This is a genomic window from Demequina oxidasica (assembly GCF_000975115.1).
Lineage (GTDB): Bacteria > Actinomycetota > Actinomycetes > Actinomycetales > Demequinaceae > Demequina > Demequina oxidasica.
Window position 1 is genome coordinate 1 of record NZ_BBRE01000004.1, and the last position, 230686, is coordinate 230686.

Here is a 230686-nt window from a genome sequence, read left to right on the forward strand (position 1 = left end):
CAATGTCCCTTATACGGCAACACCACTAAGGTGTTCCGGAGTACTTTTGAAACCTCAAGATCGGAGCATGATGGCCAACGAGGAAAAGGATCGCCCAGCGGACGACCGCGAGAAGCGGGCGTCACGTCCACCTACTGGCAATTCAAGGCCCGCGGAAACGAGCAGGTCAAAGGGATACACGCGTCCGAGCCGGGATGACAGCATCCGGCCACCACGCTCCTCGGACTCGCGTCCCCCACGCACCGATCGAGGCAACTCTTCCTCGTCGCGTCCACTGAACAGTTCTTCCCGCCCGCCGTCTGACGGTGCTGGCGGTAACCGGGGCGCGTCCGGTTCCACCGGTGGTGATTCTCGTGGTTACCAGGGTCGTCCTGACCGTGCAGGGTCCGCCCGGCCTGACCGTGGTGATTCTCGTGGTTACCAGGGCCGCCCCGACCGTGCCGGTAGCGACCGGCCTCCTCAGCGCACTGGGTATTTGGGCAAGGGCGCGCCTAAGCACAAGGGCGCCGACCGTCGCGACGACGATGACCGCGCTCCTCGCAACGAGGGTCTAGTGCGCAAGGCGCCTATCGCCCCTGACATCCCCGATGAGATCACTTTTGACCTGCTCGACAAGACCGCTCGCGCGAGCCTGCGGACGCTGAGCAAGGATAACGCCGAGGATGTCGGTCGCCACCTGGTCATGGCCGGCAGGCTCATCGACATTGACCCCGAGCGGGCCTACCAGCACGCGCAGGTCGCGGTGGCGCGTGGTGGTCGCGTAGACATCTGCCGCGAGGCAGCGGCTCTGACGGCGTATGCCACCGGCCGATATGCCGACGCGTTGCGCGAGTTCCGTACCGTGCGTCGGCTGAACGGTTCAAGCGAGCACCTGCCACTGATGGCGGACTGTGAGCGTGGGCTTGGCAGGCCCGAGCGCGCTATTGCGCTCGCTCAGGAACCGGAGGCGAAGAAGCTCTCCGCAGAGGCTTCGGTTGAGTTGCAGATCGTGATCGCCGGTGCGCGGATGGATATGGGTAACGCCGAGGCCGCGCTCATGACTCTGGCGCGTATCTCCACCAAAGACTCGCAAGCGCGCGTGCGCATTTCGGAGGCCAAGGTGGCGGTGCTGCGGGCACTGGACCGCAACACCGAAGCCGACGAACTCGAGGCGACCCTTCCTGCAGAAGGGGCTGACGAGCCGACCTGGGCTGACGAGGTGTACCTCTACGACACAGAGGAACTCCCGGAGCCCGTCGAGTATGTGGCACCGGTTGAGAGCGCCGGCGAGGACGATGCCAGCGTCACTCCAGCATCGGGAGATGCCAATGGAGCCGACACCATGACCGTAGTTGCAGACGACGAGTCGGCAGGCACTCATAAGGACACGAACGTCCCTGAGGAGCCAAAGAATGTCTGACGCCACATTGCATGGCACCACCAAGCCACTCCAAGAGTTCTTTGATGTAGCACTCGTCGATCTGGATGGAGTCGCCTACAAGGGACCTGACGCGATCCCGTCCGCGCCACCGGCGTTGGCCGAGGCCCGCGGAGCTGGCCTGCAGCTGATCTTTGTGACGAACAACGCGAGCCGCGAGCCCGAGGAGGTCTCGGGTCAGCTGACCAACCTTGGCATTCCGACGGAGGTTGAGGAAGTCATGACCGCCGCCCAGGCTGGCGCGATCATGCTGACCGAGCATGTCGCTAAGGGCTCGCGCGTGCTGGTGATTGGCGGTAAAGGCCTGCGTACTGCCGTCTCCGCTGCCGGCTTCGAGGTGGTCGACAGTGCGGACGATGCTCCCGCTGCAGTGATCCAGGGATACGCACCTGAGATTGGCTGGAGGGATTTCGCGGAGGCGACCTACGCCATCCACGGGGGCGCACGTTTCTTCGCGACCAACTTGGATATGACGCTTCCGACCAACCGTGGCATGGCTCCCGGCAATGGCGCCCTGGTCAGCGTTGTCGCCACTGCAACCGGAGTGACCCCCCTCGCTGCTGGCAAACCGGAGCCAGCGATGTTCCACATGGCGGCCGCGCGGACCGGCGCTCAGCGTCCGCTTGCCATCGGCGATCGACTCGACACGGATCTAAAAGGTGCGCGTGCGGCAAACATCCCCGGACTCATGGTTCTGACCGGCGTGAACGATGCTCGAGATGCGCTTTTGGCGCCCGCGGATCAGCGGCCCAGCTTCATTGGGGCAGATCTCACTTGCTTGGCTGAGGCACATCCGGAGCCCAGTGTTTCCGGCGAGTGGGTCCATGTGGGCGAGGCCCGAGCCCGCGTGACCGAGGGCCACCTCCTCGTAGACGGCGGCACCGGCATCGATCGTGTGCGCGCCGCATGCGTCGCGGCATGGGCAGCGGCCGATGCCGGTCACAAGGTCGTGGTTGAGACCTTGCCCCACCTGGGAGTAACCTTCTGAACATGGCTGACATCAATGATTCCCGCACCACGCTGGGACAGGTCGAGTACCCCGCCGAAGTCCGTGAGGCACTCAAGGCAGTAACTGAGTTGCCTGAGGACCTCGACGAGCAGGCGGAGTTTTACGACAAGGTACAAGACGCCCTTGCCTCGCGGCTCCGCGAGGACTCCTAAGCACTCGATGCGCCTCGACCTCGCGGTCGTGGCTCGCGGCTTGGCTCGTTCGCGAACCCACGCCCAGACCCTCATTGCGGCCGGATCAATTTTGGTCGACGGTGCTGTCGCTTCCAAGCCCGCGCTGACTATCCGCGACGGCGTGGTGATCGAGCTTGCAGGCCCTAGCGACCACTACGTCTCCCGCGCCGCGCACAAGTTGATTGGTGCTTTGGACGAGTGCGCGCCGCTCGGCTTTGACGTTGCTGGCCGGGTGGCCCTCGATGCTGGCGCGTCCACGGGCGGCTTCACGCAGGTGTTGCTAGAGCGCTCGGTCGCCCATGTGACGGCAATCGACGTGGGCCATGACCAACTTGCTGCCCCGATTCGCGCTGATGACCGCGTGACCGTGGTCGAGGGCGTTAACGTCCGCGAACTCGAACCAGGAAGCCTGCGCGACGACACCAACGTGGTGGTCGCTGATCTGTCATTCATTTCACTCACCATGGTGATCCCCGCGCTGGTGAGAGCGGTGGAGCCCGTCTCGGACTTTGTCCTGATGGTGAAGCCTCAGTTCGAGGTGGGGCGCCAGAAGCTGGGTAAGAACGGCGTCGTCACCGACCAAGTCGATCGCGCCGATGCCGTGGCTGGGGTGGTTGCGGCCATGCGCTCCGCAGGGCTCACCATCCACCACGTGTCCCGCAGCGCGCTCCCGGGTCCACACGGCAATGTGGAATTCTTCGTGTGGGGCTCCTCGGCATGGCAGGCTGGGGATGTCGGACATGCCAGCGACAATGAACTGGCCGACGTGACCGGCGCCCGCGAGCGTCCGGTTCTTGATGACAGTGCCGCCGCGGCGGCCATTGACCGCGAAGTAGCGAAGGGGTAGTGATGACACGCCGCATCCTCATTGTGGTCAATCCGCACCGAACCGAGACGGTCGAGGCGGGTCAGATCGCCGCGCGCGCACTCGAGGCTGAAGGAGTCGAGCCGTGCTTCGACTTCAACCCTGACGTAAGTGCACCTATCGAGGCCGCCATCGTGCTCGGCGGCGACGGCACTATGCTGCACGCCGCACACGTCACGCACGGCACCAAGATCCCGTTGCTTGGGGTCAACCTTGGCCGCGTGGGATTTCTCGCGGAACTCGAGCGAGACGATGTCGCGCATGCGGCTACCCGACTCGCCTCAGGCGACTATCACGTTGAGGAGCGCCGCACCCTTCAGGTGACCGTTATCGACCCTGACGGCGCTCGTCATGAGGGCTGGGCTCTCAACGAGGCCACCCTGGAACGCACCGACCTGCATTCGACTCTGGAGGTTGCGGTGGAGGTCGACGGCCGGCCGCTATCAACCTTTGGATGCGACGGAGTGATTGTCTCGACCGCTACCGGGTCCACTGCGCATGCCTTCTCTGCCGGGGGTCCGGTAATGTGGCCAAACGTGGATGCGCTGCTGTTCGTGCCGCTGTCCGCCCACGCGCTCTTCGCGAGGCCGTTGGTGGTCGGCCCGGACTCCTACTTCGCTGTCGAGGTCATGGAGGGCACTGCCTCTCCAGGCAACGTGATTCTGGACGGTTCGCGAGGCATCGATGTGCCCCGCGGGGGCCGGCTCGAGGTACGCCGAGGCGATGAGACAGTGCTGCTGGCACGCACCAATGACGCCCCATTCACCGAGCGTCTTGTCAAGAAGTTCTCACTACCCACCAACGGGTGGCGCGGCGAGCGCCCGTCACGCGCGAACACGCCCCCTGACGAGGACGGCTAGCGGTGCTTCACGAACTGTCTATCGATAACCTCGGAGTCATCCAGTCGGCGCGGGTCACCTTTGGTGCCGGCCTGACTGTACTCACGGGGGAGACCGGCGCCGGCAAGACCATGGTGTTGACCGGGTTGGGGCTAATTCTGGGCGGCAAGCCAACCCCCTCCGCTGTGCGCACTGGAGCGGATGAGGCCGTGGCTCAGGCAGTGCTCGATGTCCCCGATGACTCGCGGGCCCGCGCCGCGCTGGCCGATGCCGGGGCTGAGCTTGAGGACGACGGCACAGTGATCGTGGCACGCACCGTGAGTGCCACGACGCGTTCACGGGCAATTGTCGCGGGTCGCACCGCCCCCCAAACCCTTCTCGCTGACATCGCATCGGATCTCGTCACCGTTCACGGGCAGAGTGACCAGGTGCGCCTGCGGTCCGCGGCACGCCAACGCGCGACGCTCGACGAGTACGCAGGGCCGGAGCAGGTACGCCTGCTGGAGGACTATCGCGTGGCCTGGGCCGCGTGGGGCGACGCCAAAACGGAACTAGAGCGCATGGAATCAGGCGCCACCCAAGCGCGCGCGGATGTAGCGAGGCTCCGCGAAGACCTCATTGCAATTGACGCAGTAGGCCCACAGCCAGGCGAGGACGAGGCCCTCACCGCGGAGGCGATGGTGCTCGAGAACGCAGAGTCGGTTCGCACCGGGGTGGCGAAGGCGGGCCAGGCCATCGACAACGATTCCGACCAGATGTCTCTGGTGGCCGCGATAGAGGCCGCCCGCCGGGCTCTTGGGGACGCGGCGCGTCACGATCCCGTGCTTGCCGAACACGAGAAGCGGCTGGCTGAGATGAGTTACGCCGCAGCAGACATTTCGAGCGACTTGGTGCACTACCTGGACGCGCTCGACGCTGATCCTGGCCGCCTAGAGGCTCTCAACGGGCGCCGCAGCACGCTCGCCTCGCTGGGCCGCCGCATCGGCCGCGATGTGACGGGAATCTTGGAGTACGCGGCAGACGCTCGAGAGCGAGTCGCGGAGGACGATGCGTGGGACGAGACGCTGATCCAGCGGCGCGAGGAGGTCGAGCGCACCAAAGCCACTGTCGTTGAGCTCGCAGGCAAGCTCTCGCAAGCAAGGACGCGCGCATCGACGGCGTTGGCAGAGGCCGTCAATAGTGAACTTGGGCAGCTCGCCATGCCCGACGCGCGTTTTGAAATTGACGTCGAGCCAGTCGAGCCCGGGCCTTCGGGCGCCGATGCCATCGTCATGACCCTCGCTGCGCACCCAGGTACTGCACCACGGCCAGTGGCTGAGGCGGCATCGGGCGGTGAACTGTCGAGAATCATGCTGGCGATCGAAGTGGCGTTAGCGGATCGTGCTGCGGCGCCCGGGCACACGTTCGTTTTTGACGAGGTGGACGCGGGAGTCGGCGGACGAGCGGCCGTCGCAGTCGGTAACCGACTCGCAGCGCTCGCCCGCACGCACCAGGTGATCGTTGTCACGCACCTCGCCCAAGTGGCGGCCTTCGCGAACACCCACGTCGTGGTGCAGAAGTCGACCGATGGATCCATCACCACCACCGCGGTCGTCGAGGTCACGGAGGGGGACAGGGTGGCCGAGATCGCGCGCCTGCTGTCTGGTCAGGAAGACTCGGCTACGGCACGCGCCCACGCGCTTGAGCTGCTGGAGGCATCCGCCGTGGCACGATGATGCCATGAGTAAATTCTCGCGCCGAAACGAGTCCGCGGGCAGTGATTCCCCGCTAAACGGAACGGCCCGCGTGGATCATTCGATTACTGCTCTGACGCGGCGATTGCGTCGTGGCGACATCGCGGTGATCGACGTCCTCGACCTCGACGAGCGCACTGCGTCCCAACTGGCGGCCTGTCGCCCTTCCGCCGTGATCAACGCGCAGGAGTCTATTTCCGGTCGCTACCCGAACGGCGGACCTACGGTGCTGGCCGCTGCTTCGATTCCGCTGATCGACAAGGCTGGCGCCGACGTCATGAACATCCGCGACGGTTCGCGCATTCGCATTGATGGCGACGCGGTGTTCCGTGGTGACACGCAGCTGGCCACCGGGGCCATCCTCACCGACGAAGCCCTTGAAATCGCGCTTACTGACGCGGCCCAAAACATGCACGTGCAGCTCTCGGCGTTCACCGCGAATGCGATGGACTACGTAGAGCGTGACTCTGCACTGCTCTTGGACGGCCGGGGCTTGCCAGCTGTCGACGTGGACCTTGAAGGACGTCACGTGATGATCGTGACCGGCGGGATGCTCTACGCCAAGCAGCTCAAGGACATCCGCACCTACTTGCGCGAACGTAAGCCCGTCATCATCGCCATTGGTGACTCTGCAGACACCGCCATGGAGCACGCGTACGCGGCCAAGATCATCGTCGGCAACGTCGAGTCGGTTTCCGAGCGGGCCATGCGTGCCGCGGCCACGGTGGTCGTTCACGATCCGGCTGGGGCCGATGCGGGGATGACGCGCGCCGATGCCCTCGGAGTCTCGCGCACCACGTCCGACGCGGGCATCGCTAGCAGCGACCTTGCGGTGTTGCTGGCCCACGCCCAGGGCGCCGAGGTCATTGTGACCGTCGGCATGGAGACCCGACTTATCGACTATCTGCAGGGTTCTAGCGACCTCAACGCGGGCACGTTCCTGACCCGGCTGCAAGCCGGCGGGGGACTGGTGGACGCACGCACGCTCGCGCAGGTCTACCGGCACCGTTACTCGCGCTGGACCGTGTTTGGTCTGGTGGTGGCCGGATTTGCTGCCCTCGCTCTGGCGCTGGCCGCCACTCCGGGTGGTCGATCATGGGTCTCCTCTGCATGGGACACCGTGTCCACCTGGTTGGGTCTGTCGTGAAGCACGACCGCCGCGGATGGGTAGTCCCCGTCGTGGTGGCAATGTTCGCGATGGCCATCGGATTAGTGCTTGGATCCGGTCCGCTGCGCACCGCGCTCATCGGCTCGCTGGGCGCTCAGGTGGACTCGCTGGAGGAAGAGGTTGCGGCCGCCGAGCTTGAGGCTGACCGTGCGAACGTCACCAATGACTATGGCGACGATTGGGTCGCCGGTACGGCGCCCCAACTTCTAGGCAGCACCCTGGCCGGAGGCAACGTCGCTTTCATCTCCGTCGACGACGCGGACGCCGATGCTGTGAGTGCCGCGCAGGGCTACGTGAGGGAGGCGGGAGGCTCAGTGGTGGCATCAGTCACCATCGAATCACTGTGGACGGACCCCAATCAGTCTGCTTTCCGTGCCGCACTCGCACCTCAACTCGCCCCGTCCATCTCCGGGCTCGACGGCACCGAGAGCGTGGACGAGTTGTTCGCGCAGGCGCTCGCGCAGTCCTTGCTCCCCCCTGTGTCCGGCGGTGACGAGGGGGAACTAGAGGTGCCGCCGGACGCCGCCGCGCAGGACCACGCTCAGGTGCTGTGGACGCTGCTCACCGACGCGGACCTGGTGTCAGGCACGCGCGACGGATTAGCGAACGCGGTGGTCATGGTGGCGGGGGAGACGCCGGCTGGCGAGGATGAGACGAGCCTGCAGGCCACGGCGAACATCACGCTCGCCAGCGTGGTGACCCAGTTCGACGTGGCCGTGGTTGCCGCCAATGGGCCCGATGTCGATGGAGACTTGGTGTCGGACGTGCTTGCGGATACCGATGGTCTGGCGCAACGAATCTCAACCGTGTCGTGGATACAGACCTCGTTCAGCCAAGTAACCGTAGCGCTCGCGTTGCGAGAGCAATTCGACGGCTGGGTGGGGCATTACGGCCCAGGCGAGGACTCCGCGGCCGCGCCGCCGCCCATCGGCGAATAGGACGGTTCTCGGGGCGACGGAGGGGATGTTGGATCCGACACGCCCAGCGCGACACGCCCGGTGTGGACCTGGGGGGCGAGGACAACCCGGACCAGTTCTGAGAAGTTTTGTGCGGCGAGCGACGTTTTTGGCGCGGCTTGGGTCTCGCGCAGGGCTGTGCGGTGATAGCGTTGAAGCCCGTGGAGAGAACTAGATTTTCGTCCGGATCGGACCATGTCACCCGTCACATCTTTGTTACGGGAGGCGTTGTTTCCTCCCTCGGAAAGGGTCTGACGGCGTCAAGCCTCGGACGACTTCTCCGGTCCCGTGGGTTGCGGGTGACGATGCAGAAGCTCGACCCGTACCTCAACGTGGACCCGGGCACGATGAACCCGTTCCAGCACGGCGAGGTCTTTGTGACCGACGACGGTGCCGAGATGGATCTGGACATTGGCCATTACGAGCGCTTCCTCGACGTCAACTTGGCGGCATCCTCGAACGTAACTACCGGTCAGGTGTACTCGCAGGTGATCGCCAAGGAGCGTCGCGGCGAGTACCTAGGCGACACCGTTCAGGTCATCCCGCACATCACGGATGAGATCAAGCGTCGCATGCGCGCACAAGCCAGCCCTGAGGTCGACGTCATCATCACCGAAGTCGGCGGTACCGTAGGCGACATCGAGTCGCAGCCGTTCCTTGAGGCTGCGCGTCAGGTGCGCCACGAGGTGGGCCGCGACCACGTGTTCTTCCTGCACATCTCACTGGTGCCGTACATCGGCCCCTCTGGTGAACTGAAGACCAAGCCCACGCAGCACTCCGTGGCAGCTCTTCGCAGCATCGGCATCCAGCCCGACGCGATCGTTTGTCGCTCGGACCGTGACATCCCGCAGTCGGTCAAGAACAAGATAGCGCTGATGTGTGACGTCGAAGACCAGGCCGTCGTGACCTGCAAGGACGCGCCCAGCATCTACGACATTCCTAAGGTGTTGCACTCCGAGGGCCTCGACGCCTACGTGGTGCGCCGCCTTGACCTGCCTTTCCACGACGTCCAATGGGGCGCGTGGGACGACCTGTTGCGCCGCGTGCACTTCCCCAAGCACGAGGTGTCCGTGGCGCTGGTCGGCAAGTACATCGACCTTCCTGACGCGTACCTGTCGGTGAGCGAGGCACTTCGTGCCGGCGGTTTCCAGCACGATGCCCGCGTGAACATCCGCTGGGTGGCGTCCGATCGCTGTGCGACCCCTGAGGGTGCACGGGAGGCGCTTGGCGACGTTGATGCGGTACTGGTTCCCGGCGGATTTGGCGTTCGTGGCATCGAAGGAAAGCTCGGAGCACTCAAGTTCGCACGCGAGAACAAGATTCCCACACTCGGAATCTGTCTCGGCATGCAGTGCATGGTGATTGAATACGCGCGTCACGTCGTTGGCCTCGAGGGAGCCTCGAGCTCCGAATTCGACGACAACCCCGCGCATCCCGTGGTCGCGACCATGGAGGAGCAGCTGGAGATCGTCGACGGCAAGGGAGACCTGGGCGGCACCATGCGTCTGGGGGAGTACCAGGCCGTGTTGACGCCCGGATCGGTAGTCGCCGAGACATACGGCAAGACCACCGTGGGCGAGCGTCACCGTCACCGCTACGAGGTCAACAACGCGTACCGCGAGCAGCTCGAAGACGCGGGCCTAGTGGTGTCGGGTCAATCGCCTGACAGCTCGCTGGTCGAGTTCGTCGAACTTCCGCGCGACACACACCCGTACTACGTGTCGACGCAAGCTCACCCCGAGTTCCTGTCTCGCCCCACCAAGGCACACCCGCTGTTCGCGGGTCTCATCGGCGCCGCCATCACTCAGCAGGCCGAGGCCAAGGCTGCGGACGATGCCGTGGTCGCCGACCAGAACGCCTAAGGGTTCGCTAGATGGAGTCCGATGGCTTCCGCTTGGCCGACAGGCGCTCCCCGCGCCCGGTCATCGCCACATCGACGGTCTTTGAGGGTCGCGTCTGGAACGTCGACTCGGATGACATCGACCTAGGGGAGGCTGGTCGCGTCACACGGGACTACGTGGCTCACCCGGGCGCCGTGGCGATCTTCGCGCTCAACGAGCGCGGTGAGGTCTACCTGGTCCACCAGTACCGTCACCCCGTCCGGAGCGAACTGTGGGAGCCCCCGGCGGGTCTGCTTGACGTCGAGGGAGAGGCGCTACAGGCCGCCGCCGCGCGCGAGCTCTACGAGGAGGCGGATCTCCGCGCTGCGACGTGGCATACCCTCATCGATTTCTACACGTCCCCGGGGGGTAGCTCCGAGGCGATTCGCGTGTTCCTCGCGCGTGATATCTCCGAGGTGCCCCTCGCTGAGCGTCACGTCCGCGAGGACGAGGAGGCCGACATGGGCGGCCGGTGGGTGCCGCTCGACGAGGTGCTGAAGGCCATCACGCTGGGCGACGTAGCCTGCCCGCCGCTGCTCGTGGGCGCTTTCGCGCTCGATGCCGCGCGTCGTGATGGATGGGCCACCTTGCGCCCGGCTGACGCGCCTTGGATTCGCGAGTAACGCAAGCAAGGCGCGCCCTGGCGCAGATCTTTGAGTTTTGAGCCCGTCGTGATCGGGTGTTCGAGTATGGCTAGGAGTCGCGCGCACGAAGTCCCATGAGTTTGCCTTTGCCGATCACATGGCCCTCTGCGGCGTCCACCAGCTGGTCGTACGTGAAGCTGGTTTCCAGAGCGAGTTCCTCGTCCAAGGCCCAGACTTCAAAGACGTATTCGTGGTCTCCTCCACCCAATGGGCAGGGGCCCATGTACTCACTGTGAGAGAGCCCGTTTCGCCCCGTGACGCTGCCCTCCGGCGAGGGCTCGCCCGCCGCTATTCCTGTTGAGTCTGCGGGAATGTTGGCAAGGATCCAATGCACGAAGTCGTTGTGCGAGGAATCCCTCATTGTCAGGGCGTAGCTGGCGGCGCCGCCCGGCACCTGGTCCCAACTGAACTCGGGATTGCGGTTCTCTCCGGTGCAGGCGCCACCGAAGGCGTGAGCAGTCACGGCGTCCGGAATCATTGCGCCGTCAGAAAAGTCGATGCTGGAAAGGTTCAGATCTTCGACTTCTGGTTCGGGGTCGCCGGCTACCGTGCCGCGTACTGTTGCGCTGGCGAGGATCGTGTCCCCGGCGACATCCTCGAGTTGCCCAGTGCCCAAGCCCTCCTGGTCGAACTTGCTGCTCAACGCGTAGACGGTCGTCGCGATGGTGTGAGTCTCGCCCACCTCGGGGCACGGCGAGATGCGGCTACGTCCTCCCATCGAGGCGACGGCTGTGACTGCACCAAGTGACTCGGCCTCGCCGTGCTTGACTTCGCGAATCTCACCATCGATGTCATACGCACCCCAGTAATAAAACGGGCGAGTCTCGTTCTCCATCACGATGGCGAATGACTCCGTCCCTGCAGGCGGTTCCGTCCACTCGAGTGCGATTGACTCTCCCGGGCCATCACACCAGTACAAGGCCGCACCGATGATCGTGGGGTTCAGGGTTCCGTCGGGGGACAGGTCGGAACTGGTGACGGAGAACGTGCTCACCGGAGCGCCGCTCGCCTCGGTTTGGCCCGATGGCTGCTCGTCGGGTGCGCATGATGAAAGAGCGGTGGCGGCGAACACAGAGATTGATAGGGCCTTGAGCCGAAGTGTGGGCATTGGGCTTCTCCTTTGAAGTGAGACGTTGAGGGGGCACACGGGGATGCCTGCCGGCGACTCACCCCATGCTGTAACTAAGTTACGGAAACAAAGTTACACCACACCCGTTACGGTGGGTGTCTATGAGCGACACATCCGTTGGCCGAGAGTCGATTCTGGACGCGGCTCGCGCCGTAGTGATCGACCAAGGGGCTTCGGGGTTGACCGTGCGCGCCGTGACTCAACGGGCCGGTTGCTCAACCACCGGTATCTATACGTATTTTGGTGGCAAGCAAGGTCTTCTCGATGCCCTTTACGCGGAGGCCTTCGCTGAGTTTCACCTGGCACTGTATATCAACGCAGTGCCAGGCAACGAAGTGGCTAGGGCGCATCACGCCATGCGCGCCTACCGGGATTGGGCACTTGCCAATGCCTCGCGCTACCTGTTGATCTTTGCCTTCCGCGCGAGCGGCTACACGCCGTCGCCGGAGCTGGTCGAGTCGACGCAGCCGACGTTCGAGGCGCTCGTCGACCTGTTCAGCGAACTCGTGCGCGTGGGTGCCCTGGAGGGGGATGCACGCGCCATTGCCACCCATCTGTGGGCGACCCAGCATGGATATGTGATGCTCGAATTGACTGGTCCAGGAACGCTCACCGACGACCCTGTCGCTGCGTATCAGGAGGGTGTCAGCGCGGCACTGCGGGGCTACAACGCCGCTCCAGGAGTAGTTCCAGCCGCATCAAGGTAGGCCCCGGTGCCGTCAGGTGCCCAACCCCACTCCAGCTCAAGATGCTCGCTCGCGGCCTGGGCGCTGTCCGCCCCATGCGGTCGCAGTGGCGGAATCGCCAAGCTCGTCACCGTCGGCGCTCGAGCTGGCGCGGAACTGCATTCGGCAAACACACACCTACGGCGCTAGCAGCCACTACCACTGAGATACTCAGCCGCACCCCGCGGGAACGTCCGCACCCTACTTCGGGTCTGGGCAAAGCGTTTGTGCGGTGCCGCGCGGCTTAGACGGCAGTTTAGGGTACGGACGTAGCCGAAGACGGGGTGCCTTTCAAAAGATAATTGGCGGCCGACTGGGCGGCGACCAGCAGGCCGATCCCCAGCATGTGCACGCCTACGAGCAACTCGGGGAGGCCGGTGAAGTACTGGGTGACCCCCACGAAGCCCTGCGCGAGCGTCATCGTGACCAGGACGAGCCATGCCTTGCGGACCTCGTCTCTCTCGCCGATGCTGCGGTCGTCACGCACCCGCGCGACCATCCAGACGATGGCGGCAAGGTAGAGCACCACCGCATAGCCGTGGATTTGGGCAATGATGGCGGGATCCAGCGCGAGACGCTCGGTGGCGTTCGCATCTCCCGAGTGAGGGCCGGCACCGGTGGTGAGGACTCCAAGAACGACGACAATCATGAGCAGAACACGCGAGGCGCTTAGGATGCCGGAAATGGGTCGACCATTGCGCCGCGGTGCATCTCGCACCTTCAGGCCGATCTGCACAGAGATCCACACCAGACCCGCGGAGATGAACATGTGCAGGCCCACGAGCAGGGGGTTCAGGTGTAGAAGGACCACGATGCCACCCAAGACGGCCTGCGCGATGATACCGAGACCCGGCACCAGCCCTAGCCACTTGAATTGGGGGCGTGCGCGCCAGATCGCGATGGCGAGCAGCAGCGCGATGATCGCCAGAACGAAGGTTAGTAGCCGATTGCCGAACTCGATGAAGCCGTGGATGCCCGCCGCTGCGTGGTATTCGGGAGTGAATGAACCCGGCTCACAGTGAGGCCAGTCAGAGCAGCCGAGTCCGGATTCGGTAAGTCGCACCAGTCCACCCGTCACGATGATGCCGATCTGTGCCGCGATGTTGGCCATCGCGAGTCCATGGACGTAATTGCCGAGGAATCCGGTGGTGGCGCGAGAGCCGCGAGTGATGGGTTTAGCAATGGTGGAGAGATTCACCCGTTCATCCTAGGCTGTCGAGACCTAGTGAAGGTCTGACCGCGAAGTAGTCGGTGGCCGCGGTTGGTTCCTTAAGAGAGACCGCCCGTGAGCGCGAGAACGACGACCACCACTGCGCCAACGACAAGGCCACAACCCGTCATGATGGCGACCCACTTGCCGAACGTGGCTACCTTGGGCTGACGCTCGGTCCACCCCAGTGCGACGGCCGGTTCGCGAACGGCGGAGTGAAGAACTCGGGTGTCTTGACGCTGAGTACTCACCCTGCCAATCGTGCCATCGTCTTTGAGTCCCACTGCCTCAACCATCCGCATTGCGTGTTGGCGGCCCCGGAAGCGGGACGTCGTACGGCTCAGGGTCGCGAGGCTACTGCGGCTCACTATTCCTACATCGGTCATGGTGAAGGTGCGTGCGGCGGAGTCGCATCGCACCTCGACACGAAAAGTGGAGTCAATCTGCAGGAGAACTCCCTTGAAGGTGAGTTGCTCGCGGTAGACCACATCGAAGCCGGCTTCCAACGCGGTGACCTCCAGTTCAGCAGGGGCAGCCTTCGCTACGGCGTTGCGGAACTGGTTGATCGCACTATCTTGCTGACTCGCCACGGAGTCGTAAGAGTCGTAGGAGTCGGTCATGCGTACACCATAGGTGAAGTTCCGGCCCGCAGGTGGTCGCGCGGGGACATGTGGGTAAGGGGCGCCTTGCTTGCGTGGAACAGATTAAGCAACGACAATGTTATCTATTGCGCAGCCCTCTTTGTGGGCGCGTATCCCAGTGCCGAACGGCGACCGGAGGAGGCTTCATGAGCACTGACACCACGCGTGACCGTGTACTCGGCCTGATAGCGTCAGCCGGCCCCATCACCGCGGCAACGCTCGCGAACGAGCTCGGCGTCACGCCCGCTGGCGTGCGCCGTCACCTGACCTCGTTGACCGAGGCCGGATTTATCACCGAGCACGACCAGCCGGGCCCAGTGAATCGGGGGCGCGGGCGACCCTCGCGTTCCTACGTTGCGACGAACGAGGGTCAGCAGGCCCTCGCATCGGCGTATACCGGCGTCGCGGTTGACGCTCTCGCCTTCATGCGAGAGCACGGTGGGCTCGACGAGTTCGTGGAGAAGAAGTCGCTTGAGCTCGAGGAGACGCTCGCGGCATCGGTTCCTGCTGACGGCACCCTGGGGGAGCGCGTAGATGCACTCTCGCGGGCGCTGGGTGATCAGGGCTATGCCACGTCGGTGCGCCCCGGCCCCGGTGGCTACACCGTCCAGTTGTGCCAGGGTCACTGCCCTGTGCAATCCATCGCTGAGGCCGCACCAGAGTGGTGCGAGGCCGAAGCCCGCGCGTTTTCACGAATATTAGACGTCCACGTGCAACGCCTGTCCACCCTGGCAGGTGGCGCGCACGTGTGCACCACAACCATCCCGCTCGCAGTCGCGGGCACGAAGGAAGGATCACAATGAGCGCTCCTACGGAGAATGCCCCCGGAACCGGGGAACTTACTCAGGATGAGGCCATCGCCTCGCTGGGTAACTACGCGTTCGGCTGGCACGATGAGGACGGCGCGGGCACGAATGCTCGACGCGGTCTGAACGAGGAAGTGGTTCGCAACATCTCGGCTCTTAAGGATGAGCCTGAGTGGATGCTGGAACTGCGCCTCAAGGGCCTGCGACTGTTCGGCAAGAAGCCGATGCCGACCTGGGGTGCAGACCTCACCGGAATTGACTTCGACAACATCAAGTACTTTGTGCGCTCCACGGAGCGTCAGGCCACGTCGTGGGAGGACCTGCCCGACGACATCAAGAACACGTACGACCGCCTGGGCATCCCCGAGGCAGAGAAGCAGCAGCTGGTTGCCGGCGTTGCGGCTCAGTACGAGTCCGAGGTGGTCTACCACCAGATTCGTGAGGACCTCGAGGAGCAGGGCGTCCTCTTCCTCGACACCGACACCGCGTTGCGCGACCACCCCGAGATCTTCGAGCAGTACTTCGGCACGGTCATTCCGGTAGGCGACAACAAGTTCGCCGCGCTGAACACGGCCGTGTGGTCCGGTGGCTCGTTCGTTTACGTCCCCCCGGGCGTCCACGTCGACATCCCGCTGCAGGCTTACTTCCGTATCAACACGGAGAACATGGGCCAGTTCGAGCGCACCCTGATCATTGCTGACGAGGGCTCCTCGGTGCACTACGTCGAGGGTTGCACCGCGCCGGTGTACTCCTCCGACTCACTGCACTCCGCCGTGGTCGAGATCATCGTGAAGAAGAACGCGCGTGTTCGCTACACGACCATCCAGAACTGGTCCAACAACGTCTACAACCTCGTCACCAAGCGTGCCGTGGCTGAAGAGGGCGCGACCATGGAGTGGGTCGATGGCAACATCGGCTCCAAGGTCACCATGAAGTACCCGGCCATCTACCTGATGGGCGAGCACGCCCACGGTGAGACGCTGTCCGTCGCCTTCTCCGGCGAGGGCCAGCACCAGGATGCTGGTTCCAAGATGGTGCACGCAGCCCCTAACACCACGTCCAACGTGGTGTCTAAGTCGGTGGCACGTGGCGGTGGACGCTCGTCCTACCGCGGACTGGTCCAGGTGCTCGAGGGTGCCAAGGGTTCCAAGTCCAACGTGCTGTGCGATGCACTGCTCGTGGACCAGATTTCCCGCTCAGACACGTACCCCTACGTCGACGTCCGCGAGGACGACGTCTCGATGGGTCACGAGGCCACGGTCTCGCGCGTCAGCGAGGAGCAGCTGTTCTACCTCATGTCTCGCGGCATGAATGAGTTCGAGGCAATGGCCATGATCGTGCGCGGGTTCGTCGAGCCCATCGCGCGCGAGTTGCCCATGGAGTACGCCCTCGAGCTTAACCGCCTCATTGAACTTCAGATGGAAGGATCCGTCGGTTGACCACCACTGACTTGACCACAGACCACTCACGCGCGACCGCAGACGAGGCTCACTCGCACGGACTCGCGTCCACCCCGCCCAATGCGTCGCGAGCCGACCGACCCAAGTCGTTCGAGCTTGACGTGTTCCCCGTGCCCAGTGGGCGCGAGGAGCAGTGGCGGTTCTCCGCTGTGCGTGACCTCGCGCCGCTGTTCGTCGACCAGCCCGTGGACGGTTCGCTGGCCTGGAGCATTGACGCGCTTCCTGCCGGCGTCAGGTTGACCGAAGTTTCGGTCGCCGACGCTCGCGAGCGTTCGGTTTCCGAACCGGGTGACCGTGCCTCAGCCATCGCAGCTGCGCACTCGGGAGGCGCCCGCGCGCTGACCGTGGCGCCCGGTAGCGTTATCGACAAGCCCATCACCATCACGATGCACGGCGACGGTTCCGAGGCCCGCGGTCACCTGCTGGTCGAGGTGGGTGCCAACGCCGAGGTGTCGGTCGTCATCGAGCGCACCGGCAGCGCCACCTACTCGGAGTTCATCTCCGTGGACGTGGGCCAGAATGCCGGCCTCAACCTGGTGTTGCTGCAGACTTGGGAAGACGACGCCGTGCACTCGGGCGAGGTTCACGCCAAGCTCTCGCGCGACGCCCGCCTGCGCGGCTCAGTCGTGACCCTGGGCGGCAAGGTTGTTCGCCTGAACACCACCGCATCGCTCGCAGGCGAGGGCTCCTCTGTAGATCTGTTCGGCCTGTACTTCGCCGACTCGGGTCAGCACCAGGAGCACCAGCTGTTTGTGGACCACATGGTTCCCAACTGCCGCTCGCGGGTGACGTACAAGGGTGCCCTTGCCGGCGCATCGGCCCGCACCGTGTGGATCGGCGACGTGCTGATTCGCAAGGAGGCCGAGGGTACTGACACGTACGAGCTCAACCGCAACCTGGTCCTCACCGACGGTGCGCGCGCGGACTCGGTGCCTAACCTCGAGATCGAGACCGGACTGATCGACGGCGCGGGACACGCGTCAGCGACGGGCCGATTTGATGAGGAGCAGATGTTCTACCTGCGCTCACGCGGTATCTCGGAGTCAGAGGCACGCAAGCTCGTGGTGCGCGGATTCTTTGCCGACCTGATTCAGGAGATCGGTGTCCCCGAGGTCGAGAAGGGCCTCATGAACGCGATCGAGCTCGAGCTCGACATGGTGGAGGCCGACGATGAGTAGCCAGATCGTTTTGAGTCTGGACGACCTTGCCCCTGGCAAGGCGACCACGGTCCACGTGACCAACGAGGCGGGCACCTCCGTGCCCGTCGCGCTGGTGCGCGAGTCTGCTGGTGACGTCTACGCCATCGGCGACACCTGCACACACGGCGAGGTCTCGCTGGGTGAGGGTGACGTTGAGGGTGACGAGGTCGAGTGCTGGGCCCACGGTGGCCGTTTCAGCATCAAGACCGGCGAAGCAACTGAACTTCCGGCCATGGAGCCGGTTCCCGTCTATTCCGTGTCAATCGTTGACGGCAACATCGTCGTCGACGTAGACGCCCCCGTACCTGCCCTGAAGGAGAACTAAATGTCAACACTCGTCATCACCGACCTGCACGTCAGCGTCGAGACCCCAGAAGGCACCAAGGAAATTCTCCGCGGTGTAGACCTCACCATCGACTCCGGTCACGTGCACGCCATCATGGGCCCCAATGGCTCCGGCAAGTCCACGCTGGCCTACTCGATCGCTGGCCACCCCAAGTACACGATCACCTCGGGCACCGTGACGCTCGACGGCGAGGACGTGCTTGAGATGAGCGTCGACGAGCGCGCCAAGGCAGGAATCTTCTTGGCCATGCAGTACCCCGTCGAGGTTCCCGGCGTGTCCGTGTCGAACTTCCTGCGCACCGCCAAGACCGCGATCGACGGCGAGGCTCCCAAGCTGCGCACCTGGGTCAAGGACGTCAAGAGCTCCATGGCTGACCTGCGCATGGACCCCGCGTTCGCTGAGCGCAACGTCAATGAGGGCTTCTCCGGTGGAGAAAAGAAGCGCCACGAGATCCTTCAGATGGAGCTTCTTGAGCCCAAGATTGCCATCCTTGACGAGACCGACTCCGGACTCGACGTCGACGCGTTGCGCATCGTCTCGGAGGGCGTCAACCGCGTCAAGGACAAGACCAACGTAGGTGTTCTGCTGATCACGCACTACACCCGCATCCTTAACTACATCACGCCGGACTTCGTCCACGTGTTTGTGGATGGTCGTGTTGCCGAGCAGGGCGGCCCCGAGCTCGCCGAGCGCCTCGAGGCCGAGGGCTACGACCGTTACCTGACTAAGGCGTAACACAAGCCGATGCCGTTGCTCCCGGACCTGCGCCCCGACTTCCCGCTCCTCGCACGCACAGTGCGGAACGGGAAGCCGTTGGTGTACCTGGATTCGGGAGCGACGGCGCAGAAGCCCCACGCGGTGCTCAACGCCGAGGCGGACTTCTACCAGTTCCACAATGGCGCGGTTCAGCGCGGTGCTCACCTGCTGGCGGAGGAGGCGACGGACATGTACGAGTCCGCCCGCGCCCAGGTCGCAGAGTTTGTAGGTGCCGAGCCTGACGAGATCGTCTGGACGGAGAACGCCACGCACGCCATCAACCTGGTGGCGAACGGGATGGCCAACGCGTCCGTGGGCATCGGCGGCACTGAGTCCGCCCGCTTCCGGGTGGGTCCTGGGGACGAGATTGTGGTGACCCAGACAGAGCACCACGCGAACCTCATCCCGTGGCAAATGCTGGCGGCCAAGACCGGCGCCACGCTGCGCTGGATCGACGTGGACGACGACGGCCGCATGATTCTCGACAATCTGGAGTCAGTGGTGACAGAGCGCTGCAAGGTGCTCGCCTTCACGCATGCCAGCAACGTCACGGGGATCGTTTCTCGCGTGGACGTGCTAGTCGCGCGCGCCAAGGCTGTGGGCGCGCTGACCGTGCTCGACGCCTGCCAGTCCGTTCCTCATCTGCCCGTCGACGCCAAAGCACTCGACGTGGATTTCCTGGTGATGAGCGCACACAAGATGCTCGGTCCCACAGGCATCGGCGCGCTCTACGGCCGCAAGGAGCTGCTCGACACGCTCCCGCCGTCGCAGTTCGGAGGCTCCACCGTCAAGGTGGTCACGATGGACACCACCACGTGGCTGGACTCACCGCATCGGTTCGAGGCGGGCACGCAGCCCATCGCCCAGGCCATCGGTATGGGCGCGGCCGTGAAGTACCTGAGCGACCTGGGAATGGAGGCGGTCGAGGCTCACGAACAAGAGTTGGCGACGAGGCTTCGCCAGGGCGTGGCCGACCTCCCGGGCGTCCGCTTGCTGGGTCCCGTCACGGCCGATGCTGAGGCCGGGGACATGCTTGCCATTGCGGCTTTCGTGGTGGACGGCGTCCACACGCACGACGTAGGTCAGGTGCTGGACGACCGCGGCATTGCCGTGCGAGTGGGGCATCACTGCAACCAGCCGTTGCACCGCCACTTTGGAATTGCCGGCTCGACCCGAGCATCGGCGCACGTATACACGCAACCCGAGGACATTGACGCGTTGATCGCGGCCCTCGCGGACGTACGAACATTCTTTGGAGTAGCAGCATGAGCGCACTAGAACAGATGTATCAGCAGGTGATCATGGATCACGCGCGCGAGGCGCACGGGCGTGGGCTCGTGGACCTTGGCCTGCCGCACACGGGGGAGTCTCACCAGGTCAATACCACCTGCGGCGACGAGGTACGCCTGCGCGTAGTCCTCGACGACGACACCATCAAGTCGATTAGCTGGGAGGGTTCCGGCTGCTCGATCTCGCAGGCCTCGATCTCCATGCTGACGGAGTTGATCGAAGGCGAGGACCTGGAGATGGCGGATGAGACTATTGACGCCTTCAAGGCGCTGATGCATGCCAAGGGACAGGGACTCGACGAGCAGCGCGAGGACATGCTCGGCGACGCCACCGCCTTTGTGGGCGTGGGCAAGTACCCTGCCCGGATTAAGTGTGCGCTCCTGGGCTGGATGGCCCTTAAGGACGCAATCATTCAGGCTCAGAAGGGAGCCCCAGCATGACCGAAACTACGCAAGCACCGTCTAACGCGGCCGATGTCGAGGAGGCTATGTACGACGTGATCGACCCCGAGTTGGGCATCAACGTCGTAGACCTCGGACTCATCTACGGCGTCTCGATCGACGAGAACCGCCACGCGGTCATCGACATGACGCTCACGTCGGCGGCCTGCCCGCTGACCGACGTTCTCGAGGATCAGACCGGCCAGGCGCTCGAGGGAATTGTCGACGGCTTCCGGATCAATTGGGTATGGATGCCGCCGTGGGGCCCGGACAAGATCACCGACGACGGCCGCGAGCAGTTGCGCGCGCTCGGCTTCAACGTCTGACAGGCCTTCCTGCACCCACCATCGTCCCCACCACCACGGCGGTGAGCAACACCATGGGGACCCCTGTGCGGTGGGCGGAACTGCCGTCAGCGGCAGTGGTCGTTAGCTGAAGACGTTAAAGGTGTCACAACGAGCGGGATCTCCCGTGGAGTATCCCAGTTCGAACTGGTCCTGGCGCTGCTGGCTGGTGCCGTGCGTGAAGCTGTCCGGATCCACTGACCCCTGGGCAGCCTCCTGGATAGAGTCATCTCCGACGGCTGCGGCCGCCGACATGGCGTCGGCGACGTCGGTGGGTGTGAGGGGCTGCAAGAAGGGAGTGCCCGACTCGTCCGCGACGGTGGACGCGTGCCCGGCCCACACGCCGGCGAAGCAGTCCGCCATGAGTTCGACCTTGACGCTGTCGGAGTCAGTGCCGGTGTCCACGCGCTGCGCGACGTCGAACACACCCAACTGGTTCTCTATGTGATGACCGTACTCGTGCGCAAGCACGTATAGCTCAGCGAGCGGACCGTCCGACGAGCCGTAATCATCGGCCAGTACCTGGTAAAACACGACATCGAGATAGATGGTCTGGTCGGACGGGCAGTAGAACGGCCCTGTGGACGAGGTGGCCTGACCGCAGGCAGTCGATGTCGCCCCGTCAAAAGCAACGATGCCCGGGTAGTCGAGTTCGACACCATAGTCGGCTAGCGCGGCGCCCCAGTACGCATCCAGCGAGTTGACTCCTCCAGCAACCCGGCAGTCGGAGCTTTGGTTCGCATCTGCGCCGGTTTCGCATTCATCCTGATATTGCTGCTGAATGGCTGGGTCCTGCCCAGCGCCACCCGCGAGCTCTCCCGTCGTCAAGGCGGCAGGGTCCCCGCCCAGTAGCAGGAACGCAACCAGCACGACGAGTCCGAGCCCACCGCCGCCGATGGCAATTCCACTTCCGCGTCTTACCGAGCGGCCGCGGCGCTGCACGCGCGAGGAATCAATGCGCGAACCTTCGTTGAACGTCATTGGCGCTCCTTTGCGACAACTATGAGGCGGAGGTGTTTCCCTCAGGCGCGGTGGTTGGTCCGGCGACATCATTGGCAGGTTTAGTTGTGGAATAGGTGACCAGGGGAGTCTCGCTGGTCTCTGCATCGGCCGTCGCCTGCGCCGCCGCGTGTTCCTTGGCCGCGGCCTTTTCGCTGCGGCGATCCCTGCGGGGCTTCTTCTCGGTGCGTTCCGGCTTGGCCTCCTCCGCGATGCCGCGGGCGTGAAGTGCCTGACCTAACTGCAGCGCAAAGCCCACGGTCCGGGTAGCGCCGGGGATCAGGACGGCCCGGGGGTCACGTTCGAGGCCTCGTGCGCGGGCGGCGGTGCGGGCGTCAATAAAGATGCGGGCGGCTTCGGGGATAGCACGCAACGTGAGTGCAAACATCAGGCCGATGGTCTCTGGCGGCAGGATACGCCCGAACGGGCGGACCATGCGGGATACCAGGTCAAGCATCGACTCCATGGGCGTCGAGCAACTGATGGCGAGTGCGAGGGCAGCGATGGCGGTCAGGTCAGCTGCGACGTCAATCGCACGCTCAACCTCGCCGCGCCACAACTGGAAACTGACGGTCAACACGGCGACCACCATGATGATGCCCATGGCGCGCAGGGTGGCCTTGGCGGGGGGAGCGGTGCTGACGAGGAGCAGCAGGCAGGCGCACATGATGCCGACGCTCGTGACGGGGTCGTCCACCATCATCGTGACGATAACGGTCAGTAGGAGCATCAGGGACTTCAGCCCGGCAGACGCCTTGTGAAGCGGCGTCGTGCCGGGGCGATAGATCCCCAGGAGTGAAATCACGCGTCCGCCGTACGAGTGGGGCGGCCGAACATGAGGTCGCGATAGAACTTGACTGCTTCCGCGGGGTCGCCATCGAACGCCACGGCTCCCGAGTCGATCACGATCGTACGGTGGGCACGCGATGCGGCGTCGAGGTCGTGTGTGACCTCGATGACTTGCAGTGGCAGGGTGCGTAGGAGGGCACCCACGTGGGCGCGCCAGCGCAGGTCGAGCAGGGTAGTGGGCTCATCCGCGACGATCACTTCGGGGGTGACAGCCAACACGCCGGCAAGTGCCAGCAGTTGACGCTGCCCGCCCGACAGGGCGTTGACCGATACGTCACCCTTGCCACCCAGTCCGATCTCCTCGAGGGCGGTCAGCGCCGCCTCGGTGCGCTCGGACTTGTCGTCGATGATCCGGCGCAGCGAGAGTGTGACGTCTTCGACGGCGGTTGGCATGATGAGCTGCGAGGTGGGGTCGGTGAAGAGGTAGCCCACCTTGCGACGAACCTTCGCGCCCTGCTTCACGGTGTCGAGCCCGTCGACCTCGACCGTGCCCGTGATGGGCAGGACAAGGCCATTGATGAGGCGTGCAAGCGTGGACTTGCCCGAACCGTTCGCCCCGATGATGCTGATGCGCTCTTCGGTCAGGGTGAGCGTGGTGGGTTCCAGAATCGACACACCGGAATCGGGCGCGGTAACGGCCGCGGCCTTGAATTCGATCATGCCTTAAGGCTAGACGGTCGTGGCGCTTTCGCGGTTCGCATCTAAGTCTTCGTCCGTGAGGGTCGCGACCGGGACTTCATCGATGCGCTTGCTTGCCTTCGCCTTGGTGCCAAGCACCCAGGGGTAGGCGCGGTGGATGGCAGCCGCAACAGCGGCCGCGATGACGACCTTGACCAGGTCGCCGGGAAGGAAGGGCACGGTACCTACGGTGAGGCCCGTGACGCAGCCGGAGGCGAAGTCGCCTACGCCCTCGCAGCCGGCAGGCAGGGTCAACATGTTGATGCCTAGCTTGTTGGACAGCACCGGAATGCCGAATGCGTAGATCACCGGCAGCGACACCAGGCCTGCGCCCAGGAGGGACATGAAGTTCAGCGCGTTGCGGCGACGTAGTGCGCGCACAATGAGGCCCACGGGGATCGTGGCGATGAGCATGCCAACCAGGTAACCCCAACTAGGGCGGGCGAAAATCTCGAAGCCCGCGACGCCGTTCGCGAAGATGGGGGCACCCACCAGGCCCACCGCGATGTAGAGGCCCACGGCAGCGAGTCCACGCCAGGGGCCGAGCACCATGGCAGCGAGGACGGTTGCGAAGGTCTGCAGTGAGATCGGCACGCCCGAGATGAGCGTGATTTCCGGCACGGCGGTCGAGACCGCGATGAGTCCGGCGAACACTGCAATGAGGGCAACGTTAGTGCCCGTAAAATACTTGTGTAGCGACATGGCGCCTCCTTGGTTGGCTTCTGGCGGAAACACTACCTGTCCTACAAAGAAAAGGGCCCCGTAGCCCCGATTCCTGGCAAAATGCTGTGGATTGCCTACAAAGATCGGTGCGGGCCGGCAAGGAGATTTCCGTGATTGTGGCTAATGGCCTCGAAATGCGCATTGGCGCGCGGGTGCTTCTGCACCCCGCCAGCTTCCAGATTGCCCCCGGCGACAGGGTCGGACTCGTGGGTCGAAACGGCGCCGGCAAGACCACTCTCACCAAGATTCTGGCCGGCGAGGGCCAGCCCACGGGCGGCACCGTGACCCACAAGGGCACCTTTGGCTACCTCCCGCAGGACCCCCGCACCGGAGACCTCGAGCAGCACGCGATGGATCGCATCCTCGAGGCCCGCGACCTCGCGACAGTGATGAGGAAGCTGCGTGCCGCCGAGGAGGGCATGGCAAGCGAGGACCCCGCCGTCCACGAGAAGGCCATGAACAAGTACCCCCGCATTGAGGAGGAGTTCCGCGCCGCGGGTGGTTACGCCGCCGAGTCTGAAGCCGCTCGCATTGCTGCGAACCTCGGCCTTGACGAGCGTGTGCTGAGCCAGCCCATCGGCACCCTGTCCGGTGGCCAGCGCCGTCGTGTGGAGCTCTCGCGCATCCTGTTCTCCGATGCCCAGACGCTGCTGCTTGACGAGCCCACCAACCACCTCGACGCCGACTCGATCGTGTGGCTACGTGGCTTCCTGTCCAACTTCAGCGGCGGGCTCGTGGTCATCTCTCACGATGTCGAGCTGCTGCGCAAGACCGTCAACAAGGTGTTCCACTTGGACGCGAACCGCGGCGAGATGGATCAGTACAGCCTGAACTGGGACCTCTACCTCAAGCAGCGCGAGACCGACGAGCGTAGCCGCCGCCGCGAGCGCGACAACGCTGAGAAGAAGGCCACCGTGCTCATGGCGCAGGCGGACAAGATGCGCGCCAAGGCGAGCAAGGCTACGGCCGCGCAGAACATGGCCAAGCGCGCCCAGAAGCTACTCGACGGGCTTGACGACGTGCGCGTGCAGGACAAGGTCGCCGCGCTACGCTTCCCCGCTCCGTCACCGTGTGGCAAGACGCCACTGCGCGCCTGGGAGCTGTCCAAGTCCTACGGCTCACTGGAAATCTTCACCGACGTGGAGCTCGCCATTGACCGCGGCTCGCGCGTGGTGATTTTGGGGCTCAACGGTGCGGGTAAGACCACGTTGCTGCGCTTGTTGTCTGGGGTCGAGAAGCCCGACACCGGAATCATCGAAGCCGGCCACGGGCTCAAACTCGGCTACTTCGCACAAGAGCACGACACCCTGGACATGAGCCAGACGGTGCTGGAGAACATGAAGCACGCCTCCCCGGACCTCAGCGACGCTGACGTGCGCAAGGTGCTCGGATCGTTCCTGTTCTCAGGCGACGACGCGCACAAGCCCACCAAGGTGCTGTCCGGTGGCGAGAAGACTCGTCTCGCGCTCGCAACCCTGGTGGTCAGCAAGGCAAACGTGCTGCTTCTTGACGAGCCCACTAACAACCTCGACCCCGCCTCGCGCGCCGAAATCCTGGGAGCGCTCGCGAACTATGAGGGCGCAGTCGTGATGGTCACGCACGATGAGGGCGCCGTAGATGCGCTCGAGCCCGAGCGGGTGTTGCTGCTGCCCGACGCGGTCGAGGACCTCTGGAACGCCACCTACCGCGACCTGATCGCGCTGGCCTAGAGCGCGTCTTCGATTTCCTCGTCGCTGAGCCTGCGCTTGCGACGTCCACGGCCGGCCGATGCCGGGGCGGGGGAGGAGGCCGCGCCACCGTCTTGCGCAGGGGTTGGGCTCGCGCCGTTGGCGGCGTCAGCCTCAGCATCGGCGTCGGTGGGTTCCTCGTCGGGGCCCGCGAACTCACGGCGGATCATGATGATCGCGCCGACGGGCGCCATGGCCGCGAGCACCCACCACTGCCACGCGTAGGACAGGTGTGGCCCGGTGCTGAGCGATGGCAGGGGAGTTTGATCACCCACGACGACCTCGGCACAGCCGGAGTCGATGCACACCTCGCGCAGCATCCCGTACCCGGGCACAGGGTCGTAGGTGGGGGAAGGCACCTGCTCCGGAGTCACCCGCGTGGCGCCGTCGCCGCGCTTGCCGTCGTCGTCCTCCCACGACCTCGTGATGACCGTGATAGTCGTCTCCTCGGTCGGGTAGGGAACGTCGGCGGTGTCTACGCCCGCGGCAGGCAGCGGAATCCAGCCAAGGTTGATGAGCATGGACCGCCCGTCGGTGGTGTCAAACCACGCGAGGTACTGCCACGTCGGGATGCTGTCGACCGGGCGGTTGCGCAGCACCGTGGTCGAGTCTTCCTCGAAGTGCCCCACCAGTACGGCCTCGCGCCACTGCGTGTGCGGCGGCAGGTCCGTCGAACCGGGAGGGATGAGCTCGTTCAGCGGCTTCGGTTCCTCTTCGAGGCCGAGGTTGTACTGATGCAACGCCTCGTTGCGCACTTCGTAGCGGTGATACTGCCAGCGACCAAGGAAGATGGCAGCCACGCTCACGAGCAGTGACACGAGAATGATTCCGGTGATGCGCACCCACGGCGCATACTCGCGAGAATCTGATGACGTCACCTGACGATGGTAATCGCGTCGGGAGCCTGCTCCGTCCGGGTCCCGCCACACCACACCGTCCGTTGCGGTGGAGCGTTGTGTAGACCGGCGGTGCTGTTTCCGCCCGTGGGTGGCTTCCGCTACGGTTGCGGCTATGACTCGACACGTAGTGGTGACCGGCGCGGCCCGCGGAATTGGCAGGGCGATCGCGGAAGCATTTGTGGAGGCGGGAGACACCGTCAGCACGATCTACCGCGGCGGAGACCTTCCCGAGGGCGTCACGGGCGCCATCGCGGACATGACGGACACGGATGCCGTGAACGCCGCGTTCGACGAACTCGAGGCCAAGCACGGCCGCGTGCGGGTGCTCGTCGCCAACGCCGGAATCACCAAGGACGGCCTGCTCATGCGCATGAGCGACGAGGACTTCGAGTCCGTCATCGACGTCAACCTCACCGGCACGTTCCGCTGCGTGCGCCGCGCGTCGCAGTCGATGATCCGGGAGAAGTACGGCCGCATCGTCCTTGTGGGTTCCGTCGTGGCACTGCTGGGCAACCCCGGCCAGGTCAACTACTCCGCGTCCAAGTCCGCGCTCGTGGGCATGGCTCGCTCCATCACGCGTGAGCTCGGCGCTCGCGGCATCACCGCAAACGTGATCGCACCAGGCTTCATCACCACCGCGATGACCGCTGAGCTGGGCGACGACGTCGTCAAGCAGTATGAGGCCAACATCCCCGCCAAGCGTTTTGGCTCGACGGACGAGGTCGCCTCGGCGGCGAGGTTCCTGGCGTCGGACGATGCTGGATACATCTCTGGCGCGGTCATCCCCGTTGATGGCGGGCTGGGCATGGGTCACTAGGACCCTTGCCCCACTTCACTTTCACGACAGCGCGCTAGGCTCGAGACCTAAGCGCCACCACACGGAGGAAACACTGATGGGCATGCTTGACGGTAAGAACATTCTGGTCACCGGGGTGCTGACGGAGGGCTCGATCGCCTTCTCGGTCGCGCGTCTGTGCCAGGAGCAGGGTGCGACGGTAGTGCTGACCGGCATGGGCCGCTCGCTCAAGATCACCCAGGCCATGGGCCGCCGGCTTCCGCAGGAGGCCCTCGTAGTCGAACTGGACGTTACTAACCCCGAGCACCTCGAGCAGCTTGCGGACAACGTGCGCGAGCACGTCCCGCACCTCGACGGGGTGGTTCACTCGATCGGCTTCGCGCCGCAGTCCGTGATGGGCGGAAACTTCATGGCCGCCGAGTGGGACGACGTGGCTACCGCGATGCAGATCTCCGCGTACTCGCTCAAGTCGCTCGCTGTCGCCACTGCACCGCTGATGTCGGAAGGTGGATCCATTGTGGGGCTGACCTTTGACGGCCGCTTCGCGTGGCCCGTGTACGACTGGATGGGAGTCGCGAAGGCGGCCTTCGAGGCTACCTCGCGCTACGTCGCCCGTGACCTAGGCCCCAAGGGCATCCGTTGCAACCTCGTCTCCGCCGGCCCCATCAAGACTACGGCCGCGAAGCACATCCCCGGCTTTGACCAGATGGAGAGCAAGTGGGGCGAGCGCGCGCCGCTCGGCTGGGACTCCGAAGACCCCGAGCCCACCGCACGCACCGTGACCGCGTTGCTGACGGATTGGTTCCCCAAGACCACCGGCGAGATGATTCACGTCGACGGTGGCGTACACGCGATGGGACAGTAATTACCATGCCTACTTTGCTACTGATTCGTCACGCCAAGGCCGAGCCGCCTTCGGACAACCTGCAGGACCACGAACGCTCGCTGACGTTGCCCGGTCGCTCCTCAGCGACCAAGTTGGGCGAGGTGCTGCTTGAGGCCGGACTCGTCCCCGACGTCGTCCTGGTGTCCTCGGCAGTACGCACCCAGCAGACCTGGAAGCTCATGAGCTCCTCGCTGGAGACTGCGGATGTGCGCGTCGAGGAGGAGCTGTACGAGACTCACGTGGGTGGCGTGCAGGAGTTGCTCGCAGCGCTTGAGGGCGAGCCCAACATCGTCGCCATCGTTGGTCACGAGCCCACGATGTCCGCTACGGCCGCTCATTTTGCGGGACCGGACTCCGACACGCCTTCGCTCCAGCGCATCGCGCAGGGCCTGCCCACGGGCAACGCGGCCACGCTGGTTTTCGAAGGCACGTGGGCGTCGTTGGACACGAGTGCCGCAAACCTCAACGGCATCTACGCCACCCGCGCGCTGTACTAGGCGCTACTCCTTAGCCCGAACCGACGGGATCCCGCATGCCTACCGAGCATCAGAGTCTTGACGGCTATCTCTCCGACTTCATCGCGCGTCAGCACGTGTTCTTTGTGGCGACCGCTGCCGCAGACGGACACGTCAACGTGTCCCCCAAGGGCGGCACCGACATGTTGCGAGTGGTCGACGGTAGGACCGTGGCCTACCTGGACCTCACCGGCTCAGGAATCGAGACGATCGCGCACGTACGGCTAGTGAACCGCATCACGCTGATGTGGTGCGCCTTTGAGGGCAAGCCCAACATCGTGCGCGTGCACGGGAGCGCTCGGGTGATTCCCAAGGGTCACGCGGAGTGGGAACACGCCTACGCGCAATTCCCCGACAACCCCGGTGCCCGCGCGGTGATCGTGGTGACGGCCGATCGCATCAGCGATTCGTGCGGCATGGCTGTCCCCTTCATGACCTTTGAATCAGATCGCGATGCGCTCGACCGTTGGGCGAGCTCGCGAGATGATGACGCCATGAATGAGTACTGGGGTCGCAAGAACTCACGCAGCATCGACGGCTTTGAGGGCCTGGTCCTGCAGGACGACTAGCGCTCGATGACCTCGAGCGCGGCATCGAGCCGCGGGGAGTTCAGCGCCACATCGGCCTGCTGCTGAACGATGGGCTTGGCATTGAACGCGATGCCCAAGCCGGCGACCTTCATCATCGCCAGGTCGTTGGCGCCGTCGCCAATGGCGACGGTCGAGCTCAAGTCGACCCCGGCATCGGCGGCAAATTCCTTAAGCGCCTCGGCCTTGGCCTCGCGGTCAATGACCGGTCCGTGCGTGCGGCCGGTCAGCAGCCCATCCTCGTCAACCTCGAGCCCGTTGGCGCGCGTCAGCGTAATGCCGATGCGTGCGCCCAAGGGCTCCACGATCTCGCGGAATCCACCGGAGACCAGGGCGACGAGCCAGCCCTCTCCCTGCAGGGTGGCGACGAGGTTCTCTGCGCCGGGGGTGAACTCCACCTCGGCGAGCACGTCGGCACACACCGTTGCCGGCAGGCCTTTGAGCGTCGCGACGCGGGCGGCGAGGGACTGACCGAAGTCGAGCTCACCGCGCATGGCGGCCTCGGTCACTCGCGCCACCTCCTCGCGCGTTCCCGCGCGTTCTGCGATGAGTTCAATTACTTCGGCGGTGATCAGCGTGGAGTCAACATCCAACACGCAGAGTCGGGTCATGCCTTGACCACAGTGCCCTTGCTGACGACGGTGAGCCCGGACTCGGTGACGGTGAAGCCGCGGGCGATGTCGGTCTCGCGGTCAATTCCGATGCGAGCACCCTCCTCGATGATCACGTTCTTGTCGATGATCGCGCGGTGCACCTGGGCGTGACGATTGACGATGACGTGGTCGAGCAGGATCGAGTCGGACACACTCGACCAGGAGTGCAGGCGCACGCCGGGCGAGAGTACCGAGCCGGTGACGGTGGCGCCGGACACGATGACGCCGGGGGAGATGACGGAGTCCGCGGCGTGGCCAAGGCGTCCCTCCTCGGAGTGGATGAACTTGGCAGGGGGCTCGGTGATGAGCCCCTGATGCAGCGGCCACTTGGAGTTGTAGACGTTGAAGATGGGCATCACGGCGATGAGATCCATGTGCGCGTCGTAGTACGAGTCCATGGTTCCGACATCGCGCCAGTAGTCGCGGTCGCGGTCGGTGGAGCCTGCGACGTCGTTGTTCTGGAAGTCGTAGAACGCACACGTGCCCTTGTTGACGAAGTAGGGCACGATGTCGCCGCCCATGTCGTGCTTGGAGTCGTCGTTGTCGGTGTCCGAGGTCAGGGCCTCGAGTAGTGCATCCGCGTTGGCCACGTAGTTACCCATGGAGGCAAGCACCTCGCCGGGGCTGTCGGGCAGGCCCTCGGGGTTCTGGGGCTTCTCGAGGAAGGCGTTGATCATGCCCGGCTTGTCCTTGTCGACGTCGATGACGCCAAACTCGCTGGCAAGCGCGATGGGTTGGCGGATGCCGGCCACGGAAAATTCTGCGCCGGAGGCGATGTGCTCGTCGACCATCTGCGAGAAGTCCATGCGGTAGACGTGGTCGGCCCCCACGATGACCACGATGTCGGGACGCTCGTCCTCGATGATGTTGACGCACTGGTAGATGGCGTCGGCGCTACCTAGGTACCAGTGCTTGCCGCGACGCTGCTGCGCGGGCACGGGAGCCACGTAGTTGCCGAGTAGCGGCGACATGCGCCAGGTGCGGGCAATGTGGCGGTCCAGCGAGTGCGACTTGTACTGAGTGAGCACCACAACGTGCAAATACCCGGAGTTGACCAGGTTGCTCAGTGCGAAGTCCACGAGGCGGTAAGTGCCGCCGAAGGGGACTGCAGGCTTAGCGCGGGCAGCGGTCAGGGGCATCAGGCGCTTGCCCTCGCCTCCGGCCAGGACGATGGCAAGTACCTTGGGATCTGACATATTGCCAGCCTACTGTGGTCTTGCCGCGTGTGAAAGGGGCGCGCGCAACTTAGACGCACTAGCGTGGGAGTCATGCGCACTGACATCCTCACTCGTGAATACCCGCCCCACATCTACGGAGGCGCTGGAGTCCACGTCACCGAGCTTGCCGCTGTACTGCGAGAGCACATCGACGTGGAGGTGCGAGCCTTTGACGGAGAGCGTGACGAGCCACACGTGACGGGTTACTCGGCACTGGGCGGGGGCGTGGGTGATGCGTCGCTCGACGTCCTTGCGCACAACTTGCCCATGGCCAACGACTGCGCGGGCGCCGACCTGGTTCACTCGCACACCTGGTATGCGAACATGGCGGGTCACCTTGCGGCCCGCCTGCATGGCATCCCGCACGTTCTGAGCGCTCACTCCCTCGAGCCGCTGCGCCCATGGAAGGCCGAGCAGCTCGGTGGCGGCTACGCGGTGTCCTCCTGGATCGAGAAGACGGCCTACGAGGCCGCCGATGGCGTGATCGCGGTCAGTGGCGGCATGCGCAACGACATCTTGCGCTGCTACCCGACTATCGACCCGGACAAGGTGCGCGTGGTGCACAACGGCATCGACGTCGACGCCTGGGCGGCACCCGGTACAGACGAAGAGAAGGCCGCGGCCGATGCCGTGGTCAAGCACTGGGGGATCGACAAGGATCGCCCGGCACTGGTTTTTGTGGGGCGCATCACTCGTCAGAAGGGCTTGCCGTACTTCCTGCGGGCCGTCGAGCAGCTTCCCCCGGAGATTCAGGTGGTGCTGTGTGCTGGCGCTCCCGACACCAAGGAGATCGCCGCCGAGGTTTCTGGTGCGGTCGCCAAGCTCCAAGAGACCCGCGACGGCGTGATCTGGATCGAGAAGCACCTACCGCGCGCAGAGCTCGTCGCCGTGCTCGACGCGTGCACGGCCTTCGTCTGCCCGTCGGTCTACGAGCCCCTCGGCATCGTCAACCTTGAGGCGATGGCCGTAGGACTGCCCGTCGTCGCATCGGCTACCGGGGGAATCCCCGAGGTGGTGGTGCACGGCGAGACCGGAATCTTGGTGCCAATCGACCAGGTGACTGACGGCACCGGAACGCCGCTGCGTCCGGACGAGTTCGTGAGCGACCTTGCGGCCGCGCTGACCGATTCCGTGTCCGACGTTGAGCGTGCCAAGCGGTGGGGGCGGGCGGGACGCGAGCGCGCGACCAATGACTTCTCCTGGGAGACCATCGGCGAGCGAACTCTGGGCGTGTACCGAGAGATCCTCGGATAGGCTCGGATCATGACTGAGGTACTGCGCATCGAGGGTGTTTCGCTACGGCGTGACGACAACGAAATCCTGCACGACGTCTCGTGGACGGTGAACGCCGACGAGCGCTGGGTAATCCTCGGACCTAACGGTGCAGGCAAGACCACGCTGATGTCGCTTGCTGCCGCACAGATGTTCCCCACCTCGGGTTCCGTGACGGTCCTGGGTGAGCACCTTGGAGATACCGACACCACTGAGTTGCGCGTGCGCATTGGCCTGTCCAGTGCGGCGCTGGCCGACCGGATTCCCTCCCACGAGACCGTCCGCAACGTCGTCATCACGGCCGCTTATGGCGTGACCGGTCGCTGGCGTGAGGAGTATGAAGGCATTGACGAGGAGCGCGCGGATGCGCTGCTGGGCGCCTTCGGCATGAGTGGCTTCGCCGGGCGCCAGTACGGCACCCTGAGTGAGGGCGAGCGCAAGCGCGCCCAGATCGCGCGGGCTCTCATGGTCGACCCAGAGTTGTTGCTGCTCGACGAGCCTTCCGCGGGCCTTGACCTAGGCGGGCGCGAGGAGTTGCTCGTTGCCCTCACCGAACTGGCCGGTGACCACCGTTCGCCGGCAATGATCATGGTGACGCACCACGTCGAGGAGATTCCTGTGGGCTTCACGCACGTGTCGCTCATCCGTGACGGCAAGATTGCCGCGGCCGGACCAATTGCGGAGACGCTGACGTCGGAGAACCTGTCCTCGCTCTATGACATGTCCGTGGATCTGCGCGAGGACGGCGGGCGCTATTCCGCGCGACGCGCCTCCTAACCCCAGGCGTTGCTGGTTGTAAAGCCAGCCGCAGCATCGTGCGGTGGGATGACCTGTCGCAGACCGCTGAGTCATACCGTGGGACGATAGCCCAGGTAGGCGCCGCTTGGTAGCCTTCCTACAAGGAGGTATGCCATGCAATGGTTATGGTGGTTTGTTGGGGCAATGGCCCTGGGAATTGTCGAAGTTTTTACGCTTGATCTGACGTTCGCGATGCTCGCGGGCGGCGCTCTCGCGGCAGGCGGAGTCGCCCTATTCGGCGTCGAATGGTGGGTCTCTGCAATCGTCTTCGCCGTGGTGTCAGCGCTGCTGTTCGTCTTGCTGCGTCCGTACCTCATCACCGTGTTGCGCATCAAGAGCCCCCTGGTCGAGATGAACTCGAACGCGCTGGTTGGCCGTGAGGCCCGCACCATTGATGAGGTCACCGAGACGTCAGGGCGAGTCAAGCTCAATGGCGAGGTATGGAGCGCCCGCACGCCGGACGACGCACCCGTCATTCCCGAAGGTTCCGAGGTCACAGTGGTGGCCATCAGTGGCGCGACGGCAATCGTCGCACCAGAGAAGGAGTAAGACATGGATAACACTGGCCAGATTGTTGGGCTCGTTGCCGTGATTGTGCTGGCGATCTTCGTAATCGTCACCATTGCCAAGGCAATCGTCGTAGTTCGCCAGACACAGTCGTACATCGTGGAGCGACTGGGTCGCTACTCGCGCACCATGGATGCTGGATTGCACTTCCTCGTGCCGTTCGTTGACAAGGTTCGCCACAAGGTTGACCGCCGCGAGCTCGTGTACTCGTTCCCGCCTCAGTCCGTGATTACCTCGGACAACCTCGTGGTCGACATCGACTCCGTCATCTACTTCCAGGTGACCGATGCTCGTGCCGCTGTGTACGAGATTGCGAACTACATCACTGGTGTGGAGCAGCTCACCACCACGACGCTGCGTAACATCGTCGGAACCATGGACCTCGAGCAGACGCTCACCAGCCGTGACCAGATCAACGGTCAGCTGCGCGGCATCCTGGATGAGGCCACCGGCAAGTGGGGTATTCGTGTCAACCGCGTCGAGCTGAAGGCCATCGAGCCGCCCATGTCCATCAAGGACTCCATGGAGAAGCAGATGCGTGCCGAGCGTGACCGTCGTGCTGCGATCCTTACGGCCGAGGGTGTCAAGCAGTCCGCGATTCTGACCGCCGAGGGTGAGAAGCAGTCCGCGATCCTCACCGCAGAAGGTGACGCACAGTCCAAGATTCTGCGTGCCGAGGGTGAAGCCCGCGCCATTCTCCAGGTGTTCGACGCCATCCACCAGGGTGACGCCGACTCCAAGCTGCTCGCGTACCAGTACCTGCAGATGCTTCCGGAGATCGCCAAGACCGAGTCCAACAAGATCTGGTTTGTGCCCACCGAATTCACGGGTGCGCTTAAGGCAGTGTCTGCCGGATTCGGCTACGAGGACGGCGCCGAGCCCCTCAAGGCCTCGCCGGATCGTAAGCCCAGCAACATCACGTCCGCTCTGGCGGACCCGCGTGAGGCGCTCGCCGCAGCACGCCGTGAGGTTGAGGACGCCACGGCCGACGCGACCGATGCTGGAACTAAGTCGGGTCGCCGTATGGACCCGAATGCAGAAAAGGGCCAGAACTAGCGGCCGATGCTGTAGTCAGTTTCAGAAGCCCCGGCGGGTTTTGCCCGCCGGGGCTTCTGCGCGTCCGGGGCTGACCGTGCTCGACACCGAGCGGCGCCGCTCACCTGGGACAATGGGCGCATGCCTGTCATCCCCATTGAAGTAGCCGACGACCCGCGCCTGAGCGACTATCGCGGGCTCACCGACGTGGCGCTGCGCCGCTCACTCGAAGCTGAGCGCGGGCTGTACATGGCCGAGGGGGCCAAGGTGATTGCGCGTGCCGTGCGTGCCGGGCACTCTCCGCGCTCGCTGCTGATGACGCCCAAGTGGGTGGACGGCATCGTCGAGGCGCTGGGAGCGGCCGCGACCGACGTGACGCTGTATGTGGCGCCGGACGACGTGCTCGAGGAGGTGACCGGGTACCAGGTGCACCGTGGCGCCCTGGCGGCGATGCATCGGCCGGTGTTGCCTTCTGTTGCCAATTTGGTGCGAGACGCCAGGCGAGTGGTGGTGCTCGAGGGAATCGTGGACCACACCAACGTGGGGGCGATCTTCCGCTCGGTCGCGGGGATTGGCGCAGATGCAGTCATCGTGTCTCCCACCTGCGCAGATCCGCTGTACCGCCGCAGCGTGAAGGTGTCGATGGGGACCGTGTTTCAGGTCCCGTGGACGCGGGCCGAGAGCTGGCCCGGTGTGCTCGACGAACTGCGCGAAGCAGGCTTCGTGGTGGCCGGCATGGCGCTCGAGGAGGGTGCGGTGGCGCTCGACGAGTTTGCTGCTCGGGCCGACGAGCGCGTGGCGCTGGTGATGGGTACCGAGGGTGACGGCATGACCCGCGCGGCGCTGGCCCACGTCGACGTGCCCGTGGTGATCCCCATGGCCGGGGGAGTGGATTCGCTGAACGTGGCCGCGGCATCGGCCGTCGCGCTGTGGGAACTGCGCGTCCGCTAACACTCAAGACGTGGCCGTGGCGGTGCGCCACGTCGACTTTCCGAAAGGCTCAACATGAATCTGAAGCGGGCGGCGCGCGGTGCGGCTGCGCTGGACGCGGGGGCAATCCTGGTCTTCGCGGTGGTCGGGCGCGCGACCCACGACGAGGGCATCCTTGGTGGCAACGGGCTCGGGCTGCTTGGCACGTTGTGGCCGTTCCTTGTGGGAGCCGCCGCTGGCTGGGTGCTGGCTAAGGCGTGGCGCAAGCCGTGCGCGTGGTGGCCCACCGGCGTGATCGTCTGGGCGTCCGCGCTCGTTGGCGGCATGCTGTTGCGAGCGGTCAGCGGTCAGGGGGTGGCGGTCTCGTTCATGATCGTCGCAGCGTTGTTCCTCGCCACGACCATCATCGGCTGGCGCGTGGTGGCCGGTGTAGTTTCGGAGCGGCGCGGGCTCAAGGGCTAATTTGTCGGCGCCGGAATCGGCGTCATGCGCCGGTGCTGTCGTCGCGCAGCGAGTCGGTCATGCTTTGAAGGATGCGGAAGGCGGTCGACTGCTCTTCGTCGGTGAGGCCAGCGAGCATTTGGACCTCAACCTGCCGGACTGCCGCGGTTGCCTCGGCGAGGGCCTCGCGGCCCGCCGGGGTGAGTTGAGTGGGGAGGGCCCTCCCCGCAGGCGGCTCGGCGGGCCTCGATACCTGGCCTTCACGCTCGAGGGTCTGGAGCAGCACGTTCATTGACTGTCGGGTCACGAAGCTGCCTCGTGCGAGTTCCGAATTCGACAAGCCCGGTCGCTGAGAGAGCAATTCGAGGCAGGAGTAATGCGTCACTGTCATCCCGAGGGGTCGCAGTGCCTCGACCATGGCCGCGCGGAGTGAGCTCGATGCTTGTTTCAGCAGGTAGCCCAGTGAAGTCTCAAGGTTGACGCCGGCACTATCTTGACTCATGTCAATATTCTGACATACAGTGCCTCTTGTCAGTTAACTGACACCAATCTAAGGAGTAGCAACGTGCCCGCCATCGGACCCGATTTCATCTCACTTCAATCACGCGACCTTGACGTTGCGCAGGCATTCTACGAGCAGTACCTCGGGCTGGTGCGGTCCAAAGTGGGGCCTCCCCATGCGGTGGTGTTTGAAACTAAGCCGATCGCCTTCGCGCTCCGAGACGTTGTTCCGGGAACCGATCTGGCGGCGGCTAGTCAGCCGGGGGTAGGCGTAGCGATCTGGCTTCACGCGACGAACGTACAGGCCATCCACGATGCGATCGCCGCGGACGGTCACACGATCATCGCAGCACCCATTGATGGCCCCTTCGGCCGGACCTTCACCTTTGCTGACCCGGATGGTTATCACGTGACTCTTCACGACCGGGACTGAAGTGCGCTAGCAACTTCGACAATGGGGTCCTACTGTGCACATTGCCTCCGACTAACCAGCGCCGTTGACAGTCACCACGTGACTCTCGTTGTCATAGGTGAACGTCACGGTCGAGTCCGCACTCAGCGACAGCGGGATGTTCGCGCCGTCAGGCACACCGTCCACTCCATAGTTCAGGTCCCACGCGCGGTCGATCGCGATCTTGTACTCGTAGTCGCCCGCGGGCAGGTCCACGGTAATGGACCACGTCGCGGACTCCGGATCCAGAGTGAGTTGCGCCTGGTCGCACGCCGGCGCCCAGTCCTCGCCGCAACCCATGGCCGAGTTCAGCGAACCGGGGAGGGCCACCTCGTCAGGTTGCGCGAGCGCTCCCGCCCGGGTGGACAACGCCAACGACTGCGTGGCGACGCCGCTCTGCGTCGCGGTCGCTCGGTACAGCACGTCCGCTCCCGCGTCGAGCTCGGACGCGTCGTCAATCACTGTGTAGACCGGCGCTGACGTGTCCGTGCCGATCGGCTCCCAGTCGCCGCCGTCGACCTGGCGCTCGAACGTGACCGAGGTGCCGGGGCGGTCGGGAATGACGGTCGCGCTAATCACCGGGGCTGCGCCCAGCGTCGAGCCGATCTCGGGGGAGGTGATGTCAACGTCGGGAGCTGCGACCTGCGCGGTGATCGCGTCGGACATTGAGGTATTCTCCGCGTTGTCCGCGACAACGGCCACGTAATCGACCTCGGTGCCCGGCGCGAGCGACGAGACATCCTGGTAGACCACGTAGGGCGAGTTGTCATCCGTGCCGATGTACTCCCAGCCGTCCCCCGAGTCGGCCCAGAAGGACACCTCCACATAGGTATCGGAGTCGACGTCGGCTGCCACGCGCAGGCGGCCGGGGGCATCGGGTGCGGGAGCGGCGTCGGAGATGGTGACGCCCGGCGCGGCGTCCGATGCTGGGATTGGCTTTGCCGCCTGATAAACCACGGCGGACATCGCCGGGACCACAAAGCCAACCTGACCGTTCGCGTCGGACGTCACCACGGCATCGGCGCCGTAAATGCCCGCAAAGTCGGTGGACGGTGACCAGGTCGGCACCTCGGCCGAGCGTTCCTGGTCGGAGTTGTTGACCGCGACCAGGTACTCGACGCCTTGCTCACGGTCCAGGCGCGAGAACGCGTAGATGCCGGCGCCGGGGTCGGCGTAGCGATTCTGTTGGACGCCGTTGCGCAGCGCCGGGTGCTCCTTGGTCAGCGCCGCGAGGTCAGCGATGGTGGCGTAAAGCGGGTGGGCGGTGTCGTAGGTGTCCTCGGCCTGGGTCGCGTCGGTGCCGATCAGGTCCTGGGACACGTACTCGTCGATCTGGGTGGCGAACATCGGCTGACGCGACTGGATGTCGCCGCCCTCGCCGGTGAAGCCCTGCTCGTCGCCGTAGTAGATGACCGGGTTGCCGCGCGTCAGGTACATCAGCTGGTGGGCGAGGGTGTCGCGGGCGAGGGCCTCGTCGTCCGCGATGCCCGGGTTGTCCGCCTCGATGAAGCTGCCGATGCGGCCCATGTCGTGATTGCCCAGGAAGGTGGGCAGCTGATACGCGTTCGAGTCCGCGTCCGTGTACCAGTCGTCGTCCGCGTAGAAGTCGGCCAGCGCCTGCGCGCCGCCCCCGGTCGAGGCGAACGTGCGCGCCGCGTCCTGGAACGGGAAGTCGAGCACGGCCTGCATGTTGTCCGCGGTGGTGAAGGTCGACGTGTACGGCCGCGAGGTGTCGAACACCTCGCCGAACATGAAGAAGTCCTCCTTGCCCTGGTCGTGCGCGAACTGCAGCACCTCGGGCCCGAACCGCTGCCAGAAGCCGTCGTCCACGTGGCGCATGGTGTCGATGCGGAAGCCGTCGATGCCGAAGTCCTCGATCCACGTGCTGTAGATGTCGATCATGCCGTCCACCACCACGGGGTTCTCCGTCAATAGGTCGTCGAGTCCGAAGAAGTCGCCATACTGGCTGTCCTCCCCGGTAAAGGTGGTGTTTCCGCGGTTGTGATAGAGCGTGACGTCGTTCAGCCACGAGGGGGTCTTGGCGTCTTCCTCGCCCGGCTCGAGCACGGGAATGTACGGGAACGAGGTCTGGGCGTCGAGGGCGGGAAAGTCCTCCGCCGCATCGGCGCCGCCAAAGGCGTAGGCGCGGTCGTCGAACGGGTTGCCATCGGCGTCGGTGTAGGGCTGCTCGTCCTTGGATACGTACGCCTCGCGGGGGTTGGTCTCGTAGCCGATGACGTCCGCGGTGTGGTTGGTGATGATGTCGAAGAAGACCTTCATGCCGCGCTCGTGGGCGGCGTCGACCAGGGTCGCGAGGTCCTCGTTGGTGCCCAGGTGCGGATCGATGTTCGTGAAGTCCGTGATCCAGTAGCCGTGATAGCCGGCGGAGCCATCCTCGACCTGCACGGCCTTGTTGGTGAAGCTGGGGGTGAGCCAGAGCGCCGTGGTGCCCAGGCCCTCGATGTAGTCGAGGTTGTCCGTCAGCCCCTTGAGGTCGCCGCCCTGGTAGAAGCCCGCCTGCGTGGGGTCGAAGCCCGAGACCATGGGGTCCTCTCCCAGGCCGCCGTCGTCGTTGGCGGTGTCGCCGTTGGCGAAGCGGTCCGCCATCACGAAGTAGAAGTTCTGGTCGGTGGCGGCCTCGCGCAGCGGGGGGACCGCGTGCGGCTCGTTGGGGCTGTCCTGTGCGGTGGCGATGCCGACCACGACGAGTGCGGCCACGGCGATAATCGCGGTGATCGCTAGGGGCTTCTTGTAACGGGCGGCGGTGCTCACGTCGATCCTCCTTCATTGCAGGTCTCGCCCGTAGCGTATGCGCTTGCATTGGCGTGCGCAACAGAAATCGACTACTGCCTTCCCTCAGAGCTCATGCGGACGATGCTTGGGGCGAGTTGCTTTGGTGGCGCACTAGCAAACGCTTACATCGCCGGGCGGGTCCCCACGAGGGAAGGCTGGGCGGAGGGGCGGGGGTAGTGAGGGGCGCTGCGCGCCGCGTCAAACATCGGATGGTCGATACCCTCGAGGAAGCGAACCGTGTCGGATTACTGGGGTCGCAGAGAATCTAGGTCGTCGGCCGCGGGATGACGTGGCAGGTGTCGGTGTCGGTGCAGTCGACGGGATCAAGTTGATCGCTTCGACTGATGAGGCCCTCCAGCTCCTCTCCCATGATCGCGAGTTCGTTTTGTCGCCTGCGGACGTCGCGGAGCTTGGCCGAGAGCAGGTCCCGCACGTGGGTGCAGGGCGTCACGCCGTCGCCACGCAGGTCAAGGATGGAGGCGATCTCGACGAGGGTGAAGCCGACGCCCTGACCCGCTCGGATGAATTGGAGTCGGGTGATAACTGAGGGGTCGTAGGTGCGGTAGCCGCTCGGATCGCGTCGAGGCTCCGGGAGCAGGCCCCTGCGTTCGTAGTAGCGGATCGTCTGGGGCTCAACGCTCACGGCGGCGGCAACTTCTCCAATGCGCATGATCTCGACACTACGCGCTTGACCTTATACCCGGGTTCAAGGTTTAGCGTGACTCGTATGGACGTCACCCTGCTCTACTTTGAAGGATGCCCCAACTGGAAGGTTGCGGACGAGAGGTTGCGCCTCGTCGCGGCCGATCGTCCCGGCATCGTCGTCAAACACCAGATGGTCGACACCCCCGAGGAAGCGAGCCGTGTCGGATTCTTCGGTTCGCCGAGCATTCAGGTCAACGGTGTCGACGCGTTCGCGGAGCCAGGTGCACGGGTCGGCATGACGTGCCGCCTGTATTCGACCCCAGATGGATACCGGGGCGCTCCGACGTTTGACCAACTCCGCGCGGCACTCGCCGATGCGTGACCTTGGCGTGACCGCGGCGCCGGCTTCAACTAAAGGAGAGTCAAATATGAACGGCAAATACGATCTGATCGTCATCGGCGCGGGCATGGCAGGCATCGCCGCCGCGAACAAGTGCGCAAGCCAGGGATGGAAGGTCGCAATCGCGGACCCTCTCCCGTATGGCGGGACATGCGCGCTGCGGGGGTGCGACCCTAAGAAGATCCTGCGGCGTGGCGCCGAGATCGTCGACGCCGCTCGTCTCATGCGGGGTAAGGGCATCGAGGACGACGGTCTGTCGATCAACTGGTCCGACCTCATGACGCACAAGCATGGTTTTACCGATCCTCTCCCGCAGCGCATGGAAGATGGCCTGATGGGCAACGGCGTCGAAACTCTCCACGGGCACGCACGCTTCACCGGCGCCCGCCAGATCGAAATCGACGGAACCAGTTATGAAGCCGAGCGCTTCCTCGTCGCGACTGGGGCGCGGCCGAGGACGCTGGAATTTCCCGGCCACGAGCACCTCATCGACAGCACCGAGTTCCTGAATCTTGACGCCCTCCCCGAGCGGGTCCTGTTCATCGGTGGCGGCTTCATCTCGTTCGAGTTCGCTCACATCGTCGCCCGCACGGGGAGTTCCGCGGTGATCGTCGACCGCGGCTCACGCCCGTTGAAGAGCTTCGACCCGGACCTTGTGGAACTCCTCGTCGATCGCGGTCGGGAGGTCGGCGTCGACCTGCGACGCGAGACGCACGTCGTGGCCGTCGAGCGGGCGGATCGGGGCTTCCGAGTCACCGTCGAACGCGACGGGGCCTCCGAAACAATCGAGGCTGACCTCGTGGTGCACGGCGCGGGACGCGTGGCTGACCTCGCAGGGCTAGATCTAGATTCCGCCGGGGTCCAGTGGGGCGAACGAGGGGTAAGTGTGGGCGGTCACCTGCAAAGCACCACCAACCCGGCCGTTTGGGCCGCGGGAGATTCGGCGGACACCGCCGGGATGCCGCTGACTCCAGTCGCCGTGTCCGAGGCAAAGGTCGCCGCGTCCAACATGATCAAGGGCACCACTTCCACCCCGGACTACGTCGGCATTCCCTCTGCGGTCTTCACCATCCCGGAACTCACCCGCGTTGGCATGCTCGAAGCCGAAGCTCGCGAGCAGGGGATCGATTTGGAGGTTCGCTACTCCGACACGAGCGGCTGGTATTCGAACTATCGGATCGGCGAAGGCACCGCTGCCGCCAAAATTCTGGTCGACAGGTCGAGCGACCGCGTGGTGGGAGCGCACCTGATTGGACCCGAGTATGGCGAACTGATCAATACCTTCGGGATGGCCATCAAGCTCGGCCTGACCACCCGTCAACTCAAATCCGCGACGGCGGCTTACCCCACCGTCGGATCCGACCTCGGCTCCATGCTCTAGATCCGAGACGTCCGCGCCGGCGCGAAAACGCGTCCCCTATTCGGACAACCTCAGGTTCGGGCCTCGTTTTGGGGCGAGCAGCGGACGATGCGGCCCACGGGCTGGACCGTTGCGGAGCCTTCGCCTTTGCGTGACTTATACCTTGCCGACGGCGCGCCCATTTCGCGGCGACGGGGGCTGCCCTTTCTCGTTTGACAGTGCGCCGATGTCGGCGTTCAATGCGATAATCGAACAAGTGTTCGAATGGTGTCGTCGTTGAGATGGCGCCGTCGCAGGTGAAGCGAGGTGAGGCGTGATGAGTGGGGACAGCACCGAGACGCGCCTTGCCCGAGCGCGAGCCGCACTGGGGGCCGTCCACCAGAAGGTGGGCGTGGAACGGGTGCCCGACGAGGCGCCCGCGTTGCCGCTGGCCGAGGCGCTCGGGGCGCTCCTTCCCCAGGGGTTGCGGCGCGGCCAGGTGGTGAGCGTCGAGGGTGCGACTTCGCTGATGCTCGCGCTGGGCGCGGCCGCATCGGCTGCCGGGTCGTGGACCGCGATCGTGGGCCTGCCCAGGGTGGGCGTGGTGGCGGCCGCGCGGCGGGGGATCGAGCTGTCGCGCCTCGCGCTCATGCCGCACCCGGGGGTTCAGGCCGCGCAGGTGGTGGGCGCGTGCGTGGACGGCATGGACGTGGTGATGCTCGGGCCCCGACTGGCGCTGTCGCACGCGGACCGGCGCCGGCTCGCCTCGCGGGCACGGGAGCGCGGCAGCGTGCTGATTGTTGCGGGGCAGTGGGATGGAGCGAACGTTTCCCTGAAAGTCGAGAGCAGCCGATGGCGCGGGCTCGGCTCAGGCGACGGGCGGTTGCGTGAGCGTGAGATGACGGTGGTGGTGTCGGGTCGTTCGCAGGGGTCGCGGCGGCGCGTGAACGTCACCCTCGACGTCGACCCCGGTGTGGCGTGGGCCCGTCCCGGTGCACGCACCGTCATTGATGAGGAGGTCGCGTGAGTACCCGGGCGGATGTTCCGCGCGGAGTAGGTCAGGCCACCGTCTCCACGGTGCGTCGTGCTGTCCTGTGGGTCCCGGACTGGCCCGTAGCCGCGGCGATGACCGCGGCGGGGCTGGGCTCCGAGGTGCCGGCCGCGGTCCTGCACGGGCGTGGCATGGTCGCGGTCTCGGCCGCGGCGCGTGCGGCAGGGGTGAAGCGGGGGATGCGCAAGCGGCTCGCGCAACGCGCCTGCCCCGAGCTGGAGATCCTGCCGTACGACGAGGGCCGGGACTCGCGCGAATTCGAGGCGGTCGCCGCGGCCGCCGAACGCGTGGTGGCGGGGGTGGAGGTCTCCCGGCCCGGCCTACTGATGATTCCTGCCGATGGTGCCGCGCGCTTTCACGGCTCGGAGGAGGCGCTGGCCGAGGCGCTCGTGAGTTCCATTGCTGACTACGCCGGGTACGAGTGCTCGGTGGGCGCCGCGGACGGGTTGCTCGCCGCGATCGTCGCTGCCCGGAACTCGGCGCTGGTGCCGGTTGGTGGATCCGCCGACTACCTCGCCTCGCTGCCGATCGACACCTTGGTGCTGGCGGCCATGGAGCGGCAACACCGGGAAGCAGTAGAGGACCTGGCCGGCGTGCTGAGCAGGCTGGGTCTGTATTCGCTGCACGACTTCACGGCGCTGCCCAGCGCGGACGTGCTGGCGCGGTTCGGCCCGGCGGGGATGTGGGCCTACCGGATTGGCCGCGGCGAGGACGTGCGGCCACCGGTGCTGCGCCGCAGCGAGGACGACATCGCGGTGGAATACGTGTTCGAGGAGCCGGCCCAGCGGGTCGAGCAGCTCGCCCTGGTTGCCGCGCACGTGGCTGGTCAGCTGGATGCGGCGCTGCTGGAGGCCGGGGTGCGGTGCGGGCGGGTGTGCATTGCGGCCCGCACCGAGCGTGGCGACTCGCTGGAGCGGGTGTGGCGCACCGATGTGGGCAGCCGGTCCGGCGCGTTCGCCAAGCACATGGCGGACCGCGTGCGCTGGCAACTCGAGGGCTGGCTGTCCGGTACCTCGCAGGGACCCGAGCCCGCGCCCCTGGTCTCCCTGACGGTCACGGCCCAGGACGTCATCACCTTAGGTAGTGAGCAGGCTTACTTGTGGGGTGGAGTCTCCGGCGCCGATGCTCGTGCTCACCGCACGCTCGAGAGGATCCAGGGTCTGATCGGGGCAGACGGCGTGCTGTCCGTGCGCGAGCAGGGTGGACGCGACCCGCGGGACCGGGTCCTCGCGCTGCCGTGGGGACAGGAGTCCACGCCCAGCCGGCGCATCGAACACCCGTGGCCGGGCCGCATCCCCGACCCCGCGCCTGCGACGGTGCTGGTGAGCTCGCAGCCGCTGGCGCTGCTGGACGCCGGCGGTCAGCCGGTCACGGTCAACCGCCGCCTGGGCATGAGCGCGCCACCCACGTGGGTACGCCTGCCCGTCGACCCTCGTGACGAGAGGATGGCCGCCGCTCGCAGACACCCGTCATCGGGACACGTGGGCGACGTGGGCGAACCCTCGTGGGGGCTGCCCCAGCCCATCGAGTCGTGGGCCGGGCCTTGGCCTGTCGTGGAGCGCTGGTGGGCGCCGGATTCGACGCGCGGCGCTTACGTGCAGATCGCGGTGCGAGAAGGGCCGGCGGTGCTCGCTTCCTTCTCCGGCGGTGCCTGGGCGCTGGAGGCGGTCTATGACTAATTCGGCGGGGGCCTTTACTGGAAACGCGGTGCGCCCATGACTGACATCACCGATTACGCGGAGCTGCATGCACACAGCGCGTTCAGCTTCCTCGACGGTGCGAGCCAGCCCGAGGAGATGGTCGCGGAGGCAGGCAGGCTGGGACTTAGCGCACTGGCCATCACGGACCACGACGGCCTCTACGGCGCCGTGCGCTTCGCGAATGCCGCCCGAGCCATCGGCATGCCCACCGTGTTCGGGGCCGAACTGCACCTGCCAGTGGCCGACGTGCGCGGGGGAGCGCCGGTCCTTGAGGCGCCTACCGGCAAGCCGGATCCCCGCTCGAGTCACCTGGTGGTGCTCGCACGCGGGCCGGCGGGCTACGCGCGGCTCAGCCACGCCATCGGCATGGCGCACTTGGCCACCGCCGAGAAGGGCCTGGCCAGGTACACCCTCGAGTCGCTCGCGGAGACCGGCGACGGCGAGTTCCTGGTCCTGACCGGCTGCCGCAAGGGCAACGTGCGGCGCGCGCTGTCTGGGATGGGGGTGCCCGGCGCCCAGGGCGCACTGGGCGGGGGAGTCTCCGCGCAGGGATTCGCCGCCGCACGTCGCGAGGTGGACACGCTGGCGGGACTCTTTGGGCGTGACAACGTGGCCGTGGAGATCACGGACAACGGCGACCCGCTGGACTCCGAGCGCAACGATGCCCTGAGCGACCTGGCCTTTGACGCCAACCTGCCGCTGGTCGCGACCACCAACGCGCACTACGCGAACCCGCGTGGCGCAGAGTTGGCGACGGCGCTGTCGGCGGTCCGGGCGCGGTCCTCGCTCGACGACATGGACGGCTGGCTGCCTTCGTCCTCCGGACTGCACCTGCGTAGCGGTGCGGAGATGCTGTACCGGCACAGGCGCTCACCCCAGGCGGTGACAACGGCTGCGAAGCTGGCCGCCGAGTGCGCGTTCGACCTCAAACTGGTGGCTCCCAAGCTGCCGCCGTACCCGGTGCCGGACGGCCACACGGAGGCCTCGTGGCTGCGCGAGTTGGTGCTGCGAGGCGCGCACGCGCGCTACGGGCCGCGCGGCGACGAGAGGGTGCCGGGGGCCTGGAAGCAGCTTGAGCACGAGCTCAACGTGATCGAGGCGCTAGACTTCCCCGGCTACTTCCTCATAGTCCACGACATCGTCAGCTTCTGCCGCGAGTCGGACATCCTGTGCCAGGGGCGTGGGTCGGCCGCCAACAGTGCGGTCTGCTTCGCGCTAGGGGTCACCGCGGTGGACGCTGTGACCCACGGGCTGCTGTTCGAGCGGTTCCTCGCGCCCGAGCGTGATGGGCCGCCGGACATCGACGTGGACATCGAGTCGGACCGCCGCGAGGAGGTCATCCAGTACGTGTTCCGGCGCTTTGGGCGCATCAACGCCGCGATGGTCGCCAACGTGATCCAGTACCGGCCGCGTTCCGCGGTACGCGATGCCGCCAAGGCGCTCGGCTACGACGTTGGCCAGCAGGACGCGTGGTCCAAGAGCATCGACCGATGGGGCGACCTGCGCGTCTCGCCCGAGAAGCAGGAGCAGCAGGCCGTAGTCACCCGCGACTCGGTCTGGCCCGAGCCGGCCGCCGAGCCGCGCGCGCGTTCGCGTCCCGAGGCGGCTGAGGCTCGAAGCGCGGCCTGGCCGGATCTGAACATGGACGACCAGTCGCCCAACAAGAACCCACCGCAGGACCTCGACCACATTCCCGACCCAGTGCTGGATCTTGCGCAGCAGTTCATGCGCTTGCCCCGGCACCTGGGCATCCACCCGGGAGGCATGGTGCTGTGCGACCGGCCGGTGATCGACGTCTGCCCCGTGGAGTGGGCGCGCATGCCCGGGCGCACCGTGTTGCAGTGGGACAAGGACGACTGCGCCGACGCGGGTCTGGTGAAGTTCGACCTGCTGGGCCTGGGCATGCTGTCCGCACTGAGGTACGCCTTTGAATTCATCCGCGAGCACACCGGGCAGGAGCTGGGTCTGCACTCGTTGCCGCAGGAGGACCCCGAGGTGTACGACCTGCTATGCGCCGCGGACACGGTAGGGGTGTTCCAGGTGGAGTCGCGCGCGCAGATGGCGACCCTGCCGCGCCTGCGTCCGCGCCGCTTCTACGACATCGTGATCGAAGTCGCGTTGATTCGCCCCGGTCCCATCCAGGGTGGCTCGGTGCACCCTTACATCAACCGTGCGCGCGGCCGCGAGGAGGTCACCTACCTGCATCCGCTGCTCAAGCCCGCGCTCGAGAAGACCCTGGGCATCCCGCTATTCCAGGAGCAGCTGATGCAGATGGCCATGGATGCGGCCGGGTTCGACGGCTCGCTCGCGGACCAGCTGCGCCGCGCCATGGGCTCCAAGCGCAGCCCCGAGCGCATGGAGGCGCTGCGGGCCAAGTTCATGGTGGGCGCGAATGGACGCGGGATCTCGGCGGACGTCGCGGTGCAGATCTTCGACAAGCTCAAGGCGTTCAGCGACTTTGGGTTCCCCGAGTCGCACTCGTACTCCTTCGCGTACCTGGTCTACGCCTCCAGCTGGCTCAAGGTGCACCAACCGGCTGCGTTCTACGCAGGGCTGCTCGCGGCGCAGCCGATGGGGTTTTATTCGCCGCAGTCGCTCGCGGCAGATGCCCGCCGCCACGGGCAGACGGTGTTGCGACCCTGCGTAAGCCGTTCCCACGTGCTGGCGAGGGTGGAGCGGCTGGCGACCCCAGCATCGGCGCCGAGCGAACGCCGCGAGGACCTCGCGGCACTCGCCCATGTGGAGCCCACCCTGGCCGTGCGCATGGGGCTGACCTCGGTGCGGGGTCTTGGCACCGAGGCCGCACAAGCGATCGTCGACGCACGGGTACAGGGGCCGTTCGAGTCGCTCACGGACATGGCGCGGCGGGTACGAGTGCCTCCCAAGGGCGTGAAGGGCGACGCGGGCATCGCCCCCGGCATGGGCCTGTCGACAGCACGAGGTTTATCAACAGCGCAGTGGGAGGCGCTGGCGACCGGGGGTGCGCTGGAGACGCTCGGAGTGAGCCGCAGGGAGGGGCTGTGGGCGGCCGGAGCGCTGGCCCGCGAGGGGCCGGACACCCTGCCGGACGTGACAACAGGAGTGGCGGCACCGATGCTGCCCGGAATGAGTGAGGTGGAGGAAGCAGTGGCTGACGTATGGGCATCGGGTGTGTCGACGGAGAGTTATCCGACCGTCTTTGTGAGAGAGGGGCTGGAGCGCAACGGGGTGCTGACCGTGGATGAGGTCCTGCACCACGACGCGGAGCGCCGCATCTCGGTGGCCGGGGTGGTGACGCACCGACAGCGACCGGGAACCGCGAAGGGGGTGACGTTCATCTCGCTCGAGGATGAGACGGGATTCCTCAACGTGATCTGCTCTGTGGGGGTATGGAAGAGATTCCAGGCCGTCGCGAGACGTTCGCCCGCGCTCGTGATCCGCGGCCGCATCGAGCGGGCAGACGGTGCCACCAACCTGGTCGCGGAGCACCTGGCGCCGCTGAGCCTCAAGGTGCCGGCCAAGAGTCGTGACTTTAGGTGATTCCGTACCCCGAGTGGTTTCTTGGACGCCCTTTTGCCGTGCTACGATTACCGTCGCATTGAGGCACTGGAAACAGAATCTCGATCCACCTGTCCGGGTGGCGGAATTGGCAGACGCGCTAGCTTGAGGTGCTAGTGCCCGCAAGGGCGTGGGGGTTCAAGTCCCCCCTCGGACACCAGCAGGGCCGGAGCGAAAGCTCCGGCCCTTTTTGTTTGCCCCAATCCCGGTTGAATGTCTCGTTCCGGTAACGGTCCGGGAATAGCCAGGGGGGATACGAGGTTGACCAGTACGACAGAGCAGTATCCGAACGAAATAAAGGGGGCTCACAATGCTCTACGCACTACTTTGGATCTTGGCCGTGGTTCTGGTTGTTCTCGGAATCATGCGACTCATTAAGAAGGACATCCTGTGGGGCATCGTCCTCATCGTTGTCGGACTGCTAGTAGGACCTGGTGGCGTCAGTATTTTCTGACCTCAGCACCAGTACTTCTCGCAAAGGACCCGAGCCATATTGGCTCGGGTCCTTTGCCTTTCCACGGCGGCGATAACCTGGTTCCATGACTGCCTCGCGCGACGTCGTTCGCATCTGCCAAGACCTGATCCGCATCGACACCTCGAATTACGGTGACGAGGACGGGCCAGGAGAGCGAGAGGCCGCTGACTACGTCGCCGCATTCCTGAGGGACCTGGGACTCGACCCCGTCATCCGTGAGGCCGAGCCCGGCCGTGCCTCGCTGACGTGCCTCTGGGAGGGCGCGGACCGCGCGCGCCCGGCGCTGGTGGTTCACGGCCACCTAGACGTGGTGCCCGCGTTCGCCGACGATTGGTCGGTCGATCCGTTCGGTGCCGAGATTAAGGACGGCATGGTCTGGGGTCGCGGAGCCGTGGACATGAAGAACATGGACGCGATGATTCTTGCCTCCGTCGCGAACATGATCGACGCCGGCATTAAGCCCGCACGCGACATCGTGATCGCGTTCTTCGCAGACGAGGAACACGGGGGAGCCCGTGGCGCAAAGTGGATGGTGGAGAACCACCCGGACGACTTCCGCGGTGCCAGCGAGGCCATCAGCGAGGTGGGGGGCTTCTCCACGTACGTGAACGGCCGTCGTGCCTACCTGGTCCAGACCGCAGAGAAGGGCATTCAGTGGCTGCGCCTCGTCGCGGACGGCCAGCAGGGACACGGCAGCCTGATCCACTCCGACAACGCGGTGACGCACCTCGCGGGAGCCCTGGCACGCATTGGGCAACACGAGTGGCCGCTCGAGATGTCTCCCACCGTGGAGCAACTCCTACGTGGGATCGCCGACCTCACGGACGTTGAGTTTGAGCCTACCGAGGAGTGCGTCGCCAAGCTGATCGACGGCCTTGGCGCGAACGCGCGCATGATCGCCGCGACCGTCCGCAACACCTCGAACCCCACCATGATGGACGCCGGCTATAAGACCAACGTGATTCCTGACACCGCCACGGGCTTTGTCGACTCGCGCTACCTACCAGGCCACCAGGAGAGCGTCCTGCGCACCATCGAGGAACTCGCCGGCACACACGTCAAGGTGGAGAACTACATCACCGAGCGCTCACTCGAGGTGCCGTTCGATGTACCGCTCGTCGACAAGATGATCGCGGCTCTCGGTGTCGAGGACCCGGACGCGCCCGTGTTGCCGTACGCCCTCATGGGCGGCACCGACAACAAGCACCTCGCGGCCATCGGCATCGCCGGCTACGGGTTCGCGCCATTGCAGTTACCCGAGGACCTCGACTTCCCGTCGCTCTTCCATGGCATCGACGAGCGCATCCCGGTGGAGAGTCTGCACTTTGGCGAGCGCGTGCTGACCACGTTCCTTAAGGACTGCTAGCGCGACCTACAGCTACCTCCGTATCCAGCCAGCCACGGCATCGGCCGTGAGGGCGTGGGTACTAGTAGGCGTCGGTGCGCTGAAGCCTGATCACCCTGCGACGTAGCCACACGCGGCGGGCGCCGCCGGTGTAGAGCACTGATCGGGCGAGCTCCCACTGGCCGTATTCGGCCTGTTCGGTAAGGATGCCGCGTGCCTCGGAGTAGGAGACATCCCGAGCGATGTCGACCACTCGCCACTCAAAATGGCGGTTGGGCGAATCGCGCGTGCGGCGCGGCGACACCACGTGGGCGTCCGTGCGAGTTGAAGGTTCTTTCATCATCCCTCCCATTTAATCGGTTCCGCGGGTACCGTCATAACCATGAGCACACAAGCGCGCGAGGCTCTGCGACTTCTGGTCGCAGCGATGGAGACACACCTGGACGCAGTCGCGACTCGTCGCAGTCCGGTCGATGCCGCGGCCGACGATGCGTACGATGCCGTGGCCGAGGCCTTCGAGGTATATGAGGAGGCGCTCGACGTCGAGTTCGCGGAGTCGCTGCCGCTGGTGCTTGAGGATGACGACCAGTACGACGACGATGAGGACGACGACGAAGGCGATGAGGACGACGATGCTGACGCCACCGGCGACGATGGCGAAGAGATCGATCCCCACGCCGAGGAAGACGAAGACGACCTGGACGATGACCTCGACGAGTTCGACCTGAGGTAGAGCGCGGCACGGGGGAGGGTGTGCACTTCAACCACCTTCCCCTCCTGCTGGCCCTTGCGGCTCGCGCCTAGCGTCGTTCTGGGTATCCCAACTGTGGAGCCGTGACTTCGTCTAGCACGTCGACAATCGCAGCGGGGACGCGGTTGCGCGTCGCGTTGAGCGATAGCTCCAGTTGCTCCGCAGTGCGAGCGCCCACGACTGCGGAGGCGATGTGTGGCTGCGCGAGCACCCACCCGAGCGCGAGCTCCTGGGCGGTCGCGCCGAGTCCCTCAGCGGCAGTGGTGAGCGCGTCGACAACCGCCGTGGAGTGGTCGTTCAGGTACGGGTCAACGAATCCTGCGAGGTGCTCGGATGCGGCGCGGGAGTCGGCAGGGATTGACGAGCGGTACTTGCCGGTCAGGACTCCGCGGCCCAAGGGAGACCAGGCCATGACGCCCATGCCGACCTCCACTGCTGCTGGCACCACTTCGCGCTCGATTCCGCGTTGGAGAAGCGAGTACTCGACCTGCGTTGCGGCGATCGACGGACGACCCGTCGCCAGAGTACCGATGCGGGCAGTGGCCCAGCCCGGGAAGTTGGAGACCCCGACGTAGCGCGCTCGGCCGGAATTTACCGCGATCTCGAGGGCGTGAAGCGTTTCCTCGAGGGGCGTGCGGGAGTCATACGCGTGCACGAGCCAGAGGTCGACGTGATCGGTGCCCATGCGTACGAGCGAATCGTCCAGGGTGTCCAGCATCGTGTCGCGAGACGCGTCCACGAAACCGCCCGATGCGGTGCGACGGATGCCGGCTTTGGTGCAGATCTGGAGATCTCGGCGCGCCACGGTGCCGCCCAACATCGCGCCGATGAGGGCTTCGGAGCCGCCCTCCGCGTAAGAGGCGGCGGTATCGACAAGCGTGCCTCCAGCATCGAGGAACGCGTCCAACTGGCCGCCCGCCTCGTCTGCGTTCGTGTCGCGGCTCCAGGTCATGGTGCCGAGCGCGAGCTCCGACACCTCAAGGCCGCTGGTTCCGACTCGATTGCGCTGCATGTGTGCGAACTTACCGCGCGCGTGGCGACGGTCGTAGGCGGCGCGCGGGTATTACTGTTGCGATTATGAATTGGTGGGAATCGATCGTCCTCGGAATCGTCCAGGGCCTGACGGAGTTCTTGCCGATCTCCTCCAGCGCCCACATCCGGGCCATCGGTCCGCTGTTGCCCAGTGGCGGCGACCCAGGTGCGGCCTTTACCGCCATCATTCAGATTGGTACTGAGGCCGCGGTGCTGCTGTTTTTCCGCAAGGACATCGTGCGGATCATCAGCGCGTGGATTAACGCGTTGCGCGGCAGGGACGGCTCTGACCGGCGCGCGCGCCTGGGTGCACACAACCCGGATGCGCGCTTGGGGTGGTGGGTCATCATCGGCTCGTTCCCCATCGTGGTACTTGGCCTGCTGTTCCAGACTCAAATCGAGACCACTCTGCGCAACCTCTATCTCACTGCGATCACGCTCGCACTGTTTGGCCTGGTACTCGGCTGGGCAGACAAGGTTGGAGCCAAGAAACGAGAATTGTCCGAGCTCACGGGCAAAGACGCGGTCCTGCTTGGGCTGGCGCAGGCGGCAGCCCTCATACCCGGAGTCTCGCGCTCGGGCGGCACCATCTCGATGGGTCTGTTCCTGGGGCTCACCCGCGAGGCGGCCGCACGGTATTCATTCCTGTTGGCAATCCCCGCGGTCCTCGGTTCGGGGCTCTATCAGGCGGCCAGTAACTACCAGGAGATCACCGCGACCGGCGGAGTGGGCTGGGCTAACACCATCTTGGCTGCCGTCGTCGCATTCGTTGTGGGATACATCGTGATCGTGTGGTTCCTTAAGTTGATCACGAACCACTCGTTTATGCCGTTCGTGGTCTACCGGTTGGGCTTTGCCGCGGTCATCGTGGCGCTGCTCGCCACGGGCACGATCGCCGCGACCTAGCCGGTTCGGAACTACTTGTTGGGTCCGCCATCGCGTCGGCGGAGGAACTGCTCGAACTCGGCGGCGATGGCGTCTCCAGAGGCCTCGGGAAGGCTAGTCTCGTCCATCAATTCCTCGAGTTGCTTGACGTGCTCAGCCACCTCCTCGTCCTCCTCGGCGAGTTCGTCCGCGCCGCGCTGCCAGGCCTCGGCCTCGTACGGCAAGTCCGCGAGGTCGATCGGCTCGCCAATGAAACGCTCCAACTGACCCAGCAACGCCATGGTGCCCTTGGGGCTGGGCGGGTGACCCACGTAGTGGGGAATGCCGACCCACATCGACAGCACTCGGATCCCGCGCAGGCTCGCCTCGTGTCCCAGCACGCCAAGAATGCCAGTGGGGCCGTCGTAGTCAGACCGCTCCAGGTCAAAGCGCTGGCGCGCCTCGGCGTCCTCGCTGGTAACGAACGTGGGAAGCGGGCGTGTGTGTGGAGCGTCGACCAGCAGCGCGCCGCACGTGATTAACGTCGTTACGCCTAGATCCGCCGCGTGGTCCAGGATCTCACCCGCAAAGCCGCGCCACCGCATGGATGGCTCGATGCCGCGCACGAGTGCGAGTTTGCGGTCCGAGTCCCAAGGGCCCGACGTAGTAGAGACGATGGTGCCGGGCCACGACACCACTCGGTCTCCTGACGGCAGCCGCGAGATGGTCGGTCGATTCACCTGGAAGTCGTGATATTTCTCGGAGTCGAGGGTCGCGTACTCGCCTGCGTTCCACCCCTGTACGAGGTGGTCAAGCGCGGCAGAGGCCGCCGACCCAGCATCATTCCAGCCCTCGAAGGCGGCGATCATGATCGACTCGTTGCGACCAAGCGTCAATGGGTCATTCTCGCTACTCATGCGCCCAGCCTAGACTTAAGCGCCTATGAACTCTTCACCCGTGCGCCCTGCCGCCGTCCTCTGGGATCTCGATGGCACCCTTATTGACTCCGAGCCCTACTGGATCGCTGCAGAAAAAGAACTCGCGTCGCGATTCGGAGTTGAGTGGACTGACCAGGATGGATTGCAGCTGGTCGGCAACCCGCTGACGGTCTCCGCGCGGGTTCTACAGGAACACGGCGTCGACATGAGCGTCAAGGACATCATCGAGTACCTGTTGCGCCGCGTCACCGATGACGTGCGCGCGCACACCCCTTGGCAGCAGGACGCTCGTGAGTTGCTCGACCTGGTGGTGAGCGCAGGCATTCCGTGCGCTCTGGTCACCATGTCTTATTCGTCGTTGGCTAAGGCGGCGATCACGCGGATTCCCGATGCTTTTGCGGCCGTGGTGACCGGCGACGAGGTCACGCACGGAAAACCTCACCCCGAGTCGTTCCTCCTGGCGGCGGAGCGCCTCGGTGTCCCGATCTCCGACTGCGTGGCTATCGAGGACTCGCCGTCGGGTGTCGCGGCGGCCCACGCCTCGGGAGCGCACACGATCGCTGTGAGGCGTCTTACGCCCTTGACAGACGCGCGCCCCGGCCTCAGCCGCGTGCGAAGCCTTCACGGCATCGGCCTAGACGAATTGGCCGAGATTGCGGGTGGCCGCATGATCGACCAACTCGGTTCGGACAACTAGCGTCAGCCTGTTGCGTCGACCTTGACGCCGAGCGAGCGTTCCACCGCCGCGGCATCCAGCGGGGGAGGCGTGCCGCCGAATTCGGGGCACAGCGACTGGAAGTTGCACCAACCGCACAGTTTGGACTTCTTGGGCCTGAACTGACCCGCGCGTGCGGCAGCCGAGATGTCGTTCCACAGTTCACGAATCTCAAACTCAACCTTCTCCAGGTCACCGGCGTCCGGGCGCAGCTCAATGGTGCCGCCGTCACGCAGGAATAGCAGTTGCAGCAGCGCGGGGCGGCGTCCCCGGAGCCGCTCCACGAGCAGCGCGTAGAACCGCATTTGGAAGTGCTCCTTGGTCGAGTACTGCGGCAGCGGCTTCTTGCCTGTCTTGTAGTCGATGAGCCGGATGGCGCCATCAGGCGCGACATCCACTCGGTCGATGAAGCCGCGCAACAGCGGGCCGTCCTCGAGCTGAAACTCGACGAACTCCTCGCGTGCCGCTGGCTCGAGTCGTTGCGGGTTCTCGAGCCTGAAATATGTAGCGAGCCGTTCGTTGCCGGTCGCGAACCAGGTCCTGAGCGCGGCATCGTCAGCGTGCAGCTCTGCCAGGTCGGCCTGCTTGGCGAGCATCTCCTGCCACTTGGGCTCCACCATCGCCGATGCCGCCTCCAGGGTGCGTTCACCCGCGGGAAGGTCGTAGAGGTCCTCGAGCACGGCGTGCACCAGCGTTCCTAGCGTGGCCGCCGGCGAGGGCGGTTCAGGCACCTTGTCGACCAGGCGCAGGCGGAACATCAGCGGGCACTGACGAAAGTCGCCGGCGCGCGAGGGCGACAGTGCCGGCTTGCGCGGGCCTCTGCCACGCGCGGACTTGGCGGGGGCGGTCACGGCCACGATCGCATCGGCTTCATGGTGCTCGGTGCCGGTCGGTTTTGTGGTGTCACTCATGCCACCACAGTAGGACGGCGAGGTGACATCCGGGCTGAGGCCGCCCGGAGAACTCGGGCCAGGGTCGCCGAAGATCGAGCGGGAGACTGAATAGGCCCCGCGACCATCTACGGTGGACACATGGCAGATCAGAATCAGGGCACCCGCGGTATCTCCTTTGGTCGGGTGCTCGGCGCGCGTGTCGTGGTCCAGCCCTCGACCCTCGTGATGCTCGTGATCCTCGCGTTCCTGCTGAGTTCGTCCGACGACGGCATCACCCGGCGCGGCTTCACGATTGGCCTGATTCTGGCCGCCGCGCTCATCGTCTCCGTGTTCCTCCACGAGGTCGCCCACGCAATCGCCGCCCGCGCGTTCAATCGCGATGTTCACGAGATTGTCCTCACGCTGTGGGGTGGCCACACCTCGTTCGACTCGCGCAATCTCACCCCCCTCGTCAATGGCGTGGTCTCACTCGCGGGTCCCTTCGCCAATCTCTTGATCGCCGGCGTGGTCGCTCTCGAGTTGCAGGTCACCACGCCGGGCGGACTCCTGGGCGCTGCGCTGTGGTGGGTGGTGTGGGCCAACCTGCTGCTCGCCGCTTTCAACGCGCTTCCCGGAATTCCGATGGACGGCGGCCGCGTTTTGGAGGCAATCGTCTGGGGCGCCACCAAAAACCGTAACCGCGGCACCATGGTCGCCGCCTGGGCCGGCCGCGTCGTCGCGATCGGCGTCCTCGTGTTCGCGATTGGCGTGCCCTTCCTGCGCGGCTACACGCCCAGCATCTTCAGCATGCTGTGGGGTGTCCTGATCTTTGGCTTGCTCTGGCCTGCGGCATCGAACGCCCTTAAGGCGGCCAAGACCATGTCCCGGGTGGACAGCATCGGCGCCCGGTCGCTCATGGTGACGGCCGTCCCCATCCCGTTCGCCGCCACCGTCCACGAAGCCGCGGAGCTCGCCGCCCGCGCCGGAGCCCTCGAAGTGGTCGTTCTCGCGGCGGACCGCGCGCCGGCGGGGCACTTCCCGGTGTCACTCATCGATGCCGTGCCGGAGTCCGAGCGCGCACACACGCACTTGCAGTCCGTCACCATGCCCATGCCGCGCGGGGCGGAGATGAGCCCGGACCTCCAGGGTCGCGAGTTCGTCAACTTCTTGCAGCAGTGGTGGGGCAAGACCGAGGTGTGGGCCGTCGTCGAACACGGCCACGTCATCGGCGTCGTGCGAGCCCAGGACGTGCAGGGAGCCCTGCAGTAACGCGCCCTAGACTGGGCGCATGACTTCACCGACCTCAGCGCCCACCGGCGCCGACCAGCGCCGCGGACCCCTCCGCGTAGGCGACCGCGTCCAATTGACCGATGCCAAGGGACGCCACCACACCATCACCCTCATCGCGGGTAAGACTTTTCATACGCACCGCGGCCAGTTCACGCACGACGATCTGATCGGTCAGCCCGAAGGCACCGTGATCCGCAACACCGCCGGGGTGGACTACCTGGTGCTGCGCCCGCTGCTCAGCGACCTGGTGCTATCCATGCCGCGCGGAGCCGCCGTGATCTACCCCAAGGACGCCGGCCAGATCATTCAGATGGCTGACATCTACCCGGGGGCGCGCGTAGTCGAGGCCGGCGTGGGCTCCGGCGCGCTCACCATGTCGCTCCTGCGTGCAGTGGGCGACGGCGGAGAGCTGATCTCGATCGAGCGTCGCGAGGACTTCGCGGACATCGCCCGGGCCAACGTCGAATCCCACTTTGGTGGTCCGCACCCCGCGTGGCGCTTGGAGATCGGCGACTTCGCTGACCAGGTGGCATTGGTCGCCGAGCCCGGCACCGTGGACCGCGTCATCCTCGACATGCTCGCACCGTGGGAAAACATCGAGGCCGCGGCTGATGCGCTGGCTCCCGGCGGCGTGTTCCTCGCCTACGTCGCGACGGCCACTCAGATGTCTCGCCTCGCGGAGGACCTGCGCGACCACGGCGGCTTCACCGAGCCGCACGCGTGGGAGAACCTGCTGCGCACCTGGCACCTCGAGGGCTTGTCCGTACGCCCCGATCACCGCATGATTGGCCACACCGGCTTCCTGATGACCGCCCGCCGCATGGCTCCCGGCGTGGACGCCCCGCTGCGTCACCGCCGCCCCGCCAAGGGCGCCTACCCGACCGCGGATGCCGAATGGACGCCCGAGGATCTGGGCGAGCGCCCTGTGAGTGAGAAGAAGATCCGCAAGGTGCGCCGCGGCGCGCTCGACGCGACGCCCACGACAGACGCGACGACCGATGCTGAGACGACTATGGCAGGAGAGGACAGCTGATGGTGGCAGAGGGCCAGGACAAGCTCGCGACCGCCGAGCGTCAGAACCGTGAACTGCAGCGCCTGCTGACCTTGGCGCGCGACCAGCTGGGCGAGATGAAGGTCAAGCTCGCCGAGGCATCGGCGCCGCCGCAGACGTTCGCCACCTTCGTGAAGTGGGCGGGTGAGCACGCGGACATCGTCTCGAGTGGCCGCCGCATGCGCGTCACCGTGCTGCCGTCACTGGGCAAGAACCTGGAGCCAGGGGACGAGGTGCTGCTCAACGCCATGATGGTGGTGGTCGGTACCGCGGAGCCCGAGCGCGCCGGCCAGGCGGCGATTGTCCGCGAGGTGATCGATGCGGACCGCGTGTTGGTGGTCTCGCGTGGCGAGGACGAGCGCATTGTCATCATGATCGGCGGCGACGCCCGCTCGCGCGTGTCCGAGGGTGACACCGTCATCATCGACCCGCGCACCGGCTTTGCCTCGGAGAAGGTGGACCGCAGCGGTGTCGAGGCGCTCATGCTCGAAGAGGTGCCTGACGTGGACTACCGCGCGATCGGTGGCCTGGGCGCGCAGATCGAGCGCATCCGCGACGCGATCGAATTGCCTATCCGTCATCCCGAGCTGTACATCGAACATGACTTGCGCCCGCCGCGTGGGCTGCTGCTGTACGGCCCTCCGGGCTGCGGCAAGACGTTGATCGCCAAGGCCGTCGCACACTCGTTGGGTGAGGCCGTGGGCGCGGACCGTTCCTACTTCCTTTCCGTCAAGGGCCCGGAGCTCCTCAACAAGTACGTGGGCGAGACCGAGCGGTACATTCGCACCATCTTTGAGCGCGCCCGTTCCAAGGCGTCCTCCGGCGCTCCCGTGGTGGTGTTCTTTGACGAGATGGATGCACTGTTCCGTTCGCGTGGCTCCGGCGTGAGCTCCGACATGGAAACCACCATCGTCCCTCAGCTCCTCACCGAGCTGGACGGAGTCGAGGGGCTCAGCAACGTGATTGTGATCGGAGCCTCCAACCGTGAGGACATGATCGATCCGGCCATCCTGCGCCCCGGCCGCCTAGACGTAAAGATAGAGGTCTCGCGACCCGGCCCTGCGTCCGCGGCCGACATCTTCAGCAAGTACCTGACCGCATCGGTGCCGATGGCCCCCAGCGAACTCGCCCAGCACGGCGACGATGCTGTGGCGACGGCGCGCGCGCTCAACGCCGTGGCGGTCGACACGCTGTTCGCCCACCCGGACACCCCCGAGTACGTCTCGGGTGCGCTGATCCGCAACGTCGTGGACCGCGCAAAGACGGGGGCCATCAAGTCGCTGATCTCCGGCGGCGAGCGCGGCATCACCGCGGCTCACTTACGCCAGGCGTGCGACCAGGAACTGGTCGAGGCGCGTGCCGTAGCAGCTGGCTCGCTGGCGGGGGAGTAGCCCGTGGAGGTGGAGGACGCAGCAGGTGGACTCGGTGCCGCACGCGTGATGGGGATCGAGACCGAATACGGCATCACCAACCCGGACCGCTCCGGCGCCAACCCCATTCTGATGTCCTCACGACTGGTGCAGGCCTGCCGTGCGTGGGCAGGGCAGTCCACCACCCGGTGGGACTACGGCGGCGAGGATCCACTGCAGGATCAGCGCGGTATGCGGAGATCGCGGGCGTCCGCGACCTCGGACATGCTGACCGACGCCACGGAGTATGACGAGGCGGTGCAGGCCGTCACGCTGCGCAGGCGCCGCGGCTCGTGGGAGGACCCCGCGCACCTCAACGCGGTTCTCGCCAACGGCGCGCGCTTCTACGTGGATCATGCGCATCCCGAGTACTCGGGCCCCGAGGTGAGCAACGCGCGCGACGCCGTGTTGTGGGACCGCGCCGGCGACGCGATCGCGCTCGCGGCCACGGTCGAGTACGAGCGTGAGGAGGATGAGCGGGTCGCGCTGTACAAGAACAACGTGGACGGCAAAGGAGCGAGCTACGGCACGCACGAGAATTTCCTGATCCGCCGCGACACTGACTTTGACGACGTCATCAACCACCTCACCCCGCACCTGGTCACCCGCCAGATATTCGCTGGCGCCGGCCGCGTCGGGATCGGACAGCGTGGCGAAGTTGCCGGCTTCCAGATGTCCCAGCGCGCCGACTACATGGAAGCGGAGGTGGGCCTCGAGACCACGTTGCGCCGGCCCATCATCAACACCCGTGACGAGCCGCACGCGGAGCGCAGCAAGTGGCGCCGCCTGCACGTGATCATCGGCGACGCCAACTGCATGGATGTGCCCATCCTGCTCAAGACCGGCACTACGGCGCTGGTGTTAGCCGCCATCGAGGCGGCAGACACGCGCCTGGGTGCCTGCGAACTGCGCGAGCCGGTGGGCGACGTCCAGCGAGTGTCGCGAGACCTGACGCTGCGTGCCCCACTGGAGCTAGCATCGGGCGAAACGGCCACGGCGCTGCAGATTCAGCGCGCCCTGTTGGAAATCTGCCGCACCTACGTCGCGAGCGCCACTGACGCGTATGTGATTACTCGGTGGGAAAGCGTGCTCGACCTGCTGGACCGCGACATCTTTTCCGCCGCTCGCGAGGTGGAGTGGGTCGCCAAACTGCAACTGCTGGGCCGCATGCGCTCAAAGTACGCTCCCGTCGACGAACTGGGAGGGGTGCAGGAAGTGCCATGGGACGATGCGCGCCTCGCGGCAGCGGACGTGCAGTGGAGCCAGCTCGGCACGGGACTCGCTGCACGCCTCGAGCGTGCCGGATCCTTCGAGCGGGTGGTGTCCGACGAGGACGTCGCCGCGGCAATGCGCACTGCGCCCCGCGACACCCGGGCACGCCTGCGTGGAGACATGGTGGCCGCCCGACCGGACCTTCTCGACGCGGCCGGATGGTCCTCCGTGGTCCTCGACCGCGAGACCGAGCACGGCGACCTCGAGGTGGTCCACCTGGACGACCCGCTCGCCACCACGCACGCCCTTCTCGACTCCCTGATCGGGGGATAGACTCGGAACATGCCTCAGACTCACTCATCCAGCCAGTCCCACGAGGACGACGTTCCCGACGCACCCGCAGCGCCTACCCAGGTCGCCAGCACCGATGCGCTCGACGACCTGCTCGACGAGATCGATGGCTCGCTGCAGGTTAATGCGGAGCAGTTCGTACGTTCCTTTGTGCAAAAGGGCGGCGAGTAGGCCCGCCGGGCTCCGCCTCGGCCATGATCTCCACGGATATCCCCGCGCCCCTAGACGTCGACCCCGCCCGCCGCATCTTTGGGCTCGAGACCGAATTCGGTCTGCACCTCGACTCCGCAACGTCTCGCTCCGTCACGCCCGAGGAGGTTGCTGGTCACCTCTTCCACTCCGTGGTGCAGTGGGGCCGCTCCTCTAACGTGTTCCTGCCCAATGCCTCACGGCTGTACATCGACGTGGGCGCGCACCCCGAGTACGCGACCGCCGAATGCGACTCGTTGACTGACCTGATCGCGGCCGACAAGGCCGGCGAACGGATCGTGCACAACCTGATTGCAGGGGGCGAGGAGCGGTTGCGAGCGGCGGGCATCGACGGCACCATTCACCTGTACAAGAACAACGTGGACTCGGCCGGCAATAGCTACGGCTGCCACGAGAACTACTTGGTGCGTCGCCGCTCGGACTTCAGGGCCTTCGCCTCGAATCTGCTGCCGTTCCTCATCTCTCGTCAGATCGTGACGGGAGCCGGTTGCATCACCCGCACGCCCCAAGGCGCCCACTTCTCATTCTCCCCGCGCGCGGATCACATGTGGGAGGGGATGAGTTCGGCGACCACGCGCTCGCGGCCCATGATCAACACCCGGGACGAACCACACGCCAACGCCGAGTTGTACCGACGCATGCACATCATCGTGGGTGACTCTACGATGGCGGAGCCCACCGCGCTGTTAAAGGTAGGCGCCACCGACTTGGTCCTGCGCATCATGGAGGCCCGTGCGGAATTCCCGCAGCTGGCATTGGCGCATGAGATGCAGGCGATTCGCGACATCGCACACGACCTCACCGGTCAGGCGACTGTTGAGCTGACCGACGGGCGCATGCTCACCGCGGTTCAGTTGCAACAAACCTACCTCGACGCGGTGCGCGCTCACGTGGGCGGGATCATCGCCCCCACCGCGGAGGTGGAGTCCATCCTGGACCTGTGGCAACGGGGGATCGACGCGGTGCGAACGCAGGATTTCACGCTGGTAGAGACCGAACTGGACTGGGCCATCAAGTACCGGGTGGTGAAGCGCTACCAGCGCAAGCTCGAGTGCGAACTCGACGATCCACGCCTCGCGCGCCTCGAGATGGCGTTCCACGACATCTCTCCGCAGCGCGGCCTGTTTTACCGGTTGCAGAGCCAGGGTCTGGTGCGGCGCATCATCACAGACGAGCAAATCGACCTTGCGGTCACGAACGCCCCCGCGACAACTCGTGCCCGCCTGCGAGGGCTCTTCGTTTCCGCGGCGCTCGCCGCCGGACGTGACTTCACCGTGGACTGGGTACACCTCAAGATCACTGGTAGCGACGGCCGCACTGTGCTCCTCAAGGATCCGTTCAGGAACGAGGACGAGCGCGTAGACGTTCTGTTGGGGATGCTTGGTGCGCCCGCAGCGCCAGTAGAATAAACGCTTACCCCCCGGAAAGGACGCGCATGCGCCGCCTCGTTGCCTTGACCCTTGCCGCCGCACTGGCGCTGGCAGGGTGCTCGTCGGCTTCCTCTGAGGATCCGTCGGCCACGGCATCGGCTACGGGACAGATCGAAGCGATCGCCATTGGCTCGTCGGACTCACTCGCGCCCACACTGGACTTTGTCCCTGGACTCACGTACCCCAAGCCCGAATACCGGGTCGAGTGGGAGGGCGATGGGGAACCATTGCAAGAGGGGCAGCCGTTGCTGCTGGACATCTACGGCGAGTCGCTCCAGGACCACACACAGCTCATCAATACGTATGACGGACTACCGCGATCATTCCTGCTCGCGCCCGAGGTGGTGGGAGACGACCTGTATGACGTCCTCAAGACCGTCAACGTGGGTGCGCGCATTCTTCAAGTCTCGCCCGCGGGTGCTGACGATGAGGGGAAGCCGCCCGTGGCGATCGTGGTGGATGTTCTGCCTATCCGGGCCCAGGGCACCACGAGCGCCGTCGACCCCAACATGCCCGAGGTCACGCTGAGCGCTACCGGTGAGCCGACCATCTCCATTCCCGACACCGACCCGCCGGGCGACGTGACGTCGGCGGTGTTGATTCAGGGCACTGGGCCGCAGATCACCTCCGGTTCCTTCGTTACCGTCAACTACGTTGGCGTGCACTGGGACAAGGGTAGTAACGCCGAGGAATCCTGGGAGGCGGGGGACATCTTCGAGTCCTCGTGGCCATCGGAAAACGCCCCGTTCGAGACCCAAATCGGGGTGGGCCAGGTCATCGCGGGCTGGGATCAGTCGCTGATTGACGTCGAGGCCGGATCCCAGGTGGAGATCGTGGTGCCGCCCGAGGCAGGCTATCCGGACATGGGTACCCTTGTCTTTGTTGTTGACGTGCTCGATGTGTGGAATCCGGGGATCTAATGGCTGTATCAATTCGCATCATTCCCTGCCTCGACGTCGATGCCGGTCGCGTGGTCAAGGGCGTGAACTTCGAGAACCTTCGCGACGCGGGCGACCCCGTCGAGCTCGCTGCGACCTATGGTGCGACCGGGGCCGACGAACTCACGTTTCTTGACGTCACCGCATCGTCTGGCTCTCGCGAAACCACGTACGACGTGGTGCGCCGTACCGCTGAGCAGGTCTTTGTCCCGCTGACGGTAGGCGGCGGAGTGCGCAGCCCCGACGATGTTGACACGTTGCTTCGTGCCGGCGCGGACAAGGTGGGCGTCAACACTGCCGCCATCGCGCGCCCGGAACTCATCAGCGAGATTGCACAGCGCTTCGGTAGCCAGGTACTAGTCCTGTCTGTCGACGCGCGCCGAGTTCAAGGCGACACCCGTACCGAGTCTGGGTACGAGGTCACCACCCATGGAGGGCGAGTAGGCACCGGAATCGATTCCGTCGAATGGGCGGAGCGTGTCGCGAAGCTGGGCGCGGGAGAGATTCTGCTGAACTCGATGGATGCCGATGGCACTCACGACGGCTTCGACCTGCAGATGATCAGGGACGTGCGGGATGTGGTGTCCGTGCCACTGATCGCGTCCGGCGGCGCCGGGCGTCCTGAGGACTTTGTCGACGCCGTTCGCGCGGGAGCCGACGCCGTGCTCGCCGCGAGCGTGTTTCACTTTGGCCAGTTCACGATCGCCGACGTCAAGGAACACATGCGCGGCGCCGGAATTGAGGTGCGGTGACCCGCGCCGCCGGGGACGCCGCCAAGGATTACGACCTTCACGGCTCGTTTACCCGTCGCGCGCTCGGACTGCTCAAGCACGCCATCAAGACCGAGCCCTGGCGCTTTGGCATCGCCGTGGCAGCTGCCGCGGCCTTCAGCCTCCTCACCGTACTTTTTGGCACCCTGCTGGGTCAGATCACGGACGAGGTGGTGATTCCGGGAATCGCCGGTGACCCCATCGAGGGTTCGTGGGGTGAGTTCTCGCAGGACCCCAAGGTGGCCATCATGCTCGCCGGTGGCGCGTTCCTCGCGATCGGCATTGTCAACGCGGTCCTGGTGGGCGTTCGTCGCGCAGTTCAGGGGGGAGCGGTTGCTGGGGTGGGCGCGCGTCACCGTAGGGTGATCGCCGATGCTTTGGCGGCCTTGCCACTTGGCTGGCACCGGGCGAACCCCTCGGGTCGCTTGCTGTCCGCGATGTCGTCGGACTCCGAGACGGCGACGGATACGCTGCACCCCTTCGCTTTTACCCTTGGCTCGTTCGTGATGATGTTTGCCGCCGGGTACTCGATGTGGATCATGGATCCGTGGCTTGCGCTCACCGGGCTGGCCGTGGTCCCGGTGATCTTCCTGATCAATGTCGCGTATGAGCGGATTATTACGCCGCGGTGGGATAAGGGTCAGAGCCTGCGCTCAGAGGTATCGACCATTGCGCACGAGAGCTTCGAGGGCGGAACCGTGGTCAAGGCGTTGGGCGCCGAGGACATCGAGGCGAGGCGCTTCGCGGCCGCGGCGAATGCATTGCGCGACGCCGACACCCGCGTGGGCAAGACCTCCGCGTGGTTCGAGCCGATGATGGACGTCGTGGTGCCGTTGGGTTCTGTCGCGCTCATGATCGTGGGCGCCTACCGTGCCGAGGCCGGCGCCGTCAGCGTGGGCAACGTTGTCTCCGCGATTTACCTGGTGACGCTGCTCGCCGTCCCGATTCGTGGTCTGGGCTGGCTGCTGGGCCAGATGCCCCAGGCACTCGTCGCTTTCCGCCGCGTAGGCGAGATCGCGAAGGCGGCCACCGAGGTTGACGAGCCGGGTACAGTGACCGTCGCAACCGTGGGCGCGGGACGCATGGTCTTCGATGGCACGGACATCGGCGCCGACGATGGCGATGGCAACCTCGCGGTGATCCTGCGAGACGTGTCGCTCACCCTCGAGCCGGGCACTATCACCGCATTGGTCGGTGCGACCGGCTCCGGAAAGAGCACCGTTGCCCTCGCCGCCACGCGCCTCGCGCGACCCACTGAGGGAGAGATCCGCCTAGACGACACGGACCTGTCGACTATTGCTGCGCTGGGCGACCATGTCGCGCTGGTACCGCAGTCGGCGTTCGTGTTCTCAGGCTCGGTCCGCGAGAACGTGACGCTGGGAGAGGCCTTCTCTGACAGTCAGGTATGGGAGGCGCTGCGCCAGGCGAACGTGATTGATGTGGTCGAGAAGCTGGCGCGCGAGGGCGTGGAGCCTCTCGACGCCGTGCTTGCCGAGCGCGGCATGAACCTTTCTGGCGGGCAGCGACAACGACTCGCCCTCGCCCGCGCCTTGGTGCGTAAGCCCCGTGTCCTGGTGCTCGACGACGCGACATCGGCCGTAGACCCGCGCGTTGAACAGCAGATTCTGCGCGGGCTAGGCGCGGACGGTCGCGGTCCCACGGTGCTGATCATCGCTTACCGTCTCGCATCCATCCTGCTCGCCGACCACGTGGTGCACGTCGAGGCAGGCAGGGTCGTAGATTCAGGCTCACATGCTGAGTTGATTGAGCGCGACGGCGGGTATCGATCACTAGTGCTCGCGTACGAGGAAGACTCGCAGCGTCAGGCCGCTCAGGACCGGGGGTACGTCGGATGACCCATTCGCCGCAGGCAGAGGTGCCCAAGACCCCTAAGACGTCCACGCAGCGCAAGCCCAAGATCGCCAAGGCGCCCAGCCTGGCCACCACCTTCAAGAAGGGGCTGTCCGTCAGCCCCGAGTTCCGCGTGGGACTCGGCGTGACACTAGCGCTTGCCACGATCGCCGCGATGGGCCGCGCCGCCGTGCCCTTCTTGATGCAACGCATCACGGACGAGGGGCTACTTGCCGAGGACGGGGTGGACACCACGTTGGTGGTTCGCTACGCCCTTGCCGGTGCAGTGGTGCTGATCATCGGTTCCATCCTCGCCTGGCGAGTGCGGACCCGCATGGTGACAGCCGCCGAGGCGGGTCTGGCGACCTTGCGGGTGCGCGCCTTCAAGAAGGTCCACGAACTCTCCGTACTGACTCAGAACGAGGAACAGCGCGGCCGCTACGTGTCGCGAGTGACCGGCGACGTCGAGACTATGCGTGACCTGATGCAGTGGACCGGCGCGGCGATGATCATCGCCGCGCTCGAGTCCGTCGTGGTCTTCTGCGTGATGGTTGCTTACTCATGGCAGTTGTCACTGGTGGTTCTGCTCGCCTTCACCCCGATGGCGCTGTCGCTGCTGTGGATCCAGCCACGCGTTCGACAGGCCTTCCAGTGGGTACGCGAGCAGATGGGGGACTTACTTGGCCGCACCTCGGAGCAGATCGTTGGCGTGTCCACCATTCGCTCCTACGGCGCCCAGCAGCGCATGCGCGATCAACTGCATGGTGAGATCGACTCGATTCTGCGCTCCGAGCGACGTGCCTCGCGGGTTGCCGCCTTCACCTTCTCCTCAACCGTGCTCGGCCAGTCGCTCGCGACCGGGCTCGCGCTCATCGTGGGAACCGGGCTTGGCTTGCGCGGCGACCTCAGCGTCGGCACCGTGGTGGCGTACGCGTTCCTCGTCTATATGTTCTCCGGCCCACTTATGTGGATCATTGAGATGCTCGCTGAAATGCAGCGCGCGATGGTGGGCTGGCGCCGCGTGCTCGAACTGGTCGACGCCGAAGTGACGGTGGCCGACCCCGGCGCCGAGGGCACCAACATCCCGCACGGTCACGGCGAGTTGGACATCGCTGGGGTGCGGCTGACGTACCCAGGGGGTCCGGAGGTCCTCAAGGGCGTCGACCTGAATGTCCCGGCAGGTAAGCGCATCGCGCTGGTCGGCCAGACTGGCTCGGGCAAAACGTCCCTGGCCCGGCTCATGTCACGGTTCTTCGACCCCACCGAGGGCGTGATCCGTGTGGGCGGCGTGGACGTGCGCGACGTTCCAATGGACTCGCTGCGACGCTCGGTAGCCGTTGTGCCTCAGGAAGGCTTCCTGTTTGACGGCACGATTCGCTCCAACCTCGCCTATGCACGGCCCGATGCCACGGCTGAGGACCTAGAGCTGCGCGCCTTGGCGGCATTCGAGTCCCTGGGTTTGGAGGCCTGGCTTGCGACACTTCCCCTGGGCATCGACACGCCAGTGGGGCCTCGCGGCGAATTGATGTCAGCGGGGGAGAGACAATTCATCTCCATTGCCCGCGCGTACCTGCGCGACCCGGACCTGCTCATTCTCGACGAGGCCACCTCCGCGGTCGACCCGGCCACCGAGGTGCGCATCTCGCGTGCCCTCGAGGGTCTGATGCGCGGACGCACCGCGGTTGTCATCGCGCACCGGCTGTCGACGGCCGAGCGCGCCGACATTGTGGGCGTCATGGAGCACGGCGAACTCGTCGAGGTGGGCCCACACCGGGACCTCGTTAACGCCGGCGGCATCTACGCGGAGCTCTACGCCGCGTGGGTCTCACAGACGCGTGACTGATTGAGTCCGGGACGTGGAAAGATAAGCGCATGCCCTTGGATCCCAGCATCGCATCACGCCTCAAGCGCGACCCCGCCGGACTCGTCTGCGCCGTAGTGCAGCAGCACGACACCGGCGAGGTCCTCATGGTTGCCTGGATGAACGACGAGGCGCTCGCGGAAACGCTCACCACCGGCCGCGCTGTGTACTGGAGTCGCTCACGTCAGGAACTGTGGCGCAAGGGCGACACGTCCGGCAACTCGCAGTGGGTCAAGTCCGCCGAGCTCGACTGTGACGGCGATGCGATCTTGCTCAAGGTCGACCAGCACGGACCCGCGTGTCACACGGGCACTCGCACCTGCTTCGAGGCCGGCGGCGATCTTGGTGCCGTTGTGGGAGCCAAGTCATGACCGACGCACCCGGACCAGTGTCACTCGACTGGGGTCAGACCTGGCCCACGCTTGCTGAGTTCGTTGAGCTCGGGGCAACGCACCGTGTCGTTCCAGTGGCGCGCCGCATCCTCGCCGATGGCTTAACGCCGGTTGCGGTGTACCGCGCACTCGCTCAGGCACGCCCCGGTACCTTCATTCTTGAGTCCGCCGAGCCAGACGGCTCGCGCGGGCGGTTCTCCTTTGTGGGCGTGCGCTCGCGTGCGACTCTCACCATCGACGGAGACGAGGCGCGTTGGACCGGAGATATCCCCGTAGGCCTCGCAGATGGCACTCCTCTGCAGAGCATTCAGCTCGCACTCGACGAACTTAGGTCCGAGGCGATTCCAGGGCTGCCCCCGCTCACGGGCGGGCTCGTGGGGGTGATGGGCTGGGACATCGTCCGGCAGTGGGAGCCCACGCTGCCGCACAATGCGGTCAGCGACCTGGACGTTCCCGACGCGCTGCTGTGCCTCGCGACCGACATTGCGGCGATTGATCACTACGACGGCTCCGTGTGGCTGATCGCCAATGCGGTGAACGCCGACGCGCAGCAGACCGGAATTGACGGTGCCTACGAGGCCGCGATTGGACGCCTGGACGCGATGCAGCGTGACTTGCAAGGCGCGCAGGCGGGGGAGTTGTCGGTCGTGACAACAGAGGATGTTGCACCGGGCATTCATCGCCGTTCTGAGTCGTGGGATTACGAGAAGGCCGTCGAGGCGGCCAAGGATGCCATCCGTGAGGGCGAGGTGTTCCAGGTGGTGCCGTCGCAGCGCTTCGACGTGGAGTGCACTGCGTCGCCGCTCGACGTCTACCGGGTGTTGCGCACCATTAACCCAAGTCCCTACATGTATTACTTCGAGCTCGAGGATGCCCAGGGGCGACAGTTCGCAGTAGTTGGCGCGAGTCCCGAATCTCTCGTCACCGTCCACAACCGTGCAGTCACGACGTTCCCGATCGCCGGCTCCCGCCCACGAGGCACCACACCGGAACAGGACAAGGCGCTTCAGGAGGAATTGCTCGCTGACCCCAAGGAAATCGCTGAGCACGTCATGCTCGTCGACCTTGCGCGCAATGACCTGGTCAAGGTGTGCGAGCCCACCTCGGTGGAGGTCGTCGACTTCATGCAGGTCAACAAGTACAGCCACATCATGCATATCTGCTCGACGGTGGTGGGCAAGCTCGAGCCGCAGTATGGCCCGCTGGATGCGCTGACGGCAACGTTCCCGGCCGGCACCCTGTCCGGAGCGCCCAAACCACGTGCGATCGCACTCATCGACCAGTTCGAGCCAGCGCGGCGCGGATTCTACGGCGGGGCAGCCGGCTACTTCGACTTCGCCGGAAACATGGACCTCGCCATCGCGATCCGCACGGCGCTGATCAAGGACGGCGTCGCGCACGTGCAGGCCGGGGCCGGGGTCGTCGCAGACTCCGTGCCGGAGACCGAAGAGCAGGAGACGCAGCACAAGGCGGCAGCGATGGTGCGCGCCGTCAGCCTTGCCTCCCGACTCAGGCCCGCCGGCCGCCGCTAGACTGTCCCGCAGACAACCTAAGCCAAGGAGTACACATGTCGAGCATTCACCTCGAACCGCAGGACCTACCGGACGTCGCTCCCCATAACCATGGCCGTACCCAGGCCGCTTGGGTGACAAATGGGTCGATCGCCTTTGGCGCGCTATTGATGTGCATCGGCTTCGCGATTTCCAATGCGCCGCTGCTGTGGATTGGCGGCGCTATTGCCGTCATCGGCTCCATTGCAGGTGGGGTTTTGCGCGCGCTCGGCCACGGCCAGTCGCTAGGGTAGTTCCCGTACGCGGCATTCGCGTACATCAGCCCTATCAGAGGAGATAGCGATGACCGCAGTACCCCCACCCCCTCCGCCAAACTCCGGAGTGCCCATGGGCACTCCCGGCGTTAATCCGGGCGAGGAGAAGAACTCACTCGGAATCTGGGCCCTGGTGCTCGGCATCGTGTCACTTGTGTGTTGCGGCCTGCTGGCAGGCATCCCCGCGATCATCCTTGGTAAGAAGTCCAAGGAAGCTCAGGAACAGGGTCTAGCGACCAATGGCAACCTGGGACAGATCGGCTTCATCCTGGGCATCATCGGTGCGGTTCTGGGAACTATCTGGATCACTATCGCTATCTTCGTCAACGTCGCCGCGTTTAACGCCTAGTAGACAACGGTGGCAGCCGTGGATTCACCGCAATTGGCCGCCGCGAGCAGGGTGCTGAAGCACCGGCTCGCGGGGCCGGTTGCGGTGTTTTCCGTGCTGGCGGCAGGCGCGGTGTACACCGCGTTGGCGAACCCCTATAGACAGGGGTTCTTTCCTGACTGCCCAATTCTCGCGGTTTCAGGGCACTGGTGTCCCGGGTGCGGTGGCCTGCGAGCTACACATGAGTTGCTTCGTGGTGATTTTGGTGCCGCGATGAGTATGAATCCGGTGGTCGTCCTGGTGATTATCCCGCTGATCATTGTGGGGATGGCGTGGTGGATGCTGGCGGCGGCGGGCGTTCGCGTGCCGCGGTTCACAATTTCCACGGCGGCTGGGTGGGCTCTACCAGCGTTCCTTGGAGTCTTCTGGGTGCTTCGCAACATCCCGGCGCTCGAGCCCTGGCTCGCGCCTTAGTCCCCGAACCTCTGCACAGAATTCGGCACGCTTCGGCGTGTGTGCCGTGTGGTGTTCGCTACAGTATTGGCACGCGCCCACCGTGTGCCCGTCTCGCACCACTCACGCGACCGAGCACGGCGGGAAACGCCCTACTGAGGAGATGACTTGTCCGCAATTCCGCCACCGCCCAATGGCTCGTATCCGCCGCCCGGCGGTTTTCCCCCAGGCAACGGGGGATACGGAGGATTCGGCGCCATGCAGCCCAACTACGGGACGCCGCCCAATAACTATCTGGTCTGGGCGATCCTCACCACGATCCTGTGCTGCCTGCCTTTCGGAATCGTGTCAATCATTAAGGCTGCTGAGGTCAATTCCAAGTGGGCCGGTGGTGACATCACAGGCGCGTATGCGTCCTCGGCCGCCGCTAAGAAGTGGGCCATCGTGTCAGCAGGCGTCTCTGCAGGCGTCATCGCTATCTACTTCCTCTTTGGGGTCACCATGGGCGTCAACTCTTCGTTCTGATCAGCCTTATGACTCCTACCGTGCATGCGCGCCTTACCCGCGCCGCCCCCTACTGGGGCCCTATAGCTGTGGGTGTCGCGGCGCTATGTGCGGCGACGGTAGTCGCGGCAGTTGATCCCCACGAGGCCGGCCATTACCCCACGTGTCCGTCACTGTTCGTCACCGGGTTTTGGTGTCCCGGGTGTGGGTCACTCCGGGCGCTCCACAATCTTGCTCACGGCGACGTGATGGGCGCGCTCGGAATGAATGTTCTGGTGGTGATCGCCGTTCCGTTCCTGATCTGGCGCTGGGGAAGTTGGCTGGGGGAAACGCTGGGGCGGCCCAGTCAACGGCGCCTCGCGCCCCCGTGGGCCATTTGGTTACTCCTCGCCGGCATCGTGGCATTCACGGTGGGCCGCAACATTCCGGTACTAGGTCCATTGCTCGCGCCCTAAGCAAGGGCCCGGGGAAGCTGCCGTTGGCGGTCATTTGCGCACGCTGGCGCCGGTACGATGGATGCCAGGGGAAGGGTGGATTCATGAACGTTCTTGACAGCATTGTCGCTGGCGTCAAGGAGGACTTAGCGGTTCGCCAAGAGCAGACGTCGATGGAGGCGCTGAAGGCTCGCGCCGCGCGGCTTCCGGGTGCGCTCGACGCACGCCAGATGCTCGCGCAGGAGGCCGTCGCGGTGATTGCGGAGGTGAAGCGGTCGAGCCCATCAAAGGGCGACCTTGCCGACATCACGGATCCCGCGGCACTCGCTACCGAGTACGAGGCGGGTGGCGCCTCAGTGATCTCGGTGCTGACCGAGCAACGTCGTTTTGGCGGCTCGCTTGCGGACCTGGACGATGTGCGTCGCAAGGTCGACATTCCCATTCTTCGCAAGGACTTTGTGGTCACGCCCTACCAGGTGTGGGAGGCACGGGCACATGGTGCCGACGTGGTACTTCTCATCGTGGCTGCGCTCGAGCAGATGGCCCTCGAGAGCCTCATCGAGCGTGTTCACTCGCTCGGCATGTGCGCGCTGGTGGAAGTGCACGATGAGCTCGAGGTCAAGCGCGCCACGGATGCCGGCGCACGTGTGGTCGGTGTCAACGCCCGCAACCTACGCACTCTCGAGGTGGATCGCGACACGTTCGCGCGCGTCGCACCCACTATTCCCGACGGTATCTTGCGCATCGCTGAGTCCGGGATCCGTGACTCTCACGACGTGGTCGAGTACGCGCGCATGGGAGCCGATGCAGTGCTCGTGGGCGAGGCGCTTGTTAAGGACAACAATCCCCGACAGGCGGTCGCGGAGATGGTTGCTGCGGGCTCCCACCCAGCTCTACGAGCGGTGCGCCCGTGACCGAAGGACCGTCGGCAGCGTCGTCGCTGCAGTCGGCGCCGGGACCGTTTTTTGGCGAGTTCGGTGGCCGATTTGTGCCCGAGGCGCTGGTTGCCGCTCTCGACGAACTCACTGACGTCTACGACAAGGCCCGCGTGGACCCGTCTTTCGAGGCGGAGCTCATCCGACTCGCACGTGACTACACGGGCCGACCAAGCATTGTCACGGAAGTGCCACGCTTCGCGAAGCACGCGGGTGGCGCGCGCGTGGTCCTTAAGCGTGAGGACCTTAACCACACGGGCTCACACAAGATTAATAACGTTCTGGGCCAGGCGCTGCTGACTAAGCGCATCGGTAAGACGCGTGTGATTGCGGAGACGGGGGCGGGACAGCACGGTGTCGCCACCGCCACCGCTGCCGCGCTCATGGATCTTGAGTGCGTGATCTACATGGGCGAGGAAGACACCGAGCGTCAGGCGCTTAACGTCGCCCGCATGCGGCTGCTCGGTGCTGAAGTGATTCCGGTCACGACGGGGACGCGTACCCTGCGTGACGCGATCAATGAGGCCTTCCGTGACTGGGTTGCCAACGTCGAGACCACCAATTACGTGTTTGGCACCGCCGCGGGCCCGCACCCGTTCCCCGCCATGGTGCGCGACTTCCAGAGAGTGATTTCCGTTGAGGCACGCGAGCAAATGCTTGCCCTTGGCGGCCTGCCGGATGCGGTGCTCGCGTGCGTGGGAGGCGGCTCGAACGCGATCGGCTCGTTTGACGCGTTCCTCGATGACGCTGGTGTACGCCTGATTGGCTGCGAGGCCGCCGGCGATGGAGTGGACACGGACCGTCACGCAGCGACGCTCACAGGTGGCCGACCTGGCGTGCTGCACGGCTCACGTTCCTATATTTTGCAGGATAAGGAGGGGCAGACGATGCCCTCTCACTCCATCTCGGCGGGACTGGACTACCCGGGTGTGGGACCCGAACACGCCTGGCTCGCGGACATTGGTCGAGCCGAGTATTGGCCCGTGACCGATGCGGAGGCGATGGAGGCCTTCCGCCTGCTGAGCCGTACAGAGGGCATCTTGCCCGCCATCGAGTCCTCGCACGCGCTGGCCGGCGCGATCAAGCTTGGCAAGGAGCTCGGACCCGAGGCCACGATTCTGGTGACGCTGTCCGGCCGCGGAGACAAGGACGTCGAACAGGCGGCTCAATGGTTCGACATGCTCCCGAGTGGTGACGGTTCGGACGCAGCAACTTCAGGAGAGCGCGGGTGAGCGCGCTGACCGACCGCCTGGATGCGTGCCGTGCTGAAGGCCGTGCCGCGCTCGTGGGCTACTTGCCCGTGGGCTACCCCGACGTCGACACGTCTATACGTGCCATGGTCGCCATGGTTGAGGCGGGTGCGGACATCGTTGAGATTGGCCCGCCTTACTCGGACCCAGTGCTCGACGGATCCGTGATTCAGCTCGCCGTGGCACGGGCCCTCGAGGCCGGCGTGCGCATGGCGGACACGTTCAAGGCTGTGCGTGCGGTCGCCGACGCCGGTGCGGTTCCCGTGGTCATGTCCTACTTCAACCCGATGCTCCAGCACGGGCTCGACCAGTTCGCCGCAGATGTAGTTCAGTCTGGTGGAGCCGGGGTCATCACGCCGGATCTCACGCCCGACGCTGGCGAGGACTGGGTCGCTGCCGCGCGAGCTCACGACCTTGACACCATCTTCCTCGTCGCTCCGTCGACGACCCGCGAGCGCATGCATCTCACCGCCCAGGCGTCACGAGGCTTCGTCTACGCGACGCCGCTCATGGGTGTGACCGGTGAACGCGCGGCCGTGGGTGGCGCTGGCGAGCGAGTCGTGAACGAGGCACGCGAGGCGGGCGCGGTAAATGTGTGTGTGGGGGTGGGGGTGTCCACAGGTGAGCACGCGGCGCAAATTGCAAAGTACGCCGATGGTGTGATTGTGGGGACCGCGCTGGTGCGGTGCCTCACCGACAACGAAGACAAAGAAGCCGGTCTGAACGCGCTCCGCCTCAAAGTGGCGGAGCTGGCTGCCGGCGTGAGGGGCAACGCCTGATGCACGCGAGCATTCCTAGTCCGCCTCCGGAGTGGAGTTCTCTCTCGCTCGGACCGCTGACAGTTCATCTGTACGCGATCATGATTCTGATCGGGATCTTCGTCGCGCTTTGGCTCACCACGCGCCGCTGGGTGGAGCGTGGGGGAGACCCCGACGCTGTGGGCTCGATTGCCATCTGGGCGATCCCGTTCGGAATCATCGGCGGCCGCATTTACCACGTGATTTCTTCACCTGCCGCGTACTTTGGCGAGGGTGGAAACCCGTGGAAGGCGTTCGAGATTTGGAACGGCGGCCTGGGCATCTGGGGCGCCGTGGCACTCGGAACGCTGGGTGCGTACATTGGCGCCCGTCGCGCCAACGCGTCGTTTACGGCCTTCCTAGACGCCGCCGCACCCGCTGTACTGATCGCTCAGGCCATCGGCCGCCTTGGCAACTACTTCAATCAGGAACTCTTTGGCGCACCTACCTCGCTGCCGTGGGGACTTGAGATTGACCCCGCATTCCGTCCCGACGGCTACGAGCAGTTCGCGACCTTCCACCCCACGTTCTTGTATGAACTGCTCTGGAACCTGGCTGGCGCTGCGCTGATTATTTACCTCGATAAGAAGTGGGACCTGCGCGGCGGACGCGTGTTCTGGCTGTACGTGGTGGTCTACACCACCGGTCGCCTGTGGATCGAGAACGTGCGCATTGACGAGGCCGTTCACATCGCTGGGCTGCGCGTCAACGTGTGGGTCTCGATCATCGTGTTGCTTGGCGCCCTGATGACATTCGTGATGCTCGGACGTTCTCAATCCAGGCTTACCGAACGCGTGCCGCGTTCTCAATTGGCAGCCCCACGAGGGAACACGCCCGGGGACGATTCCGAGATTTCAACGGCCGATGCTGGGGTTGAGTCCGGAGCGACGGCGAAAACTGACGCGGAGGATGACTTGGCCGACGGTGCTTCGGCTGAGAAGACGCCGGACGTCGCCCCAGGTGACAGCCAGGTTAAGGACGTTGCGGACCCGTTGACGACGGACGCTACGTCTGAGGTTGATGGTGCTGAGGCCGCTCAAGCGGGCACCAACGACGCCGACGGCAAAGAAGAGAAGGCCTGACGGATTCCATTCCTTGCCCAACACACGGTAGTCTGTTTACCCGTGTGTAAGCCGGGTCGACGGCGCCCCGAAATCAATGAATTCGCGGCTGCGGTCGCGAACAATTAAGGACGGTGCAATGGCCGGGTATCTTGGCGCCAAACAGCCCACCAACGGGTTGTATGACCCCGCGTTCGAGCACGATGCGTGTGGTGTTGCCTTTGTGGCGACGCTGCGTGGCAAGCCCGGCAGGGACATCGTCGAGGCTGGCCTGACTGCACTGAAGAACCTGGAGCACCGCGGTGCCGTGGGTGCTGAGGTAGAGACTGGCGACGGTGCCGGCATCCTCACCCAGGTTCCGGACGCCTTTCTACGCGACGTCGTTGACTTCGACCTTCCCGAACAGGGCGCCTACGCGGTAGGTATCGCGTTCCTCACCCCAGGCGTCGAGGACCAGGAAATTGCCGCGTTCGAGGCGGCCGCTGGCCAGGAGAACGCGCAGGTGCTGGGCTGGCGAGAAGTGCCCGTCAACCCCGACTCTCTTGGCCCGTCGGCGCGCGAGTCGATGCCCACCTTCCGTCAGGTATTTGTGGCCGCGCAGGGACTCGCTGGTGTTGAACTCGATCGCCGCGTGTATCGCGTACGTAAGCGTGCAGAGAAGAACAGTGGCCCATTCTTTGCGTCGCTGTCCTCGCGCACGCTGACCTATAAGGGAATGCTGACTACGTATCAGCTGGAGAAGGTGTTCCCTGACGTCACCGACGAGCGCTTCGCCTCTGAGTTGGCGCTGGTCCACTCGCGGTTCTCGACCAATACCTTCCCGTCGTGGCCACTCGCGCAGCCGCTACGCAACATCGCCCACAATGGCGAAATCAACACCGTTCAGGGAAACCGCAATTGGATGAGCGCCCGCGAGGGAATGCTCAAATCGGACGTGCTCGGCGAGATGTCCGACCTCATGCCGGTCTGTACGCCGTCGGCCTCCGACACCGCCTCGTTCGACGAGGTGCTCGAGCTCCTGCACCTCGGCGGCCGCTCGCTGCCCCACGCGGTGCTGATGATGATGCCCGAGGCATGGCAGAACAACACCGAGATGGACCCCGCTCGGCGCGCGTTCTACGAGTACCACTCGACTCTCATGGAGGCGTGGGACGGTCCCGCCGCATTGCATTTCACCGACGGTACGCTGATCGGCGCGACGCTTGACCGCAACGGTCTGCGTCCCGGACGGTTCTGGGTGACCGACGATGGCATGGTCATCGCTGGCTCCGAGGCCGGCCTGCTTGACATAGACCCCGCCAAGGTGGTCCGCAAGGGCCGCCTCCAGCCGGGCCGAATGCTACTGGTTGACACGGCCGCTGGCCGCATCGTCGAGGACGAGGAGATTAAGTCTCAGCTCGCCGCCGAACACGAGTACGAGAAGTGGGTCGAGGAGAACGCCGTCCGCCTGGCGAACGTTCCCGAGCGCGAGCACATCTCGCACTCGCGCGCATCGGTCAAGCGCCGCCAGCGCGCCTTCGGCTACACCGAGGAGGAAGTCAAGATCCTCCTGACTCCGATGGCCCAGAACGCGATGGAGCCCATCGGCGCCATGGGTACGGACACCCCCATTGCCGTTCTGTCGACCCGCCCGCGCCTGCTTTTCGACTACTTCACGCAGATGTTTGCGCAGGTCACGAACCCGCCACTGGACTCGATCCGTGAGCACATCGTCACGGCCATTGGCGGCGCGATCGGTCCCGAGCCGAACCTGCTCGAGGCCACGCCGGCTCACGCCCGCAAGGTCATCCTTGACTTCCCGGTGCTCGACAACGACGAGCTGTCCAAGATCGAGCACATCGACATGGATCCCACGCTGCGTGGAGTCTTCTCGTCGCGCAAGATTCGCGGGCTCTATCGCGTCGCCGAGGGAGGCAACCGACTCGAGGCACGCCTGTCAGAGATCTTTGCCGAGGTCGACCAGGCCGTCGCGGACGGGGTGTCTTTCATCATCCTGTCCGACCGCGACTCCAACCAGGACCTCGCGCCTATTCCCTCGTTGTTGCTCGTATCCGCCGTTCATCACCACCTGGTGCGCCACCACTCGCGTACGCAGGTTTCCTTGCTGGCAGAGGCAGGTGACGTACGCGAGGTTCACCACGTCGCGTTGCTCGTCGGCTACGGTTGCGCCGCCGTCAACCCGTACCTGGCGATGGAGACCGTCGAGGACCTCGCGTCACGCGGGTACTTCGAGGACACCACTCCGCAGCAGGCTACGGCCAACCTGATCAAGGCGCTCGGTAAGGGCGTTCTTAAGATCATGTCCAAGATGGGCATTTCCACCATTGCGTCGTACCGCGGCGCACAGGTGTTCGAGGCAGTTGGTTTGTCGCGCGAGTTCGTGGCGCGTCACTTTGCCGGCACCCCCAGCCAGATTGATGGCGTCGGCATCGACGTGATTGCCGCAGAGGTAGCCGCCCGTCACGCGGACGCCTACCCAGCATCGGGCGAACTGCCTGTCCACGCACGGCTGAACACCGGCGGTGAGTACCAGTGGCGCCGTGACGGCGAGGAGCACCTTTTCGACCCGCAGACGGTCTTTAAGTTGCAGCACGCCACGGCTACACGCAAGTACGACGTCTTCCGGGAGTACACGGATCGCGTTGATAACCAGGCCAAGCGCGCCATGACGCTGCGAGGGCTTTTCGAGTACAAGGCCGACCGGCAGTCGATTCCGATCGAAGAGGTCGAGCCCGTCAGCGAGATCGTCAAGCGCTTTAGCACCGGCGCGATGTCCTACGGGTCAATCTCCGAAGAGGCGCACTCGACGTTGGCTATCGCCATGAACCGCATCGGCGGCAAGTCGAACACGGGGGAGGGCGGCGAGTCCGTCGAGCGCCTGTACGACCCTGAGCGTCGCAGCGCCATCAAGCAGATCGCGTCGGGCCGGTTCGGCGTGACCAGCGAGTACCTGGTGAACGCAGAGGACATTCAGATCAAGCTCGCACAGGGCGCCAAGCCCGGCGAGGGCGGCCAGCTGCCGGCCAACAAGGTCTATCCATGGGTTGCACAGACGCGCCACTCGACGCCCGGCGTGGGGCTCATCTCGCCGCCGCCGCACCACGACATCTACTCGATCGAGGATCTGAAGCAGCTGATCCACGACGCGAAGAACGCCAACCCCCAGGCGCGTATTCACACCAAGCTCGTCTCCGAGGTTGGCGTGGGGACTATCGCCGCGGGAGTTGCCAAGTGCAAGTCCGACGTTGTCCTCATCTCCGGACAGGATGGCGGCACGGGCGCTAGCCCGCTCAACTCTCTTAAGCACGCGGGTGCGCCCTGGGAGATCGGCCTGGCGGACACTCAGCAGACTCTCGTCATGAACGACTTGCGTGACCGCATTGTGGTTCAGGTAGACGGCCAGATGAAGACCGGCCGCGACGTCATGATTGCCGCACTGTTGGGCGCAGAAGAGTTCGGGTTTGCGACCGCACCGCTCATTGTCACGGGCTGCATCATGATGCGTGCGTGCCACCTGGACACATGCCCAGTGGGCGTAGCGACGCAGAATCCTGAATTGCGCGACCGCTACACCGGTCAGGCAGATCACGTAGTGAACTTCATGGAGTTCATCGCCGAGCAGGTGCGCGAGAACCTCGCGCTATTGGGATTCCGCACTATCGCCGAGGCCGTCGGCCACGTCGAGGTGCTCGAGACCAGTGCCGCGATCGACCATTGGAAGGCGCAGGGACTCGATCTCACGCGCATTCTCGCGGCACCCCCGGCTGGTAGCGCGTTAATCAACTCGACCACGCAGGATCACGGTCTGGACCGCGCTCTCGATAATGAGCTCATTGCGGAGGCACAGCCTGCACTTGAGCGTGGCGAGGCCGTGACAATCACCAAGAACATCCGCAACGTCAACCGCACGGTCGGGACGATGCTGGGCTATGAGGTCACCCGCCGCTACCGTGGCGCGGGGCTTGAGAACGACACCATTCAGGTGAACTTCACCGGCTCGGCTGGCCAATCCTTTGGCGCGTTTATTCCTCACGGCATCACGCTGCGACTCAACGGGGACGCGAACGACTACGTCGGCAAGGGGCTTAGCGGTGGGCGCATCGTGGTGCGTCCCGCTCGCGAGGCGATGCTCGATGACAGTCGCGACGTGATCGCAGGCAATGTCATCGGCTATGGATCGACCAGCGGCGAACTGTTCTTGCGAGGGCAGGTGGGCGAACGCTTCCTGGTGCGCAACTCCGGAGCCGTGGCGGTTGTGGAGGGCGTGGGGGACCACGCGCTCGAGTACATGACCGGTGGCACTGCCGTGATCTTGGGGCGCACGGGCCGCAACCTGGGCGCCGGTATGTCCGGTGGAACCGCGTACGTCCTCGACCTCCGCGAACAACGCGTGAACGCCGACGCTCTGGCCGCGAGCGAGCTCACGCTGAGCCCGCTCGACGCCGAGGATGTGACACTCGTGCGTGCGCTCGTTGAGCGCCACGCTGCAGAGACTGAGTCTCCGCTCGCGCGCGATTTGCTTGCTCATTGGGAGGACAACGTGCCACGTTTCACGCGCGTGCTTCCCGCCCAATTCGCGCGGGTACGTGACGCGCTTGCCGAGCTCGAGGAATCCGGTGGCGATCTGCACGCACCGGGAGCCTGGGCCGAGTTCTTGGAGGTGACCAGTGGGTGATCCACGCGGATTCATGAAGTTCCGGGAGCGCGAGCTCCCGCCGAGTCGCCCTGTCGAGGTGCGCCTTCTTGACTGGAAGGACGTCAAGGACGAGTTGGGCAAGGACGAGACTGTGCTGCGCCGCCAGGCGACGCGGTGCATGGATTGCGGCGTGCCGTTCTGCCACCAGGGCTGCCCGCTGGGCAACCTCATTCCCGAGTGGAATGACCTGGTGCGCCAGGGACAGTGGTTGGACGCAAGCGATCGACTGCACGCGACCAATAACTTCCCTGAGTTCACCGGCCGGATTTGCCCCGCACCGTGCGAGACTTCGTGCGTGCTCGGCATCAACCAGCCAGCTGTCACTATCAAGAACATCGAAGTGTCAATCGTCGATAAGGCGTTTGAACTCGGCTACCTCGGCCCACACGTGCCACAGCGTCAGACTGGCAAGACCATTGCCGTCGTCGGCTCTGGATCTGCAGGCCTGGCGGCCGCACAACAGCTCACCCGCGCCGGCCACACCGTGGCCGTATATGAGAAGGACGACCGCATCGGCGGTTTGCTCCAGTACGGCGTCCCCGACTTCAAGCTGGAGAAGCGACACATCACGCGCCGCCTCGACCAAATGCGCGCCGAGGGTACCCGCTTCCGCGTCAACGTCGAGATCGGCAAGGACATCACCTGGGATGCGCTCCGAGCGCGCTACGACGCCGTGCTCGTTGCCACGGGTGCGCCAGTGCCGCGCGAACTCCCGCTACCGGGACGCGAGCTTCAGGGCATCCACTTCGCCATGCCTTACCTCATTGAGGGCAACAAGGCTGCCGCGGGTGACGAGGTCCTCGATCAGATCACAGCCAAGGACAAGCACGTTATCGTCATTGGTGGCGGAGACACCGGCTCAGACTGCATTGGAACGGCGCTTCGCCAGGGCGCGGCCTCCGTGACGACTCTCGCGATCGGCGTACAGCCCCCGCTAGAGCGCGCAGCGCACGAGCCGTGGCCCGTCGATCCTCGAGTTTTCGAGGTGTCGTCAAGCCACGAGGAAGGCGGCGAGCGCAAGTACCTCGCTTCCACGGTTGAATTCGTCGGCAACGAAGAAGGGCACGTCGTGGCCCTGAAGGTTGCCGAGACCCTGTACAACGCGGATGGGTCGCGTACGCCCAAGGCCGGAACCGAGCACGAGATCCCCGCGGATCTGGTGCTGATTGCCATGGGCTTCACTGGTCCGGAGACCGATGCCCTCGCCAGCCAGGCGGACGTGTCGATCACAGACCGTCGGCAGATTCAGCGCAATGACGCATATGCGACGAGCGCGCCTGGCGTGTTTGTGGCAGGAGACGCCGGCCGTGGCGCCTCGCTCATTGTGTGGGCAATTGCCGAAGGCCGCGCCGCGGCGGCCGCTATTGATGAATACTTGACTGGAAGCACCGAGCTTCCGGCACCTGTGACGGCGCGCACGGTCGCGCTCCGCGCTTAACACCTAGGTTGGAGAACATGCGAAACGCAAAGATTGTCTGCACGATTGGTCCCGCTACAGAGTCCATTGAGCAGATGCGAGCACTGGTCGCGGCGGGTATGGACGTCGCGCGCCTTAACCGCAGCCACGGAGACTTTTCCGTTCACGAGGCGGTGTATCGCAACGTTCGCCAGGCAGCAGAAGAGGCCGGACGCAATGTCGCGGTACTCGTCGACCTTCAGGGCCCCAAGATTCGCCTCGAGCGCTTTTCCAACGGCCCTCACTTCCTCGAGGTTGACGATGTCTTCACCATCACCACGCGTGACGTGGAGGGCACCAAGGACATCTGCGGCACCACCTTCAAGGGCCTGCCCGCGGACTGCAACATCGGCGACTCGCTGCTGATCGATGACGGCAAGGTTCGCCTTGAGGTCACCTCCGTCACCGACACCGACGTGATCACCAAGGTTGTCGTTCCCGGCAACGTGTCGAACAACAAGGGCATCAACCTTCCCGGCGTCGCTGTGTCGGTGCCCGCGCTGTCCGAGAAGGATGAGGAGGACCTACGTTGGGCCCTCAAGCTCGGCGCTGACTACATCGCTCTTTCATTCGTGCGTTCGGCTAAGGATTACGAGGACTGCGCGCGCATCATGGCCGAGGAGGGTAAGACCCTTCCTGTTGTTGCGAAGGTGGAGAAGCCGCAGGCCATCGACAATCTCGCCGAGATCGTCGACGCGTTCGACGGCATCATGGTCGCCCGTGGTGACTTGGGCGTCGAGATGCCGCTCGAAGAGGTGCCGCTGATCCAGAAGCGCGCCATCGAACTGGCGCGTGCCCAGGCCAAGCCCGTCATCGTCGCCACGCAGGTGCTCGAGTCCATGATCTCCTCGCCGGTTCCGACCCGCGCCGAGACCTCGGACTGCGCCAACGCGGTGCTCGACGGCGCAGACGCAGTCATGCTGTCTGGCGAAACCTCGGTGGGTGAGTACCCCATCATCACGGTCGAGACGATGGCACGCATCATCCAGAACACGGAGGAGAAGGGTTCGAACCGTATCGCGCCATTCCTCACGACGCCCAAGACTCGTGGCGGCTCAATTACTCACGCCGCCGCCGAGATTGCTGACACGCTCGATGTGAAGTACATCGTCACGTTCACGCAATCGGGTGACTCCGCGTTGCGCATGTCGCGCCTGCGTCCCTCGGTTCCGATGCTCGCGTTCACGCCCGATGCTCACACCCAGAAGATGCTTGCGCTGAGCTGGGGCATCGACGCAGAGCTGGTGGCGAAGGTGGAAGACACCGACGCGATGGTGAGCCTCGTGGACACGTTCCTCAAGGAGTCCGGTAAGGCAGTCGACGGCGACTATGTGGTTGTTGTTTCGGGTACCCCCGTGGGAATCCCCGGTACGACCAACTCGATCTTCGTTCACAAGGTAGGCCAGGTCCGCGCGTAGCGGTCACTGATCAACCGCAGAGCCCGCCCCGTCCTCGGACGGCGGCGGGCTTTGTCAATGCTGTCGCGACGTGAATCGACTATTCGGGGAGGCTCGACGGACTAGGAGGATCGCTCGATCCTGACATTGGTGAATTCGGCGTCGACGGCCTCCGCACAACGCCCGCCATGTAGTCCAGAGCGCGGCGGTACGCGTCACCCTGAGCCCAGGGAGGCCGGATCGCGGCCATTGTTGACGTCAGTCGGACGCGCGCATCGCCGACCAGTCACGGTCTCCCAGGTCGGGCACGGCGCGGTCGTAAGGCTCAGCGAAAAGAGGCGAGGAGATGAGGAAATCTGCGGTGGCCATGTTCGAGGCCATCGGAATGTTCCACACGGCGCCTATGCGCAGGAGCGCCTTAACGTCAGGGTCGTGGGGCTGTGCCTCCAGCGGATCCCAGAAGAAGAACAGGGTGTCGATTCCACCCTCGGCGATCTTGGCGCCGATCTGCTGGTCACCGCCCACTGGCCCAGAGAGAAAACGTGTCACCTTGAGGCCCAACTCGTACTCCAGCATCGTGCCCGTCGTTCCGGTGGCATAGATGTGATGCTTGGACAGGGTGCCGACGTTGAAGCCCGCCCACTCAAGCAGATCGACCTTCTTGTTGTCGTGGGCGACAAGCGCAATGTGGCGCTTGGAGTCGTTGGTGCGCTTCGCATTTGATTTGGCCATGGCTCAAGTATCGCGGGTGTGACGCCACGTGGCTAGAGTTATGCGTTCGGCCAAATGACATGAAAAAGGCCCGCTCACCGGTGACGAGTGCCTCCGGTGAACGGGCCTTCTACGCGTGAAACTCACGCTATGTGCCCCGAGTGGGATTCGAACCCACACTGGTACGGGTTTGAGCCGTATGCCTCTGCCAGTTGGGCTATCGGGGCGCGCACACTAGGCTAGCGCTTGTGACCGAAACTTCTGACAACAACACTCAAGAATCCGCCGCTACGACTGGCGCCAAGAAGCGCCGCGCCATTGTGGCCGAAGACGAAGCCCTGATTCGCATGGACATCGTCGAGACCCTCCGTGAAGGAGGATACGACGTCGTAGGCGAGGCGGCCAATGGCGAAGAGGCCGTTGCTCTCGCGAAGGAACTCAAGCCTGACGTCATCGTGATGGACATCAAGATGCCAGTCATGGATGGCATCACAGCCGCGGAGCACATCGCGCAAGATCGCCTCGCGCCGGTGGTGTTGCTGACCGCTTTCTCGCAGACCGAACTCGTCGAGCGTGCGCGCGACGCTGGCGCAATGGCCTACGTTGTGAAGCCCTTTACCCCTGCTGACCTGCTGCCGGCAGTAGAGATCGCAGCGTCTCGCTTTGTGGAGATCCGTGCGCTCGAGAACGAGATCGCGGACATCAACGAGCGCATGCAGACACGCAAGCTCGTCGAGCGAGCTAAGGGCCTTCTCATGGAGACCATGAAGCTCAACGAGCCCGAGTCCTTCCGATGGATCCAGAAGACGTCCATGGACCGCCGACTGACCATGAAAGAAGTGGCAGAAGCGGTGATAGATCAGATGGGCAAAAAGTAAATCCACCAGGTATTCCGTGCAAGAGGTCACGAAATTGTGATGAACGGGACCTCAATTCGAAATATTTAAGCGGTAACGTCGAGGTATTGCACACGAGGACCGTCCTCGTGGTAATCGAACGATGGGGTTCGCCCTATCGAGTTGGAGGGAACAACATGGCACGATGGAAAACCATCGCCCGCGGAGCGTCCGTAGTGGCCGTTGGCGCGCTGGCCTTGGCTGCTTGCTCGTCAAGCAGCGACCCGGAGCCTTCGGGCTCGGCAACGGGTTCAATGGACTCGAGTGACTCGCCTGCAGCATCCGGCGACGGCCTGCTTATCGGCTCACTGCTTCCGATCACCGGAAGCCTTGCGTACCTCGGCCCGCCCGAGATCGCCGGTGTTGACCTCGCTATCCAGGAGATCAACGAAGCTGGCGGTGTCATGGGCCAGGACGTTCGCGTTGAGCACACCGACTCGTCCGACGCCGACAACCCCACGATCGCAAGCACCTCGGTTGACAAGCTACTCGGCGACGGCGCAGCTGCCATCGTCGGTGCAGCCTCGTCCACCGTCTCGCTCAACGTCGTTGACACGATCGCCAAGGCATCCACTGTGATGATCTCGCCGGCTAACACCTCGACTGCACTGTCGGGCTACTCACCGTTCTACTTCCGCGTGGCACCGCCGGACACCGTTCAGGGCAACGTTCTCGGTAACCTGATCGTCTCTGACGGTCACACGAAGATCGGTGTTCTGGTCTTCAACGAGGACTACGGCACATCGCTGCGCGACGTCATCAAGGAGACTGTTGAGCCTCAGGGCGCAGAGCTCGTTTACGGTAACCCCGGTGACGAGTTCGACCCCAAGGCATCGAACTTCTCCTCAGACGTTCAGGCGGTGCTGGCTGCAGACCCTGACTCGATCGTGATCATCGCGTTCGACCAGACCAAGCAGATCATTCCTGAGCTCGTTGGTGCTGGCTGGACCGACATGAGCGCCGTATACATGACGGACGGTAACACCGCGGACTACTCGGCTGACTTCGACCCGGGTGTGCTCGAGGGCGCACAGGGCACGATTCCTGGTGCATTCCCCGATGACTCCTTCAAGGAGCGCCTCAACTCGGTCGCACCTTCGCCGCTTGACTCGTTCGCATACGGCCCCGAGTCGTATGACGCAACGATTCTTGTTGCTCTCGCAGCTGAGAAGGGTCAGGGCACTGACGGTACGACGGTTCAGGAGAACCTCGCAGCCGTGACCGGTGCAACTGGTGGAGACGAGTGCTCGACCTACGCTGACTGCCTCGCACTTCTGCAGGACGGTCAGGAGATCAACTACAAGACGGTGGCAGGTTCGGGTCCGCTGAACGACCAGAACGACCCGTCGAGTGCCTTCATCGGTATCTACAAGTACCTCAATGACAACACCATTGAGTGGCAGAGTGCACAGGAGGGTGAGGCGTAAAGCCTCACCTCTAGTACACGCTCCATAGAGAAGCCCCCGGCCGTAAGGTCGGGGGCTTCTTTGCGTTCTACGTAGCCCCACCAGCCACCCAGCGCCGTATTGGTCCGATTTCACACGCTGAGAGCCGCTCTCGCGCCCTGGTGGGCCGATTTGTATCACCAACCCGCCCTCCAGCACCAAAAGCGCCGCAGGCGCCGCTAGGGCGAGGTGCCGCACGGCATCTGAGATGCCAGCCCGCAGGAGGCAGCCCGCAGGCGTCTCACTGCCCAATCCACCTAAAGGCGGCTGGTGCAGGTCACCCCGGCCGCGCCAGCAAAGGTAGGACCGGATGCACGGCGGGCACAGGGGACACCGGCCGCGCCGGAAGCACCAAAAAGAAAGCCGCGGTGCCCCCTGGGGGACATCGCGGTTTTCCTGAATCAGATACTGACTACTACTCGGACTTCTCCGTGGTGGCGTCGGGAGCGACCACGGCCCCAGCGTCGTCCTCATCGTCCTTGTCCGCGCCAAGAGTACCGAGGTACAACTCGATGACCTTAGGGTCTGCAAGCAGCTCCTGGCCGGTCGCCGTGTAGGCGCTCGTGCCCTGGTCTAGGACGTAGCCACGGTCACAGATCTGGAGGCAGCGACGTGCATTCTGCTCCACCATGATCACGGTGACGCCCGTGCGGTTGATGTCACGCGTACGCACGAACGTCTCGTCCTGGCGGTCGGGGGAGAGACCAGCACTCGGCTCATCGAGCAACAACACGCTGGGGTCCATCATCAGGGCGCGTGCCATGGCTACCATCTGGCGCTCACCACCTGACAGCGAACCCGCCTGCTGATTGCGACGCTTTCCCAATACGGGGAAGAGGTCGTACATCTTCGCGCGCTGGGCCTTGTACGTCTTGGGAGCCTGGTAGGCACCCATTTCGAGGTTTTCCTCGATCGACAGGGTAGGGAACACGTTCTCGGTCTGGGGGACGAACCCGATACCGCGTTGAACGAGCTTGTCCGCCTTGAGGTTGGTGATGTCCTCGCCGCGAAGCTGGACCTTGCCCTCGCGAACGGGGACCAAGCCGAATAGCGCCTTGAGGAAAGTCGACTTTCCGGCGCCGTTGGGGCCGATCACGCCAATGAGTTCGCCTTCCTTGACGTCCATCGAGCAACCGTTGAGGATGTCGACGCCCGGTAGGTACCCGGCAATGAGGTGATCGGCGGAAATGATGGTCTGCGGGTCAGTCACTATCGCTCCTCGAACAGGTTGGTGTCGTGGTGGCTACCCAGGTAAGCGTCCTGCACCGCCTGGTTGGCCATCACCTCGTGCGGGTCACCCTCGGCAATGATCTTGCCCTCGGCCATCACCACGACCCAGTCGGAGATGCGTCGCACCATGTGCATATCGTGCTCGACGAACAGCACGGTGACGCCGTCTTCCTTGAGTCCAACAATGTGGTCCAACAAGCTCTCGGTTAGCGCGGGGTTCACGCCGGCCATCGGCTCGTCAAGCATGATCATCGACGGCTTGGACATGAGCGCCCGCGCCATTTCGAGCAGCTTGCGCTGACCACCGGAGAGCGAACCTGCGTAGTCGTCCTGCTTGTCGAGCAACTTGAAGCGCTCTAGCAGAACCTCCGCCTGTTCGGTGATCTCCTTCTCACGCTTACGCCACAGGGGAGCGACCATCGCGTTCAGCACGTTCTCACCGGACTGGTGCTGTGCGCCGAGCCGCATGTTCTCTATGACCGACATGCGGTTGAGTGCCTTGGTCAGCTGGAAGGTGCGAACCATTCCGGCACGCGCGACATTGGCCGAGGACATACCGCCCAGGTCAATGGTGCGCACGTCGGAGTCAGGCTTTCCCGGCTCGACAGCGTTGAACTGCGCGGATCCGGAGTTGGCCACGTCGAAGCTCGTCAACAAGTTGAAGAACGTTGACTTACCGGCACCGTTGGGGCCAATGAGGGCCGTGATCGCGTGACGCTGAGCCTCAAAGTGCTTGACGTCAACAGCGGTCAGACCACCGAACTGACGCGTAATGCCATCAGCGATGATGATGGGGTCGGGCTTCGCCGCACCCGGCTTAGCCTCGACGCCTTCAAAGAGGTTTGGTTTGGTGTCAGACATTGAGTGATATCTCCCTCTTGTCTCCGAGAATTCCTTGTGGTCTAAAGACAATCAGCAGAATCAGGCCGATGCCGACGAATGCCAATGCGAGCGGCTCAATCTGCTGCGGTGCCAGATTCGGGAGCACTAGCGGCGCGAGCTGCTTGATGAACACGAACATGGCCCAGAACAGCACCGAACCGAGAATTGGTCCGAGCACCGTTGCCGCACCACCGAGGAGCAGCATGGTCCAGATCCAGAACGTGGTGACACGACCCATGGAGTCAGGCTGTACGGCGTTGCCGTGCGCCCAGATCACACCACCGGCGGCACCGAGGACACCACCGATGATCAGTGCCTGCATCTTGAACGAGTACACGCTCTTGCCAAGCGAACGCACAGCGTCCTCGTCCTCGCGGACACCCTTGAGCACGCGGCCCCAGGGGCTCTTGTTCAAACGCCAGAACAGGGCAGCCGCCACAGCGACTGCCACCCAGCCCACCAGCATGAGCCACCAAATGGTGGTGTGGAAGCTGAAGGGCCCAATCTCGACAATGCGCGCGGGCTGGAATGGAGAGAGGTTCTCGAACGGTCCCTTGAACTGGTTACCGCGAAGTCCGGTGTTACCGCCGGTCCACTCCTTGAGCCACTGCGATCGGCCGATGAGTCGAACCATTTCCGCGGCCGCGATGGTCACGATTGCCAGATAGTCGCCGCGAAGTCGCAGCGTTGGCCAACCGAGGAACAGCGCGAACAGGATCGCACCCACGAAGGAGATAAGGATGCCGAGCCACATCGAGCCACCCTGAGAAATGGTGATCGCGTAGCCGTACATGCCGATGAGCATGAAGCCCGCCTGACCCATGTTGAGCAGGCCGGTGAGTCCATAGTGGAAGTTGAGCCCGATCGCGGCGAGCGCGAATGCTGCCGTGGTGGGCGAGACGATGATCTGCAGAATGTCGTTGATGTCCATGTCAGCCCACCCTTTCCTTTCGGCCGAGCAATCCTTGTGGTCGCACCAGCAGCGTCAGGATGAGCATGCCCATCACGATCGCGTACTTGAGGTCCGGCGTGGGGAGGAACACGGTCGAGACCTCGGCGACAATGCCGACGACGAGCGATCCCACGAGCGCGCCGAACGGGTGACCGAGACCACCGAGTGTCACAGCGGCGAACATGAGCAGCAGGATGCGAGCACCAGCACTGAAGTCCGACGTGTTCTCGTATAGCGCGAGTAGTACGCCACCGAGTGCGGCGAGCGAGCCGGACATGATCCACACGATGCGGATCACGCGGTTCACGGAAATACCGGTCGCCGATGCGAGGGCCGGGTTATCAGACACGGCGCGGGTTGCGCGTCCCAGGCGGGTGCGCTGCAGGAAGAAGCCCACAGCGCCGAGTGCGACGATACAGACGGCCATGGAGATCATGGTCTGCGGGCCAATCGACACCGGGCCGAACTCGTACCGCACTTCAATCGAGGTGGAGAGGCGAACGCGCTGTGCGCCCATCCAGATCTGCAGCAGGTTGACCGCGGCCAGGGCGAGCCCGATCGACACAATCATTTGCTGCATCGGCGCGATGCGCCGCTTTCTCAATTGTGACCATAGGACCGTGTCCTGGAGCCAACCTGACGCTCCACCCGCGAGGACCGCGAAGACCGCGGCGAGCAGGATGGGGGCGCCGGCGGTAACTGCGGCGAACGCGGCGGCGGCACCAAAGGTGACCTGCTCACCGTGTGCGAAGTTACTCAGCCCGGTGGTGGCGTAAATCAGGGAGAGTCCAACGGAAGCGAGGGCCAGCAAGAGGCCGAACGTAATTCCGTTCAAAAGGTTCTGTAGGAGGAGGTTTGTCTCAGTCCCTCCGGCTGTGTCTGCTACCTCAGTAGCTAGTTGTGATGCCTGCGCTGGCACTGCCGAGATCACGGTGATTGCTGCCACCGTCAATGTCGATAGCAGGGCTATACGCAGCGGAAAATGGCGGGCTTTTGGCCCCGCATGGTCGGCGTTCCGCACCTAGTCCTCCTCGTCTGGGTTGCTTCCAACATAGACCACAGTTGTTACGGCAATGTTTTCACCACGCACGTGAGGCGGGCCGTTGCAAGATTGTGATTGTCCTGGTCTGTCACGTTTATCGCGTATGTCGCGGTGGTTCGTCCACGATGCAGGGCAGTCGCTGTTCCGGTCACAATTCCGTTACGAACTGACCGGTGATGGGTGATATTGAGGTCGACGCCCACCGCCACCTTGCCCTCACCTGCATGCGCCATCGCGGCCAACGAACCTAGGGTCTCGGCCAGTACCGCCGAGGCTCCACCGTGCAGCAGCCCGTACGGCTGGACGTTGCCCGCGACGGGCATCGTCCCTACTGCCGCCTCAGGAGTGACTGACAGAATCTCGATCCCCATGCGAGTGATCAGATTGTCTTTGGGCATGTTCTGGAGTGCCGCGAGCATCGATTCATTCATGGGGATAGGTTGTCACCTGTGAGTGAATCTAACAATGGCACCCTGCTCCTGATCGACGGCTTCTCGATGGCGTTCCGCGCTTTCTTTGGGCTTCCCGTCGAGAATTTCGCAACGTCGACGGGGGTGCCCACCAACGCGGTGTACGGGTTCACCACGATGCTCGCGACGCTCATCAAGGACAACAAACCCACCCACATTGCCGTGGCATTCGATCTGCCAGGCGGAACCTTCCGCACCGAGCGCCTCCCGTCGTACAAGGGCACGCGGGACGAGACGCCCCCCGAGTTTTCACCTCAGGTGCCGCTGCTGCGCGAGATGCTCGCCGCGCTGCGCATCGAGGTGGTGGACAAGGAAAATTTCGAGGCGGATGATGTGCTGGCGACGTACGCCAAGCAAGGCGCCGATGCCGGGATGAGGGTGTTGGTGGTCTCTGGGGACCGGGACACGATTCAGTTGGTGAACGAGAACGTCACCCTGCTCTATCCCCGCAAGGGGGTGTCCGACCTGGTGCGGTACACCCCGCCTGCGGTGCAGGAGAAATATGGCCTACTCCCGCACCAGTACCCGGAGCTTGCCGCACTGGTGGGGGAGACCAGTGACAATCTGCCAGGGGTGCCGGGCGTGGGACCCAAGACGGCCGCGAAGTGGATCAACACGTACGGCTCGCTGCCGGAAATCTTGGACCGTGCCGAGGATGTTCCGGGCAAGGCGGGGGAGTCGCTCCGCGCTCACCTCGACAACGTGAAACTCAACCGCGAGCTTAACCACCTGGTGACCGATTTGGACCTGCCACTAGGAGTTTCCGACCTCGAATACGGCGGAGCCGACGCCACTGCCATCCACGAGGTGTGCGATGCGCTCCAATTTAAGACGCTCCGCGACAAGTTGTTGCCGCTGGTCACGAACGGCGACCCGGGCGCCCCCGCCGAGACGGCATCGTCCGAGGTAGTGGAAGTGGTGAGTGAGAAGGCAGTCGAGGCAGTCGCGGCATCGGCCGCGCGGGCCTATATATATGTGGACGGGAAGATCGGTGCCGATGCCGATGCTTGGGCCATTGGCGTCTGCCATGCCCCCGGCGCGGCGTGGGCGATTGATCTCACAGCGCTCAGCGCCGCCGAGGACAAGTTGCTACGGGCGTGGCTCGAGAACGAGGACGTCCCCAAGGTGCTGCACGGCGCCAAGGACGCGTGGCACGCGCTCACTGCTCGCGGCTTTGATCTGCGCGGTGTGGTCGGCGACACCCAGATCGCGGCATTCCTCGTCAACGCCGACCAGCGCGGATTCTCGCTGGAGGATGTGGCTCAGCGCTACCTGAGCCAGAGCATCGACGCCGGGGCTGCGGGTGGCGAGTTGGATCTTGGACTCGAGAACTCTGCGGCCCACTCCGCCGCCGAGCGCGCCTCCGTCGTGGGCGCCCTGGCGCTCGACCTCGAGGCACAGGTTGAGGAGCGCGGCATGGGCGACCTGTATCGCGAGATGGAGGTGCCGCTCATCGCGGTGCTAGCCACCATGGAGAACGCTGGAATCGCGATCGACGGCGAGCACCTCCAGTCACTTAGCGACCAGGCACGGGGCCGGGCCGGACAGGCGGCCGATGCTGCGTACGAGGCCATCGGTGGACGCGAAGTAAATCTGGGGTCTCCCAAGCAGCTCCAGGAGGTGCTGTTCGACCAGCTGGAGATGCCCAAGACCAAGAAGATCAAGACCGGCTACACGACCGATGCCGCGTCGCTTGCGGAGCTCAACGAGAAGAACCCGCACCCGTTCCTCGAGGCGCTACTCGCGCACCGGGACTCGACCAAACTTGCGCAGATCATCGACGGGCTCGCCGCGTCGGTGCGTTCCGACGGTCGGATTCACACCACCTTTAGTCAGACGGTCGCGTCCACGGGTCGGCTGAGTTCCAAGGACCCAAACCTGCAAAACATCCCGATTCGCACGCCGGAAGGCCATCGCATCCGGGAGGCCTTTGTGGTGGGAGAGGGCTGCGAGACGCTGGTGACCGCCGACTACAGCCAGATCGAGATGCGCATCATGGCGCACCTGTCCGGCGATGGCGCGCTGATCGAGGCCTTCAAGGGCGGCGAGGACCTGCACAGGTTTGTGGGGTCGCGCGTGTACGGCGTGAAGCCCGAGGACGTGACGCCGGAGATGCGCGGCCACGTCAAGGCGATGTCCTACGGGCTCGCCTACGGATTGTCGGCGTTCGGGCTGTCGCGTCAGTTGAAGCTGCCGGTGAACGAAGCGCAGGCGCTCATGGACGACTACTTCTCTCGCTTTGGCGCGGTGCGCGACTACCTGAAGTCCGTCGTGGAGCAGGCTCGCAAGGACGGCTACACGGAGACCATCTTTGGGCGCAAACGCTATCTGCCCGACCTCACGTCGAGTAACCGCCAGCGCCGCGACATCGCCGAACGAGTGGCCCTTAACGCACCTATTCAGGGCAGCGCCGCAGACCTGATCAAGCGCGCCATGCTGGGAGTCGAGTCGCGGCTGCGGTCCGAGGGCCTGGAATCTCGCATGCTGCTGCAAGTTCATGATGAGCTCGTGATTGAGGCTGCGATGGGGGAGGCGGACGCCGTGGAGACAATCCTGCGAGATGAGATGCACGGCGCTGCGGATCTGACGGTGCCTCTCGACGTGAACGTCGGCGTCGGAGAGAACTGGCGCACCGCGGGGCACTAGGGCAGAGGTGCGACCGCTGTCCCTCCGAGTGCAACTAGGCTAGGTACATGCGTATTGGACTCCTCACCGGCGGCGGTGATTGCCCAGGGCTGAATGCAGCCATCCGAGCGGTAGTGAAGCGGGGGACCGCCGAGCACGGCGTGTCGATCATGGGCTTCCACAACGGGTGGCAGGGCGTCATCGATGGCGACGCACAGCCGATGAGCCGCGAGGACGTGAGCGGCATCCTGGTGGCCGGCGGAACAATGCTTGGCACCGCGCGCTGTCACCCTCACAAAGTCGAGGGTGGCATCGAGGCGGTCATCGAAACGGCGCAAAGCGAGAACCTCGACGCACTGATCTGCATCGGTGGCGACGGCACCCTGCGGGCGGCGTCCAAGGTTCACAATGCGGGTGTGCCGGTGATCGGCATCCCCAAGACCATCGACAACGACGTGGTAGGCACTGACTCCTCCATCGGTTTCGACACCGCGGTATCCATCGCCACCGAGGCTATTGATCGACTGCACTCAACTGCGGAGTCTCACAACCGCGTCATGGTCGTTGAACTCATGGGACGGCACGCGGGCTGGATCGCAGTGGCGGCAGGTGTCGCGGGAGGTGCCGACATCATCTTGGCGCCCGAGCGCCCTTTCGACATTGACGACATCGTCAAGAAGATCCGTCACCGCCACCGTCACCGCAACTTCTCCATCGTTGCGGTAGCCGAGGGCGCTGTGCCTGCTGAGGGATCGTCATGGAAGCCCACCGAGACCCTCGATGCCAAGGGAAATCCCATCGCTGGACAGATTGGCTCGCAGATCACGCAGGCAATTGAGCAGGCGACCGGATTTGCGACGCGACTTACCGTGCTCGGTTACACACAGCGCGGGGGAGTGCCTACTCCCACCGACCGACTCCTTGCGACACGCTTTGGGGTCGCGGCGATCGACGCCGCGGTCGAGGGCAACACGGGAGTGTTCACCGCTCTGCGTGGCGAGCACGTTCAAATGCGCCCGTTCAAAGTGATGGCGGGCAAGACTAAGTTCGTCTCCGACGACCTACTCGACACCGCCATCGGGTTGTAGCGACAAGGCTTGTCGGCGGCTCCGCCGAGCCAGCATCGTCCGCTTGCAAGGTTCTCTTCAAGGCCGCACGTAACGCGGAGGTCACGATTATGCTCGCGCATTGTGTCGTTTGGGCTGGTCGCGATACCATAGTCGATGGCCCAGTGCGTCCTGCCCTGAGTCATGTCCATTCCATCCGTTTAATCAACCTATATCGGAGTTAACTACTACATGTCCGTCTCCACCCCCGAAGAAACCGTTATTACCGTCAACGACATCGGCTCGAGTGAAGATTTCCTCGCCGCGATTGACGCAACGATCAAGAACTTCGATGACGGTGACCTCGTTGAGGGCATCATCGTCAAGGTCGATCGTGACGAGGTCCTCCTCGACATCGGCTACAAGACCGAGGGCGTTATTCCGTCCCGCGAGCTGTCGATCCGTCACGACGCCAACCCCGATGAGGTCGTGAACCTCGGCGACACCATCGAGGCACTCGTCCTCACCAAGGAGGACAAGGAAGGCCGTCTTATCCTGTCCAAGAAGCGCGCGCAGTACGAGCGAGCTTGGGGCAGCATCGAGAAGGTCAAGGAAGAGGACGGCATCGTGACCGGTTCCGTGATCGAGGTCGTCAAGGGCGGCCTCATCGTGGACATCGGCCTCCGTGGCTTCCTCCCCGCCTCGCTCGTCGAGATGCGCCGTGTGCGCGACCTCGCGCCCTACATCGGTCAGCAGATCGAGGCCAAGATCATCGAGCTCGACAAGAACCGCAACAACGTGGTCCTGTCACGCCGTGCCTTCCTCGAGCAGACGCAGTCCGAGGTGCGCTCGACGTTCCTCACCGCACTGGCTCCCGGTCAGCAGCGCAAGGGTGTCGTCTCCTCCATCGTCAACTTCGGTGCCTTCGTGGACCTGGGCGGCGTGGACGGCCTCGTGCACGTCTCCGAGCTTTCCTGGAAGCACATCGACCACCCGAACGAGGTCGTGTCCGTGGGCCAGGAAGTCGACGTCGAGGTTCTCGACATCGACATGGACCGCGAGCGCGTGTCGCTGTCGCTCAAGGCAACGCAGGAAGACCCGTGGGCCGTGTACGCACGTACCCACGCGATCGGCCAGATCGTTCCCGGCAAGGTCACCAAGCTGGTTCCCTTCGGCGCATTCGTGCGCGTGTTCGAGGGCATCGAGGGCCTGGTGCACATCTCCGAGCTGGCCACGCGCCACGTGGAGCTGCCCGAGCAGGTTGTGTCGGCTGACGAGGACGTCTTCGTCAAGATCATCGACATTGACCTCGAGCGTCGCCGCATCTCGCTGTCCATCAAGCAGGCCAACGAGGGTGTCGACCCGAACGGTGAGGACTTCGATCCCGCACTGTACGGAATGACCGCCGAGTACGACGCCGCGGGCAACTACAAGTACCCCGAGGGCTTCGACGCCGAGACGCAGGAATGGCAGGAAGGCTTCGACGAGCAGCGCGAAGCCTGGGAAGCCGACTACGCCAAGGCTCACGAGCGCTGGGAACTGCACAAGGCATTCGTTGCCAAGCAAGACGCCGCCGCTATCGAGGCAGAGACGGCGGCTCCTGTTGCCGCCGCAGCCAAGAAGCGTGGCCCCAAGAACGACGGACCCACGTCCTACTCGTCGCAGGACGAGGAGTCCTCGTCGGACGCCGGCACGCTGGCATCGGACGAGCGCCTCGCAGCACTGCGCGAGAAGCTCACGGGCAACTAGTCCACAGCTTTAACTAAGAACGGCCCCCACCTGTCGGTGGGGGCCGTTCTTGCGTTCAGGTGGGGAATCTGCCACACCATGTTGCCCTCCAACTGCGTGAGGTGCCAGACTTCCCGCATGCTTCGCATTGGACTCACAGGCGGTATCGCTTCAGGAAAGTCGGTTGTCGCCGAACGCCTGGGCGAACTAGGCGCGCACGTCGTCGACCATGACGTGCTGTCGCGGCGTGTGGTGGAGCCAGGCTCGGCTGCTCTCGTGGAGATTGTCCACGCCTTCGGAGACCGAGTAGTGGTAGATGGGCAACTCGACCGTGAGGCGCTCGGCACGCTGGTGTTCACGGACGGCCGTGCCCGTGAACGTCTCAACTGCATAGTTCACCCTTATATCGAGGCGATGGCCGCGGCAATGGACAAGCAGGCTCGGGCGGCGGGCGAGGCGGTCGTGGTGCACGACATTCCGTTATTGGTGGAGACCAATCAGGGTGGCGCTTTTGGTCTGGTCGTGACGGTTGCGGCCCCCGTCGAGGTGCGCCTCAAGCGTTTGATGGAGACCCGCAGCATGCGCCATGACCACGCCCAGGCGCGCATTGACTCGCAGGCGACTGACGAGGAGCGCGCAGCAGTGGCCGACCATGTTTTTGACGGCAGCGGAACCCGGGAGCGGCTGCGTGCCCAAGTTGACGAGTTCTGGACCATTCACGTTCCGCATTAGGGGAGCGTGTGTCCTGTCGTGTCACACCCGGGGCGTAGCGTTGAGACATGACTGACTCTGATCTGCGCCGCTCTGAGGCACCCTTTGAAGTGATCTCGGAATACAAGCCCTCCGGAGACCAGCCCAAGGCCATCGAGGATCTCGCCAGCCGCATTCAGGCGGGGGAGCAGGACGTGGTGCTGTTGGGCGCCACCGGTACCGGTAAGTCGGCGACGACGGCCTGGCTGGTGGAGCGGCTGCAGCGCCCCACACTGGTGATGGCGCACAACAAGACCCTCGCCGCGCAACTTGCAACCGAGTTCAGAGAACTGTTGCCAAATAATGCGGTCGAGTACTTCGTGAGCTATTACGACTATTACCAGCCTGAGGCGTACGTGCCACAGACGGACACGTTCATCGAGAAGGACTCCTCGATTAACGAGGAGGTGGAGCGCCTGCGGTATTCAGCGACCAACTCGCTGCTGACCCGCCGTGACGTGATCGTGGTCTCGTCCGTGTCCTGCATCTACGGCCTCGGCACCCCCGAGGAGTACATCGATGGCATGGTGACGCTGGCCGTGGGCGACGTCTTTGACCGAGACAAGTTGCTGCGCAAGTTCGTAGCCAACCAGTACGCGCGCAATGACCTGGCGTTTACGCGCGGCACCTTCCGTGTACGCGGTGACACCATTGAGATCATCCCGGTGTACGAAGAGCTCGCTATCCGCATCGAGATGTTTGGGGATGAGATCGAGGCGCTGTACACCCTCCATCCCCTCACAGGGGAGAAGGTTGCCCAACGCGAGCAGGTCCATATCTTCCCCGCGTCGCACTATGTGGCGAGCCAGGACCGCATGAACCGCGCCATCTCCACCATTGAGCAGGAACTCGGTGAGCGGTTGCAGGAGATGGAGAGTCAGAACAAGCTACTTGAGGCACAGCGACTCAAGATGCGCACCACCTTTGACCTCGAGATGATGCGTTCCGTTGGCACCTGCTCCGGCATCGAGAACTACTCCAGCCACATGGAGCAGCGCGCCCCCGGAACGCCACCTCACACACTGCTTGACTACTTCCCGGACGACTTCCTACTGGTCCTCGACGAGTCGCACGTCACGGTGCCGCAGATCGGCGCGATGTTCGAGGGCGATGCGTCTCGCAAGCGGACGCTCGTAGAACACGGATTCAGGTTGCCTTCCGCGATGGACAACCGCCCACTCAAATGGGCTGAGTTTCAGGAACGCGTGGGGCAGACCGTCTACCTGTCCGCGACGCCCGGCAAGTACGAGCTCGAACGAGCCGATGGGGTGGTGGAGCAGATAATTCGCCCCACTGGCCTCGTGGACCCGCAGATTGTGGTCAAGCCCACGGAGGGGCAGATCGACGACCTGCTCGAACAGATCCGTCTGCGTGTGGAGCGCGATGAGCGTGTACTCGTGACCACGTTGACTAAGAAGATGGCGGAGGACCTCACCGAATTCCTAAGTGACCGGGATATCCGGGTGGAGTATCTGCATTCGGACGTCGATACGTTGAGGCGCGTGGAACTATTGCGTGAACTACGCATGGGGCGCTTCGACGTGCTCGTGGGTATCAACCTCCTGCGAGAGGGACTGGATCTGCCCGAGGTGTCCCTGGTCAGCATCCTGGACGCAGACAAGGAGGGCTTCTTGCGCTCGGGCACGTCGCTAATCCAGACCATTGGCCGTGCGGCCCGCAACGTCTCCGGCGAGGTGCACATGTACGCGGACCGGATCACCGACTCCATGGCGAAGGCCATTGACGAGACCACTCGCCGTCGCGAGCGTCAGGTCCAATACAACCTCGACAACGGTATCGATCCCACACCCTTGCGCAAACGCATCGGTGACATCACGGAGATGCTCGCACGCGAGGACGCGGATACTGCAAAGACGCTCGACCTGGCCGCTCAGTCTAAGAAGGGCGGCAAGAAGGCCTCCACCCGAGAGGTTTCCAACGCGCAACGCCCCGCGGCTGAACTCACCGGGCTCATCGAGGAACTGTCAGAGCAGATGCACGAGTCCGCGGCGAACCTACAATTCGAGATCGCGGCGCGTTTGCGCGATGAGATCGGGGAGCTCAAGAAAGAGTTGCGTCATATGCTCGACGCTGGCTGACTCTTAGTTCGCGTTCGGCAGGCGAAGGTTCGACACCCCTGGCCCGACGCCGTGCTAAGCGGCCGTAGTATTGCCGGGTGAACGAGACAATTGTGTGGACCGCGACCATCGGGCTTATCGTCGCCCTCTTCGCCTTCGACTTCATCGTCGTAATTCGCCGGCCGCACGTGCCCACGTTCCGTGAGTCAGTGTTTTGGTCACTGTTCTACATCGGGATCGCGCTGATCTTTGGCGCGAGTATGCACTTTTGGTGGGACGACTTCCATGCGGGCGAGTACTTCGCAGGCTATGTGACGGAGAAGTCGCTGTCCGTCGACAACCTGTTCGTGTTCCTCGTGATCATGACGCGATTCGCCGTTCCGCCCAAGTATCGACCCAAGGTGTTGCTGATCGGCATCGCGATTGCGCTTGTGCTGCGAGGACTTTTCATCTGGGCGGGCGCCGCTGCCATCGAGCACTTCTCCTGGACCTTCTACATCTTTGGCGCATTCCTGGTCTATACCGCGATTGGGCTGGTGCGCGAGGACAGCGAGGATGCCGCGCATCCGGAGTACAAGGAGAGCGCGCTGATCCGCGGCGTGCGCAAGATCATGCCGGTCACCGACGGCTACCGCGGTGGCCACATGACGGTCCGCGAGGCAGGAAAGCGGATGATCACGCCGCTGCTGATTGTGGTGCTCGCACTGGGCACCACCGACGTGCTCTTTGCGCTTGACTCGATTCCCGCGATCTTTGGGCTGACCAAGGACCCGTACATCGTCTTCACGGCGAACGCCTTCGCGCTGCTGGGCCTGCGCCAGCTCTTCTTCCTGGTGGACGGGCTGCTGCAGCGCCTGGTCTACCTGCACTACGGCCTCGCGGCAATCCTCGCGTTTATTGGCGTCAAGCTGGTGCTCGAGGCGCTCCACAGCAACTCGATCTCATGGCTCAACGGCGGACAGCCCTTTGACTGGGCACCGGTGATCTCCACTTCGACGTCGCTGATCGTCATTCTGGCGACGCTGACCATAGCGACCGTTGCCAGCCTCATCGCCACCAGAAACAAGAAGGCACTCGTCGCCGACCTTGAGGCGGACGAGCGCGGGGCGGAGCTGCAGGACCTGGGGCAGCAGCACTCGCCTCAGGTGACCGACGCTACGTTCGGGGACGGCGATACGCCGAAAGGCTCACAGAAGTAGCCGGTCAGCTAGCGGGGGACAGCGCCCCAGGTGCCGATCCACTCACGCACTCGGTGTGAGTCAACGATGCCGTTCTTCACGAACGGATCCTCGGCAAGCAGGGACTCAACCTCGGCGGCCGATGCGGCGGCGATAAGGAGCAGGGCACCGGCGGGGCCGTCCTCGCCAAAACGACCATAGGCCAGCATCTGTTCTGTCGCGACCAGCGACTCCAGGTACGCGCGGTGCTCGGGGCGGATTGCGTCGCGGTTGGCAACGTCGTCGGTGTAGGTGTACTCGACCATGTAGTTCGTCATGGCCTCATTCTGGTGCGTGGCACCATCGCGAAACAAATCGCGCCAGTAATGTCCGCATCGGCGCGTTCGAACACATGTTCGACGCAAATCCCACGTAGCATAGTCGTGTGAATGACCGAATCCTGGTGCGCGGAGCGCGCGAACACAATCTCAAGGGCGTAGACCTCGACCTCCCTCGCGACTCGCTGATCGTTTTCAGCGGGCTCAGCGGGTCAGGCAAGTCGTCGCTCGCGTTCGACACCATCTTCGCGGAGGGGCAGCGTCGGTACGTCGAGTCGCTGTCGGCGTACGCCCGCCAGTTCCTTGGCCAGATGGACAAGCCGGACGTGGACTTCATCGAGGGACTGTCGCCCGCGGTGTCCATCGACCAAAAGTCGACCAACCGCAATCCGCGCTCCACCGTCGGTACCATCACCGAGATCTATGACTACCTGCGCCTGCTTTACGCCCGCGTGGGTACTCAGCACTGCCCCAAGTGCGGGGAGCGCATTCAGGCGCAGACTCCTCAGCAGATTGTGGACTCCGTGCTCGCGATGCCAGAGGGCACTCGATACCAGGTGCTCGCACCCGTCATTCGAGGCCGCAAGGGCGAGTATTCGGAGCTATTCGACGACCTCCAGCAGCAGGGCTTCGCTCGTGCCCGCGTGGACGGCGAGACTATCCAGCTCACCGAGCCCCCCGAGCTCGAGAAGAAGCTCAAGCACGACATCGAGGTGGTAGTCGATCGCTTGGTGGCCCGTGATGGCGTACGTCAGCGCCTGACCGACTCGGTCGAAACCGCGCTGCGCATTGCGGATGGCCTGGTCATCATCGACCCCGTGGACAGCGACATTGAGCCCCGTAGATATAGCGAGAAGCGTGCGTGCCCCAACGACCACATACTCATGCTCGAGGAGATGGAGCCACGCACTTTCTCATTTAACGCTCCGTATGGCGCGTGCCCCGAGTGCTCCGGCATTGGCATCAAGCTCGAGGTGGATCGCGACCTGGTGGTCCCGGACCCGGGACTTAGCCTGAACCAGGGCGCCGTGGCGCCGTGGTCGAGTATGGCGACGGAGTATTTCTCGCGCATGCTCAACGCGCTCGCTCAAGATCTCGAGTTCGATATGGATGCGCCGTGGGAGAGCCTGTCCAAGGAGGTCCAGGAGTCCATCCTGGTGGGCAAGGACTACGAGGTGCACGTCAAATTCCGCAACCGCTATGGGCGCGAGCGGCAGTACACCACGGGGTTTGAGGGTGCGGTCACGTGGATCGAGCGACTGCATTCACAGACCGAGTCCGAGTTCTCGCGCGAGAAGTACGAGAACTACATGCGCGAGGTGCCCTGCCCCACGTGCGCGGGCTCACGTCTCAAGCCCGAGGTGCTCGCCGTCACCATTGGCGGACTGTCGATCTCGGACGTTTGCAACCTGTCCATCGCCGACGCGCGTGACTTCCTGCTCAAGGCCGACCTCGACGAGCGTGGCCGCCAGATCGCTGTCCAAGTGCTCAAGGAGATCGATGCCAGGTTGGGCTTCCTGCTCGACGTGGGCCTGGACTACCTGACCATGGCTCGCGCGGCCGGCACGCTGTCCGGCGGAGAGGCGCAACGCATCAGGCTCGCAACGCAGATCGGCTCTGGCTTGGTGGGTGTGCTCTATGTGCTTGACGAGCCGAGCATCGGCCTGCACCAGCGTGACAATCGGCGCCTCATTGAGACGCTGACGCGGCTGCGCGACCTCGGCAACACGCTGATCGTGGTCGAGCACGACGAGGACACCATCCGCGTCGCCGATTGGATCGTCGACATCGGTCCGGGTGCCGGTGAGCATGGGGGAGAAGTGGTCCATGCGGGCACCTACGAGGACCTACTCACCAACGAGAAGTCCATCACCGGGGCGTACGTCTCTGGCCGCATGAAGATCGAGGCGCCCGGCGAGCGTCGCGAGGTGGATCCAGACCGGCACGTCACTGTCATTGGCGCCCGTGAGAACAACCTGCGGGATATCGAGGTGTCGTTCCCGCTGGGCGTCTTCACCGCTGTCACAGGTGTTTCCGGATCCGGAAAGTCCACGCTCGTCAACGCGATCCTCTACACGTCGCTTGCCAACACGCTGAATGGTGCCCGTCAGGTCGCGGGGCGACACACGCGCATTCTCGGCACGGATCAGCTCGACAAAATCGTGCACGTGGACCAGGGCCCTATCGGCCGCACGCCACGCTCGAACCCCGCGACCTATACCGGGGTGTGGGACAAGGTACGCAAACTGTTCGCAGACACTCAAGAGGCCAAGGTCCGCGGCTACGGACCAGGGCGGTTCTCCTTCAACGTCAAGGGTGGTCGTTGCGAGGCGTGCTCTGGTGACGGAACCCTCAAGATCGAGATGAACTTCCTGCCGGACGTCTACGTTCCCTGCGAGGTCTGCAAGGGCGCGCGATACAACCGTGAGACGCTCGAGGTGCACTTCAAGGGCAAGAATGTCGCCGACGTGCTAGATATGCCCATCGAGGAGGCGGCTCACTTCTTTGAGGCGATTCCCACCATCTCGCGCCACCTGACCACGCTGGTCGAGGTAGGGCTGGGGTACGTGCGGCTGGGCCAGCCGGCTCCCACGCTATCCGGCGGAGAGGCGCAACGCGTCAAGTTGGCGTCCGAGCTGCAGCGACGGTCCACGGGTCGCACCGTGTACGTGCTGGACGAACCCACTACAGGGTTGCACTTCGAGGACGTACGCAAGCTACTCGGGGTCCTGCAGGGGTTGGTCGACAAGGGCAACACGGTCATCGTGATTGAGCACAATCTGGATGTCATCAAATCTGCAGACTGGGTGATTGACATGGGGCCCGAGGGTGGATCCGGCGGAGGCCTTGTGGTTGCCGAGGGTACTCCCGAGCAGGTCGCCGCGGTGGCCGCAAGCCATACCGGCGGGTTTCTTGCTGAGTCGCTCGGTGTTGCAGTCACGGCCTAGTCTGAACGCGTGACGAATCCGGCCGACTACCGCCCCGCACCGGGCAGTATCCCCACCGATCCCGGTGTGTATCGCTTTCGCGATCCGCACGGCCGGGTGGTGTACGTCGGCAAGGCTAAGAACCTGCGCGCGCGGCTGAGCAACTACTTCCAAGACCTGTTTGCGCTGCACCCGCGCACGAGGCTCATGGTGACGACCGCGGCGTCGGTCGAGTGGACAGTGGTGCGCTCCGAGGTCGAGGCGTTGATCCTCGAGCACACCTGGATCAAGCAATACGACCCCCGCTTCAACGTGGTGTTCAAGGACGACAAGTCGTATCCGTACCTCGCAGTCACACTCAACGAGAAGTACCCTCGCATCCAGGTGATGCGCGGCGATCGCAAGCCTGGGGTTCGCTACTTTGGCCCCTACGCCAAGGCTTGGGCGATCCGCGAGACCGTCGACACCTTGTTGACGGCGCTGCCGGTGCGCACCTGCGCGAACGGTGTGTTCAAGAAGGCCGAACGTCAGGGCCGTCCGTGTCTACTTGGGTACATCGATAAATGTTCCGCTCCGTGCGTGGGGCGCATCAGTGTGGAGGATCACCGTGCGCTGGCGGAGCGTGTCTGTGCGGTGCTGGGGGGCGACGCGAAGACGATGATGCGGGACCTCACCGCGGCCATGGAGACCGCTTCGCAGAAGCAGGATTACGAAGGTGCGGCGCGGGCGCGCGACCGACTGCGTGCGCTCAACGCGGTCCTGGAACGCAACGCAGTGGTGCTTCCCGCCGGCACCAACACAGATATTTTTAGTCTGGTAGACGATGACATGGAGGCTGCCGCGCACGTTTTCCATGTGCGAGACGGCCGTATTGCTGGGGAGCGTGGCTGGGTCGTGGACAAGCCCGAGCCGCTCGAAATCCCTGGCATGATCGCACAATTAATTCAGGAAGCGTACGGGTCGGCGGTGGCGGAGGACATCCCCACCGAGATTCTGGTGCCCGCCATCCCGGACATGGCCGACAGTGTGAGTGACTGGCTCTCCGGGGTGCGTGGAGCGCGCGTGGCCGTGCGCGTGGCGTCGCGTGGCAAGAAGGCCGAACTGGCGACCACCGGCCACCAGAATGCTCAACAGGTACTAGACCAGCATCGGCTGAAGCGAGCGTCCGACCTCACCACCCGCTCTGCGGCTCTGCAGGAGCTTCAAAGCGCGATTGGCATGGCCGACGCGCCGCTACGGATCGAGTGTTACGACATCTCCCACACGTCTGGCACTAATCAGGTGGGCTCGATGGTGGTTTTTGAGGACGCCCTGCCCCGTAAGGCGCAGTACCGTCAGTTCTCCATCGCCGATGCTACGGACGACACGGCGGCGATGAAGGAGGTGTTGCGGCGCAGGTTTAGCCGGTATCTGGAGGAGTCGCAGTTGCCGCCGGAGGAGCGTGAGACGGCACGATTCGCGTACCCGCCACAGCTCGTGGTGGTGGACGGCGGCCTCCCGCAGGTGAACTCGGCGGCGGAGGTGCTGCAGGAACTCGGGATCGTAGACGTCATGCTGGTGGGACTCGCGAAGCGCCTCGAGGAGGTATGGATTCACGGCGACCCGTTCCCCGTGATCCTGCCGCGTGGGTCTGAGGCGCTGTACCTGTTGCAGCGGGTGCGCGACGAGGCACACCGGTTCGCAATTAAGAACCACCGTCGCAAGCGCGGTAAGGCGATGCAGGCTTCTGCAGTGGACGCGATTCCGGGCGTGGGTCCCACACGCTCGAAGGCGCTGATCCGGCACTTTGGTTCGCTCGCGAAGCTGAAAGAAGCGTCTCCGGAGCAGATCGCACTAGTGCCGGGAATCGGATCCGGGACCGCGGCGCAGGTCTATACCGCTTTGCGCTCCTAGGGTGGCATGCTTGTCGTATGACCCACGAGCCCGTTCCTGAGACCTATCCGTCGGGTATCCGTAAGCCCGACGTGGAAGCACCGCACTCTAAGCCAGAGGTCATGATCCTCACCGGTATGTCCGGTGCTGGGCGTACCCGTGCGGCCGCGGTGCTCGCGGATTTGGGCTGGTATGTAGTCGACAATCTGCCGCCACAGATGCTCGCGAATCTAGTCACGATGGTGGGCCGCGACTCCGGTCGTAAGTTAGCCGCGGTGGTCGACGTGCGTGGAGGCGAGTTCTTTCAGGATCTCGAGGCAGTGATGGACGATCTTCAGGCGCGCGACGTGCCTGTCACGTTGATTTTCCTCGACGCCTCAGACCACACGCTGGTCTCGCGCTACGAGGAGGCGCGTCGCCGCCACCCCCTGCAGCAGGACGGCACCATTTTGGAGGGAATCGCGCGGGAGCGGACCCAACTCGCGAATGTGCGTGAGCGTGCCGACAACCTCATCGATACGTCTACTCTCAATGTTCATCAATTGCGAGACCGGGTGACCGCGGAGGTGGCGGCGGAGACGCCACGCATCCACGTCAACGTGTTGTCGTTCGGTTTCAAGAACGGCATTCCGGCGGATGCCGACTTTATCGCGGACGTGCGCTTCCTGCTTAACCCGCACTGGAATCCCGAGTTGCGCCCGCTGACCGGACTAGAACCGGCTGTGCGTGACCATGTGCTTTCCGACGATGGCGCCCAGGCATTCCTTGACGCGTACGCGCACGTGATCGACATCGCGCTCAATCGCTACCGCGCTAACGACAAGAGCGACGTCACCATTGGTGTGGGTTGCACCGGAGGTAAGCATCGCTCCGTAGCGATGGCGGAGGCGCTTGGAGACGCGCTGCGTGAGCTTGGCTACTCCGTGCGCACCACCCACCGGGACCGTCCCACGGACCGGGACCGCTCCACGATATGAATCCCGACCCCAGCATCGTCGCCCTTGGCGGGGGACATGGCCTCTACGCCACGTTAACCGCGCTGCGTGACCTAAGTCCATCCCTGACTGCAATCGTGACCGTCGCCGACGACGGCGGCTCATCGGGCCGTCTGCGCACCGAACTCGGGGTGCTGCCCCCGGGCGACCTACGGATGGCGTTGAGCGCGCTATGCGAAGACACCGAGTGGGGACGCACGTGGCGCGATGTGTTGCAGTCTCGCTTTGAGTCCGACGGGCCGCTGAACGGTCATGCGTTAGGAAACCTCCTGATCGCCTCTCTGTGGGAGCACACGGGTTCTGCGGTGGATGGCCTGGACTGGGTTGCACGGCTGTTGCGTGCCCGCGGCAGGGTGCTCCCTCAGGCGGATGTGCCGCTTGAGATTGTCGCCATGGTCGAGCAGGCCGATGGTGTGGTGGAGGTACGCGGCCAAGCCGAGGTGGCATCGGCGCCAGGACGCATTCGGGGGTTTCGGGTGGAACCCGAACGGCCCTCCGTGCCCCGTGCAACGGTCGCGGCGATCGCTGAGGCGGACATGGTGGTGCTTGGTCCGGGTAGTTGGTACACCTCGGTGCTCACGCACTTCCTTGTTCCGGATGTATCGGAGGCGCTACACGGCGCGGCCCGCCGTACCGTGGTGACGCTCAACCTGGCGCACGAGGACATCGAAACCGCGGGAACCGACAGGGTGGATGACATCCGCGCCATGCGGGAATTGGTGCCTGACTTCCGCCCCGCGATGGTGGTTGCGGACATCGGACACAGCGATGACTCCACACTGCATGACGAGCTGACTGACTGGGGCGTCGAGCTTGTGACCGCAGATGTCGCGCTCGACGGTGCCAATGCGCGCCACAACCCGGAACTTTTGCGCGCTGTTTATCAGGGCTTGCTCTCGCGATTGGCCGGAAGCGTTCCCGAGCAACAGCATTGAGTGGCAAGATAAGCGCATGGCTCTGACGGCACAGGTGAAGGACGAACTCGCACGCGTACCCACGGAGAAGGTGTCGGCGCGCAAAGCCGAGATCGCCTCCACCCTAAGGTTTGCTGGTGGGCTGCACATCGTGTCCGGTCGCATCGTCATTGAAGCCGAACTAGACACCGCTATTGGCGCACGTCGCCTACGCACTTTCATCCACGAGGTCTATGGCCTCGGTAGCGAGATCATCGTGGTCCAGGGTGGTGCCCTCAAGAAGGGCAACCGTTACGTGGTGCGCGTGGTCAAGGAGGGTGAGTCGCTCGCCCGTCAGACCGGACTTCTTGACCACCGCGGCCGACCCGTTCGAGGCTTGCCACCGCACGTCGTCGCCGGATCCATTGAGGACACGATTGCCGCGTGGCGTGGCGCGTTCCTCGCCCACGGCTCCCTCACGGAGCCTGGACGATCTTCCGCGCTTGAGGTCACATCCCCAGGGCCCGAGGCCGCATTGGCGCTTGTCGGCGCTGCACGTCGACTGGGAATTTCCGCGAAGTCTCGTGAGGTTCGTGGCGTGGACCGCGTGGTCATCCGAGACGGGGACGCGATCTCCGCCCTGCTGGCTCGCCTTGGCGCTCACGACTCGGTGCTCGACTGGGAGCAGAAGCGCACTCGTCGTGAAGTACGCGGCACGGCAAACCGCTTGGCTAACTTTGACGACGCGAACCTGCGTCGCTCGGCGCAGGCGGCAGTCGCCGCCGGAGCGCGTGTAGAACGCGCGTTCGAGATCCTGGGCGACGAGGTTCCGGACCACCTGCGTGAGGCTGGTCAGTTGCGCCTCGCCAACAAGGAAGCGTCGCTCGAGGAACTCGGCAAGATGGCCGACCCGCAGCTCACCAAGGATGCCGTCGCGGGCCGGATTCGCCGCCTGCTCGCCACGGCAGACAAGAAGGCTGAGGATCTTGGGATCCCCGACACCGAGGCCGGCATCGCGGAGCAGTTGCTCGAACTCGACAGGTAACTGCACACTCGGGACTAAAGTCGCGTGCATCGCGCGTCTCGGTAGTAGTAAGGTAGAAGGCAGTGGCCAGGCTTTGTTCCGGCCCCAGCGCACGTAGTGGTGCGCAAGCATCTACCACCAACCGCGCCGGGCATCGGCGCGAGCCGAGGAGAAAAAAAGTGACCATTAAGGTCGGCATTAACGGCTTTGGCCGTATTGGACGTAACTACTTCCGCGCGATTCTCGCGTCAGGCGCGGACATCGAGGTCGTTGGCATCAATGACCTCACCGACAACGCGACTCTCGCGCACCTCCTCAAGTACGACTCCATCCTGGGTCGCATCGGCGTCGAGGTGACGCACACCGAGGACTCCATCACGGTTGACGGCAAGACGTTCCACGCTTCGGCGGAGCGCAACCCCGCAGACCTCAAGTGGGCCGACCTTGGCGCAGACGTCGTCATCGAGTCGACCGGCTTCTTCACGGACGGCACCAAGGCAAAGGCTCACATCGACGCCGGCGCTAAGAAGGTCATCATCTCCGCTCCCGCGAAGAACAACGATGCCACGTTCGTCATGGGCGTGAACCACGAGGACTACGACCCCGCGAACCACCACATCATCTCGAACGCGTCGTGCACCACGAACTGCCTCGCGCCGCTGGCCAAGGCACTCAACGACGGCATCGGAATTGAGCGTGGCCTCATGACCACGATCCACGCTTACACCGCGGACCAGAACCTGCAGGACGCACCTCACAGCGACCTGCGTCGCTCGCGTGCAGCAGCGCTCAACATCGTCCCCACCTCCACCGGTGCGGCCAAGGCTGTTGCGCTCGTCCTTCCGGAGCTCGCCGGCAAGCTCGACGGCTACGCACTTCGCGTGCCCGTCGCCACCGGTTCGGCAACGGACCTCACCTTCACCGCTTCGCGCGAGACCTCCGTTGAGGAAATCAACGCGATCGTCAAGAAGGCTTCCGAAGGCGCTATGAAGGGCTTCCTGGTTTACACCGAAGACCCCATCGTGTCCAAGGACATTGAGACTGACCCCGCATCGTCGATTTTCGACGCTGGTCTCACCAAGGTTATTGGCGATCAGGTCAAGGTTGTCTCGTGGTACGACAACGAGTGGGGCTACTCGAACCGCCTCGTGGACCTCACGGTCTACGTCGGCGAGCGCATCTAACTCCCGTGACTGCAGTAACGTCCGTACACGCCTCGCGTGTGCGGACGTTGCTACGTCAGGGCGAATCCCGCGCCTAGCAACACCTCGCTCGCGCAGCGTTCCCCACGCGCCGGGCTCCTGATTTTCTCGAACTGAAGGAAGACAGATGAAGACGATCGAATCGCTCGGTGACCTCACCGGCAAGCGCGTACTCGTGCGCTCAGACCTCAACGTGCCGCTCGACGGCACCACCATCACCGACGACGGCCGTGTGCGCGCCTCCGTCCCCACTATCAAGCGCCTGCTCGACGCCGGTGCCGCAGTTATCGTCATGGCGCACCTGGGCCGTCCCGGTGGCACTCCCGACGCAAAGTTCTCGCTCGCACCCGCCGCCGCACGCCTGTCTGAGCTCCTCGAGCAGCCCGTGACGCTCGCCGATGACCTGGTGGGACAGTCCGCAGCCGCAACCGTGTCCGCGGCGAAGTCTGGCGACGTCGTCATGCTTGAGAACGTGCGTTTCGATGCTCGCGAGACCTCCAAGGTCGACGCGGAGCGCGAGGAGCTCGCAGCCGAGCTCGCCAAGTTCGCCGACGCCTTCGTGTCCGACGGCTTTGGTGTGGTCCACCGCAAGCAGGCCTCCGTGTACGACCTCGCGAAGGTCCTACCCGCTGCTGCCGGCACGCTGGTGCAGAACGAAGTTGAGTCGCTCAGCCGCGCCGTCAATGAGCCCGCACGCCCGTACGTCGTTGTACTCGGTGGTTCCAAGGTCTCCGACAAGCTCGGCGTGATCGCCAACCTGCTGGGCAAGGCTGATCGTCTGCTTATTGGCGGAGGAATGGTCTTCACGTTCCTCGCGGCCAAGGGCTATGGCGTGGGTAACTCACTGCTCGAGGAGGACCAGATCGAGACCGTCAAGGGCTACCTTGCCAAGGCAGAGGCCAACGGCGTCGAGATCGTTCTCCCCACGGACATCGAGGCAGCCGCAGCATTCGCCGCAGATGCGGACCACAAGGTGGTTGCCGCCGATGCAATTCCGGACGGCAGCATTGGCCTCGACATCGGGCCCGACTCGTCCACGCTGTTCGCATCAAAGATTGCCGACGCGAAGACCATCGTCTGGAACGGCCCCATGGGTGTGTTCGAATTCGAGGCATTCGCGGGTGGCACCAAGGCCGTGGCTCAGGCCATGATCGACGCCGACGGCTTCTCAGTCGTAGGTGGAGGCGACTCGGCAGCAGCCGTGCGTCGACTCGGCTTCGACGAGGCCGGATTCGGTCACATTTCCACTGGCGGCGGCGCGTCGCTCGAACTGCTCGAAGGCAAGGTCCTCCCGGGCCTGGCCGTACTGGAGGCATAGAACCATGGCACGTACCCCGCTCATTGCAGGCAACTGGAAGCTCAACCTCGATCACCTCGAGGCGACGCACACCGTGCAGAAACTCGCGTGGTTGCTGCGCGACGCCAAGCACGACTTCAACGAGGTCGAGGTGGCCGTGCTGCCGTCGTTCACCTCGCTGCGTTCGGTACAGACGCTCGTCGACGCAGATAAGCTCGACATCAAGTACGGTGCGCAGGACATTTCGGCAAACGTGTCCGGTGCCTTCACCGGTGAGGTTGCGGGCTCGCAGCTCGCCAAGCTGGGTTGCGACTACGTCGCCGTCGGCCATTCGGAGCGTCGCGAGCACCACCGCGAGTCCAACGAGCTCCTTGCGGCCAAGGTCGGCGCCGCGTTCGATAACGGCATCGTGCCGATTCTCTGCGTGGGCGAGGGCCTGGATGTGCGCAAGGAAGGCAAGCAGGTCGAGTTCACGCTCGCGCAGATCGACGGCGCGTTGGAAGGCCTCGACGCCGAGCGCGCCAAGCAGATCGTCATCGCGTACGAGCCCGTCTGGGCCATCGGGACAGGCGAGGTCGCTACCCCCGAAGACGCGCAGGAAGTCTGCGGCGCGATTCGCGGTCGCCTGACCGAGTTGTACAGCGCGGAGTTGGCTGACGGCGTGCGCGTGCTCTACGGCGGTTCGGTGAAGTCCTCGAACATCGCTTCCATCATGGACAAGCCCGATGTGGACGGTGCCCTCGTGGGCGGCGCTAGCCTCGATCCTGATGAGTTTGCGAAGATTGCCCGCTTCCGTGCACACCAGGTTGGCCTGTAACGAGTTCACTACGCGACCTAGGTCGCGTATCCTGGTACACGATCATTACTATCAAGGAGAATTGTGGACATCCTGAATGACATCCTGTGGGTGTTGCTCGCTGTCACCAGCCTGCTGCTCATCGGCCTCGTGCTCGTACACCGTGGTCGTGGCGGCGGTATCACCGACATGTTCGGAGGCGGACTCGCGTCAGGCGTGCAGTCCTCGGCTGTAGGTGAGCGTAACCTCACGCGTATTACGTGGGGCGTCGCCATTACTTGGTTCGTCGTGATCGTGCTTCTGGGTCTCATCACTCGTTTCCAGGTTTAAAGGGGGCTTACCATGGCAGGTGGTAGCGCAATTCGAGGGTCTCGCGTAGGTGCGGGACCCATGGGCGAGGACGAACGCGGCGAGTCCGCGCCTCGCCAAACCGTGACGTATTACTGCGCGCGGGGTCACGTGAACTCACCTAGCTTTGCTATTGGTGAGGATCAGGAGATTCCCGTCGAGTGGGACTGCCCCAAGTGTGGGCTGCCCGCTGGACTCGATGCGGCCAACCCGCCCGAGCCCATTCGCAACGAGCCGTACAAGACGCACCTCGCTTACGTGAAGGAGCGCCGCACCGAGTCTGAGGGTGAGGCGCTACTCGATGAGGCGCTGGACGCGCTCAAAGTACGTCGCGGGCAGGTCGCCGTCGGTGAGTAACCACACCGGTACTTAGTTTTCGTTTTGTCAGCACGTTGCCGCCCCCGGGCCGCTTGTTCGTCACGTGAGTGGCGCAAGCAGGCCTGGCAGGGCGGCTTCGTCGTTCCTCGCGTACCGGAATCAATAGGCAACCGGTCTGGTTGTCCCAACGAAGGGAGTACAACATGAACATCGAGATTGAGTATTGCGTACCTTGCGGCTACCTGGATAAGGCATCCGATGCGCAAAAGACCATTCTGAATACGTTCGGCGAGCAGATTGACGCAGTGACGCTCAAGCCCGGTAACAAGGGCGTGTACACGTTCCGCGCCGACGGCGACGTGATCTACACCAAGCCCGACGAGTTCCGCATCGAAGAGATCGTGGACATCATCAAGGCGCGACTTTAGCGCTGAAACGTAAGAAGCCGCCGACAACCGTGAGGTCGTCGGCGGCTTCTGTGCGTCTGGGGCGCTCTTAAGCCTTGGCTGCGGCTGCAGCGTCGACCAGCCACAGTGTGCCCTCGGTGCCATGAACCACGGCGCCCGGGTAAGATTCATTGCCCGCGAGGCAGTCACGAACTGCCTCGGCCTTGCCCTCGCCGGCGGCGACAACCCACACCTGGCGTGCACGCGTGATGGCGCTCAGGCCTAGACTCACGCGCGTGGGCGGGGGCTTGGGGGAGTCGTGCACCGCGATGACGCTGGCGGTGGCCTGTGTGAAGCCTTCGTGCTGAGGAAAGAGCGAGGCGACGTGGCCGTCGGGTCCGAGGCCGAGCATGAGCACGTCCCACTGTGGATTGCCGTGGTCGGCAATCTCGCCGTGATAGGCGGCTGCCGCAGCTTCCGCGGATGGGTAGGCGTCTGAATCGCCCATGCGGTGAATGTTCTCCTCCGGAAGTGGGACGTGGCGTAGGAGCGCATCCTGTGCCTGGCCCTCGTTGCGGTCGGGATCGCCAGCGGCGACAAAGCGTTCATCGCCCCACCACACATGCACTGAGGTCCAATCGATGCTTTCACGCAGCGGCGACTTCGCAACGGCAGCCAGTGTCGCGATACCCACCGTGCCGCCGGTCAGCACCACGTGCACGCGATCCTCCACGGTCAGCGAGTCGGCGATCGCGGTCAGCAATCGCGCTGCGGCGGTCTCAGCGACCGCCTCTGCGTCAGGCAGCACGACAACCCGCCGCTTCATCGGTTTTCCTTGTATGACGCGAGCACCTCGCCGTAGACGCGGTCAGCGTCCAGGCGGCGCAATTCCTCGGCGAGGCAATCGCCAAGGTTGCGGGCCGGAAGCGCGATGACGTGCTCCGGCTGTCCAGGCTGGGTGAGGGTCGCGTTGTGGCCATCCGGACGGAAAATGCCGATCTCTCCGGAGGGGGTCTCGAGCACAATGTGCTGGATGCCCGCGACCTTGTCGTCATAGGTGAGTTCGATCTCGCAGTCGAGGTTGCGCTGTAGCCAGGCGCCTAGCAGCAGGATGGAGGCGCTGTTGGTGTCGCCGTGGATACGTGCCTTGGAAACCGCGCGGTCGGTGACCTGCTCGAGGGCGGCCGCTAGTAGCGCGCGCCACCGAGTGACGCGCGTCCAGGCGAGGTCGGTGTCGCCGTCACGGTAGTTCGCGGAGAGCTTGCACAGCGTGTCTCCGGGATTCTCCTCGCCCTTGGTGTCCGTGATGCGGCGCTGGGCCATCTTGCCAATCCCCGTTTCCGAGGCGTTCGCAGGCACTCCCGCGGGCCACCACGCGACGATCGGCGCATCGGGGAGTAGTAGGGGAGTCACCAGGGTGTCGGCGTGGTTGACCTGCTCACCCGAGGGTCGCAGCACAATGACCTCGGAAGCACCGGCGTCGCCGCCCACGCGAATCTCAGCGTCGAGACGATCCTCGTCGCCGTCCTGTGGGGCCATCACGATGATGCGGCAGGGGTGTTCGCGCGATGCGACGTTCGCGGTATCGATGGCGTAGTCTGCGTCCGCTCCGGTGGCGTCGATCACCAGGGTCATGACTCGCCCGAGCGCGAAGGCGCCACCCTCCTTGCGCGAGTCGATGATCTGACGGTTAATTTCGCCCGTCGTCGTGTGCGGCAGTGGGATGATCATGGGCGCCTCCAGACGCGACCGTCGCGCGCAAGCATTGCGTCGGCGCTAGTGGGACCCCAGGTGCCGGAGCGGTACTGTTCCGGTTGGCCCTGGGTGGCCCAGAATGACGTGATGGGGTCGAGGATCTGCCACGACAGGGCAACCTCCTCATGACGGGGAAACAGGGGTGGGTCACCCAGCAACACATCCAGGATGAGACGCTCGTAGGCCTCGGGCGAGCTCTCGGTAAACGCGTTGCCGTAGGCGAAGTCCATCGTGACGTCGCGTACTTCCATCGCGGCCCCGGGGACCTTGGAACCAAAGCGCAGCGTGACACCTTCGTCGGGCTGCACGCGAATCACGAGGGCATTATTGCCGACGTCGGATCCTTCGACCTGCTGGAAGTAGGGACTCGGTGCCTTCTTGAAGACCAGTGCGATCTCCGTGACCCGGCGTCCAAGACGCTTGCCGGCCCGCAGGTAGAACGGGGTTCCCGCCCAGCGACGGTTGGGGATGTCTACCCGGATGGCCGCGTAAGTCTCGGTGCCCGAGTCCTCAGCGATGCCGTCCTCATCGAGGAATCCGCCCACCTGCTCGCCGCCGCGCCACCCAGCAGAATACTGACCACGAGCGGTGTTCTCGCCCAAGTCCTCCGGCAGCTTGGCGGCGCGGAGCACCTTCTCCTTCTCGGTACGAAGGTCTGCGGCCTCGAAGGTCGCCGGCTCTTCCATGGCGGTGAGCGCCATGAGTTGCAATAGGTGGTTCTGGATGACGTCGCGCGCGGCACCGATGCCGTCGTAGTACCCGGCGCGGCCACCGATGCCGATGTCCTCAGCCATGGTGATCTGCACGTGGTCGATGTACTGCGCGTTCCAGATGGGTTCGAACAGCTGGTTGGCAAAACGCAAAGCCAGCAGATTCTGCACCGTCTCCTTGCCGAGGTAGTGGTCGATGCGGAAGACGGAATCGGGAGGGAAGACCTCGGAGACCACGTCATTGAGATCGTTGGCGGACTCGAGGTCATGACCGAACGGCTTCTCGATGACTACGCGGCGCCACGTGTCCTCCTTGGGCGCGGACAGTCCCGAGTCACGGAGCTGGCGCACTACCTGCGGGAAGGCGGACGGCGGGATCGACAGGTAGAACGCGTGGTTGCCGCCGGTGCCGCGCTCACGGTCGAGCTCCTCGACAGTCTCCCGAAGCGTGTTGAACGCCTCGGGATCGTCAAACGTACCCTGCACAAAGCGAATGCCATCGGAGAGCTGCTTCCAGGTCTCCTCGCGGAACGGGGTTCGGGCGTACTGCTTCACCGAGTCGTGGACTACCTGCTGGAAGTCCTCACGGTCCCACTCCCTGCGGGCAAAACCGGTCAGGGCAAAGGCCGGTGGCAGGAGGCCACGGTTGGCCAGGTCGTACACCGCGGGCATGAGCTTCTTGCGTGCCAGGTCGCCGGTGACACCGAACATCACCAGGCCACACGAGCCAGCAATGCGCGGAAGTCGGCGATCCCGGGGATCGCGGAGGGGGTTATTCACTTAGTTCTTCCCTTCGAGCAACGCGGCCACACGAGCCACGTGCGATGCATCGGTGAGATTAAGGCGCAGGACGGGACGGTCGTGCTCGGCGAGCACCTTCGCGTCTCCTGCGGCCTGGGCTGAGATGAGTTGCGCGAATGAAAACGGGCGCGCGGGAATGTCGAGGTCGCCGGCGAACGTGCCGGTGATCTGCAGGAAGACACCCACGGGGGAGCCGCCCTTGTGAAGCTGTCCGGTCGAGTGAAGGAACCGAGGCCCCCAGCCAAAGGTGGTGGGCCTGCCGGTGCGTTCCGCGATCGCGTGACGCACCGAGGGGAGCGCGGGGTGGCCTTCACGGTTCAGGTAGGCCATTACCGCGAGGTAGCCATGCGGGTCGAGCTGCTGGTAGAGCGCGGTGATCGCGTCCTCGACGGTAGTGATCCCGTCCACGAGGCCCACCGTGCCACGAACCTCGATGCCGTCATCGACAAAGTCGGGGGCTTCGGGCTCGGGGAGCGCATCGAGCAGCGTGCGGGAGGCGGCCTTGGCCGACTCCACGTTGGGCTGGCTGAATGGGTCGATCCCCAGCACACGACCGGCAATCGCCGTCGCGTACTCCCACAGCAGGAACTGGCCGCCTAGCGTGCCCCCGGTCACCACCTGGTGGCCCGATGCATCGGCATCGGCGGCAAGAGCGACGAGTCGCACGTCGATCACGTCGGTCGCGAGGGCCTCGGGTGCGCCGGTCTCGGCGACTACGGGCAGAATTCCCAGCCCGTCCTTGCCGGTTGACTCCGCGATGAGCTGTTCAGCCCAGTCTGCGAAACCCACCAGGGTGGAACCCTCGTCGGTGAAGACCAACTTGTCGCGGTCCGAACCGGCAATGGCCGCACCCAGCACGACCGCGGGATTGGCGGCGGCGTCCTCGGCGAACGATGCCGCGACGGCGTCCGCTTCATCCAACAGTTCCGCAACTGGAACCCCGGCAAGCGCTGATGGCACCAGGCCGAAGGCACTAAGCACTGAGAATCGCCCACCCACGTTGGGGTCGGCCAAGAAGATGGCCCGGTATCCGGCAGCGACAGCATGCTGGTGAAGCGGAGAATCCGGATCGGTCACGACCACGATGTGCTGGCGTGGGTCGAGCCCCGCAGCCTCGAACGCCTCTTCGAAGATCCGGCGCTGTGAGTCGGTTTCCACGGTACCGCCGGACTTAGACGACACCACCAGAATCGTCTCGTCGAGGTCGCCGCCAAGCGCTGCGCGTACCTGGTCCGGGTCGGTCGAGTCCAGCGTGATCAGCGGGACGCCGTACGTCGCGCAGATCACCTCGGGCCCGAGCGATGATCCGCCCATGCCCGCGAGCACCACGTGAGTCTTACCCTCGTCACGCGTATTGCCCACCAGGGCCTCGAGCCGGGGTAGAAACTCGCGTGAGGAGACGTGAAGGTCAGTCCACCCCAACCGCATAGTGGCCTCAGCCTCGGCATCCGGTCCCCACAGCGTGGAGTCTTTGGCCGCGATCCTCGAGGCAACGCGGTCCGCTACTAATTCCTCACTCAGGCGCGACGCGGCCTGCGCAGCGTCACCGGAAACGGTGACTGCCACGTGGGCCGCGTCGTCCACACCTACCCAGGTGCTGAGGAATTCGCTCACTTGGCCGCGGCGATGCTCTCGCGGGCGTGAGCCGCCACGTTGTCGGAGGTGAAACCGTACTCCTTGAAGAGGAAGTCGGCGTCGGCGGAGGCGCCATAGTGCTCGAGCGACACGATGCGTCCGGCATCGCCCACCAGCTCGCGCCAGCCCTGTGCGATGCCGGCCTCAACCGATACGCGGGCCTTCACGCCGGAAGGGATAACTGATTCGCGGTACTCGTCCGACTGCTGGTTGAACCACTCGAGGCAGGGGAGCGAAACAACGCGCGCCTTGATGCCTTCCGCGGCGAGCAGATCTCGTGCGCCCACGGCGTACTGAACCTCGGAGCCGGTACCGATCAGGATCACGTCCGGCTCGCCGTCCGTGTCGAGAAGCGTGTAGCCACCCTTGAGGACGCCCTCTGCCGAGGTGAACTCGCCGTCACGGTCGAACGTGGGGACGCCTTGACGAGTGAGCACGATTCCGGCGGGGCCGTCGGTGCGCTCGAGGATTCCACGCCAAGCGTAGGAGGTCTCATTTGCATCCGCGGGACGGACAACCGCGAGACCCGGGATCGCCCGCAGTGCGGCCAGGTGCTCGATCGGCTGGTGCGTGGGGCCGTCCTCGCCGAGGCCGATGCTGTCGTGTGTCCACACAAAGATGCTGGGGGCCTTCATGAGGGCGCCCAGGCGGACTGCGCCGCGCATGTAGTCCGAGAACTGCATGAACGTACCACCGTAGGCCCGTGTCGGGCCGTGCTGGACGATTCCGTTGAGGATGGCGCCCATGGAGTGCTCGCGGATTCCGAAGTGGAGCGTGCGGCCGTAGGGGTTGCCTGCGAACGCCTCCGTGGAGCGCTCGACGGGCAGGAATGAGGGCTCGCCCTTCATGGTGGTGTTGTTTGAGCCCGCGAGGTCGGCAGAGCCGCCCCACAACTCAGGCAGCACGGGTGCGAGGGCGTTGAGGACGGAGCCAGAGGCGGCGCGAGTCGCGAGGCCCTTGCCAGCCTCGAACACCGGGAGAGCGTCCGTCCAGTTCTCGGGGAATTCGCCGGCGCTGGTACGTGCCAAAAGTGCCGCACGCTCCGGGTTCTCGGCCTGCCAGCGCGCGAATGCGCCGTTCCACTCAGAGTGGGCAGCCTGGCCGCGGTCCTTGACCTCGCGCATGTGGGCCAGGATCTCCGGCTCGACCTCGAAGTGCTTCTGAGGGTCAAAGCCGAGCGCCTTCTTGAGGCCTTCCAACTCCTCCGCGCCCAGCTTGGAGCCGTGGATTCCACCAGTGCCCTGCTTGGTGGGCGAAGGCCAACCGATGATGGTGCTGAGGCGAATGAAGGACGGCTTGCCAGTCTCAGCCTTAGCCGCGGCGATGGCATCGGCTAGGGCGTCGATGTCTTCCTTGTACTCGCCAGTTGCCTTCCAGTTCACGTGGTGCGTGTCCCAGCCGTAGGCGGCGTACCGTGCAGCAACGTCCTCAGTGAACGCGATGTCGGTGTCGTCCTCGATGGAGATGTTGTTGTCATCCCAGATGACGATGAGGTTGCCCAACTCCTGCGTGCCAGCGAGCGAGGAGGCCTCGGAGGTGATGCCCTCCTGCATGTCTCCATCCGACGCGACCACAAAGATGTGGTGGTCAAAGGGGGACTCGCCAGCGGGTGCCTCGGGGTCAAAGAGTCCGCGCTCACGGCGGGCGGCCATAGCCATGCCCACTGCGGTCGCGAGGCCCTGGCCAAGCGGCCCGGTAGTGGTCTCGACGCCGTCCGTGTGGCCCACCTCGGGGTGGCCGGGGGTGCGGGAGCCCGCAACGCGGAGCGACTTGATGTCGTCCATGTTGAGGTCGTAACCGGAAGCGAAGAGCTGTAGGTAAAGAGTGATCGACGAGTGACCGCAGGACAGCACAAAGCGGTCGCGACCGATCCACTTTGAGTCGGACGGGTCGTGCGTCATGGCGTTCTGAAAGAGTAGGTACGCGGCGGGTGCAAGGGAAATTGCGGTTCCGGGGTGGCCACTGCCAACCTTTTCCACTGCATCGGCTGCGAGAACGCGCAGCGTGTCCACCGCGCGGTGATCCTGGTCTGTCCAGTTGATGGTCACAGATATCTCCAAGGTGTTTTGACGGGGCTTTTTCCTTGTCTACCTTAGCGGGAGCGCGGGGGCACTGGGAACGGGTATCCGGCGTTAAGATTGGTGCATGCCCACCGCTTCAACTGACATTGCTGGCGCACCCGCGCCCGCCGCACCCCGCTGGCGTCAGTTGACCCGTCGCATGAGCCCATACGTCGCGCTGACCAAGCCCCGCATCATTGAGTTGTTGCTGGTCACGACGCTTCCCACAATGGTCCTCGCCGCCGATGGCTGGCCCGGCACCTGGTTGATGGTTGCTACCCTCATTGGCGGTTCGCTGTCCGCCGGAAGCGCCAACACGTTCAATATGTATATCGACCGTGACATTGACGCAATCATGAAGCGTACTCAACAGCGACCGCTGGTGACCGGCGCCGTGACGCCGCGCGCAGCGTTGACCTTTGGCTGGGTGCTCGCCGTCGTATCGACCGCGTGGTTCTGGTTTGTGGTGGATTCGCCGCTGGCCGCGGGGCTTTCCGTCGCAGCGATCTTTGGCTACGCGGTGATCTACACGATGGTCCTCAAGCGGCGCACTGCACAGAACATCGTGTGGGGCGGTGCCGCCGGTTGCATGCCTGTGCTCATCGGCTGGGCGGCCGTCACCCAGTCGCTTTCTTGGACGCCTTTTGTGCTGTTCATGATCATCTTCTTGTGGACGCCGCCGCACTACTGGCCGCTGTCCATGAAGTTTAAGAAGGAGTACGCGGCGGCCGAGGTCCCGATGCTGCCCGTGGTCGCGTCCAGCAAGCACGTGGCCGTCGAGATGGTCGCGTACGCAGTAGCGATGGTGTTGGCGACCGTGGTGCTCGTTCCTCTGGCCTCGATGACTTGGGTCTACGCGATCATCGCTGTAGCCGCCGGCGCGTGGTTCACCGCGGGATGCGTTCGCCTCTACCGCCGTTCGGCGGCCGGCAAGGAGAAGCTGCACGAGATGCGGCTGTTCCGGGACTCGATCATGTACCTGACGGTGGTGTTCGCCGCGATCCTGGTGGACCCCTTCCTCCCCGATGCATGGACGGTCTGGCCGAGCTGATGAGCCACCGCCCGTAGATGGTCCAGGCGCCGCGAGGACTTGCCGACCAGCGCGACGCCTACCTGGCGCACGTCACGGTCGAGCGTGGGCTGAGCACCAACACTGTCGCCGCCTATCGCCGCGACCTCACTCGCTATGTTGCGTTCCTCGAAGATCGCGACGTCGCGTCGCTCGTGGACGTCAACCGGTGCGACGTGGCGGGCTTTGCGGAGGTGATCGGCACCGGCGATGACGGCCGCCCTGCCCTCTCCCCAGCATCGTCCTCCCGCACCATCGTCGCCGTGCGCGGCCTGCATCGTTTTGCGCTGATGGAGCAGTGGGTGTTGGCCGACGTGTCGGTGGAGGTCAAGCCGCGCGCCATCCCCAAGCGTCTTCCCAAGGCGATCTCGACTGATCAAGTGGCGGCGATCTTGGAGGTCGCCGCGACCGGCGATGGTGCCGGGCCACTGCGCGACGCGGCGCTGCTCGAGCTCGTGTACGCCACGGGCGCGCGCATATCCGAGGCGGTAGGGCTCGACGTCGACGACCTGGTGCTCGAACCAGGGCAGGAGTCAGTGCTGCTGCGTGGCAAGGGGCGCAAGGAGCGGGTGGTGCCGATCGGTAGTTTCGCCGCCCGCCGCCTGGAGGCGTACCTGGTGCGTGGGCGCGCGTCCTTCGCGTCAAAGGGCAAGGGCACCCCAGCCGTCTTCCTCAATTCGCGTGGCTCGCGGCTGTCCCGCCAGAGCGCGTGGGCGATCCTCAAGGACGCGGCGGAGCGGGCGGGCGTGGACAACGTGTCGCCGCACACGCTGAGGCACTCATTTGCGACGCATCTGTTGACCGGGGGTGCAGACATTCGAGTGGTGCAGGAGCTGCTAGGACACGCGTCCGTCACGACCACGCAGATCTACACGATGGTGACGCGAGACACGTTGCGGGAGGTCTACGCCGCCGCCCACCCGCGCGCCAGGTAGGAGGTCGCGGTAGTTACCCGCGCGCCAGGCAAACCAGCCCCATGCAAAACGGTAATGTGACCTACGTGACTGATTTCCCCGAACCTGCGCCGTTGTCGAGCCACGGCCCCGCACGCATTGTGGCCCTGTGTAACCAGAAGGGCGGCGTCGGCAAGACGACCACTTCCGTCAACCTTGCCGCCGCCCTCGCCGAGTACGGCCGCAAGGTTCTGCTGGTCGACTTCGACCCTCAGGGTGCGGCCTCGGCTGGCCTCGGGATTAACTCACACGAGCTCGACACCACGGTGTACGACCTACTGATGCGCAACGATGTGCCGACCGCCGACGTCATCATGAAGACGGACTTCGAGAACCTCGACGTACTGCCCGCGAACATAGACCTGAGCGCCGCCGAGGTGCAGTTGGTCAGTGAGGTCGCACGCGAGAGTGCCCTCGCCCGCGCGCTGCGCAGCGTGGAGGACGACTACGACGTGATCCTTATCGACTGCCAGCCGTCGCTCGGCCTACTCACCGTCAACGCGCTGGTCGCGGCGCACGGCGTGCTGATCCCACTCGCGAGCGAGTACTTCGCGATGCGTGGCGTCGCGCTGCTCGTCGACACGGTGACCAAGGTGCAGGACCGGCTGAACCCACGGCTGACCATGGACGCGATAGTGCCCACCATGTACGACGCCCGCACGCTGCACTCGCAGGAGGTGGTGGAGCGCGTCCGCGAGGCCTTCGGCGACAAGGTCACCGAGACCATGATTCACCGCACCGTGAAGTTCCCCGATGCTTCGGTTGCCTCCGAGCCCATCACCACCTTTGCGCCCACGCACGCAGGTGCCAAGGCTTACCGTCAGCTCGCGTGCGAGCTCGTGGTGCGCGGGGTCGCTGCGTAACGTGACCGCCGAGGCCACCGCCGCCACGCCCTCGCCTCAGGGCTTCGAGGTTCACCTCGACAACTTTGACGGTCCGTTCGACCTGCTGCTATCGCTGATCTCCAAGCATCAGATGGAGATCACCGAGGTCGCGCTCGCCACCGTCACCGATGACTTCCTGGTGACCGTGCGCACGCACGAAGGCGAATGGGACCTGTCCCAGGCATCGGAATTCCTGGTGGTCGCCGCGACGTTGTTGGACCTTAAGGCCGCACGGTTGTTGCCTCAGGGCGAGGTTGACGACCGCGAGGACCTCGAACTGCTCGAGGCACGAGACCTGCTGTTCGCACGCTTGCTTCAGTACCGCGCCTTCAAGAAGGTCGCCAGCTCGCTCGGCGAGGCCTTCGAGAAGCCCCGACGGGTGCCGCGCGACGTGCCGCTCGAGCCGCATTTCGCGATGCTGCTGCCGGAACTGGTGTGGCGGGTCACTCCTGACGACCTTGCTCGTCTCGCGGCTCACGCTTTACAACCTAAGGCGGCCGATGCCGGGGTCAGTCTTGCGCACCTTCACAACCCCGCGGTGAGCGTCCGCGAGCAGGCGGCCGTCATTACGGGCAGGCTGCAGCGCGACAAGGTGATGTCCTTCCGTGCGTTGGTTCAGGATGCCGACCACGTGAACGTGGTGGTCGCTCGCTTCCTCGCGCTACTGGAGTTGTTTCGCGAATCCGTGGTGGCGTTTGACCAGATGCGCTCGCTAGGCGAGCTGACCGTGCGGTGGACCGGGTCCGACGCGCCAGTTGATGTTTCAGATGAGTTTGACGGTGATGATCTAGAGCCGGGTGAAAGCTTGATAACAGGCGACGATCTGGTGGCCGGTGCACCTGCGCACCAGGGGAGTGAGAATGACTAACGTGACGATTGACGTGAACTTGCGCGGGGCGCTCGAGGCCATCCTGATGGTGGTCGACGAGCCCGTCGCTCCCGCGGATCTCGCTGCGGCCATAGGCGAGCCGGAAGACCAGGTACTTGCCACGTTGCACACGCTGCGCGACGAGTATGCGGATGCGTCCGCACCTCGCGGATTCGAGCTACGCGACGTGGATGGCCGGTGGCGCATGTACAGCTCCAGGCTTTACGCAGATGTGGTGGGCGCGTTCGTCGTGGACGGCCAGAGCGCGCGTCTGTCGCAGGCGGCGCTCGAAACTTTGGCCGTGGTGGCGTATCGTCAACCGGTGACTCGAGGTCAGGTGTCTCAGATTCGCGGAGTGAACGTTGACTCCGTGATGAAGACCCTGAGTGCTCGAGGATTGATCACCGAGGTGGGTGAGATTGGCGGTGCCGTTCAGTACGGCACATCGACCGAGTTTCTGGAGCGCATGGGCGTTGCCTCTCTCGATGAGTTGCCGCCGCTTGCGCCGTACCTGCCCGAGTTGTCCGACGTTGATGGAGAGGCACGCTAGTGGAGCTTGAGATTCACCGCCCGGAGGGCATTCGCCTGCAGAAGGTGCTCGCGTCAGCGGGCGTCGGCTCACGCCGCAAGTGCGAGGACTTCATCGAGGCAGGCCGCGTCAAGGTCAACGGCGACGTCGTGGACCAACTGGGCGTGCGAATTGACCCCGATGAGGTGGTCATCGAGGTTGACGGCAAGCGCATCTCCGTGGACGATTCCAACATCACCGTGGTCCTCAACAAGCCCTCTGGCGTCGTATCGACCATGAGTGACCCGCAAGGCCGGCCCGCGCTCGACCGTTACGTCAGCAACTACACCGAGCGACTCTTCCACGTGGGTCGACTGGACTCCGAGACCACCGGGGTGATTCTGCTCACCAACAACGGCGACCTCGCCAACCGTCTCGCGCACCCCACGCATGGAGTTTCTAAGGTCTACGTCGCCAAGGTGGAGGGCGTCGTACCCAAGTCGATCTGCACTACGCTCCGTGCGGGCGTGGACCTGGATGACGGCCCCGTGCGCGTCACTGACTGCGTGGTGCTCGACACCGGGAAGCAGAACTCGCTGGTGCAGGTCGAGTTGCACGAGGGGCGCAACCGCATTGTGCGGCGTATGTTTGCCACCGCCGGTTTCCCGGTTCTCGAACTGGTGCGCACGCAGTTTGGTCCCATCCGTTTAGGCACGCTCGCGCCGGGCGAGGTTCGCCAACTGGGCCGCGAGGACGTGGGCGCACTCATGAACGTGGCGGGGCTCTAACCCATCCCACCCGTGCGAACTGCCTGCACGTGCCAGATACGATAGGCGCATGACAATCCGGGCTATTCGCGGCGCCACCACGCTGACCGCCGATGAACGTGACCACCTGCACGAACGCACCCAGGAATTGGTGCTGGCGATGCTCGAGTCAAACGATCTCGACACTGACGCCTTGATCTCGGTGTTTTTCACCTGCACGCCAGACATTGTGAGTGACTTTCCGGCCGCCGCCGCGCGCGCGATAGACCTGGGTGCAGTGCCACTGATGTGCGCGCAGGAGATGGCAGTACCAGGCGCGTTGCCCCTGGTCGTCCGGGTCATGATGCACGCGCACCTGGAGACGCCGCGCGATGACGTCCAGCACATTTACCTCCACGACGCCGTGGCGCTTCGCCGCGATCTCGCACAGTAAGACCCCATGTCGAATCCTGAACCCCTCACCACACCCACCACCCACATCATCGGTGCGGGTCTCATTGGGGCGAGCATTGGCATCGGCCTCGTAGCAGAGGGCTGGTCAGTGACCATTGACGACAATGATGCGGACGCGGCGCGACTTGCCCAGAGCATCGGCGCTGGTAGTCGTCCCTCAACTGATCTGAATCCCCAACTCGTCGTGGTCGCCGTGCCGCCCTCCGCAGCATCGGCCGTGGTGAGTTTTGCGCTGAAAACATGGCCCGATGCCACAGTCACCGACGTGGCGAGCGTCAAGGCGCCCATCGCGAAGGCCGCGCACGACTCCGGCCACGGCGATCGGTACGTGGGTTCGCACCCGATGGCGGGGCGCGAAGTATCTGGGGGCTTGGGCGCTCAGGGCGACCTCTTCAAGGCGCGGCCTTGGGTGATCTGCCCTAACGGCAGCGCCGAAGAGGCTCTCGCGCGTGTCAAGCTCCTGCCCGCCGCGCTGCAGTGCGACGTGGTGGTGATGGACGCGGAGGCGCACGATGCGGCAGTGGCCCGGGTCTCGCACGCGCCTCAGGTGGCGGCCTCGGCAGTCGCAGCCGCGCTGGGCACGCTGAGTCCCGCGGATGTGGCACTCGCCGGGCAGGGCCTACGCGACGTGACGCGCATTGCGGCGTCGGAGTCCGGCATGTGGGCGGACATCGCGCGCATGAATCACCATGCGTTGGTGGCGACGCTGGATCACATCATCGGCGACCTAGAGGACGTCAAGGAGGCCGACGACATCGGCGAGGCCCTCACGGACCTCATTGAGCGCGGCCGCATCGAGGTGGCGCGGATTCCCGGCAAGCACGGCGGCGCTCAACGCGACTACACCGCAGTCACCGTCATCGTGCCTGACACTCCAGGACAATTACTGCGCCTTTTGGGTGACGTCGAGTCCGTGGGCGTGAATGTCGAGGATATCGCAATTGAACACTCGCCGCGCCAGCCCGTGGGGCTGACCACGCTTTACGTGGTGAGCGCGCGTGCCAAGGAACTGACTGAGATTTTGAGCGACAAGAACTGGGAGATAGCAGCGTCATGAGTGGAATTGTCATCGCGATCGACGGGCCCGCGGGCACCGGCAAATCGACCGTGTCGCGCGAGGTTGCGCGTCGTCTTGGTCTTGCATATTTCGACACCGGCGCCACCTACCGCGTCGCCACCGTGTGGTGCATGCGTGAAGGTGTCGACTTCGACAACCACGCGGATGTCACGGCAATGATCGAGACTATGAATGTCGAGTTGATTCTTGACCCCAACAACCCGCGCTTCACGCTCGAGGGCGAGGACGTGTCCGCCATGATTCGCACGGACGAGGTGGCGCTGTCGGTATCGCGGGTGGCTACTAACCTTGACGCGCGGGCCGCGCTTGGTCGCTTTCAGCGGGAGGTGATCGCAGGGGAGCGGGACGGCGGATTCTCCGGGGGCCAGGGCATCGTCGCCGAGGGCCGCGACATCACCACGGTGATCGCCCCTGACGCTGAGCTGCGTGTCCTCATGACCGCCGACGACGAGGTGCGTGTGGCACGCCGGGCCGGCGAGGGCGCCGATGTGGCGACTGTTCGCGAAGCAGTGTTGGGGCGTGACAAGAAGGATGCCACCGTGGTGAACTTCCAGACTGCCGCCGATGGCGTGGTCACCTTGGACACGACGGATTTGACGATCGACGAGGCGGTGAACGCCGTTATTGCGCTAGCCCACGAGGTTCAGTCGTGAGCGGCGCGGACGCACCGAGCGAGTGGGGTCCCCGCTGGTCACGGTGGGTAGGGCGCGGACTCGCACGTGGGTTGTGGGCAACCACTGTGCGCGGCAAGCAGAACGTGCCATCCGAGGGTGCCGCGATTGTGGTCGCCAACCACCTTGGGTTTATTGATGGGCCAGTCATTCACGGCGTGATCCCCCGCGGCTCGCACTTTCTGATCTCCGACCACATGTTCACGGGTCCGATTGGGCCGTTGTTGAAGGGGGCCAGCCAGATCAAGGTCGAGGGCGCTGGGCGCACGGCGTTGGCACAGGGGCTTGCCGTTTTGCGGCGCGGCGGTGTGGTCGGGGTTTTCCCTGAGGGCACGCGCGGGGCGGGGTCCGCGGACTCAGTTCACGGGGGCGCGGCGTGGCTCGCACTGCAGTCCGGAGCTCCGATTGTTCCCACCGCTTTGATCGGCACGCGGCACACCGGAGAGAGCGTGAATGTGTGGCCGCGCCCTAGAAGGCGTATCCTCGTGGAGTTTGGCGAGCCCGTTGTGTTGGAGGCGCCCTCGGAGTTGAAGGGGCGCGCGAAGCAGTCTTGGGCCGAGAGCGAGGTGGCCGCGGCATTGCGCCGGCAGGTCACGGCAGCGCTTGCCACCACAGATCTTAAACTTCCCACCGATACCCCGGAGCGGAGCCGCCCCAAGGGTGGCGGCAGTTCCGAACCAAAGGAGAACGCATGAGCGACGACCAGCAGGGCGCCAACCCTGACGCAGGCGATGCGTTTGACGAGGAGTACTTTTCCGGGCTGAGTGCAGTACCCGTCGGTGGCAGGGGAGACGACGCAGTTCCGGCACCTCGTGACTCTGATCCTGAGGAGTCGATGGACGAGATCCGCGAGCACGCGCTGCGAGCCGGACTTGAGGCCTACGACCTCTCCGAGGAAGACTTCGCGACTCTCGACGCCGATGCTGAGGCCTCCACCGAGGCGCAGCTTCCCACCATCGCCATTATCGGCCGCCCGAACGTCGGCAAGTCCACTCTGGTGAACCGCATCATCGGTAAGCGCCTCGCGGTTGTCGAGGACATGCCGGGCGTGACCCGCGACCGCGTGTCCTACCCGGCCGAGTGGGCCGGTACCGACTTCATGCTGATGGATACCGGCGGCTGGGAGGCGAAGGTTGAGGGGCTGGACCTGACCGTCGCGCAGCACGCCGAGGTCGCTATTGACATGGCCGACTCGATCATCTTTGTGGTGGACGCGACCGTAGGCGCGACCGCGACCGACGAGCACGTCGTCAAGTTGCTACGTGCAGCTAAGAAGCCTGTGGTGCTGTGCGCCAACAAGGTGGATGGCCCGCAGGGCGAGCTCGAGGCAGCGGCCCTGTGGAACCTGGGACTCGGCGAGCCGTGGCCTGTTTCCGCGCTGCATGGCCGTGGCACCGGTGACCTGCTTGACGCAGCCGTCGCGTCGCTACCGCTGGAGATGCCTCAAGTCGACATCGACCCCGATGCTCCCCGTCGCGTCGCATTGGTCGGTCGCCCCAACGTGGGCAAGAGTTCACTGCTGAACAAGCTTGCCGGCGAGGACCGTGTGGTGGTCAATGAGTTGGCCGGTACCACGCGTGATCCCGTGGACGAGATTGTCGAGTTTGGCGAGCGCAAGTGGACGCTGGTGGACACTGCCGGTATCCGTCGCCGCGTTCACATGGCCAAGGGTGCTGACTTCTATGCCTCGCTACGTACCGGAGCCGCGATTTCTCGCGCCGAGGTGGCGCTGGTGCTGCTCGATGCCTCCGGGCCGCTGAGCGACCAGGACTTGCGCGTGATCACTCAGGTGGTTGATGCGGGCCGTGCACTGGTGCTCGTGTTTAACAAGTGGGACTTGGTGGGCGAGGACGAGCGATTCCTTTTGGAGCGCTCGATCGAGCAGGACCTGGTTCAGTTGTCCTGGGCGCCGCGAGTCAACCTTTCTGCGTTGACCGGCTGGCACACCAACCGGTTGGTGCCGTCGCTTGACCTCGCGCTGTCGAGCTGGGATCAGCGAATCTCGACTGGCAAGTTGAACTCGTTCCTCGGTGAACTTGTCGCCGAGCACCCTCACCCGGTGCGTTCGGGCAAGCAGCCCAAGATTCTATTCGCCACTCAGGCCTCGACCCGCCCGCCTCGTTTTGTGATCTTCACGAGCGGATTCCTGGACCCGCAGTACCGTCGTTTCATCGAGCGTCGCCTTCGCGAGAACTTTGGCTTCGAGGGCACTCCCATTCAGGTGTCGGTGCGCGTCCGCGAGAAGCGCAAGCGCACCAGGTAGAGGCGGCTTGATCCGGTTGATGTGAAGCGTTGATCGGGTAGTGGGCTGTACTTTTCGTGAGTTCGTGAGTTCGTGAGTTCGTGAGTTCGTGAGTTCGTGAGTTCGTGAGTTCGTGAGTTCGTGAGTTCGTGAGCACGTGAGCACGTGAGCACGTGAGCACGTGAGCACGCCTTACCCGTACTGCGTTGCGTCACGTGGCCTCCATCAGCAGTTCCTCGCCCAACTCTGGTGCGTCGAAGTGCTTGCGGCCGCCGATTCGTGGTTGTCGCGCGGGATCTACATGCTTGGGAGGGGTAAACCAGACCTCACCGTTTTTGACAGAGATCTCCCAATCGTCGCGATGTATTCGATGGTGGCAGGCGACGCAAAGCAGTAGTCCGTTGTTCAAATCCGTGGTCCCACCGTTGCGCCACCATGTGATGTGGTGGGCTTCAGTGAAGCTAGGGGGCGCTCCACACCAGGCACAGCCGCCATCGCGCTCGCCCAACGCGATTCGTTGAGCCTTGTTGAAGGGACGCCTGGCGCGTCCAACGTCGAGAACTTCTCCCTCGCCTCCGAGTACGAGAGGAATGATCTCGGCGTCTGCCGCCATCCGACGTACGGTCGCCACGCTCACTGGCTGGCTAAGTCCGTCGATCTGGGCTGAGCCAGCACCGGACTGAAGATCGCTTAGAGTTAGCCGAACCACGACCGTCGTCTTCGCCAAAGTGGTGGAGGTCTGAGTGCAGCCAAGTGCATGGCGGCAAATCTCGGCCAGTGCATCGGCTCGCATCTGGGCAGGTTCTCGTTGATCCGAGCGTTTCGGGTCCTGACCACGAGTGCGGTGGAGTGTCGACGCAACCAGAGAATCGACCGCAGCCTTGATAGGCGCAGCCGTCTCTGGGTCGAGCCGTCCACGAATGTTGATTGCACCAGCGCGGTCCTCGGTCATAGTTAGGTAGCGATCCTGCTTGAGAAGTTCCTCTGTCTTGACGACGGAGCGAGTGTCTAGTTGCGCTTCTAACTGGCGTGCAAACTTCGAGAGATTTTCAAGGGTCATGGTGGGGGCGCAATTGACCAGCCGACGTTCGGCCTCAACCCAAAGGCTAGGGTCGGCAACAGGCTCCGTGCGATCCAGCATCGCGATAATGATGTTCGACGCATCGGTATGAATTTCGCCTGCGAACAGCGCGCTGCGTAGGAATCGGAAGCGTGGAGGCTGGCTCTGCTCCGGTACGTCGCCGTCCGCGAGGTTCTCTAGGGCGTCGCTGGCAGTGGCCAGGTCGGGAGAGCCTGGACGGTTCATTGACGCTGCTGCCTTGCCGACCTCAACAAGACGGCGGGCTTCCGTACGGCTCCCGCCCGTTGCTCTCGCAACTAGCGATTCGGGGTTTGCAAAGCCTGACTTCTTCGCTAAGCCCCCGGCTCCGGCTTCCGGTGCGGACCTGCGGCCAATTTCCCCAGACAATTGTGCAAGAACGGCATCGACATCACGCCGAACTTTGCTGAAAGCGCTCAAAGCATTGAGAAGTTGAGCGGACTCGAACTCCTCAAGCGAGGATGCGGAACTTTCTAATGACCCCAACAAGTCGCAGGCTTCAGCGGTGTCACGCTGGAGAACACTGGTGGTTGAAGTCATGACTCAATTCAATCAAAAGGGTCTGACATCAGGGGTGATGCTTGGTGGATCTGTGGAAACGTTGCTCCTCTGGAGCCCTGTGGGCAACGGTTGCGAGGTGGCAAACTTGAGCGGCGCCGCGGTCCGCGCTGCGGAGAGTCCGCTGAGGCTTGGACGCCTCCGATGTTCCCGAAAGAACGCGGGTACCGGCGCAGCAACTTCGCCGATTGGTGCCGCTGGCTACCGGCAGTTGCCGTTGAGGTCGCAGGCCACCAGCTGAGAATGGGGGTTGCGAATTTCGATGGTTATCGGTGGCGACTCGCTGGTGATCGCGGTGCCGAATGGAACCCATTCGCCGTCACCGATGCGGTACTGACCGTTCCAACTTGTCCCCAAGTTCACCGTGACGTGGCCCTCCTGGTGGGCGTACGTGTGAGTCAAAGTGGGGTTGGGGTAGGGCGAGCCGGGGTCGTCTGTGACGGTGCTCTCGCCGTCACCCCACGTCCACGTAAAGTTCGCGGGCGTGGCACGGATTTGAACATCCTCACCGAGGAGGTTAGCCCGGTGGACGACCGGAGTGTCGTCGGCCAATGCGATAGTGGGGACGTTCGCGTATACCCAGGCAGCGTCAGGTTGCAGTCTCGCCGCACTCGGGGTGGGAGTCAGCGTGGCCCACTCATGCTCGATCGCCGCGAGTAACTCGTCCGTGTTGTCGGCGCAGACATACCAGGACAGCATTTCCCAACGGGACCAGTTGCCATCCGCTTGCTGGGTGCGGGCGAAGAGTGGTTGCTGTGCGAGCGCGCCGTCTGGACAAGTTTCCTCGACGTCTCCTTGAGTCTCACACCCAGGTGCCCAGTCGTAGTTGTAAGCCCGGAGTTCGCAGCCAGTTGCGCGGGCGTACTCGACTACGGCTTCATCCTTTGAGCGTTTTTGTTGCGCTATCGGTTGGGAGTCGGACCGCTGACGCGCCCTACTTTCACCCTCGACTACATAGCGATCTTCGGTCTCAGTCGTACGACCACCGAAGGACGGGCCTTCTTGATCCGCTTTACTAGGCGCGCTCACGCACAGTAAAGAAAGCCACGCGACTGCCGCGATCGCAGCGATCCGAGTGCGCAACCAACTATCCATCGACCGCAACACCACTAACGCGCCATACGTCGCCTAGTCGGTCGAGCTTCATAGTGAATACCGCGGTCCCAGCGGGTTCAGAAACCACAATTTCGCCTTCCACAGACTCGAGCCTCGCTTCATTGAGATCGGCGGTCAACGTCACATAGACCGAACCGTCATCGCTCAAATTCGCCTCGACTGTGTTGTCACGCGGAACAATTTCACCACCGGTGGCATTGAGGTTGTCCCTATGAACCTGCATCGCGTTCTGAAGTGCTGAGGAGCAATATTGGCAGCTCGGTGCAGAGAGCGCCGTCCAAACTGAATTGTCGCCTGTGTGAAACATTCGCGCGTACTCCGTGAGAAAGTATGGCGCTGTATAAACCGCTCCTTGGAGATCGGGGATTTCAGCACCAGCGGGCAGGATCTCGAGAAGTTCCTCGTCGGTCAGCCCCGCCGCACTTTCAGTCGCGGAGGTAGACGGGCTAGGCGATTCAGAGACTGAGGCGCTCTCGCTAGGCGAGACGGCTTCAGTAGGAGTCGGCGTGTAGGTGGCTATTGGGTCGGACGCGCCACATCCCACGAGTCCCACGGCGATCCCTGCAATCGCACCGCCGGTTGCCAGCATCTTTGCCGCATTCTTCGCATCCATGACCACGACCATAGCGAAGTCCACCAACTCATGCAGTCTGGAAGGTGAGGGTGTGGATAAAATTGTTCGCACTCACCACCCCCGCGCCGCGCTTAGGCTAAACCCATGGATTTGTTCGAGTCGGCCCACCGCACGGGAAGCGGCGTACCCACCCCCGGCGACAACGCGCCGCTCGCCGTCCGGATGCGCCCGCGCGAGCTCCAGGAGGTCGTGGGCCAGGCTCACCTACTTAACGAGAACAGCCCACTGGTCCGCCTCATCGGCGACGATGCTCCCGCGACCTCCGTGATTTTGTGGGGTCCGCCCGGCACCGGTAAGACCACCCTTGCCTACTTGGTCGCAGGCAAGCGCCGCTTTGTGGAACTCTCCGCTGTGACGGCAGGCGTCAAGGATGTGCGCGCGGTGATCGAGGACAGCAAGCGACGCATCGCCACCGGCGAGCGCGAGACTGTGATGTTCATCGACGAGATCCACCGCTTCACCCGGAGCCAACAGGACTCTCTTCTGCCCGCGGTGGAGAATCGCTGGATCACGCTCGTCGGCGCGACCACCGAGAATCCGAGCTTCTCTGTGGTGGGCCCCCTGCTTAGCCGGAGCCTCCTTCTTGTGCTCCAACCCCTCGCCGGCTCGGACATCGACGACCTCATTACACGCGCACTCGAGGACGAGCGTGGTCTCGAAGGCAAGATCACCATCGACGACGAGGCCCGGGCGCACATCGTCCGCGTTGCCGGCGCCGATGCCCGCAAAGCACTCACGCTTCTCGAGGCCGTCGCGGACGCGGCCGCGCGCGCTGACAAGGTCATCACCGCTGAGATCACCGAACGCACCATGGACACCGCGCTCGTCGCCTACGACAAGTCCGGCGATCAGCATTACGACGTCATCAGCGCATTCATCAAGTCTGTCCGCGGCTCCGACGTCGATGCCGCGCTTCATTACCTGGCACGCATGGTCGTGGCGGGGGAAGACCCCCGCTTCATCGCCCGCCGGCTGGTAGTCCTGGCCGCGGAGGACATTGGGATGGCGGACCCGCAAGGCCTGGTCATCGCGCAGGCAGCTGCCGACGCAGTCAGCTTCATCGGCATGCCCGAAGGCCGGATTCCCCTTGCAGAGGCGACCACTTACCTGGCCCTCGCACCCAAGTCCAACCGGTCGTACCACGCCATCGACGCAGCGATCGCGGACGTGAGGGCCGGTAGGGCCGGGGTAGTGCCAGACCACCTGCGCGATGCGCACTATGCGGGTGCAGAACGAGTGGGGCACGGCAAGGGGTACAAGTACTCCCATGACGCCGACCACGGCGTGGCCAACCAGACCTACCTTCCCGAGTCGTTGGCGGGGGAGCGCTACTACAAGCCCACGGATCACGGATACGAGCGCGCCGTCGCCGAGCGACTCACCATCATCCGCAACATGCTCGGCAGGGAAAAGTAGACGCTTCGCTCCCCGCGCGCAGCCTATTGGTCCGATTTGGCCCGGCTAGACTCGGGTCTGCTTGCTGATGGTCCGATTTGATCCGGCGGCGTCGGAGAGGGCATCCCGGAGCCTCGCTCGCACGGTTCCGACAAGGTGCAATAGCGCGTGAGGGCTTTAAGAGTTGCGCCAAATCGGACCAATACGTGGGTGGTGCGAGTGTGGGGGCGCGCAGGTGCGAGTTCCGGAGTTCAGGCCCATGTCGACGCGCCCATCAGTCTGAAGCCGCACGGGCCCAGAGTTTGCTACCATTGACGAAGCCCTCGCGGGCGGTTGGCTGCTGTCCCCGCGAAAACTCACATATATGTATGGCAAACGAACACGCCTGCGTCAAAGCGACACAGACAGCGCGTTCATCACTCTTAAGGATAAATTTTGACTTCAGTACAGCGCGCGCGCCGACAGGTACGCCTGTCACGCGCTCTGGGCATTGCCCTGACCCCCAAGGCCGTCAAGCACTTCGAGAAGCGCCCTTACCCTCCGGGTGAGCACGGCCGCACCGCTCGTCGTAAGGAAAGCGACTACGCGGTTCGTCTTCGCGAGAAGCAGCGTTTGCGCGCCCAGTACGGCCTTCGTGAGAAGCAGATGACCCGTGTCTTCGAGGAAGCTCGTAAGGAAAACGGTCTGACTGGTGAGGCATTCGTCGAGCTGCTCGAAATGCGTCTTGACGCACTCGTCCTGCGCTCGGGATTTGCCCGCACCATCCTGCAGGCGCGTCAGTCGGTTCTGCACCGCCACATTATGGTTGATGGCCAGATCGTCGACCGCCCGTCCTTCCGAGTGAAGCCCGGCCAGACCATTCAGGTCAAGCCCAAGGCCGTCACCATGGAGCCCTACATGGCTGCCGCCGCTGGCGCGCACCGCGATGTACTCCCCGAGGTCCCGGACTACCTGGACGTCTCGCTCGAGAAGCTCTCCTCCAAGCTGTCGCGTCGCCCCAAGCGCGCCGAGGTCCCCGTGACCTGCGAAGTGCAGCTGGTCGTTGAGTTCTACGCTCGCTAAAAAGCTCGCGTAACTCGCACCAAGAGAACTACATATAGCGACAGAACAACTAGGCTGTTCACCAGCCCAGGAGCGACTGTCTTAACGCGATACGCACTGTCCCTGGGCAGTGCGTATCGTCGTTTAACCCCCGAGGAGAACCACCAAAATGCGCACTGCCGATATCCGCCAGCGTTGGGTCGATTACTACGCGAGCAAGGATCACCACATCGCGCCTAGCACGTCGCTGGTCTCCCCGGACCCCAGCCTGCTGTTTACCGTCGCCGGCATGGTCCCCTTCATTCCGTACATCATCGGCACGGAAGAGTCGCAGTACCCGCGAATCGCGTCGGTCCAGAAGTGCATTCGTACTAAGGACATCGAGGAAGTCGGCAAGACCACCCGTCACGGCACGTTCTTCCAGATGATGGGCAATTTCTCCTTCGGTGACTACTTCAAGGAAGGCGCGATTGACTACGCGTGGGACCTGCTGACCGGGTCCGAGGCCGACGGCAAGTTTGGCCTCGACCCCGAGCGCCTGTGGGTCACCACCTGGGACGGCGACCACGAGGCACACTCGGCGTTGCGCAACATCGGCGTTCCCTCGGAGCACATCGTGAAGCTCACGCGCTTTGAGAACTTCTGGGACACCGGCCAGCCTGGACCTGCAGGCCCCTGTGCAGAGTGGCACTACGACCGCGGTCCCGAGTTTGGCCCCGAGGCCGAGGGAGGCACGGTCGACCCCGGCGGCGACCGCTACCTCGAGCTGTGGAACCTGGTGTTCGACCAGTACCTGCGTGGAGCGACGCCTACCAGCGGCCACCCCAAGGACTACGAGCTCATTCACGAACTCGACAAGAAGTGCATCGACACCGGTGCAGGTCTTGAGCGCATCGCGTACCTCACGCAGGGCGTAAACAACATGTACGAGATTGACGAGGTCTTCCCGGTCATCCAGAAGGCCGAGGAAATGACGGGCATCGCGTACGGATCGAGTGAGGAGAACGACATCCGCATGCGGATTGTCGCCGACCACGTTCGCTCGTCACTCATGCTGATTGACGACGGCATCAAGCCTGGTAACGAGGGCCGCGGCTACGTTCTGCGCCGGCTGCTCCGCCGCACAGTACGCGCCATGCGCCTCATGGGAGTGGACGGCCATGCGCTGCCAGACCTCCTTCCCGCGTCCTACGGCGCCATGAAGTTGTCCTACCCACACCTCGACGCTGAATTCCCGCGCATCGAGGCCGTCGCCTACAACGAAGAGGACGCCTTCCGTCGCACGCTTGTGTCCGGCACCACGATCTTCGACACCGCCGTAGCAGACACCAAAAAGGCGGGCGGCACGGTCCTCTCCGGCAAGGATGCCTTCGCGCTGCACGACACCTACGGCTTTCCCATCGACATCACGCTTGAAATGGCGTCCGAGCAGGGCGTTCAGGTCGACGAGGCGAAGTTCCGCGAGCTCATGCAGGAGCAGAAGGAGCGCGCCCGCGCGGACTCCAAGGCCAAGAAGGGCGGCCACGCTGACACCGCCGTCTATCACGGCATCAAGGATGAGCGCGGAACCGAGTTCAAGGGTTACGACGAGCTCGTTACCGCCACTCAGATCCAGGCAATCCTCAAGGACGGCAAGACCGTCCCAGTCGCCGTCGCGGGCGACACGGTGGAGGTCGTCCTGCCCCAGACTCCGTTCTACGCCGAGTCTGGAGGCCAGGAAGCCGATGCTGGGGTCATCCAGTCCCAGGGCGGCACCTTGGACGTTCTGGACGTCCAGCGCCCCATCAAGGGTTTAGTGGTCCACACCGTCAACGTGACCGAGGGTGAGATCGCCGTCGGTGACGAGGTTTCCGCTCAGGTGGACCAGAACTGGCGCACCGGCGCCCGTCAAGCCCACTCCGGAACGCACCTGGTCCACGCGGCTCTTCGCGAGGTGCTCGGACCGCAGGCGCTGCAGTCCGGCTCGTATAACAAGCCCGGCTACCTGCGCCTGGACTTCAGCTGGCCCTCGGCACTAAGCCCCGAGACGCGCAGCGAGATCGAGGAAGTCACCAACCGTGCCATCCGCTCGGACCTGGGCGTCAGTGCGCAGTACATGACGCTGCCCGAGGCAAAGAAGTGGGGTGCTGTCGCGCTGTTCGGCGAGACGTATGACCAGGAAGTCCGCGTGGTGGAGATTGGCGGTGAATGGTCCCGCGAGCTCTGTGGTGGAACGCACGTGGACCACTCCAGCCAAGTGGGCCTCGTGGCCGTCACGTCGGAGTCCTCCGTGGGCTCCGGCTCGCGCCGTGTCGAGGCCTTCGTGGGCCTCGAGGCCTTCCAGAAGCTCGCCGCCGAGCGCGCGCTGGTCAGTGAACTTACCACCACGCTCAAGGTGCAGCCCAACGAACTGAAGTCCCGCGTGGAGAAGCTACTGGAGCGCGTCGCCGACGCTGAGAAGCAGCTCACCGGGTATCGCCAGCAGGCTATGCAGCAGGTAGCCGCGACTCTGGTGGATTCCGCGCAGGATGCCGGGGGAGTGCGCGTCATCGCGCACCAGTCCGTCAACGCGGCCGATGCTGACGACCTTCGCACCATCGTCACCGACGTGCGTGCTCGCTTGGGTGAAGGTGAGCCTGCTGTCGTGGCAGTGGCCGCAGAGATTGACGGGCGACCGCAGATTGTGGTTGCCACCAACCAGGCGGCGCGTGATGCCGGACTGAAGGCCGGAAACCTCGTCAAGACAGCATCGGCCGTTTTGGGCGGTGGAGGCGGTGGCAAGCCTGACCTCGCGCAAGGTGGCGGGCAGGATGCCAGCAAGATTGGCGACGCCCTGACTGCGGTCACTGAGGCGGTGCGCACTCGCTAGCGCGAGGGTGTGTATGAAGGATTCAACAGCTGCTGGTGCGCCCGCGGAGGAGAACTTCCCCCGCGGCGCCCGCTGGGCAATAGACGTGGGCACCGTGCGGGTGGGAGTGGCAGCCAGCGACCCCGAGGGCCGCATGGCCTTCCCGGTCGGCACCGTGCAACGCACGCCCACCGCTGCTGCAGAAGTAGCGGCCCTCATCGCGGAACGTGAGACTGTTCAGGTGTTCGTTGGCTTGCCCCGCAAGCTCTCCGGCGAGGAGGGATCGAGTGCGGCGGATGCCAGGGTCTTCGCCGCCGAACTCGCGGAACTAACGTCGGCACCGGTTCGTTTGATAGACGAGCGATTCTCCACGGCGACCGCATCGGCAGCGATGCGAAGTGCCGGCAGGAACTCCAAGAAGCAGCGCCAGGTGATTGATCAGGCGGCGGCAGTGGTGATCCTGGAGAGCGCATTAGACACCGAAAAAAACGGAAAACTGGGTAAGGTAACCAGTGAAGTTCCGCCCGAGGGGAAATAAGTGACTGACCTGTTTGAAGCCGAATCCACGACTACTACGTCGTTGGACATGCGCCGCCTGCAACGCAAGCAGCGCCGTGCCACGCGTCGCAAGTGGACCCTGATTGCCTCGGCATTCGGCTTGGTAATCTTCGCCGTGGGTGTGAACATCGCGTGGAACTTCGCGCAGACCCTCAGCCCCGCTGAGAGTACCGAGATCGCCGACTACGACGGCGCCGGTCAGGGTGTAGTCCAGGTGGTCATCAACCCGGGCGACACGGGAACGGAGATGGCTCAGGCGTTATATGACGCTGGAGTTGTGGCTTCCCCGGAGGCCTTTGTGCAAGAGTGGAATACCGACTCGGCGTCGTCCGGAATCATTCCCGGCTATTACTTCATGCACAAAGAGATGAAGGCGTCCTTCGCGCTTCAGAGCCTGCTCGACCCAGACAACCGCGACCTACGCACGCTCACGGTGCCAGAGGGACTGCGCGTCGAGGCGTACTACGAGAAAATCGCCGCGTTAACTGAGTACTCCAAGGCAGACGTCGAGGAGGCGGCTAAGAACACCACAGCAATTGGCCTTCCTGACGAAGCCAATGGCAATCTCGAAGGTTGGTTGTTCGCCTCGACCTATGAGTTCAACCCAGGCGTTACTCCCACCGATGTGCTCGCCGAGATGGTCAAGCAGACCGTCAAGCAGCTTGACGCGCAGGGTGTCGCTCCTGAGGATCGCGAGAGGATCCTGACCGTCGCTTCATTGGTGGAGCGCGAAGCTAAGCTCGATGAGGACCGTCCCAAGATTGCTGAAGTGGTCTACAACCGCCTCGACAAGGACATGAAGCTCGAGTTCGACTCCACAGTGAAGTACGTGTCTCCGACTAAGGGCGTGTTCACCTCCGACGAAGAACGCGACTCCGACTCCCCGTACAACACGTACAAGTTCACCGGTCTCCCTCCTGGTCCTATTGCCGGTCCCGGTGCAGCGTCTATCGCTGCAGCGGTCAACCCTGAGCCCTCGGACAACTTGTTCTTCGTGACGGTCAACCTGAACAGCGGTGAGACCGCCTACGCAAAGACCTTTGACGAGCACCAGAAGAACGTCAAGGTCCTGCAGGCGTGGGTCAAGGAGAATGCCGACGAGTCGGCAAGTCCCTCTCCCGAAGCCGACGCGAACTAGTCGCCTAGCGAGCAGCAACCAGTGACGACTCGCCGCGCCGCGGTACTGGGGCACCCGATTGCCCATTCGCTGTCACCGGTGCTTCACAACGCGGCGTATGAGGCGCTGGGCCTTGACTGGTCTTACGACGCTCACGACGTCACAGAGCCGCAGTTCGACGGCTTTGTTGGCTCCCTCGGCGATGAGTGGGCGGGACTGTCCCTGACCATGCCTCTCAAGGTCGAGGCCGTGCGCCACATGGACTTCGTCGAACCCATGGCCAAACTCGTGGGTGCCGTCAACACCGTGCTCATTCAGACCACAGGAGCAGGCCGCCACCTGGTGGGCGCCAATACTGACGTCTATGGCATCGTTGCCGCGCTGCGCGAGGGCGGCCTCACGCAGGCCACTGGCGGCGTGATCATTGGCGGGGGAGCGACCGCGACGTCGGCGATGGCGGCGCTCGGTCAGTTAGGCGTCACCGCACCCGTGGTGGCCGTGCGCGATCGCGCACGCGCGGGAGGACTGCTACGCGCAGCCACCAAGATGGGCGTCGCGCCACGATTCGTGAGCCTCGATACCGCCCACGAGTTCGCGGCCGATGCTGAGGTGGTGGTGTCCACGATCCCGGCCGATGCTGGGGAGACTTTGGCGGGGCAGCTCGCTGCCGTGGCATCGTCCGCCGTATTGCTTGATGTGATCTACAGCCCGCTCGTGACGCCACTCGGTAGGCGATGGGCTGAGCTCGGGGGAGTACGTGTGGGGGGAGAGCGGATGCTCGCCCACCAGGCCGGCGAGCAGGTGCGGCTCATGACTGGTAAAGAAGCCCCGATTGCCCAAATGTTACGGAAACTTAACGCCGTGTTGAATTAGTAACACCAGCGTTCCTATGAGGTGTTTTGGGTGGTAGTTTCCTATTCGTACCCCCCAAACGGGGGGCACGCTTGACGTGGCCTTGATTTGCGCGCAACCTAATGGAGCAGTACTAGGTTGCCGAAGTAATCTTGGGGCCGCGAGCAGTGCCTTGAAAACCTTTGACAATGACTTTTTGATTTAGCTACGACAGTGACGTTTGTAGGCGCGGACATGTCCGTGTGTGTGAGCGACACAGCGCTGAGGGAGTGCTAGTGAAGCAGCTTGGATCGATTCTGCTAGAGGACGGGCTCGTCACGCAGGATCAGCTGATGGACGCGATTGATGAGCAACAAAAGCGCGGACAGTCACTCGGTCGTACCCTCGTCGAGATCGGCCTCATCTCCGAGTCCCAATTGGTGCGCGCCCTTGCCGCCCAAGTCGACATGGAGTATGTCGAACTTGCCGACTTCCCCGTGGACCGTGTTGCCGTCGCCATGGTTCCTGACAGTGTGTGCCGACGCCACACCGCGCTTCCCATCCAGATTGACGGCCCGCTGCTGAAGGTAGCGATGTCCAACCCCGGCAACGTAGTCGCGGTCGACGATATGCGCCAGATCACCAAGATGGAGATCCTGCCCGTGGTGGCCGCCTACGACGATGTCCTGACGGCCATTGACCGGTATTGCCGTTCGGACTCCGAGCTGAAGGACCTCCAGGGCGAGATCGATGATGTTGAGGACGTTGACCTCAGCAACATGGGCGCCGTGATCGAGGATGACGCCCCCATTGTCCGGTTCGTAAACCTACTGATCACCCAGGCGGTCCAGGACCGCGCCTCGGATATTCACATCGAGCCGCAGGAGAAGGAGATGCGCGTCCGCTACCGCATCGACGGCGTGCTCCATGAGATGCAGACCGCTCCCAAGTCCGTCCAGAACGGCGTGATTTCCCGCATCAAGATCATGAGCGACATCGACATTGCCGAGCGTCGCAAGCCCCAGGATGGCCGCCTCTCGGTCAACCACCAAGGCCGCAAGATCGACCTCCGTGTCGCGACCCTTCCCACCGTGTGGGGGGAGAAGGTCGTCATGCGTATTTTGGACAACTCGACGGCCACCATGGATCTCGAGGATTTGGGACTTCGCGAGCACAACAGGGTGCTCTACGAAGAGGCGTACTCCAAGCCTTACGGAATGATTCTGGTCACTGGCCCCACGGGTTCGGGAAAGTCGACCACGCTCTACGCGACGCTCAACCAGGTGGCACGACCGGAGATCAATGTGATCACGGTCGAGGACCCGGTCGAGTACCGAATTCCGGGCATCAACCAGGTGCAGGTGAATCCCAAAGCGGGTCTCACCTTCGCGTCCGCGTTGCGCTCCATCCTCCGTGCCGACCCAGACGTGGTGCTCCTCGGTGAGATTCGTGACGGCGAGACTGCCCAGATCGCGATCGAGGCCGCCCTTACCGGTCACCTGGTGCTCTCCACGCTTCACACCAACGATGCGCCTTCGGCCATTACGCGTCTGATTGAGATGGACATTGAGCCGTTCCTCGTGGGTTCCGCGGTGGACTGCGTGGTCGCCCAGCGCCTAGCGCGGCGTTTGTGCACCAACTGTCGCGAGGAATACACGCCCACGATTCCCGAGCTTAAGCGTTTCTCATGGACCGAGGACATGGAGATGCCTCAGTTGTTCAAGCCAACGGGATGCTCGCGGTGCTCGAACACGGGCTACCGCGGTCGGCTCGCTCTGCACGAGATTATGCCGGTGAACGAGGAGATCGAGCGCCTCGCGGTAGCTCGTGCGTCATCTGCGGAGGTCGCTCGTGCCGCATTTGCAGCGGGAATGCAGACGCTGCTCGAAGACGGCTGGGAAAAGGCGCAAGAGGGCCTGACGTCTGTGGAAGAACTTTTGCGAGTGGTCAAATGAGGAATTTGTCTCAAGTTGTGCACGCGCACTCCGATACATCTGGGGAGTGGCGATGAGCCAGAGTTTTCAACCGTACCCTGGAGTCACTCACGATGGAGTGACCGAGAGTGGAGCTACAGTGAATGACACGAATATGCCTGGTCAGGGCTCATTTATGCCCGCACCCATGGCGGCGCCAGTAGCTCCTGCGACTCCCCGGGTAGCGACGTCGAGTGCTCTCGAGGAGATGGCCGCTCAGCGCATGGCTGGTAGCGCTCCGCAACGCACATCGTTCGGCGTTCAGGCGCCTGGGGCACCGGCTCAGTCGCCAGCGCCCACACCGCAAACGCACCAGGCTCCTCCGCGTCAGTCGGTTTCCGGTCAGGACCCGATGCGCCAGCCCGTAGCGGCTCGGCCGCCCTCGCAGCCGCCGGTTTCTGGACAGCTACCTACGCAGCCTCCCGCGTCTGGGCAGGTGCCTACCCAGACTCCAGGCCGGCAGCCTCAGTCGGGCGCGACACCCGTCGTACCCCAGAGTTCTTCCGTGGAACCCGGCCGTCGTATTGACGATGCCCGTGCAGGTGACCTCGATCTCCAGGCAGCGCTGCGTGGAATGCTCGCAGTCGGTGCGTCGGACCTTCACCTGACGTCGGGCGCGCAGCCCATGGTGCGCCTGGATGGTGAACTCCAGCCCCTCAAGGAGTTCGGAATTCAGCAGCCGGACAGCATGCAACGCTCCATCTACAACATTCTTTCCCAGAAGCAGCGCGAGACCTTCGAGGAGAACCTCGAGCTGGACTTCAGCTACGCACTCCTGGGCGAGGCGCGGTTCCGCGTCAACCTGTACCAGCAGCGAGACTCGATTGGTGCGGCGTTCCGCGTCATCCCGTATGAGATCAAGCCGCTCGAGTCTCTGGGAATTCCTCCGAGCGTCAGCAACTTTGCCGGCTTGGCTCGAGGTCTGGTACTTGTCACGGGTCCCACGGGTTCCGGTAAGTCGACCACGCTCGCCTCGCTTGTAGACCTGGTGAATCGCCAGCGTGCGGGACACATTATGACCGTGGAAGACCCTATTGAGTTTCTGCACCGTCACAAGAAGTCCTTGGTCAACCAGCGCGAAGTGGGAGAGGATACCCACTCCTTTGGCGCGGCTCTGAAGCATGTGCTGCGTCAGGACCCCGACGTGATCCTCATCGGTGAGCTGCGAGACCTGGAGACCATCCAGGTGGCCCTGACGGCCGCCGAGACCGGTCACCTGGTGTTTGCCACGCTGCACACTCAGGACAGCGCCCAGACAATCGACCGCATCATCGACGTGTTCCCCTCGGGGCAGCAGGGACAGGTGCGCACACAGCTCGCCACCGCCATCCAGGGAGTGGTGTGTCAGGCGCTATGCCGCCGCTCGGACGGCCCGGGACGAGCTGTGGCCACCGAGGTCATGGTCGCCACTCCCGCCATCCGAAACCTGATTCGCGAGGGTAAGACACACCAGATCTACTCGAGCTTGCAGGCGGGCTCCAGACTCGGCATGCACACCATGGACCAGCACCTCTCCGAACTCGTTCGTCAGGGACGCATCTCCTATCAGTCGGGTCTTGACACGTGCCACAACCATGAGGACTTCAACCGCCTTTGCGGGCGGGGCCAGAACTCGAACGCGATGGAGGGGGCGAACTGATGGCAACTGCCACAAAGAAGTTTGACTACTCTGTCCGCGACGCTCAGGGAAAGATGCAGAAGGGGTCCATCGAGGCGCCTTCGGAGGCGGCAGTTGCGGGGCGCCTGCGCGAGATGGGCCTCGCGCCCGTCGCGATTAATGAGGTCAAGACCGGTGGGCTGAAGACCGAGATCAATATCCCGGGAATCTCCAACCGCATCAAGCTCAAGGACATTGCGATCCTGTCGCGCCAATTGGCCACCATGATCGCCTCCGGCCTGTCGCTGCTGCGCTCCCTATCAATCCTCGCCGACCAGACCGAGAACCCTGCTCTGGCGCGAATCATCGCCGAGGTGCGCAACGACGTCGAGTCCGGCGTATCGCTTTCCGCCGCCTTCGGTAAGCACCCCGAGACGTTCCCCCCGCTCATGATCAACATGGTGCGCGCCGGTGAGGTCGGTGGATTCCTGGACAGCGTCCTCGAGTCCGTCGCCAAGAACTTTGAGGACGAGGTCAAGCTTCGCGGCAAGATCAAGTCGGCCATGACGTACCCCGTGGTGGTCTTCATCATCGCCATTGTCGCCGTGATTGGCATGCTGCTGTTCATCGTCCCCGTGTTCGTGGAGATGTTCGACAACCTGGGCGGCGAGCTTCCGGCTCCCACCAAGATTCTTGTGGGATTATCGACGTTCCTCAAGGTGGGGTTTGTGCCCATCGTGATCGCCATCTTTGTTGGCATGTTCCTGTGGAAGAAGAACCGTCAGAAGCTCGAGTTCCGCGAGAAGGTGGAACCGCTGTTCTTGAAACTTCCGGTTTTCGGCACGCTCATCCAGAAGATCGCCGTATCGCGGTTCACGCGCAACCTGGGCGCCATGCTGCGGGCAGGTGTGCCGATTCTTCAGTCCCTCGACATCGTGGGTGAGGCCAGCGGCAACATCGTGATCGAGCACGCCGCCAAGGACGTCCGCGAATCCGTGCGTCAAGGAAACTCACTCGCGAAGCCACTCTCTGAGCACCCCGTCTTTCCGCCCATGGTGGTGCAGATGATGGCGGTGGGTGAGGACACTGGCGCACTCGACGACATGCTCGACAAGATCGCCGACTTCTACGACCAAGAGGTAGAGGCGACCACTGACGCCCTGACCTCGCTGATCGAGCCACTCATGATCGCGGTGCTCGGCGGCGTGATTGGCGGCATGATCATCGCGCTCTACATGCCAATCTTCGGCGTATTCGAGCTGATCAATTGATTCTTTTGACCTCATAACTACACACAGACTTTGGCGGCGCGAGCGTAAGCGACCACCACCAAGGGAGCTGTCACCCATGTGGCAGTTCTTTGATTTACTAACCCATTGAAAATGAAAGAGAGCACGCCATGATTGCGCGTATTCAGAAGAGCATTAACGAGAAGGACAAGGGCTTCACCCTCATCGAACTGCTGGTCGTCATGATCATTATCGGTATCCTCGCGGCTATCGCTATCCCGATCTTCCTTTCGCAGCGGAAGAAGGCCGAGGACACCGCGGCACGTGCAGACGTCTCGACCCTCGGCAAGGAGATTGCAACGTACTTTGTTGACTCGCCCACGGGCCCCGTTGTTGCGCAGGCCTCGGTTGGCGCTGACTACACCATTGGTGGCGTGACCGTCAGCAAGGCATCGGACAACGTACTGCTGCTCACGGGCGACCAGTCCGCTAACGACTCAACCAACTGGTGTGTTGATGTTTCTAACTCCAAGGGCGACGTGTCTGCGACCGGCGTGAAGTACTCCGCACAGGGTGGCCTCGAAGACGGTACCTGCTAATAGTTACCTAGTGCATTGTGCGGGTGAGGTGCCATTGAGCACCTCACCCGCACAATGCAGTTCCACTCAAAACTACGTACTTGTCCAAAAGGGAGAGCGCGATGCAGGATCGAGTCCGGCGCAGTCTGCTGAGCGAGCGTGACGAAGGTTTCACGCTCGTTGAGTTGATCGTCGCTATGCTCGTAATGGCCATCGTCCTTATGGCCATCATTTTTATCCAGGGCCGCGCGCTCACGACCAACGCGGACTCGGGATCCCGACAGCAGGCGACCACGTACGCCAACGAGGCGATGGAGCAAATGCGTTCCATCCCTTGGAACGTCCTCAAGCGGGGCATGGCCAGCAATTACCTCGCGGCTGGCTCAGCTGTGATAGGACAGAGCGATCCGCTGGTGGCGGGCAACACCCTGACCGCAGAGGGCGTGTCGGTCCCTCTGGTGGTCGCCGCCGCGGGCTCCAACGATCAGGAGCTTTCGCAACCCTGGGCGCCACTCTTTGACGGTACGGGTTCCAACATCGCGATCAAGTTTGACCCCTCGGGTCGCGGCGATGAGTACGTCGTCAAGTCCTACGTCACCGTTGATCAGGCGGGTAACGATGCCGCTCGCGGTCTGGCCGTCGTCGTGGAATGGACTCAGCGCACCAATGGCGAGGTCTCCTCGACGGTACTTTTCTCTACTGCCTATGCGCCCTCGGGCGGTTGCGGTGACCTCAACAACGCGCCGTTCCTCGCGTCATGCCAGGCGCTCTTCTATTCGGCCTCCACGTCCTCCAACGTGGTGATGTCCGCGACGTCCTCGGTGGCAGACGATCCAGACAACCCCGGCACCGTGCCCAACCGCGGGAACCAGCTTCCCCTGCTGCCCGGAAGTTCCTTCTACTCCTTCGAGATGTCAACCAGTGGAGTCGCCGCGCGCGCCTCCAGCCAGCAGGTGAGCATAGTCGACTCGTACGTGCGGTACGGCGGCACGCTCCGCGATGACAACATCGTGGCTAACCGCCCGCAGGAAAAGGGCTGGACCAACGGGTACGGCTCCTTTACGCTGCGTGCCTCGGATGACTTGGTAACCGTAGGCGCCGCGCCGCCCAATCCGACTGACGTCACAGCGTCTGCCTCGAACTCGACGGAAACAATCTCCGCGGGTGCAGGGGTGGGCATGTCCATGGACGCACGCTCGGACGACAGGCGCCAGGGCAATCTTGACGCCTCGGTGCTGCAGGCCTGCAACACAGGCGTAGGGGCCGCGACCGTGCCAGCCTCGAATCCCTGCGCATCCGCCGTCCTTGGCGCCTCAAACGTGAATTCGGGCTACATGTCGCTCAACTTCGGTTCCGAATCGCTGCGGCTCGGCAGGGTTAAGCATGAGTCGGGGACGAGCACGGAGACAGCGTGGTCCGGTCGCTTCGCGCCTGGCGTGGCGGGGAACTCCGTGACGGGCTGTCAGGTGCTCTCAGACGCCGGTTGCGTGTCCGCCGGAGCGGATAGATCCATTGGCGATATCAACGTCGGGGCGGTCATTACCGGGTCCACCTCGTGGGATGACGGCGACGCACCTCAGGGTCTCGTGACCGTGAGTGGGTATCACGACAACGTGAGTGCCCAACGAGGATCCCAGCAGACTTCTGCAGCGCCTACCATCACCCGCAACGCCACCGTCAGTTACTGGAACGGGAGTGGCTACTCGACGATTAGCGCCTCCGTGAATCAGAGCGTCACTAGGGCGTTGGGTGCAGCGACGTGGACGACGCCGCTTGCATCGGTCACTGCGAGCGGAAGTGTGGTGGTGTCGCCCAGTTCCACCACCACCGAGGGAACGGACCCAGCGTGCAAGTTGACCGCCTGCGCAATCGACGCCCGTAATGGCTCCATCACCGTCAACGTTAAATATTACGTGGTGCCCGTTGACGCGTCGATTGCTCCGTTTGACCTCTCCGTGAGCACCATGATTAACGGATCGCAGGCAGCGGCCTCGTACAAGGAACCCGAGGACAATGCCTAGCCGCGGCGCCATAGGGCGCAAGACGTCCTTGCGAGAGGATAAGGGCTTCACCCTCGTCGAGTTGCTCATCTCGATGACAATCTTTTCGATTCTGATGGCGCTTATTTTTGGGCTCTTCATCACAATGTTGAACCAAAGCAACGATAATTTCGCTCGTACTCGGTCCGTGGAACAGGCACGACTCGGAATTTCGCAGATCGACCGCCAGGTGCGCTCTGGAAATGTGATCCTCGATCCATCTCTCGATGGCATCACCGAGGCGGGTGTGCCATCAAATTACTCCCTGCGGGTGTACACGCAGGAAAATGGCGAAGATAAGTGCGCTCAGTGGCGCGTCATTTTTGACGCCCCGGCAGATAAGTTCGGCAGACTGGAGTTCCGGGAATGGGACGCGGGCGACCCGTCGTCGACCACCAACTGGTCGAGCGTCGCCAACAACGTCGAGGCGCCGGCAGGGTCGTTTGTGTCCGGTGACGTGACCACCTACCCGCCTTTCTGGGTTGACACGACCACCGCGACGGGCACCATCGACACTAAGGCGCAGAACATTCGTATCACGCTGCGCATGGGGGACCCTAAGTCGGACCCAGACGCCAAGCCTGCATCGGTGACGTCGGTGGTGACGGGACGCAACACGGTGTTCGGCTATTCACCAGACTATTGCGCATCAATTCCATCGGTATGAGGAGTTCAAAGATGATTCGAACCAGGATTCGCCAGTCCAATGACGACAGTGGTGTTGCACTCGTCGCTGCCATGGGTGTAGCGCTCGTTGGGATTCTGGTGGCCTCCTTAGTGATCGCGCAAACTATTACAGCCTCGAACGACTCCGGCCGTGACCGACTGCGCACCACGGAGATTCACACCGCGGAGGCTGCTATCGACGCCACGATGGCCAAGCTGGAGACGGAGTCCCCGTGCACCATCGCGCCACAGGACTTCGGCAGCGGTACGCAAGCAACCGATGTGACCGTTGACATCACCTATTACAACGACCTGTCCGCGACCCCGATCAGCTGCGCGGGGGGGACCCTCGCCGGTCTACCCACCAGGGCTACCGTGCGCGCGACATCGGTGGGCGAGGAGGACAGCCCCGGGTTAGATCCGGTTCGCGTTCTCGAAGCCAACTTGAGCCTGGTGCCGCGGACTGATCTCTCGCAGGACGCCGCGATCTTCTCCGCAGCTGACATCGGGGTAGGTGCAGGATTCACCTTGTCCCCTAAGATCCTCGACGAAGGCGCAGACGTGTGGCTAGATGACGGTGACTGGGACTGCAGCGGTGGCGCCAAGCTCGACGGCTCGCTCATTGTGCCGCAAGGTTCCATTCGGTTCCCCAATTCGCAGTGCCACGTTGGCGGAAACGCCTGGGCGCAGAACGGCTTCAAGAACGACTCCACTGCGTCGAGCACGTACTCCGTGGACGGAAATTTGACGGTGCGTAGCGGTGACCTCACCACGAGTAACCCGCTCTATGTGGGTGGCGACATCCTTGTTGGCGGTTCAAAGGTGGGTTACCACCCCGCCAACGCGGAGGGCAGCGCGCGATACAACGTGGGGGCTGCCTCGATCCCGAACATCGCCCCCGTGGGTCTGCCCGTCATCAACTACACGCCGTCGGACTGGGCGGGCTTCCAGAAGCTCGACAAGGCGGACCTGGCGAATCAGATCAACACTCAGTACCCCATGAAGCCGTGGGAGCGTTCCGAGATTGACAAGTGCAACTACGCGGGCTGGATTGGTTCGATCAAGGGGCCGATCAATCTCCCTGCCACCGATACGGTGTTTGACATGCGCTCGTGCCCATCGGGTTTCAAGACTGAAAGTGGATTCGCCTTCAACCTCTACGCGGACACGGCGATTTTCACCAATAGCTTCACCACCTCGAACCCGCTGACTTTCAGTTCAGGAGACGGCCAACCACACAAGCTGTGGGTCATCGTTCCGCACAGCACGGGTACCGGTTTCATCAAGAACAGCACGCCTATGACGGTGAACTCGCCCATTGAGTCGTTCTGGTACGCACCCGGTCGCGTAGACATTAACAACAGCAGCGCCTTTATCGGCCAGGTTTACGGTGGCGATCTCACGATCCACACTCCGGCGACTTTTGAGTACATGAACGTCGGCGTGCCTGGAGTGGACCTCGTGTCCGCTGCGGAGTCCTCCTCAGGGTTCATCGTGGAGTTACTGTACAAGCGAGAGGTGTCGTAGTTGGGCGCGTGGCCACTGGTCGCTGTCGCTGCTGCGCTTGGACTCCTATGTGGTTCCTTCACCAACGTGCTGATAGCGCGGATACCCTCGGGGATGGACTGGGTCAAGGACTCCAGTCGATGCCCCAATTGCCAGCACGCAATCGCGTGGTACGACAACATTCCGGTGTTGTCGTGGCTGTGGCTGGGCCGCAGGTGCCGGCACTGCAGGAGGCCTATCTCCGCGCGCTACCCGCTAGTCGAGTTGATCGTGGCCGCGATGTTCGCGTTGGTCGCCTTGCAGTTCGGGCTGTCCATTCTGGCAGTGTTGCTCGCCTACTTGGTCGTGATCTCAGTGGCTTTGGTGGCGATAGACCTAGAGCATCAACGACTCCCCGACAAGCTGGTGCTGCCGTCGATCGTGGTTTCCGCGGTAGCGCTACTTGCCTATACATGGGTAGAGGGGGAGTGGTGGATTCTCGCCCGCGCGATTCTAGGCGCCCTCATTCTGGGCGGCTTCTATTTCGCGATGTGGTTTGCGTACCCCAAGGGGCTTGGGTTCGGCGACGTAAAGACGGGCGTACTATTCGGCCTGGTCTTGGGTGCTCTGGGATGGTCAACGTTGGCAGTCGGCGCTATTGCCGGGCCACTTCTGGGTGCCGTGGGCGCGGTGATCGCTATTGCGCGCCACCGGTCCGTGAAGGGAGTCAGGTTAGCGTATGGGCCAGCTTTGATTGGCGGAGCGTGGGTGGGAATCCTCGCCGGCGACGCGATCGCGCAGTGGTACATCGATTGGGCGCTCTCGTGGGGCGGGTAGTGATTCTTGTGAACTTGAGTAAAACGGCAAACAGACCGATAAGCATGACCGAAGCTTTGACAAAGGAGACGACGTGGCAGTCAGGCGAATAGGCCTCGACATCGGCGCGACAGAGGTGCGCGTTGCAGAGGTTGAATTTTCAGGAAAGAGCACTCCTGCGACCGGATCGGGGACGCTCATTGGCTTCGCAGCGGAGAAGCTCCCGCGCGGCACGGTGCAGGCCGGCGAGATTGTCGATGTCACTGCAGTGGGTACGGCCATCAAGAAGGCATTCGCCGGCTCTAGCTTCAGCTCAAAAGAGGTGCACATTGGAGTGGGCTCCGCTGGGGTGGTAGTGCGTGAGATCGATCTACCGGAACTTCCCATGAATCAGTTGCGGACATCGTTGCCTTTCCAGGTTCAGGAGCTGCTGCCAATGTCGACTGACGAGGCGCTCCTTGACTTCTTCCCAACCGCCGAGCGCGAGGGGGAGAGCACAAAACTGCTTCGCGGCATGCTCGTCGCCGCTCCCAAGGCCACGGTGTCGCAGCATATTCTCGCAATCGAGAATGCGGGCTTACGCCCGGTGATGGTCGATTTGAATGCGTTCGCCTTGATGCGGGCGCAGATGACCGACGAGCTGCGCAGCAAGATTGTGGCATTCGTTGACATTGGTGCCCGCGTAACCACCGTGATCATCGCGAACGGCGGGATGCCTCGACTGGTGCGCATCCTGCCTAACGGTGGCCAGGACGTGACTGACGCGGTGGCGACCGCTCTGCGCATTTCCGCGCAAGAGGCCGACGACGTCAAGCGCAACATGTCTATTGGTGCGCAGGTTCACCCCGACTTCCAGGCGGGTCAGGATGCCGTCACGGCCACGTCCAGGTCGCTGTTCGACTCAATCCGCAACACTTTTGTGTACTACTCCGGCAACAACCCGGGGGAGCAGATCGCGCAGGTAGTCATCACCGGTGGTGGCTCCCACCTGCCTGGCCTCGGACAGTTTATTGCGTCGTCTATCCGGCTCTCCGTTAGTTACGGAAATTCCTTTGCGCGCGTAACTATAGGCAAGAAGGTTCCGCGTGAATTGCTCACTGGGCGTGAGGCTCAACTGCCCTTGCCCATTGGCCTAGCGTTTGGGGAGGCGTCGTGAATCCCGTTCCAGCAAGTGTGAATGCACCGCATTCGGCACAGGTGAATCTGCTTCCTCCGGAGATTGAGGCAAAGCGAACCCAGGGGCGCGCCAAGGTGATGATTGCCGTGGGGCTCGTGCTGTTCGTGCTGATGCTGGGCGCCGCCTGGTTCCTCGCGTACTCGGCTCGGACCTCCGCGGAATCGGACCTCGCCTACGAACAGGAACGACGGCCCGAGCTAGTCGAGACTCTCGCCTCCTATGACTACGTCAAGGTGATCGAGGACCAGAAGGACAACTCGGTCCTCGCCCGGCAGTGGGCCGGATCATCGGACATCATCTGGGGCGACTACACCGCCGCACTGCTGGACGTTGTTCCTGAGGACATGTCGCTCACCGACGTGGTGATGGCGCAGGGTACCCCCTATGGGCCGGCTGGCTCCGACGGCACCATCTTTGGTCTCAACGACATGGGCACGTTGAACTTCACCGGCCAGGCGGCTTCTCCAGAACTGGCTGCCGATCTCGTCGAGGCGATTAACGCCGTGCCCGGGTACTACGACACGTGGATCGAGGTCAACAAGCTCGAATCGAACGAGGACACCGACACCGTGTACTGGGAGTACGCCGGTGCCACTCGCGTGTCATTTACCGCGCTTTCAGACCGCACGGTGACCACCCAACCCACGGCGCCGGTGAGGGAAGAGCCCGTGGAGACCACGGAAGAGGAGACCAACTAATGAAGCAACAACAAACGGGACTTTGGCTCCTCGGAGCGTTCCTGGTCGCGGTCGTGATAGCGGCGCTTGCCTACTTCCTGCTCATCTCCCCGGAGCTTGACAAGGGAGCGGTGGCCCGCGAGAACGCGGCCTTCGCAATGAGTGATAACGAGTTGCTCGAGATTCAGATATTGGCGGCCCAGACTAAGGAACAGCAGGTTCCCGAGTGGGAGGAAGAGATCGGCAAGATCTCGCTGGACATGCCCCCTACGGTGGAGCAGGCCGATCTCGAGCGGTTGATTAATTCGACGCTCGCCAAATACGATCTTCCCTCACTGGAGGTCACTTACGGTCGCCCGGAGCAGGTTATTGGCACGCTCACCGAGGGCTACGAGCCACCCACGCTTACGTCAGACGACGAGGAGGGCGCTACGCCGTCTCCGTCTCCGTCGCCGAGCGCAGAGCCTAGCGTCGCCCCATCAGAGGGAGCCGAGGGGGAGTCTGAGGTTCCTCCACCCGTCGCGCCCGGTGTACCGGAGCCGGCCTTTGCTGGCCTGGTCGGGATTCCGGTCACCATCGCGACTGAAGGCGACCCGGTAAAGGTGCTGAGCTTCATGAAGGAGATGCAGACGCAGATCGATCGCTTCTACACTGCGACCAACTTCACGATCACCAAGGCTGACGTCACAGAGGAATCACCTGGCCGCGTTGCGCTGACGGAAGAGGACGTCACGATCAACATCTCCGGACTGGTGTTCTCGCTGATCGACCCCTTGTATTCGTTCCCGGGGGACAACGAGGGCGAGATTGCGCCATACTCGCCCAACGAGCAGGTTCCCAACGCCTTCGCACCACTACCCGGCACCGAGGAATCGGCAGAGGGTTAAGCGCAACCACTACCCAAGCCCACGCGAAGCCGGGCCCCTGCCGGGGGCCCGGCTTTTGCATGGCAGAATGAAGCCCATGCTTAGATGGCTCACTGCAGGAGAATCGCACGGCCCCGCACTGGTGGGCACCCTCGAGGGACTTCCGGCTGGAGTGGAGATCACCACGGCCGAGGTTCAGGACGCGCTGGCTCGCCGCCGACTCGGCTATGGCCGCGGTGCGCGCATGTCGTTCGAGAAGGACCAGGTCACGTTCCTGGGCGGCGTCCGCCATGGACTTAGCCAGGGTGGTCCTGTCGCGATCATGGTGGGCAATACCGAGTGGCCCAAGTGGGAGACCGTGATGTCAGCGGACCCCGTGGATCCCGAGGAGCTCAAGGGCGCCCGTGCGGCAAGCCTGACGCGCCCCCGTCCCGGCCACGCCGACCTTGCCGGCATGACCAAGTACGGCTTTGAGGACGCCCGCCCGGTCCTGGAGCGAGCATCGGCACGCGAGACCGCCGCCCGCGTGGCCCTCGGAACCGTGGCCGAGTCGTTCCTGCGTCAGGTGGCAGGCATCGAACTGGTGAGCCACACGGTGCAGGTAGGCCCTATCGCGGTCCCCGAGGACGCCCCGCTGCCTCCGGCTGACGCGACGTCCGCGCTGGACGCGGACCCCATTCGCTGCTTCCACGAGGAAACCTCCGCGCGCATGATCGAAGAGATCGACGCATGCCAGCAGGACGGCGACACCATGGGTGGCGTAGTCGAGGTTGTCGCGTACGGAGTTCCCGTCGGACTCGGCAGCCACGTGCACTGGGACCGTCGTCTTGACTCCCGACTCGCCGGAGCGCTCATGGGCATACAGGCCATTAAGGCGGTCGAGGTCGGCGACGGCTTCCGCACCGCCGGACGCCGCGGCTCGCAGGCTCACGACGAGATCGAGTACAGCGACAACGGCGTGACCCGTCGCACCAACCGTGCCGGCGGCGTCGAGGGCGGAATGACCAACGGCGCACCGCTGACCGTGCGTGCCGCGATGAAGCCCATCAGCACCGTGCCCCGCGCGCTCGACACCATTGACACCGCGACCGGCGAGGCCGCTAAGGCCATTCACCAGCGCTCGGACGTCTGTGCGGTGGCTCCGGCCGCCGTGGTCGCCCAGGCAATGGTTGCCCTCATACTCGCCGATGCCGTGGTTGAGAAGTTCGGCGGGGATTCAGTCGCCGAGGTGCGCAGGAACATCGAGAGCTACGTCGCCGCCATTCCTGACACGCTGCGCTGATGCCGGATTCCACGCCCGGCCATCCCAAGCCTGAACCGCCCAAGCACCCGCTGGTCGCCCAGGCGCCCCCGAGCGCAAAGGTGACCCCGGCATCGGCCGGTGGTTCCGAGGCAAAGGCAGCCGCAGCATCGGCCGTGGGACCGCGAGCGGTCCTGATCGGTCCCCCCGGCTCCGGGAAGAGCACGGTTGCGAAGGGGCTGGCCCGGGAGTGGGGCGTGCAGCGCCGCGATACCGACGACGACATTGTGCGCACGTCCGGCAAGTCGATCTCGGACATCTTCCTGGACGACGGCGAGGAGGCGTTCCGCGCGCTCGAGGTTGCTGCGGTAGCTACTGCGCTCGCCGAGCACCAGGGCGTGCTGTCACTGGGCGGGGGAGCGATCCTCGACGAGTCCACACAGGAACGGCTCACGGAGTACGCCGAGGCCGGGGGGGACGTGATCTTCCTCGACGTGTCGCTGTCTGCGGCCGCGCCGCGCGTGGGCCTGAATAATGCGCGCCCGCTGTTGGTGGGCAATCCACGCAGGCAGTGGTCGACCTTGATGGCGGAGCGCAGGCCCATCTATGAGCGCCTCGCCACTCGGACTGTCAGCACGGATCACCTGAACGCCAAGCGAATCGCCCACGAGATTGCGGGAACGGAACCGACCGAATGAGTGACTCAGACCTTCGCCACGTCATCTCGGTGACCGGCGCCGCGCCCTACAACGTCACGGTAGGAACGGACTTGCTCGAGGAGGCCGTCGCATCGGTTCCCGCTGAGGCCGCGCGCGTCCTGGTGGTGCACTCGCAGCCGCTGCAGCGCAAGGCTGACTACCTGAAGCGACTCATCGATGAGTCTGGGCGTCTTGGGGTTCTGGTCGAGGTTCCCGATGCTGAGGCTGGCAAGACCGCCGAGGTCGCCGCCTTTGCCTGGGGAGTGTTGGGAAAGAGCGAGTTCACGCGCACCGACGTGGTGATCGCGCTGGGCGGCGGGGCGGTGACGGACCTCGCCGGGTTCGTGGCGGCGTCGTGGCTACGCGGCGTGGGAGTCATTCAGATTCCTACGACGTTGCTGGCGATGGTCGATGCTGCTGTCGGAGGAAAGACCGGCATCAACATTACTGAGGGCAAGAATCTGGTGGGCGCGTTTCACGAGCCGCTATCGGTGTGGTGCGACGTGTCGTTCCTGTCGACCCTTCCTCGCAACGACCTTGTGGCCGGAATGGCCGAGGTCGTGAAGGTCGGGTTTATCCGCGACCTGTCGATCTTGTCGCTGACCGAGGACAATATTGAGCTGTTGCGCTCCGTAGACGCGCAGGATGGCTCGCGTGCCGGTGGCGAGACGGGCGCTGGGGTTTCTGGGGCATCGGCCGCCGGTGATGGATCGTTGGACCCGGCCGCCGTGCCTGTTCTTGTGGAACTGATCCGGCGCGCGGTGCAGGTCAAGGCTGACGTGGTGAGTGCGGATCTTAAGGAATCGCACTTGCGCGAAATTCTGAACTACGGGCACACCTTCGCGCACGCGATCGAGTACACCGAGCGGTACCAGTGGCGTCACGGCGCGGCGGTGTCCGTGGGCATGGTCTACGCGGCCGAGCTAGCAGGACTTGCCGGCAAATTGACCGAGGCGGAGGTGGAGAGGCACCGTTCGCTGCTGTCCGCGCTCGGTTTGCCCGTCACGTATGCAGGTGGGCGTTGGGATGCGCTGCACCTCGCCATGAAGCGTGACAAGAAGACGCGTGGGGACATGCTGCGTTTTGTGATCCTGCAGGGGATCGGGAATCCGGTGCGGTTCGAGGGGCCGGATCCGACGCTGTTGATTGCCGCCTACGACGCCGTTTCGCGGTAGGGCTGGGGTTCGTGCGCTGCCAGGCGTACGACGACGCTACTCGGTTGTGCAGCTATTGCGAGTTCTTGGGACTTCGGCTGGGCCTTCAACGTGGCGTTCCACTCGGCATTCTGCCGCGCCTTCCGCTCGGCTTTCTGGCGGGGCGGTCGCCAGAGGACTGGCGTCGCTAGGACGCACTTGCCGCGGGCATCCCTCCACAAGCGCCCGTCGCGACTTGACTGATGTCCACAGGATTCCGTAGGAAGAACTTTTCCACTGTTTGATGGGTTTTGATGTTGTTTGTCAGACCCCGGTGATTGACTGTAGTCATGACCTTTTCCCCGAAACTCCTCGTTCGCGAACTGGCTGCCGTGAGCCAGTTCGACGGCGTGGAGAGCGCGGACTTCGCTCCGGCTCAGTTGCACGACATCATCGTCGCGCTGGGAAAGGTTCGCCGGTCCCTTGATGCGCTCGTGATTGACGTGGCGGGGGAGTTTGGAAGCCGATGCGCACCCCAGCTCGGTGTTGCTGGGTTGTCTCGACGCGAGGGCTTCTCGACCCCGCAGGAGATGCTCGCAAAGCTTCTTGGCGCTTCTACTTACGACGCGAAGCGACTGCTGGATGTGGGCAAGGCTCTTGCCGTGAGGGTGGAGGAATACGTTCCCGGAGGTGACACGCTTGAGTCTGGGGTCGCTCCGGGTGGCGGTGACTCAGCACATGTGGATGGTTTGACTGGGGATCCTGACTTTTCACTCGGAATGGGCGATCCGGGGTCTGGAGGAGAAGCTCCGCCGGATCATGCGGGCTTTGGCGAGGCCCCTCCAACTGGTGATTGTTCCGAGCAGGCTGCCGGTGATCAGGGCGCAAACTATCGCGATGGTTCGTCACCACGTGGCGACGAGAACGCGCGGCGATTCGTTCTTGTTGAGAAGCATCCGTACTTGACCAAGACGGTGGCAGCGGGCGCTATTGGGAGTGAGGCGGCCGCGCTGGTGGCCAAGACGCTCAACGCAATCGAACCGATACTGCGCTCCAACGCGCTGGTGAAGCTCCGTGATGCAACGGATGGTGAAACCAATAGTGACGCGCATGCCGGTGAACACACGCCGATTGGATCTGAGCCAAACGGCGCCGGTGATGAAGTTTTGGAGTTTGACGCGACTGCTTCGGGTGGGAGCCTCAACGGTGAAACGGATCAGCAGGCCGAAGCCAAACAACTTGCCCATGCGGAACTCCGCGAATATGAGCGCCGCCTTGTCGACAAGGCCCAGGAACTGTCGATCAGGGAGCTGCGAAGGGCCTGCGATCGTGAACGGGCGTGGTTGTCCCCCAAGGATGTGGCGGCGCGTGAGCAAAGGCAACGCGAAGCGCGCACCCTCTTCTTCACCGAAGACGCGGACGGTATGACCGTGCTGACGGCCAGGCTAGACGCCGCCTCTGCCGCGCCACTGAAGGCGTGGGTTGAGGCGCAGGTGCGCTGGGCGTTCCAACAGCGGCGGCAGACTCCCAGGGCCGACGGGAACGACATTGTTGACGAGGGTCTCGACGAGGGCGAAGGCGTTGTGGCTGGTGAGGGACGGGGACTCGGTCGCCTATCTGCGGTAGAGCGATGCCGGGCGCGAGCCGCCGCGCTGAGTGATGAGCGGACGGCAGGCCAGATCCGCATTGATGCACTTGTGTCGCTCGCGCAGCACGGCCTCGACTGCGACAAGCCCACGTCTGGCGTGAAGACCACTGTGGTGCTGCGCATGGACGTGAAGGACCTCGAGGATGACCTTGCCCTGGGCGAATGCGACCAAGTCCGTGGCCCCATCTCGGTAGGAACGTTGCGGGCGATGGCCGCGGACGCTCAAGTGGTACCAATGGTGATGGGCGGCGACAGCCTGCCTCTTGACGTAGGGAAACACGACAGATTTTTCACCAGGGCCCAGCGTCTGGCGCTCGCCGAACGTGACGGAGGGTGCAGTTGGTGTCATGCGCCACCATCGTTCTGCCAGGCGCATCACATTAACTGGTGGGCCAAGCACAACGGCCGAACGGACCTGAGCAACGGCGTGCTTTTGTGTACGTCCTGTCACCACCGGATCCACCGCGATGGGTGGGGGATCGCTATCCGCGACGGCCAGGTGTGGTTCCAGCCAGCTCCAGTTGATGGACGAAGACAGCCCGAGCGTATCGGAGGCAAGGCGCACCTTGCGTTAGCGGCGTAGCAACACCTGCATCGGAGTCTCTCCTAGTAGGCTGACCCGCATGAGCACAGTCCTCGTCATCAATGGCCCCAATCTGGGACGACTCGGATCGCGCGAGCCCGAGAAGTACGGCGACACCACCCACCAAGAAGTCGTGGCGCAGTCGATGCAGTGGGGGAGTGATCTCGGCCTTGAGGTGTTAGTCCGACAGAGCGACGACGAGTCGGACCTGGTGCACTGGCTGCACGAGTCCGTGGACGAAGGCTGGCACGTGGTCATCAACCCGGCGGCCTTCACTCACTACTCCTATGCGCTGCGTGACGCCTGCGCGCTAGTGCCTGCCGCTGGACACGAGCTCATTGAGATTCACCTGACCAACCCCGCAGCCCGCGAGGAGTTCCGCCACACGTCGGTCATCTCTGGTGTGGCGACGGGCACGATCGCCGGATTTGGCGCGGACTCATACCGCTTGGCTCTTGAGGCGATCGCGGCACGGGTGCACTAATCCGACCGCTTTGGCTGAAGCCGTCTGGCACCTACCGTTAAAACGGAGCAGGAGATTGGGGGAGCCCCGCCCTGCGTCCGCTAGAATCGTCTACGGACTTCTGAACCTCAGAACACCTTTACGCAACCAAGTACTGCAAGGACGACACTCGTGGCTACCTCAAACGACATCAAGAACGGCTCCGTGCTCAAGATCGACGGTCAGCTTTGGACGATCACCGACTTCCAGCACGTGAAGCCCGGCAAGGGCGGCGCCTTCGTCCGCACCAAGATGAAGAACGTCCTCAGCGGCAAGGTCGTCGACAAGACCTACAACGCCGGTGCCAAGGTCGAGTTCGAGACCGTGGATCGCCGCGACATGCAGTACTTGTACAACGACGGTGCTAACTACATCTTCATGGACCCCGACACGTTCGACCAGGTCCCCGTCAGCCCTGAGATCATGGGTGACGCCAAAGACTTCCTGCTCGAAAACGAGAAGGCGCAGATCGGCTCCAACAACGGCAACCCGATCTTCGTCGAGCTCCCCATGTCAGTGGTCCTCGAGGTCACCTACACTGAGCCCGGCCTGCAGGGCGACCGTTCCTCGGGTGGAACCAAGCCTGCGACGCTTGAGACCGGCCGTGAGATCCAGGTTCCCCTGTTCCTCAACGTTGGCACCAAGGTCAAGGTCGACACCCGTAGCGGTGCATACCTCTCCCGCGTGAACGACTAGTGGGAGCCCGTACCAAGGCACGCAAGCGCGCCCTGGACGTACTCTTCGAGGCGGACCAGCGTGGCTACAACGCCTCCTCCACGCTCGACCAGCGGATCCTGCTGTCAGGGCGCGAGACGCCGCTTCCGGTCTACGCCGTCGAGATTGTGCGTGGTGTCGTATCCCGCTGGGTTGAGATCAACGCGATCATCCAAGATGCGTCGCCCAAGTGGACCATGGCGCGCATGCCCGGAGTTGACCGTGCGCTACTACGCATCGCCACGTGGGAGATCCTCTGCAACGACGACGTACCCACCTCGGTCGCGATCGACGAGGCGGTGACTTTGGCGACACAGCTCTCCACCGATGACTCGGCCAAGTTCGTTAACGGACTGCTGTCGACGATCGCGAAGGATGCGCCCGCTCTGTCCCACGCGTCCGCGGCGAGCGCTGCCAGTGCTGCCGATGATGACGATGACGACGTCGAGAGCGCCGATGGCGCCGCGATTTTCGACTCGTTGCTCGCTGATCCCATCTTGAGTGCAGACGACGATGCTGACGAGCCAGACGCGGACGACGACTTCGCAGACTCGGGCCTATCCGACGACCTCGCCAAGGAGTGGGCCGAGCGACTGCTTGCCGACGGCGAGGCGACGCTGGTGCCCATGCGTGACGCAGAGCAGTTCGCGGAGGCGGAAAAGTCAGCCGTAGCAACTGATACTGATGTAGCTAGTGAGGTTGATGTGGCTGAACTAGATTCGACGGTCGATGCCGCGACGGCTGACGGCGCAAAGTCCGGCTCGGAAGATGCTGCCGAGGCGCCGGAACCTACACACTTGCAGGACTGATCTCCGGTACAGTAGCGAGAAGCAATTTGACGCCCGTAGCTCACCCAGCCGCGAGCCGATAGACATCCTTTAAGTACCGTCCTGTGAGGCGGGGAAGGAGGTCACCAGATGACTGGGACCATTCTGGGCGCGCCCGATATTTCTCGGGCGCTGACACGAATCGCACATGAGATCCTCGAGCGAAACGGCGGAGCCGACAACCTGGTGTTGCTGGGTATCCCCACTCGGGGACTGCCACTGGCGCACCGCCTCGCGGCACGTATCGCCGAGGTAGAGCCGTCTTTTGACGCCGATGCCCGCTGCGGCTCGCTCGACATCACCATGTACCGCGACGACCTCGCGAAGCACCCCACCCGCAACCTGGGCACTACGACGCTCCCGAGCGCCGGCATCGACAATGCCGTGGTGGTTCTGGTAGATGACGTCTTCCATACGGGGCGCACCATTCGTGCGGCGCTCGATGCGGTGAAGGACGAGGGGCGCCCCCGAGGCGTCCAGCTCGCCGTCCTCGTGGACCGCGGCCACCGCGAGCTGCCCATCCGCGCAGATTTTGTAGGCAAGAACATCCCCACGGCCCGTACCGAGCGGGTGAGCGTCCTGCTCACCGAGACCGATGGTGAGGACGCGGTCATCTTGAGCGACGGCAAGCCCAGCGGGGGAGTGACCGCATGAAGCACCTGCTGAGCACCTCCGACCTGTCCCGTGAGGACGCCATCCGTATCCTTGATACCGCCGAGCAGATGGCCGCCACCCAGGAGCGGGAGATTCGCAAGCTCCCCACGCTGCGCGGCAAGACTGTGGTCAACCTCTTCTTCGAGGACTCCACCCGCACGCGCATCAGCTTCGAGGCAGCGGCCAAGCGCCTGAGCGCCGACGTCATCAACTTCTCCGCCAAGGGCTCCAGCGTTTCCAAGGGAGAGTCCCTCAAGGACACCGCCCTGACGCTGCAGGCCATGGGCGCCGATGCCGTGGTCATCCGCCACTGGGCGTCCGGCGCGGCCGAACGCCTGGCAGAGTCCGGCTGGATGCACGGAGCAGTCCTGAACGCGGGGGACGGCACCCACCAGCACCCCACCCAGGCACTGCTGGACGCGTACACGATGCGCAAGCACCTCATTGGTGCAGAAGCGGGCCCCGGTGCCCACTTCAAAACCGCAACGGGCAACGACCTCGCTGGCCTGACCATCGGCCTCGTGGGAGACGTCCTGCACTCGCGGGTCGCACGCTCCAACGTGGCGCTGCTCACCACACTCGGTGCGAAGGTTGTCCTGGTATCGCCCCCCACGCTAGTGCCGGTCGGCATTGAGACGTGGCCGGTGGACGTGGTGCACGGCCTCGACGTGGCGCTTGAGAGGTACGACCTCGACGCGATCATGATGCTGCGCGTGCAGCGGGAGCGCATGTCCGGTGGCGGCAACGCTTTCTTCCCCAGCCCCGCCGAATACACGCGCCTGTTCGGACTGGACGGCGACCGCATGCGGCGCCTGCCCGAGCACGCGATCATCATGCACCCCGGACCCATGAACCGCGGGCTGGAGATCACTGCCGAGGCGGCGGACAGCCCTCGCTCGGTCATCGTCGAACAGGTCAGCAACGGCGTCGCCGTCCGCATGGCCTCCCTGTATTTGCTGCTAGCCGGAGAGGAGGGCGGCGAATGAGCCCGTCCATCACCAAGTCGTCTGAGAACAACACTTCTGAGCCCCAGTCTTTTGTGATCGAGAACGTGTCGCTGTTCGGCCATACCGACTCCCACCTAGTGGTCGAGGACGGCGACATCACGTTGGTGCGAGGCTCTGATACGGAGCTGAGCGCTGAAGAGATCCCCGAGCACGCCGTGCGTATCGATGGCTCCGGACTCATTGCGCTTCCCGGACTCGTGGACATCCACACGCACCTGCGTGAGCCCGGTCGTGAGGATGCCGAGACCATTGAGTCCGGCTCACGCTCCGCCGCCGCCGGAGGCTTCACCGCGATCTTCGCGATGGCGAACACGACCCCCACCGCAGACACCGCCGGTGTGGTGGAACAGGTCTGGAGCCGCGGCAAGGAGGTCGGCCTGGTCGACGTTCATCCCGTGGGCGCGGTCACCGTAGGCCTGGGTGGAGAGCAGCTGTCCGAGATGGGCGCCATGGCCATGTCCAAGGCTAGGGTGAGGGTCTTCAGCGACGACGGCAAGTGTGTCCACGACCCGGTCGTGATGCGCCGCGCTCTCGAGTACGTCAAAACCTTTGACGGCGTGGTGGCGCAGCACGCGCAGGACCCCCGCCTGACCGAGGGCTCGCAGATGCACGAGGGTGTGGTCTCGGCAGAGCTCGGCCTGACCGGCTGGCCCGCTGTCGCCGAGGAGTCGATTATCGCGCGCGACGTACTGCTGGCCAAGCACGTGGGCTCGCGCGTGCACATCTGCCACGTCTCCACCGCCGGCTCAGTGAAGATACTTCGCTGGGCCAAGGAAGAGGGCATCGACGTGACTGCCGAGGTCATGCCGCACCACCTACTCCTCACCGACGAGTCCGTCCGCGGCTACGACCCGCGATTCAAGGTGAATCCGCCCCTGCGCACACAGCAGGACGTCGAGGCGGTCCGCGCCGGACTAGCCGACGGCACCATCGACATCGTTGCGACCGACCACGCGCCGCACCCGGACGAGGATAAGGACTGCGAGTGGGGCTCTGCCGCCATGGGCATGATCGGCCTCGAGACCGCGCTGGGCATCGTCCAGAAGACGATGGTCGACACTGGGCTGATGACCTGGGCCGACGTCGCTTTCCGCATGTCTCACTTGCCCGCCCGCATTGGCCGCGTCGAGGAGACTCAGGGGCTGGCGCTGAACCAAGGCGAGCCCGCGAACATTACGCTCGTGGACCCCAAAGCCACGTATACCGTTGACCCCGCGGCGACGTCGAGCCGCAGCAATAACTCACCCTTTGGCGGCGTCGAGCTGCCGGGGCGCGCCGTCGCGACTTTCCTGCGTGGCAAGCCCACCTACCTTGATGCTCGTTTCGAAGGGATCTTTGCATGAATGACACGGTGATGACCGATGCAGACAACAGGGCGGTACTCGTCCTTGAGGACGGGCAGACCTTCGAGGGACGCACGTACGGTTCCGCCGGCCAGACCCTGGGCGAGATCGTCTTCAACACCGGCATGACCGGTTACCAGGAGACCCTCACCGACCCCAGTTATCACCGCCAGATTGTCACCATGACGGCGCCGCACATCGGCAATACCGGCATGAACGACGAGGACAACGAGTCCCGCAAGATCTGGGTCGCCGGCTACGTGGTGCGTGATCCTGCACGTAAGCCCTCGAACTGGCGCGCACAGCGCACGCTGGACGAGGACCTCGAGGCCCAGGGCGTCGTCGGCATCTCCGGCATTGACACCCGCCAACTCACCCGCATTCTGCGCACCGCAGGCGTGATGCGTGCTGGCATTTTCTCGGGTGACGCACTCAATGCCGGCTACGACGCCGATGCTGCGGCCGGGTCACGCGCCAAGGCCGGTACGGACGCGGCTACAACCGAAGAACTGCTGGGACGAGTCAAGGCCGCCGAGTCAATGGCTGGCGCTCACCTCGCCGATGCCGTGTCCGTGATGGACGAGTACGTGGTCGAGCCTCCCGAGGGCACCGAATGCATCGCCGACGTAGTGGCAGTGGACCTTGGCATCAAGGCCATGACACCAGAGATGATGGCGCAGCGCGGCATCCGGGTGACCGTAGTCCCGTCGACCATGACCGCCGCGGACATCCTCGCCAAGCAACCTGACGGAGTTTTCTTCTCGAATGGACCGGGCGACCCCAGTGCGGCAGAGCGTGCCGTCACCACCCTGCGCGAGATTCTCGACGCGGACGTGCCATTCTTCGGCATCTGCTTCGGCAATCAGATCCTGGGCCGCGCCCTCGGCTACGGGACCTACAAGCTGGCGTTCGGCCACCGCGGTATCAACCAGCCGGTGATGGACCGTAAGACCCGTAAAGTCGAGATCACGGCGCACAACCACGGCTTCGCGGTTGATGCGCCCACCGACCGCGACTCTCAGTCGCCCTCGGGCTACGGCCGCGTGCGCGTGAGCCACGTGTGCCTGAACGATGACGTGGTCGAGGGTCTCGAGTGCCTCGACATTCCCGCCTTCTCCGTCCAGTACCACCCGGAGGCCGCCGCCGGCCCGCACGATGCGGCCTACCTCTTTGATCGTTTTGTCGACCTGATGGCGGCGTCTAAAGGCGCTGCCAAGAACGGAGCGCGCATCTAATGCCACGCCGCGAAGATATTAAGTCCGTCCTGGTCATCGGCTCCGGCCCCATCGTGATTGGCCAGGCCTGCGAGTTTGACTATTCGGGCACCCAGGCCTGCCGTGTGCTCAAGGCCGAGGGCATCCGTGTCATCCTCGTGAACTCGAACCCGGCCACCATCATGACCGACCCCGAGTTTGCGGACGCCACCTATGTAGAGCCCATCACCACCGAGGTGATCGAGACCATCATCGCCAAGGAACGCCCCGACGCGATCTTGCCTACGCTGGGTGGCCAGACCGCGCTCAACGCGGCCATCGCGCTCGATGAGGCCGGCATTCTGGACAAGTACAACGTCGAACTGATCGGAGCGAACATCGCGTCCATCAACCTGGGCGAGGACCGCGAGCTGTTCAAGGGCGTAGTGGAGCGCTGTGGCGCGGAGAGCGCCCGCTCGCGCATCTGTAACTCGATGGATGAGCTGCTCGCGGCGGCCGAGGACCTGAAGTACCCCGTCGTGGTGCGCCCGTCCTTCACCATGGGTGGCCTGGGCTCCGGCTTCGCCTACGACGAGGAGGACCTACGCCGCATCGGCGGAGCGGGCCTGCACTACTCGCCGACCACCGAGGTGCTCTTGGAGGAGTCAATCCTTGGCTGGAAGGAGTACGAGCTGGAGCTCATGCGCGACCACCACGACAACGTGGTCGTCGTCTGCTCAATCGAGAACGTGGACCCTGTGGGGGTGCACACCGGCGACTCGATCACGGTGGCCCCCGCGTTGACCCTGACCGACCGCGAGTACCAGCGCATGCGCGACGTGGGCATCGCGATCATCCGCGAGGTGGGCGTCGACACCGGTGGCTGCAACGTGCAGTTCGCCGTCGACCCGGCGACGGGCCGCCTGATTGTCATCGAGATGAATCCGCGCGTCTCGCGCTCCTCGGCGCTGGCCTCCAAGGCGACGGGCTTCCCGATTGCGAAGATTGCCGCGCGCCTGGCCATCGGCTACACGCTCGACGAGATCCCCAACGACATCACGGGCTCGACCCCCGCGAGCTTCGAGCCCACGCTCGACTACATCGTTGTCAAGGTGCCTCGCTTCGCGTTCGAGAAGTTCCCGGCTGCTGACCCCGTGCTGACCACCACCATGAAGTCGGTGGGCGAGGCCATGAGCATCGGCCGCAACTTCACCGAGGCTCTGGGCAAGGCGCTACGTTCTATCGACAAGAAGGGAGTCAACTTCCACTGGAAGGGAGACTTCCCGACTGGCGCGGACTTTGACGCGCTGCTCGAGCAGATTTCAATCCCGACCGAGGACCGCATGGTCCAGGTCCAGCAGGCATTGCGCACGGTGCGCGCCGGTCACGCGACGCTGGAGCAAGTCTTCGACGCGTGCAAGATCGACCCGTGGTTCCTTGACCAGATCCTGCTGATGAACGAGGTCGCGAACGAGACCGCCTCGGCCTCCAAGCTGACCGCTGCGGTGCTGCGCCGCGCCAAGGAGAACGGCCTGGCAGACGAACAAATCGCGCAACTGCGCCAGATGACCGTCGAGGACGTCTACACGGCCCGCGCCGAGCTGGGCGTGCAGCCCGTCTATAAGACCGTGGACACCTGCGCCGCCGAGTTTGACGCCACCACGCCGTACTACTACTCGACGTACGACTCGGAGAACGAGGTCGCCAAGCGCGAGCGCGAGGCCGTCATCATCCTGGGATCGGGCCCCAACCGCATCGGGCAGGGAATCGAGTTCGACTACTCATGCGTCCACGCCGCGCTGGCTCTCAAGGACCGTTTCGAGACCATCATGGTGAACTGCAACCCCGAGACTGTCTCCACCGACTACGACACCGCGGACCGGCTCTACTTTGAGCCGCTCACGTTCGAGGACGTCATGGCCGTCTACGAGGCGGAAGTTGATGCGGGTCCGGTCAAGGGCATGTTCGTTCAGCTGGGCGGCCAGACGCCGCTGAGCCTTGCACAGCGACTAGCCGATGCCGGGGTGCCCATTCTCGGTACGTCGCCTGAGGCGATCGACAACGCCGAGGACCGCGCGGCCTTTGGCCGCGTCCTGGACGCCGCCGAGCTTCCCGCGCCTGCGTACGGCACCGCTCACGGCATCGAACAGGCCATCGAGATAGCCGAGCGCATCTCGTACCCCGTGCTGGTGCGCCCGTCGTATGTGTTGGGTGGACGCGGCATGGAGATCGTCTACGATCGCGCTCAGCTCGAGGACTACGGCACCCGCATGGCCTCGGTGGGCGACCACGCCACCGACGCGCCGCTGCTGGTGGACCGCTTCCTTGACGACGCGATCGAGATCGATGTGGACGCGCTCTACGACGGCGAGCAACTGTTTCTGGGCGGCGTCATGGAGCACATCGAGGAGGCCGGTATTCACTCCGGCGACTCGGCCTGCGTATTGCCTCCGGTGACCCTGTCCGCGGACGAACTCGTGCGCATTCGCCGCTCCACGGAACTGCTGGCCGAGGGAATCGGCGTGCGAGGACTGATGAATGTCCAGTACGCCCTCGCCTCGGATGTCCTGTACGTCTTGGAAGCCAACCCGCGTGCCAGCCGCACGGTCCCGTTCGTGGCGAAGGCCACGGGCGTGCCGCTCGCCAAGGCCGCAGCGTTGCTCATGGCGGGCAAGTCCATCGCGGAACTGAAGTCCGACGGCGTTTTGCCTGAACTCGACGCGGCGCACATCGACATGTCGCAGCGCATCGCCGTCAAGGAGGCAGTGCTTCCCTTCCGGCGCTTCCGCACGCACGAGGGCCTGGTCGTCGACTCGGTGCTCGGCCCGGAGATGCGCTCCACGGGCGAGGTCATGGGCTTCGACTCGACCTTCCCGCTGGCCTTTGCCAAGTCGCAGGCCGCTGCTATTGGCGGGCTACCCACCGGCGGCAAGGCCTTCGTGTCCGTGGCGGACCGCGACAAGCGCTCCATCACGTTCCCCATCGCGCGCCTGCACCAGCTGGGCTTCGAGATCCTCGCGACTGCCGGCACCGCCCAGGTACTGGGCCGCAACGGTATCCCCGCCACCGTGGTGCGCAAGCATTCTGAGGGCAGGGGAGAGGCCGGCGAGCCCACCATCGTGGACCTGATCAACGACGGCGAGGTCAACCTGGTGGTCAACACGCCCTCGGGTCAGGGTGCGCGTGCTGACGGTTACGAGATTCGTGCGGCGGCCACGGCGGCCGATGCCGCGATCATCACCACTACGCAGCAGCTGTCAGCGGCTGTGCAGGCAATTGAAGTCATCCAGCACGGCACGTTCGAGGTCATGAGCCTTCAGGAGGCTCAGGCGCCCGCGGGAGCTACCAGCTAGTCACCGCAAACTCTGAGCGACAATACGGCGGCACGGGGGAGAGGTTCCCTGCGCCGCCGTACGTGTACCCATCGAACGTAATCGCTCGCCCCGATGGCCGCTGGGTGCGGATCGCGGTGCTTGGTCCGTGCTGAACTAGTTGCCCAGCGAGAAGTGCCGCGCCACCACATCGGCGCCGGTTTTGCCGTACATGCAGTAGTCATCGTTGGTGGAGGCCTCGCTGATCGGATAGAGCGCCGGCGGCCAGTCCCACAGCGCCACGCCCAATACCCAGTCGGCCGCCTCGATGGCCGAGAGCATCTCGTCGAGATAGTCGGCCTGCGCCTGCTCGCTGGGCTCTCCCGCGAGCGCCCAATCGTTGGGGCGCGCAGGCGACGTGTCGCGGCTGGGGCAACCCGCCTCAAGGAACACGAACTCCTGCCCGTGTGCGTCCACCACGGCTTTGATTCGAGCAAGTTGCGCGTCCCAGTCCCCGGTGGGGTAATAGCCGGAAGAGCTGATGATGTCCACCGCGTCCCACCAGGTGACGTTCTCCTCTTGGTATTTGTCGCAGTTGTACGTGATGGGTCCGGAGTAGACCTCGCGCACACGAGCTGCCAGGCTGCGCCAACGGTCCTCGCGTGTGTCCGCGCGCACCATCTCACAGCCGATGCTGAAAAGATCCGCGCCCACCTCTTCCGCGAGCACGGCGTTGTGAAGGATGTATTCGTCGTAGCTGTCGAACCACTCGTCCCAGGTGGGCTCGCCGGGCGCGTCCTTGTCGAAGAAGCCGATGTGGGCGCGCCACGTGCCGTCTGCCACATTGACGGTGGGTTTGAGGCAGACCAGCAGGCCGCGCTCACGGGCTGCGGCAACCCCGGCACGGATCTCGTCGTCTGTCAGCGAGGGCCGGTCGCGCCAGTTGATGGTGGTTGACTGCGCGGTGTCCTGCAACGCGGCGTAAGCGAGCACCACCCAGTTGGGCTTCACGTCCAACATCGCGTCGAGTGACGCGGCCGCCTGGGGAGTCGTCCACGTACCCCGGACGCCGGTCCACCCCCACGTCATGGCATGAAATGGAACGGCAGGCAATGGGCGCTTGGCGGAAACAGGAGTGTCGGTTGGCGACATCGGTGGCACCTTTCGTATGCTTAATCGATTGAGTAGTGACACACTATAGGCAATTGATGGAGTGACGCGACGGCAACGAAGCATGTCGTGCAGGGCAATCTGCTCGGCGTCCTCGTAACGGAAGTGAGAAAAGCATGGCGATGCGCAAGCCGCCCAGCCGGCCGACGATCGCGGAAATCGCCAAGCAGAGCGGGGTGTCCGCCGGGGCCGTGTCCTATGCGCTCAACGGACGCCCTGGCGTATCCGACGAGACTCGCAAGCGCATCCTCGAGGTGGCTCGCGAGGTGGGTTGGGTTCCCAGCACCGCGGCGAGGGCGCTGCGAGGCGGAGGCACTGCCACGCTTGGGCTGGTGATCACCCGCGAGCCTGACGTCCTGGGTATTGAGCCCTTCTTCATGTCTTTTGTCGCTGGTATTGAGAAGGTGATCTCCGCGCGGGGCTATGCGTTGCTTCTGCAGGTGACCCCCGACCCCGAGCGTGAGTTACAGACCTACCGGGAGTGGTGGTCCGCTCGCCGGGTGGACGGAATCTTCGTGACGGACCTCGCGATTGACGATCAGCGGCTGCCGATTGTCAATGAGATCGGCCTACCTGTCGTGGTGGTCGGGGACCCCGAGTACTCCGATGGTCTGCCCGCCGTCGGAAGCGACGACGCCGCCGCCGCGAATGCCGCCATGGAACGACTCGCGGAATTGGGTCACAAGCGCGTGGCCCACATCACCGGTCCCGAGCGCTTTGTGCATACGCATGTACGGAGCGAGGCCATGGCGCGCGCCGGAGAGCGCCTAGGCATTCAGGTAGTGGCCGAGGTCAACACTGACTACTCCGTCGCAGCCGGAACTTCTGCTTGTCACCAGCTGCTCGACGCGGCTAATCCGCCCACAGCGATGGTCTTCGACAACGACCTGACCGCCCTCGGAGCGGTCAGAGCCGCGACAGGTAGGGGAGTCGACGTTCCTGGCGAACTTTCCGTCCTCGCCTGGGACGACTCACCGCTGTGTGAGTTGACCGTTCCCGCGCTCAGTGCCCTCAGTCGTGACGTGTCTGCCTATGGAGCCGATGCGGCGACGATGCTGCTGAACGTCGTGGATGGGTCGACCGATGTGAAGTCGGTGCGCTCCTCCGTGGCCCGCCTTGTTGACCGTGGCACGCTCGGCCCCGCGCCGCGATGAAGGGCTTGAGGTCCTGGCCGACTCAGGACGCAACGAGGCGTGACGGGGCCTAAGTACCGTAGCGTCCGCACAGGTCCGCCGGGGCGCCATCGAGGGGGGCACCGGCGTGCGCGCTCGCACGCGGCCTCCACGTGCTGCCACCTATTCCACGGGACCAGCGGGGTAAGTGGATCCGCCCCGCTCTCATATGGATGTGCGCGAGGAAGCGTCTACTATAACGATTAAGTAACGCGCTGCCGAAACGGGCGAAAATGGGTTGTGAAGCTCTCACTTAATCGTTAAAGTCGTGTCTAGTCGCGATGCGGCACTGTGGCGAGGACGCTACGGACAGAGCAAAAATCCTGAAGGGGTTACATCAATGAAGATGCGCACAGCCGCCATGGTTGCGGCCACCACCAGCCTGGCGTTCACGCTCGCAGCGTGCAGCGGCAGTAGCGACAACGGAGACGGCAGCAATACGCCAGCACCGGAGTCATCCTCAACGACCAGCGACTCGGCCATGGCCGAGGTTGCCGGCGAGATCACGGTCCTGACGAACCGCACCGACCTGGTGGACACCGTTTTCGCTGACTATAAGTCAACGTTCGAGGCAAAGTACCCCGATGTCGAGGTTAAGTTCGAGGCGATTACCGACTACGAGGGTGAAGTCGCTACCCGCATGAGCACCGACGATTATGGTGACGTGCTGCTCATTCCCAACTCGGTGAACGCAAGCGACTACCCGGACTTCTTTGAGCCGCTCGGCTCGGTCGACGAACTCTCGCAGACCTACCGTTTTATTGGCTCTGAGGCCAACTTCGACGGTCAGTCTTACGGCATCGCCATCACGGGCAACGCCAACGGTCTCGTCTACAACAAGAAGGTATGGGCAGATGCAGGCGTCACCGCGGATCCGACCACGCCCGAGGAGTTCCAGAAGGATCTCCAAATGATCTCCGACAACACGGATGCGACGCCGCTCTATACGAACTACGCCGATGGCTGGCCTCTGACGCAGTGGGAGTCCGACCGCGGAGGGGTGACCGCCAACGCGAACGCTGTCAATGAGCTCGCCGACACGGACGCCCCGTGGAGCGAGGGCATGGATCACTACATCATTGACTCGCTGATCTTCGACGCAGCAGCCGCTGGCAACATCGAGGAAGACCCCACCACCACCAACTGGGAGCAGTCCAAGACGGACCTCGGCACGGGCAAGATCGGAGCCATGGCGCTCGGTTCGTGGGCCATTGTGCAGATGCAGGAAGCGGCCGACGACGCGGCTGACATCGGGTACATGCCGTTCCCCAACCAGGTTGACGGCACGTTCCACTCGGTGATCAGCGGCGACTACAAGAATGGCATCAACGTTCACTCGGAGAACAAGGCCGCGGCACGTGCCTGGATCGACTGGTTCGCCGACGAGTCCGGATATGCCACCGATCAGGGTGGAATCTCGCCTCGCCTCGACGGACCGACGCCCGACACCCTGAAGGACTTTGACGCCGCTGGTGTCGAGTACATCGAGTTGACCCCGCCGCCCGCCGGCCAGGAGAGCCTGGTCAGCGACATCGACAACGCGGCCGAGATTGGTCTCTGGAGCCCTGACTACCGTCAGCGCATTGTGGACGCCGCCCGCGGTGCTCGCGATGAGACCAAGCAGGACATCTTTGACGACCTGAACTCGAAGTGGGCTGAGGCCCGCGCGAGCGTCGAAGGCTAGTCAGAGGTCACTCGTCCCGGTGCAAGCCCGCCGGGGCGAGTGACGTCCCTCCCTCTACCCCTCTCACGTCGGAGAAGTCATGTCTTTCTTTAGTACGCCGGTGCGTCCCAACGCAGTGCGCGCCGCGCAGGACTCGCGAAGCGGCCGTCAGCGGTTCTTCCAGGGAGCAACACCGTGGTTGTTCCTGATCGTCCCACTGATCTTTCTTTGCCTGTTCACTCTGCTTCCCGTGGCGAACATGATCTGGTACTCGTTCACCGAATGGAATGGACTCAGCAAGGACAAGGAGTACGTGGGACTCGGCAACTACATTGAGTTCTTCACGCGACCGGAGCTTTTCCGCGTCTTCCTCGTGAGTCTCTACTACTTTGTCGCCTCGTTCGTTCAGATGGGCCTCGCGCTGTACTTCGCGACCATCCTGTCCTTTAACACCAGGTTCAAGAACCTGTTCAAGGGCATCCTGTTCTTCCCGTATCTCATCAACGGTGTAGCCATCGGCTTCACGTTCCTCTACTTCTTCCGGCCCGGAGGCACGCTCGACGCCTCCCTCGCCGCGCTTGGACTCGAACAGTTCCAGCAGCAATGGCTCGGCAACCCCGACCTCATCAACTTTTCCCTGTCGGGCACTTCGGTATGGCGCTACATGGGCCTCAACTTCGTGCTCTTCTTGGGGGCCATTCAGTCCGTCAACCCGTCACTCTACGAAGCGTCTTCCCTCGACGGTGCCGGCAAGTGGCAGCAATTCCGCTACATCATCCTGCCGAGCATCCGGCCCATCGTCGGGCTGTCGATGATTCTCGCGATCTCCGGTTCGTTGGCGGTGTTTGAGATCCCTTACATCATGACTGGCGGGGCCAACGGCTCCATGACCTTTGTCATCCAGACCATCAATATGGCGTTCAAGTTCAACAAGGTAGGACTCGCGTCTGCCATGGCTGTGATCCTGCTGTTGATCGTGCTGATCATCACCTGGATCCAAAGAAGACTTGTACCCGACGAGAAGGTGAACCTGACGTGAAAAGCGCAACCTTTGGAGGACTCAAGTACCTCACCCTGATAGTGGCGTCGCTCGTGACGCTGCTTCCACTCGTCACCATCGTGATGGCGTCCTTCAAGACTTCACGGGAGTTTCAGGAGTCGGGACCGTTCGACCTGCCAGAAAGCTTCGGCTTCGAGAATTATGTCGAGGCATTCACCAAGGGCGGCATGCTGCATGCGTTCTTCAACACCGGCATCATTCTGTTGGTGTCGATCACCGGCACCGTGATCATCGGTGCCATGACCGCCTATGCGATCGACCGTTTCGAGTTCCGCTTCCGCAAGGTCGTGGTGGGAGTCTTCTTGTTCGCGGTGCTTGTGCCCGCGGTGACCACACAGGTCGCCACGTTCCAGGTCGTGAATAACCTTGGCCTCTACAACACGCGCTGGGCGGCCATCGTGCTCTTCATGGGCACCGACATCGTCTCGATCTACATCTTCCTGCAGTTCATCCGGGCCGTGCCTCGTGAGCTTGACGAGGCCGCCAAGCTCGAGGGCGCAGGACCGTTCCGAATCTTCTGGCAGATCATCTTCCCGCTGCTCAAGCCCGCTATCGCGACGGTGGTGATCATCAAGGGGTTCGCGGCCTACAACGAGTTCTATATACCGTTCTTATATATGCCCTCGCGGGACCTGGGCGTCATCTCGACCTCCCTGTTCCGCTTCACGGGTCCGTTTGGTGCCCACTGGGAGGTCATAGCCGCGGGTGTGATCATCGTGATCATCCCCACCCTGATCATCTTCGTCCTGCTGCAGAGGTTCATCTACAGCGGCTTCACGCAGGGAGCGACCAAGTGACGCGCGATAGTAGTGCGACCACTCGCGAGGCGCTGACGATCTGGCGGTTGTTCCTGGGTGCCGACTCCGAGTCCGCTCCCGCCGGTGTTACTGCGGCCCTGACAGAGGGCATTCCCGCCACGGTGCCAGGCAGCGTCCTGGGCACCCTGATTGAGGCCGGACTCGCGTCGGACGTCACAGTCGACGGTCTCGAGGAGGACGTCGCCTGGGCGACCCATTGCACGTGGATCTACCGAACCTCTGTTCCGCGCCTGGGTGATGGCGCCCACGTGACAATCGATTTCGAGGGCGTTGACACGTTGGCCACGGTGCGCGTTGACGGCAACTCCGTACTCGAGACCGACGACATGTTTCATGCCTGGAGCATCGAACTCACGGACGACGCGCACCACGCGCACCCGTCCTCCGACGACACCGGCGACTCCGCCGTTATCCCCGCCCTCTCTGCGGGCAAAGAGTGGAGCGTGGAGGTGGAGTTCCACCCCGTGCTACCGGTGGCGAACGCGCTCGAGGCGTCCGACCCGCTGCCTCGTGCCGACATGTACGAGATCCCCTTCAACCAGGTGCGCAAGATGGCCTGTTCATTCGGATGGGATTGGGGTCCCACCACCATCACTGCCGGTCTGTGGCGCGGAGCGACGGTCACGCGCCGTTGTCAGGCCTCCATCGACCAGCTTCTTCTCACGACCGACTGGAGTAACGGCGCCTCGCTGAGCGCGCGTCTGGACATCGAGGGAACGGCCGATGCGGTGGTTGCCACCGTGGTTCCCGCGGGCGGGGGCGAGGCTCTCGCGTCGCAGCGGTTTGACGTTGCCCACGGCCACCTCGAGTTTGACCTCCAGGTGCCCCAAGCCCGACGCTGGGACGTGGTGGACCGTGGCGATCAGCCGCTCTACGACGTGCACATTTCAGTGGTTGACGACTCGGGAGCGGAACTGGACTCGACGCATCGTCGGGTGGGCTTTCGCCACGTCTCACTGGTGCAAGACGAGGACGACATCGGGCGCTCCTTCGAAGTACACGTGAATGGCGCGCGTGTCTGGGCGCGCGGGTTCAATTGGATTCCTGCTGACGTTCTGCCGGAGCGAGTGACGCGAGAGCGTACTCGCGAACTGGTTCAGGAGGCGGTGGACACGGGCGCCAACATGTTGCGCATCTGGGGTGGAGGCGTCGTCGAGTCCCGGGACTTCTTTGAGGCCTGCGACGAGGCCGGTGTACTGGTGTGGCAGGACTTCTCGTTCGCTTGTGCGGCGTACGCAGAAGATGACGCGCAGATGATGCGGGTCCAGCGCGAGGTGGCCGATGCCGTCAGGCGCGTCGGTCACCACGCGTCGCTGGCGCTGTGGTGCGGCTGCAACGAGAACCTCTGGGGCTTCGAAGACTGGGGTTGGAAGGAGACCTTGGGGGAGGATGGCGTCTGGGGTGCGCACCTCTATCACGAGGTAATCCCCAAAGCGCTTGCCGAGCTCGATCCTCGCCGTCCCTACATTCCGGGATCGCCCTTCTCGCCTGACGACGGAGTGCATCCGAACGATCCGACGCAGGGGACCACTCACCACTGGGATACCTGGAATCAGCTCGACTACACTGCCTTCGAGGACAAGACCTCACGGTTCGCTTCCGAGTTTGGCTGGCAGGCACCCGCCGCCTGGCACACGCTGACCCGCGCCATGGGGTCAGAGCCGACCAGCGGTGACGATCCCCGCCTGCAACGCCTTCAGAAGCATCCCGAGGGCAAGGCTGGGCTGGCCCGTGGAATCGCGGACCACGTGGCGCACCTGCCCACGGATGGACGAGGCTGGTATTTCGCCACTCAACTTATGCAGGCTCGTGCCATCAGTGCGTCGATCGGGCGCTTCCGCTCGCTCCACGAGTCGTGCTCCGGCACGCTGTGGTGGCAGCTAAATGACTGCTGGCCCGCTTTGTCGTGGGCGGTAGTCGATGTGACCGGTGCCCGCAAACTGGGGTGGTACGCGTCGGCCCAGATCATGGCACCCCGTGCCATCATCGCGACGTCGCCACAGACACCGCACGCGCTCACAGTAGTGAACGACGTGCCGCAAACGTGGGAGGCGATGGCGCGAATCCGTACAGTGACGGAATCTGGAGACGTCTTGCTTGACGAACGCATCGGGCTGCACATCGCTGCTGATGGGCATGCCGAGATCGCTCCTTCACGGCTGCCGCAAGGCACAGTGGCCGTAGTCGTAGACGTCGAGGACAAGCGCGCAGTGCGATGGCTGGTGGCCGACGATGCGCTGGAGCACCCGGCCGCATCATTGGCGAGCGTGCAAATCAACCCTGACGCGGCATCGGACGTCGTGCGCGTGACCGTTGTGGCCAAGCACCTGATTCGGGACCTATCGCTCCTCGCGGAGACGCATCCCGCGCTCGAGGGAGTGAGGGTGGATCGTCAATTGCTCACGTTGCTTCCTGGCGAGGCGGCGACTTTCACGGTGACCCGCATGGGGGGCGCCACCCTCGCCGCGTACGAGTGGCGGAGCCTGCTGTGTGCCGGCACGGCGCTGGTGATGCCGTGATGAGGCCGGACCAGCGAGCCCGAGTGCGAGCCGAACAGCGCGCGGACCTACTGAGGTTCACGCAGGCCGCCAAGACTGATCGCGGATTTGGCTGGCTTGATGAGCGTGGGAACGTGCTTGGTGGCAAGCCCGAGGAACTGTGGATCACATGCCGCATGACCCACATCGCGGCGTTAGGAGTCCTCGCGAATGAGGAGCCAAAGCCAGCAGGGCCACACCAATTGGAGCTGAGGGCGTTGGTTAGTCACGGCGTGCGCGCGCTGAGTGGTGCCTTCGAGGATCAGGAAAACGGCGGCTGGTTTGCTGCTGTCGACGCCTCCGGCCCTGTCGATACAGCTAAGCAGGCTTATGGGCACGCGTTCGTCGTCCTGGCGGCCTCATCGGCTCTCCTTGCCGGAGCCGAAGGTGCACGCGCCCTTCTCAAGCGGGCATTACGGGTGAGTGAGCGTAGGTTCTGGGACGACTCGCATGGCCTCTCCGTCGAGGAATGGGACCAGGACTGGACGACACTAGCTACCTACCGCGGCGTCAATGCCAATATGCATACAGTCGAGGCATATCTCGCCGCCGGAGACGCCACCGGCGACAAGGTCTGGCACGAGCGTGCGGGACGCATCGCGGCCCGAGTGCTGTCGTGGTCGGAGTCCAATGAATGGCGGATCCCTGAACACTTTGACGAGGACTGGCGGCCGATGCTTGAGCACAACCGTGACATTCCTGCAGACCCATTCCGACCGTACGGGGCGACGGTAGGACACGGTCTGGAATGGGCACGTCTTTTCCTCTCTGTCGATGCAACTCTTGACGACAAGGCGCCCGCGGGATTGGCGGCGGGCGCCCGCAAGCTCTACGGGCGCGCCGTGAGTGACGGCTGGCACGCAGACGGCGACTCCGGATTCGTCTACACCACGGACTGGGACGGGAGGCCGGTAGTTCGCGAGCGCATGCACTGGGTTGCGGCAGAAGCGATTGGGGCAGCTCATGCACTTGCTATCGCGACGGGCGAACAACGCTACACAGAGGACGCGGAGAAGTGGTGGGGCTTCGTGGACGACTTCCTCGTCGACGAGGAGTTCGGATCGTGGCATCACGAACTCAACTCAAGCAATCGACGAGCAGCCTCGGTGTGGCCCGGCAAGCCAGACACCTACCACGCCTACCAGGCCGCACTGTGGCCCGATGTCCCGCTCGCTCCTTCGTTTGCCACGGCTTTGGCCCGCGGCTCGAGCCTAAGCCAAGACCACGCCTCCCGTGCCGCCTCGAAGGGCGAGGGCACGCGGTGAACGTCCTAGTCGTGGGCGAGTCCGTGCTCGACGTGGTCAATGACACCGCAGGAGAAGTGACCGCAATTGCAGGTGGAAGCCCCGCCAATGTGGCCGTAGGACTCGCGCGGCTGGGCATCCGTCCCACCTTCGTGACGCACTTGGGTCAGGACGATGCGGCCGCGGTCATTCGCGCTCATATTGAGTCCACGGGTGCCACCATTGTCGTCGTTGATACGGCTACGCCCACCTCGACGGCAACCGCCACCATTGGCTCCGATGGCGGGGCCACCTATGAGTTTGCTATTGCCTGGAATCTGAGTGCTACCGCGCTCGAAGAGGTCGTGGCCACGCGAGCGCCACTACACCTCCATACGGGCTCCATTGCGACAGTCATGCGGCCGGGAGCCGATGCAGTGGCGTCGGTCATTAGGGGCCCTCTAGTGGCATCCATGAGCTTTGACCCGAACATCCGGCCGGGGTTGATTCACGACCGGGACGCCGCGCTTCAGCAGATTCGTGCATGCCTGACCAGAGCGAATGTCGTGAAGGCTAGCGACGAGGACATCGCCTGGATGGCACCGGGGGAGGACCCCGTGCGTGTCGCCGCTAGGTGGCTCGAGTGCGGACCGAGCCTGGTCGTCGTGACCCTAGGCGCGGTCGGCGCCTGGGCTCTTGGCAGTTTCGGCAGCGTATTCGTTCCGGCCCGCGAGGCGGTCGTCGTCGACACGGTCGGGGCGGGTGATTCATTCATGTCGGCGCTCATCGCGGGGTGGCTGGAGCTTGTGGGAGACAGCTCGCGCGGGCCAGCACGCTCACTTTCCGAAGTGGAGGCACGCGACCTGCTACTTGACTGTGTCACTGCGGCAAGCATCACCGTTGGCAGGCGGGGGGCGCAGCCGCCTACACGTGCGGAGCTAATTGAGGCTCGCTAAAGGTACTCATACGTCAACATATTCCAACCGCACACCCGCGAGTCATCGCAGGTAGTATGCCTACATAGAACGATTTGGGCGACTACTTGTGGAGGAGACTGCGGTGACCTTTGGCTCCCGACTGGCGCTGGCGATGGACGAGCACGGGCCGCTGTGCGTGGGAATCGACCCGCACCCGGGGCTACTTGAAGCCTGGAGCCTCCCGGACAACGCCGACTCGCTGCAACTGTTCAGCGATGCCGTGATCGACGCAGCCATTGGCCGCGCCGCGGCAGTAAAGCCGAACGCTGCCTTCTATGAGCGGCACGGCTCGCGCGGCATGGGCGTCCTCGAGAACCTGTTGGGACGCTGCCGCGAGGCCGGACTGCTGACGGTGCTCGACGCGAAGCGGGGCGACATCGGCTCCACGATGCAGGCCTACGCCGAGGCGTTCCTAGTGCCGGGGGCACCCTTCGAGGCCGACTCCGTGACGCTGTCGCCCTACCTGGGTGTGGGCTCGCTCCAACCAGCCTTCGACCTCGCTCAGAAGCACGGAAAGGGAATCTTTGTGCTCGCGCTGACCTCGAACGCCGAGGGGCACACTGTGCAGCACGCGAAGTCCGCGGATGGCGTGGCGGTGGCCGCGGCCGTGACCGCCGCCGCCGCGGAGCTGAACGCCGGAACGGAGCCTCTGGGCAGCATCGGCTTGGTTATTGGGGCGACCGTCGGGTCTGCAGTGACGGACCTCGGCATAGATTTATCGGCCCTTAATGGGCCGATCCTGGCACCCGGCGTGGGCGCACAAGGAGCGGGGCCTGCAGAACTTGAGCAGGTGTTCGGGAACGCACGGCGGTGCGTACTCGTCAATCAATCACGGGGCGTCTTGCAGGCTGGTCCGTCGGTTGACAGGTTGATCGAGGCAATCGACTCGGCATCGACCGAAGCACAATCACTCCTGCAAACCCCGTCTTAATGCATTGGGACAATCAGTTCTAGTAGAAGGAGACACAGTGGCTACTCCAGAGCTCAGCGACGAACAGCGGGCAGCGGCACTCGTCAAGGCGACAGCCGTCCGTTCCGCGCGACGCGTATTCAAGGAAGAGCTTTCGCGCGGAGAGATGACGCTTGAGAAGGCGATCTCACGGGCCAAGGCGGACGACGCCCTCGCGGGCATTCGCGTCCACGATCTCTTGCAGTGCCTGCCCGGCGTGGGACCGAAGCGTGCGACCACCACGATGGAGGAGATCGGTATCTCCGCCGCGCGGCGTGTACGTGGGCTTGGCACGCACCAGGTCGAGGCGCTGCTGGAACGCGAGAGTCGGTGAATCGACTCGTCGTTCTTGCCGGTCCCAGCGGGGTAGGCAAGGGCACGGTGGTTCGCGCCCTGCGTGACCGCCACCCGGAAGTGTGGCTGTCCGTTTCCGCGACGACGCGTGGGCCTCGGCCCGGCGAGGTCGACGGCCAGCACTACTTCTTTGTGGGCGACGACGAATTCACTCGCATGGTTGAGACCGGCGAGTTGCTGGAGTGGGCAACCGTCTTTGGTGGCAATCGGTACGGGACGCCGCGTGGCCCCGTGGAGGATCGCCTATCCGAAGGCACCCCGTGCATCCTGGAGATAGACCTGCAGGGCGCGCGTCAGGTGCGCGAGTCGATGCCCGAGGCGTTGCAGGTGTTCATCGCGCCGCCGTCCTTCGAGGTGTTGGTGGACCGACTCGTGGGTCGTGGTACGGAGGACGAGCGTGAACGCGAGCGCCGGCTAGCCACCGCGCGGGAGGAAATCGCCGCGCAGGGCGAGTTCGACGAGGTCATCGTGAATGACAATGTGATGGACGCGGCCGACGCCTTGGAGCGCCTGCTGCTCCCTTCACGGTAAGATAGTGGAAGTTTGAGCCGACGCTCACCCAAGCAAACCCCTTAAGCATTGGAGTAACCATGGCCGGAACGATTGCCAATCCCATCGGAATCACCAACCCGCCCATCGACGAGCTGCTCGAGAAGGTCGACTCCAAGTACGCCCTGGTGATCTACAGCTCCAAGCGTGCGCGTCAGATCAACTCGTACTACGAGGCACTCGGCGAGGGTCACTTCGAGAACGTTGGCCCGCTAGTCGAGGCCGACTCGACCGACAAGCCGCTCTCCGTCGCACTTCGCGAGATCAACGAAGGCTCGCTGTTGGTGCTGGGCGACGACGCGTAACGCGTTCGCCCCACCCAACACAGGTTAAATTGCGCGTCCTACTGGGCGTGACGGGCGGCATCGCCGCCTACAAGGTTGCGCTCGTTTTGCGCCGCCTTCGCGAGGACGGGCACTCGGTGCGTGTCATCCCCACCGCCGCGTCGCTCAACTTCGTGGGCCGCGCGACGTGGGAGGCACTGTCCGGGCATCCCGCGCCCACCGATACTTTCGAGGACGTTCCCTCCGTCGCGCACGTGCGACTGGGTCAGCGTGCCGACATCGTGCTGGTCGCCCCCGCGACCGCCGACTTCCTCGCGTCGATGGCCCAGGGAACCGCCAAGGACCTGCTGGGTAACGCGCTGCTCGCGACTCAGGCGCCCGTGGTCGTCGCTCCAGCCATGCACACCGAGATGTGGCTGAATGCGGCGACTCAGGCAAACGTGGCTACCCTGCGCGAGCGGGGGGTTCACGTGATAGATCCGGCCGTGGGCCGCCTCACGGGCGCCGACTCCGGCCCGGGCCGCCTTCCCGAGCCCGATGACCTGGTCGCCGCCCTCTACGGCGTCGCCGAGGGGCAAGGCTTGCCTGTGGAACCTGCCCAGGCGGACGATGCTGGGGCTGGCTCTGGCGCAACCGAAGCTGGCTGGGGTGACCTGGTCGGGGTCAGCGTGGTGGTGAGCGCCGGCGGCACGCACGAGGCCGTGGACGCCGTGCGCTTCCTGGGCAACAGGTCCAGCGGACACCAGGGCCTTGCCCTGGCTCAGGCCGCGGCCGACCGCGGCGCGAAGGTCACCCTGGTGGCAGCCAACGTGGTGCTGCCGGCTGGCGAGGGCATCGTCCGCGTGGACGTGGAATCTTCTGCGGAGTTGTCTGAGGCGGTGAAGGACGCCTCGAAGGACGCCGACGTCGTGATCATGGCCGCCGCAGTCGCCGACTTCCGTCCGCGCGAGGTGAGTGCGACCAAAATCAAGAAGTCTGGCGACGCGGCCACCGATCAGGCGGGGCTGACTCTTGAACTAGTGCCGACTGAGGACATCCTCGCCGCGCTAGTGACTGCGCGCCCCGAACACCAGACGGTGGTGGGCTTCGCAGCCGAGACCGGGGATAGCACCTCAAGCGTGCTCGAGCACGGCGCCGCCAAGGCTCGTCGCAAGGGCGCAAATCTGCTGATCCTCAATCCCGTAGGCGGGGGACTGGGCTTTGGTGACGTCCCCAATACGGTGACGATGCTCGACGTCAACGGCGAAGCCGTCGCGGAGGCGGCCGGGTCCAAGCTGGCCGTCGCCCACGCGATTCTCGACCGCGTGGTCTCCATGCGTTCCTGACAATTCGGGTTCTGGCGCCTCGCTACGGCAACACATCCGCATTTTCGACGCCACCATTTCTCAACGGTTCGACACCGCCACCTCCGCATCGCGAGGGATGGCCCCCGCTCACGTTTCACCTACCAGCCGCCACGTTTGCACCCTAAAGCGGTGTGGCGAGCCGGAGGCTGAGCACACGATCACCTCGAGAGCGGCAATTGAGGGTGCGGAGGTTTCTTACGCAGAGTGGTCCAGTGAGGCGATTCACGGGCAGCCGCCAGTGAGGACGTGGCATCGACGGCTTTGGCTATGCTTACCGGCATGACAAATCTGCGCCTATTCACGTCCGAATCCGTGACCGAGGGTCACCCCGACAAGGTCTGTGACCAGGTAAGCGACGCGATCCTCGACGAGATGCTCCGTCAAGATCCACTATCACGCGTTGCTGTGGAAACAATGGTGACCACTGGGCTGGTGCACGTGGCGGGTGAGGTGACCACCGAGGCCTACGTCGATATTCCAGGCACCATTCGTGGTGTCGTGAACGACATCGGCTATACGTCTTCCAAGGTGGGCTTTGACGGCGACTCGTGCGGCATCTCCGTCTCCATTGGGGAGCAGTCACCGGACATCTGGCAGGGGGTAGGTTCTGCGACCGACGTCGACGAGAAGCAGTTGGGCGCCGGCGACCAGGGCCTGATGTTTGGCTACGCGTGCCAAGATACTGCGGAACTTATGCCATTGCCGATCTCGATCGCGCACCGTCTCACGCAGCGGCTCGCCCAGGTTCGGCGGGACGGAACCGTCGAGGGTCTGCGCCCCGACGGTAAAGCTCAGGTCACCATCGGGTACGACGGCGACAAGGCCGTCTCTGTCGATACCGTGGTGCTGTCGAGCCAGCACGCCGAGGGCATGAGCATGACGGCACTTCGAGGTGCAATCGAGGAGGCCGTCATCGGCCCGGTTCTCGCGGGCTACGACCTGGACGCGACCGGTCATCGGTCACTGATTAATCCCACGGGAATCTTTGAGATCGGTGGCCCCAAGGGCGACGCAGGCTTGACGGGGCGCAAGATCATTGTCGACACCTACGGGGGCATGGCCCGCCACGGTGGGGGTGCTTTCTCCGGCAAGGACCCGTCCAAAGTAGACCGGTCGGCGACATACGCGATGCGTTGGGTAGCCAAGAATGTGGTGGCTGCCGGCCTCGCCGCCCGCTGCGAGGTTCAAGTCGCCTACGCAATCGGAACCGCACACCCGGTGGGCCTATACGTCGAGACATTCGGAACTGCGACGGTCGAGGAGGCCGCGATTGCGCGCGCCATCCGTGAAGTGTTTGACCTGCGCCCGCAGGCCATCATTGCGGATCTAGATTTGCAGCGCCCCATCTACCGGCAGACAGCGGCTTACGGACACTTTGGGCGCGAGCTGCCCGACTTCACGTGGGAGCGCACCGACCGCGCAGCCGCGTTGGTGAGCGCTGCGGGCTAGAGAGGCGGCACAATAGGCACCATGGCAACTGAGGGGTCGATTGGCTGGACCGCGCACACGTCGCGTGCTGGCGCCGACCTTCCGCAGTCGGCTGGTGCACGTGACAACGACTCCGCAGACTTTGAGGACGGCGCCCTCTTTGCCGCGCCGCCACGGTCCACCTCGGCAACCCACGCATCGAAGCGCGCGAACGACAAGCGCACTGCGGCCGAAGCTGCCTCGCAGGGGCAGCCGCTTCGGGTGGCAACAGTGTGCATCGACAGCGCGCTGCCGCATCTGGATCGGCCCTTTGACTACGCCATACCGAGCAAACTTGATGACGTGGTGCACATCGGAACCAGGGTGCGCGTGCGCTTTGCGGGACGGCTCATTAGCGCCGTCGTTGTGGAGACGTCTGACACCTCCGACTTCGATGGAAAGCTTGCTCCTTTGAACTCCGCAGCTGCGTTGCCGTCCTATACGGCCGACTCCCTCGAGTTTGCCCGCGGCGTGGCACGTCGCTACGGCGGATCACTGTGGGACGTCTTGCGTTTGATGGCCCCGCCCCGCGTCGCGAGCGTTGAGGCGCGTGACTGGGGAGACGAACGCTTCAGTAGGAGCGCCTTCGTAGAGACGGCTGCCACCTTGCGTCTCGCGGCGGACGCTGCCGGACTCGACTATGCGCAGGTTGCCGAGGGCGCACGGGTGGTGTGGGAGGCCTCTCCTGACCCAGCGGCTCCCTCATCGATACCGGCAGCGGCGCTTCTGGCTCCTTCCGTGGAGGTCGCGGCGAAGGGCCTCAGCGCGATCGTGGTCGTTCCAGATGCGCGCGCGGTCAAGCGCGTCGAGACGGCGCTGAACGAGGCGGGACTTACCCGATGGACAGCTCGCTCCGGTGGGCATTTTGTGGTGCTGGATTCCGACGAGGGTGCGTCTCCCCGCTACGCGGCATACCTAGCCGCGATGCATGGGCGGGTCGGCCTCATCATCGGCACCCGTACCGCTGTCACGCAGCCCGTTCCAGAGTTGGGTCTTGTGACCATCTGGGACGATTCATCGTCAGTCTTTGATGACCCTCACGCGCCGTACCCGAATGCTCGCACGCTAGCCGCGATGCGTGTGGAGTTCAACGGAGCTGGCGCGTTGTTGGGTGCATACGCCCCCGGCGTGGAGGCCATGGCATTGGTAGCGCACGGCTGGGCCGAACTTCAGCGTTCGGATCGCGCCGTCGTGCGCGCGGGAACGCCGACTGTCGACGTCCTGACCGCGGAGAGGCGCGAGGCCGAGGGCGGCTCAGGCTGGCACTGGATGCCCGGCAGCGCGTGGAGAGCAGTCACGAAGGCGCTTCCCTCGGGGCCCGTGGCGATCGTGGTGCCTCGCACCGGCTACGTTCGTGCCGTCACGTGCGCCAGGTGTGGAACGTGGGCGCAGTGCCGCGAGTGCGAGGGCTCACTTAGCCAATCACACGTGTCGGCGCCACTGGTGTGTGTGGACTGTGCCGCCGATCAGGTCGACTGGCACTGCACCGAATGCCATTCGCGCGCTGTGAAGCAGGCCCGCCAGGGCGTGGAACGCATCGCCGAGCAGGTTAAGGCAATGGCAAAGGGCACGCCTGTTCATGTGTCGGCCGCCGCCATGGGCACGTTGCCGGACGATGAGATTGCCGAAGGAATCGTCGTGGCGACCCCCGGCGCACTGCCCGCGGTTCGCGGCGGCTATGCACACGCGGTGGTGGTGGGGGCTGATGTTCCGGCCTCGGGCGGCTTGGGGGCAGAGCTACAGGCGATTCGTTGGTGGCTCAATACAGCCGCGCTGGTCCGTTCACGCGAGCGCGGGGGAGCGGTCACGCTGGTCGGGGACCTGCCGGATGCAGTGCGCCAGGCAATCGTGTCCTGGACTCCCGGCGACGCGGCCCACGATGCGTATACGGAGCGAGCGGGACTTGGTCTGCCTCCGGCTCGTCGTACGCTCGCTGTCACCGGAGACGATGCGGCGCTAAGCCTCGCGCTGAGCGTCGCGGTTGAGGGAGAGCGCATCGAACGTCATCCGGACATCACCGTGGTGCCCACACGAGACGGCGTGACGCTCCTCATGTCTCGGCGCGTCACCGCCGCCGCAGTCGACGCTGTCAGGTCCGTGCAACTTGAGTTGTCCAAGTCTGGCGATGGCGAATTGCGCCTGCGGGTGGACGGGCCACTGGAACTCTAGCCGTCGGGCGCTCCGGCATCGGGGTGGATACCCTCGTTGATTCGTACGACAAGGCACGAAGGCGTTAACGGCACCGGAGCCACGGCAATCTGTCCATGGGCTCCCTGCGTCCCGCCTACGATGGGCACATGCGTCTGATCTTTGCCGGAACTCCCCAGATCGCCGTTCCCACCCTCGAAGCGCTACTCGCGAGCGAGCACGAGGTGGTCGCGGTGCTGACCCAGCCGGATGCCAGGGGAAAGCGCGGCAAGACCCTGCACCCCAGCCCCGTCAAAGTGGCCGCACTTGAGCACGGTTTACCGGTTCTCACTCCCGAGAAGGCGTCGGCACCGGAGGTCATCGCACAGGTCGCCTCGTACAAAGCTGATGCCGCCGCCGTGGTCGCCTACGGCCAGATACTGAAGCCGGCACTCCTCGACGCGGTGCGAATCGCGTGGGTCAACCTGCACTTCTCTTTGTTGCCGCAGTGGCGCGGCGCAGCGCCTGTCCAGCGCGCCATCATGGCGGGCGACGAGATTAGCGGCGCGAGCACGTTCATTATTGAGACGGGGCTCGACACTGGACCAGTGATTGGCACCATGACGGAGCGCGTGCGCCCCACGGACACGAGCGGAGACCTCCTTGAGCGCCTGGGCGTCAGTGGTGCGCCGCTGATGGTGCAGTCCTTGACGGCACTAGATACGGGACACGCTGGCCCCGTCGCGCAGTCGCCGGAAGGAATCAGCTACGCGCACAAGCTCACTCGGGACGACGCATACGTGCGGTGGGACCGTGCGGCTCATGTGGTTGATCGGCAAGTTCGCGGCTGCACGCCCGCACCAGGCGCGTGGACTACGTTGCCCGATGGGTCGGTCGCCAAACTTGGCCCCGTCACCTTGGTTCCCGATGCACCCACCACCGTTCCTGGACAGGTCCGGTGGGGTGCGGGTATGGATCAGCCGGGCGACTCCGCCGCGACCGCCGCGATGCGTGCCGAGTTCACGGATATGGTGCTGGTCGGCACGGGGACTCACCCAGTGGCGCTGTCGTGGATAGCGCCCGCCGGAAAGAAGCCAATGCTTGCAGCCGATTGGTGGCGCGGCGCCCGGTTAGACGAAGCGGCGATCTTGGGAGAGTCATGAGTAGCAATATTGAGGATGAGAGCTACGACGGCTCGGCCTTTGACGACGCGGAGTTTGGGGACGCTGGTAGTGATGGCACCGGTTCCGTCGGAACACGTGACGGCTACGCCGCCACCCGAAACCACGGAGTGACGCTGACAAGAGACCGCGCGCGTTCAGCGGCGTATGAGTGCATCCTGACCGTGACCCGTGATGATGCGTACGCGAACCTGGTGATGCCCTCGATTCTGCGCGACGCCGGACTGAGTGGACGTGACGCCGCCTTCGCCACGGAACTCGCTTACGGCACCCTGCGCATGCAGGGCCTGTATGACGAGGTCATTGCTGTGGCCTCCAAACGCGCCCCGGCTGAACTCGACGTTGACGTGCGGGCGGCCCTGTGGATGGGCACTCACCAGGTGTTGGCCATGCGCGTGCCCCCGCACGCCGCGGTGTCCGAGACTGTGGCGCAGGTGAAGGCGCAGTCCAACGTGGGCGCAGCCAAGTTCGCCAATGCCGTGATGCGGCGTGTCACGGAACGCGAGCCAGAGGCATGGCTGGACTTAGTCGCTCCCGGCACCAAGTTGCCCTCACTCGGCAAGCGTTACTCGCATCCCGCCTGGATTGTCGATGCCCTCGCGGCGTCCCTCCAGGCTGACGGACGCGGCCACGAGCTTGAGGACCTCCTGTCGGTCAACAACACCCCGGCGCGTGTGACTCTTGTGGCCCGTCCCGGACTGGCCGACCCTTACGACGTGGCAGACAGCATCGGCGATGCGGACGTCACTGAACTCTCTCCGTATGGCGTGGCGCTGAATGGTGGCGACCCCGGTGCCATTTCTGGAGTGCTGGATGGCACCGTCGCGGTGCAAGACGAGGGAAGCCAGGTAGTAGCGACGGCAATGGTCGCGGCACAGGACGTGGCCGAGGGCGAGCGGTGGCTTGACATGTGCTCGGGACCTGGCGGCAAAACCGCACTACTCGGTGCCCTGGCTGACGAGTACGGCGCCACGGTTGACGCCCTCGAACTCCACAAGCACCGGGCCAAGTTGGTGCGACAGTCCACGCGGGCGCTCCCACATGGTGTAGTGGACGTCCACGTGGGAGACGGTCGCACCTGGGGTGCCGACGGCTCCTACGATCGCGTGCTGCTTGACGCGCCGTGCACCGGCTTGGGTGCACTGCGCCGCCGTCCAGAGTCGCGCTGGCGCCGCAGCCCCGGGGACCTGGCGGAACTGGCCGAACTGCAGAGCCAACTTCTCGCCTCAGCCGTGCGCCTGGTGCGACCGGGCGGAGTCATCGCCTACGTGACCTGCTCGCCGGTTCTCGCAGAGACCCGTGAGGTGGTCGATGCTGTCCTAGTCCATGCTGGCCTTGAGCAGGTGGATGCCCGCGACGCGGTCGCCGCGGTCACCGCGCGCGAGCCACATGAGTGGGGTGCGGGACCGCACGTTCAGATGTGGACGCACGCGCACGGCACGGACGCGATGTTCTTGGCCCTGCTACGCAAGCCGCGCGGCTAGCGTCGTCGCCCTAGGGCGACGAACCTGGCAGGCAGTAGGCTCGGAGTATGGCTATTCAGATCGCCCCAAGCATTCTGTCCGCAGACTTCGCGAACCTTGAGCGAGACATCGCGGCAGTATCCGCCGCTGACCTCTTGCATGTCGACGTGATGGACGCGCACTTTGTGCCGAACCTGACCCTTGGCTTGCCCATCGTGGAGCGCATCGCACAGGTGTCGTCACTCCCGGTGGACACCCATCTGATGATCGAAGATCCAGACCACTGGGCCCCGCGGTACGCCGAGGCGGGCGCCGCGTCCGTCACATTCCACTACGAGGCGGCAAAGAATCCCGTGGCTATCGCCCGCGACCTGCGTGCCCTTGGAGTGCGTGCCTCGGTTGCACTCAAGCCCGGCACCGACGCCTCAGCCATCATCGACGACCTCAAAGAGTTCGACATGGTGCTCGTCATGACAGTCGAGCCTGGGTTCGGCGGCCAAGCTTTTATGCCCGAGATGCTCCCCAAGATCGAGGCTATCCGTGCTGCCGTCGATCGCGGCGTAGCGGACGGCTCCCTCGCCATCGCACCCTGGATTCAGGTGGACGGCGGCATCGCGCCTGACACCGCGCACAGCGTGACGTCCGCGGGTGCGAACGTCCTCGTTGCCGGCTCCGCCGTCTACGGGGCAGATGACCGCGCCGCCGCGATCGCTGCGCTGCGTGAAGTCGCGAACGGACCCGAAACCATCAACGGGGTTCCCGCCAGCGGCGGCCCAGGAGCGCACCATCACTGAGCTACCGGGGGATGGCACGGAACGGAGCACGGCCGGTTCCGGCCACGATGAGCCGATGCTGAAATCCGGTTCGGCAGGTGAAGGCAATTCGGCAGTGAGTAGTGCGGCCTCAAGCGATGACAATAGGCAGGGGTCCAACGATTCGGCGGCCCTTGAGCCTTCTCAGGCGTTCGACCGGGCAGTCGAACTCGCCGCGCGCGGTCCTGCTCACGGACCCAACCCTCGAGTGGGTTGCGTGATCACCGACGCATCGGGGCTTGTGTTGGGGGAGGGCTGGCATCGGGGCGCCGGGACACCGCACGCCGAACCCGCAGCTTTGTCCGATGCCGTGACGCGCGGCAACGACGTCAACGGTGCGACGGCCTATGTGACGCTCGAGCCCTGCGCACACACCGGACGCACGGGGCCGTGTACGGACGCACTCACAGATGCCGGAGTCGCTTCCGTACGCTTCGCTGTCGAGGATCCAAACCCCGCTGCCGCGGGTGGTGGCCAGGTGCTGCGTGACCGCGGAATCGACGCGGCCTTCGCGCCCCACGCCGGCGCAGCCAAACTCAACGCGCGATGGCTGGCGAGCATCAGCATCGGCCGCCCGTATGTGGTTGCAAAGTGGGCGGCAACTCTTGACGGCCGAACAGCGGCGGTCGACGGGACCAGTTTCTGGATCACGGGGGACGAGGCGCGCGAGCATGCGCATTCGGTCCGTGGCGAGGTCGACGCGATCGTGGTTGGGACCGGCACGGTGTTGGTTGATGACCCGTCATTGTCAGCTCGTGTGGGCGGGTCAGAGTCCGGACACCAGCCGCTACGCGTGGTCATGGGTCTACGTGACACTGCAGGCAAGAAGGTCTGGCGCGACGACAACGCACTCGCACTACACACTCACGATCCTGCGGCGGTGTTGGCCGAACTGCAGGCGCGTGAGGCCCGCGTGGTGTTGATCGAAGGTGGCGCGGCGATCACCACCGCCTTCCTGTCAGCGGGCTTGGTGGACGAGATTCATGCGTATATTGCGCCAGCAATCCTGGGGGCTGGCACGTCGGCAGTGGGCGACCTGGGAATCTCGACGATGAATGGGGCGTTGAGGGGACAGGACGTGTCAACGCGCCAACTGGGCGCGGATACCCTTGTCATCGCACACGTGGCGAAAGGAACCTGATGTTTACCGGGATAGTCGAGTCAATCGGCACCATTACAGCCGTGACCGAACTTGGCGACCAGTCGCAGATATCCGTCAGCTCGCCAGGCCTTGGCGGCGACCTTCAGCACGGCGAGTCAATTGCCGTCGACGGCGTCTGCCTGACCGTTGCCAAGCACACCGGAGACGAATGGATTGGCGACGTCATGCGCATCACGCGTGAGACCACGTCGCTCGGCGGCGTCCAGGTGGGCCAGCGCGTCAATATCGAACGCGCCATGCGAGTGGATGGACGCCTGGGTGGACACCTCATGCAGGGCCACGTCGACGCAACAGCCACGCTGGTCGCGCGCGATTCACAGCCCGACTGGGACGACCTCACTTTCGAGATTCCCGAGTCAATCTTGCGCTATGTGGTCTCCAAGGGGTCCATTGCGCTCAATGGTGTTTCCCTGACCGTGGCAGGGCTTGACGGAAATCGCGCCACCGTGTCGCTCATCCCGACGACGCTTGCGGACACCACGTTTGGTGACGCCGAGGTGGGCCTGGTGGCTAACGTCGAGGTGGACGTCATCGCTAAGTACGTTGAGTCCATGATCGGGGCTCGTTCATGACCGACACCCCGCACGTCAACTCCGATGCCGAGGATCTGCTCGCGATGGAGAACGATCCGGACTGCGAGACCGAAGATCCGATAGCGCTCGTGGAGGCGGCGTTGGAGCAACTTCGCCAGGGCCGACCCGTGTTGGTCGCCGACTCCCGTCACCGTGAGAACGAGGCGGACTTCATTATGGCGGCCCAGACCACCACGGTGGAGTGGGTGGCGTGGGGCATCCGACACTCGAGCGGCTATCTGTGCGCGCCCATGCCGGGCCCTAAGGCCGACGCCCTCAACCTGCCGCTGATGGTTCCGAGCAGTCAGGACCCGCGTCGCACCGCTTATACGGTGTCCGTCGACGCCGCGAGTGGCGTGACCACAGGCATTTCCGCGGCTGACCGTCTACGTACGTTGCAGGTGCTCGCGGAGCCCCAGGCGAATCCTGACTCCGTGATCCGACCCGGCCACGTACTGCCGCTGCGCGCCGTCGCCGGGGGAGTACTGCATCGTCCCGGCCACACTGAGGCTGCCGTGGACCTGTGCCGCCTGGCCGGACTCGAGCCCGTCGGCGTCATCGCCGAGATGGTCAACGACGACGGCACGATGATGCGTCTAGGAGACGCTTCCGAGGTCGCCGATCGCGAGGGTCTGATCCTCATGACGATCGCCGACCTCATCGAGTACCGCAAGGCCAAGGGTGACGAGCCATTGGCCATTGAGCCCGCTCCCCACCGAGTGGTCTTCCAGGGTGAGTCTTCGCTTCCGACAGTGCACGGCAGTGTGACTATTCGTGGCTACCGCGACGCGCGTACAGGCGATGAGCATGTCGCCCTGATTGCGCCCAACCGCGACGGCATTACTCCGTTGGTACGGGTGCATTCGGAATGCCTGACCGGGGACGCGTTTGGTTCATTGCGGTGCGACTGCGGGCCACAGCTCGACCACGCGATTGAGCGCATCGTCAACGAGGGCGGCGCGGTGGTCTACCTGCGAGGCCACGAGGGGCGAGGCATCGGCATCTTGGCAAAGATTCAGGCGTACGCGTTGCAGGATCAGGGTCGAGACACCGTAGATGCCAATACGGATTTGGGGTTGCCTGTAGACCGGCGAGAGTACGGTGCGGCGGCCGCCATCTTGGCGGACCTGGGCCTGACTCGCATTCGTTTGCTCACCAACAACCCCGCCAAGGTCGAGGGCATGCGCGCCTCGGGCATCGAGGTCGCCGAACGCGTCCCTCATCACGTGGGCGCTACGCCCGAGAATGCGTTCTATCGCAGCACCAAGGTGGCTCGCATGGGGCATCTGCTGGGAGACAACTCTTAAGCACACTCGTGCGGTCACACATCATCACACCTCAAGGAGAATCAGCATGAGCGGCGAGGGAGCACCCACCATTGCGGTGGACGGAAGCGGTCTGCACATCGAAATTGTCGCGTCGCAGTGGCATACAGCCGTCATGGATGGGCTGGTCGCCGGGGCGGTGCGCGCAGCGGAGAAGGCAGGCGCCACGTATCGGGTGACTCGCGTAGCGGGCGCCTTCGAACTCACCGTCGTGGCGGAGAAGTTTGCACGGGACGGGGTGGACGCGATCGCCGCGCTGGGCGTCGTGGTGCGTGGATCGACGCCGCACTTCGAGTACGTATGCCAGGCCGTCACACTTGGGCTCAATGACGTGGCACGTAGCCACATGACCCCCGTGGGCTTCGGCATCCTGACCGTCGACAACGACGAGCAGGCGCTATCCAGGGCCGGGTTGCCGGATTCCGAAGAGGACAAGGGCGCCGAGGCCGTTGAGGCCGCGCTGTCCACCGCTCTCATCCTTCGCGATAGTTAGGTCAGGTCCACAGCGCACCGCCCCCACCTGCGATCCCCACCTGCCTGGAACGTCCGCACCGCAAATTGGGCACTGTCAATGTTGCTCAAGTACAAGCCGCGTTTCGAGTGCTCAATTGAGGGTGCGGACGTTGGTGTGGATTGGGCGGATGGCGACTTGGGCGGCTAGGTGTTCGCGCCCGCGGCGTCGCCTGCCCTAGGCTGTCGTTGTGAAAACCTTTGACGAACTCTTCGCTGAACTCACCGCCAAGTCCGTAGAACGTCCCGAGGGCTCCGGCACCGTGACGCTCCTCGATGGCGGGGTGCATGCCATCGGCAAGAAACTGGTCGAAGAGGCCGCTGAGGCCTGGATGGCTGCCGAGTATGAAACCGACGCCGATTGCGCCGAGGAGATCTCGCAGTTGCTCTACCACGCGCAGGTCATGATGATCGCGCGCGGACTCACGCTCGAAGACGTGGGCCGCTACCTTTAATCTTTCGCATCCATAAGGAGATCCGTGCTTCGCATCGCCGTCCCCAACAAGGGGTCACTGTCTGACCCGGCCTGCCAACTTCTCAAGGAGGCCGGCTACAAGCAGCGCCGGGACCCCCGCGAGCTGGTATTGGTTGACCACCGCAATGAAGTTGAGTTTTTCTTCCTGCGCCCGCGCGACGTCGCGGTCTACGTTGGGGCCGGTACCGTCCACGCTGGCATCACCGGCCGTGACCTGCTCCTTGACAGCGGAGCGAAGGCTGTCGAGACTCTCGAACTCGGCTTTGGTGGGTCGACCTTCCGCTACGCGGCTCCTGCCGGCGAGATCACCGACATCGAGCAGATTCAGGGTAAGCGCGTCGCAACCTCGTATCCGCACCTCGTCAAGAATCACCTCAAGTCCTTTGGCGTGGAGGCCAAGGTGGTCCGCCTCGACGGCGCCGTCGAGTCCTCCGTCCGCCTCGGGGTGGCCGATGTGGTCGCCGATGTTGTCTCCACCGGCACCACCCTTCGTGCTGCCGGTTTGGAGATCTTTGGGGAGCCACTGCTCAAGTCCGAGGCCATCCTGATTCGCGGCGCTGACGCGACCGAGGAGGACATCGCCGTGCTTACCGGTCGCCTTCGCGGAGTCCTGATGGCGCGCCAGTTCATCCTGGTCGACTACGACGTGCCCAACTCGAAACTAGACGCCGCGATCGCCGTCTCACCAGGAGCCGAGGGCCCCACCGTTACGCCGTTGCACGGCAAGGACTGGCACGCGGTGCGCGTGATGATTCCGCGCGTCGAGATGAACCAGATCATGGACCAGTTGTATGCCGCCGGTGCGCGGGCGATTCTCGCAACCGAACTCCTCGCGGTGCGGGTCTAGTCATGGCCCAGGCGGACGCGGCGGAGCGCCTACTCAACCTGATCATCGCGCTCACGAATGCGCCTCGCCGCATGACTCGTGACGAGATCAGGAACACAGTGGCGGGCTATTCCCCGCGTCCTCATGGCGCCAATGCTGCAGAGGCAAAGAGTTCCGACGACGCATTCGAGCGCATGTTTGAGCGCGATAAGAAGGCGCTTCGCGAACTAGGGGTGCCGCTGAGCACGGTCACGGATCCTCTTGACGGTGCCGACATTGGCTACAAGATCGTCGCCGCCGATGCCGCAATGCCTACGCTCGACCTCACCGCCTCCGAGGTCGCGGTGCTCAGTCTGGCCGCTGAGTACTGGCAAGGTGCCACTCTTGGCGATGATGCGCGCCTGGGGCTGACTAAGTTGGCCTCCCACACCCCTCACCAGGTCACCGAGCCGATGCCGTGGTCGGCCCTTTCCACGTCGTCTCGCGACGCCACGTCGGCGTTCGTTGACGCAATCCACGAGCGTCAGTGCGTCCGCTTCGATTACACGTCGGTGACCTCGGGAAGCGCAATCCGCAACGTCCAACCGTGGCGCCTGCTGGTGCGCGGCGGCACCGAGTACCTAGTGGGCCTCGACATCGACAAGGGCGAAACCCGCACGTATCGCGTGAGTCGCGTTCACGGTCAGATCAAGCTCGTCGGCGAACCGGGGTCTTTTGAGCGTCCCGAGGTAGTCCCCGACTCCATCTTCAGCGACGCGGTGGGGGGCGACGCGATTATCGCGCTACGTCCGGAATCCGGCTACGCGCTCCGTGCACGAGCGACGGCGCTTGATACGTCGGCGGCACGTGAGATCGCAGTGGAGTCCGCCTCCATTGGGGTCACCGCAACCGAGCTTGCGAACGAGCACGCACCGGGGCAGTGGGAGCTTTTCAAGGTGCACTACGAGCACCTTGACCTGTTGCGGGACGAGATTCTGTCGCTGCGGGGTGCAGCGAAGGTCATTATGCCCGAGGCGCTGGCGGCCTCGGTTGTCGACTACGCACGTAAGGCGCTGGAGGTGGCCCGTGGCTGAGAAGGCACTTCCGCGACTGACTAGGCTGCTCGGGATTATGACCTACGTGCAAGACGAGGGTGAGGCGCCGTTCGTGGACCTCGCGGAGAAGTTTGACGTCAGCGTCGAGACCATTCGCAAGGACATCAACGCGCTCTGGGCGTCGGGATTGCCTGGCTATGCCGGCGGCGACCTCATCGACTTCGACAGCTACCTTTTTGACCAGGACGTCGCATCCATCATTGACAGCCAAGGCGTCACCCAGGTCAGGCTCAGTACACGAGAGGGCGTGGCCCTGGTGGGAGCACTGGCAAGCATGATCGCCTCAGGCGCAGCCCCCGCGGTTGCTTCTAGCGCGAGGGACAAGATAGGCGAGATGCTGGGTGCGGACGACCCAGTTGTGGTGCAACCCATCGCAGACGTCGACCACAACATCACGGCATCGCTCCAAGACGCAGTGACCCGCGGCCGCGTGATCGATGTCGAGTATGTGGACGCAGCCGATCATCGTACTTCGCGGACCATTGAGCCCCACCGCTTGGTCGCAATCGATGGGGTGGCGTACGTCGAATGCTTCTGCCGGCGAGCGCAGGATTACCGCACCCTGCGCATCGGCCGCATTGTGGGCGTTCAGGTTCGCAACGAGGAAGTCATCGCCCCGCCCGCGGACTCCAGTGGCTTTACCTTGGTTTCGCAGTTCGAGGCAACGGTAGTGGCCGCCAGGGGCTCACGCTGGGTACTCGAGGACCTCCCCGGGGTCAAGATTGAGGATGTGGGCGATGACGTACGGGCCACCTTCGACGTCGTTGACGTGGATTGGGTGGCCGACAGGCTATTGGCCATCGCTCCCTATCTGCGTGCCGTAGAGCCTAAATCTGTACGTGCTGCACTCGCCCAACACGCGAATGCTGTGCTGGCCACCGTCGCCGGTTAGACTGTCTCAACGACATTTAAGGGAGTACATCATGGGTGCATTGAAGGGCTGGCACATTGTTGTCCTGCTCGTAGTCGTTTTGCTGTTGTTTGGCGCGCCCAAGCTTCCCGAGCTGGCGAGGTCCATCGGTAAGTCATTGCACATCCTCAAGGACGAGGCGAAGTCGCTCACCAATGATGACGACGAGGCCACGGGGCCGACTCAGGCAAATCCGGGACCCACTCACCCGGCGTCGACCGCGACGCCTCCCGCCAACGCGCAGACCACGAACGATGCGGCGAACGCATCACCCACCGAGGTCCACCCGAGCTCGACGTCGCCCAACGGCGACACCGAGACGCGTGGCCAGTAAGTCTGCGCGCCGGAAGCTAAACCCCGACGCGCGGATGCCGCTGCGGGAACACCTCGCGGAGTTTCGCAAGCGCATCATCCTGGTCGCCATTGGCGTAGCCGTCTTCACGGTGGCCGGTTGGTTCTTTTACACGCCGGTGTTCGAGGCTCTTCAGGCGCCAGTTCTTGCTGCCGCCGAAGAGGGCAATGGACTGGTATCCATCAACTTTGAGGGTCTAGCAACGGCGCTGGACATGCAGATTAAAGTCTCTGTGGTCATTGGTGTGGTGGCCAGCTCTCCCTGGTGGCTCTATCAGTTATGGGCATTCGTTTCGCCCGGACTGAACCGCAAGGAACGTGGCTACACCGGAGCGTTCCTGGGCGCCGCGGTCCCGCTGTTCTTGGGAGGTGTGGCTCTGGCATGGTGGGTGTTCCCGCACGCGGTCCAGATTCTTACCGACTTTCGCCCCGAGAACACCGCAAACCTGCTTAATGCTCAGATGTTCATGACGTTTGCAATGCGCTTGGTGCTGGCGTTCGGCTTCGCCTTTGTGTTTCCCGTGGTTATGGTCGCGCTCACCTGGGCTGGCACTGTCAGTTCACGGACGTGGCTCAAGGGATGGCGTTGGGCAGTCATGGGCATCTTTGTGTTCGCCGCCATCATGACTCCCACGCCCGACGCCATCACGATGATCATCATGGCTATCCCCATGTGCGGCCTGTACTTTGGCGCTATCGGAGTGGGCGCATTACGAGAGCGTTTGCTACGGTCACGGGCCGCGCGAGAGGACGCCGTGAACTCCGGACGTACCGCCGACGCATGAGCCGCATCGGCGTCATCACCAACCCCACTGCCGGCTCCGGCCGCGGAGCGCGTTGGGGCGCTGAGGCGCTGACCGCGTTGTCTGCAAGCGGACACCAGATACGTGACCTATCCCGAGGGACCTGGGCCGCGTCGTACGAGGCGGCCATGGAGCATCGGCGGGGCCTGGACGCCCTGGTGGTGGTCGGCGGTGACGGCATGGTGCATCTCGGCATTCAAGTGTGTGGCGAACGCAAATTGCCGCTCGGTATCGTCGCGGCAGGTTCCGGAAACGATGCGGCGGAGAGCCTGGGGCTCCCCATCCATGACATCGAGGCGTCAGTCAGGCGAATCCATGAGGGACTCTCTGGGATAGTCGCCCGGATCGACCTGGGCGTGATCACCGGCGCTACCGTCGACTTCCCCTCCAAGCCGCGATATTTCATCGCGGTGCTGTCCGCAGGAATCGATGCGGCAATCGCGGCTTATGGGTCAAACCTGACCTTCCCGCGCGGACCGCTCAAATACAAAGTCGCGACGCTACGAGAGTTGCCGCGCTTTAAGCCATACGGTGTACGGGTCAAGGTTGACGGCAACGAGTGGACCCAGCGCTGCACTCTTGTTGCAGTCGCCAATGGCACCGTCTTCGGCGGTGGTCTCAAGGTGTCCCCGGATTCAGTGCTCAACGACGGTGTGCTGGAACTCGTGCTGGCGGAGCCACTCAGCCGGCGTTCCATCCTCAAGCTTTTTCCTAAGTTGTACGACGGGTCTCACCTGGCAGATGAACGGATCCGCGTCATCCCAGCGACCAAGATCGAAATCACGCCGTTTGGGGACGTTGAGGGTGGTCAGGGAGCGGCGTTGCCACCCGCCTTCGCCGACGGCGAGCAGGTGGGACGTGCCCCGATGACCGTCACTGTTGCGCCTGGGGCGTTGCGCGTTCTGGGCGCGACGCTAGCCAAGTAGCCTGGGATGCATGACACCTCCAGCGGACAGCGACAGCTCAAGCGCTAGCGAACCATCACCCGCGGAGCGGTACGCCGCGGCTAAGGCGCGCACCCGGCGCGGTGACCTCGAGCTCTTCATTCAGTCTCTCAAGTTCCCGCTCGACGACTTCCAACGCGAGGCCTGCGAGGTAGTAGCAGACGGCCACTCGGTGTTGGTGGCGGCCCCCACAGGCGCCGGCAAGACCATCGTGGGAGAGTACGCACTGCGTCACGCTTTTGATCAGGGAGAGAAGGCGTTCTACACCACGCCTATCAAGGCGCTGAGTAATCAGAAGTTTCAGGACCTGCGCGCGGTCTACGGTGCTGAGAATGTGGGGCTGCTGACAGGGGATACGTCCATCAACTCCGAGGCGGACATCGTGGTGATGACCACCGAGGTGCTGCGCAACATGATCTATGCCGGCTCGCGCACCCTGGATCGCCTTGGCGTGGTGGTGCTGGACGAGGTTCACTACCTGGCAGACCGCTTCCGCGGTTCGGTGTGGGAAGAGGTCATCATCCACCTGAACGAGCGCACGTCAATTGTCGCGCTCTCCGCCACTGTCTCCAACGCCGAGGAATTTGGCGCCTGGCTCCACGAGGTGCGCGGGGACACGCGCGTCATCGTCTCCGAGCGACGCCCCGTACCGCTGTGGCCCCACGTGATGATGCGGGAGGGAATCTTCGACCTGTACTCGCCGGGAGTCGACCCCCAAAACCCTGGTCCCACTCCCGCACTGAACCCCGAGATCGAGGCGATCACGCGCCGGGACCGCACGCGCGACAGCCGCAGTAGCTTCAATCAGGGCCGGCACGGTCGCCACCAGCATCGGTCCGGAGGTCACCGCCCGGGAGGCGGCGACTCCAAACCGCGAGGGCGCCGTAGCCCCCCGCGGTTCGCGGTAGTCGACGTACTCGACCAGCAAGCGCTGCTGCCTGCCATCGTCTTCGTGTTCTCCCGCGCGGGTTGTGAAGACGCGGTGGACCAGGTGCGCAGGTCCGGCCTAGTGCTGACCGACGAGCACCAGCGCCGGCGGATCGCTGACATCATTGACGAGCGCTGCGCCGGCATCCCCACCGAGGACCTGGGCGCCCTGCAATTTGACCATTGGCGCGACCACCTCGAGGCGGGCATCGCCGCACACCACGCGGGCATGATTCCACTCTTCAAGGAAGTGGTGGAGGAGTTGTTCGGGGCCGGCCTGATCAAGGTGGTCTACGCGACGGAGACCCTGGCACTAGGTATCAACATGCCGGCACGGTCCGTAGTGCTCGAGAAGCTGGTGAAGTGGGACGGGAAGGGGCACAAGGACCTCACGGCGGGGGAGTACACGCAGTTGACTGGCCGTGCCGGTCGCCGCGGAATCGACGTAGAGGGTCACGCGGTGGTGGTCGAGCACCCCGGCTTCGACGCCGCTCAGTTGGGACGCTTGGCGTCGCGGCGCACCTACCCGTTGATTAGTTCCTTCCAGCCGTCGTACAACATGACCATCAACCTGCTGTCGTCGTCGGGCGTTGAGCGCTCGCGCGAGGTGCTCGAGATGTCCTTCGCGCAATACCAGGCGGACCAGGGCGTGGTGGGCAAGGCCCGGCGTGCTAAGGATCTGGACGCTACGTTGGCTGGCTACAAGGACGCGGTGACGTGCTCCAAGGGCAACTTTATGGAGTACGCCGCGTTGCGGGAGAAGATTGCGCGCTCTCAGAAGGGAAGCGCCAAGCAGGTTAAGGCTGCCATGCGCGAGGCCACCGCGGACACGCTGTCGGCGCTTCGCCGCGGGGATGTGGTCAAGATTGGCGGCGGCCGCCGCGCCGGACTGGCCGTGGTGGTCATTCCCGACGCCGATGCCTCGGCTCCCCGTCCCACTGTCGTCACCGACCAGGGCCGAATCTTCCGGCTCGCGCTGTCCGAACTTCATCATGGGCTCGACGTCGCAGGTGCAGTCCCAGTGCCCAAGAAGTTCGACTCCAGGAATGCGCGCAGCCGTAGCGAGCTTGCTCAGGTAGTCGTTAACGCCAAACCCACCTTTGATCTCAACGCTCACAAGAAGGCCAAACGTCAAGGGATCGCTGACGCTGGTGGACTCGAACGCGAGACCGAGGCGCTGAGGCGCAAGATGCGTGCACATCCTTGTCACCATTGCCCAGACCGCGAGTCACATGCCCGATGGGCCGAGCGTTACTTCCGTACTTTGCGCGACAAGGACAAGATCGCTAATGAGATCTCCCGCGCGACCGGTTCCATCGCGCGCATCTTTGACCGCCGCCTGGCTGTTCTGGGCGACCTTGGATATGTCGAGGGCTCCGGGACGGAGATTTCGGTGACGGAGGCGGGCGCCATGATGCGCACGCTCTACTCGGAGAACGACCTCGTGATGTCCGAGTGCCTGCGAATGGGTGTGTGGAACGACCTGACGCCACCTGCACTCGCCGCGGCCGTATCTACGTTGCTGTACAACGGTCGGCGCGAGGATGAGAACCGCACGCCGAACATTCCAGGCGGACCGCACGGCGTGCTGGGCACTGCTCTCAATGAGACAGTACGAGTCTGGTCGCGCATTGACGACCTCCAAGGCGCCCATCACCTGCCTGAGCTCAACGCGCCTCATTGGGGGATCGTGGGCGCCATCCACGGGTGGGCACAGGGCAAGAGCCTCGCTGCCTCACTCAAAGGAACCGACACTGCGCCGGGCGATATGGTGCGCTGGTGCAAGCAGGTGATCGACATTCTTGATCAGGTGGCGCAGGTAGCCCCCAATGAAGTGGTCCAGGGGCGGGCACGTGCCGCGATCGACGGCATGCGCCGGGGAGTGGTCGCGTACTAGCGCAGTTGTTCGGCGTCTCGGTTTGGCATCAGCTGTCGCGCCTGTAATGCGCCCGCCACCGGCTCGTTTAGGCTTGCGTGGTGTCCAAGTTTGTGAACCTCATCGCCGCGGTGTTCGCTGGCATTTTGATGACCCTCGCGTTCCCCGACTTTGGTATCTGGCCGCTCGCCTTCCTCTCCATCACCGTGCTGTGGTTTGCGCTGCGCGGCGCCACCGCCTGGGGTGGGTTCTTCCTAGGCTGGGCGTTCGGCATCGTTTTTCTTGCGCCGTTGCTGTGGTGGGCGTTCGTGGCAGTCGGCCCCGTGCCGTGGATCGCGCTCACCATAGCCGAGGCTCTGGCGTTCGCCCTTTTTGGCATGGCCTGGGCGCACGTGCGTCGTTCTGGGATGTTCGAGGAGCGACAGTGGGCCATGGCTCCGGCTTTCGCAGCACTATGGGTCGCCGTGGAGCAGCTTCGGTCGATGTTCCCGTTTGGGGGATTCCCTTGGGGACGCATCGCTCACGCCCTTGCTGACTCGCCCACGGCACGGTTCGCGTGGCTCGGCGGCGTTCCACTTGCCAGCTTCATCGCTGTGTTCATTGGTGTGCTCATCGCGCTCTTCCTGGAATTCTTGATCTTGCGCCGTGCGTTGCCCGCTGCCATTGCCCTCTTTGTCGCGGTAGCAGCGCTTTTTGGCGGCATTCAACTGCCCATCAACACTCAGGCTCAGAATGGCTCGATCGCCCTGGGAATCATCCAGGGTGACGTCCCGAATGACGGGCTCGATAGCTTTAGCCAGGCGCGTCTCGTCACGCAGAATCACCTCGCGGGAACCCAAGCGTTGGTGGATTCCGATCCCGGTCCTATTGACCTCCTCGTGTGGCCGGAGAACGCCGTCGATGTCGATCCACGGGGCGATGCTCAGAGTGCCGGTGACGTGACCATGGCGGCCCAACTAGCCGATGCGCCACTGTTGTTTGGCACCGTCGATTACACACCGGCCGAGGGGCGCTACAACACCTCTGTCCTGTGGAGTACCACCGGTGACGTCCTCGACACGTATAGCAAGCAGCGTCCCGCCCCGTTCGCGGAGTACATTCCGATCCGGGAGATTGCCCGCATGTTCTCGCCGGAGGTGGACCGGGTCACACAGGACGTGATTCCTGGCGTAGGCGTGGCCACCATGGATGTGCCTATTGCGAGTAGGGGAGAAAAAGTGCGCATCGGCACAGTGATCTGCTTCGAAGTGGCTTACGACCAGATCGTTCGCGATGCGGTGGCGGACGGTGCCGAGCTGCTGATTGTTCAGACCAACAATGCGTCGTTCGGCTTCACTGCTGAAAGCACGCAGCAGCTGGCGATGGCTCGCATGCGTGCCATCGAGACGGGGCGCGTCACCATTCAGGACTCGACCGTGGGCGTGAGCGCCGTGATCGACCCGCGCGGCCGCGTGCTGCAGGAAACTGGACTCTTCACGGCGGAGCAAATGTACGCGGACGTCGCGTTGCGCACCGAGGTCACGCCGGCGGTTCGCTTTGGCCCGGTGATTCACTGGGGCTTCCTCATTGTGCCGTGGTTCATCTTGCTATTCGCCGTGCGCGGCAGGCTTGCAAAGAGGTACGAGTGGTAGCCAAGACCGTGGTGATCATTCCCACGTTCAATGAGCGTGAGTCGCTGCCCATACAGATTGATGGGGTGCGCGCGGCATCCCCCGACGTCGACATCCTGGTGGTGGACGACGGCTCGCCGGACGGCACAGGGGAGTGGGCGGACCAGCGCGCAGAGGACGACGACCACGTGTTTGTCCTGCACCGCTCCTCCAAGCAAGGCCTTGGCGCCGCCTACCTGGCCGGTTTCGCCTGGGGCCTCGAGCGGGAGTACGACGTGCTGGTAGAGATGGACGCTGACGGCTCCCACCAAGCCAAGCAATTGCCAAGCTTGCTGGAACACGCGGGAAAATACAGTCTGGTCATCGGCTCGCGCTGGGTGCCGGGTGGCTCCGTCGTCAACTGGCCTACTCGTCGCAAATGGCTGTCTACGGGAGCCAACACTTATGTGGGACTGGCCTTGGGCATCGGCGTCAAGGACGCGACCGCCGGATACCGGGCATACACAGCCGATGCTCTACGGGGTTTGGATCTGGCTTCAGTCGAGTCCCAGGGCTATTGCTTCCAGGTGGATATGTGCTGGCGCGTTATCCGCAACGGCGGCACTGTGCGCGAGGTGCCCATCGAGTTCGTGGAGCGCGAGTTTGGCACCTCAAAGATGAGTGGTGACATCATTCAGGAGGCGCTTGTCAAGGTCACACAGTGGGGTGCCAAGCATCGCTGGGAACAGGTGACGGGAGCGTTGGGGCGCAAAAACGGCGCCTCACAAGGGGGGTAGTGAGGCGCCGCTTTTGTGGACTACGCTGTCCAGACTCTGCTCGCTGACGAGTGGTCCGGGTGTGGTCGAGGTTTAGCCCCGACGGCCAGCGCGGAGGAGTTCCAGACGCTCCTCGAGAAGTTCTTCGAGCTCGGGGATGGTGCGACGCTCGAGCAGCATGTCCCAGTGGGTACGTGCGGTCTTTACGTCCTTGTCCTCGGGCTGGGCGCCGTCGCGAAGTAGTGCGAGGGCGCCACAGTGGCACTCCCACGAGAGCGGTACGTCTGCCTCAACAGAGAACGGCATCGTCACGATGTGGCCGTTAGGGCAGTCGTACTTGTGTTCGGTACGTGCCGCGAGTTCAGCATTTGCTGCGGTTTCCATCGACTGGGTTCCCAGTCGCATTCCGCGAAGTGCGCGATCAGCCATGTCAGCCTCCAAGAGTGTGGGCTGGGGTGTGCCCACTCGTTACGGGAACGTGCGCGGAGCGTGCTTTGTTCCCTGAATCGATGGTTGGGACCAAAGCATCGGCCGATGCTGGGTCAAGTTGCGCCGCAAAGGCGCCCGGAGGACTAACGGGCCACGCCAAAACCCGCATGACCCCTGCTTCTGCCACTGTAGCGGTGACTGACCCGGGTGTGCGCGCGAGCGTTCAATAACCGAAGTGTGGCTTTGTGGGACCCCGCAGGCGACGAACAGTATATGGTGGGGAGCACCGTAACATTGATACCTATCGATATAGGAGTTGCCCATGCACCTGGATCCGCGCGAAGAGTTGCCTGTAGTGGTCATTGGGGCGGGGCCGGTCGGCCTCGCGGCCGCCGCTCACCTGCTTGAGCGCGGCCTGGAGACGCTAGTGCTGGAGGCGGGAGAGTCCGCAGGCTCGGCGGTGAGTCTGTGGGGACATGTGCGAATGTTTTCTCCTTGGCAGTACAACATCGACGACGCGGCCAGGCGCCTGCTGAACGCGACCGGATGGACGGCGCCCGCCGACGATGCACTTCCGACAGGGGCTGAGCTTGTGCGCGACTACGTTGCGCCGCTGGCCGCGACGGCCGAGATCTCGTCACGGTTGCACACTGGAGTGCGGGTACTGGCGGTAGCTCGAGATGGTGCCGACAAGACCCGCTCCCTGGGGCGCGAGCGGCGCGGCTATCGTGTTCGGACGCTGAACACGGATGGGCGAGTCGAAGACATTCGTGCTCGGGCCGTGATCGACTGCTCAGGCACATTCACGACCTCAAACCCACTCGGTGCCAGCGGCATGCCGGCGCACGGCGAAAACGACGCCGCCGCGTTTGTCGCAGGTCCCCTTCCCGATGTCCTCGGCAGTGATCGCGCCCGCTTTGCTGGCAAGCGCACGCTGGTGGTGGGGATGGGACATTCGGCCGCCAACACGCTCCTGCAGCTCCTCGAACTCGGCGAGTCAGAGGAGGGCACCTCGCTCACGTGGGCCATTCGTGGCGGATCGACCCGGCGACTGACCGGGGGGGGAGCGGACGATGAACTGCCCGCCCGCGGGCTACTCGGCACCCGTCTCCAAGCGGCCGCCGATGCCGGGGAGGTCTCTCTCATCAAGCACGTGTCGATCGAGCAGCTCGTGGCAGGTTCGCACTCAGTGCGGGTGGTGGGCTCGACGCGTGCCGGCGATCTCGACTTTGAGGTGGATGTCATCGTCAACGCGACAGGGTTCCGGCCCGACCTCGACATGCTGCGTGAGGTACGCCTCGATCTCGATCCCATAGTCGAATCGCCCACTGGCCTCGCGGCCCTCATCGACCCGAATCTGCACTCGTGTGGCACCGTATCCCCTCACGGAGAGGCGCTCTTGCGCCACCCGGACGACGGCTTCTACCTGGCCGGCATGAAGTCGTACGGGCGCGCGCCAACATTCCTGCTCGCCACAGGATACGAGCAGGTGCGTTCGGTTGCGGCGGCGTTGGCCGGTGACCGGGCGAGTGCCGACCTGGTTCAGCTCAATCTGCCGGCGACGGGCGTGTGCAACACGGACATGGGCGAGACTCAGGGAGACGGTGTCGCGGAATCATGCTGCGGCGGCACAGCTCAAAGTCCTCAGCCCGTGGCGCTGCCCACCCTGGCCTCAGTTGGGGTTGGCTTTGCGACAGGTGTGGCCGACGGTCGGTCCGGTGACGCAACCCCCACCGGTGGCTCCTGCGGGTAGTCATCCGAGGTAGTGACACTTCCTTTGCGGCTGCCGAGCCACACGGAGAACAGAATCACGCCCGCACCCGCCCACTGCACGGCCGACAGTGATTCGTGAAGCACGACCACGCCCAGCATCGTCGCCACCAGGGGCGCGAAGAAGGTGAGTATGACGACTCGCGAGGCCGGTAGCGCCAGAATTCCACGGAACCACAGCAGGTACGAGACGACCGCGCCCGCGATGGCGAGCCAGGCGTAGCCTGCGAGGTTTCCGACGCTGAGGGCATCCGGCAGGCCCTCGAAGGCGAGGGTGGGAATCAGAAGCACCAGTCCACCGGCCACGAGTTGCCAGGCTGTAAACGTAAGGAGCGGCACCGGACGACCCCAGCGCTTGGTGAGCACCACGCCCAGTGCGGTCGACGTGCCACCAAGGAGTCCGGCGATGACTCCTATGGTGTCGAGCTGCGCGGCGGGGGAGAGCACCAGCATTCCTACCCCGGCAATTCCCAACAGCGCAGCGATGATGGCATTGCGGCGCACTGCCTCGTGAAGGATGACCATGGCGAGCAGTGTGGCAATGATGGGATTCACGGCCCCGAGCGTCGCGGAGACTCCGCCCGGAAGGCGGTAGGCCGAGATGAACAGGAAGGCAAAGAAGGCGCCGATGTTGAGAGTGCCAAGCACGAGCGCCTTCCACCACCAGTCGTTGCGGGGGAGCGTACGGATGAGGGCGAGCAGGATAAGTCCGGCCGGCAGCGCTCTGAGCGTTCCCGCGAGGAAGGGACGATCCGGCGGCAGGAACTCAGTGGTGACCAAGTAGGTCGTGCCCCACAGGGCAGGCGCGAACGCCGTGGTGGCGAGTAAGCTGCGGCTCGATGCCATGATGTGCCAATCTCTTGATGTCAAGATAACTATTGCGGCCAGGCTACGTCGGTGTTATCTTGATGTCAAGAGATAATTGTTTAGGTACACCGATCGGAGTGGACTGATGACGAGCGAGACGGACAAACCGGACGCGGTCGATGGCTATTTGGCTCAGTGGGCCACGGAACGCCCGGATCTTGACGTGAGTCCGATGGCGATCATTGGACGGGTGTCCAGGCTTGCCGCGTTGTTGCAGGTGCGTCTGGATGCCGTTTTTGCCGAGTACGACCTGCAGGCATGGGAGTTCGATGTCATGGCGACGCTCGTGCGTGCTGGCTCGCCCCATGAACTGTCGCCGGGGTCCCTGGATCGATCCATGATGATTACGTCGGGAACTACTACACACCGCATCACCAAGCTCGAGCAGCGTGGGTTTGTCACGCGCCGTCGTGACGAGGACGACAAGCGCGTGGTGCACGTGATGCTGACTGACGCGGGCCGAATGGTCTTTGACGCCGCACAGGTCGCGCACCTCGAGAACGAACGTAGAATTCTCGAGCCGTTGTCCGAGCAGCATCGTGCGATGTTGGTGAATAGCCTCAGGGCATTGTCGGGAGCGCTTGGTGATGACTCAGACGCCACAGGTGCCGTTCAGAAGCACAAATCTGCATAACGCCGATAATTGACATTATGTCATTACGTGTGGGGAGCGCGAGCCGGAACCGCTACCCTGCGTGTCCTGAAACTCTGCGACGCCACGGGTCGTGGACCCCGCGGGGTATCGGTCGGCTAGGCGAGAGCCAAGTACAGCAGTGTGACGCCGATGCCGTGCGCCCAGTCACGTACCGCCGCAAAATCGCGATGATCACCGAGCGGCGGGTTGATGACATGCATGACAGCACGCTCACCGACGTTGAGCCGGTCGTAGTCAATCGCACCCGCGAAGGTCACGTGCTCCTGCGCATTGGCGAGGCTGGCGAGCTGTTCCGATTCACTCGTCGCGTATCCGGGTTCCTTGAGCTCGCGAATCCCGGTGGAGAACAACCAGACATCGCGAACCCTAAGAGCCTCAGCGTGCTGCCGCACGAGCGCCGATGCGTCCCGCCGCCAGAGAGCGCCGTACACCGCACTGCCAACAATGACCGCGTCGTACGCCTCGACGGAGAGCACTCCGCACGCATCCTCAACGTCGACGTCGAAGCCGATGGAACGAATCTCTGCGCCAATCGCCTGGGCAATTTCACGAGTTGAACCGTACTTGGAACCTACCGCTACCAAAACTTTCATGAAGACACCTCTTTCTGTACCTCGATTGTCTCGCCGCTCACGCGCCCCATTGGAGGACGTTCGTCCCGTGCTCCTCCCCCTCTGAGTCGCTCGGCCTCCGCGTAGGGTGGACACTATGTATCGCCAACTTGCAGCATCTGCCGCAGCATTGTCACTGGTAGGACTCCTGTCCGGATGCGGTCCGTCCAATGTCGATCCCGTGGCAAGCCCAGCGAGCAACTCCCCCGGTGTGATCAACCAAGCAGCAATTGAGCGCATCGACGACATCGAGACCGCAGTGACACGATGGCGAGAGGCGGAATCAATAGCCGATGCCCACGGGGCTGCCGAGACTGCGCTCAACCTTGTCGTGGGCGCTGACGGCCCCAACTACGGTGATGCGGACGGCGATGGCAAGATCAGCGGCGACGTGGTGGAAGGCCTGTTGCCAGGACTGGCTGGGGAGGTCGGCCTTGCGCAGACTCCCCCGGTGAATCCGTGCGTCGAGGCGGATGTGCTGGGTGGGTCCTGGGAGGATCCGCAAGGTCGATGGGCTCAGGCCTTGGCGGCCGTCGACACCTGGACGCCATCCAAGAACACCATGCCGGCTTTGGCAAGCCACCCTCAACGAGTTTTCGGGTGGGCGTCCCTCGCCCTCGCCTCCGATGACCTCAACGAGGCTCACGAGTACGCGGGTCACGCTCAGATTCACGTGGAGGTGTCACGTAACGCCTTCGAGGACTGCAACTGAATCCACTTTCCCGTCGGGCACGCCGATGTGGGCACGTTCCGTGTTAGGAATAGTGCAAGTACCAGCAAAATTGACGTGAAGTTCAAAGGAGGGTGACCTCGTGACCGACGCACCGCGAATCCTCGTGTTCGGTGGCATAAATCAGGATGAAGTCACCCGCGTGGCGCGTCATCCACTACCCGGCGAGACGGTAATAGCGACCTCCTCTCATACCTTCCAGGGCGGAAAAGGCGCGAATCAGGCATATGCGGCCGCCGTTGCCGGTAGTGACGCTGTGACCGTTGAGATGGTTGGCGCAGTCGGGGGCGATGACGCCGGGCTGTCCGCCCTTGCATCGTTGCAGGCCGCGGGGGTGGACACGGCTCTGGTGGCGACCATTTCGGGCGTTCCCACCGGTCGGGCTTACATCACCGTGAGTGATGCGGGTCAGAACTCGATCGTGGTGGCGCCCGGGGCAAACTCACACCTCTCCGCCGCTGCCGTCGAGAACGTGATGGCGCCGACGGTCGTTGTTGCCCAGACCGAGGTGGGAGCCAGCGAGGTGAATGCGGTGTGCGCCTATGCCGAGCGTGTGGGTGCCCGCCTGGTGATCAACGACGGCCCCGTGGTGGGGCTCTCCCATGCTGCCCTTGCTTATGCCGACCCGTTGGTCGTGAATGAACATGAGGCGGCTGATCTTCTTCGCGAGGTGATCCCACCCGCGGAGCATCTCGCCCTCGCGCGCGCCCTACTCGATCAGATCGGCTCTCGGTCCGTGGTGGTCACGCTGGGAGGCGCGGGCTCGGTGATCGCCGACGGCGACGGAGTCCGTCATCACGCGACGACTCTGGCGAGCACGGTGGTCGACACCACTGGTGCTGGCGACACGTTTGTCGGCGCACTCGCGGCGGCCTTGGCAACGCGCTCAACCCTCGATGACGCAATCGAATTGGCAGCCCACGCCGCGACAGCATCGGTCGGCTGGGCAGGGGCCCGCTCCCCTCTCCACTGACGAATTGCTCAATCGCGCCCAGTAGTGACACGTGCAGCTAAGGACTCGGAACGCACGCAAGAACGACGAAAGCGCACCTCCCGCAAGGAGATGCGCTTTCGCTTAGAGCCGAGTGGTGAATCTGAAACCGCTACTCCACGACGACGACGAGGTCGCCACCCGCGAGGGTCTCGGTACCGCTGATTGCGACGCGCGCGACTTTGCCAGCAATGGGCGTGGTGATGGAGGACTCCATCTTCATGGCCTCGATGACCGCCACCGTCGCGCCCGCGTCAACCTGAGCGCCGACCTCGACAGACGCCGTGACGGCACCGGAGAACGGTGAACCGATTGACCCCTCGACGTTCGCATCGGCCTTTTCCCGTGCCACGACGTCAACCGAAGCATTCTCGTCGCGTACCTGAACCGGGCGAATAGAGCCGTTGTAGTTGAACATCGCGGTGCGCTCGCCGTGGTCGTCGGGCTCACCCAACGCCTCGAGAGACGTGATCATCCGAACACCTGGACCGAGGTCGATCGTGACCTCCTCCTCGCTATCCGAGCTGATGCCGTAAAGGTAGTGGAACGTGTCGATGACCGAGATGTCGCCATACTTTTCAATCGCGGCGTCGAATTCCTTGGCCGGTCCGGGGAACAGCAGGTGGTTGAGCCTGCGGCGGCGCACCTCACCCGACTGCGTGAGCTTGTCCTTGTCGTCGTCCGTGAGGACGGGCGACTTAGGCTCGAAGGTGCGTCCCTGGAGCGCCTTGGTGCGGAATGGCTCGGGCCACCCACCGGGAGGAGTCCCGAGCTCGCCGGACAGGAAGCCCACCACCGAGTCTGGCAGGTCGTACTTGTCCGGGTTCTCAGCGAAGTCAACCGGATCGGCGTCGTTCGCGACAAGGTGAAGCGCGAGGTCACCGACGACCTTGGAGGACGGAGTGACCTTCACGAGACGGCCGAGAATCTTATCCGCCGCCGAGTACATGTCCTCGATCTGCTCAAACCTGTCGGCAAGACCTAGCGAGATCGCCTGCTGACGCAAGTTGGACAACTGGCCGCCGGGAATCTCGTGCATATAGACGCGGCCGGTGGGGCCCGGTAGGCCCGACTCGAAGGGTGCGTACAGGTGGCGCACCGACTCCCAGTATGGCTCCATGTCTTGGGCTGCCTTCAGCGAGATGCCGGTGTCCCGAGTGGTGTGCTCAAGCGCGGCGATCAGTGCACTCATGGGCGGCTGTGATGTGGTCCCCGCCATCGCAGCATTCGCGACGTCGACGGCGTCAACCCCAGCCTCGGCCGCGGCGAGCAGCGTGCCTATCTGTCCGCCGGCGCTGTCGTGCGTGTGCAAGTGCACAGGAACGTCGAAACGCTCACGCAGCGCGGACACCAGCGTGTAAGCGGCGGCGGGTCGCAGCAGCCCTGCCATGTCCTTGAGCGCCAAGATGTGTGCGCCAGCGTCAACAAGTGAGTCGGCTAACTTGAGGTAATAGTCGAGGGTATAGAGGTCCTCTTCGGGGCTGATCATGTTGCCGGTGTAGCAAAGTGTCGCTTCGGCGACAGCCTGTCCGGTCTCACGAACAGCCTCGATGGCGGGCCGCATCTGCTCGACGTCGTTGAGCGCATCGAAGATGCGGAAGATATCGATGCCCGTCTCGGTCGCCTCTTGGACGAACGCGTGCGCGACCTCGTCAGGGTAAGGCGTATAGCCCACGGTGTTGCGACCGCGCAGCAGCATCTGGATGGCGATGTTGGGCATGGCCTCGCGCAAGTTGGCCAGGCGTAGCCACGGGTCCTCGGACAGGAAACGCATCGCGACGTCGTACGTCGCGCCACCCCACGCCTCCATCGACAACAACTCCGGAGTCATGCGTGAGACGTGACCAGCCGCGGCGAGCAGGTCGTAGGTACGCACGCGAGTCGCGAGCAACGACTGGTGAGCATCGCGCATCGTGGTCTCGGTGATCGCAAGCGCCTTCTGGTCGCGCAGAGCCTTGGCAAAGCCCTCGGGGCCAAGCTCCAGCAATCGCTGACGCGAGCCCGCAGGGGGCTCTACATCTAGATCGATCGAGGGCAGCTTGTCTGCCGGGCGAACGAACTCGTCGGCGTGCTCGCCATTGGGCTTGTTGACCGTAACGTCACCGAGGAACTGCAGCAGTTTGGTTGAACGGTCCTTGCTTTCAGCGAGTTCGAGCAGGTGAGGGCGCTTGTCAATAAACGACGTGGGCACTCCCCCGGCCTGGAAATCGGGATCAGCCAGCACGGCCTGCAAGAACTTGATGTTGCTCGTCACCCCACGAATGCGGAACTCCGCTAGGGCGCGTGAGGCACGGCGCACGGCGGTGTCGAAGTCGCGGCCGCGGCACGTCAGCTTGACGAGCATCGAGTCAAAGTGACCCGAGATCGAGTTTCCGGCCATTCCGGTCGCGCCATCGAGGCGGATGCCCGCGCCGCCCGGCGAGCGGTAGGCAACGATGCGTCCGGTGTCGGGCTGGAAGCCGTTGGAGGGGTCCTCGGTCGTGATCCGCGTCTGCACGGCGTAGCCGTTGACCCGCACGTCCTCCTGGCGGATGCCAATCTGCTCGAGGGTCTCCCCAGACGCGATACGCATCTGCGCGCTCACGAGGTCGATGTCGGTGACCTCTTCGGTAACCGTGTGCTCCACCTGAATACGTGGGTTCATCTCAATGAACACGTGCTGTCCGGCGCGTTCACCCTCGGTGTCCACCAAGAACTCGACGGTTCCCGCGTTGATGTAGCCAATGGACTTGGCGAACTTCACGGCATCGCGGCAGAGCGCATCGCGAATCTCGGGGTCGAGGTTGGGTGCCGGGGCGATCTCGATGACCTTCTGGTGACGTCGCTGCACCGAGCAGTCGCGCTCAAACAGGTGAACGACGTTGCCTTCGTTGTCGGCGAGGATCTGCACCTCGATGTGACGAGGCGCGAGCACTGCCTGCTCAAGGAACACGGTGGCGTCCCCGAAAGCGTTGTCAGCTTCGCGCATCGCGGCCGACATCAACTCGGGTAAGTCCTCGCGGCTCTCCACACGGCGCATTCCGCGCCCGCCACCACCGGCGACGGCCTTGACGAAGATGGGGAAGCCAATCCGGTCAGCCTCAGAGATCAGGAAGTCTTTGTCCTGAGAGGGCTCGGAGGAGTCCAGCACGGGCACACCCGCGGACTTCGCCGCCTTGAGGGCGGCCACCTTGTCACCTGCGTTGTCGAGCACCTCGGGGGGCGGTCCAATAAAGGTAAGTCCGGCCTCACGGCACTTGGTCGCGAACTCGACGTTCTCACTAAGGAACCCGTAGCCGGGGTATATCGCGTCGGCGCCGGCAAGCTTCGCAACCCGCACCATCTCGTCGGCATCGAGGTACGCCTTAACGGGGTGGCCCTCTTCGCCAATCTGATAGGCCTCGTCGGCCTTGAGACGGTGCTCGGACATCCGGTCCTCGTGCGGGAAGACGGCGACCGTCTTCGACCCTAACTCGACCGCGGCACGGAATGCACGCACGGCAATTTCGGCACGGTTAGCTACCAGGACCTTGGAGAACATTGACTTCCCTTCGACTTTGGCTTTATCTTGCCAGGTTTCGTCTGGGAGTCACAGTTTCGCGCGCCCCACAGAGGTAAAAAATGCGTGGCGGCGTCTATTGCAGCGGCCGATGCCGGGTTTAGCTTGCGTTGGTGCGGCGAGCGCGGCGCGCGGCGAGTTCATCGACGACGTCGGGGGCGTCAACATCGGGAGCCTGCCCGCGGTCCGCCGGGAGCGTCGCGAGCGAGCCCTCAAGTTCGCGCCAGACCTTACCCAGCGCAATGCCGAACACGCCCTGGCCGCCCTGAACGAGGTCAATGACCTGGTCGTCAGAGGTGCATTCGTAGACGGAGGCTCCATCTGACATGAGCGTGATGCGAGACAGGTCTTCGACACCTCGTTCACGAAGATGCTCTACAGCACTGCGAATTTGCTGAAGTGAGACGCCCGAGTCGAGGAGTCGCTTGACGACTCGTAGCACCAGAATGTCCCGGAAGCCATAGAGGCGCTGAGTTCCCGATCCCGTAGCGCTGCGCACGGTGGGCTCAACCAATCCGGTGCGAGCCCAATAGTCCAGTTGACGGTAGGTGATGCCGGCTGCGTTACACGCCGTAGGGCCGCGGTAACCGGCATTCTCGTCTAGGTGAGTAAGTCCATCATCGAACAGGATGCCCTGATCGGCGCCACTAGCCTGATCGCGCACCGAGGTCAGCTCGTGGCCGTTGTCGTCGGTCATTTCGCCTCCTCGTTCGTCTTTCAACCTTGGGTTCAACGTTATTGCCGGTAGGCGTTCAGGTCAACGACATTGCACCTTCACGGTACCGCGTGTCGCAAATGATTGGCGGCTGTCAGGTCTATCGGCTGACTTGTCCGCGAACAGAAGCGGAAAATACTGCGATGGAGGCCTCGGCAAACTCGTTCGCTGCGTCCTCCGCGGCGCCCGCTCGGCCCCGCATCTTGTCAGGCTGGCCCATAGCATCGGCTCGATCGGCCTCGCGCCTTGCGGAGCTGACAAGCGACTTAAGGGTACGCAGGTCTCCCCCGCTGCTGAGATACGCCTGAGCCGCAGTTGCCAGCGGCAACCAGCGGCGGTCGTAGCGGCCTGGCACCGATTGCGTTAGCAGGCCAGCATCGTCAAGTTGCTCGACGAGGTCGGTCTCGACGCCCGCGCTCGCGGCGAAATCGCCAGCCCCCAGATATTGGTCAGCCTCGTCTCCCACGGCGCGAGGTGCGACGGCCATACGCATCCGGCCGGAATCCAGAGCCTCGAGGTGGCCCGCGATCACACCCAGCGGCTGGTATTGGTCGCGCTGCTGCCGCAGGACAAAACGCAGGCGTTCAACATCCGCGGGCGAGTACTGGCGGTAGCCAGAGGTGGTCCTGAAAGGCGTGACCAGTCCATTGTTATCCAGGAATCTCAGCTTTGAGGTGCTGAGTGCCGGGAACTCGGCTTGAACCTGAGCCAGGACGTCACTGACCCGCAGCATCGGCTCGTGGGATAGCGCGTGGGGCCAGGTGCCTTCAAGGGAATCGTCGGTGCCGAGATCCGCCGCGGGGGCAACGTGGGTGGGGTCCGGCTCGGGTGATGCGATTGCTCGGAGCTCAGACATGGCGCCAGCCTACTGGTTCGCGAACTACTTGGCCGAGCCCGGGTAAAACGTCAGACGGTACTTGCCAATCTGCACCTCGTCCCCTGAACGCAACTCGCGCTCAGACACGCTTTCGCGGTTCACATAGGTGCCGTTAAGCGACCCCGAGTCCTTCACCGAGAACGTCCCACCACTGCGAATGAACTGCACGTGCTCGCGGCTCACGGTGACGTCGTCGAGGAAGATGTCACCCGACACGGAACGGCCCGCGGTCGTGACGTCCACGTCCAGCAGGAAGCGGGCACCCTGGTTAGGTCCGTGGTGGACAATGAGCAACGCATTGTCGTGGTCGAGGGCATCAACCGCGGCCTGGTCCTGAGCAGACAGGCGCGCGGGAGGATTGTCGTCAAAGGGCATCTGAGCGTCGAGGGACATTGTCCGTTCGGCTGGTGATTCGTCGTACGTCATGGTGCCTCCTCGTGCCGTTCGCGTTGTGCGTCGATCCGTCTCAACAGTCTACGACCTACCAGCAACTTAGAGTCACAATTTGGCGGCTGGATTTCCTACCCAGCAGTAGGCGTGGCTCGCACCCGGCGGCGTACGTCTGCGACGTAGCCGATGCCGGCCCACCAATAGAGTGCCGCCGCGACGACCGCAAGGACGATTGCGCACGTGTGAACAATCTCCCATCGCTCATAGCCGAGGTACGCAATGGGGAGAGCGAAGTAGAGCAAGAGGGTCGCCAGTTTGCCAAGGAACGTCACTTGCGGCGTGTGGACGCCGTGACGCTTGCCGAGCGCCAAGGCAATTCCGACGACCACATCGCGCATAAGCAGGATGACAACGAGCCACCATGGGACGATGCCGCGCAAGGCAAGCCCGATGACGACCGCGACGGTAAGAATCCGGTCGGCGGCGGGATCGAGCACACGGCCGAGCTTGGTGACCTGGTTCCAGCGACGTGCAAGGTAGCCGTCCAGGAAGTCGCTTATCCCCGCTACGGCCAGCGCGGCAATCGCCCATGCGTCGTGGTGAGTAGCCAGTAGGACCGTGAAGACCACGATAAGGACGATGCGCAACGCGGATATTACGTTGGGGATGGTCCAGACCGCGTCGCTCAGCACTTCCTCTGACGCATCCGAGGTCCCGGCGTCGCTTTGGATAGGCGCGCTCCGGGTCGGCACGTCGTCTCTACCTGCGGTGTCAGTCGGTTCCGCGTCTGGCGTTGGTGTCGTCACACGCCGAGTCTAGAGCCACTACAGCCACGGTTGTGCTGGGGTCTTGAGCCACCAGCGCTACTTCTTGGAACTGGCAGCCTTATCCATCACCGTGTCGACGGTATTCGTGGCGATCCGCGTGGCTTCGTCCTCACTGGCGCCCCGAGCGAGTTCTCGCGCCCGGATCTGCTCGAAGTGGTAGCGACGCGTCTCTGTGGCATTCGTGTCGGTCATGGCGCACTCCTAAACCTAAGTTGGTACCTCCAGGCTACGTCGCAACGTCCTGAAAGCGCGCGCCGAGGGAACTAATTACTTAGGCGCTTGGCGGTGAGCACGACGTCGCGACGCCCACGCTGTGGCCCAGGTTGGTCGTACACGTCAGCACCTGTCTCACGCGCTTTTGTTTTGACTTCGACATGCCACCCAGATGACAGCCCAAGTTCCGCGATGATCTGGTCCTCGGAGAATCGCACGTCGCTCGGAGGTCCCGGCAAACTCTCGTGCTCATCCGGGGAGTGGCCCACAATTAGCAGCGTGCCACCTGATATTACTGCCGCTGCAGCGCTCCGCCAGGCTCGGCCCCGCACTGCCGCTTCTTCGTGGAGAAAGTGACAGGTCACCAGGTCGTAGGAACGGTTAGTAGTCCACACGCTGAGGTCCGCCTGAATCCACTCGCACCGGTTCGCCACGTTTTCGCGCGTTGCAGCGTCCGCGGCCCGCGCGAGCGCCTCCTGTGAGAAGTCCACCCCTCGAACTCGCCACCCCTGCGAGGCGAGCCAGACAGCATCGGCGCCCTCTCCGCAGCCCACGTCCAAGGCTGAACCGGTCTCTAACTCCCCTGCCGCGATCACAAGCGTGGGATTGACCTTGCCGGACCACAATGCCTTTGCGGCATATCGCTCGTTCCACTGTGAGGAACTAGGCATGGTTGACACCTGGGAACTGACTCACCGAGTGGCACAAGGACATGCGCCTACCCTACGACCAGCGCGGGCCAGCGCACCACCACGACCGCCACCGCTGAGGTAACGACGTCGCGATAGAACCACCACGTCCGGCATCCGCTTCTACGTTGCGAGTGCGAGGTGGACTTCCGCGCTGGTTGCGTGTACGAAACTGAGCTTGGACGATGCGCACTTGAAGAGGCACCTCTCCTCTACGGCGCCGCGTCCAGCCGCGCGCGCTAGAGCTACTGGTCGACCTGTGGCAGAGTGTCGTAACTCGCGATCGTGGCACGGATGGCATCCAAAGATTGAGCGTTCAGGCCACCATTACCCGTGACCGCGATCCATGCCTCGAGGGTCAAGGAACCGTACTTGTGACCGGAGTCGTCCGGCACCGCCGTACCCATTGTGAAGTCGATGACAGCCTGCAGCCCGGTAACGACCGGAATCCAATGCATGTCGGGCGAAACCACGGGGGAACGTTGACCGTCCTCGAGCCACTCGGGACGCTGCCAGAAGATTGATCCGCTCAACCACACCACCGGGTCGTTGCCGTGTTGCAGGTAGGCCACCCGCGGAGCGTCCCACTCCCCTGCGGCGTTCGTAAAGTCTGCGGGGTTGGAGAACCACCTCACCTGGGAACCATCGTCGAGTGTGGGCAGCGTGACCGGGCTACTCGGATCGCGACGGGCCGTGAGCCCTTCCCATAGACCTGTGCGCGCGGGAGTGCCTGCAAACACGGCGCCATCTGAGCGTGCCAACAGCGTCTCAAGGTCGGGGAACGCGGACTGCATGGCGTACGACCCGAGGCTGAGCCCGTACACCACGAGTGCGGGGCGGTGGTCGGCGGGCAACCCGCTCCACCACGCGTAAACGGAATAGAACTGGGCGCTCGCGCCCTCCGCTGGTGGGACTGGATTGAATATGCGGCTACGCCAACTCGGCTTGTCATCGTACTGAAGCGCCACGAGCGCGGTGTCCCCTCCATGAAGGTACTCGACAGCGTCGATGGCCTGCGGGTCGAGCCAACCGGTACCCGTCGTGGCTGCAACGACTAACACCGATCTGTCAGTTGCACCGGTACGTTGCAATTCGTTCACCGCTATCGCAGCGCGCTCGGCATACGTGGGCGCCGACTCGAGTCCCACATAGACGCGAATTGGCTCTTTCGCGCTCTGGTTAGTCAATGCTTCGATCGCATGCGCATCGGGGCCACTCGCGACTATCTCCGAACCTGCAAAGCCGAGGTCGTCCCAATCAACGAGGCTCCCTGGGCCCCCTGACCGCAATGACGACGTAGGCGCCGCAAGGTTGGGGTCTGGGTGCGCATTCGACTCACTCCAGCCGCGATCCAAGAACTGCAGTCCCGACGCGACAGTGCCCCACAACAAGGCCGCCATTATCAACACGACCACGGCCAGAGAAGTCGCGTCCGTTGCCACATCGACGCCACGCTCGTGCTCACGCGCCTCGGCACCTGCGACCCGACGGACGAGTGGCCCGCTGCGCCGTTCTGCCGCCTGATAAGCCAGTCGTAAACCCCGGCCAATGGCGATAGCAAGCACGGCGACGCCAAAGGCCACGATGAGGAGCAGAAACCACGAGTATCCAGTGATGGTGGGTAACCCAACCATTGTGCGAATCCCGTTTTGCCACGCCACGACGAAGGGCGCCAGAATCACTGCCCCCGTCACAATCACGATGCCGAGCACCGGCCAACCCCAGCGCGCCAACGCGGGGTTACGCCAAGAGATTACCCGCCGCAGGATGTACCACAGCAATACGCCCACGCCATAGCCGACCGCAAAACTCAAGCCTGAAATCACACCTTGCGCTACCTGCGGTCTGGGCAGAAGGGAGGGGGTGAGTGACAAGGCGAGGAATACGAGACCCAGGAGGACGCCGCCATAGTCGAGCCTCAACGCATCTACCCAGCCGTTCAGGCGTCCGGGTAGGTGATTGGTGTACTCGGTCACCTCATTACTTTAACGACTAGCAGGGACGTCCTGGTTTACATGGTGTTCAAGTCCGGCGCGGTCAAGCCGCACGCCAAACACCGGACCGCCCGCTTCGAGTAGACCGGACTGCGCCAGTCCGCCGGCATACACGGCGTCAAAGCCCACGCGGTGCACCATCTCCAGCACCAAAGCGACGGCTTCCTCGTTGTCGCCAGCGACGGCAAGCGCACGACGCTCGGGGTGGCCTACCTCCCGCCCGTCAGTGTCGATGTCGTGGTAGCCGATGTGGTTGAACGCCTTGACCACCCGAGCGCCGGCAAGCATCTCCGACACCACCGGAGACGTCGCCTGAACGCCGGCAAAGTCAGGCAGCGAACCATCGATTGGCTCCCAGTAGTTCATGACGTCGACCACCACCTTGCCTCGCAACAATGCGAACTCGACTGAGTCGATCTTGTGAAGCGGGACAGCAAGGATGACGATGTCGGCTCCGTCGACGGCTGCGGCTGCGTCCAGGGCGACAGCACCAGGGGCCAGCACACTCACAATGAGTTCGATGGCGCTCGCTGGTCCGGAGCCTACGACGCGTACGTCGTACTGAGCGGCGACCAGCACGCGTGCTAACGCGGTGCCCACCCGTCCGGCACCGAAGATCGCGACCGTCCGTACGGTGGGTTCGTTCTCCTGAGAGGATGCTGAATCTTCACTTAGCGGCCACGGGGAGATACGGCTCGACGACAGTCGCGCCGGGGAATACGGCGGCCGAGCATTCGTTGACATATCAACAGCAACATGATGGGTCGCTCGGGTATTCCGGCAACGAAGAGCCGTCGCGGGAACGCCTGCCCAGGGAGAGGACCGCTCGCTATGCAACTAGGTGTCATGAGTTTCGGGGATCTCCGGCTCGATCACGCTACGGGCACGCGGGTCCCCGTAGCGCAGGCTCTGAAGGAGCAAATCGAGCGCATCCGGCTGGCGGAGCAGGTGGGCCTCGACTTCTATGGGCTTGGCGAACATCACCTCGATGGATATGCAATCTCCAACCCTGGAACCGTTCTCGCCGCAGCATCGTCCGTGACGGAAAGCATCACCCTAGGCACCGCGGTCACGGTACTGAGCACCGAGGATCCCGTTCGACTGTTTCAGCAGTTCACGACCCTGGATCAACTCAGTGAGGGCCGCGCGGAGATTATGGCCGGCCGCGGATCCTTCACCGAGAGTTACCCGCTCTTTGGAGCCTCGCTCAATGACTACGAGGCCCTCTACGACGAGAAAATCCAGCTTCTACTGCAACTCAACGAGGAGTCACCCATCACCTGGAAGGGGCGGTTCCGCAGTGACCTGGACAATGCGGTGGTTCTCCCCCGCCCGTACGGAGAGCGACTGCGAGTCTCTATTGGCACAGGCGGCAACCCGCAGTCGTCGGTGAGGGCCGGCGCCCTGGGAGCCCCGGTGGTCTACGCGATCATCGGAGGCGAGCCCGAACGCTTCGCACCCCTCGTGGATCTCTACCGCCGCTCATCGGCCCAGAGCGGTCACCCGGCGTCCACCCAGCACGTCACCATGACCGCCATTGGCCTCATCTCCGAACGCTCGCAGGACGCCAAGAACACCTTCTACCCGTACTGGAATCAGGTGATGGAGTGGGGCGCCGCCTCGCGTGGCTGGTCTGTTCCCGGCCGAGTGGATTATGACCGCATGGTGGACGGTGCCTCCATGATCTTTGCGGGCTCGCCCGACGAGATCGCGCAGCGGCTTATCTCCGTGGGCCAACTCACCCGTGCCGACCGCTACATCTTGCAAATGGACTGGGCGGGAGTTCCTCACCCCGAGGTGATGACGGCCATTGAGTTGCTGGGTACGCGCATCAAGCCCCAGGTCGATGCGGCGTTCAATTAGGGAGCGTGCCGACGCCGTGTTTCCGTCCTTGCCAATAGATGGCATCACCGACACCAAGGTCGTCATTATTGGCGCGGGCCAGGCGGGTCTGTCGACCGCGTATCACTTGGTGCGGCTCGGTCTACGGCCCGGCGTCGACGTCCACGTGATTGACCGTGGACCGTCCACCGGAGGGGCCTGGCAGCATAGATGGAGCGCCTTGCGTGTAGGCGACGCCCACAGGATTCATGATCTGCCGGGAATGAGCGAGACGGGCCTGTCCTTCGAATCCGCCCCGCACGACGAACCCGCACGCGATGTGGTGCGCCGCTACTACGACGCGTACGAGCGGCACTTCGGCCTCGAGGTGATCCGCCCGGCCACCGTAGTCGCGGTCGAGTCACCCGCTTCAAGCTTCACTACGGCCGATGCCGCGCCTAGACCAGGGTTTCTCGTCACCGTTCGCACCGAGGACGGGTTGCTAAAGTACCGGAGCGCTGTAGTGGTCAATGCCTCAGGAACCTGGCATCGGCCGCGGATCCCCGCCGTCGCGGGGCGCGACGTCTTTGAGGGGCGGCAGGTGACCACTCCCGAGTATTCGGAGGCGAGTGAGTTCGCGGGACAGCGAGTGGCGGTCGTGGGGGCGGGCACCTCTGCGCTGGGCTTTCTGGACGAACTGTCGGCCGCGGGCGCGCACACCGAATGGTTCACCAGACGCGAGCCAGTCTTCGCTGACAGCGGGTCAGACCTGGGCCGAGACCGTGCGCTGGCCGCAGTGCAACGCCAGGATGAGGCGGCGAAGGCGGGGCGACGGCTACCGAGCATCGCTGGGTCCACCGGTCTCCCGCGCACCGCACGCGTACGCCGGCTCGAAGGCCGCGGCGCCCTCCGTCGGCGGCCCATGTTCGCGAGGCTCGTGTCAGACGGTGCCGTCACGACTGATGGCATCCACGTTCCCCTGGATGCCGTGCTGTGGGCTACGGGGTTCGATGCCGAACTGGACCACCTCGATCAGTTGGCGATGGACACGAGTCGAGGAGGCATCCCTGTGTATGACGGTGAGTCTGTGGATAAACCAGGACTATTCCTTGCCGGCTATGGTCCTCAGGCGAGCACGATCGGCGCCAACCGCGCTGGTCGCGCAATGGCCAAAGAGATCATGACGCGGTTGGGCTAACTTGCCGAGTAATCTTCGGCGTCAGTGAGCTGCCTTGCGTGAGACGCCTGCTCCAATTTCTTGGCTCGCGCCTGCTCGCTAGGAGCCCCCACCTCGCCCATGAGACGCCGGGACAACAGCGTGGCCCCTGCGTTGGCCGCGGGCATCGTCGCTATCGCCCCGAAGGGCAGCAGGAACAGGAGGAAGACCGTGGTGCCGAAGCCCACCGACACCGCTCGCTGCGACGCCAACTGGCGACGTCGTTGGCGCAAGGTGACGACTCCTCGCCGTGACAGCGCGTAGGCCGTAAGCTCCAGCGACAGGAACCAGCCGCCCAGGATCGCGCCCAGGATGAAAGACGCGACGGAGCCGGCAACCGGGATGAGGCTCACAAGGAAGAGCCCGATCGCCAGCACACCGGTCAGGGCGAGCAACCTCACTGCTTCGGCGAGGCCCCGCAGGGTTGAGCGCCACCACGGTTCCGCATCGATGACTGCTGGCTCACCTAACTCGGAATCGAGATGGCGTGAGATGCGTTCGAAGAAGGGTTGTCCTATGAAAAGCGTGAGCGCGGTAAACGTATAAAGCGCGGCAACCAGGGTTCCGCCAAAGATGGCGATGGCGAGCAGGACCGACAATACGGTGGCGATAGGGCCCGTGATCCCAGCGGCGGCGCGAGCTAGGATCCAACTGGCGGCGTCGTCCGCCCGGAACGCAACGGCCACGACCACGCTTGCGACCAACAAGAAGGCGATCACACCTGGCAATAGACCCCAGCCCATAAGCCGCGGGTTGGCTGACCAGGTGCGAAAGCCGCGCCACACGTACGAGGCGCCCAGCAGGAAGCCAGACGCCCCGGAACGTGCCAGCAAGCGGCGCGTGCGCCCCACGGTTGCGGTCATCGCTACAACTTAGCGGAGTGAGCCGCCCGCTCCTGGATTGGTGCGCCGTTTAGTTGAACGTGACGCTTTCGAGCGAAATCTCAATGCCCGCCAGGGCCTGCGACACGGGGCAACCGGCCTTGGCATCGTTCGCGAACTGCGCGAACTCCTCGGCGGAGAGTCCTGGCACGGAGGCCACCACAGTGAGCGCGCTTGACTTGACACCTTCGCCTGGAACAAAAACTACCTCAGCGTCTACTGCAAGCTCAGTGGGAGGCGTTCCGTTCTCGCCGAGGGCGTGGGAGAGCGCCATTGCGAAGCATGAGGAATGAGCGGCGGCGAGAAGCTCCTCTGGGGTGACTGCGCTGCCACCGCCTGCGGATCGAGAGTTCCAGTTGATGTCAAAGTCAGCGACGCCCGATGACGTGAGCGAGGTGTGGCCCGAGCCGCTAGGAAGGTCTCCCGACCAGGTGGTGTGAGCTTTGCTTGATACTGCCATGGTGCTCTCCTTGTGTCTTGTGTTGAATAGCGTGTCCTGCGGTCAATCGGGTGCTGTCGTGAAACAGGTGCCGTCCTGAATGTAGGCTCTGGCACGTGTCCAACGACCCTAACGCCTCCAACAACGACGCCTCCTCAAACGTTCCCGCTGACGCGAGTGCAACCGGCAGCGCAATTGATCCCGACGACCTCGCGACGACGTTGCGGGTACTCGCAAGCCTCAACCAGGTCGACGAGGAACATGAAGACTTTATCGCGGTGCGTCATGCCACCGCACGCATGATCAAGGCCGTGAAGCAAAACCGTCGCAGCGAGAAACGGGCAGCGATCACCGCCGCAGACAACGCTGTCGTCGCGGCGACTGCTACAGGTGCGGCGGACAGGATTGACGATGAGACGCGAGGTCTCACCCTGACTGCGACGTCGCAGGCCGCTACCGCGGGCACGTTCGCCAAAGCTCGTCCTTGCTACATTTGCAAGCAGAAGTACACCGTGGTCGACGCGTTCTACCACCAGCTCTGCCCCACGTGCGCCGTGCTTGGGCACGCAAAGCGTGAGGCGCGAACAAACCTACGTGGCAAGCGTGCGCTACTCACTGGCGGTCGCGCCAAGATCGGCATGCATATCGCGCTGCGACTCTTGCGTGACGGAGCGCACACCACCATCACCACCCGTTTCCCCCGCGACGCCGTGCGGCGGTTCGCCGCGATGGACGACTCGCGAGAGTGGCTTCACCGCCTGACGGTAGTGGGCATCGATTTGCGTGATCCATCGCAGGTGGTGTCGCTTGCCGATGCGGTCGCCGCAGAGGGTCCCTTGGACATCCTCATCAACAATGCCGCCCAGACGGTTCGCCGCTCCCCCGGCTCGTACGCACCGCTTGCGGATGCCGAATCGGTTCCCGTCGAGCCCCACCTATGGCCCGAAGGTCGTGGCCCCTCCATGTTGACGTTTGGGCATGCCAGCGATGTGCACCCCCACGCACTTGAGGAGTCCGTAGCAGCACACCCCCTGCTCGCCTCCGCGCACTCCGCCGAGGTAGGACGCGCAGCCGGCGTCAGGACAGAGGTTGCTGCTGAGGAGGCGGCCGGCGATACCTTGGCAAAAGAGGAACGTTCGGCCGATGCTGCCACCGCCTCCGAGAACGCCCGTCGCCTCACCTCGCTGGCGCTCGCTCCCGGTTCGTCCTCGCTCGAAAAGCTCGCAGACGGTAGCGCAATCGATGCGGGCGGACTCGTCCCAGATCTCCACGACGTGAACTCCTGGGTACAGGCAGTGGGCAACGTGGATGCGCTCGAGCTACTCGAGGTTCAGTTGTGCAACAGCACCGCCCCGTTCATTCTCATCAATCGCCTCCGTCCTCAAATGGCCGCAGCTGCGCGAGCGTCCCGTGAGACTGGCTCGGGCCGTAGTTACGTCGTCAACGTGTCCGCGATGGAAGGCGTCTTTGCCCGTGGCTACAAGGGGCCCGGGCATCCGCACACCAACATGGCGAAGGCGGCCGTCAATATGCTGACGCGCACCAGCGCTCGCGAGATGTTCGAGACCGATTCCATCCTGATGACGAGTGTCGACACGGGGTGGATCACGGACGAAAGACCTCACCCCACCAAGGTGCGCCTCGCCGAGGAAGGGTTCCATGCGCCGCTCGACCTAGTCGACGGTGCCGCTCGCGTGTACGACCCAGTGGTGCGCGGTGAGGCTGGCGAGGACCTGTTCGGAATATTCCTCAAGGACTACGCCCCGTCCGCCTGGTAGTTCCGAAGCCGCATTGGGTGCACGGCGGAACACATTGCCGCCCCAGTTTGTTCAAGGTTTCATGAGCAACCACACCGCGCTGGCCCAGATCGAACTGACCACCATCGATGGCACACCGACCACGCTCGGTGCCTACAGCGACAAGGCGCTGTTGATTGTGAATGTCGCTTCCCGCTGCGGGTTGTCTCCTCAGTACGAGCAGCTCGAGGAGCTGCAAAAGACCTATGGCGATCGCGGCTTCACCGTGCTGGGCTTTCCCAGCAACCAGTTTCACCAGGAGCTCGGTTCCACCGAAGCGATTCAGGAGTACTGCTCCGCCACGTGGGGCGTCACGTTTCCGATGTTCGAGACCATCAAGGTCAACGGCCGTCATCGACACCCCCTGTACGAGGAGCTCACCTCGCACGCCGATGCTGATGGCAAGGCCGGAAAGGTCAAGTGGAACTTCGAAAAGTTTGTGGTCGCACCGAGCGGCGAGGTGTCACGGTTTCGCCCCAAGATCAAGCCCAACGCTCCCGAGATCATTGCCGCTATCGAGACCGCGCTACCTGCTATTTAGCACTCGATGCGAGGCTGCTCAGATTTGGCGTGCCCTCAGCGACTGCTCTCGCACCAGGTCAGCGTCTACGGCCGACGACAGGCCCGCTATGGCCCGTGTCTCCGCATCGTGTGACGTCTTTGTGAGCGCTTCACGCGCAGCCGGGGGCGCAATTCTGACGAGCGCCTCGAGAACGCTCTGCAGCCGCAGGTCGACCTCCACCATCGGCGCACCGTCTCGCGCGATAGGCCTAAATGCATCCTCAACCAGGTCAGCAAACGCCGTCTCGGGCACGTGTACTCGGGAGAACTCAACTCCCTCCTCGGCCTGGGTGGTGAGGACCTGCGTGAACACGCGCTGTATCGCGTTGAGAACCTCAATCGCAGTTCCCGGGTCGTTGGTTGACGGCGAGAGCGCGCGGCTTGCGATCTCGGCTAGCGCTACAAAGCCGAGGCGAGGGTCCTGTTCGTAGGTGCGATGATTCTCTATCCGGAATGCACCTTTGACACGATCCCGCTGCTGATCTGAAAGCGAACCCTCGACATATGCCAGGACTGCACCGTGATCAACCGCTACACCAGGAATAGTTGCCACATGGAGGCGAAGGTTGGCGTCAGCGGCGACAGACTGTAGGACGTTCATTGAAATGCCCGTGAGGCAACCCGCCTCTGTGGAAGCGACTGCCTCTGCACCAGCCGGCACATCGACGTGGGCAGCACCACCGAGCCGGGGGCGTCGCGCATACTCACATGCGGCATCAGACGCGGCGGTCTCTACCCGGTCTATGACATCCGCCATCCGGCCGAAGCCCGTGAGGTGGCTGATCCATTGCATGAGCGTGCCCACCACTACGGCGATGACAACGAGTGTGCCGAAGTACAGAATGACCCGGCCTTGTTCGCCGTAGTATCCGGTAGATAATGCGACGATCCCGACGATCGCGAAAACAAACGATCCCAAGAAACTCGACAGTGCGTTCTGAGAAGTCCGGTCCGCAATGAGCAACTGAGTTGCCCGTGGTGTCCCGCGCGCTGCCGCGGAAGCGTACGCCGACACCATCGCGGTCAGGGAGAAGGTTGTCACAGCGAGCATCGAAGTCGCGAGGATTTGCAGGATGTTTTCTACAGAGTCCTGACCGAACTCAACGGAAACCGCGTCGGGAAGGTAGGGGCCAACCATCCCGGCCACCATGGCGAGGGCCACAGCGATGACAGTAAAGATCGCCAGCCTAAACCAAATGCGCTGAGGGAGCCGGGCCACGATCGTACGCCAATTGCTCAATTGCTGCTCTCCCCACCTAGCTCGCGCTGGATACCACCACGCGGTTACGACCAGCCGCCTTGGCCTCGTACATCGCTCGATCAGCCTGCGCCAACGTTCGTTCTAATGGCGAGCCTACTGCCGCGACCGCTGCACCAAAACTCACCGTGGGAACTTGGACATCGGCCGCCTCGCCCATTTTCAGGTACTTGCCTCCCAGTTCCTGGAGACGCGACCGCGCTTCCTCAACAGAAGCGACTGACAGCAAGAGCGCAAATTCCTCGCCCCCGAGGCGCCCCGCCAATTCGCGGTCATCTAGTTCGATCCGCACCACAGAGGCGAACAGTTCAAGGGCCTGGTCGCCTGCGGCGTGACCGTAGTTGTCATTGATGTTCTTGAAATGGTCGAGATCGCCTACTACCAGGATGCACAAGCCGTTAGTGGCGGTCTGCTTAGCGATGGCAACATTGGCCCGTTCAAAGAATGCCGAGCGAGCGAGCAGACCGGTCAGGTCATCGAGGGCCACGCGGCGGCGAAGTTCGCGGGTTTGCTCGTCATAGCCCAATGCTGCGGCGGAGAAGGTGACCGCCATAAGCGAGACCAGCAGCACCACGGCAGTCGGACCGCCTCCCACGGTGGTTTCAAAGAGCTGGTGATACGGTCCCACCAGGACATAGAGGACAAAGCGCCACACATAAAAGCCTGCGAGAACGCTCGCAGCCAAAGCGCTCACAATGAGCGCTACGCGTGCCTCGCCATCGTGATCCCAGTCTGGGGATTGCCTGCGTGCGCTCCATGCCAGCCACATCTCGCGTGCGCTCAACGAGAAGGACAAACCCATCAGGAAGTACAACGTGCCGTTGCCGGCCCAGCGGTTGGACATCGGGTCCTCGAACATTGCAATAGCGAAAACTATCGCTGGGGCGACAAAAATTACCCACGGCACGGGGTCCAGCCCGCGGACGGACCGCGTGGCGAACCATACTGCTACCCCGCCCACGGCCGTGATCAGGCTCGACAAAGGGTTTGCGATCACCTGTGCTTCTGTGCCGTTGAGTAACAGGAGCGCGGGACTCGTCGCGGAACTCAAGAGAGCGAGTGACCACCAACCAGCAAAGGACGACCTGGTAGGGCGATAGACACCCGCGTAAAACAGCACCAAGACAAGAAGGGACAACACCCCCAAGATAAAGCGCAAAGTCTCGATGTTGAACACGCTTAGAGATTAGTCGCAATCGCCGTCAGAGCCACAGTCGCTGTGCTAAGCATCACACGCCATGGCTTACTCCGTGATGATCTACGGGCGCTCCTCAAGGCACAGCCACGCCGTAGCGCTAGCCGCGCAAGCGATTGCGAGCTAGCAAGAGAAGCCCACCTGCGATGAGGGACAATAGCGATGCGGTGACCCAGCCCGACGTGTCAGATCCAGTCAGCGGCAGGGCTCCCCCTCCGTTGTCCGGTGAAGGTGCAGGAGTCGGTGTCGGGCTGGGCGTCGGTGTCAGGCTGGGAACTGGCGAAAGGTTGGCTTCGTTGATCAGTGTCACCGCCACCGTAGTGTCATTACCGACCACCACAGTGGTGGTCGACGAAGCAGCGCCATCCGCATCCACGAATTCCGGGGTGCCCCATGTGATGCCATCGACTGTGGGTGGCGACAGCTCGTCCAGAGTGACCACGGTGCCCACAGCAAGTTCAGGTGAAGTCACAGGGGTGCCATCAGCGGGAACCTCGAGCGTGTCTTTCTGACCAACACCTTGTCCATCTATGTAGGAATACTGAACGGTGAAGAGTGTGTCTGAGGGCACTGAGAGAGCCCCCTCACCGTCAATCTCCTTGCTAATCGAGAAGTCGCCGGTTTCAGTTACCGGCGGGACGGGGTCAAGGTTCGCAACATTGGTAATCGCTAATGTCTGATCCGGTAGCGGGCCCGCGGGAAAAGTCACAGATTCGCCGGGGGTGACGGCCTCTCCGTTGAGGGTAAATGTTGGCACGCCCCACGTCACGCCGTCGATGGCCGGAGGCTCTTCCTCACCCACGAGTGTGAAGGTGGTCTCTTCCGCTAGCACCACGTTCTCCACGATCGCTGGGGTACCCGCCTCTAGCTCCAACTCACGGTCCTCTACTGCTCCACCCGTAGCCTGTGCTGTGTACGTCAAGGTGTACAGCGTGTCAGCGGGAACCAAATCCGCGCCGTCACCTGTGACCGTCTTCGTGACGACGGCATCTCCGCCGTCAGGGGTGTCGGCAAAGCAACCCAACGAGGCGGTGAAGGGATACGCATGAAACTCAGAGCCTGCGTCACCCTCGTCGTCCCCACCGTGCACAAGGTCTCCGGGCGTGTATACGCGACCGTTGAAACCGGAACCGAACATAGTGGTAGTTGAGGCAGGATTTCCCACAAGCCAAGAGCCGGGGTATTGCGCCGTGCCACCCACTGAGATCTCAATGGCATCGGGGATGTTCCAGAGCAAACGCTGTTGATAAGAGACTTGATCTTCGAAAGATTGAAAGGCGACGTCCACTGTGGCCCCGCCTAGGTTGATGAGCACCGCAGAAGTAGCGGGCACGCCTGCGAACTCGACGTGCGACGCCACGGGCAAAGCCGCGAGGTCCTCTGAGCTCATGTCGAATGTCTGAATATCGGCGACACCGTCACCGGTGAGAGTCATGGTGCTTGATTGTGCATCCACGCTTACGGTGCCACGCGCAACTGACAACTGATCTCCGCTCGCGTTAACGGCGACTCCGGGTGCGTCCGTCGCAAGTTCGGCGTAGCACAACTGCGAATACACATTCATCAGCCCGCCGTCGCCTAGCAGCGGATCGAAGACATCGAAGGAGGTGCCCATCTCGTAGAGAGGGTTCTGAAAGAACTGAAGTGTGGACTGATCCGCCGCCGAATCCACCGAACCCAGCGCGCCCCAAGTGGGGCTCGGCGAGCCGGTAGGGTCCTGAAAGTTCCTAGCGCCACCTGTGCGTACGGTGCCAAAGCGGTTCTCGGCGTCTAAACTGCCACCTACCGCAACGTTTTGACCCGATGGCACGGTCACGTCCCCCTGCGCGACATACATATCTGCTCTGTCTGCGGGTGTCACAAAGGAACCGCCTCCAACGAAGCCGATGCTGTAACTGCCGCCGTTTTCAAAGGTCGAATCTCCGGCCACAACAAGTAAGCCCTCAGTTTCGGACGAGCCGGGTATGGCATCGAAATTGCCGCCAACTATGACGTTTGCTGCATTGTCGGTGCCCTGGAAGCTCG

213 protein-coding genes and 2 tRNA genes (1 of these 215 cut by a window edge) are annotated in these 230686 nt (G+C 64.0%); 164 read left to right on the plus strand and 51 right to left on the minus strand.

Annotation, left to right across the window (positions count from 1 at the left end):
- Positions 1 to 553: 553 nt before the first annotated feature.
- From AOP77_RS10650 to AOP77_RS10690, 10 genes are all read left to right on the plus strand, one after another.
- Positions 554 to 1399 (plus strand): tetratricopeptide repeat protein, encoded by an 846-nt coding sequence (locus tag AOP77_RS10650; RefSeq protein ID WP_236685823.1) that lies wholly within the window; start codon positions 554 to 556, stop codon positions 1397 to 1399.
- Entirely contained in the window at positions 1392 to 2405 is a 1014-nt protein-coding gene (locus AOP77_RS10655) for an HAD-IIA family hydrolase (RefSeq protein WP_062213507.1), read from the plus strand. Before AOP77_RS10650 ends, AOP77_RS10655 begins: the two co-directional genes overlap by 8 nt.
- A gap of 2 nt (positions 2406 to 2407) precedes the next feature.
- The gene (locus tag AOP77_RS12390; protein ID WP_160295475.1) at positions 2408 to 2578 is read left to right on the plus strand and encodes a hypothetical protein; all 171 of its coding nucleotides are present in this window, start codon (positions 2408 to 2410) and stop codon (positions 2576 to 2578) included.
- A complete protein-coding gene (locus tag AOP77_RS10660) occupies positions 2550 to 3446 on the plus strand; it encodes a TlyA family RNA methyltransferase (RefSeq protein WP_236685824.1) in 897 nt (298 codons plus the stop codon). The genes AOP77_RS12390 and AOP77_RS10660 overlap by 29 nt, the downstream gene beginning before the upstream one ends.
- Positions 3447 to 3448: 2 nt before the next feature.
- Positions 3449 to 4324, plus strand: a complete 876-nt coding sequence (locus tag AOP77_RS10665) for an NAD kinase (RefSeq protein WP_062213510.1) — start codon at positions 3449 to 3451, stop codon at positions 4322 to 4324.
- Positions 4325 to 4326: 2 nt separating this feature from the next.
- Entirely contained in the window at positions 4327 to 6018 is a 1692-nt protein-coding gene (recN, locus tag AOP77_RS10670; RefSeq protein ID WP_062213512.1) for a DNA repair protein RecN, read from the plus strand.
- Positions 6019 to 6022: 4 nt separating this feature from the next.
- Positions 6023 to 7183: a putative cytokinetic ring protein SteA gene (gene steA, locus AOP77_RS10675; RefSeq protein WP_152649864.1), complete on the plus strand. Its 1161-nt coding sequence runs from the start codon at positions 6023 to 6025 to the stop codon at positions 7181 to 7183.
- The gene (locus tag AOP77_RS10680) at positions 7180 to 8142 is read left to right on the plus strand and encodes a copper transporter (protein WP_062213515.1); all 963 of its coding nucleotides are present in this window, start codon (positions 7180 to 7182) and stop codon (positions 8140 to 8142) included. Before steA ends, AOP77_RS10680 begins: the two co-directional genes overlap by 4 nt.
- 179 nt (positions 8143 to 8321) lie before the next feature.
- Complete coding sequence (gene pyrG, locus AOP77_RS10685) at positions 8322 to 10022, plus strand: CTP synthase (protein WP_062213517.1); 1701 nt, start codon at positions 8322 to 8324, stop codon at positions 10020 to 10022.
- Between the two features lie 11 nt (positions 10023 to 10033).
- Positions 10034 to 10663, plus strand: coding sequence for an NUDIX domain-containing protein (locus AOP77_RS10690; protein ID WP_062213519.1), 630 nt, complete (start codon positions 10034 to 10036; stop codon positions 10661 to 10663).
- 70 nt (positions 10664 to 10733) lie between these two features.
- On the opposite strand, the gene AOP77_RS10695 is transcribed toward AOP77_RS10690, so the two are convergent.
- A complete protein-coding gene (locus AOP77_RS10695; protein WP_062213521.1) occupies positions 10734 to 11792 on the minus strand; it encodes a YbhB/YbcL family Raf kinase inhibitor-like protein in 1059 nt (352 codons plus the stop codon).
- 122 nt (positions 11793 to 11914) lie between these two features.
- On the opposite strand from AOP77_RS10695, the gene AOP77_RS10700 reads away from it, so the two are divergent.
- A complete protein-coding gene (locus tag AOP77_RS10700; protein ID WP_062213522.1) occupies positions 11915 to 12520 on the plus strand; it encodes a TetR/AcrR family transcriptional regulator in 606 nt (201 codons plus the stop codon).
- A 274-nt stretch (positions 12521 to 12794) separates the two neighbouring features.
- On the opposite strand, the gene AOP77_RS10705 is transcribed toward AOP77_RS10700, so the two are convergent.
- The gene (locus AOP77_RS10705) at positions 12795 to 13736 is read right to left on the minus strand and encodes a COX15/CtaA family protein (RefSeq protein ID WP_062213524.1); all 942 of its coding nucleotides are present in this window, start codon (positions 13734 to 13736) and stop codon (positions 12795 to 12797) included.
- A gap of 71 nt (positions 13737 to 13807) precedes the next feature.
- Positions 13808 to 14368 (minus strand): hypothetical protein, encoded by a 561-nt coding sequence (locus tag AOP77_RS10710; RefSeq protein ID WP_062213526.1) that lies wholly within the window; start codon positions 14366 to 14368, stop codon positions 13808 to 13810.
- 167 nt (positions 14369 to 14535) lie between these two features.
- Here AOP77_RS10710 and AOP77_RS10715 point away from each other — a divergent pair, with 167 nt between their 5' ends.
- Genes AOP77_RS10715 through AOP77_RS10750 form a run of 8 tightly spaced genes read left to right on the plus strand, consistent with a single transcriptional unit; the run spans position 14536 to position 21012 of the window.
- The gene (locus AOP77_RS10715; protein WP_062213527.1) at positions 14536 to 15192 is read left to right on the plus strand and encodes a helix-turn-helix transcriptional regulator; all 657 of its coding nucleotides are present in this window, start codon (positions 14536 to 14538) and stop codon (positions 15190 to 15192) included.
- Positions 15189 to 16634 carry a Fe-S cluster assembly protein SufB gene (sufB, locus tag AOP77_RS10720; RefSeq protein WP_084622567.1) on the plus strand — a complete coding sequence of 482 codons (1446 nt, stop codon included), beginning with the start codon at positions 15189 to 15191 and terminating at the stop codon, positions 16632 to 16634. The genes AOP77_RS10715 and sufB overlap by 4 nt, the downstream gene beginning before the upstream one ends.
- Positions 16631 to 17833, plus strand: coding sequence for a Fe-S cluster assembly protein SufD (gene sufD, locus AOP77_RS10725; RefSeq protein WP_062213528.1), 1203 nt, complete (start codon positions 16631 to 16633; stop codon positions 17831 to 17833). The genes sufB and sufD overlap by 4 nt, the downstream gene beginning before the upstream one ends.
- A complete protein-coding gene (locus tag AOP77_RS10730; RefSeq protein WP_061966132.1) occupies positions 17826 to 18179 on the plus strand; it encodes a non-heme iron oxygenase ferredoxin subunit in 354 nt (117 codons plus the stop codon). The genes sufD and AOP77_RS10730 overlap by 8 nt, the downstream gene beginning before the upstream one ends.
- A complete protein-coding gene (gene sufC / locus AOP77_RS10735) occupies positions 18180 to 18935 on the plus strand; it encodes a Fe-S cluster assembly ATPase SufC (protein ID WP_062213530.1) in 756 nt (251 codons plus the stop codon).
- Between the two features lie 9 nt (positions 18936 to 18944).
- Positions 18945 to 20225 carry an aminotransferase class V-fold PLP-dependent enzyme gene (locus AOP77_RS10740; protein ID WP_062213532.1) on the plus strand — a complete coding sequence of 427 codons (1281 nt, stop codon included), beginning with the start codon at positions 18945 to 18947 and terminating at the stop codon, positions 20223 to 20225.
- Positions 20222 to 20686, plus strand: a complete 465-nt coding sequence (sufU, locus tag AOP77_RS10745; RefSeq protein ID WP_062213533.1) for a Fe-S cluster assembly sulfur transfer protein SufU — start codon at positions 20222 to 20224, stop codon at positions 20684 to 20686. The genes AOP77_RS10740 and sufU overlap by 4 nt, the downstream gene beginning before the upstream one ends.
- Positions 20683 to 21012: a metal-sulfur cluster assembly factor gene (locus AOP77_RS10750; RefSeq protein ID WP_062213535.1), complete on the plus strand. Its 330-nt coding sequence runs from the start codon at positions 20683 to 20685 to the stop codon at positions 21010 to 21012. Before sufU ends, AOP77_RS10750 begins: the two co-directional genes overlap by 4 nt.
- Before the next feature lie 102 nt (positions 21013 to 21114).
- Here AOP77_RS10750 and ypfJ read toward each other — a convergent pair whose 3' ends face one another.
- Genes ypfJ through AOP77_RS10770 form a run of 4 tightly spaced genes read right to left on the minus strand, consistent with a single transcriptional unit; the run spans position 21115 to position 24258 of the window.
- Entirely contained in the window at positions 21115 to 22011 is an 897-nt protein-coding gene (gene ypfJ / locus AOP77_RS10755; RefSeq protein WP_062213537.1) for a KPN_02809 family neutral zinc metallopeptidase, read from the minus strand.
- Between the two features lie 19 nt (positions 22012 to 22030).
- The gene (locus tag AOP77_RS10760) at positions 22031 to 22834 is read right to left on the minus strand and encodes an energy-coupling factor transporter transmembrane component T family protein (RefSeq protein WP_062213538.1); all 804 of its coding nucleotides are present in this window, start codon (positions 22832 to 22834) and stop codon (positions 22031 to 22033) included.
- Positions 22831 to 23538, minus strand: coding sequence for an energy-coupling factor ABC transporter ATP-binding protein (locus AOP77_RS10765; protein WP_062213540.1), 708 nt, complete (start codon positions 23536 to 23538; stop codon positions 22831 to 22833). The genes AOP77_RS10760 and AOP77_RS10765 overlap by 4 nt, the downstream gene beginning before the upstream one ends.
- A 9-nt stretch (positions 23539 to 23547) precedes the next feature.
- A complete protein-coding gene (locus AOP77_RS10770; RefSeq protein ID WP_062213542.1) occupies positions 23548 to 24258 on the minus strand; it encodes a biotin transporter BioY in 711 nt (236 codons plus the stop codon).
- A 131-nt stretch (positions 24259 to 24389) separates the two neighbouring features.
- Between AOP77_RS10770 and abc-f the strand changes: the two genes are divergently transcribed.
- The gene (abc-f, locus tag AOP77_RS10775) at positions 24390 to 25988 is read left to right on the plus strand and encodes a ribosomal protection-like ABC-F family protein (RefSeq protein WP_061966115.1); all 1599 of its coding nucleotides are present in this window, start codon (positions 24390 to 24392) and stop codon (positions 25986 to 25988) included.
- Here abc-f and AOP77_RS10780 read toward each other — a convergent pair.
- Positions 25985 to 26884, minus strand: coding sequence for an SURF1 family protein (locus AOP77_RS10780; protein WP_160300075.1), 900 nt, complete (start codon positions 26882 to 26884; stop codon positions 25985 to 25987). The two genes, abc-f and AOP77_RS10780, sit on opposite strands and share 4 nt — an antisense overlap.
- A 133-nt stretch (positions 26885 to 27017) precedes the next feature.
- On the opposite strand from AOP77_RS10780, the gene fabG reads away from it, so the two are divergent.
- The 4 genes from fabG to AOP77_RS10800 all read left to right on the plus strand — a co-directional run bounded on the left by fabG (position 27018) and on the right by AOP77_RS10800 (position 29671).
- Positions 27018 to 27722, plus strand: coding sequence for a 3-oxoacyl-ACP reductase FabG (gene fabG, locus AOP77_RS10785; protein ID WP_061966111.1), 705 nt, complete (start codon positions 27018 to 27020; stop codon positions 27720 to 27722).
- A 76-nt stretch (positions 27723 to 27798) separates the two neighbouring features.
- The gene (gene fabI, locus AOP77_RS10790) at positions 27799 to 28566 is read left to right on the plus strand and encodes an enoyl-ACP reductase FabI (protein WP_061966109.1); all 768 of its coding nucleotides are present in this window, start codon (positions 27799 to 27801) and stop codon (positions 28564 to 28566) included.
- Positions 28567 to 28571: 5 nt separating this feature from the next.
- Entirely contained in the window at positions 28572 to 29084 is a 513-nt protein-coding gene (locus tag AOP77_RS10795) for a SixA phosphatase family protein (RefSeq protein WP_062213546.1), read from the plus strand.
- 35 nt (positions 29085 to 29119) lie between these two features.
- Positions 29120 to 29671, plus strand: coding sequence for a pyridoxamine 5'-phosphate oxidase family protein (locus tag AOP77_RS10800; protein ID WP_062213548.1), 552 nt, complete (start codon positions 29120 to 29122; stop codon positions 29669 to 29671).
- Here the strand turns inward: AOP77_RS10800 and serB are convergent.
- A complete protein-coding gene (gene serB, locus AOP77_RS10805; RefSeq protein WP_062213550.1) occupies positions 29668 to 30300 on the minus strand; it encodes a phosphoserine phosphatase SerB in 633 nt (210 codons plus the stop codon). The genes AOP77_RS10800 and serB overlap by 4 nt on opposite strands.
- Complete coding sequence (glgC, locus tag AOP77_RS10810; protein ID WP_062213552.1) at positions 30297 to 31538, minus strand: glucose-1-phosphate adenylyltransferase; 1242 nt, start codon at positions 31536 to 31538, stop codon at positions 30297 to 30299. The genes serB and glgC overlap by 4 nt, the downstream gene beginning before the upstream one ends.
- Before the next feature lie 72 nt (positions 31539 to 31610).
- Between glgC and glgA the strand changes: the two genes are divergently transcribed.
- From glgA to AOP77_RS10840, 6 genes are all read left to right on the plus strand, one after another.
- Positions 31611 to 32813, plus strand: coding sequence for a glycogen synthase (glgA, locus tag AOP77_RS10815; protein WP_062213554.1), 1203 nt, complete (start codon positions 31611 to 31613; stop codon positions 32811 to 32813).
- Positions 32814 to 32822: 9 nt separating this feature from the next.
- Positions 32823 to 33608, plus strand: coding sequence for an ABC transporter ATP-binding protein (locus AOP77_RS10820; RefSeq protein ID WP_062213556.1), 786 nt, complete (start codon positions 32823 to 32825; stop codon positions 33606 to 33608).
- 135 nt (positions 33609 to 33743) lie between these two features.
- Positions 33744 to 34178 (plus strand): NfeD family protein, encoded by a 435-nt coding sequence (locus tag AOP77_RS10825; protein ID WP_062213558.1) that lies wholly within the window; start codon positions 33744 to 33746, stop codon positions 34176 to 34178.
- Positions 34179 to 34181: 3 nt separating this feature from the next.
- Positions 34182 to 35252 (plus strand): SPFH domain-containing protein, encoded by a 1071-nt coding sequence (locus AOP77_RS10830; RefSeq protein ID WP_062213560.1) that lies wholly within the window; start codon positions 34182 to 34184, stop codon positions 35250 to 35252.
- Positions 35253 to 35372: 120 nt separating this feature from the next.
- Positions 35373 to 36182 (plus strand): TrmH family RNA methyltransferase, encoded by an 810-nt coding sequence (locus AOP77_RS10835; protein ID WP_062213562.1) that lies wholly within the window; start codon positions 35373 to 35375, stop codon positions 36180 to 36182.
- Positions 36183 to 36236: 54 nt separating this feature from the next.
- Positions 36237 to 36623, plus strand: a complete 387-nt coding sequence (locus AOP77_RS10840) for a DUF3054 domain-containing protein (RefSeq protein WP_062213564.1) — start codon at positions 36237 to 36239, stop codon at positions 36621 to 36623.
- A 22-nt stretch (positions 36624 to 36645) separates the two neighbouring features.
- Here AOP77_RS10840 and AOP77_RS10845 read toward each other — a convergent pair whose 3' ends face one another.
- A complete protein-coding gene (locus tag AOP77_RS10845; RefSeq protein WP_062213566.1) occupies positions 36646 to 37104 on the minus strand; it encodes a MarR family winged helix-turn-helix transcriptional regulator in 459 nt (152 codons plus the stop codon).
- Positions 37105 to 37167: 63 nt separating this feature from the next.
- On the opposite strand from AOP77_RS10845, the gene AOP77_RS10850 reads away from it, so the two are divergent.
- Positions 37168 to 37536, plus strand: a complete 369-nt coding sequence (locus tag AOP77_RS10850) for a VOC family protein (protein ID WP_062213568.1) — start codon at positions 37168 to 37170, stop codon at positions 37534 to 37536.
- 51 nt (positions 37537 to 37587) lie between these two features.
- Here the strand turns inward: AOP77_RS10850 and AOP77_RS10855 are convergent, their stop codons facing one another.
- Positions 37588 to 40326, minus strand: a complete 2739-nt coding sequence (locus tag AOP77_RS10855) for an alpha-amylase family glycosyl hydrolase (RefSeq protein WP_236685825.1) — start codon at positions 40324 to 40326, stop codon at positions 37588 to 37590.
- A 286-nt stretch (positions 40327 to 40612) separates the two neighbouring features.
- Positions 40613 to 41017, minus strand: a complete 405-nt coding sequence (locus AOP77_RS10860) for a heavy metal-responsive transcriptional regulator (protein WP_062213571.1) — start codon at positions 41015 to 41017, stop codon at positions 40613 to 40615.
- A gap of 57 nt (positions 41018 to 41074) precedes the next feature.
- Here AOP77_RS10860 and AOP77_RS10865 point away from each other — a divergent pair, with 57 nt between their 5' ends.
- The 8 genes from AOP77_RS10865 (at position 41075) to AOP77_RS10895 (ending at position 50860) form a co-directional block, all read left to right on the plus strand.
- Entirely contained in the window at positions 41075 to 41374 is a 300-nt protein-coding gene (locus tag AOP77_RS10865; RefSeq protein ID WP_062213574.1) for a thioredoxin domain-containing protein, read from the plus strand.
- A gap of 46 nt (positions 41375 to 41420) precedes the next feature.
- Positions 41421 to 42773, plus strand: a complete 1353-nt coding sequence (locus AOP77_RS10870) for a dihydrolipoyl dehydrogenase family protein (protein ID WP_062213576.1) — start codon at positions 41421 to 41423, stop codon at positions 42771 to 42773.
- A gap of 295 nt (positions 42774 to 43068) precedes the next feature.
- The gene (gene imuA' / locus AOP77_RS10875; protein ID WP_062213578.1) at positions 43069 to 43758 is read left to right on the plus strand and encodes a DnaE2-dependent mutagenesis accessory factor ImuA'; all 690 of its coding nucleotides are present in this window, start codon (positions 43069 to 43071) and stop codon (positions 43756 to 43758) included.
- On the plus strand, positions 43755 to 45461 hold the full coding sequence (locus AOP77_RS10880; protein ID WP_062213580.1) for a DNA polymerase Y family protein: 1707 nt from the start codon (positions 43755 to 43757) through the stop codon (positions 45459 to 45461). Before imuA' ends, AOP77_RS10880 begins: the two co-directional genes overlap by 4 nt.
- Before the next feature lie 36 nt (positions 45462 to 45497).
- Positions 45498 to 49001 carry an error-prone DNA polymerase gene (locus AOP77_RS10885; protein WP_062213582.1) on the plus strand — a complete coding sequence of 1168 codons (3504 nt, stop codon included), beginning with the start codon at positions 45498 to 45500 and terminating at the stop codon, positions 48999 to 49001.
- A 91-nt stretch (positions 49002 to 49092) separates the two neighbouring features.
- Positions 49093 to 49179: transfer RNA gene (locus AOP77_RS10890), tRNA-Leu, on the plus strand.
- A gap of 150 nt (positions 49180 to 49329) precedes the next feature.
- Complete coding sequence (locus AOP77_RS12430; protein ID WP_169746478.1) at positions 49330 to 49473, plus strand: GPGG-motif small membrane protein; 144 nt, start codon at positions 49330 to 49332, stop codon at positions 49471 to 49473.
- Between the two features lie 85 nt (positions 49474 to 49558).
- On the plus strand, positions 49559 to 50860 hold the full coding sequence (locus AOP77_RS10895; RefSeq protein WP_062213584.1) for a M20/M25/M40 family metallo-hydrolase: 1302 nt from the start codon (positions 49559 to 49561) through the stop codon (positions 50858 to 50860).
- A gap of 61 nt (positions 50861 to 50921) precedes the next feature.
- Here the strand turns inward: AOP77_RS10895 and AOP77_RS10900 are convergent, their stop codons facing one another.
- Entirely contained in the window at positions 50922 to 51182 is a 261-nt protein-coding gene (locus tag AOP77_RS10900; protein WP_369345411.1) for a DUF5703 family protein, read from the minus strand.
- Between the two features lie 39 nt (positions 51183 to 51221).
- On the opposite strand from AOP77_RS10900, the gene AOP77_RS10905 reads away from it, so the two are divergent.
- The gene (locus AOP77_RS10905; RefSeq protein ID WP_062213585.1) at positions 51222 to 51572 is read left to right on the plus strand and encodes a hypothetical protein; all 351 of its coding nucleotides are present in this window, start codon (positions 51222 to 51224) and stop codon (positions 51570 to 51572) included.
- 67 nt (positions 51573 to 51639) lie between these two features.
- Here the strand turns inward: AOP77_RS10905 and AOP77_RS10910 are convergent, their stop codons facing one another.
- Positions 51640 to 52602, minus strand: a complete 963-nt coding sequence (locus AOP77_RS10910; RefSeq protein ID WP_062213587.1) for an aldo/keto reductase — start codon at positions 52600 to 52602, stop codon at positions 51640 to 51642.
- Positions 52603 to 52667: 65 nt separating this feature from the next.
- On the opposite strand from AOP77_RS10910, the gene AOP77_RS10915 reads away from it, so the two are divergent.
- Positions 52668 to 53528 carry an undecaprenyl-diphosphate phosphatase gene (locus tag AOP77_RS10915; RefSeq protein WP_062213589.1) on the plus strand — a complete coding sequence of 287 codons (861 nt, stop codon included), beginning with the start codon at positions 52668 to 52670 and terminating at the stop codon, positions 53526 to 53528.
- Between the two features lie 11 nt (positions 53529 to 53539).
- On the opposite strand, the gene AOP77_RS10920 is transcribed toward AOP77_RS10915, so the two are convergent.
- The gene (locus AOP77_RS10920) at positions 53540 to 54403 is read right to left on the minus strand and encodes a PAC2 family protein (RefSeq protein WP_062213591.1); all 864 of its coding nucleotides are present in this window, start codon (positions 54401 to 54403) and stop codon (positions 53540 to 53542) included.
- A 25-nt stretch (positions 54404 to 54428) separates the two neighbouring features.
- Between AOP77_RS10920 and AOP77_RS10925 the strand changes: the two genes are divergently transcribed.
- Entirely contained in the window at positions 54429 to 55121 is a 693-nt protein-coding gene (locus AOP77_RS10925; protein WP_062213594.1) for an HAD family hydrolase, read from the plus strand.
- Positions 55122 to 55123: 2 nt separating this feature from the next.
- Here the strand turns inward: AOP77_RS10925 and AOP77_RS10930 are convergent, their stop codons facing one another.
- Positions 55124 to 56050, minus strand: coding sequence for a RecB family exonuclease (locus tag AOP77_RS10930; RefSeq protein ID WP_084622621.1), 927 nt, complete (start codon positions 56048 to 56050; stop codon positions 55124 to 55126).
- A gap of 120 nt (positions 56051 to 56170) precedes the next feature.
- Here AOP77_RS10930 and AOP77_RS10935 point away from each other — a divergent pair, with 120 nt between their 5' ends.
- The 24 genes from AOP77_RS10935 (at position 56171) to pyk (ending at position 83933) form a co-directional block, all read left to right on the plus strand.
- Entirely contained in the window at positions 56171 to 57280 is a 1110-nt protein-coding gene (locus AOP77_RS10935) for a site-2 protease family protein (protein ID WP_062213596.1), read from the plus strand.
- Positions 57281 to 57299: 19 nt separating this feature from the next.
- Positions 57300 to 58334, plus strand: coding sequence for a tRNA (adenine-N1)-methyltransferase (locus tag AOP77_RS10940; RefSeq protein WP_062213598.1), 1035 nt, complete (start codon positions 57300 to 57302; stop codon positions 58332 to 58334).
- Positions 58334 to 59743 (plus strand): proteasome ATPase, encoded by a 1410-nt coding sequence (arc, locus tag AOP77_RS10945; RefSeq protein ID WP_062213600.1) that lies wholly within the window; start codon positions 58334 to 58336, stop codon positions 59741 to 59743. Before AOP77_RS10940 ends, arc begins: the two co-directional genes overlap by 1 nt.
- 3 nt (positions 59744 to 59746) lie before the next feature.
- Positions 59747 to 61306 (plus strand): depupylase/deamidase Dop, encoded by a 1560-nt coding sequence (gene dop, locus AOP77_RS10950; protein ID WP_152649866.1) that lies wholly within the window; start codon positions 59747 to 59749, stop codon positions 61304 to 61306.
- A gap of 9 nt (positions 61307 to 61315) precedes the next feature.
- Entirely contained in the window at positions 61316 to 61495 is a 180-nt protein-coding gene (locus tag AOP77_RS10955; protein WP_062213602.1) for a ubiquitin-like protein Pup, read from the plus strand.
- A gap of 23 nt (positions 61496 to 61518) precedes the next feature.
- Positions 61519 to 62943, plus strand: coding sequence for a Pup--protein ligase (pafA, locus tag AOP77_RS10960; RefSeq protein ID WP_062213605.1), 1425 nt, complete (start codon positions 61519 to 61521; stop codon positions 62941 to 62943).
- 26 nt (positions 62944 to 62969) lie between these two features.
- Complete coding sequence (locus AOP77_RS10965; RefSeq protein WP_062213607.1) at positions 62970 to 63884, plus strand: FKBP-type peptidyl-prolyl cis-trans isomerase; 915 nt, start codon at positions 62970 to 62972, stop codon at positions 63882 to 63884.
- Positions 63884 to 64654, plus strand: a complete 771-nt coding sequence (gene hisF / locus AOP77_RS10970) for an imidazole glycerol phosphate synthase subunit HisF (RefSeq protein WP_062213609.1) — start codon at positions 63884 to 63886, stop codon at positions 64652 to 64654. Before AOP77_RS10965 ends, hisF begins: the two co-directional genes overlap by 1 nt.
- Positions 64651 to 66528: an ABC transporter ATP-binding protein gene (locus AOP77_RS10975; protein ID WP_062213611.1), complete on the plus strand. Its 1878-nt coding sequence runs from the start codon at positions 64651 to 64653 to the stop codon at positions 66526 to 66528. Before hisF ends, AOP77_RS10975 begins: the two co-directional genes overlap by 4 nt.
- Positions 66525 to 68366 carry an ABC transporter ATP-binding protein gene (locus tag AOP77_RS10980; RefSeq protein WP_062213613.1) on the plus strand — a complete coding sequence of 614 codons (1842 nt, stop codon included), beginning with the start codon at positions 66525 to 66527 and terminating at the stop codon, positions 68364 to 68366. The genes AOP77_RS10975 and AOP77_RS10980 overlap by 4 nt, the downstream gene beginning before the upstream one ends.
- A 29-nt stretch (positions 68367 to 68395) precedes the next feature.
- A complete protein-coding gene (gene hisI / locus AOP77_RS10985; protein WP_062213615.1) occupies positions 68396 to 68755 on the plus strand; it encodes a phosphoribosyl-AMP cyclohydrolase in 360 nt (119 codons plus the stop codon).
- A complete protein-coding gene (locus AOP77_RS10990; protein WP_062213617.1) occupies positions 68752 to 70308 on the plus strand; it encodes an anthranilate synthase component I in 1557 nt (518 codons plus the stop codon). Before hisI ends, AOP77_RS10990 begins: the two co-directional genes overlap by 4 nt.
- 35 nt (positions 70309 to 70343) lie before the next feature.
- Positions 70344 to 70580, plus strand: coding sequence for an HGxxPAAW family protein (locus AOP77_RS10995; protein WP_062213619.1), 237 nt, complete (start codon positions 70344 to 70346; stop codon positions 70578 to 70580).
- A 49-nt stretch (positions 70581 to 70629) separates the two neighbouring features.
- Entirely contained in the window at positions 70630 to 70950 is a 321-nt protein-coding gene (locus AOP77_RS11000; RefSeq protein WP_062213621.1) for a DUF4190 domain-containing protein, read from the plus strand.
- A 111-nt stretch (positions 70951 to 71061) separates the two neighbouring features.
- Positions 71062 to 71403, plus strand: a complete 342-nt coding sequence (locus AOP77_RS12580) for a DUF2752 domain-containing protein (protein ID WP_269078428.1) — start codon at positions 71062 to 71064, stop codon at positions 71401 to 71403.
- Between the two features lie 147 nt (positions 71404 to 71550).
- Positions 71551 to 71907, plus strand: coding sequence for a CD225/dispanin family protein (locus AOP77_RS11010; protein WP_236685827.1), 357 nt, complete (start codon positions 71551 to 71553; stop codon positions 71905 to 71907).
- 8 nt (positions 71908 to 71915) lie between these two features.
- Positions 71916 to 72341: a DUF2752 domain-containing protein gene (locus AOP77_RS11015; protein WP_084622569.1), complete on the plus strand. Its 426-nt coding sequence runs from the start codon at positions 71916 to 71918 to the stop codon at positions 72339 to 72341.
- A gap of 83 nt (positions 72342 to 72424) precedes the next feature.
- Positions 72425 to 73234 (plus strand): indole-3-glycerol phosphate synthase TrpC, encoded by an 810-nt coding sequence (trpC, locus tag AOP77_RS11020; RefSeq protein ID WP_061966034.1) that lies wholly within the window; start codon positions 72425 to 72427, stop codon positions 73232 to 73234.
- Positions 73231 to 74487, plus strand: a complete 1257-nt coding sequence (gene trpB / locus AOP77_RS11025; protein ID WP_062213627.1) for a tryptophan synthase subunit beta — start codon at positions 73231 to 73233, stop codon at positions 74485 to 74487. Before trpC ends, trpB begins: the two co-directional genes overlap by 4 nt.
- Positions 74484 to 75284 carry a tryptophan synthase subunit alpha gene (trpA, locus tag AOP77_RS11030; RefSeq protein ID WP_062213629.1) on the plus strand — a complete coding sequence of 267 codons (801 nt, stop codon included), beginning with the start codon at positions 74484 to 74486 and terminating at the stop codon, positions 75282 to 75284. Before trpB ends, trpA begins: the two co-directional genes overlap by 4 nt.
- Positions 75284 to 76384, plus strand: coding sequence for a prolipoprotein diacylglyceryl transferase (gene lgt / locus AOP77_RS11035; RefSeq protein WP_062213631.1), 1101 nt, complete (start codon positions 75284 to 75286; stop codon positions 76382 to 76384). The genes trpA and lgt overlap by 1 nt, the downstream gene beginning before the upstream one ends.
- 118 nt (positions 76385 to 76502) lie before the next feature.
- Entirely contained in the window at positions 76503 to 81038 is a 4536-nt protein-coding gene (gene gltB, locus AOP77_RS11040; RefSeq protein WP_062213633.1) for a glutamate synthase large subunit, read from the plus strand.
- Complete coding sequence (locus AOP77_RS11045) at positions 81031 to 82497, plus strand: glutamate synthase subunit beta (RefSeq protein WP_062213635.1); 1467 nt, start codon at positions 81031 to 81033, stop codon at positions 82495 to 82497. The genes gltB and AOP77_RS11045 overlap by 8 nt, the downstream gene beginning before the upstream one ends.
- 17 nt (positions 82498 to 82514) lie before the next feature.
- On the plus strand, positions 82515 to 83933 hold the full coding sequence (gene pyk / locus AOP77_RS11050; protein WP_062213637.1) for a pyruvate kinase: 1419 nt from the start codon (positions 82515 to 82517) through the stop codon (positions 83931 to 83933).
- 237 nt (positions 83934 to 84170) lie between these two features.
- Here the strand turns inward: pyk and AOP77_RS11055 are convergent, their stop codons facing one another.
- Positions 84171 to 84644 carry a methylglyoxal synthase gene (locus tag AOP77_RS11055; RefSeq protein ID WP_062213639.1) on the minus strand — a complete coding sequence of 158 codons (474 nt, stop codon included), beginning with the start codon at positions 84642 to 84644 and terminating at the stop codon, positions 84171 to 84173.
- A 132-nt stretch (positions 84645 to 84776) separates the two neighbouring features.
- Positions 84777 to 84850 (minus strand) — tRNA-Leu (locus AOP77_RS11060).
- A gap of 21 nt (positions 84851 to 84871) precedes the next feature.
- On the opposite strand from AOP77_RS11060, the gene AOP77_RS11065 reads away from it, so the two are divergent.
- Both AOP77_RS11065 and AOP77_RS11070 read left to right on the plus strand, forming a co-directional pair.
- Complete coding sequence (locus AOP77_RS11065) at positions 84872 to 85501, plus strand: ANTAR domain-containing response regulator (RefSeq protein ID WP_062213641.1); 630 nt, start codon at positions 84872 to 84874, stop codon at positions 85499 to 85501.
- 155 nt (positions 85502 to 85656) lie between these two features.
- Positions 85657 to 86946, plus strand: a complete 1290-nt coding sequence (locus AOP77_RS11070) for an ABC transporter substrate-binding protein (protein ID WP_062213643.1) — start codon at positions 85657 to 85659, stop codon at positions 86944 to 86946.
- A 433-nt stretch (positions 86947 to 87379) separates the two neighbouring features.
- Here AOP77_RS11070 and AOP77_RS11075 read toward each other — a convergent pair whose 3' ends face one another.
- From AOP77_RS11075 to AOP77_RS11095, 5 genes are all read right to left on the minus strand, one after another.
- Positions 87380 to 88177: an ABC transporter ATP-binding protein gene (locus tag AOP77_RS11075; protein ID WP_062213645.1), complete on the minus strand. Its 798-nt coding sequence runs from the start codon at positions 88175 to 88177 to the stop codon at positions 87380 to 87382.
- Positions 88174 to 89055, minus strand: coding sequence for an ABC transporter ATP-binding protein (locus tag AOP77_RS11080; protein ID WP_062213648.1), 882 nt, complete (start codon positions 89053 to 89055; stop codon positions 88174 to 88176). Before AOP77_RS11080 ends, AOP77_RS11075 begins: the two co-directional genes overlap by 4 nt.
- Complete coding sequence (locus AOP77_RS11085; RefSeq protein ID WP_062213650.1) at positions 89048 to 90007, minus strand: branched-chain amino acid ABC transporter permease; 960 nt, start codon at positions 90005 to 90007, stop codon at positions 89048 to 89050. The genes AOP77_RS11080 and AOP77_RS11085 overlap by 8 nt, the downstream gene beginning before the upstream one ends.
- A gap of 1 nt (position 90008) precedes the next feature.
- The gene (locus tag AOP77_RS11090; protein ID WP_062213652.1) at positions 90009 to 90974 is read right to left on the minus strand and encodes a branched-chain amino acid ABC transporter permease; all 966 of its coding nucleotides are present in this window, start codon (positions 90972 to 90974) and stop codon (positions 90009 to 90011) included.
- A 119-nt stretch (positions 90975 to 91093) separates the two neighbouring features.
- Positions 91094 to 91501: a PaaI family thioesterase gene (locus AOP77_RS11095; RefSeq protein ID WP_062213654.1), complete on the minus strand. Its 408-nt coding sequence runs from the start codon at positions 91499 to 91501 to the stop codon at positions 91094 to 91096.
- 18 nt (positions 91502 to 91519) lie between these two features.
- Between AOP77_RS11095 and polA the strand changes: the two genes are divergently transcribed.
- The 6 genes from polA to AOP77_RS11125 all read left to right on the plus strand — a co-directional run bounded on the left by polA (position 91520) and on the right by AOP77_RS11125 (position 100966).
- Positions 91520 to 94186 (plus strand): DNA polymerase I, encoded by a 2667-nt coding sequence (gene polA, locus AOP77_RS11100; RefSeq protein WP_269078426.1) that lies wholly within the window; start codon positions 91520 to 91522, stop codon positions 94184 to 94186.
- A gap of 47 nt (positions 94187 to 94233) precedes the next feature.
- A complete protein-coding gene (locus tag AOP77_RS11105; RefSeq protein ID WP_062213656.1) occupies positions 94234 to 95253 on the plus strand; it encodes a 6-phosphofructokinase in 1020 nt (339 codons plus the stop codon).
- 210 nt (positions 95254 to 95463) lie between these two features.
- The gene (gene rpsA, locus AOP77_RS11110; protein ID WP_061966002.1) at positions 95464 to 96960 is read left to right on the plus strand and encodes a 30S ribosomal protein S1; all 1497 of its coding nucleotides are present in this window, start codon (positions 95464 to 95466) and stop codon (positions 96958 to 96960) included.
- A gap of 117 nt (positions 96961 to 97077) precedes the next feature.
- Positions 97078 to 97671, plus strand: a complete 594-nt coding sequence (coaE, locus tag AOP77_RS11115; RefSeq protein ID WP_062213658.1) for a dephospho-CoA kinase — start codon at positions 97078 to 97080, stop codon at positions 97669 to 97671.
- A 47-nt stretch (positions 97672 to 97718) separates the two neighbouring features.
- Positions 97719 to 99788: an excinuclease ABC subunit UvrB gene (gene uvrB / locus AOP77_RS11120; RefSeq protein ID WP_062213660.1), complete on the plus strand. Its 2070-nt coding sequence runs from the start codon at positions 97719 to 97721 to the stop codon at positions 99786 to 99788.
- 77 nt (positions 99789 to 99865) lie between these two features.
- Positions 99866 to 100966, plus strand: a complete 1101-nt coding sequence (locus tag AOP77_RS11125) for a TerC family protein (protein ID WP_084622572.1) — start codon at positions 99866 to 99868, stop codon at positions 100964 to 100966.
- A gap of 8 nt (positions 100967 to 100974) precedes the next feature.
- Here the strand turns inward: AOP77_RS11125 and AOP77_RS11130 are convergent, their stop codons facing one another.
- Positions 100975 to 101262 (minus strand): YciI family protein, encoded by a 288-nt coding sequence (locus tag AOP77_RS11130; protein WP_062213662.1) that lies wholly within the window; start codon positions 101260 to 101262, stop codon positions 100975 to 100977.
- 107 nt (positions 101263 to 101369) lie between these two features.
- Here AOP77_RS11130 and uvrA point away from each other — a divergent pair, with 107 nt between their 5' ends.
- The 11 genes from uvrA (at position 101370) to AOP77_RS11185 (ending at position 113362) form a co-directional block, all read left to right on the plus strand.
- Positions 101370 to 104210 carry an excinuclease ABC subunit UvrA gene (gene uvrA / locus AOP77_RS11135; RefSeq protein ID WP_062213664.1) on the plus strand — a complete coding sequence of 947 codons (2841 nt, stop codon included), beginning with the start codon at positions 101370 to 101372 and terminating at the stop codon, positions 104208 to 104210.
- Between the two features lie 9 nt (positions 104211 to 104219).
- Positions 104220 to 106082, plus strand: coding sequence for an excinuclease ABC subunit UvrC (uvrC, locus tag AOP77_RS11140; protein WP_062213665.1), 1863 nt, complete (start codon positions 104220 to 104222; stop codon positions 106080 to 106082).
- A gap of 17 nt (positions 106083 to 106099) precedes the next feature.
- Positions 106100 to 107038 (plus strand): RNase adapter RapZ, encoded by a 939-nt coding sequence (gene rapZ / locus AOP77_RS11145; RefSeq protein ID WP_062213667.1) that lies wholly within the window; start codon positions 106100 to 106102, stop codon positions 107036 to 107038.
- Positions 107035 to 107991, plus strand: coding sequence for a gluconeogenesis factor YvcK family protein (locus tag AOP77_RS11150; protein WP_062213669.1), 957 nt, complete (start codon positions 107035 to 107037; stop codon positions 107989 to 107991). The genes rapZ and AOP77_RS11150 overlap by 4 nt, the downstream gene beginning before the upstream one ends.
- A 16-nt stretch (positions 107992 to 108007) precedes the next feature.
- A complete protein-coding gene (gene whiA / locus AOP77_RS11155; RefSeq protein ID WP_062213671.1) occupies positions 108008 to 108994 on the plus strand; it encodes a DNA-binding protein WhiA in 987 nt (328 codons plus the stop codon).
- A 158-nt stretch (positions 108995 to 109152) separates the two neighbouring features.
- Entirely contained in the window at positions 109153 to 110157 is a 1005-nt protein-coding gene (gene gap, locus AOP77_RS11160; protein ID WP_062213672.1) for a type I glyceraldehyde-3-phosphate dehydrogenase, read from the plus strand.
- A gap of 145 nt (positions 110158 to 110302) precedes the next feature.
- Positions 110303 to 111493, plus strand: a complete 1191-nt coding sequence (locus AOP77_RS11165) for a phosphoglycerate kinase (protein WP_062213673.1) — start codon at positions 110303 to 110305, stop codon at positions 111491 to 111493.
- 4 nt (positions 111494 to 111497) lie between these two features.
- The gene (gene tpiA, locus AOP77_RS11170; protein ID WP_062213674.1) at positions 111498 to 112289 is read left to right on the plus strand and encodes a triose-phosphate isomerase; all 792 of its coding nucleotides are present in this window, start codon (positions 111498 to 111500) and stop codon (positions 112287 to 112289) included.
- A gap of 63 nt (positions 112290 to 112352) precedes the next feature.
- Positions 112353 to 112598, plus strand: coding sequence for a preprotein translocase subunit SecG (secG, locus tag AOP77_RS11175; protein ID WP_061965975.1), 246 nt, complete (start codon positions 112353 to 112355; stop codon positions 112596 to 112598).
- 12 nt (positions 112599 to 112610) lie between these two features.
- On the plus strand, positions 112611 to 112973 hold the full coding sequence (locus tag AOP77_RS11180) for an RNA polymerase-binding protein RbpA (RefSeq protein ID WP_062213675.1): 363 nt from the start codon (positions 112611 to 112613) through the stop codon (positions 112971 to 112973).
- Positions 112974 to 113137: 164 nt separating this feature from the next.
- Positions 113138 to 113362, plus strand: a complete 225-nt coding sequence (locus tag AOP77_RS11185; RefSeq protein WP_062213676.1) for a SelT/SelW/SelH family protein — start codon at positions 113138 to 113140, stop codon at positions 113360 to 113362.
- A 67-nt stretch (positions 113363 to 113429) separates the two neighbouring features.
- Here the strand turns inward: AOP77_RS11185 and pgl are convergent, their stop codons facing one another.
- Genes pgl through tkt form a run of 5 tightly spaced genes read right to left on the minus strand, consistent with a single transcriptional unit; the run spans position 113430 to position 120269 of the window.
- Positions 113430 to 114146: a 6-phosphogluconolactonase gene (gene pgl / locus AOP77_RS11190; RefSeq protein WP_062213678.1), complete on the minus strand. Its 717-nt coding sequence runs from the start codon at positions 114144 to 114146 to the stop codon at positions 113430 to 113432.
- Entirely contained in the window at positions 114143 to 115051 is a 909-nt protein-coding gene (locus AOP77_RS11195; protein ID WP_062213679.1) for a glucose-6-phosphate dehydrogenase assembly protein OpcA, read from the minus strand. Before AOP77_RS11195 ends, pgl begins: the two co-directional genes overlap by 4 nt.
- Positions 115048 to 116565: a glucose-6-phosphate dehydrogenase gene (gene zwf, locus AOP77_RS11200; protein ID WP_062213681.1), complete on the minus strand. Its 1518-nt coding sequence runs from the start codon at positions 116563 to 116565 to the stop codon at positions 115048 to 115050. Before zwf ends, AOP77_RS11195 begins: the two co-directional genes overlap by 4 nt.
- Positions 116566 to 118200, minus strand: coding sequence for a phosphoglucose isomerase-related protein (locus AOP77_RS11205; protein WP_236685828.1), 1635 nt, complete (start codon positions 118198 to 118200; stop codon positions 116566 to 116568).
- Complete coding sequence (tkt, locus tag AOP77_RS11210; RefSeq protein WP_236685829.1) at positions 118197 to 120269, minus strand: transketolase; 2073 nt, start codon at positions 120267 to 120269, stop codon at positions 118197 to 118199. The genes AOP77_RS11205 and tkt overlap by 4 nt, the downstream gene beginning before the upstream one ends.
- A 97-nt stretch (positions 120270 to 120366) precedes the next feature.
- Here tkt and AOP77_RS11215 point away from each other — a divergent pair, with 97 nt between their 5' ends.
- The 11 genes from AOP77_RS11215 to der are packed head-to-tail and all read left to right on the plus strand — an operon-like array spanning position 120367 to position 129795.
- Complete coding sequence (locus tag AOP77_RS11215) at positions 120367 to 121332, plus strand: heme o synthase (protein WP_062213685.1); 966 nt, start codon at positions 120367 to 120369, stop codon at positions 121330 to 121332.
- Between the two features lie 17 nt (positions 121333 to 121349).
- Entirely contained in the window at positions 121350 to 122285 is a 936-nt protein-coding gene (locus AOP77_RS11220) for a site-specific tyrosine recombinase XerD (protein WP_062213687.1), read from the plus strand.
- 41 nt (positions 122286 to 122326) lie between these two features.
- Entirely contained in the window at positions 122327 to 123166 is an 840-nt protein-coding gene (locus tag AOP77_RS11225) for a ParA family protein (protein WP_062213688.1), read from the plus strand.
- Position 123167: 1 nt separating this feature from the next.
- The gene (locus AOP77_RS11230) at positions 123168 to 124055 is read left to right on the plus strand and encodes a segregation and condensation protein A (protein WP_062213690.1); all 888 of its coding nucleotides are present in this window, start codon (positions 123168 to 123170) and stop codon (positions 124053 to 124055) included.
- On the plus strand, positions 124048 to 124605 hold the full coding sequence (scpB, locus tag AOP77_RS11235) for an SMC-Scp complex subunit ScpB (RefSeq protein ID WP_062213692.1): 558 nt from the start codon (positions 124048 to 124050) through the stop codon (positions 124603 to 124605). Before AOP77_RS11230 ends, scpB begins: the two co-directional genes overlap by 8 nt.
- A complete protein-coding gene (locus AOP77_RS11240; protein WP_062213693.1) occupies positions 124605 to 125351 on the plus strand; it encodes a pseudouridine synthase in 747 nt (248 codons plus the stop codon). The genes scpB and AOP77_RS11240 overlap by 1 nt, the downstream gene beginning before the upstream one ends.
- 49 nt (positions 125352 to 125400) lie before the next feature.
- Complete coding sequence (gene aroH, locus AOP77_RS11245; RefSeq protein ID WP_062213695.1) at positions 125401 to 125763, plus strand: chorismate mutase; 363 nt, start codon at positions 125401 to 125403, stop codon at positions 125761 to 125763.
- 6 nt (positions 125764 to 125769) lie between these two features.
- A complete protein-coding gene (locus AOP77_RS11250; protein WP_062213697.1) occupies positions 125770 to 126840 on the plus strand; it encodes a prephenate dehydrogenase in 1071 nt (356 codons plus the stop codon).
- On the plus strand, positions 126837 to 127514 hold the full coding sequence (gene cmk, locus AOP77_RS11255; protein ID WP_062213699.1) for a (d)CMP kinase: 678 nt from the start codon (positions 126837 to 126839) through the stop codon (positions 127512 to 127514). The genes AOP77_RS11250 and cmk overlap by 4 nt, the downstream gene beginning before the upstream one ends.
- On the plus strand, positions 127511 to 128227 hold the full coding sequence (locus AOP77_RS11260; RefSeq protein ID WP_062213701.1) for a lysophospholipid acyltransferase family protein: 717 nt from the start codon (positions 127511 to 127513) through the stop codon (positions 128225 to 128227). Before cmk ends, AOP77_RS11260 begins: the two co-directional genes overlap by 4 nt.
- Positions 128224 to 129795, plus strand: a complete 1572-nt coding sequence (der, locus tag AOP77_RS11265) for a ribosome biogenesis GTPase Der (RefSeq protein ID WP_084622574.1) — start codon at positions 128224 to 128226, stop codon at positions 129793 to 129795. The genes AOP77_RS11260 and der overlap by 4 nt, the downstream gene beginning before the upstream one ends.
- A gap of 190 nt (positions 129796 to 129985) precedes the next feature.
- Here the strand turns inward: der and AOP77_RS11270 are convergent, their stop codons facing one another.
- The 3 genes from AOP77_RS11270 to AOP77_RS11280 all read right to left on the minus strand — a co-directional run bounded on the left by AOP77_RS11270 (position 129986) and on the right by AOP77_RS11280 (position 133160).
- Positions 129986 to 131413: an HNH endonuclease gene (locus AOP77_RS11270; RefSeq protein ID WP_084622575.1), complete on the minus strand. Its 1428-nt coding sequence runs from the start codon at positions 131411 to 131413 to the stop codon at positions 129986 to 129988.
- Positions 131414 to 131632: 219 nt separating this feature from the next.
- Positions 131633 to 132130, minus strand: a complete 498-nt coding sequence (locus AOP77_RS11275; RefSeq protein ID WP_062213704.1) for a hypothetical protein — start codon at positions 132128 to 132130, stop codon at positions 131633 to 131635.
- 388 nt (positions 132131 to 132518) lie between these two features.
- The gene (locus AOP77_RS11280; protein WP_152649867.1) at positions 132519 to 133160 is read right to left on the minus strand and encodes a DUF6318 family protein; all 642 of its coding nucleotides are present in this window, start codon (positions 133158 to 133160) and stop codon (positions 132519 to 132521) included.
- Between the two features lie 105 nt (positions 133161 to 133265).
- On the opposite strand from AOP77_RS11280, the gene AOP77_RS11285 reads away from it, so the two are divergent.
- From AOP77_RS11285 to carB, 29 genes are all read left to right on the plus strand, one after another.
- Entirely contained in the window at positions 133266 to 134597 is a 1332-nt protein-coding gene (locus tag AOP77_RS11285; protein ID WP_062213706.1) for a replication-associated recombination protein A, read from the plus strand.
- 414 nt (positions 134598 to 135011) lie between these two features.
- The gene (gene rpsD / locus AOP77_RS11290; protein WP_061965933.1) at positions 135012 to 135638 is read left to right on the plus strand and encodes a 30S ribosomal protein S4; all 627 of its coding nucleotides are present in this window, start codon (positions 135012 to 135014) and stop codon (positions 135636 to 135638) included.
- A gap of 148 nt (positions 135639 to 135786) precedes the next feature.
- A complete protein-coding gene (gene alaS / locus AOP77_RS11295; protein ID WP_062213707.1) occupies positions 135787 to 138465 on the plus strand; it encodes an alanine--tRNA ligase in 2679 nt (892 codons plus the stop codon).
- 13 nt (positions 138466 to 138478) lie between these two features.
- Positions 138479 to 138982 carry a Holliday junction resolvase RuvX gene (gene ruvX, locus AOP77_RS11300; RefSeq protein WP_062213708.1) on the plus strand — a complete coding sequence of 168 codons (504 nt, stop codon included), beginning with the start codon at positions 138479 to 138481 and terminating at the stop codon, positions 138980 to 138982.
- On the plus strand, positions 138983 to 140140 hold the full coding sequence (gene mltG / locus AOP77_RS11305; protein WP_062213709.1) for an endolytic transglycosylase MltG: 1158 nt from the start codon (positions 138983 to 138985) through the stop codon (positions 140138 to 140140).
- A gap of 21 nt (positions 140141 to 140161) precedes the next feature.
- On the plus strand, positions 140162 to 140992 hold the full coding sequence (locus AOP77_RS11310) for a shikimate dehydrogenase (protein WP_062213710.1): 831 nt from the start codon (positions 140162 to 140164) through the stop codon (positions 140990 to 140992).
- 254 nt (positions 140993 to 141246) lie between these two features.
- A complete protein-coding gene (locus AOP77_RS11315; RefSeq protein ID WP_062213711.1) occupies positions 141247 to 142905 on the plus strand; it encodes a GspE/PulE family protein in 1659 nt (552 codons plus the stop codon).
- A gap of 523 nt (positions 142906 to 143428) precedes the next feature.
- The gene (locus AOP77_RS11320; RefSeq protein WP_304524095.1) at positions 143429 to 144562 is read left to right on the plus strand and encodes a type IV pilus twitching motility protein PilT; all 1134 of its coding nucleotides are present in this window, start codon (positions 143429 to 143431) and stop codon (positions 144560 to 144562) included.
- Positions 144562 to 145791: a type II secretion system F family protein gene (locus tag AOP77_RS11325; protein ID WP_062213712.1), complete on the plus strand. Its 1230-nt coding sequence runs from the start codon at positions 144562 to 144564 to the stop codon at positions 145789 to 145791. Before AOP77_RS11320 ends, AOP77_RS11325 begins: the two co-directional genes overlap by 1 nt.
- Positions 145792 to 145919: 128 nt before the next feature.
- On the plus strand, positions 145920 to 146348 hold the full coding sequence (locus AOP77_RS12585; RefSeq protein ID WP_062213713.1) for a type II secretion system protein: 429 nt from the start codon (positions 145920 to 145922) through the stop codon (positions 146346 to 146348).
- 101 nt (positions 146349 to 146449) lie between these two features.
- Positions 146450 to 148348 carry a type IV pilus modification PilV family protein gene (locus AOP77_RS11335; protein WP_062213715.1) on the plus strand — a complete coding sequence of 633 codons (1899 nt, stop codon included), beginning with the start codon at positions 146450 to 146452 and terminating at the stop codon, positions 148346 to 148348.
- Positions 148341 to 149033 carry a PulJ/GspJ family protein gene (locus tag AOP77_RS11340; protein WP_062213717.1) on the plus strand — a complete coding sequence of 231 codons (693 nt, stop codon included), beginning with the start codon at positions 148341 to 148343 and terminating at the stop codon, positions 149031 to 149033. The genes AOP77_RS11335 and AOP77_RS11340 overlap by 8 nt, the downstream gene beginning before the upstream one ends.
- An 11-nt stretch (positions 149034 to 149044) precedes the next feature.
- Complete coding sequence (locus AOP77_RS11345) at positions 149045 to 150559, plus strand: hypothetical protein (RefSeq protein WP_062213718.1); 1515 nt, start codon at positions 149045 to 149047, stop codon at positions 150557 to 150559.
- Positions 150560 to 151354: a prepilin peptidase gene (locus AOP77_RS11350; RefSeq protein WP_062213720.1), complete on the plus strand. Its 795-nt coding sequence runs from the start codon at positions 150560 to 150562 to the stop codon at positions 151352 to 151354.
- A gap of 73 nt (positions 151355 to 151427) precedes the next feature.
- A complete protein-coding gene (pilM, locus tag AOP77_RS11355) occupies positions 151428 to 152489 on the plus strand; it encodes a type IV pilus assembly protein PilM (protein ID WP_062213722.1) in 1062 nt (353 codons plus the stop codon).
- Positions 152486 to 153208 (plus strand): PilN domain-containing protein, encoded by a 723-nt coding sequence (locus AOP77_RS11360; RefSeq protein ID WP_152649868.1) that lies wholly within the window; start codon positions 152486 to 152488, stop codon positions 153206 to 153208. Before pilM ends, AOP77_RS11360 begins: the two co-directional genes overlap by 4 nt.
- Positions 153208 to 154074 (plus strand): hypothetical protein, encoded by an 867-nt coding sequence (locus tag AOP77_RS11365; RefSeq protein WP_062213726.1) that lies wholly within the window; start codon positions 153208 to 153210, stop codon positions 154072 to 154074. Before AOP77_RS11360 ends, AOP77_RS11365 begins: the two co-directional genes overlap by 1 nt.
- A 76-nt stretch (positions 154075 to 154150) precedes the next feature.
- On the plus strand, positions 154151 to 155335 hold the full coding sequence (gene aroC, locus AOP77_RS11370) for a chorismate synthase (RefSeq protein WP_062213728.1): 1185 nt from the start codon (positions 154151 to 154153) through the stop codon (positions 155333 to 155335).
- Positions 155335 to 155991 (plus strand): shikimate kinase, encoded by a 657-nt coding sequence (locus AOP77_RS11375; RefSeq protein ID WP_084622576.1) that lies wholly within the window; start codon positions 155335 to 155337, stop codon positions 155989 to 155991. The genes aroC and AOP77_RS11375 overlap by 1 nt, the downstream gene beginning before the upstream one ends.
- On the plus strand, positions 155988 to 157166 hold the full coding sequence (gene aroB / locus AOP77_RS11380) for a 3-dehydroquinate synthase (protein WP_062213730.1): 1179 nt from the start codon (positions 155988 to 155990) through the stop codon (positions 157164 to 157166). The genes AOP77_RS11375 and aroB overlap by 4 nt, the downstream gene beginning before the upstream one ends.
- A gap of 308 nt (positions 157167 to 157474) precedes the next feature.
- Complete coding sequence (locus tag AOP77_RS11385) at positions 157475 to 159355, plus strand: HNH endonuclease signature motif containing protein (RefSeq protein ID WP_062213732.1); 1881 nt, start codon at positions 157475 to 157477, stop codon at positions 159353 to 159355.
- Positions 159356 to 159395: 40 nt separating this feature from the next.
- Positions 159396 to 159839 carry a type II 3-dehydroquinate dehydratase gene (locus tag AOP77_RS11390; protein ID WP_062213734.1) on the plus strand — a complete coding sequence of 148 codons (444 nt, stop codon included), beginning with the start codon at positions 159396 to 159398 and terminating at the stop codon, positions 159837 to 159839.
- 150 nt (positions 159840 to 159989) lie between these two features.
- On the plus strand, positions 159990 to 160553 hold the full coding sequence (gene efp / locus AOP77_RS11395; protein WP_061965896.1) for an elongation factor P: 564 nt from the start codon (positions 159990 to 159992) through the stop codon (positions 160551 to 160553).
- Positions 160553 to 161380, plus strand: coding sequence for a transcription antitermination factor NusB (gene nusB, locus AOP77_RS12630; RefSeq protein WP_084622577.1), 828 nt, complete (start codon positions 160553 to 160555; stop codon positions 161378 to 161380). Before efp ends, nusB begins: the two co-directional genes overlap by 1 nt.
- A 108-nt stretch (positions 161381 to 161488) precedes the next feature.
- Positions 161489 to 162052, plus strand: a complete 564-nt coding sequence (gene pyrR / locus AOP77_RS11405) for a bifunctional pyr operon transcriptional regulator/uracil phosphoribosyltransferase PyrR (protein ID WP_062213736.1) — start codon at positions 161489 to 161491, stop codon at positions 162050 to 162052.
- On the plus strand, positions 162049 to 163038 hold the full coding sequence (locus AOP77_RS11410; protein ID WP_062213738.1) for an aspartate carbamoyltransferase catalytic subunit: 990 nt from the start codon (positions 162049 to 162051) through the stop codon (positions 163036 to 163038). The genes pyrR and AOP77_RS11410 overlap by 4 nt, the downstream gene beginning before the upstream one ends.
- Positions 163035 to 164402: a dihydroorotase gene (locus tag AOP77_RS11415; protein ID WP_062213740.1), complete on the plus strand. Its 1368-nt coding sequence runs from the start codon at positions 163035 to 163037 to the stop codon at positions 164400 to 164402. The genes AOP77_RS11410 and AOP77_RS11415 overlap by 4 nt, the downstream gene beginning before the upstream one ends.
- Positions 164399 to 165637, plus strand: a complete 1239-nt coding sequence (gene carA, locus AOP77_RS11420; RefSeq protein ID WP_236685830.1) for a glutamine-hydrolyzing carbamoyl-phosphate synthase small subunit — start codon at positions 164399 to 164401, stop codon at positions 165635 to 165637. Before AOP77_RS11415 ends, carA begins: the two co-directional genes overlap by 4 nt.
- Entirely contained in the window at positions 165637 to 168948 is a 3312-nt protein-coding gene (gene carB, locus AOP77_RS11425) for a carbamoyl-phosphate synthase large subunit (RefSeq protein WP_062213742.1), read from the plus strand. The genes carA and carB overlap by 1 nt, the downstream gene beginning before the upstream one ends.
- 135 nt (positions 168949 to 169083) lie before the next feature.
- Here the strand turns inward: carB and AOP77_RS11430 are convergent, their stop codons facing one another.
- Positions 169084 to 170058 (minus strand): glycoside hydrolase family 113, encoded by a 975-nt coding sequence (locus AOP77_RS11430; RefSeq protein WP_369345413.1) that lies wholly within the window; start codon positions 170056 to 170058, stop codon positions 169084 to 169086.
- A 134-nt stretch (positions 170059 to 170192) separates the two neighbouring features.
- On the opposite strand from AOP77_RS11430, the gene AOP77_RS11435 reads away from it, so the two are divergent.
- The 31 genes from AOP77_RS11435 to AOP77_RS11585 all read left to right on the plus strand — a co-directional run bounded on the left by AOP77_RS11435 (position 170193) and on the right by AOP77_RS11585 (position 204219).
- On the plus strand, positions 170193 to 171230 hold the full coding sequence (locus AOP77_RS11435; RefSeq protein WP_152649869.1) for a LacI family DNA-binding transcriptional regulator: 1038 nt from the start codon (positions 170193 to 170195) through the stop codon (positions 171228 to 171230).
- A gap of 358 nt (positions 171231 to 171588) precedes the next feature.
- Positions 171589 to 172932 (plus strand): ABC transporter substrate-binding protein, encoded by a 1344-nt coding sequence (locus AOP77_RS11440; RefSeq protein ID WP_062213744.1) that lies wholly within the window; start codon positions 171589 to 171591, stop codon positions 172930 to 172932.
- 79 nt (positions 172933 to 173011) lie between these two features.
- Positions 173012 to 173950, plus strand: a complete 939-nt coding sequence (locus AOP77_RS11445; protein WP_062213747.1) for a carbohydrate ABC transporter permease — start codon at positions 173012 to 173014, stop codon at positions 173948 to 173950.
- Positions 173947 to 174768 carry a carbohydrate ABC transporter permease gene (locus AOP77_RS11450; protein WP_062213748.1) on the plus strand — a complete coding sequence of 274 codons (822 nt, stop codon included), beginning with the start codon at positions 173947 to 173949 and terminating at the stop codon, positions 174766 to 174768. The genes AOP77_RS11445 and AOP77_RS11450 overlap by 4 nt, the downstream gene beginning before the upstream one ends.
- A complete protein-coding gene (locus AOP77_RS11455) occupies positions 174765 to 177308 on the plus strand; it encodes a glycoside hydrolase family 2 protein (RefSeq protein ID WP_062213750.1) in 2544 nt (847 codons plus the stop codon). The genes AOP77_RS11450 and AOP77_RS11455 overlap by 4 nt, the downstream gene beginning before the upstream one ends.
- Positions 177308 to 178591: an AGE family epimerase/isomerase gene (locus AOP77_RS11460; protein WP_062213939.1), complete on the plus strand. Its 1284-nt coding sequence runs from the start codon at positions 177308 to 177310 to the stop codon at positions 178589 to 178591. The genes AOP77_RS11455 and AOP77_RS11460 overlap by 1 nt, the downstream gene beginning before the upstream one ends.
- A complete protein-coding gene (locus AOP77_RS11465) occupies positions 178588 to 179505 on the plus strand; it encodes a PfkB family carbohydrate kinase (RefSeq protein WP_062213752.1) in 918 nt (305 codons plus the stop codon). Before AOP77_RS11460 ends, AOP77_RS11465 begins: the two co-directional genes overlap by 4 nt.
- Positions 179506 to 179608: 103 nt before the next feature.
- Positions 179609 to 180457 carry an orotidine-5'-phosphate decarboxylase gene (gene pyrF / locus AOP77_RS11470; protein WP_174435926.1) on the plus strand — a complete coding sequence of 283 codons (849 nt, stop codon included), beginning with the start codon at positions 179609 to 179611 and terminating at the stop codon, positions 180455 to 180457.
- Between the two features lie 37 nt (positions 180458 to 180494).
- Positions 180495 to 180809, plus strand: a complete 315-nt coding sequence (mihF, locus tag AOP77_RS11475) for an integration host factor, actinobacterial type (protein WP_061965876.1) — start codon at positions 180495 to 180497, stop codon at positions 180807 to 180809.
- Positions 180806 to 181360, plus strand: coding sequence for a guanylate kinase (gmk, locus tag AOP77_RS11480; RefSeq protein WP_062213754.1), 555 nt, complete (start codon positions 180806 to 180808; stop codon positions 181358 to 181360). The genes mihF and gmk overlap by 4 nt, the downstream gene beginning before the upstream one ends.
- 59 nt (positions 181361 to 181419) lie before the next feature.
- Positions 181420 to 181683, plus strand: a complete 264-nt coding sequence (rpoZ, locus tag AOP77_RS11485; RefSeq protein WP_061965872.1) for a DNA-directed RNA polymerase subunit omega — start codon at positions 181420 to 181422, stop codon at positions 181681 to 181683.
- Positions 181684 to 181712: 29 nt separating this feature from the next.
- On the plus strand, positions 181713 to 182987 hold the full coding sequence (locus tag AOP77_RS11490) for a bifunctional phosphopantothenoylcysteine decarboxylase/phosphopantothenate synthase (RefSeq protein ID WP_062213755.1): 1275 nt from the start codon (positions 181713 to 181715) through the stop codon (positions 182985 to 182987).
- Positions 182988 to 183287: 300 nt separating this feature from the next.
- On the plus strand, positions 183288 to 184457 hold the full coding sequence (metK, locus tag AOP77_RS11495) for a methionine adenosyltransferase (RefSeq protein ID WP_062213943.1): 1170 nt from the start codon (positions 183288 to 183290) through the stop codon (positions 184455 to 184457).
- Positions 184458 to 184478: 21 nt separating this feature from the next.
- On the plus strand, positions 184479 to 186644 hold the full coding sequence (locus AOP77_RS11500) for a primosomal protein N' family DNA-binding protein (protein ID WP_062213758.1): 2166 nt from the start codon (positions 184479 to 184481) through the stop codon (positions 186642 to 186644).
- Between the two features lie 128 nt (positions 186645 to 186772).
- Positions 186773 to 187765 (plus strand): methionyl-tRNA formyltransferase, encoded by a 993-nt coding sequence (fmt, locus tag AOP77_RS11505; RefSeq protein ID WP_062213945.1) that lies wholly within the window; start codon positions 186773 to 186775, stop codon positions 187763 to 187765.
- Positions 187762 to 189267 carry an RsmB/NOP family class I SAM-dependent RNA methyltransferase gene (locus AOP77_RS11510; RefSeq protein ID WP_084622579.1) on the plus strand — a complete coding sequence of 502 codons (1506 nt, stop codon included), beginning with the start codon at positions 187762 to 187764 and terminating at the stop codon, positions 189265 to 189267. Before fmt ends, AOP77_RS11510 begins: the two co-directional genes overlap by 4 nt.
- Positions 189268 to 189314: 47 nt before the next feature.
- Positions 189315 to 190040: a ribulose-phosphate 3-epimerase gene (rpe, locus tag AOP77_RS11515; RefSeq protein ID WP_062213760.1), complete on the plus strand. Its 726-nt coding sequence runs from the start codon at positions 189315 to 189317 to the stop codon at positions 190038 to 190040.
- Positions 190041 to 190095: 55 nt separating this feature from the next.
- Positions 190096 to 191199: a bifunctional diaminohydroxyphosphoribosylaminopyrimidine deaminase/5-amino-6-(5-phosphoribosylamino)uracil reductase RibD gene (ribD, locus tag AOP77_RS11520; RefSeq protein WP_084622580.1), complete on the plus strand. Its 1104-nt coding sequence runs from the start codon at positions 190096 to 190098 to the stop codon at positions 191197 to 191199.
- Positions 191199 to 191792: a riboflavin synthase gene (locus AOP77_RS11525; protein WP_062213763.1), complete on the plus strand. Its 594-nt coding sequence runs from the start codon at positions 191199 to 191201 to the stop codon at positions 191790 to 191792. Before ribD ends, AOP77_RS11525 begins: the two co-directional genes overlap by 1 nt.
- A gap of 44 nt (positions 191793 to 191836) precedes the next feature.
- Positions 191837 to 193099, plus strand: a complete 1263-nt coding sequence (locus AOP77_RS11530; RefSeq protein WP_062213949.1) for a bifunctional 3,4-dihydroxy-2-butanone-4-phosphate synthase/GTP cyclohydrolase II — start codon at positions 191837 to 191839, stop codon at positions 193097 to 193099.
- A 46-nt stretch (positions 193100 to 193145) separates the two neighbouring features.
- Positions 193146 to 193610, plus strand: a complete 465-nt coding sequence (gene ribH / locus AOP77_RS11535; RefSeq protein WP_062213765.1) for a 6,7-dimethyl-8-ribityllumazine synthase — start codon at positions 193146 to 193148, stop codon at positions 193608 to 193610.
- Between the two features lie 208 nt (positions 193611 to 193818).
- The gene (locus AOP77_RS11540) at positions 193819 to 194082 is read left to right on the plus strand and encodes a phosphoribosyl-ATP diphosphatase (RefSeq protein WP_062213767.1); all 264 of its coding nucleotides are present in this window, start codon (positions 193819 to 193821) and stop codon (positions 194080 to 194082) included.
- 24 nt (positions 194083 to 194106) lie between these two features.
- A complete protein-coding gene (gene hisG / locus AOP77_RS11545) occupies positions 194107 to 194949 on the plus strand; it encodes an ATP phosphoribosyltransferase (protein WP_062213769.1) in 843 nt (280 codons plus the stop codon).
- Positions 194950 to 194951: 2 nt separating this feature from the next.
- On the plus strand, positions 194952 to 196001 hold the full coding sequence (locus AOP77_RS11550) for a helix-turn-helix transcriptional regulator (protein ID WP_062213771.1): 1050 nt from the start codon (positions 194952 to 194954) through the stop codon (positions 195999 to 196001).
- The gene (locus AOP77_RS11555; protein ID WP_062213773.1) at positions 195994 to 196914 is read left to right on the plus strand and encodes a helix-turn-helix transcriptional regulator; all 921 of its coding nucleotides are present in this window, start codon (positions 195994 to 195996) and stop codon (positions 196912 to 196914) included. The genes AOP77_RS11550 and AOP77_RS11555 overlap by 8 nt, the downstream gene beginning before the upstream one ends.
- A gap of 31 nt (positions 196915 to 196945) precedes the next feature.
- Positions 196946 to 197266 carry a Sec-independent protein translocase subunit TatA gene (gene tatA, locus AOP77_RS12150; protein WP_084622581.1) on the plus strand — a complete coding sequence of 107 codons (321 nt, stop codon included), beginning with the start codon at positions 196946 to 196948 and terminating at the stop codon, positions 197264 to 197266.
- Between the two features lie 34 nt (positions 197267 to 197300).
- Positions 197301 to 198068, plus strand: coding sequence for a twin-arginine translocase subunit TatC (gene tatC / locus AOP77_RS11565; protein ID WP_062213776.1), 768 nt, complete (start codon positions 197301 to 197303; stop codon positions 198066 to 198068).
- A complete protein-coding gene (locus AOP77_RS11570; RefSeq protein WP_062213778.1) occupies positions 198065 to 199012 on the plus strand; it encodes a diacylglycerol/lipid kinase family protein in 948 nt (315 codons plus the stop codon). Before tatC ends, AOP77_RS11570 begins: the two co-directional genes overlap by 4 nt.
- A 10-nt stretch (positions 199013 to 199022) precedes the next feature.
- A complete protein-coding gene (locus tag AOP77_RS11575; RefSeq protein ID WP_062213780.1) occupies positions 199023 to 201854 on the plus strand; it encodes a DEAD/DEAH box helicase in 2832 nt (943 codons plus the stop codon).
- A gap of 80 nt (positions 201855 to 201934) precedes the next feature.
- Positions 201935 to 203464, plus strand: coding sequence for an apolipoprotein N-acyltransferase (lnt, locus tag AOP77_RS11580; protein ID WP_152649870.1), 1530 nt, complete (start codon positions 201935 to 201937; stop codon positions 203462 to 203464).
- Complete coding sequence (locus AOP77_RS11585; protein WP_062213785.1) at positions 203458 to 204219, plus strand: polyprenol monophosphomannose synthase; 762 nt, start codon at positions 203458 to 203460, stop codon at positions 204217 to 204219. The genes lnt and AOP77_RS11585 overlap by 7 nt, the downstream gene beginning before the upstream one ends.
- Positions 204220 to 204291: 72 nt before the next feature.
- On the opposite strand, the gene AOP77_RS11590 is transcribed toward AOP77_RS11585, so the two are convergent.
- Positions 204292 to 204627, minus strand: a complete 336-nt coding sequence (locus tag AOP77_RS11590; RefSeq protein ID WP_061965839.1) for an RNA polymerase-binding protein RbpA — start codon at positions 204625 to 204627, stop codon at positions 204292 to 204294.
- Positions 204628 to 204949: 322 nt separating this feature from the next.
- On the opposite strand from AOP77_RS11590, the gene AOP77_RS11595 reads away from it, so the two are divergent.
- Positions 204950 to 206380, plus strand: coding sequence for an FAD-dependent oxidoreductase (locus tag AOP77_RS11595; RefSeq protein WP_062213787.1), 1431 nt, complete (start codon positions 204950 to 204952; stop codon positions 206378 to 206380).
- Here AOP77_RS11595 and AOP77_RS12155 read toward each other — a convergent pair.
- Positions 206272 to 207243, minus strand: coding sequence for an EamA family transporter (locus AOP77_RS12155; RefSeq protein ID WP_084622582.1), 972 nt, complete (start codon positions 207241 to 207243; stop codon positions 206272 to 206274). The genes AOP77_RS11595 and AOP77_RS12155 overlap by 109 nt on opposite strands.
- 106 nt (positions 207244 to 207349) lie before the next feature.
- Here AOP77_RS12155 and AOP77_RS11600 point away from each other — a divergent pair, with 106 nt between their 5' ends.
- A complete protein-coding gene (locus AOP77_RS11600) occupies positions 207350 to 207898 on the plus strand; it encodes a MarR family winged helix-turn-helix transcriptional regulator (protein ID WP_084622583.1) in 549 nt (182 codons plus the stop codon).
- 116 nt (positions 207899 to 208014) lie between these two features.
- Here the strand turns inward: AOP77_RS11600 and AOP77_RS11605 are convergent, their stop codons facing one another.
- A complete protein-coding gene (locus AOP77_RS11605; protein ID WP_062213789.1) occupies positions 208015 to 208512 on the minus strand; it encodes a flavodoxin domain-containing protein in 498 nt (165 codons plus the stop codon).
- Positions 208513 to 208627: 115 nt separating this feature from the next.
- Between AOP77_RS11605 and AOP77_RS11610 the strand changes: the two genes are divergently transcribed.
- Positions 208628 to 209242, plus strand: coding sequence for a hypothetical protein (locus AOP77_RS11610; RefSeq protein ID WP_062213790.1), 615 nt, complete (start codon positions 208628 to 208630; stop codon positions 209240 to 209242).
- Positions 209243 to 209342: 100 nt separating this feature from the next.
- Entirely contained in the window at positions 209343 to 210233 is an 891-nt protein-coding gene (locus tag AOP77_RS11615) for a ribokinase (RefSeq protein WP_062213792.1), read from the plus strand.
- A gap of 130 nt (positions 210234 to 210363) precedes the next feature.
- Here AOP77_RS11615 and AOP77_RS11620 read toward each other — a convergent pair whose 3' ends face one another.
- The 9 genes from AOP77_RS11620 to AOP77_RS11655 form a co-directional block, all read right to left on the minus strand.
- Positions 210364 to 213771 (minus strand): pyruvate carboxylase, encoded by a 3408-nt coding sequence (locus tag AOP77_RS11620; protein ID WP_062213794.1) that lies wholly within the window; start codon positions 213769 to 213771, stop codon positions 210364 to 210366.
- Positions 213772 to 213889: 118 nt separating this feature from the next.
- Positions 213890 to 214486: a MerR family transcriptional regulator gene (locus tag AOP77_RS11625; protein WP_062213796.1), complete on the minus strand. Its 597-nt coding sequence runs from the start codon at positions 214484 to 214486 to the stop codon at positions 213890 to 213892.
- Between the two features lie 118 nt (positions 214487 to 214604).
- Positions 214605 to 215360: a transcriptional regulator FtsR gene (gene ftsR / locus AOP77_RS11630; RefSeq protein ID WP_062213798.1), complete on the minus strand. Its 756-nt coding sequence runs from the start codon at positions 215358 to 215360 to the stop codon at positions 214605 to 214607.
- 24 nt (positions 215361 to 215384) lie between these two features.
- A complete protein-coding gene (locus tag AOP77_RS11635; RefSeq protein ID WP_062213800.1) occupies positions 215385 to 215807 on the minus strand; it encodes an FHA domain-containing protein in 423 nt (140 codons plus the stop codon).
- Between the two features lie 95 nt (positions 215808 to 215902).
- On the minus strand, positions 215903 to 216577 hold the full coding sequence (locus tag AOP77_RS11640; RefSeq protein ID WP_201774123.1) for a CDP-alcohol phosphatidyltransferase family protein: 675 nt from the start codon (positions 216575 to 216577) through the stop codon (positions 215903 to 215905).
- 57 nt (positions 216578 to 216634) lie between these two features.
- Positions 216635 to 216790 carry a hypothetical protein gene (locus AOP77_RS12395; protein ID WP_160300077.1) on the minus strand — a complete coding sequence of 52 codons (156 nt, stop codon included), beginning with the start codon at positions 216788 to 216790 and terminating at the stop codon, positions 216635 to 216637.
- 71 nt (positions 216791 to 216861) lie between these two features.
- Positions 216862 to 217482, minus strand: coding sequence for a class I SAM-dependent methyltransferase (locus AOP77_RS11645; protein WP_062213804.1), 621 nt, complete (start codon positions 217480 to 217482; stop codon positions 216862 to 216864).
- A 263-nt stretch (positions 217483 to 217745) separates the two neighbouring features.
- A complete protein-coding gene (locus tag AOP77_RS11650; RefSeq protein WP_062213806.1) occupies positions 217746 to 219476 on the minus strand; it encodes an alpha/beta hydrolase in 1731 nt (576 codons plus the stop codon).
- Between the two features lie 9 nt (positions 219477 to 219485).
- Positions 219486 to 220238, minus strand: coding sequence for an NADPH-dependent F420 reductase (locus tag AOP77_RS11655; RefSeq protein WP_084622586.1), 753 nt, complete (start codon positions 220236 to 220238; stop codon positions 219486 to 219488).
- Positions 220239 to 220325: 87 nt separating this feature from the next.
- Here AOP77_RS11655 and AOP77_RS11660 point away from each other — a divergent pair, with 87 nt between their 5' ends.
- The gene (locus AOP77_RS11660; protein ID WP_062213808.1) at positions 220326 to 221357 is read left to right on the plus strand and encodes an LLM class flavin-dependent oxidoreductase; all 1032 of its coding nucleotides are present in this window, start codon (positions 220326 to 220328) and stop codon (positions 221355 to 221357) included.
- Positions 221341 to 222513: an FAD-dependent oxidoreductase gene (locus AOP77_RS11665; RefSeq protein ID WP_084622587.1), complete on the plus strand. Its 1173-nt coding sequence runs from the start codon at positions 221341 to 221343 to the stop codon at positions 222511 to 222513. Before AOP77_RS11660 ends, AOP77_RS11665 begins: the two co-directional genes overlap by 17 nt.
- On the opposite strand, the gene AOP77_RS11670 is transcribed toward AOP77_RS11665, so the two are convergent.
- Positions 222510 to 223394, minus strand: a complete 885-nt coding sequence (locus AOP77_RS11670; RefSeq protein WP_062213810.1) for an EI24 domain-containing protein — start codon at positions 223392 to 223394, stop codon at positions 222510 to 222512. The two genes, AOP77_RS11665 and AOP77_RS11670, sit on opposite strands and share 4 nt — an antisense overlap.
- Positions 223395 to 223443: 49 nt before the next feature.
- The gene (locus AOP77_RS11675; protein WP_062213812.1) at positions 223444 to 223872 is read right to left on the minus strand and encodes an OsmC family peroxiredoxin; all 429 of its coding nucleotides are present in this window, start codon (positions 223870 to 223872) and stop codon (positions 223444 to 223446) included.
- A gap of 95 nt (positions 223873 to 223967) precedes the next feature.
- Here AOP77_RS11675 and AOP77_RS11680 point away from each other — a divergent pair, with 95 nt between their 5' ends.
- Complete coding sequence (locus AOP77_RS11680; RefSeq protein WP_084622588.1) at positions 223968 to 225629, plus strand: SDR family NAD(P)-dependent oxidoreductase; 1662 nt, start codon at positions 223968 to 223970, stop codon at positions 225627 to 225629.
- A gap of 61 nt (positions 225630 to 225690) precedes the next feature.
- A complete protein-coding gene (locus AOP77_RS11685) occupies positions 225691 to 226188 on the plus strand; it encodes a glutathione peroxidase (RefSeq protein WP_062213814.1) in 498 nt (165 codons plus the stop codon).
- 18 nt (positions 226189 to 226206) lie between these two features.
- On the opposite strand, the gene AOP77_RS11690 is transcribed toward AOP77_RS11685, so the two are convergent.
- The 3 genes from AOP77_RS11690 to AOP77_RS11700 all read right to left on the minus strand — a co-directional run.
- A complete protein-coding gene (locus AOP77_RS11690) occupies positions 226207 to 227448 on the minus strand; it encodes a DUF2254 domain-containing protein (RefSeq protein WP_062213816.1) in 1242 nt (413 codons plus the stop codon).
- A 16-nt stretch (positions 227449 to 227464) separates the two neighbouring features.
- On the minus strand, positions 227465 to 228643 hold the full coding sequence (locus AOP77_RS11695) for a GGDEF domain-containing protein (protein WP_062213818.1): 1179 nt from the start codon (positions 228641 to 228643) through the stop codon (positions 227465 to 227467).
- Positions 228644 to 228761: 118 nt separating this feature from the next.
- On the minus strand, positions 228762 to 230686 hold the 3' portion of the coding sequence (locus AOP77_RS11700; RefSeq protein WP_062213820.1) for a choice-of-anchor A family protein. The gene runs 247 nt beyond the window's last position; the window shows 1925 of its 2172 coding nt (coding positions 248-2172); its start codon lies beyond the right edge, outside the window; the stop codon is at positions 228762 to 228764.

What these genes read in the sequence shown, in the direction of transcription:
- AOP77_RS10655 (WP_062213507.1), top strand. Translation starts at nt 1,392, where the DNA reads ATGTCTGACGCCACATTGCATGGCACCACCAAGCCACTCCAAGAGTTC.
- AOP77_RS12390 (WP_160295475.1), top strand. Translation starts at nt 2,408, where the DNA reads ATGGCTGACATCAATGATTCCCGCACCACGCTGGGACAGGTCGAGTAC.
- AOP77_RS10665 (WP_062213510.1), top strand. Translation starts at nt 3,449, where the DNA reads ATGACACGCCGCATCCTCATTGTGGTCAATCCGCACCGAACCGAGACG.
- steA (WP_152649864.1), top strand. Translation starts at nt 6,023, where the DNA reads ATGAGTAAATTCTCGCGCCGAAACGAGTCCGCGGGCAGTGATTCCCCG.
- AOP77_RS10690 (WP_062213519.1), top strand. Translation starts at nt 10,034, where the DNA reads ATGGAGTCCGATGGCTTCCGCTTGGCCGACAGGCGCTCCCCGCGCCCG.
- AOP77_RS10695 (WP_062213521.1), bottom strand. Translation starts at nt 11,792, where the DNA reads ATGCCCACACTTCGGCTCAAGGCCCTATCAATCTCTGTGTTCGCCGCC.
- AOP77_RS10700 (WP_062213522.1), top strand. Translation starts at nt 11,915, where the DNA reads ATGAGCGACACATCCGTTGGCCGAGAGTCGATTCTGGACGCGGCTCGC.
- AOP77_RS10710 (WP_062213526.1), bottom strand. Translation starts at nt 14,368, where the DNA reads ATGACCGACTCCTACGACTCTTACGACTCCGTGGCGAGTCAGCAAGAT.
- AOP77_RS10715 (WP_062213527.1), top strand. Translation starts at nt 14,536, where the DNA reads ATGAGCACTGACACCACGCGTGACCGTGTACTCGGCCTGATAGCGTCA.
- sufB (WP_084622567.1), top strand. Translation starts at nt 15,189, where the DNA reads ATGAGCGCTCCTACGGAGAATGCCCCCGGAACCGGGGAACTTACTCAG.
- AOP77_RS10730 (WP_061966132.1), top strand. Translation starts at nt 17,826, where the DNA reads ATGAGTAGCCAGATCGTTTTGAGTCTGGACGACCTTGCCCCTGGCAAG.
- sufC (WP_062213530.1), top strand. Translation starts at nt 18,180, where the DNA reads ATGTCAACACTCGTCATCACCGACCTGCACGTCAGCGTCGAGACCCCA.
- AOP77_RS10740 (WP_062213532.1), top strand. Translation starts at nt 18,945, where the DNA reads ATGCCGTTGCTCCCGGACCTGCGCCCCGACTTCCCGCTCCTCGCACGC.
- sufU (WP_062213533.1), top strand. Translation starts at nt 20,222, where the DNA reads ATGAGCGCACTAGAACAGATGTATCAGCAGGTGATCATGGATCACGCG.
- AOP77_RS10750 (WP_062213535.1), top strand. Translation starts at nt 20,683, where the DNA reads ATGACCGAAACTACGCAAGCACCGTCTAACGCGGCCGATGTCGAGGAG.
- ypfJ (WP_062213537.1), bottom strand. Translation starts at nt 22,011, where the DNA reads ATGACGTTCAACGAAGGTTCGCGCATTGATTCCTCGCGCGTGCAGCGC.
- AOP77_RS10765 (WP_062213540.1), bottom strand. Translation starts at nt 23,538, where the DNA reads ATGATCGAATTCAAGGCCGCGGCCGTTACCGCGCCCGATTCCGGTGTG.
- AOP77_RS10770 (WP_062213542.1), bottom strand. Translation starts at nt 24,258, where the DNA reads ATGTCGCTACACAAGTATTTTACGGGCACTAACGTTGCCCTCATTGCA.
- fabG (WP_061966111.1), top strand. Translation starts at nt 27,018, where the DNA reads ATGACTCGACACGTAGTGGTGACCGGCGCGGCCCGCGGAATTGGCAGG.
- fabI (WP_061966109.1), top strand. Translation starts at nt 27,799, where the DNA reads ATGGGCATGCTTGACGGTAAGAACATTCTGGTCACCGGGGTGCTGACG.
- AOP77_RS10795 (WP_062213546.1), top strand. Translation starts at nt 28,572, where the DNA reads ATGCCTACTTTGCTACTGATTCGTCACGCCAAGGCCGAGCCGCCTTCG.
- AOP77_RS10800 (WP_062213548.1), top strand. Translation starts at nt 29,120, where the DNA reads ATGCCTACCGAGCATCAGAGTCTTGACGGCTATCTCTCCGACTTCATC.
- serB (WP_062213550.1), bottom strand. Translation starts at nt 30,300, where the DNA reads ATGACCCGACTCTGCGTGTTGGATGTTGACTCCACGCTGATCACCGCC.
- glgC (WP_062213552.1), bottom strand. Translation starts at nt 31,538, where the DNA reads ATGTCAGATCCCAAGGTACTTGCCATCGTCCTGGCCGGAGGCGAGGGC.
- glgA (WP_062213554.1), top strand. Translation starts at nt 31,611, where the DNA reads ATGCGCACTGACATCCTCACTCGTGAATACCCGCCCCACATCTACGGA.
- AOP77_RS10820 (WP_062213556.1), top strand. Translation starts at nt 32,823, where the DNA reads ATGACTGAGGTACTGCGCATCGAGGGTGTTTCGCTACGGCGTGACGAC.
- AOP77_RS10825 (WP_062213558.1), top strand. Translation starts at nt 33,744, where the DNA reads ATGCAATGGTTATGGTGGTTTGTTGGGGCAATGGCCCTGGGAATTGTC.
- AOP77_RS10830 (WP_062213560.1), top strand. Translation starts at nt 34,182, where the DNA reads ATGGATAACACTGGCCAGATTGTTGGGCTCGTTGCCGTGATTGTGCTG.
- AOP77_RS10835 (WP_062213562.1), top strand. Translation starts at nt 35,373, where the DNA reads ATGCCTGTCATCCCCATTGAAGTAGCCGACGACCCGCGCCTGAGCGAC.
- AOP77_RS10840 (WP_062213564.1), top strand. Translation starts at nt 36,237, where the DNA reads ATGAATCTGAAGCGGGCGGCGCGCGGTGCGGCTGCGCTGGACGCGGGG.
- AOP77_RS10845 (WP_062213566.1), bottom strand. Translation starts at nt 37,104, where the DNA reads ATGAGTCAAGATAGTGCCGGCGTCAACCTTGAGACTTCACTGGGCTAC.
- AOP77_RS10860 (WP_062213571.1), bottom strand. Translation starts at nt 41,017, where the DNA reads ATGCGCATTGGAGAAGTTGCCGCCGCCGTGAGCGTTGAGCCCCAGACG.
- AOP77_RS10865 (WP_062213574.1), top strand. Translation starts at nt 41,075, where the DNA reads ATGGACGTCACCCTGCTCTACTTTGAAGGATGCCCCAACTGGAAGGTT.
- AOP77_RS10870 (WP_062213576.1), top strand. Translation starts at nt 41,421, where the DNA reads ATGAACGGCAAATACGATCTGATCGTCATCGGCGCGGGCATGGCAGGC.
- imuA' (WP_062213578.1), top strand. Translation starts at nt 43,069, where the DNA reads ATGAGTGGGGACAGCACCGAGACGCGCCTTGCCCGAGCGCGAGCCGCA.
- AOP77_RS10885 (WP_062213582.1), top strand. Translation starts at nt 45,498, where the DNA reads ATGACTGACATCACCGATTACGCGGAGCTGCATGCACACAGCGCGTTC.
- AOP77_RS12430 (WP_169746478.1), top strand. Translation starts at nt 49,330, where the DNA reads ATGCTCTACGCACTACTTTGGATCTTGGCCGTGGTTCTGGTTGTTCTC.
- AOP77_RS10895 (WP_062213584.1), top strand. Translation starts at nt 49,559, where the DNA reads ATGACTGCCTCGCGCGACGTCGTTCGCATCTGCCAAGACCTGATCCGC.
- AOP77_RS10900 (WP_369345411.1), bottom strand. Translation starts at nt 51,182, where the DNA reads ATGATGAAAGAACCTTCAACTCGCACGGACGCCCACGTGGTGTCGCCG.
- AOP77_RS10905 (WP_062213585.1), top strand. Translation starts at nt 51,222, where the DNA reads ATGAGCACACAAGCGCGCGAGGCTCTGCGACTTCTGGTCGCAGCGATG.
- AOP77_RS10910 (WP_062213587.1), bottom strand. Translation starts at nt 52,602, where the DNA reads ATGCAGCGCAATCGAGTCGGAACCAGCGGCCTTGAGGTGTCGGAGCTC.
- AOP77_RS10915 (WP_062213589.1), top strand. Translation starts at nt 52,668, where the DNA reads ATGAATTGGTGGGAATCGATCGTCCTCGGAATCGTCCAGGGCCTGACG.
- AOP77_RS10920 (WP_062213591.1), bottom strand. Translation starts at nt 54,403, where the DNA reads ATGAGTAGCGAGAATGACCCATTGACGCTTGGTCGCAACGAGTCGATC.
- AOP77_RS10925 (WP_062213594.1), top strand. Translation starts at nt 54,429, where the DNA reads ATGAACTCTTCACCCGTGCGCCCTGCCGCCGTCCTCTGGGATCTCGAT.
- AOP77_RS10930 (WP_084622621.1), bottom strand. Translation starts at nt 56,050, where the DNA reads ATGAGTGACACCACAAAACCGACCGGCACCGAGCACCATGAAGCCGAT.
- AOP77_RS10935 (WP_062213596.1), top strand. Translation starts at nt 56,171, where the DNA reads ATGGCAGATCAGAATCAGGGCACCCGCGGTATCTCCTTTGGTCGGGTG.
- AOP77_RS10940 (WP_062213598.1), top strand. Translation starts at nt 57,300, where the DNA reads ATGACTTCACCGACCTCAGCGCCCACCGGCGCCGACCAGCGCCGCGGA.
- arc (WP_062213600.1), top strand. Translation starts at nt 58,334, where the DNA reads ATGGTGGCAGAGGGCCAGGACAAGCTCGCGACCGCCGAGCGTCAGAAC.
- AOP77_RS10955 (WP_062213602.1), top strand. Translation starts at nt 61,316, where the DNA reads ATGCCTCAGACTCACTCATCCAGCCAGTCCCACGAGGACGACGTTCCC.
- pafA (WP_062213605.1), top strand. Translation starts at nt 61,519, where the DNA reads ATGATCTCCACGGATATCCCCGCGCCCCTAGACGTCGACCCCGCCCGC.
- AOP77_RS10965 (WP_062213607.1), top strand. Translation starts at nt 62,970, where the DNA reads ATGCGCCGCCTCGTTGCCTTGACCCTTGCCGCCGCACTGGCGCTGGCA.
- hisF (WP_062213609.1), top strand. Translation starts at nt 63,884, where the DNA reads ATGGCTGTATCAATTCGCATCATTCCCTGCCTCGACGTCGATGCCGGT.
- AOP77_RS10980 (WP_062213613.1), top strand. Translation starts at nt 66,525, where the DNA reads ATGACCCATTCGCCGCAGGCAGAGGTGCCCAAGACCCCTAAGACGTCC.
- hisI (WP_062213615.1), top strand. Translation starts at nt 68,396, where the DNA reads ATGCCCTTGGATCCCAGCATCGCATCACGCCTCAAGCGCGACCCCGCC.
- AOP77_RS10990 (WP_062213617.1), top strand. Translation starts at nt 68,752, where the DNA reads ATGACCGACGCACCCGGACCAGTGTCACTCGACTGGGGTCAGACCTGG.
- AOP77_RS10995 (WP_062213619.1), top strand. Translation starts at nt 70,344, where the DNA reads ATGTCGAGCATTCACCTCGAACCGCAGGACCTACCGGACGTCGCTCCC.
- AOP77_RS11000 (WP_062213621.1), top strand. Translation starts at nt 70,630, where the DNA reads ATGACCGCAGTACCCCCACCCCCTCCGCCAAACTCCGGAGTGCCCATG.
- AOP77_RS11015 (WP_084622569.1), top strand. Translation starts at nt 71,916, where the DNA reads ATGACTCCTACCGTGCATGCGCGCCTTACCCGCGCCGCCCCCTACTGG.
- trpC (WP_061966034.1), top strand. Translation starts at nt 72,425, where the DNA reads ATGAACGTTCTTGACAGCATTGTCGCTGGCGTCAAGGAGGACTTAGCG.
- lgt (WP_062213631.1), top strand. Translation starts at nt 75,284, where the DNA reads ATGCACGCGAGCATTCCTAGTCCGCCTCCGGAGTGGAGTTCTCTCTCG.
- gltB (WP_062213633.1), top strand. Translation starts at nt 76,503, where the DNA reads ATGGCCGGGTATCTTGGCGCCAAACAGCCCACCAACGGGTTGTATGAC.
- pyk (WP_062213637.1), top strand. Translation starts at nt 82,515, where the DNA reads ATGCGAAACGCAAAGATTGTCTGCACGATTGGTCCCGCTACAGAGTCC.
- AOP77_RS11055 (WP_062213639.1), bottom strand. Translation starts at nt 84,644, where the DNA reads ATGGCCAAATCAAATGCGAAGCGCACCAACGACTCCAAGCGCCACATT.
- AOP77_RS11070 (WP_062213643.1), top strand. Translation starts at nt 85,657, where the DNA reads ATGGCACGATGGAAAACCATCGCCCGCGGAGCGTCCGTAGTGGCCGTT.
- AOP77_RS11080 (WP_062213648.1), bottom strand. Translation starts at nt 89,055, where the DNA reads ATGTCTGACACCAAACCAAACCTCTTTGAAGGCGTCGAGGCTAAGCCG.
- AOP77_RS11085 (WP_062213650.1), bottom strand. Translation starts at nt 90,007, where the DNA reads ATGGACATCAACGACATTCTGCAGATCATCGTCTCGCCCACCACGGCA.
- AOP77_RS11095 (WP_062213654.1), bottom strand. Translation starts at nt 91,501, where the DNA reads ATGAATGAATCGATGCTCGCGGCACTCCAGAACATGCCCAAAGACAAT.
- AOP77_RS11105 (WP_062213656.1), top strand. Translation starts at nt 94,234, where the DNA reads ATGCGTATTGGACTCCTCACCGGCGGCGGTGATTGCCCAGGGCTGAAT.
- rpsA (WP_061966002.1), top strand. Translation starts at nt 95,464, where the DNA reads ATGTCCGTCTCCACCCCCGAAGAAACCGTTATTACCGTCAACGACATC.
- coaE (WP_062213658.1), top strand. Translation starts at nt 97,078, where the DNA reads ATGCTTCGCATTGGACTCACAGGCGGTATCGCTTCAGGAAAGTCGGTT.
- uvrB (WP_062213660.1), top strand. Translation starts at nt 97,719, where the DNA reads ATGACTGACTCTGATCTGCGCCGCTCTGAGGCACCCTTTGAAGTGATC.
- AOP77_RS11130 (WP_062213662.1), bottom strand. Translation starts at nt 101,262, where the DNA reads ATGACGAACTACATGGTCGAGTACACCTACACCGACGACGTTGCCAAC.
- rapZ (WP_062213667.1), top strand. Translation starts at nt 106,100, where the DNA reads ATGACCCACGAGCCCGTTCCTGAGACCTATCCGTCGGGTATCCGTAAG.
- AOP77_RS11150 (WP_062213669.1), top strand. Translation starts at nt 107,035, where the DNA reads ATGAATCCCGACCCCAGCATCGTCGCCCTTGGCGGGGGACATGGCCTC.
- whiA (WP_062213671.1), top strand. Translation starts at nt 108,008, where the DNA reads ATGGCTCTGACGGCACAGGTGAAGGACGAACTCGCACGCGTACCCACG.
- AOP77_RS11165 (WP_062213673.1), top strand. Translation starts at nt 110,303, where the DNA reads ATGAAGACGATCGAATCGCTCGGTGACCTCACCGGCAAGCGCGTACTC.
- tpiA (WP_062213674.1), top strand. Translation starts at nt 111,498, where the DNA reads ATGGCACGTACCCCGCTCATTGCAGGCAACTGGAAGCTCAACCTCGAT.
- AOP77_RS11180 (WP_062213675.1), top strand. Translation starts at nt 112,611, where the DNA reads ATGGCAGGTGGTAGCGCAATTCGAGGGTCTCGCGTAGGTGCGGGACCC.
- AOP77_RS11185 (WP_062213676.1), top strand. Translation starts at nt 113,138, where the DNA reads ATGAACATCGAGATTGAGTATTGCGTACCTTGCGGCTACCTGGATAAG.
- pgl (WP_062213678.1), bottom strand. Translation starts at nt 114,146, where the DNA reads ATGAAGCGGCGGGTTGTCGTGCTGCCTGACGCAGAGGCGGTCGCTGAG.
- AOP77_RS11195 (WP_062213679.1), bottom strand. Translation starts at nt 115,051, where the DNA reads ATGATCATCCCACTGCCGCACACGACGACGGGCGAAATTAACCGTCAG.
- AOP77_RS11215 (WP_062213685.1), top strand. Translation starts at nt 120,367, where the DNA reads ATGCCCACCGCTTCAACTGACATTGCTGGCGCACCCGCGCCCGCCGCA.
- AOP77_RS11220 (WP_062213687.1), top strand. Translation starts at nt 121,350, where the DNA reads ATGGTCCAGGCGCCGCGAGGACTTGCCGACCAGCGCGACGCCTACCTG.
- AOP77_RS11225 (WP_062213688.1), top strand. Translation starts at nt 122,327, where the DNA reads ATGCAAAACGGTAATGTGACCTACGTGACTGATTTCCCCGAACCTGCG.
- scpB (WP_062213692.1), top strand. Translation starts at nt 124,048, where the DNA reads ATGACTAACGTGACGATTGACGTGAACTTGCGCGGGGCGCTCGAGGCC.
- aroH (WP_062213695.1), top strand. Translation starts at nt 125,401, where the DNA reads ATGACAATCCGGGCTATTCGCGGCGCCACCACGCTGACCGCCGATGAA.
- AOP77_RS11250 (WP_062213697.1), top strand. Translation starts at nt 125,770, where the DNA reads ATGTCGAATCCTGAACCCCTCACCACACCCACCACCCACATCATCGGT.
- cmk (WP_062213699.1), top strand. Translation starts at nt 126,837, where the DNA reads ATGAGTGGAATTGTCATCGCGATCGACGGGCCCGCGGGCACCGGCAAA.
- der (WP_084622574.1), top strand. Translation starts at nt 128,224, where the DNA reads ATGAGCGACGACCAGCAGGGCGCCAACCCTGACGCAGGCGATGCGTTT.
- AOP77_RS11270 (WP_084622575.1), bottom strand. Translation starts at nt 131,413, where the DNA reads ATGACTTCAACCACCAGTGTTCTCCAGCGTGACACCGCTGAAGCCTGC.
- AOP77_RS11275 (WP_062213704.1), bottom strand. Translation starts at nt 132,130, where the DNA reads ATGCTGTCCTGGTATGTCTGCGCCGACAACACGGACGAGTTACTCGCG.
- AOP77_RS11280 (WP_152649867.1), bottom strand. Translation starts at nt 133,160, where the DNA reads ATGGATGCGAAGAATGCGGCAAAGATGCTGGCAACCGGCGGTGCGATT.
- AOP77_RS11285 (WP_062213706.1), top strand. Translation starts at nt 133,266, where the DNA reads ATGGATTTGTTCGAGTCGGCCCACCGCACGGGAAGCGGCGTACCCACC.
- alaS (WP_062213707.1), top strand. Translation starts at nt 135,787, where the DNA reads ATGCGCACTGCCGATATCCGCCAGCGTTGGGTCGATTACTACGCGAGC.
- ruvX (WP_062213708.1), top strand. Translation starts at nt 138,479, where the DNA reads ATGAAGGATTCAACAGCTGCTGGTGCGCCCGCGGAGGAGAACTTCCCC.
- AOP77_RS11325 (WP_062213712.1), top strand. Translation starts at nt 144,562, where the DNA reads ATGGCAACTGCCACAAAGAAGTTTGACTACTCTGTCCGCGACGCTCAG.
- AOP77_RS12585 (WP_062213713.1), top strand. Translation starts at nt 145,920, where the DNA reads ATGATTGCGCGTATTCAGAAGAGCATTAACGAGAAGGACAAGGGCTTC.
- AOP77_RS11335 (WP_062213715.1), top strand. Translation starts at nt 146,450, where the DNA reads ATGCAGGATCGAGTCCGGCGCAGTCTGCTGAGCGAGCGTGACGAAGGT.
- AOP77_RS11340 (WP_062213717.1), top strand. Translation starts at nt 148,341, where the DNA reads ATGCCTAGCCGCGGCGCCATAGGGCGCAAGACGTCCTTGCGAGAGGAT.
- AOP77_RS11345 (WP_062213718.1), top strand. Translation starts at nt 149,045, where the DNA reads ATGATTCGAACCAGGATTCGCCAGTCCAATGACGACAGTGGTGTTGCA.
- AOP77_RS11365 (WP_062213726.1), top strand. Translation starts at nt 153,208, where the DNA reads ATGAAGCAACAACAAACGGGACTTTGGCTCCTCGGAGCGTTCCTGGTC.
- aroC (WP_062213728.1), top strand. Translation starts at nt 154,151, where the DNA reads ATGCTTAGATGGCTCACTGCAGGAGAATCGCACGGCCCCGCACTGGTG.
- AOP77_RS11375 (WP_084622576.1), top strand. Translation starts at nt 155,335, where the DNA reads ATGCCGGATTCCACGCCCGGCCATCCCAAGCCTGAACCGCCCAAGCAC.
- aroB (WP_062213730.1), top strand. Translation starts at nt 155,988, where the DNA reads ATGAGTGACTCAGACCTTCGCCACGTCATCTCGGTGACCGGCGCCGCG.
- AOP77_RS11385 (WP_062213732.1), top strand. Translation starts at nt 157,475, where the DNA reads ATGACCTTTTCCCCGAAACTCCTCGTTCGCGAACTGGCTGCCGTGAGC.
- AOP77_RS11390 (WP_062213734.1), top strand. Translation starts at nt 159,396, where the DNA reads ATGAGCACAGTCCTCGTCATCAATGGCCCCAATCTGGGACGACTCGGA.
- pyrR (WP_062213736.1), top strand. Translation starts at nt 161,489, where the DNA reads ATGACTGGGACCATTCTGGGCGCGCCCGATATTTCTCGGGCGCTGACA.
- AOP77_RS11410 (WP_062213738.1), top strand. Translation starts at nt 162,049, where the DNA reads ATGAAGCACCTGCTGAGCACCTCCGACCTGTCCCGTGAGGACGCCATC.
- AOP77_RS11415 (WP_062213740.1), top strand. Translation starts at nt 163,035, where the DNA reads ATGAGCCCGTCCATCACCAAGTCGTCTGAGAACAACACTTCTGAGCCC.
- carA (WP_236685830.1), top strand. Translation starts at nt 164,399, where the DNA reads ATGAATGACACGGTGATGACCGATGCAGACAACAGGGCGGTACTCGTC.
- carB (WP_062213742.1), top strand. Translation starts at nt 165,637, where the DNA reads ATGCCACGCCGCGAAGATATTAAGTCCGTCCTGGTCATCGGCTCCGGC.
- AOP77_RS11430 (WP_369345413.1), bottom strand. Translation starts at nt 170,058, where the DNA reads ATGTCGCCAACCGACACTCCTGTTTCCGCCAAGCGCCCATTGCCTGCC.
- AOP77_RS11435 (WP_152649869.1), top strand. Translation starts at nt 170,193, where the DNA reads ATGGCGATGCGCAAGCCGCCCAGCCGGCCGACGATCGCGGAAATCGCC.
- AOP77_RS11440 (WP_062213744.1), top strand. Translation starts at nt 171,589, where the DNA reads ATGAAGATGCGCACAGCCGCCATGGTTGCGGCCACCACCAGCCTGGCG.
- AOP77_RS11445 (WP_062213747.1), top strand. Translation starts at nt 173,012, where the DNA reads ATGTCTTTCTTTAGTACGCCGGTGCGTCCCAACGCAGTGCGCGCCGCG.
- AOP77_RS11460 (WP_062213939.1), top strand. Translation starts at nt 177,308, where the DNA reads ATGAGGCCGGACCAGCGAGCCCGAGTGCGAGCCGAACAGCGCGCGGAC.
- rpoZ (WP_061965872.1), top strand. Translation starts at nt 181,420, where the DNA reads ATGGCCGGAACGATTGCCAATCCCATCGGAATCACCAACCCGCCCATC.
- metK (WP_062213943.1), top strand. Translation starts at nt 183,288, where the DNA reads ATGACAAATCTGCGCCTATTCACGTCCGAATCCGTGACCGAGGGTCAC.
- AOP77_RS11500 (WP_062213758.1), top strand. Translation starts at nt 184,479, where the DNA reads ATGGCAACTGAGGGGTCGATTGGCTGGACCGCGCACACGTCGCGTGCT.
- fmt (WP_062213945.1), top strand. Translation starts at nt 186,773, where the DNA reads ATGCGTCTGATCTTTGCCGGAACTCCCCAGATCGCCGTTCCCACCCTC.
- AOP77_RS11510 (WP_084622579.1), top strand. Translation starts at nt 187,762, where the DNA reads ATGAGTAGCAATATTGAGGATGAGAGCTACGACGGCTCGGCCTTTGAC.
- rpe (WP_062213760.1), top strand. Translation starts at nt 189,315, where the DNA reads ATGGCTATTCAGATCGCCCCAAGCATTCTGTCCGCAGACTTCGCGAAC.
- ribD (WP_084622580.1), top strand. Translation starts at nt 190,096, where the DNA reads ATGCTGAAATCCGGTTCGGCAGGTGAAGGCAATTCGGCAGTGAGTAGT.
- AOP77_RS11525 (WP_062213763.1), top strand. Translation starts at nt 191,199, where the DNA reads ATGTTTACCGGGATAGTCGAGTCAATCGGCACCATTACAGCCGTGACC.
- AOP77_RS11530 (WP_062213949.1), top strand. Translation starts at nt 191,837, where the DNA reads ATGGAGAACGATCCGGACTGCGAGACCGAAGATCCGATAGCGCTCGTG.
- ribH (WP_062213765.1), top strand. Translation starts at nt 193,146, where the DNA reads ATGAGCGGCGAGGGAGCACCCACCATTGCGGTGGACGGAAGCGGTCTG.
- AOP77_RS11550 (WP_062213771.1), top strand. Translation starts at nt 194,952, where the DNA reads ATGGCCCAGGCGGACGCGGCGGAGCGCCTACTCAACCTGATCATCGCG.
- tatA (WP_084622581.1), top strand. Translation starts at nt 196,946, where the DNA reads ATGGGTGCATTGAAGGGCTGGCACATTGTTGTCCTGCTCGTAGTCGTT.
- tatC (WP_062213776.1), top strand. Translation starts at nt 197,301, where the DNA reads ATGCCGCTGCGGGAACACCTCGCGGAGTTTCGCAAGCGCATCATCCTG.
- AOP77_RS11570 (WP_062213778.1), top strand. Translation starts at nt 198,065, where the DNA reads ATGAGCCGCATCGGCGTCATCACCAACCCCACTGCCGGCTCCGGCCGC.
- AOP77_RS11575 (WP_062213780.1), top strand. Translation starts at nt 199,023, where the DNA reads ATGACACCTCCAGCGGACAGCGACAGCTCAAGCGCTAGCGAACCATCA.
- AOP77_RS11590 (WP_061965839.1), bottom strand. Translation starts at nt 204,627, where the DNA reads ATGGCTGATCGCGCACTTCGCGGAATGCGACTGGGAACCCAGTCGATG.
- AOP77_RS11595 (WP_062213787.1), top strand. Translation starts at nt 204,950, where the DNA reads ATGCACCTGGATCCGCGCGAAGAGTTGCCTGTAGTGGTCATTGGGGCG.
- AOP77_RS12155 (WP_084622582.1), bottom strand. Translation starts at nt 207,243, where the DNA reads ATGGCATCGAGCCGCAGCTTACTCGCCACCACGGCGTTCGCGCCTGCC.
- AOP77_RS11600 (WP_084622583.1), top strand. Translation starts at nt 207,350, where the DNA reads ATGACGAGCGAGACGGACAAACCGGACGCGGTCGATGGCTATTTGGCT.
- AOP77_RS11605 (WP_062213789.1), bottom strand. Translation starts at nt 208,512, where the DNA reads ATGAAAGTTTTGGTAGCGGTAGGTTCCAAGTACGGTTCAACTCGTGAA.
- AOP77_RS11610 (WP_062213790.1), top strand. Translation starts at nt 208,628, where the DNA reads ATGTATCGCCAACTTGCAGCATCTGCCGCAGCATTGTCACTGGTAGGA.
- AOP77_RS11620 (WP_062213794.1), bottom strand. Translation starts at nt 213,771, where the DNA reads ATGTTCTCCAAGGTCCTGGTAGCTAACCGTGCCGAAATTGCCGTGCGT.
- AOP77_RS11625 (WP_062213796.1), bottom strand. Translation starts at nt 214,486, where the DNA reads ATGACCGACGACAACGGCCACGAGCTGACCTCGGTGCGCGATCAGGCT.
- ftsR (WP_062213798.1), bottom strand. Translation starts at nt 215,360, where the DNA reads ATGTCTGAGCTCCGAGCAATCGCATCACCCGAGCCGGACCCCACCCAC.
- AOP77_RS11635 (WP_062213800.1), bottom strand. Translation starts at nt 215,807, where the DNA reads ATGACGTACGACGAATCACCAGCCGAACGGACAATGTCCCTCGACGCT.
- AOP77_RS12395 (WP_160300077.1), bottom strand. Translation starts at nt 216,790, where the DNA reads ATGACCGACACGAATGCCACAGAGACGCGTCGCTACCACTTCGAGCAG.
- AOP77_RS11645 (WP_062213804.1), bottom strand. Translation starts at nt 217,482, where the DNA reads ATGCCTAGTTCCTCACAGTGGAACGAGCGATATGCCGCAAAGGCATTG.
- AOP77_RS11655 (WP_084622586.1), bottom strand. Translation starts at nt 220,238, where the DNA reads ATGTCAACGAATGCTCGGCCGCCGTATTCCCCGGCGCGACTGTCGTCG.
- AOP77_RS11660 (WP_062213808.1), top strand. Translation starts at nt 220,326, where the DNA reads ATGCAACTAGGTGTCATGAGTTTCGGGGATCTCCGGCTCGATCACGCT.
- AOP77_RS11665 (WP_084622587.1), top strand. Translation starts at nt 221,341, where the DNA reads ATGCGGCGTTCAATTAGGGAGCGTGCCGACGCCGTGTTTCCGTCCTTG.
- AOP77_RS11670 (WP_062213810.1), bottom strand. Translation starts at nt 223,394, where the DNA reads ATGACCGCAACCGTGGGGCGCACGCGCCGCTTGCTGGCACGTTCCGGG.
- AOP77_RS11675 (WP_062213812.1), bottom strand. Translation starts at nt 223,872, where the DNA reads ATGGCAGTATCAAGCAAAGCTCACACCACCTGGTCGGGAGACCTTCCT.
- AOP77_RS11685 (WP_062213814.1), top strand. Translation starts at nt 225,691, where the DNA reads ATGAGCAACCACACCGCGCTGGCCCAGATCGAACTGACCACCATCGAT.